General features: G+C 58.6%; 203 protein-coding genes, 1 tRNA gene and 7 pseudogenes (2 of these 211 cut by a window edge). 95 read left to right on the top strand and 116 right to left on the bottom strand.

The window, feature by feature from the left end:
- The 5 genes from ACSBPU_RS18880 to ACSBPU_RS18900 all read right to left on the bottom strand — a co-directional run.
- On the bottom strand, positions 1-153 hold the start of the coding sequence (locus tag ACSBPU_RS18880) for an LTA synthase family protein (protein WP_442593336.1). It extends 1,752 nt beyond the left edge of the window; only the first 153 of its 1,905 coding nucleotides appear in the window; the start codon lies at positions 151-153; the stop codon falls past the left edge of the window.
- A gap of 201 nt (positions 154-354) precedes the next feature.
- Positions 355-3,513 (bottom strand): CusA/CzcA family heavy metal efflux RND transporter, encoded by a 3,159-nt coding sequence (locus ACSBPU_RS18885; RefSeq protein ID WP_442593337.1) that lies wholly within the window; start codon positions 3,511-3,513, stop codon positions 355-357.
- A 12-nt stretch (positions 3,514-3,525) separates the two neighbouring features.
- Positions 3,526-5,004 (bottom strand): efflux RND transporter periplasmic adaptor subunit, encoded by a 1,479-nt coding sequence (locus ACSBPU_RS18890; protein ID WP_442593338.1) that lies wholly within the window; start codon positions 5,002-5,004, stop codon positions 3,526-3,528.
- A gap of 8 nt (positions 5,005-5,012) precedes the next feature.
- A complete protein-coding gene (locus ACSBPU_RS18895; RefSeq protein ID WP_442593339.1) occupies positions 5,013-6,266 on the bottom strand; it encodes a TolC family protein in 1,254 nt (417 codons plus the stop codon).
- Positions 6,267-6,505: 239 nt separating this feature from the next.
- Positions 6,506-6,913, bottom strand: coding sequence for a GtrA family protein (locus tag ACSBPU_RS18900; RefSeq protein WP_442593340.1), 408 nt, complete (start codon positions 6,911-6,913; stop codon positions 6,506-6,508).
- A gap of 422 nt (positions 6,914-7,335) precedes the next feature.
- On the opposite strand from ACSBPU_RS18900, the pseudogene ACSBPU_RS18905 reads away from it, so the two are divergent.
- A pseudogene (locus ACSBPU_RS18905) lies at positions 7,336-7,479 on the top strand (integrase core domain-containing protein); the annotation flags it as partial.
- A gap of 153 nt (positions 7,480-7,632) precedes the next feature.
- Here ACSBPU_RS18905 and ACSBPU_RS18910 read toward each other — a convergent pair.
- On the bottom strand, positions 7,633-8,736 hold the full coding sequence (locus ACSBPU_RS18910; RefSeq protein ID WP_442593341.1) for a porin: 1,104 nt from the start codon (positions 8,734-8,736) through the stop codon (positions 7,633-7,635).
- A 23-nt stretch (positions 8,737-8,759) separates the two neighbouring features.
- Here ACSBPU_RS18910 and ACSBPU_RS18915 point away from each other — a divergent pair.
- From ACSBPU_RS18915 to ACSBPU_RS18925, 3 genes and pseudogenes are all read left to right on the top strand, one after another.
- A pseudogene (locus ACSBPU_RS18915) lies at positions 8,760-10,312 on the top strand (IS3 family transposase).
- Between the two features lie 1,610 nt (positions 10,313-11,922).
- Positions 11,923-12,612, top strand: a complete 690-nt coding sequence (locus ACSBPU_RS18920; RefSeq protein ID WP_442593342.1) for a heavy metal response regulator transcription factor — start codon at positions 11,923-11,925, stop codon at positions 12,610-12,612.
- Positions 12,612-13,958, top strand: a complete 1,347-nt coding sequence (locus ACSBPU_RS18925; RefSeq protein WP_442593343.1) for a heavy metal sensor histidine kinase — start codon at positions 12,612-12,614, stop codon at positions 13,956-13,958. The genes ACSBPU_RS18920 and ACSBPU_RS18925 overlap by 1 nt, the downstream gene beginning before the upstream one ends.
- Before the next feature lie 13 nt (positions 13,959-13,971).
- On the opposite strand, the pseudogene ACSBPU_RS18930 reads toward ACSBPU_RS18925, so the two are convergent.
- Positions 13,972-15,172, bottom strand: a pseudogene (locus tag ACSBPU_RS18930) (IS3 family transposase).
- 390 nt (positions 15,173-15,562) lie between these two features.
- On the opposite strand from ACSBPU_RS18930, the gene ACSBPU_RS18935 reads away from it, so the two are divergent.
- Together ACSBPU_RS18935 and ACSBPU_RS18940 are read left to right on the top strand one after the other, a co-directional pair.
- On the top strand, positions 15,563-16,258 hold the full coding sequence (locus ACSBPU_RS18935; RefSeq protein ID WP_442598425.1) for a heavy metal response regulator transcription factor: 696 nt from the start codon (positions 15,563-15,565) through the stop codon (positions 16,256-16,258).
- 64 nt (positions 16,259-16,322) lie between these two features.
- A protein-coding gene (locus ACSBPU_RS18940) for an IS3 family transposase (RefSeq protein ID WP_442598427.1) occupies positions 16,323-17,482 on the top strand; the annotation gives its coding sequence in 2 pieces (ribosomal slippage) (positions 16,323-16,566 and positions 16,566-17,482; 1,161 coding nt in all).
- A 611-nt stretch (positions 17,483-18,093) separates the two neighbouring features.
- Here the strand turns inward: ACSBPU_RS18940 and ACSBPU_RS18945 are convergent.
- Positions 18,094-19,251, bottom strand: coding sequence for a porin (locus ACSBPU_RS18945; RefSeq protein WP_442593344.1), 1,158 nt, complete (start codon positions 19,249-19,251; stop codon positions 18,094-18,096).
- 503 nt (positions 19,252-19,754) lie between these two features.
- On the opposite strand from ACSBPU_RS18945, the gene ACSBPU_RS18950 reads away from it, so the two are divergent.
- Entirely contained in the window at positions 19,755-20,051 is a 297-nt protein-coding gene (locus tag ACSBPU_RS18950; protein ID WP_442593345.1) for a DUF4148 domain-containing protein, read from the top strand.
- Between the two features lie 284 nt (positions 20,052-20,335).
- Positions 20,336-22,369 carry a heavy metal translocating P-type ATPase gene (locus ACSBPU_RS18955; protein WP_442593346.1) on the top strand — a complete coding sequence of 678 codons (2,034 nt, stop codon included), beginning with the start codon at positions 20,336-20,338 and terminating at the stop codon, positions 22,367-22,369.
- 159 nt (positions 22,370-22,528) lie between these two features.
- Here the strand turns inward: ACSBPU_RS18955 and ACSBPU_RS18960 are convergent.
- Together ACSBPU_RS18960 and ACSBPU_RS18965 are read right to left on the bottom strand one after the other, a co-directional pair.
- Positions 22,529-22,654 (bottom strand): annotated as a pseudogene (locus ACSBPU_RS18960) (DUF3363 domain-containing protein); the annotation flags it as partial.
- Between the two features lie 311 nt (positions 22,655-22,965).
- The gene (locus ACSBPU_RS18965; protein WP_442593347.1) at positions 22,966-23,868 is read right to left on the bottom strand and encodes a LysR family transcriptional regulator; all 903 of its coding nucleotides are present in this window, start codon (positions 23,866-23,868) and stop codon (positions 22,966-22,968) included.
- A gap of 254 nt (positions 23,869-24,122) precedes the next feature.
- Between ACSBPU_RS18965 and ACSBPU_RS18970 the strand changes: the two genes are divergently transcribed.
- The 5 genes from ACSBPU_RS18970 to ACSBPU_RS18990 all read left to right on the top strand — a co-directional run bounded on the left by ACSBPU_RS18970 (position 24,123) and on the right by ACSBPU_RS18990 (position 29,839).
- Positions 24,123-26,420 carry a heavy metal translocating P-type ATPase gene (locus tag ACSBPU_RS18970; protein ID WP_442593348.1) on the top strand — a complete coding sequence of 766 codons (2,298 nt, stop codon included), beginning with the start codon at positions 24,123-24,125 and terminating at the stop codon, positions 26,418-26,420.
- Positions 26,421-26,427: 7 nt separating this feature from the next.
- On the top strand, positions 26,428-26,934 hold the full coding sequence (lspA, locus tag ACSBPU_RS18975) for a signal peptidase II (RefSeq protein ID WP_442593349.1): 507 nt from the start codon (positions 26,428-26,430) through the stop codon (positions 26,932-26,934).
- Between the two features lie 95 nt (positions 26,935-27,029).
- Entirely contained in the window at positions 27,030-27,650 is a 621-nt protein-coding gene (locus ACSBPU_RS18980; protein WP_442593350.1) for a M23 family metallopeptidase, read from the top strand.
- 124 nt (positions 27,651-27,774) lie between these two features.
- Positions 27,775-28,296 carry a copper chaperone PCu(A)C gene (locus ACSBPU_RS18985; RefSeq protein WP_442593351.1) on the top strand — a complete coding sequence of 174 codons (522 nt, stop codon included), beginning with the start codon at positions 27,775-27,777 and terminating at the stop codon, positions 28,294-28,296.
- 353 nt (positions 28,297-28,649) lie between these two features.
- Positions 28,650-29,839 (top strand): IS3 family transposase gene (locus tag ACSBPU_RS18990; protein WP_442593352.1). Its coding sequence is split into 2 segments (ribosomal slippage): positions 28,650-28,917 and positions 28,917-29,839, totalling 1,191 coding nucleotides; the frame shifts between segments, so codons are not numbered across the junction.
- A 77-nt stretch (positions 29,840-29,916) separates the two neighbouring features.
- Here the strand turns inward: ACSBPU_RS18990 and ACSBPU_RS18995 are convergent.
- Together ACSBPU_RS18995 and ACSBPU_RS19000 are read right to left on the bottom strand one after the other, a co-directional pair.
- Positions 29,917-30,423 (bottom strand): cupredoxin domain-containing protein, encoded by a 507-nt coding sequence (locus ACSBPU_RS18995; protein WP_442593353.1) that lies wholly within the window; start codon positions 30,421-30,423, stop codon positions 29,917-29,919.
- Between the two features lie 326 nt (positions 30,424-30,749).
- Positions 30,750-30,923, bottom strand: a pseudogene (locus ACSBPU_RS19000) (disulfide bond formation protein DsbA); the annotation flags it as partial.
- A 383-nt stretch (positions 30,924-31,306) separates the two neighbouring features.
- Here ACSBPU_RS19000 and ACSBPU_RS19005 point away from each other — a divergent pair.
- Positions 31,307-31,564: a hypothetical protein gene (locus tag ACSBPU_RS19005; RefSeq protein WP_442593354.1), complete on the top strand. Its 258-nt coding sequence runs from the start codon at positions 31,307-31,309 to the stop codon at positions 31,562-31,564.
- Between the two features lie 91 nt (positions 31,565-31,655).
- On the opposite strand, the gene ACSBPU_RS19010 is transcribed toward ACSBPU_RS19005, so the two are convergent.
- The 20 genes from ACSBPU_RS19010 to ACSBPU_RS19105 all read right to left on the bottom strand — a co-directional run bounded on the left by ACSBPU_RS19010 (position 31,656) and on the right by ACSBPU_RS19105 (position 49,010).
- The gene (locus ACSBPU_RS19010) at positions 31,656-32,402 is read right to left on the bottom strand and encodes a cytochrome c biogenesis CcdA family protein (protein WP_442593355.1); all 747 of its coding nucleotides are present in this window, start codon (positions 32,400-32,402) and stop codon (positions 31,656-31,658) included.
- A 38-nt stretch (positions 32,403-32,440) separates the two neighbouring features.
- Positions 32,441-33,055, bottom strand: coding sequence for a TlpA family protein disulfide reductase (locus ACSBPU_RS19015; protein WP_442593356.1), 615 nt, complete (start codon positions 33,053-33,055; stop codon positions 32,441-32,443).
- 19 nt (positions 33,056-33,074) lie between these two features.
- Positions 33,075-33,926 carry a c-type cytochrome biogenesis protein CcmI gene (gene ccmI, locus ACSBPU_RS19020; protein ID WP_442593357.1) on the bottom strand — a complete coding sequence of 284 codons (852 nt, stop codon included), beginning with the start codon at positions 33,924-33,926 and terminating at the stop codon, positions 33,075-33,077.
- Entirely contained in the window at positions 33,923-34,378 is a 456-nt protein-coding gene (locus ACSBPU_RS19025; protein WP_442593358.1) for a cytochrome c-type biogenesis protein, read from the bottom strand. The genes ccmI and ACSBPU_RS19025 overlap by 4 nt, the downstream gene beginning before the upstream one ends.
- On the bottom strand, positions 34,375-34,899 hold the full coding sequence (locus ACSBPU_RS19030) for a DsbE family thiol:disulfide interchange protein (RefSeq protein ID WP_442593359.1): 525 nt from the start codon (positions 34,897-34,899) through the stop codon (positions 34,375-34,377). Before ACSBPU_RS19030 ends, ACSBPU_RS19025 begins: the two co-directional genes overlap by 4 nt.
- Entirely contained in the window at positions 34,896-36,857 is a 1,962-nt protein-coding gene (locus ACSBPU_RS19035) for a heme lyase CcmF/NrfE family subunit (RefSeq protein ID WP_442598429.1), read from the bottom strand. Before ACSBPU_RS19035 ends, ACSBPU_RS19030 begins: the two co-directional genes overlap by 4 nt.
- 5 nt (positions 36,858-36,862) lie before the next feature.
- Complete coding sequence (gene ccmE, locus ACSBPU_RS19040) at positions 36,863-37,309, bottom strand: cytochrome c maturation protein CcmE (protein WP_442593360.1); 447 nt, start codon at positions 37,307-37,309, stop codon at positions 36,863-36,865.
- A complete protein-coding gene (gene ccmD, locus ACSBPU_RS19045) occupies positions 37,293-37,487 on the bottom strand; it encodes a heme exporter protein CcmD (RefSeq protein ID WP_442593361.1) in 195 nt (64 codons plus the stop codon). The genes ccmE and ccmD overlap by 17 nt, the downstream gene beginning before the upstream one ends.
- Positions 37,484-38,221, bottom strand: a complete 738-nt coding sequence (gene ccmC / locus ACSBPU_RS19050) for a heme ABC transporter permease CcmC (protein ID WP_442593362.1) — start codon at positions 38,219-38,221, stop codon at positions 37,484-37,486. Before ccmC ends, ccmD begins: the two co-directional genes overlap by 4 nt.
- A gap of 10 nt (positions 38,222-38,231) precedes the next feature.
- A complete protein-coding gene (gene ccmB, locus ACSBPU_RS19055; protein WP_442593363.1) occupies positions 38,232-38,915 on the bottom strand; it encodes a heme exporter protein CcmB in 684 nt (227 codons plus the stop codon).
- Positions 38,912-39,526, bottom strand: a complete 615-nt coding sequence (gene ccmA, locus ACSBPU_RS19060) for a cytochrome c biogenesis heme-transporting ATPase CcmA (RefSeq protein WP_442593364.1) — start codon at positions 39,524-39,526, stop codon at positions 38,912-38,914. The genes ccmB and ccmA overlap by 4 nt, the downstream gene beginning before the upstream one ends.
- Positions 39,527-40,385: 859 nt before the next feature.
- On the bottom strand, positions 40,386-40,802 hold the full coding sequence (locus tag ACSBPU_RS19065) for a DUF411 domain-containing protein (protein WP_442598431.1): 417 nt from the start codon (positions 40,800-40,802) through the stop codon (positions 40,386-40,388).
- A 1,280-nt stretch (positions 40,803-42,082) separates the two neighbouring features.
- Complete coding sequence (locus ACSBPU_RS19070) at positions 42,083-44,008, bottom strand: DUF3363 domain-containing protein (protein ID WP_442593365.1); 1,926 nt, start codon at positions 44,006-44,008, stop codon at positions 42,083-42,085.
- A gap of 421 nt (positions 44,009-44,429) precedes the next feature.
- Positions 44,430-44,990 carry a S26 family signal peptidase gene (locus ACSBPU_RS19075; RefSeq protein WP_442593366.1) on the bottom strand — a complete coding sequence of 187 codons (561 nt, stop codon included), beginning with the start codon at positions 44,988-44,990 and terminating at the stop codon, positions 44,430-44,432.
- Between the two features lie 11 nt (positions 44,991-45,001).
- Positions 45,002-45,574, bottom strand: coding sequence for a DUF2840 domain-containing protein (locus ACSBPU_RS19080; protein ID WP_442593367.1), 573 nt, complete (start codon positions 45,572-45,574; stop codon positions 45,002-45,004).
- A 434-nt stretch (positions 45,575-46,008) separates the two neighbouring features.
- Positions 46,009-46,848: a replication initiator protein A gene (locus tag ACSBPU_RS19085; protein WP_442593368.1), complete on the bottom strand. Its 840-nt coding sequence runs from the start codon at positions 46,846-46,848 to the stop codon at positions 46,009-46,011.
- Between the two features lie 21 nt (positions 46,849-46,869).
- On the bottom strand, positions 46,870-47,154 hold the full coding sequence (locus ACSBPU_RS19090; RefSeq protein WP_442593369.1) for a helix-turn-helix domain-containing protein: 285 nt from the start codon (positions 47,152-47,154) through the stop codon (positions 46,870-46,872).
- 130 nt (positions 47,155-47,284) lie between these two features.
- Positions 47,285-48,037: a DNA -binding domain-containing protein gene (locus ACSBPU_RS19095; protein WP_442593370.1), complete on the bottom strand. Its 753-nt coding sequence runs from the start codon at positions 48,035-48,037 to the stop codon at positions 47,285-47,287.
- Between the two features lie 136 nt (positions 48,038-48,173).
- The gene (locus tag ACSBPU_RS19100) at positions 48,174-48,521 is read right to left on the bottom strand and encodes a DUF2958 domain-containing protein (RefSeq protein ID WP_442593371.1); all 348 of its coding nucleotides are present in this window, start codon (positions 48,519-48,521) and stop codon (positions 48,174-48,176) included.
- Positions 48,522-48,704: 183 nt separating this feature from the next.
- Positions 48,705-49,010, bottom strand: a complete 306-nt coding sequence (locus ACSBPU_RS19105; RefSeq protein WP_101604540.1) for a DUF736 domain-containing protein — start codon at positions 49,008-49,010, stop codon at positions 48,705-48,707.
- An 11-nt stretch (positions 49,011-49,021) separates the two neighbouring features.
- On the opposite strand from ACSBPU_RS19105, the gene ACSBPU_RS19110 reads away from it, so the two are divergent.
- Positions 49,022-49,363, top strand: a complete 342-nt coding sequence (locus ACSBPU_RS19110) for a hypothetical protein (protein WP_442593372.1) — start codon at positions 49,022-49,024, stop codon at positions 49,361-49,363.
- A 351-nt stretch (positions 49,364-49,714) separates the two neighbouring features.
- Here the strand turns inward: ACSBPU_RS19110 and ACSBPU_RS19115 are convergent, their stop codons facing one another.
- The 3 genes from ACSBPU_RS19115 to ACSBPU_RS19125 all read right to left on the bottom strand — a co-directional run bounded on the left by ACSBPU_RS19115 (position 49,715) and on the right by ACSBPU_RS19125 (position 52,960).
- On the bottom strand, positions 49,715-49,921 hold the full coding sequence (locus ACSBPU_RS19115; RefSeq protein WP_442593373.1) for a hypothetical protein: 207 nt from the start codon (positions 49,919-49,921) through the stop codon (positions 49,715-49,717).
- 53 nt (positions 49,922-49,974) lie between these two features.
- Complete coding sequence (locus tag ACSBPU_RS19120; protein WP_442593374.1) at positions 49,975-52,050, bottom strand: ParB/RepB/Spo0J family partition protein; 2,076 nt, start codon at positions 52,048-52,050, stop codon at positions 49,975-49,977.
- 82 nt (positions 52,051-52,132) lie between these two features.
- A complete protein-coding gene (locus ACSBPU_RS19125; RefSeq protein ID WP_442593375.1) occupies positions 52,133-52,960 on the bottom strand; it encodes a DUF932 domain-containing protein in 828 nt (275 codons plus the stop codon).
- Positions 52,961-53,586: 626 nt separating this feature from the next.
- On the opposite strand from ACSBPU_RS19125, the gene ACSBPU_RS19130 reads away from it, so the two are divergent.
- Together ACSBPU_RS19130 and panB are read left to right on the top strand one after the other, a co-directional pair.
- Entirely contained in the window at positions 53,587-54,015 is a 429-nt protein-coding gene (locus ACSBPU_RS19130; protein WP_442593376.1) for an NUDIX hydrolase, read from the top strand.
- A gap of 29 nt (positions 54,016-54,044) precedes the next feature.
- On the top strand, positions 54,045-54,794 hold the full coding sequence (panB, locus tag ACSBPU_RS19135; protein ID WP_442593377.1) for a 3-methyl-2-oxobutanoate hydroxymethyltransferase: 750 nt from the start codon (positions 54,045-54,047) through the stop codon (positions 54,792-54,794).
- A 44-nt stretch (positions 54,795-54,838) separates the two neighbouring features.
- Here panB and ACSBPU_RS19140 read toward each other — a convergent pair whose 3' ends face one another.
- Positions 54,839-55,360 carry a JAB domain-containing protein gene (locus ACSBPU_RS19140; RefSeq protein ID WP_442593378.1) on the bottom strand — a complete coding sequence of 174 codons (522 nt, stop codon included), beginning with the start codon at positions 55,358-55,360 and terminating at the stop codon, positions 54,839-54,841.
- A gap of 425 nt (positions 55,361-55,785) precedes the next feature.
- On the opposite strand from ACSBPU_RS19140, the gene ACSBPU_RS19145 reads away from it, so the two are divergent.
- From ACSBPU_RS19145 to ACSBPU_RS19155, 3 genes are all read left to right on the top strand, one after another.
- Complete coding sequence (locus ACSBPU_RS19145; protein ID WP_442593379.1) at positions 55,786-56,031, top strand: hypothetical protein; 246 nt, start codon at positions 55,786-55,788, stop codon at positions 56,029-56,031.
- Between the two features lie 18 nt (positions 56,032-56,049).
- Entirely contained in the window at positions 56,050-56,385 is a 336-nt protein-coding gene (locus ACSBPU_RS19150) for a hypothetical protein (protein WP_442593380.1), read from the top strand.
- Positions 56,386-56,576: 191 nt separating this feature from the next.
- A complete protein-coding gene (locus tag ACSBPU_RS19155) occupies positions 56,577-56,816 on the top strand; it encodes a helix-turn-helix transcriptional regulator (RefSeq protein ID WP_442593381.1) in 240 nt (79 codons plus the stop codon).
- A gap of 26 nt (positions 56,817-56,842) precedes the next feature.
- Here ACSBPU_RS19155 and ACSBPU_RS19160 read toward each other — a convergent pair whose 3' ends face one another.
- The 6 genes from ACSBPU_RS19160 to ACSBPU_RS19185 form a co-directional block, all read right to left on the bottom strand.
- Positions 56,843-57,919 carry a phosphoribosyltransferase gene (locus tag ACSBPU_RS19160; protein WP_442593382.1) on the bottom strand — a complete coding sequence of 359 codons (1,077 nt, stop codon included), beginning with the start codon at positions 57,917-57,919 and terminating at the stop codon, positions 56,843-56,845.
- A gap of 139 nt (positions 57,920-58,058) precedes the next feature.
- A complete protein-coding gene (locus ACSBPU_RS19165; protein WP_442593383.1) occupies positions 58,059-59,777 on the bottom strand; it encodes a DNA-processing protein DprA in 1,719 nt (572 codons plus the stop codon).
- Positions 59,774-61,015, bottom strand: coding sequence for an HAD hydrolase-like protein (locus ACSBPU_RS19170; RefSeq protein WP_442593384.1), 1,242 nt, complete (start codon positions 61,013-61,015; stop codon positions 59,774-59,776). The genes ACSBPU_RS19165 and ACSBPU_RS19170 overlap by 4 nt, the downstream gene beginning before the upstream one ends.
- Before the next feature lie 45 nt (positions 61,016-61,060).
- Positions 61,061-62,512 carry an argonaute/piwi family protein gene (locus ACSBPU_RS19175; protein ID WP_442593385.1) on the bottom strand — a complete coding sequence of 484 codons (1,452 nt, stop codon included), beginning with the start codon at positions 62,510-62,512 and terminating at the stop codon, positions 61,061-61,063.
- Positions 62,512-64,380 carry an SIR2 family protein gene (locus ACSBPU_RS19180; RefSeq protein ID WP_442593386.1) on the bottom strand — a complete coding sequence of 623 codons (1,869 nt, stop codon included), beginning with the start codon at positions 64,378-64,380 and terminating at the stop codon, positions 62,512-62,514. The genes ACSBPU_RS19175 and ACSBPU_RS19180 overlap by 1 nt, the downstream gene beginning before the upstream one ends.
- A gap of 529 nt (positions 64,381-64,909) precedes the next feature.
- Positions 64,910-65,008 (bottom strand): DUF2280 domain-containing protein, encoded by a 99-nt coding sequence (locus ACSBPU_RS19185; RefSeq protein WP_442593387.1) that lies wholly within the window; start codon positions 65,006-65,008, stop codon positions 64,910-64,912.
- A gap of 76 nt (positions 65,009-65,084) precedes the next feature.
- Here ACSBPU_RS19185 and ACSBPU_RS19190 point away from each other — a divergent pair, with 76 nt between their 5' ends.
- From ACSBPU_RS19190 to ACSBPU_RS19205, 4 genes are all read left to right on the top strand, one after another.
- On the top strand, positions 65,085-66,035 hold the full coding sequence (locus ACSBPU_RS19190; protein ID WP_442593388.1) for a putative phage abortive infection protein: 951 nt from the start codon (positions 65,085-65,087) through the stop codon (positions 66,033-66,035).
- A 316-nt stretch (positions 66,036-66,351) separates the two neighbouring features.
- Positions 66,352-66,888: a DUF3883 domain-containing protein gene (locus ACSBPU_RS19195; RefSeq protein WP_442593389.1), complete on the top strand. Its 537-nt coding sequence runs from the start codon at positions 66,352-66,354 to the stop codon at positions 66,886-66,888.
- Positions 66,889-67,280: 392 nt separating this feature from the next.
- A complete protein-coding gene (locus ACSBPU_RS19200; RefSeq protein WP_442593390.1) occupies positions 67,281-67,976 on the top strand; it encodes a DUF6088 family protein in 696 nt (231 codons plus the stop codon).
- On the top strand, positions 67,973-69,019 hold the full coding sequence (locus tag ACSBPU_RS19205) for a nucleotidyl transferase AbiEii/AbiGii toxin family protein (protein WP_442593391.1): 1,047 nt from the start codon (positions 67,973-67,975) through the stop codon (positions 69,017-69,019). The genes ACSBPU_RS19200 and ACSBPU_RS19205 overlap by 4 nt, the downstream gene beginning before the upstream one ends.
- A gap of 146 nt (positions 69,020-69,165) precedes the next feature.
- Here the strand turns inward: ACSBPU_RS19205 and ACSBPU_RS19210 are convergent, their stop codons facing one another.
- Together ACSBPU_RS19210 and ACSBPU_RS19215 are read right to left on the bottom strand one after the other, a co-directional pair.
- Positions 69,166-70,518, bottom strand: a complete 1,353-nt coding sequence (locus ACSBPU_RS19210; protein ID WP_442593392.1) for a tyrosine-type recombinase/integrase — start codon at positions 70,516-70,518, stop codon at positions 69,166-69,168.
- A gap of 157 nt (positions 70,519-70,675) precedes the next feature.
- On the bottom strand, positions 70,676-72,223 hold the full coding sequence (locus ACSBPU_RS19215) for a hypothetical protein (protein ID WP_442593393.1): 1,548 nt from the start codon (positions 72,221-72,223) through the stop codon (positions 70,676-70,678).
- 421 nt (positions 72,224-72,644) lie between these two features.
- On the opposite strand from ACSBPU_RS19215, the gene ACSBPU_RS19220 reads away from it, so the two are divergent.
- From ACSBPU_RS19220 to ACSBPU_RS19230, 3 genes are all read left to right on the top strand, one after another.
- Entirely contained in the window at positions 72,645-72,836 is a 192-nt protein-coding gene (locus ACSBPU_RS19220; protein WP_442598433.1) for a DUF4172 domain-containing protein, read from the top strand.
- A 144-nt stretch (positions 72,837-72,980) separates the two neighbouring features.
- Positions 72,981-73,259, top strand: a complete 279-nt coding sequence (locus ACSBPU_RS19225) for an antitoxin of toxin-antitoxin stability system (protein ID WP_442593394.1) — start codon at positions 72,981-72,983, stop codon at positions 73,257-73,259.
- Positions 73,256-73,540, top strand: a complete 285-nt coding sequence (locus ACSBPU_RS19230) for a type II toxin-antitoxin system RelE/ParE family toxin (protein WP_442593395.1) — start codon at positions 73,256-73,258, stop codon at positions 73,538-73,540. The genes ACSBPU_RS19225 and ACSBPU_RS19230 overlap by 4 nt, the downstream gene beginning before the upstream one ends.
- A 112-nt stretch (positions 73,541-73,652) precedes the next feature.
- Here ACSBPU_RS19230 and ACSBPU_RS19235 read toward each other — a convergent pair whose 3' ends face one another.
- The gene (locus tag ACSBPU_RS19235; RefSeq protein ID WP_442593396.1) at positions 73,653-75,008 is read right to left on the bottom strand and encodes a tyrosine-type recombinase/integrase; all 1,356 of its coding nucleotides are present in this window, start codon (positions 75,006-75,008) and stop codon (positions 73,653-73,655) included.
- A 403-nt stretch (positions 75,009-75,411) separates the two neighbouring features.
- On the opposite strand from ACSBPU_RS19235, the gene ACSBPU_RS19240 reads away from it, so the two are divergent.
- Positions 75,412-76,371: a tyrosine-type recombinase/integrase gene (locus tag ACSBPU_RS19240; protein ID WP_442593397.1), complete on the top strand. Its 960-nt coding sequence runs from the start codon at positions 75,412-75,414 to the stop codon at positions 76,369-76,371.
- A gap of 378 nt (positions 76,372-76,749) precedes the next feature.
- Here the strand turns inward: ACSBPU_RS19240 and thiC are convergent, their stop codons facing one another.
- Positions 76,750-78,663, bottom strand: coding sequence for a phosphomethylpyrimidine synthase ThiC (gene thiC, locus ACSBPU_RS19245; RefSeq protein ID WP_442593398.1), 1,914 nt, complete (start codon positions 78,661-78,663; stop codon positions 76,750-76,752).
- 417 nt (positions 78,664-79,080) lie between these two features.
- On the opposite strand from thiC, the gene ACSBPU_RS19250 reads away from it, so the two are divergent.
- Entirely contained in the window at positions 79,081-79,365 is a 285-nt protein-coding gene (locus ACSBPU_RS19250) for a hypothetical protein (RefSeq protein WP_442598435.1), read from the top strand.
- A 34-nt stretch (positions 79,366-79,399) separates the two neighbouring features.
- On the top strand, positions 79,400-79,813 hold the full coding sequence (locus ACSBPU_RS19255; RefSeq protein WP_442593399.1) for a RidA family protein: 414 nt from the start codon (positions 79,400-79,402) through the stop codon (positions 79,811-79,813).
- A 206-nt stretch (positions 79,814-80,019) separates the two neighbouring features.
- Here ACSBPU_RS19255 and bla read toward each other — a convergent pair whose 3' ends face one another.
- A complete protein-coding gene (gene bla / locus ACSBPU_RS19260) occupies positions 80,020-80,916 on the bottom strand; it encodes a class A beta-lactamase (protein WP_442593400.1) in 897 nt (298 codons plus the stop codon).
- A 170-nt stretch (positions 80,917-81,086) separates the two neighbouring features.
- On the opposite strand from bla, the gene otnK reads away from it, so the two are divergent.
- From otnK to ACSBPU_RS19300, 8 genes and pseudogenes are all read left to right on the top strand, one after another.
- A complete protein-coding gene (gene otnK / locus ACSBPU_RS19265) occupies positions 81,087-82,379 on the top strand; it encodes a 3-oxo-tetronate kinase (protein WP_442593401.1) in 1,293 nt (430 codons plus the stop codon).
- Positions 82,376-83,029, top strand: a complete 654-nt coding sequence (locus tag ACSBPU_RS19270; RefSeq protein ID WP_442593402.1) for a class II aldolase/adducin family protein — start codon at positions 82,376-82,378, stop codon at positions 83,027-83,029. The genes otnK and ACSBPU_RS19270 overlap by 4 nt, the downstream gene beginning before the upstream one ends.
- 45 nt (positions 83,030-83,074) lie before the next feature.
- Complete coding sequence (locus ACSBPU_RS19275; protein WP_442593403.1) at positions 83,075-83,863, top strand: hydroxypyruvate isomerase family protein; 789 nt, start codon at positions 83,075-83,077, stop codon at positions 83,861-83,863.
- Between the two features lie 118 nt (positions 83,864-83,981).
- Entirely contained in the window at positions 83,982-85,022 is a 1,041-nt protein-coding gene (locus ACSBPU_RS19280) for a TRAP transporter substrate-binding protein (protein ID WP_442593404.1), read from the top strand.
- A 16-nt stretch (positions 85,023-85,038) separates the two neighbouring features.
- Positions 85,039-85,974: pseudogene (denD, locus tag ACSBPU_RS19285) on the top strand (D-erythronate dehydrogenase); the annotation flags it as partial.
- Between the two features lie 55 nt (positions 85,975-86,029).
- Entirely contained in the window at positions 86,030-86,593 is a 564-nt protein-coding gene (locus tag ACSBPU_RS19290; protein ID WP_442593405.1) for a TRAP transporter small permease, read from the top strand.
- Positions 86,590-87,870 (top strand): TRAP transporter large permease subunit, encoded by a 1,281-nt coding sequence (locus tag ACSBPU_RS19295; protein WP_442593406.1) that lies wholly within the window; start codon positions 86,590-86,592, stop codon positions 87,868-87,870. The genes ACSBPU_RS19290 and ACSBPU_RS19295 overlap by 4 nt, the downstream gene beginning before the upstream one ends.
- A gap of 18 nt (positions 87,871-87,888) precedes the next feature.
- The gene (locus ACSBPU_RS19300; RefSeq protein WP_442593407.1) at positions 87,889-88,629 is read left to right on the top strand and encodes a FadR/GntR family transcriptional regulator; all 741 of its coding nucleotides are present in this window, start codon (positions 87,889-87,891) and stop codon (positions 88,627-88,629) included.
- A gap of 529 nt (positions 88,630-89,158) precedes the next feature.
- On the opposite strand, the gene ACSBPU_RS19305 is transcribed toward ACSBPU_RS19300, so the two are convergent.
- Together ACSBPU_RS19305 and ACSBPU_RS19310 are read right to left on the bottom strand one after the other, a co-directional pair.
- Positions 89,159-91,018: an alkaline phosphatase family protein gene (locus ACSBPU_RS19305; protein ID WP_442598437.1), complete on the bottom strand. Its 1,860-nt coding sequence runs from the start codon at positions 91,016-91,018 to the stop codon at positions 89,159-89,161.
- A 646-nt stretch (positions 91,019-91,664) separates the two neighbouring features.
- Positions 91,665-93,737, bottom strand: coding sequence for a CocE/NonD family hydrolase (locus tag ACSBPU_RS19310; protein ID WP_442593408.1), 2,073 nt, complete (start codon positions 93,735-93,737; stop codon positions 91,665-91,667).
- A gap of 346 nt (positions 93,738-94,083) precedes the next feature.
- Here ACSBPU_RS19310 and ACSBPU_RS19315 point away from each other — a divergent pair, with 346 nt between their 5' ends.
- The 11 genes from ACSBPU_RS19315 (at position 94,084) to ACSBPU_RS19365 (ending at position 103,361) form a co-directional block, all read left to right on the top strand.
- A complete protein-coding gene (locus ACSBPU_RS19315; protein WP_442593409.1) occupies positions 94,084-95,235 on the top strand; it encodes an iron-containing alcohol dehydrogenase family protein in 1,152 nt (383 codons plus the stop codon).
- A 67-nt stretch (positions 95,236-95,302) separates the two neighbouring features.
- Complete coding sequence (locus ACSBPU_RS19320; protein ID WP_442593410.1) at positions 95,303-95,554, top strand: TauD/TfdA dioxygenase family protein; 252 nt, start codon at positions 95,303-95,305, stop codon at positions 95,552-95,554.
- 69 nt (positions 95,555-95,623) lie between these two features.
- Positions 95,624-96,601 (top strand): Bug family tripartite tricarboxylate transporter substrate binding protein, encoded by a 978-nt coding sequence (locus tag ACSBPU_RS19325; protein ID WP_442593411.1) that lies wholly within the window; start codon positions 95,624-95,626, stop codon positions 96,599-96,601.
- Positions 96,602-96,613: 12 nt separating this feature from the next.
- The gene (locus tag ACSBPU_RS19330; RefSeq protein ID WP_442593412.1) at positions 96,614-97,816 is read left to right on the top strand and encodes an alpha-hydroxy acid oxidase; all 1,203 of its coding nucleotides are present in this window, start codon (positions 96,614-96,616) and stop codon (positions 97,814-97,816) included.
- Positions 97,813-98,244, top strand: coding sequence for a nuclear transport factor 2 family protein (locus ACSBPU_RS19335; protein ID WP_442593413.1), 432 nt, complete (start codon positions 97,813-97,815; stop codon positions 98,242-98,244). The genes ACSBPU_RS19330 and ACSBPU_RS19335 overlap by 4 nt, the downstream gene beginning before the upstream one ends.
- A gap of 89 nt (positions 98,245-98,333) precedes the next feature.
- Positions 98,334-99,305, top strand: coding sequence for a Bug family tripartite tricarboxylate transporter substrate binding protein (locus ACSBPU_RS19340; RefSeq protein WP_442593414.1), 972 nt, complete (start codon positions 98,334-98,336; stop codon positions 99,303-99,305).
- A 189-nt stretch (positions 99,306-99,494) separates the two neighbouring features.
- Positions 99,495-100,490, top strand: a complete 996-nt coding sequence (locus ACSBPU_RS19345) for a metal ABC transporter solute-binding protein, Zn/Mn family (RefSeq protein ID WP_442593415.1) — start codon at positions 99,495-99,497, stop codon at positions 100,488-100,490.
- Positions 100,491-100,564: 74 nt separating this feature from the next.
- Positions 100,565-101,212, top strand: coding sequence for a DUF1007 family protein (locus ACSBPU_RS19350; RefSeq protein ID WP_442593416.1), 648 nt, complete (start codon positions 100,565-100,567; stop codon positions 101,210-101,212).
- Positions 101,203-102,084, top strand: a complete 882-nt coding sequence (locus tag ACSBPU_RS19355) for a nickel/cobalt transporter (protein WP_442593417.1) — start codon at positions 101,203-101,205, stop codon at positions 102,082-102,084. The genes ACSBPU_RS19350 and ACSBPU_RS19355 overlap by 10 nt, the downstream gene beginning before the upstream one ends.
- A 22-nt stretch (positions 102,085-102,106) precedes the next feature.
- Positions 102,107-102,640, top strand: coding sequence for a DUF488 domain-containing protein (locus tag ACSBPU_RS19360; protein ID WP_442593418.1), 534 nt, complete (start codon positions 102,107-102,109; stop codon positions 102,638-102,640).
- Between the two features lie 76 nt (positions 102,641-102,716).
- Positions 102,717-103,361, top strand: coding sequence for a phosphoribosyltransferase (locus ACSBPU_RS19365; RefSeq protein ID WP_442593419.1), 645 nt, complete (start codon positions 102,717-102,719; stop codon positions 103,359-103,361).
- Between the two features lie 5 nt (positions 103,362-103,366).
- On the opposite strand, the gene ACSBPU_RS19370 is transcribed toward ACSBPU_RS19365, so the two are convergent.
- From ACSBPU_RS19370 to ACSBPU_RS19390, 5 genes are all read right to left on the bottom strand, one after another.
- Entirely contained in the window at positions 103,367-104,677 is a 1,311-nt protein-coding gene (locus tag ACSBPU_RS19370) for a DUF6880 family protein (RefSeq protein WP_442593420.1), read from the bottom strand.
- A 99-nt stretch (positions 104,678-104,776) separates the two neighbouring features.
- Positions 104,777-105,196: a PRC-barrel domain-containing protein gene (locus ACSBPU_RS19375; RefSeq protein WP_442593421.1), complete on the bottom strand. Its 420-nt coding sequence runs from the start codon at positions 105,194-105,196 to the stop codon at positions 104,777-104,779.
- Positions 105,197-105,275: 79 nt separating this feature from the next.
- On the bottom strand, positions 105,276-105,458 hold the full coding sequence (locus ACSBPU_RS19380) for a hypothetical protein (protein WP_442593422.1): 183 nt from the start codon (positions 105,456-105,458) through the stop codon (positions 105,276-105,278).
- Positions 105,459-105,507: 49 nt separating this feature from the next.
- Positions 105,508-106,098, bottom strand: a complete 591-nt coding sequence (locus ACSBPU_RS19385; protein WP_442598439.1) for a tRNA-uridine aminocarboxypropyltransferase — start codon at positions 106,096-106,098, stop codon at positions 105,508-105,510.
- Between the two features lie 78 nt (positions 106,099-106,176).
- Entirely contained in the window at positions 106,177-107,133 is a 957-nt protein-coding gene (locus ACSBPU_RS19390) for a LysR family transcriptional regulator (RefSeq protein ID WP_442593423.1), read from the bottom strand.
- A gap of 183 nt (positions 107,134-107,316) precedes the next feature.
- Between ACSBPU_RS19390 and ACSBPU_RS19395 the strand changes: the two genes are divergently transcribed.
- Genes ACSBPU_RS19395 through ACSBPU_RS19410 form a run of 4 tightly spaced genes read left to right on the top strand, consistent with a single transcriptional unit; the run spans position 107,317 to position 111,441 of the window.
- Positions 107,317-108,168, top strand: a complete 852-nt coding sequence (locus ACSBPU_RS19395; RefSeq protein WP_442593424.1) for a polysaccharide deacetylase family protein — start codon at positions 107,317-107,319, stop codon at positions 108,166-108,168.
- A 10-nt stretch (positions 108,169-108,178) separates the two neighbouring features.
- A complete protein-coding gene (locus ACSBPU_RS19400; RefSeq protein WP_442593425.1) occupies positions 108,179-108,991 on the top strand; it encodes an alpha/beta fold hydrolase in 813 nt (270 codons plus the stop codon).
- Positions 108,988-110,454: an amidase gene (locus ACSBPU_RS19405; RefSeq protein ID WP_442593426.1), complete on the top strand. Its 1,467-nt coding sequence runs from the start codon at positions 108,988-108,990 to the stop codon at positions 110,452-110,454. Before ACSBPU_RS19400 ends, ACSBPU_RS19405 begins: the two co-directional genes overlap by 4 nt.
- Positions 110,455-110,472: 18 nt before the next feature.
- A complete protein-coding gene (locus ACSBPU_RS19410; protein WP_442593427.1) occupies positions 110,473-111,441 on the top strand; it encodes a Bug family tripartite tricarboxylate transporter substrate binding protein in 969 nt (322 codons plus the stop codon).
- 75 nt (positions 111,442-111,516) lie between these two features.
- On the opposite strand, the gene ACSBPU_RS19415 is transcribed toward ACSBPU_RS19410, so the two are convergent.
- The 3 genes from ACSBPU_RS19415 to ACSBPU_RS19425 all read right to left on the bottom strand — a co-directional run bounded on the left by ACSBPU_RS19415 (position 111,517) and on the right by ACSBPU_RS19425 (position 114,735).
- Positions 111,517-113,139, bottom strand: a complete 1,623-nt coding sequence (locus ACSBPU_RS19415; RefSeq protein ID WP_442593428.1) for a phospholipase D family protein — start codon at positions 113,137-113,139, stop codon at positions 111,517-111,519.
- Between the two features lie 112 nt (positions 113,140-113,251).
- Positions 113,252-113,605, bottom strand: a complete 354-nt coding sequence (locus ACSBPU_RS19420) for a DUF1428 domain-containing protein (protein WP_442593429.1) — start codon at positions 113,603-113,605, stop codon at positions 113,252-113,254.
- Between the two features lie 83 nt (positions 113,606-113,688).
- Positions 113,689-114,735 carry a lysozyme inhibitor LprI family protein gene (locus ACSBPU_RS19425; RefSeq protein WP_442593430.1) on the bottom strand — a complete coding sequence of 349 codons (1,047 nt, stop codon included), beginning with the start codon at positions 114,733-114,735 and terminating at the stop codon, positions 113,689-113,691.
- A gap of 177 nt (positions 114,736-114,912) precedes the next feature.
- On the opposite strand from ACSBPU_RS19425, the gene ACSBPU_RS19430 reads away from it, so the two are divergent.
- From ACSBPU_RS19430 to ACSBPU_RS19440, 3 genes are all read left to right on the top strand, one after another.
- The gene (locus ACSBPU_RS19430; protein ID WP_442593431.1) at positions 114,913-115,848 is read left to right on the top strand and encodes a MurR/RpiR family transcriptional regulator; all 936 of its coding nucleotides are present in this window, start codon (positions 114,913-114,915) and stop codon (positions 115,846-115,848) included.
- 66 nt (positions 115,849-115,914) lie between these two features.
- On the top strand, positions 115,915-116,961 hold the full coding sequence (locus ACSBPU_RS19435; RefSeq protein WP_180067183.1) for an extracellular solute-binding protein: 1,047 nt from the start codon (positions 115,915-115,917) through the stop codon (positions 116,959-116,961).
- A gap of 64 nt (positions 116,962-117,025) precedes the next feature.
- Entirely contained in the window at positions 117,026-118,006 is a 981-nt protein-coding gene (locus tag ACSBPU_RS19440) for an isoaspartyl peptidase/L-asparaginase (protein WP_180067182.1), read from the top strand.
- Between the two features lie 60 nt (positions 118,007-118,066).
- On the opposite strand, the gene ACSBPU_RS19445 is transcribed toward ACSBPU_RS19440, so the two are convergent.
- The 10 genes from ACSBPU_RS19445 to ACSBPU_RS19490 form a co-directional block, all read right to left on the bottom strand.
- The gene (locus ACSBPU_RS19445; RefSeq protein ID WP_442593432.1) at positions 118,067-119,575 is read right to left on the bottom strand and encodes an IS5 family transposase; all 1,509 of its coding nucleotides are present in this window, start codon (positions 119,573-119,575) and stop codon (positions 118,067-118,069) included.
- Between the two features lie 116 nt (positions 119,576-119,691).
- On the bottom strand, positions 119,692-120,108 hold the full coding sequence (gene arfB / locus ACSBPU_RS19450; protein ID WP_180067181.1) for an alternative ribosome rescue aminoacyl-tRNA hydrolase ArfB: 417 nt from the start codon (positions 120,106-120,108) through the stop codon (positions 119,692-119,694).
- Positions 120,109-120,146: 38 nt separating this feature from the next.
- On the bottom strand, positions 120,147-121,136 hold the full coding sequence (locus tag ACSBPU_RS19455; RefSeq protein ID WP_442593433.1) for a metal ABC transporter solute-binding protein, Zn/Mn family: 990 nt from the start codon (positions 121,134-121,136) through the stop codon (positions 120,147-120,149).
- On the bottom strand, positions 121,133-122,035 hold the full coding sequence (locus ACSBPU_RS19460) for a metal ABC transporter permease (protein ID WP_442593434.1): 903 nt from the start codon (positions 122,033-122,035) through the stop codon (positions 121,133-121,135). Before ACSBPU_RS19460 ends, ACSBPU_RS19455 begins: the two co-directional genes overlap by 4 nt.
- Positions 122,032-122,802, bottom strand: a complete 771-nt coding sequence (locus ACSBPU_RS19465) for a metal ABC transporter ATP-binding protein (protein ID WP_442593435.1) — start codon at positions 122,800-122,802, stop codon at positions 122,032-122,034. The genes ACSBPU_RS19460 and ACSBPU_RS19465 overlap by 4 nt, the downstream gene beginning before the upstream one ends.
- Positions 122,799-123,761 carry a metal ABC transporter solute-binding protein, Zn/Mn family gene (locus ACSBPU_RS19470; protein WP_442593436.1) on the bottom strand — a complete coding sequence of 321 codons (963 nt, stop codon included), beginning with the start codon at positions 123,759-123,761 and terminating at the stop codon, positions 122,799-122,801. Before ACSBPU_RS19470 ends, ACSBPU_RS19465 begins: the two co-directional genes overlap by 4 nt.
- A gap of 61 nt (positions 123,762-123,822) precedes the next feature.
- Positions 123,823-124,434 carry a DUF6162 family protein gene (locus ACSBPU_RS19475; RefSeq protein ID WP_442593437.1) on the bottom strand — a complete coding sequence of 204 codons (612 nt, stop codon included), beginning with the start codon at positions 124,432-124,434 and terminating at the stop codon, positions 123,823-123,825.
- A complete protein-coding gene (locus ACSBPU_RS19480) occupies positions 124,431-124,766 on the bottom strand; it encodes a hypothetical protein (RefSeq protein WP_442593438.1) in 336 nt (111 codons plus the stop codon). Before ACSBPU_RS19480 ends, ACSBPU_RS19475 begins: the two co-directional genes overlap by 4 nt.
- Positions 124,766-125,311 carry a thiamine pyrophosphate-binding protein gene (locus ACSBPU_RS19485; RefSeq protein ID WP_180067179.1) on the bottom strand — a complete coding sequence of 182 codons (546 nt, stop codon included), beginning with the start codon at positions 125,309-125,311 and terminating at the stop codon, positions 124,766-124,768. The genes ACSBPU_RS19480 and ACSBPU_RS19485 overlap by 1 nt, the downstream gene beginning before the upstream one ends.
- The gene (locus ACSBPU_RS19490) at positions 125,304-126,518 is read right to left on the bottom strand and encodes a PepSY-associated TM helix domain-containing protein (RefSeq protein ID WP_442593439.1); all 1,215 of its coding nucleotides are present in this window, start codon (positions 126,516-126,518) and stop codon (positions 125,304-125,306) included. Before ACSBPU_RS19490 ends, ACSBPU_RS19485 begins: the two co-directional genes overlap by 8 nt.
- Positions 126,519-126,895: 377 nt before the next feature.
- On the opposite strand from ACSBPU_RS19490, the pseudogene ACSBPU_RS19495 reads away from it, so the two are divergent.
- The 11 genes and pseudogenes from ACSBPU_RS19495 (at position 126,896) to selD (ending at position 141,581) form a co-directional block, all read left to right on the top strand.
- Positions 126,896-127,408: pseudogene (locus ACSBPU_RS19495) on the top strand (sigma-70 family RNA polymerase sigma factor).
- Complete coding sequence (locus ACSBPU_RS19500) at positions 127,395-128,378, top strand: FecR domain-containing protein (protein ID WP_442593440.1); 984 nt, start codon at positions 127,395-127,397, stop codon at positions 128,376-128,378. The pseudogene ACSBPU_RS19495 and the gene ACSBPU_RS19500 overlap by 14 nt, the downstream one beginning before the upstream one ends.
- Before the next feature lie 126 nt (positions 128,379-128,504).
- On the top strand, positions 128,505-131,000 hold the full coding sequence (locus ACSBPU_RS19505; protein ID WP_442593441.1) for a TonB-dependent siderophore receptor: 2,496 nt from the start codon (positions 128,505-128,507) through the stop codon (positions 130,998-131,000).
- 115 nt (positions 131,001-131,115) lie between these two features.
- Positions 131,116-134,193, top strand: coding sequence for a formate dehydrogenase-N subunit alpha (gene fdnG, locus ACSBPU_RS19510; protein ID WP_442593442.1), 3,078 nt, complete (start codon positions 131,116-131,118; stop codon positions 134,191-134,193).
- A 277-nt stretch (positions 134,194-134,470) separates the two neighbouring features.
- Positions 134,471-135,370 carry a formate dehydrogenase subunit beta gene (gene fdxH / locus ACSBPU_RS19515; protein WP_442593443.1) on the top strand — a complete coding sequence of 300 codons (900 nt, stop codon included), beginning with the start codon at positions 134,471-134,473 and terminating at the stop codon, positions 135,368-135,370.
- Positions 135,363-136,010 (top strand): formate dehydrogenase subunit gamma, encoded by a 648-nt coding sequence (locus ACSBPU_RS19520; RefSeq protein WP_442593444.1) that lies wholly within the window; start codon positions 135,363-135,365, stop codon positions 136,008-136,010. Before fdxH ends, ACSBPU_RS19520 begins: the two co-directional genes overlap by 8 nt.
- A 77-nt stretch (positions 136,011-136,087) precedes the next feature.
- The gene (gene fdhE, locus ACSBPU_RS19525) at positions 136,088-137,026 is read left to right on the top strand and encodes a formate dehydrogenase accessory protein FdhE (protein WP_442593445.1); all 939 of its coding nucleotides are present in this window, start codon (positions 136,088-136,090) and stop codon (positions 137,024-137,026) included.
- On the top strand, positions 137,023-138,471 hold the full coding sequence (gene selA / locus ACSBPU_RS19530) for an L-seryl-tRNA(Sec) selenium transferase (protein WP_442593446.1): 1,449 nt from the start codon (positions 137,023-137,025) through the stop codon (positions 138,469-138,471). The genes fdhE and selA overlap by 4 nt, the downstream gene beginning before the upstream one ends.
- Positions 138,468-140,393 carry a selenocysteine-specific translation elongation factor gene (gene selB, locus ACSBPU_RS19535; protein ID WP_442593447.1) on the top strand — a complete coding sequence of 642 codons (1,926 nt, stop codon included), beginning with the start codon at positions 138,468-138,470 and terminating at the stop codon, positions 140,391-140,393. Before selA ends, selB begins: the two co-directional genes overlap by 4 nt.
- Positions 140,394-140,402: 9 nt before the next feature.
- Positions 140,403-140,498: transfer RNA gene (locus tag ACSBPU_RS19540), tRNA-Sec, on the top strand.
- 18 nt (positions 140,499-140,516) lie between these two features.
- Positions 140,517-141,581, top strand: a complete 1,065-nt coding sequence (selD, locus tag ACSBPU_RS19545; protein ID WP_442593448.1) for a selenide, water dikinase SelD — start codon at positions 140,517-140,519, stop codon at positions 141,579-141,581.
- Positions 141,582-141,692: 111 nt separating this feature from the next.
- On the opposite strand, the gene ACSBPU_RS19550 is transcribed toward selD, so the two are convergent.
- Both ACSBPU_RS19550 and ACSBPU_RS19555 read right to left on the bottom strand, forming a co-directional pair.
- Positions 141,693-142,676, bottom strand: coding sequence for a hypothetical protein (locus tag ACSBPU_RS19550; RefSeq protein ID WP_442593449.1), 984 nt, complete (start codon positions 142,674-142,676; stop codon positions 141,693-141,695).
- 20 nt (positions 142,677-142,696) lie between these two features.
- Positions 142,697-143,686, bottom strand: coding sequence for a Bug family tripartite tricarboxylate transporter substrate binding protein (locus ACSBPU_RS19555; RefSeq protein ID WP_442593450.1), 990 nt, complete (start codon positions 143,684-143,686; stop codon positions 142,697-142,699).
- A gap of 122 nt (positions 143,687-143,808) precedes the next feature.
- Here ACSBPU_RS19555 and ACSBPU_RS19560 point away from each other — a divergent pair, with 122 nt between their 5' ends.
- A complete protein-coding gene (locus ACSBPU_RS19560; RefSeq protein WP_442593451.1) occupies positions 143,809-144,768 on the top strand; it encodes a LysR family transcriptional regulator in 960 nt (319 codons plus the stop codon).
- A gap of 112 nt (positions 144,769-144,880) precedes the next feature.
- Here the strand turns inward: ACSBPU_RS19560 and ACSBPU_RS19565 are convergent, their stop codons facing one another.
- From ACSBPU_RS19565 to ACSBPU_RS19585, 5 genes are all read right to left on the bottom strand, one after another.
- On the bottom strand, positions 144,881-145,885 hold the full coding sequence (locus tag ACSBPU_RS19565) for a Bug family tripartite tricarboxylate transporter substrate binding protein (protein ID WP_442593452.1): 1,005 nt from the start codon (positions 145,883-145,885) through the stop codon (positions 144,881-144,883).
- A gap of 94 nt (positions 145,886-145,979) precedes the next feature.
- Positions 145,980-147,344 carry an aspartate aminotransferase family protein gene (locus ACSBPU_RS19570; RefSeq protein ID WP_442593453.1) on the bottom strand — a complete coding sequence of 455 codons (1,365 nt, stop codon included), beginning with the start codon at positions 147,342-147,344 and terminating at the stop codon, positions 145,980-145,982.
- Between the two features lie 36 nt (positions 147,345-147,380).
- Positions 147,381-148,928, bottom strand: a complete 1,548-nt coding sequence (locus ACSBPU_RS19575) for an acetolactate synthase large subunit (protein WP_442593454.1) — start codon at positions 148,926-148,928, stop codon at positions 147,381-147,383.
- A 27-nt stretch (positions 148,929-148,955) separates the two neighbouring features.
- Positions 148,956-150,551: a gamma-glutamyltransferase family protein gene (locus tag ACSBPU_RS19580; protein WP_442593455.1), complete on the bottom strand. Its 1,596-nt coding sequence runs from the start codon at positions 150,549-150,551 to the stop codon at positions 148,956-148,958.
- 14 nt (positions 150,552-150,565) lie between these two features.
- The gene (locus tag ACSBPU_RS19585; RefSeq protein ID WP_442593456.1) at positions 150,566-151,534 is read right to left on the bottom strand and encodes a Bug family tripartite tricarboxylate transporter substrate binding protein; all 969 of its coding nucleotides are present in this window, start codon (positions 151,532-151,534) and stop codon (positions 150,566-150,568) included.
- Positions 151,535-151,638: 104 nt separating this feature from the next.
- On the opposite strand from ACSBPU_RS19585, the gene ACSBPU_RS19590 reads away from it, so the two are divergent.
- The 3 genes from ACSBPU_RS19590 (at position 151,639) to ACSBPU_RS19600 (ending at position 154,106) form a co-directional block, all read left to right on the top strand.
- On the top strand, positions 151,639-152,490 hold the full coding sequence (locus ACSBPU_RS19590; protein WP_442593457.1) for an IclR family transcriptional regulator: 852 nt from the start codon (positions 151,639-151,641) through the stop codon (positions 152,488-152,490).
- 161 nt (positions 152,491-152,651) lie between these two features.
- Entirely contained in the window at positions 152,652-153,701 is a 1,050-nt protein-coding gene (locus ACSBPU_RS19595; protein WP_180067162.1) for a mechanosensitive ion channel domain-containing protein, read from the top strand.
- Between the two features lie 72 nt (positions 153,702-153,773).
- The gene (locus ACSBPU_RS19600; protein ID WP_442593458.1) at positions 153,774-154,106 is read left to right on the top strand and encodes a hypothetical protein; all 333 of its coding nucleotides are present in this window, start codon (positions 153,774-153,776) and stop codon (positions 154,104-154,106) included.
- On the opposite strand, the gene ACSBPU_RS19605 is transcribed toward ACSBPU_RS19600, so the two are convergent.
- Both ACSBPU_RS19605 and ACSBPU_RS19610 read right to left on the bottom strand, forming a co-directional pair.
- Positions 154,075-155,685, bottom strand: a complete 1,611-nt coding sequence (locus ACSBPU_RS19605) for an ATP-binding protein (RefSeq protein WP_442593459.1) — start codon at positions 155,683-155,685, stop codon at positions 154,075-154,077. The genes ACSBPU_RS19600 and ACSBPU_RS19605 overlap by 32 nt on opposite strands.
- Positions 155,686-155,794: 109 nt before the next feature.
- The gene (locus tag ACSBPU_RS19610; protein ID WP_442593460.1) at positions 155,795-156,106 is read right to left on the bottom strand and encodes a MatE family transporter; all 312 of its coding nucleotides are present in this window, start codon (positions 156,104-156,106) and stop codon (positions 155,795-155,797) included.
- 127 nt (positions 156,107-156,233) lie between these two features.
- Here ACSBPU_RS19610 and ACSBPU_RS19615 point away from each other — a divergent pair, with 127 nt between their 5' ends.
- The gene (locus ACSBPU_RS19615) at positions 156,234-156,317 is read left to right on the top strand and encodes a hypothetical protein (protein ID WP_442598441.1); all 84 of its coding nucleotides are present in this window, start codon (positions 156,234-156,236) and stop codon (positions 156,315-156,317) included.
- An 81-nt stretch (positions 156,318-156,398) separates the two neighbouring features.
- Complete coding sequence (locus tag ACSBPU_RS19620; protein WP_442593461.1) at positions 156,399-157,586, top strand: multidrug effflux MFS transporter; 1,188 nt, start codon at positions 156,399-156,401, stop codon at positions 157,584-157,586.
- A 16-nt stretch (positions 157,587-157,602) separates the two neighbouring features.
- On the opposite strand, the gene ACSBPU_RS19625 is transcribed toward ACSBPU_RS19620, so the two are convergent.
- Entirely contained in the window at positions 157,603-157,902 is a 300-nt protein-coding gene (locus ACSBPU_RS19625) for a DUF1488 family protein (protein WP_442593462.1), read from the bottom strand.
- A 170-nt stretch (positions 157,903-158,072) separates the two neighbouring features.
- On the opposite strand from ACSBPU_RS19625, the gene ACSBPU_RS19630 reads away from it, so the two are divergent.
- On the top strand, positions 158,073-158,696 hold the full coding sequence (locus ACSBPU_RS19630; protein WP_442593463.1) for a BPSL1445 family SYLF domain-containing lipoprotein: 624 nt from the start codon (positions 158,073-158,075) through the stop codon (positions 158,694-158,696).
- 178 nt (positions 158,697-158,874) lie between these two features.
- Here ACSBPU_RS19630 and ACSBPU_RS19635 read toward each other — a convergent pair whose 3' ends face one another.
- Together ACSBPU_RS19635 and ACSBPU_RS19640 are read right to left on the bottom strand one after the other, a co-directional pair.
- Positions 158,875-160,365 carry a M81 family metallopeptidase gene (locus ACSBPU_RS19635; RefSeq protein ID WP_442593464.1) on the bottom strand — a complete coding sequence of 497 codons (1,491 nt, stop codon included), beginning with the start codon at positions 160,363-160,365 and terminating at the stop codon, positions 158,875-158,877.
- Positions 160,362-161,375: a Bug family tripartite tricarboxylate transporter substrate binding protein gene (locus ACSBPU_RS19640; protein ID WP_442593465.1), complete on the bottom strand. Its 1,014-nt coding sequence runs from the start codon at positions 161,373-161,375 to the stop codon at positions 160,362-160,364. The genes ACSBPU_RS19635 and ACSBPU_RS19640 overlap by 4 nt, the downstream gene beginning before the upstream one ends.
- Before the next feature lie 125 nt (positions 161,376-161,500).
- Between ACSBPU_RS19640 and ACSBPU_RS19645 the strand changes: the two genes are divergently transcribed.
- Positions 161,501-162,841: an aspartate aminotransferase family protein gene (locus ACSBPU_RS19645; protein WP_442593466.1), complete on the top strand. Its 1,341-nt coding sequence runs from the start codon at positions 161,501-161,503 to the stop codon at positions 162,839-162,841.
- 27 nt (positions 162,842-162,868) lie between these two features.
- A complete protein-coding gene (locus tag ACSBPU_RS19650; RefSeq protein ID WP_442593467.1) occupies positions 162,869-163,732 on the top strand; it encodes a MurR/RpiR family transcriptional regulator in 864 nt (287 codons plus the stop codon).
- Between the two features lie 83 nt (positions 163,733-163,815).
- Here ACSBPU_RS19650 and ACSBPU_RS19655 read toward each other — a convergent pair whose 3' ends face one another.
- From ACSBPU_RS19655 to ACSBPU_RS19680, 6 genes are all read right to left on the bottom strand, one after another.
- Positions 163,816-172,164: a GH36-type glycosyl hydrolase domain-containing protein gene (locus tag ACSBPU_RS19655; RefSeq protein ID WP_442593468.1), complete on the bottom strand. Its 8,349-nt coding sequence runs from the start codon at positions 172,162-172,164 to the stop codon at positions 163,816-163,818.
- A gap of 335 nt (positions 172,165-172,499) precedes the next feature.
- A complete protein-coding gene (locus tag ACSBPU_RS19660) occupies positions 172,500-174,176 on the bottom strand; it encodes a dipeptide ABC transporter ATP-binding protein (RefSeq protein WP_442593469.1) in 1,677 nt (558 codons plus the stop codon).
- Positions 174,173-174,988, bottom strand: a complete 816-nt coding sequence (locus ACSBPU_RS19665; RefSeq protein WP_442598443.1) for an ABC transporter permease — start codon at positions 174,986-174,988, stop codon at positions 174,173-174,175. The genes ACSBPU_RS19660 and ACSBPU_RS19665 overlap by 4 nt, the downstream gene beginning before the upstream one ends.
- A 5-nt stretch (positions 174,989-174,993) precedes the next feature.
- The gene (locus ACSBPU_RS19670; RefSeq protein ID WP_442593470.1) at positions 174,994-175,938 is read right to left on the bottom strand and encodes an ABC transporter permease; all 945 of its coding nucleotides are present in this window, start codon (positions 175,936-175,938) and stop codon (positions 174,994-174,996) included.
- A 28-nt stretch (positions 175,939-175,966) separates the two neighbouring features.
- On the bottom strand, positions 175,967-177,556 hold the full coding sequence (locus tag ACSBPU_RS19675; protein ID WP_442593471.1) for an ABC transporter substrate-binding protein: 1,590 nt from the start codon (positions 177,554-177,556) through the stop codon (positions 175,967-175,969).
- Between the two features lie 50 nt (positions 177,557-177,606).
- A complete protein-coding gene (locus ACSBPU_RS19680) occupies positions 177,607-178,725 on the bottom strand; it encodes a C45 family autoproteolytic acyltransferase/hydolase (RefSeq protein ID WP_442593472.1) in 1,119 nt (372 codons plus the stop codon).
- A gap of 106 nt (positions 178,726-178,831) precedes the next feature.
- Here ACSBPU_RS19680 and ACSBPU_RS19685 point away from each other — a divergent pair, with 106 nt between their 5' ends.
- Together ACSBPU_RS19685 and ACSBPU_RS19690 are read left to right on the top strand one after the other, a co-directional pair.
- Positions 178,832-179,713 carry a GntR family transcriptional regulator gene (locus ACSBPU_RS19685; protein WP_442593473.1) on the top strand — a complete coding sequence of 294 codons (882 nt, stop codon included), beginning with the start codon at positions 178,832-178,834 and terminating at the stop codon, positions 179,711-179,713.
- 94 nt (positions 179,714-179,807) lie between these two features.
- A complete protein-coding gene (locus ACSBPU_RS19690) occupies positions 179,808-181,133 on the top strand; it encodes an aminotransferase class III-fold pyridoxal phosphate-dependent enzyme (RefSeq protein ID WP_442593474.1) in 1,326 nt (441 codons plus the stop codon).
- A 113-nt stretch (positions 181,134-181,246) separates the two neighbouring features.
- Here the strand turns inward: ACSBPU_RS19690 and ACSBPU_RS19695 are convergent, their stop codons facing one another.
- The 5 genes from ACSBPU_RS19695 to ACSBPU_RS19715 all read right to left on the bottom strand — a co-directional run bounded on the left by ACSBPU_RS19695 (position 181,247) and on the right by ACSBPU_RS19715 (position 187,268).
- Positions 181,247-182,146, bottom strand: coding sequence for a spermidine synthase (locus ACSBPU_RS19695; protein ID WP_442593475.1), 900 nt, complete (start codon positions 182,144-182,146; stop codon positions 181,247-181,249).
- A 189-nt stretch (positions 182,147-182,335) separates the two neighbouring features.
- A complete protein-coding gene (locus ACSBPU_RS19700; RefSeq protein WP_442593476.1) occupies positions 182,336-183,868 on the bottom strand; it encodes an AMP-binding protein in 1,533 nt (510 codons plus the stop codon).
- Entirely contained in the window at positions 183,865-185,358 is a 1,494-nt protein-coding gene (sauS, locus tag ACSBPU_RS19705; RefSeq protein WP_442598445.1) for an acylating sulfoacetaldehyde dehydrogenase, read from the bottom strand. The genes ACSBPU_RS19700 and sauS overlap by 4 nt, the downstream gene beginning before the upstream one ends.
- Positions 185,358-186,398, bottom strand: coding sequence for a tripartite tricarboxylate transporter substrate binding protein (locus ACSBPU_RS19710; protein WP_442593477.1), 1,041 nt, complete (start codon positions 186,396-186,398; stop codon positions 185,358-185,360). The genes sauS and ACSBPU_RS19710 overlap by 1 nt, the downstream gene beginning before the upstream one ends.
- Positions 186,399-186,440: 42 nt before the next feature.
- Positions 186,441-187,268 carry an IclR family transcriptional regulator gene (locus ACSBPU_RS19715; protein WP_442593478.1) on the bottom strand — a complete coding sequence of 276 codons (828 nt, stop codon included), beginning with the start codon at positions 187,266-187,268 and terminating at the stop codon, positions 186,441-186,443.
- 267 nt (positions 187,269-187,535) lie between these two features.
- Here ACSBPU_RS19715 and ACSBPU_RS19720 point away from each other — a divergent pair, with 267 nt between their 5' ends.
- The 3 genes from ACSBPU_RS19720 to ACSBPU_RS19730 are packed head-to-tail and all read left to right on the top strand — an operon-like array spanning position 187,536 to position 189,889.
- Positions 187,536-188,369: a methionine ABC transporter ATP-binding protein gene (locus ACSBPU_RS19720; RefSeq protein WP_442593479.1), complete on the top strand. Its 834-nt coding sequence runs from the start codon at positions 187,536-187,538 to the stop codon at positions 188,367-188,369.
- A 2-nt stretch (positions 188,370-188,371) separates the two neighbouring features.
- A complete protein-coding gene (locus tag ACSBPU_RS19725) occupies positions 188,372-189,034 on the top strand; it encodes an ABC transporter permease subunit (protein ID WP_180067141.1) in 663 nt (220 codons plus the stop codon).
- A 27-nt stretch (positions 189,035-189,061) separates the two neighbouring features.
- On the top strand, positions 189,062-189,889 hold the full coding sequence (locus ACSBPU_RS19730) for a MetQ/NlpA family ABC transporter substrate-binding protein (protein WP_442593480.1): 828 nt from the start codon (positions 189,062-189,064) through the stop codon (positions 189,887-189,889).
- A gap of 75 nt (positions 189,890-189,964) precedes the next feature.
- On the opposite strand, the gene ACSBPU_RS19735 is transcribed toward ACSBPU_RS19730, so the two are convergent.
- Genes ACSBPU_RS19735 through ACSBPU_RS19760 form a run of 6 tightly spaced genes read right to left on the bottom strand, consistent with a single transcriptional unit; the run spans position 189,965 to position 195,403 of the window.
- A complete protein-coding gene (locus ACSBPU_RS19735) occupies positions 189,965-191,350 on the bottom strand; it encodes an MmgE/PrpD family protein (protein WP_442593481.1) in 1,386 nt (461 codons plus the stop codon).
- Complete coding sequence (locus ACSBPU_RS19740; RefSeq protein ID WP_442593482.1) at positions 191,350-192,225, bottom strand: ABC transporter permease; 876 nt, start codon at positions 192,223-192,225, stop codon at positions 191,350-191,352. Before ACSBPU_RS19740 ends, ACSBPU_RS19735 begins: the two co-directional genes overlap by 1 nt.
- The gene (locus ACSBPU_RS19745) at positions 192,218-193,006 is read right to left on the bottom strand and encodes an ABC transporter ATP-binding protein (RefSeq protein WP_442593483.1); all 789 of its coding nucleotides are present in this window, start codon (positions 193,004-193,006) and stop codon (positions 192,218-192,220) included. The genes ACSBPU_RS19740 and ACSBPU_RS19745 overlap by 8 nt, the downstream gene beginning before the upstream one ends.
- A gap of 25 nt (positions 193,007-193,031) precedes the next feature.
- On the bottom strand, positions 193,032-194,033 hold the full coding sequence (locus ACSBPU_RS19750) for an ABC transporter substrate-binding protein (RefSeq protein ID WP_442593484.1): 1,002 nt from the start codon (positions 194,031-194,033) through the stop codon (positions 193,032-193,034).
- Positions 194,034-194,075: 42 nt separating this feature from the next.
- Positions 194,076-195,083 (bottom strand): NAD(P)-dependent oxidoreductase, encoded by a 1,008-nt coding sequence (locus ACSBPU_RS19755; protein WP_442593485.1) that lies wholly within the window; start codon positions 195,081-195,083, stop codon positions 194,076-194,078.
- Positions 194,990-195,403 carry a carboxymuconolactone decarboxylase family protein gene (locus ACSBPU_RS19760; protein ID WP_442593486.1) on the bottom strand — a complete coding sequence of 138 codons (414 nt, stop codon included), beginning with the start codon at positions 195,401-195,403 and terminating at the stop codon, positions 194,990-194,992. The genes ACSBPU_RS19755 and ACSBPU_RS19760 overlap by 94 nt, the downstream gene beginning before the upstream one ends.
- A 140-nt stretch (positions 195,404-195,543) precedes the next feature.
- Between ACSBPU_RS19760 and ACSBPU_RS19765 the strand changes: the two genes are divergently transcribed.
- From ACSBPU_RS19765 to ACSBPU_RS19775, 3 genes are read left to right on the top strand one after another with little or no spacing between them, the layout of a single operon-like run.
- Complete coding sequence (locus ACSBPU_RS19765; RefSeq protein WP_442593487.1) at positions 195,544-196,911, top strand: MmgE/PrpD family protein; 1,368 nt, start codon at positions 195,544-195,546, stop codon at positions 196,909-196,911.
- A gap of 53 nt (positions 196,912-196,964) precedes the next feature.
- Complete coding sequence (locus ACSBPU_RS19770) at positions 196,965-197,687, top strand: GntR family transcriptional regulator (RefSeq protein WP_442593488.1); 723 nt, start codon at positions 196,965-196,967, stop codon at positions 197,685-197,687.
- A gap of 21 nt (positions 197,688-197,708) precedes the next feature.
- Complete coding sequence (locus ACSBPU_RS19775; RefSeq protein WP_442593489.1) at positions 197,709-198,527, top strand: N-acyl homoserine lactonase family protein; 819 nt, start codon at positions 197,709-197,711, stop codon at positions 198,525-198,527.
- Positions 198,528-198,591: 64 nt separating this feature from the next.
- Here ACSBPU_RS19775 and ACSBPU_RS19780 read toward each other — a convergent pair whose 3' ends face one another.
- From ACSBPU_RS19780 to ACSBPU_RS19790, 3 genes are read right to left on the bottom strand one after another with little or no spacing between them, the layout of a single operon-like run.
- Positions 198,592-199,173, bottom strand: a complete 582-nt coding sequence (locus ACSBPU_RS19780) for a malonic semialdehyde reductase (RefSeq protein ID WP_442593490.1) — start codon at positions 199,171-199,173, stop codon at positions 198,592-198,594.
- A complete protein-coding gene (locus ACSBPU_RS19785) occupies positions 199,166-200,884 on the bottom strand; it encodes an N-acyl-D-amino-acid deacylase family protein (protein WP_442593491.1) in 1,719 nt (572 codons plus the stop codon). The genes ACSBPU_RS19780 and ACSBPU_RS19785 overlap by 8 nt, the downstream gene beginning before the upstream one ends.
- A gap of 17 nt (positions 200,885-200,901) precedes the next feature.
- Entirely contained in the window at positions 200,902-201,897 is a 996-nt protein-coding gene (locus tag ACSBPU_RS19790) for a Bug family tripartite tricarboxylate transporter substrate binding protein (protein WP_442593492.1), read from the bottom strand.
- A gap of 162 nt (positions 201,898-202,059) precedes the next feature.
- On the opposite strand from ACSBPU_RS19790, the gene ACSBPU_RS19795 reads away from it, so the two are divergent.
- The 4 genes from ACSBPU_RS19795 (at position 202,060) to ACSBPU_RS19810 (ending at position 205,946) form a co-directional block, all read left to right on the top strand.
- Positions 202,060-203,010 (top strand): LysR family transcriptional regulator, encoded by a 951-nt coding sequence (locus ACSBPU_RS19795; RefSeq protein WP_442593493.1) that lies wholly within the window; start codon positions 202,060-202,062, stop codon positions 203,008-203,010.
- 88 nt (positions 203,011-203,098) lie between these two features.
- Positions 203,099-203,347: a hypothetical protein gene (locus ACSBPU_RS19800; protein ID WP_442593494.1), complete on the top strand. Its 249-nt coding sequence runs from the start codon at positions 203,099-203,101 to the stop codon at positions 203,345-203,347.
- Positions 203,348-203,557: 210 nt separating this feature from the next.
- Positions 203,558-204,925, top strand: coding sequence for an aspartate aminotransferase family protein (locus tag ACSBPU_RS19805; protein WP_442593495.1), 1,368 nt, complete (start codon positions 203,558-203,560; stop codon positions 204,923-204,925).
- Between the two features lie 37 nt (positions 204,926-204,962).
- On the top strand, positions 204,963-205,946 hold the full coding sequence (locus ACSBPU_RS19810; protein ID WP_442593496.1) for a Bug family tripartite tricarboxylate transporter substrate binding protein: 984 nt from the start codon (positions 204,963-204,965) through the stop codon (positions 205,944-205,946).
- 21 nt (positions 205,947-205,967) lie between these two features.
- On the opposite strand, the gene ACSBPU_RS19815 is transcribed toward ACSBPU_RS19810, so the two are convergent.
- Together ACSBPU_RS19815 and yghX are read right to left on the bottom strand one after the other, a co-directional pair.
- Entirely contained in the window at positions 205,968-206,795 is an 828-nt protein-coding gene (locus tag ACSBPU_RS19815; protein WP_442593497.1) for a GntR family transcriptional regulator, read from the bottom strand.
- A 132-nt stretch (positions 206,796-206,927) separates the two neighbouring features.
- Positions 206,928-207,815, bottom strand: a complete 888-nt coding sequence (gene yghX, locus ACSBPU_RS19820; RefSeq protein WP_442593498.1) for a YghX family hydrolase — start codon at positions 207,813-207,815, stop codon at positions 206,928-206,930.
- Between the two features lie 326 nt (positions 207,816-208,141).
- Between yghX and ACSBPU_RS19825 the strand changes: the two genes are divergently transcribed.
- Positions 208,142-208,561 carry an Hsp20/alpha crystallin family protein gene (locus ACSBPU_RS19825; protein WP_442593499.1) on the top strand — a complete coding sequence of 140 codons (420 nt, stop codon included), beginning with the start codon at positions 208,142-208,144 and terminating at the stop codon, positions 208,559-208,561.
- A gap of 177 nt (positions 208,562-208,738) precedes the next feature.
- Here the strand turns inward: ACSBPU_RS19825 and ACSBPU_RS19830 are convergent, their stop codons facing one another.
- From ACSBPU_RS19830 to ACSBPU_RS19855, 6 genes are all read right to left on the bottom strand, one after another.
- Positions 208,739-209,551 carry an IclR family transcriptional regulator gene (locus ACSBPU_RS19830; protein WP_442593500.1) on the bottom strand — a complete coding sequence of 271 codons (813 nt, stop codon included), beginning with the start codon at positions 209,549-209,551 and terminating at the stop codon, positions 208,739-208,741.
- Complete coding sequence (locus tag ACSBPU_RS19835) at positions 209,548-210,354, bottom strand: IclR family transcriptional regulator (protein WP_442593501.1); 807 nt, start codon at positions 210,352-210,354, stop codon at positions 209,548-209,550. The genes ACSBPU_RS19830 and ACSBPU_RS19835 overlap by 4 nt, the downstream gene beginning before the upstream one ends.
- Positions 210,355-210,507: 153 nt before the next feature.
- Positions 210,508-212,484 carry an ATP-binding protein gene (locus tag ACSBPU_RS19840; RefSeq protein WP_442593502.1) on the bottom strand — a complete coding sequence of 659 codons (1,977 nt, stop codon included), beginning with the start codon at positions 212,482-212,484 and terminating at the stop codon, positions 210,508-210,510.
- 1 nt (position 212,485) lies between these two features.
- On the bottom strand, positions 212,486-214,090 hold the full coding sequence (locus ACSBPU_RS19845) for a carboxyl transferase domain-containing protein (protein ID WP_442593503.1): 1,605 nt from the start codon (positions 214,088-214,090) through the stop codon (positions 212,486-212,488).
- Between the two features lies 1 nt (position 214,091).
- Entirely contained in the window at positions 214,092-214,403 is a 312-nt protein-coding gene (locus tag ACSBPU_RS19850; protein WP_442593504.1) for an AtuA-related protein, read from the bottom strand.
- 12 nt (positions 214,404-214,415) lie between these two features.
- On the bottom strand, positions 214,416-215,792 hold the full coding sequence (locus ACSBPU_RS19855; RefSeq protein WP_442593505.1) for an acyclic terpene utilization AtuA family protein: 1,377 nt from the start codon (positions 215,790-215,792) through the stop codon (positions 214,416-214,418).
- A 305-nt stretch (positions 215,793-216,097) separates the two neighbouring features.
- On the opposite strand from ACSBPU_RS19855, the gene ACSBPU_RS19860 reads away from it, so the two are divergent.
- A complete protein-coding gene (locus ACSBPU_RS19860) occupies positions 216,098-216,910 on the top strand; it encodes an SDR family oxidoreductase (protein WP_442593506.1) in 813 nt (270 codons plus the stop codon).
- A gap of 4 nt (positions 216,911-216,914) precedes the next feature.
- On the opposite strand, the gene ACSBPU_RS19865 is transcribed toward ACSBPU_RS19860, so the two are convergent.
- From ACSBPU_RS19865 to ACSBPU_RS19895, 7 genes are all read right to left on the bottom strand, one after another.
- A complete protein-coding gene (locus ACSBPU_RS19865) occupies positions 216,915-218,081 on the bottom strand; it encodes an acyl-CoA dehydrogenase family protein (RefSeq protein WP_442593507.1) in 1,167 nt (388 codons plus the stop codon).
- 72 nt (positions 218,082-218,153) lie between these two features.
- Positions 218,154-218,942 carry an enoyl-CoA hydratase/isomerase family protein gene (locus ACSBPU_RS19870; RefSeq protein WP_442593508.1) on the bottom strand — a complete coding sequence of 263 codons (789 nt, stop codon included), beginning with the start codon at positions 218,940-218,942 and terminating at the stop codon, positions 218,154-218,156.
- 8 nt (positions 218,943-218,950) lie between these two features.
- On the bottom strand, positions 218,951-219,868 hold the full coding sequence (locus tag ACSBPU_RS19875) for an alpha/beta fold hydrolase (protein WP_442593510.1): 918 nt from the start codon (positions 219,866-219,868) through the stop codon (positions 218,951-218,953).
- Positions 219,869-219,889: 21 nt separating this feature from the next.
- The gene (locus tag ACSBPU_RS19880) at positions 219,890-220,873 is read right to left on the bottom strand and encodes a Bug family tripartite tricarboxylate transporter substrate binding protein (RefSeq protein ID WP_442593512.1); all 984 of its coding nucleotides are present in this window, start codon (positions 220,871-220,873) and stop codon (positions 219,890-219,892) included.
- A 70-nt stretch (positions 220,874-220,943) separates the two neighbouring features.
- Positions 220,944-222,353: an MmgE/PrpD family protein gene (locus ACSBPU_RS19885; protein WP_442593514.1), complete on the bottom strand. Its 1,410-nt coding sequence runs from the start codon at positions 222,351-222,353 to the stop codon at positions 220,944-220,946.
- Positions 222,354-222,392: 39 nt separating this feature from the next.
- Positions 222,393-223,532, bottom strand: coding sequence for an acyl-CoA dehydrogenase family protein (locus ACSBPU_RS19890; protein ID WP_442593516.1), 1,140 nt, complete (start codon positions 223,530-223,532; stop codon positions 222,393-222,395).
- A 53-nt stretch (positions 223,533-223,585) separates the two neighbouring features.
- Positions 223,586-224,041: a MaoC/PaaZ C-terminal domain-containing protein gene (locus ACSBPU_RS19895; protein WP_442593518.1), complete on the bottom strand. Its 456-nt coding sequence runs from the start codon at positions 224,039-224,041 to the stop codon at positions 223,586-223,588.
- A 584-nt stretch (positions 224,042-224,625) separates the two neighbouring features.
- Here ACSBPU_RS19895 and ACSBPU_RS19900 point away from each other — a divergent pair.
- From ACSBPU_RS19900 to ACSBPU_RS19915, 4 genes are read left to right on the top strand one after another with little or no spacing between them, the layout of a single operon-like run.
- Positions 224,626-225,846 carry a CaiB/BaiF CoA transferase family protein gene (locus tag ACSBPU_RS19900; RefSeq protein ID WP_442593520.1) on the top strand — a complete coding sequence of 407 codons (1,221 nt, stop codon included), beginning with the start codon at positions 224,626-224,628 and terminating at the stop codon, positions 225,844-225,846.
- Between the two features lie 42 nt (positions 225,847-225,888).
- A complete protein-coding gene (locus ACSBPU_RS19905; protein WP_442593522.1) occupies positions 225,889-226,386 on the top strand; it encodes an FAS1-like dehydratase domain-containing protein in 498 nt (165 codons plus the stop codon).
- Between the two features lie 18 nt (positions 226,387-226,404).
- Complete coding sequence (locus ACSBPU_RS19910) at positions 226,405-227,211, top strand: enoyl-CoA hydratase/isomerase family protein (protein WP_442593523.1); 807 nt, start codon at positions 226,405-226,407, stop codon at positions 227,209-227,211.
- A complete protein-coding gene (locus ACSBPU_RS19915) occupies positions 227,208-228,014 on the top strand; it encodes an enoyl-CoA hydratase-related protein (protein ID WP_442593525.1) in 807 nt (268 codons plus the stop codon). The genes ACSBPU_RS19910 and ACSBPU_RS19915 overlap by 4 nt, the downstream gene beginning before the upstream one ends.
- A gap of 62 nt (positions 228,015-228,076) precedes the next feature.
- On the opposite strand, the gene ACSBPU_RS19920 is transcribed toward ACSBPU_RS19915, so the two are convergent.
- Together ACSBPU_RS19920 and ACSBPU_RS19925 are read right to left on the bottom strand one after the other, a co-directional pair.
- The gene (locus tag ACSBPU_RS19920) at positions 228,077-229,219 is read right to left on the bottom strand and encodes a CaiB/BaiF CoA transferase family protein (protein ID WP_442593527.1); all 1,143 of its coding nucleotides are present in this window, start codon (positions 229,217-229,219) and stop codon (positions 228,077-228,079) included.
- A 22-nt stretch (positions 229,220-229,241) separates the two neighbouring features.
- Positions 229,242-230,267: a Bug family tripartite tricarboxylate transporter substrate binding protein gene (locus ACSBPU_RS19925; protein WP_442593529.1), complete on the bottom strand. Its 1,026-nt coding sequence runs from the start codon at positions 230,265-230,267 to the stop codon at positions 229,242-229,244.
- A gap of 294 nt (positions 230,268-230,561) precedes the next feature.
- Between ACSBPU_RS19925 and ACSBPU_RS19930 the strand changes: the two genes are divergently transcribed.
- Positions 230,562-230,686: the 5' portion of a GntP family permease gene (locus ACSBPU_RS19930; RefSeq protein WP_442593531.1), read on the top strand. The gene runs 1,282 nt beyond the window's last position; the window shows 125 of its 1,407 coding nt (coding positions 1-125); its start codon is at positions 230,562-230,564; the stop codon falls past the right edge of the window.

Genomic DNA, 230,686 nt, shown 5'->3' on the forward strand with positions numbered 1-230,686 from the left:
CAGATGCGCGTCTATTCTTAGTCCACCCCTAAGTATGCTCCACATCCCCTGTGACTCGTTAACCCGTCGCCATTGCCAAACAACTAAGCCGAATCGGCCTAATGACAATAGAGAAAAGGACGCTAGAATAAATGCAAAAATTTGCGAATACATGTCCACATCAAAGAGAATGAACTACATACTCTTAAGACGAAACCACCTTCGCCACTGCGAATCTAAAAATGCGCAGAATATGGAGCCCTAATTACAAGGAATAAGGGCGCTACTTTATTTTTTTATCTACGACACGAACCGGACTTTAGGATTACATTTACGAAAGCTTAGGAAGGATGAACCTTCCTAAGCTTTCAGTTTCTATACCGCTGACTCAACGAGCTCTTGAACTTTTTCATCTTTGCGATGAGCAAGACGGTACAGCGCGGGGAGAACCAATAGAGTCAGGATGGTAGAGGAAATAATTCCACCAATCACCACCGTGGCCAGTGGTCGCTGTACCTCTGCGCCGGTGCCAGTGGCAATCGCCATGGGAATAAATCCCAAGGAAGCCACCAGTGCAGTCATTAGAACCGGACGCAGTCGGGTCAACGCTCCCTCCCTCACTGCAGCATCCAAGGACCTGCCTTCGTCCCGTAAAGAACGGATAAATGACAACAACACTAGACCATTGAGCACTGCCACGCCGCACAGCGCAATGAATCCAACTGCAGCAGTAATGGACAAGGGAATTCCTCTCAACCACAAGGAAAGAATGCCTCCTGTCAAAGCAAATGGAATTCCAGTGAATACAAGCAGACCATCTTTAATGTTGCCAAACACAGCAAAGAGCAGTACAAAAACAAGCAACAAGGCAGCAGGTACAACGATTTGAAGTCTCTTAGTCGCGGACTCAAGCTGTTCGAAAGTACCTCCCCAAGCAGTCCAGTAACCAGCCGGTATCTGCACCTTCTCCGCAATAACCTCTTCCGCTTCGTTCACGAAAGAACCAAGATCGCGCCCGCGCACGTTGGCACTGACTACGATGCGACGCTTTCCATCCTCACGAGAAACCTGATTGGGTCCAGGGGCAAGATTGAACGTTGCAAGCTCTGACAAGGGAATATATGCACTTTGTAACTGATCCTCCGCTCTCGGCAATGCAACTGGAATATTTTTGAGCGCATCAATGTTTTCTCTGACTTGCTCGGGTAGCCGCACCACTATATCGAAGCGTCGATCACCCTGAAAAAAGGTACCTGCCTGGCGGCCGCCTGCGGCAGTTGCCAGCGTGTCCTGCACATCGGTAACACTTAGACCATAACGTGCTACTTTGACTCTATCGATTGATACTGTCAGTACGGGTAGACCTGTTGTCTGCTCGACCTTAACTTCAGACGCGCCTTCAATCATCTGGAGAGCCTCGGCCACTTCGGCTGCGGTCCTGTTCAACACCTCATTGTCGTCACCAAAAATTTTGACGGCAACGTCACTGCGCACCCCAGAAATCAGCTCATTGAATCTCAACTGAATTGGCTGAGAAAATTCATAATTGTTTCCTGGAAGTTTCAATACCTCTTCACGAACTAACTCAAGCAATTGAGCATGGCTCTTGCGGGGAGTTGGCCACTCGTCGATTGGCTTAAGCATGATATAGCCATCAGAAATATTTGGCGGCATTGGGTCAGACGCAATTTCAGCTGTGCCGGTACGAGCAAAAACACGCTCGATTTCAGGGAATTTTTCTTTAAGCCGAACCTCAATTTGTTTTTGCATGTTAACTGATTGAGTTAAACTGGTTCCCGGAATTCGCAAGGCTTGGATCGCCATGTCCCCTTCATTCAGATTGGGAATAAATTCACTCCCCAACCTCGATGCAATGAATCCGCAGATCAAGAGAAATGCTATCGCTCCACCCAGCAAAACAGGTGTACGATGCAGCGCAAAATCAAGTAGAGGTTCATAGCGACGTCGCGCCCATGTCATTATCCGTATTTCTTTTTCAGAAATTTTCTTTCCCATGAACATCGCAACCGCAGCTGGCACAAAGGTGACAGACAGGATCATTGCGCCAAGCAAGGCCATTACCACGGTCAATGCCATGGGGTGGAACATCCGGCCTTCGACACCACTGAGCGCGAAGATTGGCAGGTACACGACCATAATGATGAGTTGACCATACAGCAAAGGTCTACGAGCTTCGCGTGCTGCCGCAAATACTTCCTGAAAGCGTTCGCTTTTGGTCAATGGACGACTATACCGCTCCTGAGCATGACTGAGACGTCGCACGCAGTTTTCGACGATCACAACAGCCCCATCCACGATGATGCCAAAGTCTAATGCCCCAAGACTCATCAGATTTGCACTGACTTTATAGCTCACCATCCCAGTAAACGTGAACAACATGGACAGCGGTATGACCATCGCTGTGATAAGTGCTGCACGTAAATTGCCGAGAAAAATGAACAGGATCACGATGACTAGCGCCGCGCCTTCCAGCAAATTTTTCTTGACCGTCGCAATTGCCTTATCCACGAGGTTTGTACGATCATAGACAGTGATAGCTGAGACACCTTCCGGAAGTGTCTTGTTGATTTCCTCCAGCCTACTCGAAACCGCTTGAGAAACATTTCGGCTATTTTCTCCAATTAACATGAAGGCGGTGCCGAGCACAACTTCTCTACCGTTATCTGTAGCTGCACCTGTACGTAATTCTCGACCTATTGACACCTCAGCCACATCCCGCACACGGATCGCCTGCCCATCAACGGTCTTTAGTAATGTGTTTTCAATATCGGATATTGACTTCACTTGGCCAGGCGCACGAATAAGGTATTGTTCACCTTTTCGCTCGATATAACCAGCACCAACATTACTATTATTTCGATCGATAGCGGTTAGGATATCTGCCAACGACAGACCATATGACGAAAGTCGTTCAGTATCTGGCGCCACGAGATACTCCTTAGCGTAGCCGCCAATAGTATTAATCTCCGTTACCCCTCGCACATTGCGCAACTGAGGCTTAATTACCCAATCTTGCAGTTCCCGCAAATCGGTCAACGTATAAGGCTTGCCATCAGGTTTCTTTGCATCTGGTTCGGCCTCAACCGTCCATAGGAAGATTTCTCCTAGTCCCGTCGAAATCGGTCCCATAATAGGTGTGATGCCTTCTGGCAAACTCTCTTTAGCTTCCTGCAACCGCTGATTTACTAATTGGCGAGCAAAATAGATATCAGTGCCATCCTCGAATACGACCGTCGTCTGGGAAAGTCCGTACCGCGAGAGGGAGCGGGTTTGCTGCAGCCCCGGTAGGCCAGCCATCACCGTTTCGATTGGGTAAGTAATTCGCTGTTCAGTTTCAAGTGGCGAATAGCCAGGTGCGCTGGCGTTAATCTGAACCTGAACGTTGGTTATGTCGGGAACAGCATCGATAGCAAGGCGGGAATAATTGAAAACTCCGAGCGCGGCCACTCCCAGCGTAGCGAGGAAAACCAGCCACCGTTGCTCAACTACGAACTGAATAAGTCGATCAAACATGTCACGCCCCGTTCAATGAGCGTGATCGGCCGAAGCCTTACCGAGCTCGGACTTCAACACGAAGGCATTAGCTGTCACATAGCGCATACCTGGCTTCAAACCAGTCAGAATCTCAGTGCTATCAGATGACGCCTTACCAAGTTTTACCGGCTGAGCAAGAAATCCACCAGGCACCTCAACAAAAACGATTGACTCCTCATCTATGGTCTGGATAGCTTCATTGCCGACTGCCAAAGAGACATTGCTGCTCTCCACTACTACTTCGACCGTCACAAATAAGCCAGGACGCCAGGCCATGTCAGGGTTCTTCAGTACGACACGCGCAGTAGCCGCGCGGGTTTGCTGCCCGACCAAGGACCCGATGTATGAAACTCGGCCTGCAGCTTCTCCGGCAAATGAAGTGGAACTTACACGGGCACTTTCACCGACTTTAACCAACTGAATATCTTTTGGCGCTATGACAAACTCTGCCCATACGGAGCTCAAGTCGGATATAGTAAAAACACTCTCTGAATCCGAAGGCGCTTCACCCAAAGCGATATCTTTCTCGACAATTACTCCATCGAAGGGAGCACGAATCTCGATAAGACTGAGTTCTTTAGATGACGGCTGCGCACCGATAGCCAAAAGTTTCTGAGCGGCGTTCTGAACTGCGATATCAGCTTCCTGCAAAGCTGTCCTGGCCTGCTGATAGTCCTGTTGAGCGGAAACCTGCTCTTTCCATAGTTTCTGCTCGCGACGATACGCTGCGGCTACCAGCTCACGGCGTCTGCTCGCTGCCAACCACTCACTACGTAAGTCAGCAACCACAGAACTAGACAGCGTAGCAAGCACATCCCCCTTTTTGACTGTTTGGCCTAGATCAGCCGATACTTGCTGCACGACACCGGAAACGCGCGGCACAATACGAGCGGTCCAGTCTGCATTGAATTTTATTTCACCTGGAAAACGCACACGATTTTCCAGATTGGCCGATCCAACTTCGCTAATCTCTAATCCGGCCCCAACGATTTGCTCCTTACTCAAGGAAATCAAACCCTCCTCTTTGTGCATGCTTACTTTGAGAGGCTCTTGGCGACCCTCCCATGAAACTTCAACATCTACCTCAAAGAAGTGAGGTTCTGAGATTGGTTCCGTACTTTTCAAGTATTCTCCGACAGCCTGCATCCTTATTGTCTGCACTTCTCCCCCAGGTCGCGTCAGGACAGCTTTTGCTGAAACGTCATTTACACGAACAGGTTTCCCCCCTGAAGACACCCAGAGCACGAGATGCGCTTCCCCGCCCTCTTCTACCAAGTTAACCTCTAGGGTATCGTCGTCGTCTTGTGCCAGTTGCCCACCATTGGGGCCCGTAATACCAGATTCATGCTCGGACAAACTATGATCATCTTGGGTTGACGCCGACATGGCAGGTATGGATATAAACAACATGGATGCCAGCGCAAGTGCGATGAGAAGAATATTGTGTTTATGGAGTCGGCTAAAGTTCATTTTCTTACTCATCGGCTAATAAGTCGGTCAATATCTGCACGGGCTTGAAATGCCTGTGATAGCGTCATCAAGTAGGCAGTGCTACTGGCGGACAGCGCACGTTGCGCGTCCAAAACCTCTAGATAGCCAAACTTCCCTGCTTCAAGCCCTTTTCGAGCAGCTTCATATGCTTTTCTAGAATTGGGGAGTACTGATTCGACATAGTCTCGTGCCGCTGATTCGGCAACATCGTAGCGGGATACAGCACGCAGTAAGTCAGCCGTCAAACGCGTCTGCATTTCTCTGTAGTTGTCCTGCGCCTGGTAGGATTGCATTTTTGCAGCATATACATTGCCTTGGTTTCTATCGAACAAAGGCAACGGAATAGAAACGCCGATCTGAACCTTGTTTCGTCCTACCTCGTTATCTCTTGACACCCCGCCTGTCAACGTGATATCGGGATACCGTTTACTCTTCTCAACTTCCAGCTCTGCTGCACTGGCCTCAACCGCCAGCTTTCCCGCAACAAAGCGAGTCGACGTCTGTAAGCTTGCTTTTAATTCATCCAACGTGGGGCGAGGCGGCAGATCTTTGATGCAGGCCTGGACCGAATCAAAAGTGACGTTCGACTCTCCCATCAACAAAGCCAGCTCATGCTTGGCGGCGATCAGATCACTCTCTGCCTGACGAAGTTCCATACGCGCGTTGGTCAATTCAACTTCCGCACGATTGCGCACTAACGGGGCAACCTTCCCCGACTCGACTCGCTTGATTGCTATGCGCAGTGCATTCTGTGCAATCTCTTGCATTTCCAGGCTGACTCGCACCAGTTCCTGAGCAACAGCAACGTCGAAAAATCGCGCGGTAACTGCAGCTCGTACATCAGCCTTCGCAATTTCATACTTCCGGCCAGCCACCTCGCTGTTCAGTCGCGCCGCCGATTTTCTTGCCGCACGTTTGCCGCCCAACTCAATCGGTATACTCAAGGCGGTAGTAGTCGTTCGGGTTGATCGTTGTTGATCCTCCACGCTAACCTCAAGAATCGGATTGGGTAGAAGACCTGCTTGGTCGGCCAGCCCCCGAGTAGCCTCAAACCCATAACGCGAAGCTGATAACTGTGGATTCACCTCAAGAGCCACAGCAACTGCGTCTTTCAAACTTAATATTTTCTGGGAGTTAGCTCGTTTTTCTGCTATTTTTTCGTTGGCGGGCTGAGCCCCAAGTTGGGGAAGCAACAAAACATTCGCAGCAAGTAGCAATATTGTTAATGCTTTTAAGCGCATAGGAAGTAGCAAGCCGGAAGAATTTAAACAGCCACTAAGTTGCCGAACACACGAAAAGCAGACTTCGTGATGGATCTCACGGCACAGTGACACGACAAGCCTCACTTTACTCAACTGATAGCGTCACAATCGCGACCCAAAAATGACAATTCGGCAATCCTCGCGAAACCAAACAATCAATTACACACTTATCATTTATATCGGACACTCGTTGAAATCCAGCCCCGCTGACTCTGGTGCTATTTAAAAACCCATAATTTTCCCAAAAAAAATGAAATAAATGCCGGAAAAATTGCCGAAAGAACAATGGCATATTGATAATAAACAGGCCATTTACTTCCTACGATTGCTATAAGTTGCCCCACAAGAAAACCGAACATTGATGCAACGAAAAAACGCCAAAATACACTCAACCCGACCTTAGAGGAATGCACAAAAGTTAAATAGCAATGCCCAAAGAAAGAAACAAACACAGCAAAAGACCAGCCAATTAATATTGACAAGTTCAAATTTAGCCCAGAATATTTGTATACTAAGGATGCGACGAACCAATGAATAATAGTTGCTAGACCGCCAATTAAAGAAAAACGCAATAACTGAAAAATTATACGCCGATCATACCTTCTATGAAGAGTTGAAATCATCATTGACCACGAAAACGATAACCAACGCAATATTGACCTGAAGCCCAGAAGAACACCAGCCTATTAATATGATATTTTCATAACAAAAAAGTAATTTTGATGTTCGCAATCTGTATTGATCGCTTCTCTATAATTCTTCACATGCACTACGAATCATAAGGAACAAACCAGTAAATTCACTTTCACTGCCTTAGTTCGTTAGACTAGTTTCCGTAGACGAGAGCCAACCTCCGCGATGGGAGTGGTTAACGTCGCCGGGCACAGCAAGAAATTGCTGTGCCCGGTTTTTTTTGGGCGTTACATCAAGGCAAATTATTATTTAAACGATATCGCCTACCAACTGAACGCCTGATGTGAACTCACAGCATATCGACGGTAGAGTAGTACAGAGCTCACCCGCCTCAGCACTTGCTAACAAGGACACGTACGAATGGCTGTCACAGTACGAGTCGGAAGACCTGGTGCATGCGCAGGACCACGCCACGCGCTGGATATGGTCCTACAATCACGAACGCCGGAATATGGCATTGGGAGGGTTCACACCAAAGCAGCGGCTGAGCATGTCCGCATCAGTTCTACTTCTGCTGCCCAGTAAGAACGGAGGCATTACCGATATACAAACACCCAGAACATCATGGTACGCGCACTCCCCCTTTATCAAGAGTATGCGCGCACCAAAAGATGTCACAACATCGCTACAGCGCTAGAGCGCTAGAGCGTTACTAAAAGCTATGACGCAAACCAACACCAAACGACTGGGTTTTATTTCCAGCGACTAATGCAATATTCTTACCATAGGTTCCTAAGACATACGCCGACGTTCTAGACGAGAGCTTATGACTATATGCCAAGCTTATGATCTGTTGCGTTGCCAGATTCCTACCAAGATAAGCAACTCCATTCTTACGCGGAGACACCCCCCCCCAACCGGCAAGAATTTTTCCACCTGTTCCTGTTGGAATGCTCACCCCTACGCTATATGAATATGCGCGAAATCCATCATTGAAAGCTTTGATACTTCCAATTGATAGATCAGAATTTCTCAGTTGAGAAGGCGTACCAAACCATCCATCATTGGTAATACCAAACCCAAGGTGAACTTTCAATACCTCGAAATCATAACTAGAGGCAAGATTCCATGATTTCGCTGTAGTTCCGGAATTGTTACCCGCATCCTTCAATTGATCATATGTGACAACAGCCGATAGCGGACCCGATTCATAACGCACACCTGCAGTAAGAGCACGAACATTTTGATTTGAATTCCCATCTACTGTATACCGCTGCTCACCATCAGCATTAAAAGAGTATCCCAATCCAAATTGAAATCCTGACAATTTTGCTGATTTATACTGTATTTGATTATCGTAGCGTACTTCCGCCACACTGAATGTTCCGGCGGATCTTGCTTGATTAAAATTATTTCCAAATGGTGTTGCCACACTAGTCAACCAATGATACCCGATATTTCCTTGACGACCGAAGGCTAGCTCACCTATAGATTCAGATTTTAAAGCAAGCGTAGCTTGCCTTCCGTAAAGCCTACCGCTTTGCCCTTGTTTTCCATCTGCTAGACTAAACCCCCCTTCGAGATTAAAAGCCGCGGAAAGCCCATCTCCGAGATTTTCAACACCACGAATCCCCCAGCGATTACTTGATTGCCCACCATCCCACATACCACTCCTAGATGCCTTGCCACTTTCACTCTCAAACCGAGTATACCCACCCCCCCCATCTACCAAGCCATACAGCGTAAGCGATTCGTTTGCCTCCCCCGCTGCCAGACTAGTTGGAACCTCTACAGATGTTAGAGTTTGAATATCCAACCCGGGGCAGTGAGAAGGTTCCCATGAAGTATTCCCCTGAGCGCCGTGAGGCCATCCTGGCCAAGCTGGAGGCGCCCTACAACCGTACGGTCAGCGAGCTGGCGACCGAAGAAGGTATTTCGGCTGCTACGCTGTATAACTGGCGCAAACAAGCCCGTCGCACGGGTCGTTTGCTGCCGAACGCATCGCCGACCACGGAAGGCTGGAGCTCCCAGCAGAAGTTCAATGCTGTGCTGGAGACGGCCGCGCTGACTGAAGAGGAGTTGGCTGAATACTGTCGGCGTCGTGGTTTGTATCCCGAACAGATTCGCCGTTGGCGCGCCAGTTGTGAGCAGGCCAATGACCAGTCTGACCTGGCGGCAGAGCGGCAATCGGAATCGACCAAGGCCGAACGTAAACGGATTCGAGAGCTGGAACGGGAGCTGCGCCGCAAGGAGGCAGCGTTGGCTGAAACGGCAGCGCTACTGGTGCTGCGAAAAAAAGTTCAGGCGATCTGGGGGGACGAGGAAAAATGACCAATGCCATAGATCGCCGCCGAATTGTGGAATTGGTCAATGAAGCCGTGGCAAGCGGGGCTCGCCTGCGTAGCGTCTGTGCTGAGCTGGGGATCGGACAGAACACCTACCGGCGCTGGTCCGGTGGAGGTGAGGATAAACGGCCCCACGCCATACGACCGACCCCTTCCCATGCGCTGAGTCAAAAAGAACGTGAAGCGGTGTTGGACGTCTGCCACCAGCCGCAGTTCGCGAGCTTGCCCCCAGCGCAGATCGTGGCGCGACTACTGGATGATGAGCAGCGCTATCTGGCCTCGGAGTCGAGCTTCTACCGCATTCTGCATGCGGCGGGAGAACAGCGCCGGCGCGGTCGACAGGCGGCGCCTCGGCACAAGGGGCCACCCCGTCGCCATCGTGCCGACCATCCGAACGCCGTATGGAGTTGGGATGTGACGTATCTGCCCACACGGGTTCGCGGCCAGTTCCTCTATCTGTATCTGATCATCGATATCTACAGCCGCAAGATCGTGGGCCATGAAGTCTTTGAATCGGAAAACATGGCCAACAGCGCCCATGTCATTCAACGCGCCGTGCTACGTGAGCAATGCGCCCACCACCCCTTGGTATTACACGGCGATAACGGTTCGGCCATGAAAGGCTCGACCATCCATGCCAAGCTTGAAGAATTAGGCGTCACACCCTCGCACAGCCGTGCGCGCGTCTCGAACGATAACGCCTACTCTGAGTCCTTGTTTCGCACCTGCAAATATCATCCTACGTTCCCGGCGTCTGGCTTCGCAGACCTGGTTAACGCTCGTAAGTGGGTGGGGCAATTCGTGCATGGGTACAACGACCTTCATCGTCACAGCGAAATCCGTTACGTCACGCCTGCTCAGCGCCATGCCGGCCAGGATCACGCCATACTTGCGCGACGTCATGCGCTGTATCAGGTGGCTCGTGCTCAACACCCTGCGCGCTGGTCGGGGAACACCCGTAACTGGCAACCCATCGGTAGCGTCTGGCTGAATCCCGAGAAGGAAATATCATTTACCCAAGATCAGAAAGTATTAGAAGCCGCGTAACTCATGTTCCAACTACCTTGACAGACGCCGGCCTGAACCGATGAAGCAGTAAAGCTTGCCAATATAATTGCAAATGCTGATTTACGCATGTGAGTTCCTAATATTAACCAACAAAAAAAATGGCAGTTGAATGAAAAACCTCGATACGCGACCTGAGGAATCATCCATTCAACCCATCGTTTATGTAATAAATATTAATATCAAGAATTCAGACATAAATGTAATCTTCATGATTGTTATCTGTAATCTTTGAAGATAAAACTCTTGAATAAATAGCAACCATATATTTAAGAAATCATCCGTAGCTGTGATCAATAAGCATTCTCTCCACATAGATGTCGCAGTCGGAACAGGGGTTTTCTTATTCTTGATTTCTATCACATAAAGATGTCAAGATTAATGGACAGCCGAAATTATGAGAAGACCGCTGATGTGAAGAACGATTGACTGCTCAAGATATACGTTAAGGCTAATCCCAAGGACAAGATCTTGACACAAGAACCCAATAAAGAAACAACAAGACTGTCTGCCGCGAGATGCCCCATGAGGCATGCAAGAGCGACGCCGACTGCTCTAAGTCGCCAGCCAGGTTTCCAAGTTAGCCACATCGACTGTCTGTATGTTGTGAAATGGACGAAGAGAACGACGAAATCGGCGGTTGACCTCTCCGCCTGACGCTCAATCGCCGTAACTGGGTCTTGGACTGACTTTTTTATCTACGCAATGCACGTGGCTTCAGTGGGAAGCATGAGTGTATGGACAGAATCAATCTCATGCTCATATTGAACCTGCCCGTCAAGGTTCGCTCCGCACTAAGATCGTTGGACGTACCGACCGGCGTGAATCAAGCGTGGTTGACGATCCTAAAGCACAATCTTCTTCTTGCAGCCCTCTGCTTGAGAGGAAGATCGTAGTCCATGCGTTCCGCCAAGGCCCAGAATTCCTGAGTATGGCCATAGAGAAGTTGGCGAGCATATGACTCATTAGGATCGAGTACACCTAGCCGAGCCGCACGCAGTAGAGAGTCTATGTCGATCAGCTCGACACGACCATACAGTACAAATAGTTATCCGGACTTGTATCTGGTGAAGCGTAACATCAAGCTGCGGATGTCGTCCTACAATAACAAGCAACCAAACAGGGCTGGACAGTTGCCCAAAAACAGTTGGCCATGGCCGCACAGCCTTACCTTTTTTGGGCAAATATTTGACAATGGAGAAATTACTTTGCGAACTACTGTCAAGGCTTGCTCATAAGGAAGCATCCTTCATGGATGGAAATTCGTCTGACTTCGCTGCCATCCTACATATCTTCATGTGGCGAAAAACGGGCCAACTAGATTTTCTCTTGCAGTATGGATAGGTAGATCCGAACCAAGCGGCAAGGCCCAAAGATTACAAATTCGTAATCTTGACGACTGTTTTGTGATGGTTTCCACATCTTAGAATGTTGTGACCGCACATCCCAAGACCGAACTATGGCTCATATGAATATTCAATCAATAGTCTGCATAATAATACAGCCACACGATATTTCTGATCTACGGACAACCTTCTGAGATATCTTTCCATTCATATCAGATTTATGAAGTAAATCTAGAGGCAATACAAATGAAAATTCTTGTTATTGAGGATGAGCGTAAGTTAGCAGAGTATCTCAAACGAGCACTGTCCGAGCACAATCACGTGGTTGATGTCGCGTATGACGGGGTTAGCGGGCTTCATCTGGCGCAAGAGATTCAATATGACTTGATTCTTCTCGATGTGATGCTGCCTGAAAAAGATGGCTTTACAGTTCTCACTGATCTACGTAAGAGAGATCGAGTTCCTGTTCTTATGCTCACAGCTAGAGATAAGGTAGAGGATAAAGTTAGAGGCTTACAAGACGGTGCAGACGATTATCTTGTAAAACCTTTTGCCCTTTCAGAGCTATTAGCTAGAGTTCTTGCTCTTGGACGTCGACGTGGAAGCAATATAACAGAATCGCCAAAACAAAATATCTTGCAGGTTGGAGACCTAGAGCTAGACTTATTACGTAGAAGAGCAACTAGAAATGGAATTCGTTTAGATCTAACAGCCAAAGAGTTTGCGATGCTGGCATTAATGATGCGTAAGAAAGGAGAGGTTCTTTCAAGACTCGATTTGGCAGAACAAGTATGGGATATCAACTTCAATAGCAATACTAATGTCGTCGAAGTAGCAGTACGCAGATTGCGTGGAAAAGTGGACGATCCATTCCACATTAAGTTGCTGCATACCGTTCGAGGCATGGGATATGTATTAGAGTTAAGAGAAGAATAATGGAAGAAAAGTCTCCCATCTCATTGCGCAAATGGTTATCACGCCGGCTTGCAATACTTACTTTTGTCGCGTTAGGCATAGTCTGTACGGTCGTGTATATTTCGACAAATCTCAGCCTACAATCTCGGCAAGAAGCGCTTTTACACCAAAAAAGAGAAGTTATTGAGCATCTCGTAGCAGAATTCACCGCAAAGAAAGACTTTAATACACTAGACCATAAGCTAACAGATTTTTTTTATGGCCGTTCTGAATTCTTCTTACGCCTTTTTGTTGAAGGGACCGAGGGCCCGGTAAATATATATGGTGAACAGCATCAAGAAACCGCAAGCAGCAACTTGAAGCGCCTCAGCTTTTCAATTCCCTCGCCTGTAAATTCTAGCGAACAAATGATCGCAGAGCTATTTCTTGATACTACATCCGATGTAAAACTGAGAGCAGCCCTCGCCTGGACATTATTTTCTTGTGCTCTTATAGGAGCACTAGTTGTTTCGTTTTTGGGCGATTTCATTGTAAGAAAATCACTTAGCCCACTTAAATTACTAAGATATCAAGCCACTCAAATTTCACCTGACAACATCAACCAAAGGTTAGATGAAAATAATCTTGCGGAAGAAATAAAGCCTCTGGTTGTTCAATTTAATGCCTTACTAGATCGCCTTGAACGAGCCTATATTCAAATGGAAGGTTTTAATGCAGATGTTGCTCACGAACTAAGAACTCCTCTCGCCAACCTCGTTGGTGAGACTGAGTTCGCACTTGCTGCAAAGAGGCCAGTAAACGAGATTTACGATATTCTAGGGTCGAACCTGGAAGAACTGCAAAGAATGACTGCGATTATTAATGACATGCTCCTTTTATCTAATGCAGATCGCGGAGCAAAAGCACGCTATGTTCATATGTCAAATTTACATGAATTAATTTCTGAAGTTAGTGATTACCATGAAGCGGAAGCTCTTGAAGCTGGCGTGCTATTTAAAATAACAGGCGATGCAATAGCAAAGGTAGATCGCTCACTTATTCAACGCGCGGTCTCAAACTTAATTTCAAACGCCGTAAGATACAGTGACAAGGACTCCGAAGTTCTTATAAAAATATCATCTGAAAATGAAAACCTTGTAAAAATCTCTGTTTGCAACTATGGCATCGAAATAAATGAGATTGATTTAACGCGACTATTTGATAGATTTTATCGTTCAGATTCATCCAGAACAGACAATGCCAACCACCACGGCCTGGGTTTGGCGATAGTTTCAGCTATTGCAAGAATGCACGGAGGTCAACCTTTCGTAGAGTCAGCTCTCGGACACACACAGATTGGATTCACTATTAGTAAACATACATCGTGATTTAGCTTAGTAATTACTTCTGCCACCTATGGCCAGTGAATCGACTACGGTTCTGTATACGCTTACGAGCCTGATAGAATAGCCTGCTCCTCAAACCGCGCGGAAAATAGGCCGCATTGGAATTATGCCTTTGCACAGGGCAGTAAAATATCTCGATATAAACGAAGATATCGCTTCGGGCTGCATCGCGAGTCATGTAGGCTCGACGCTTGATGCGCTCGTGATTTAAGAGTTGGAAGAAGCTCTCAGCCACGGCTTTGCCGTGGCAGTTGCCGTGTGTCGGCTCAAGCAGCAAACGATACCTTGTGTTTTCAGCAGTGCCTGGCACTATTGGCTGGTGAACTGGGATGCCTTGGTCAGAGTACAGCATCAGCCCGAGCAACGGCTTTCGACGCCAGACGGCAACCAGTAGTGGCTGCAAAACCAGATCGGACTGCATCCTACCGTCCATGGCCCAGCCGACTACCTGCCGCAAGTACAGGTCGATGACCTCTGCCAGGTACAACCAGCCCTCATGGGTGCAGATATAGGTGATGTCTGTGACCCGATGCCGTGTAGGCCCGCTGGACATTGAAGTGCCTGTCCAGTCGATTGGGCGCCACGACCAATACCTGTCCGGCACGAGATCGAAACCGGCGACCATAGCTAAGCTGTTCCCGTAAGCCGCCCTCGCTGTTCATCAGTCGAGCGACACGGTTTTTGGTGCATCGTTCACCCTGATCGCGGAGATCTTGCGTGACTTTGCGATAGCCGTAGACCGTGCCGCTCTCCAGCCATGACTGCTTTATCAAGCCAGTCAACCGGCGATCGTCCTTAGCGCGTGCGCTCTCCGGGCGCTTGCGCCAGGCGTAGAAGCCGCTGCGCTCAACGCCCAGGATGCGGCACATGCTGGAGACGCGAAATTTCTTCAGGTGCGCTTGCATGAACACGTACTTTGCCCTCACCCCTTGGGAAAGTACGCGGCAGCCTTTTTTTAGATGTCACGCTCCTCAGTGACTCGTCGCAGCTCGGCCTTCAAGCGCCGGATCTCGGTAGTCTCGATGCCCCCGATCTGCCTTGCCTCGGGGGAGCGGCGCCGTGCCTTTACCCATTCATATAGCGTGTAGCTGCTGACTCCGAGCCGTTCGGCAACCTCCCGAACTGGCCGGGCCCAGCTCGATGACCTGTTTGGCTGCTTCTGCCTTGAACTCGTCCGTGTATCGCTTACTGCTCATATCCACCTCCTAGGTGCCTAAATTTTAGGCTGCAAGGTGTCTACGAAACCCTGGTCGATTCAGTTTATCAAGCTCCATCCAAAAATATAATAAATCCGAGCAAAGCGTTGACTGCGGTCAATAAAACACACATACCCATTACTTAATACAGCATGACAGCTTCAAATCTTTCACAGATATGACGCCAGACATTCATTTGCTTTGCAAATTAGTAATGATTAGGTTTGCTTTCTGACGATACTGAAAGCCTATAGTCATCACTTATGATGGCTTATGCAATATTGCCTCAACAGCAGATGTGCATTTTCATTGCCACCAAAACCGACCTGGTAATGAGCTGGATTTACTCTTGCTCATTTTTTCCAAAGAGAATAGTTCATAATGTTGCCAATGAAAATCCTTCTTATAGAAGACGAAAAAAAACTTGTTGAAACTTTACGTATGAGTCTTACCGAGAACGGTTATATCGCTGATATTGCCATAGATGGCATCAGCGGCTTACAACTATCCTCCGAGACTCAATATGATCTTATTGTCTTGGATATCGGTCTGCCAGATATTGATGGCTTTGAGGTTTTGCGCCGAATACGCCACCAAGACAGAGTTCCAGTGATGATCCTGTCGGCGAGAACCAGCGTAGAAGACCGTGTTCGCGGTCTGCAACAAGGTGCTGATGATTATCTGCTCAAGCCATTTGCTCTTTCTGAATTTCAAGCCCGCGTACAGGCATTGAGCAGAAGAACTTCAAGCGACGAACTCGGTATGGGCCAAAACGTACTCAAAGTGCACGATTTGGAGCTAGACATCCTTCGCCGGAGAGTCTCTAGAGCAGGCCGTAGAATCGAGCTTACGGCAAAAGAATTTAATCTACTTACTTTCTTATTACGCAGGCATGGTGAGATTGTCTCAAGGTTGGTCTTAGCTGAGCAAGTTTGGGACATGAACTTTAACAGCAATACTAACGTTGTTGAAGTAGCGATTAGAAGGCTGCGTGCAAAAATTGATGACCCGTTTCCTGTAAAGTTACTCCATACTGTACGCGGCATGGGATACACGATTGAGCACCGTGGCTCAAAAATAAAGTGAATCGGCCCGGCTACCCTAGACACCCATTTGCCTCATAATGAGGATATCTGGAGGTGTCATGAGCATGAGCGCACAACCGAAGCGATTTACCGAAGAATTCAAGATCGAAGCCGTTCGCCAGGTGACTGAGCGTGGGCACAGAGTGGCCGATGTTGCTGAGCGGTTGGGAGTGAGTGCCCACAGCCTGTATCAGTGGCGTAAGCGCTATGGGCAAGCAGATTGCACGGCAGTGCGCCGGGAAGCTGATCAGGCGGGCGAGGTTCGTCGGCTAAAGGCAGAGTTGCGGCGTGTTACCGAAGAGCGCGATATCTTAAAAAAAGCCGCGGCGTACTTTGCGAAGCAGTCCCAATGAAGTACGCCTTTATTCGGGACCACGCAGAACAATATCCCGTTCGCCGACTGTGTTCAGTACTGAAGGTCCATCCCAGCGGATACTATGCGTGGCGACGCAATCCTGAGAGTCGCCGGGCCAGAGAAGATGGTCGGTTACTGAGGCTGATTCGACAAAGCTGGGAAGACAGTGGCCGTATCTACGGCTACCGTAAGGTCACCCATGATTTGCGTGACATAGGCGAGCATTGCGGTCGGCATCGCGTCGCCCGACTCATGCGCCAAAACAGAATACGCTCCCAAACGGGATATCGACGCCGTCCTGGACACAAATACGGTCGGCCCAGTGCTGTAGCACCCAACCACTTGCAACAGCAGTTTGATGTGCCAGCGCCCAATAAGGCTTGGGTAACCGACATCACCTATATCCGTACACATGAAGGGTGGCTGTATTTGTCGGTGGTGCTGGATCTGTTCTCCCGTCAGGTGGTGGGATGGTCCATGAGCAATACGATCAACAAAGAGCTCGTTCTAAATGCATTACTGAGTGCCGTCTGGCGTCGTCGCCCTGCCGGGGAGGTGATCATTCATTCCGACCAAGGCAGTCAGTTTGGCAGCCACGACTGGCGTGACTTCCTACGCGATCACAAGCTGACGCCCAGCATGAGTCGGCGTGGCAATTGCTTTGATAATGCGGTCGCAGAAAGCTTCTTTCAGTTGCTCAAACGCGAGCGTATTCGTCGAAAAGTCTATCCCACGCGGGAACAGGCCAGGGCTGACGTCTTTGACTACATTGAAATGTTTTACAACCGTAAACGACGACATGGCTATGTGCAGCAGCTACCGCCGGTGGAATACGAAAAGCGTTATTTTTTGAAGAACGGGACTGTCTAGAAAACCGGGGTCGATTCAAAGTGTAGTGCCGAAGCGTTACCAACATAGCGCGCTATTCCTACAACGGAAGTGCTTGAAGAAAAGAACCATACTGCCCCATACCCGATGGTCAAAATATTTAAATCCATATGAAAAATATTAATTACGGTACCCATTCTTATTTTTAGGGTGATTCCGTACAAATCAATTTTTCACTATCAGCGCGTAGCCGATGCTCGTCTATCCACCATAGTAGCTAACGTCGCAACCATAAACATACAAGAAATTTTCGATTGATATCCTAAAATTGGGCTTATAGTTTTATATCTCATGTGCAGCGTAGCTACAATGCCTGGCCTTGATCAAAATGGTTTCGCGACATCTGGATCACACTTCCTATTCGCCGACATTTACTATAAAACTCCTGTTCGTTGGCTCGAATTCTGAGAATCCTCGATATCACATGAACACATATCGCCCAATTGCCACTGCGACTCGCTTCGCTGGTAGTGCACAACTGACGAAATAACTGTCACTCATGACTAGCTCAGATGTTATGCGCAAAAAAAGTGGCCACATAACATGTGGCCACGCACCCAGATCAAAGGGGCTTTTGATCCGAAGCGAACGGGTTAGAATGCGTGACGCAGACCGATAGAGGCAGTTGTCAGCTTAGCATCACTAAGGAACGCATAATTTTTCGTGTATGAGCCTACAGCGTATACGTTAGTACGCTTCGAAAGCGCATAAGTATATCCCAATGCAAAGGTATTGCTGGTTGAATCACCACCCGTTAGATTGCTATTATTCGGCTTAACTCGCTGCCACGATCCGAACATACTACTCGATTCGTTGAAAGGAACGGAGACAGCAACCAGGTACGAATTAGCCTTAAATCCCTTCACAAATGCATTTGTTGGTGTCCCACGAACACTTCCAATAGAGGCATTTGAATCCAGACTCTTACCCGCGAACCAGCCATCGGTAGTACGCTCGTAAGCCAGCGCCAGCTTCAGAACTTCGAAATCGTAAGAACCGCCTACGGAATACGCACGAGGTGTGGCATCTTTCTGGGTAGCAGAAAGCTTGTCAGACGCCTTCAACTGATCATACGCAAAATACGCCATCAGTGGACCATTCTGATAGCTCAAACCCGCAGTGATTGCCCTCGTATTATCCGCCGTTGCAAAGCCGGATTCTGCAGTTCGCATGCTGTCAACGTTAGAAGAGTAACCCGCAGCAAACTTAAATCCGCTAATCGACGGGCTCTGATACATTGCCAGATTGTCATAGCGTACAAAACTACCAGCACTGTGTCCGAGTCCATTGCCCATTTGTAGCTGATGATATCCACCTCCAAACTTTGGACCAAACATTGCCAACATCATCCGAGTAGCAACGTTAAAGTGGCGACCAAAACTAATCTCCCCCCACGAGTCACTGCCGATTCCTAGCGTTGACTCGCGTCCAAACAGCCGACCATTTTGCTCCGAGTTACCTGTAGCAGGATTGAAACCAGACTCTACTCTAAAAGTAGCATACACACCGCCTCCGAGGTCTTCTTTCCCACGAAGCCCCCATCGTGAGCCTGTGGATTTACCGGTTACCATTCCTGTGCGGGTAGCCTTGAAATCTTTAGTGTCTCCAGTGGTTGGATCAACATATGAACCACTGACACGTGAATATCCAATACCCGCATCAATCAGACCATACAGCGTCACTGATGTTTCAGCATACACGGTACCGGACAGTGCGGTTGTGATCGCAGCCAGCAATAGTTTCTTTTTCACAATGTGCTCCTTATGCGCAAAGATTGTTAAGCAACGCGCCGGCGGTATTCAAAGTGAGCAATGAGCGCAAAATCGTATTTGCGTCAGCGCATTTTCCACCAACTGTGCTTTAGCAAGTTTGGAATCGGAGCACGAACAACCAACGAACAATGGAATTACAAAAAAGATATTTTCAAGTAACTATTGCCTACCATCGAACTAAAGAAAATATACAAGCCATTGTTTTTAATACAAATAACTAGAAAGCATGCAGTTTCCTCTTATTCAGACTCTTGTCATCGAACCGAAACATAAGCCCCAATCCGCTGTCGCATTTGTGAGACACATTAACCACTTCAATCTATTCTGACCTACATCCCATACATTTCATTTAACTTACAGAAATGTAATTTAGTGATCAGGCTTTCGGCAGCGACACCTAGATAGAATTTCAATACGCACAAATCTATTCTTTACTCTGCTGGCACTGATGCGTATTGCCGGCTTCTCCTAAAGGAATGGCAATGAAACTGTCTACCAAAATTTTGCTTACTGCAGTGGCGATCTCCACCTCCTCTTTCTCTGCTGTTTATGCAGGAAATGCATCCTCTAACGCTAATGCAAATAATCATCGCGAATTGACACGCGCCGAAGTTCAAGCTGACTTGGCGATCTGGAATCGAGCCGGTCTGGGAGAGCTTCACAGAGGCGAACTCACTCCAGACACCTTTAGTCCTCAATACAAAGCAGCCTATGCTGAGTACATTCGTATGCGCAATGGTCCTGAGTATCAAGAGGAGTTGAAGAAACGTCAGAAATAAGCCAAACCTTTTAATGTAGATAATAATGAATCACCCGGCCTTGCTGGCTCATTATGTCTAGAATCTGCCAATCCTTTTGGCAGAAGGTTGGCTCGACTTCCCAGTTGAGCCAACCTTTTTTATTTTTGCTATTTTATTATTAATTGCACACACCAACGCCAATTTCCACAAAATCATTAAAACAACTATAAATCCACCACACATACAATCAAAAAAAATATCCACTTCCTCATCAATTAAACCATTCACTGTCGCTTTGTTCCATTTGAAGCACAATACATAATATGACTAATAAAGATAAAAATCTCGTTAGCGAAATCGCTATCCTGGATGAAACCTCCAACACTCCGGAGGAACATAAACATGACAGTGCAGGTTTTTTGGGGAGCAACACCGAGCTCTTGTTTTCTTTAATCTGCGGTGTGTTCTTGGTAGTGGGATTTGTAGTTGAACGTTTTTTTTCACAACTACCGATGTGGCTTCCACTAGGCTGTTATATCGCCGCTTATTTTTTTGGCGGATACTTCACTCTGCAAGATGCCATCGAAAAACTGAAGCAAAATCGCTTTGAAATTGACACATTGATGTTAGTAGCTGCGATTGGTGCTGCCATACTAGGATCATGGGCTGAGGGTGCTCTGCTCTTGTTTTTGTTTAGTTTAGGACACGCATTAGAGCATTATGCAATGGGACGAGCCAAACGATCCATTGAAGCTCTAGCCAAACTTGCACCAGCGACTGCGGAGGTACGACGTAACGACGAAATAGCCGTGATTTCAGTAAAAGAACTCGAGGTCGGCGATGTAGTAATTGTAAAACCCAATGCACGTCTGCCAGCAGATGGCTTTCTAATACAGGGTTCCACAAGCGTAAATCAAGCTCCCGTTACAGGAGAGAGCATTCCTGTTGACAAAAGGCCTGTTGATGATCCCAATCAGGCACGTACTAGGCCAGACAGCATAGATAACTCATCTCGCGTTTATGCAGGCACAATTAACGGCGGTGGAGCCATTGAGATAGAAGTCACTCGAAAATCGAATGATTCAGCCCTTGCTCGCGTAGTAAAAATGGTCAGTGAGGCTGAGACTCGTCGTTCACCAACTCAGCGGTTCACAGACAAATTTGAGCGTATTTTCGTACCAATTGTGCTTTTATTAGCGTTTATACTGTTATTCGGCTGGGTCATCATCGACGAACCTTTCAGGGATAGCTTTTATCGTTCTATGGCTGTGCTAGTTGCTGCCAGTCCGTGTGCTCTTGCAATCGCCACTCCAAGTGCCGTGCTCTCAGGTATTGCTCGGGCAGCTCGCAGTGGCGTGTTAATCAAAGGTGGGGCTCCACTAGAGGAATTAGGTTCGCTCAATGCAATGGCCTTCGACAAAACAGGCACATTGACAGAAGGTAAGCCGCAAATAACAGATGCCATCGTTATTGATGCTGACAATGAGGAAGAACTGCTAGCTGTTGCGGTTGCTGTTGAATCTCTTAGCGACCATCCCCTGGCAGTGGCCATATCCCGTGACGGTCGCGCCAAGCTATCTGGTGTGCAGATAGCTATTGCCGAAGATCTTCAAAATCAAGTCGGACGAGGAGTTACAGCCAAACTCGGCGGCCAGAGGGCATGGATCGGGAAAGCCGAGATGTTCGGTTCTGATGGAGTTCCTTCACTTAGTGCTCCTGCAGCAGCAGCCATTGAGAAATTACGTTCATCGGGACGTACATCGATGTTTGTCAGGCTCGGCAATCGAGACCTCGGGGCAATTGGCTTGCTAGATACCGCTCGACCTGGCGCATCGCAAGCACTCAAAGAACTTAGAAGCCTTGGCATCCAACGTATGATCATGATTTCCGGTGACAATCAACGGGTTGCCGAGGCCATTGCTACCGAGGTTGGCTTAGATGAAGCATGGGGCGATCTAATGCCCTCAGATAAAGTTGAAGCAATTCGCCGGTTACGTGAGCAAGGCAAAGTTGCAATGGTTGGAGACGGTGTGAACGATGCTCCAGCAATGGCTAACTCTACAGTAGGAGTTGCGATGGGAGCAGTAGGATCGGATGTTGCGCTCGAAACTGCCGATGTTGCGTTGATGGCTGACGATCTACGTAACTTACCATTCGCAGTAGGCCTGAGCCGCCATACTCGCGGCATCATTCGACAGAACGTGTTTGTCAGCCTGGGGGTTGTAGCCTTCCTTGTTCCTGCAACAATTCTTGGTTTAGGGATTGGTCCTGCAGTAGCAATCCATGAAGGGTCCACGCTCCTCGTAGTGTTCAATGCTCTGAGATTGCTGGCATACAAGGACAATTTCCAACTCTAACCGTGGCTGAAGAGAACAGCGCCGCAGACGGGCTACCGCTGAATCTTGTGTGGCTGATTGGACGTCAATTGCTTCCCAAAGTGGATGCAATGCTGAAGTTGTTGTCAGGTTCACTTAGCATTAATTGATTTTGTACGTTATGCAGGTTGAACATATGTCTCACGAAACCCCGATGCCACGCTGCAGCCCAACCCGCCATGAAACACTCCCGCGATGCACCGTGGCAGCAAGTTGCTGCCCCAACCGCTGTTCAATGACAGGTTTCCATGGCACCAAGCTGAAGCCTTTCACACGTGCTCAGTCTCGTTCAGAGGCGCTGGATCCAAAACCCGCCCGGGCGTAGTCCAGCGCAGGTAATGACAAATGTCTCGGCAGGCGTCGGCAAGACGCGGCCCGTGCGCGAGGCAAGGCGCACAGAGCGAAGTATTGGTGGGAGGCGACCGTTATTCCGGTCGGGCGCAGAACAGCCTGGTCAGGATACGTCAGGCAGAGTCATGCGCAGGTTGCACCCATCATGATGACCGTTCAAAGACGGGTCAAATAATGGGTAAGCGTTTGATTGATAACGGCATGAGGGACAGCGAAGGGATGTGATGTCAGCCCCGCGACTCCAGGAACTGCCGCACCGCCTCAAAAAACTGACGGTCTTCCGGGCGCAAACCGCCGGAGCGGTACACCGCCGACACCTGGAACGTTGCTTCGCACGCCTCAATCGGCAGGAACCGCACGCCATCACGTGGGTTGCGGGCGATCTGAGATTCAGCGATAAAGCTGATTCCAAAGCCTGCGGCCACCAACGCTAGCATGCCCTGCACGCTGGAAGCATACTGAGCAATCGTCGGCTCAACGATCTTTTCAGCGATGGCGGCACGCAGTTGTTCACTACCGCCATCATCATTATCAGGATGACAGACAATGAGGCTGCACTGCTTCAAGTCGTCTTGGCTGATAGTACTGGACTTTGCGAGCGGATGTGTGACAGGCACCACCGCCCACATCGGGTCATACCAGAGCTTCTGGATGACCAGATCTTCATGACGTAAGTGACCTACCGCGATGCCGACATCGAGCGTACCGTCTCGCAGGCTTCGGATGAGCGTGCCGTGCTCATACTCGGTGGCATAGAGGTCGATGTCTGACAACTCTTCGCGCACATGCTTTAGCAACGCGTCCAGCATAGGATGCGCCAGGCCCACCGTCATGCCTGACAGACCTAGTCGTATCCGTTGCTGAACGGCCTGGGTCGCCTGAGCAGCATTGCGCTGTACTTCAGCATAGGCATTGAGCACTCGCTGCACATCGGGAAGAAGGCGCTTGGCGACCTCGGTTATCTGTGTACTGCGCTGGGTGCGTTTGAACAGTTGCACGCCCCAATCGGTCTCTAAGCGCTTGATCGCTAGCGACATAAGCGGCTGCTGGATATTCAGCCGCTCGGCAGCACGACGAAAATGCTGTTCCTCCGCCAGTACCAGAAAACACTGTAGATATTTGATTCTCATAGATGACGTTCTCCCATGGCTTGGCAAATAACACCTGGCCCGAACAGGAGATTCAGATTTTTAACAGTCCGAACTATAGTGGACAAACAGACTGAGACACTGGCAATACCATATCATCCATTTCTTCAGTTCGTCGGCCTTTTGTACCCAGGCACCACCTTGAATTTCAGGGTGCTTCGGGCGCGAGGAGCTCAAAACACTTGACCCTAAAGCCACTATAGGGTTTCTAATGGCAGAAGCAAAGGAAATCCATTATGAACACACATTCGCCAGACCATGATAAGGTCAATGCATCGTGCTGCGGCCATAGACACGGCAAACAGCCCGCTGAGCCACAACGGTTTACCCGCTTAGAGAACCACGGTTCTGCCAAAGCCTTTCGCATTGCCACGATGGACTGCTCTGCTGAAGAGTCAGAGATACGTCGCGTACTTGAACCAATCGCGGACATTCGCAGTTTAAGTTTTCAGCTTGGTGCGCGCACATTGCTTATTGATGCACCGGCTGAAGTCATACCTTTAGCCGTGGCGGCAATACGAAAAGCCGGCTTTGAACCGGAAGAAATTTCTGCACCACGCTCCGATAGCAATTCCTCTGGCATCTATGATGGCGCTGGGCAAGGCCTTTCAAGTGGCATCTTGCGTCTGGCGCTAGCGCTCATCTTTGCCCTGAGCGCGGAAAGCCTTTCTTTCTTCGCGCCTGAGACACAACTCTGGAAAATTAGTGGAATGGCGGTAGCCGCTATCGGAATCTGGCTGGCCGGGCTGGGCACTTATAAGAAAGGTATTGCCGCCCTTCGCCACAGGCGGCTTAATATCAATGCCTTGATGACTGTCGCTGTCACCGGCGCCTTTTTGATCGGTCAGTGGGCCGAGGCGGCCATGGTTATGGCCTTGTACGCCATCGCCGAATTGATCGAGTCGCACGCGGTAGATCGTGCTCGAAATGCAATTAAAGGACTTCTGGAGCTAGCACCCGAAACAGCCGAAATTCGCCGGACGGGAGGGAACTGGGAGCTAGTGCCGGCCAAGGAAGTGCCGCTTGGCGCGATCGTGCGTATCAAGCCGGGCGAACGTGTCGCCCTGGACGGTACAGTTACCGCTGGCGCAAGCGCCATTAACCAGGCACCCGTGACGGGTGAAAGCATTCCCGTGGAGAAAACCGTCGGCGATCCAGTATTTGCCGGCACCATCAATGAATCAGGTTCACTAGAGTTCGAGGTTACCGCCGTGGCGAGCGACTCCACCTTGGCTCGGATCATTCATGCGGTAGAGCAAGCGCAGGGAAGCCGTGCGCCCACGCAACGCTTTGTTGATAAGTTTGCAGCCGTCTATACACCCATCGTATTTGTCGTCGCACTGACGGTGGCATTAGCCGGTCCTCTGTTCTTTGATTGGACATGGCTTCAAGCCATCTACAAGGCCCTGGTCTTATTAGTCATCGCTTGTCCATGCGCGTTGGTTATCTCTACGCCTGTGACCGTTGTGAGCGGTCTGGCTGCAGCAGCTCGCCAAGGAATCCTGATTAAAGGCGGCACCTATCTAGAACAGGCTCGTAAGCTCAAAGCGGTCGCACTCGATAAGACCGGTACGATTACCGCCGGTAAGCCTGTGCTGGTCGAATGGGCGGTCATTTCTCCGGTCCTGCCGAAGGACGACGTGGCAGTGCTGGCAGCAAGCTTGGCCAGTCGCTCCGATCACCCCGTATCCCAGGCCATCACTTTGGGATTGAGCCTGCCCACACACGAAGTGGACGCCTTTGAAGCGCTTCCCGGACGTGGTGTCAAAGGAGTTTTAGAAAGCGAGGAATATGTGCTGGGCAACCATCGCCTGATTGACGAGCGGAAGCAGTGCAGCGCGGAACTCGAAGCGCTTTTAAAAATTCACGAAGAAGCCGGACGAACCGTTACGCTACTGGCATCCAACGCAGGAGTGTTGGCCCTGTTCGCTGTCGCCGACACGATTAAGCCCTCGTCACGGGCCGCTATTTTAGATCTCAGGGCGCTAGGGGTGACACCGGTTATGTTGACGGGTGACAATAATGCAACAGCCCAAACCATTGGCCGTCAAGCCGGTATAGAAGATGTACGCGGTAACCTTTTGCCTGAAGACAAGCTTCTAGCCATTCAGGAGATGCAGACGCACTATGGCTTGACCGGGATGACTGGCGATGGCATCAACGATGCTCCTGCACTTGCCCAAGCAGACATTGGCTTTGCGATGGGAGCCGCTGGAACCGATGTGGCCATGGAAGCTGCTGATGTCGTGATTATGAACGACGAGTTGCCACGTATTGCTACGACAGTGGCGCTATCGAGAAAAACTCATGCGATTCTTTGGCAAAACATAAGCTTTGCGATCGGCATAAAGGTCGTGTTCTTCTACTTGGCCATTTTCGCCGGAGCCACCATGTGGATGGCCGTTTTTGCTGATATGGGTGCGAGCTTGCTCGTTGTAGCAAATGGGCTGCGCTTATTGCGCACCGGCAGGAAAGCGAGTGCGCGTCCCGAAACTGTTGACGTGCTCGCAGGCTACGAACAGTCAGCCAATTAAGATACGTATGACATACGAATTTTCGTCAAAATCACGTTGGTGGCTGTGGTGCCTGGTGGCAATAGGCTTAACGGCACTCGATCAAGCCATCAAGCAGGTCGTTTCGACCTCCCTGCCGCTTTATGCGAATGTTCCGGTCACCTCATGGTTTAACTGGACTCATGTGCTAAATCCCGGCTCAGCCTTTTCGTTTTTGGCCCAAGCAAGTGGATGGCAGCGCTATCTCTTCATTGCCATGGGGTTGATCGTGAGCGCTATATTGGTATTCTCACTCTGGCGTGGTGTCGCTAGTCGATTAGTGACAGCATCGTATATTTGTATTGTCGCCGGCGCTTTAGGCAATGTCATTGACCGTGTACGGCTAGGCGCAGTAATGGACTACCTTGATTTTCACTGGAAACTATGGCACTGGCCCGCCTTTAACTTCGCCGATGTATTGGTAATTGGAGGAGCTATTTTGCTCGTACTATCGTCGTTTATCGACTCGAACCAATCAATAGATCAGCCCATATAACTCACACGGTCGTGCTATTGCATCCTATTGATTCATACCAGTCTCACCAGCAGCGTGCTGGAAGCACCGGTTAGACTGATAAAAGATTAAAGCCCATGTCTCGGTATGAAAAATCTTCAACTGTTATCAATCAACAAATGCGAACCTATGCCATAACGGTAATTTTCTTCTCCATGGTTGCCCTTATGCCGCCCACCTCGGTAGCAGAAATATCAAGCTTTTCTTTTATCAATGAAAGGTTTGAATCTTATGACATAAATGCGACGCCGAAGGTTTCTTCTAGAGCAGAAAGGCTTCGTAAATCGTTTCTCCCGAGCCCCATAAAAGGGGATGAAGCAAAAATAAGTTCTAACTTTGGCTTACGACTTCACCCTGTGCTTAACAAACCCATACCCCATAATGGGGTTGACTTCTCAGCCGCCAAAGGTACACCTATCAGAACGACAGCAGACGGTACGATTGCGTTCATAGGTCGAAAAAGAGGATTCGGAAAAGTGATTATTATCAAGCATGCTGATAATTTATCCACCCTCTATGCGCATCAAAGTCGATTTGCCCAAGGTCTAAAGAAAAACACTGCTGTGCCGCAAGGAAAAATTATCGGCTATGTCGGATCAACAGGAATGGTGACGGGCAATAATTTACATTACGAAGTTCGTATCGAAGATCAACCGATCGATCCGTTAAGGGCAGATAAGTTTTTCATCGAAAATTAATATGCTTCTAATGACGTAAATTAAGCATATAAATGCGAACATCAACGTCTATGCTTACACGCGCTGCACTTAGTTTGGCGTCATCATTAAATGACCCGCTTCAAATTATTAGGAAACAATCGCCATGAAAAAATTGATCTTCAGCATATCGATACTCTGCGTTGCCTCCTTCACTTATGCCGCGAACAAACATGATAGCCATGACGCTTCCACGCGGATCGAAGCGATTTCCACTTCCCAAATAGACAATAACGATAACCCCTCAGCCTCTAAAACCTTAATCGTTTCCAATTGTTGGATCCGCTCTTTACCGCGCCCAACCCCATCAGCGGGATATTTTATGCTTCAAAATACCGGCGAAAAAGAAGCTAAGCTGACTAGCCTAACCATTAATGAGTTTGATCAGATATCTTTACATCAAACGACCAATGAGGGAGGGAAAAGTAAAATGAGCATGGCCCACGAAATTGTTATACCAGCAGGCGGGAATCTGAAATTCAAGCCTGGCGGCTACCATGCCATGCTTGAGAAGCCCAATCGTCTGATCACAATCGGCACTTCTGTTAAGGCTAAACTCACATTCGATTCCGGTGAAACGGTCGACACCACTTGCTCAGTTAAGCCGCCTAACACAGTGGCGGAATAGTACAAGTTAGACCAAAAAAACCGAAGGAATCGATTACAAAGTGGAAAGGTCGTCGAAAGACGATCTATCTCAAATAGATTGGATCACTAATTCAAGGACAACCCAGTTGACGATTTAGATACCAACCATTCTATCGTGGAAGTCTAATTTCTGCGTAAGCTTGCCTAATTATGATGAAAGCTCGAGGCTAAACCGCATCTCAGAATTTCGCAATATGATCTAGATTAAAATCCATATACAGAATTTTAACGCAAAATTTGCATAGATCATTATCATTATTACCGATATGGCTGAGCTTGCCCTTGAATGACGTAGTCCTTAGTTCCAGTTAAATTGGAACCAAGGAGTAAGAAATGTCTGATACGTTTAAGCGCGGAAAGTACACGCAGGAATTCAAAGAGGAAAGTGTTCGCCAGGTATTGGCGGGCGTTTCAATCGGGTCGGTGGCGGAGTCGCTGGGTATCCCGAAGACCAGCCTGAGCAACTGGGTTCGCCAGCAGCGCCGCGGCCAGTTGGGCGGTAACGAAAAGCCAGCCTCTACCGCCTCTGTGAGTGCCGAACAAATGGAAATTTCCCGCTTGCGCGCTGAAGTTGTGCAGCTTCGCATGGAGCGCGACATCGCAAAAAAAGCCGCGGCGTACTTTGCGCAGGACACGCTGCAAAGTACGCCTGGATTCAAAAAATGAAAGGCCATTGGCCTGTGAGAGCGATGTGCCGAGTGCTGTCTGTTAGCGAAAGCGGATTCTACGGCTGGCAACGCTGCGGGAAAGTGCCTGGGTCCGCCCGATTGCCCGATCAGAGGCTGCTTGTACATATCCGAGCCATTCACCGCGAAGTGAAGAAGGAATACGGCTGGCCGCGCGTCTATCACGAGTTGCGTCGTCGCGGCCTGCGGGTGGGCAAGGAACGTGTCCGATTGCTCATGCAGGCGCACGGCATTCGTGGCAAGGCCAAGCGCCGGTATGTTGCCACGACCGACAGCCGACATGCGTTACCCGTCGCCCCGAACTTGGTGCAGCGGCAGTTCTCCACCGCGGCACCGGATCGGGTCTGGTGCAGTGACATCACCTACCTGCCTACCGAGGAAGGATGGCTGTATCTCGCTGCGGTGGTCGACCTGTTCAGCCGTCAGGTCGTGGGCTGGAGTCTGAAGCCTCACATGCAGACTTCGCTGGTCAAGGATGCCTTGACGATGGCATGCTTGCGTCGGCGACCAGCGGCGGGGTTGATCTTCCATAGCGACAGAGGCAGCCAGTATTGCAGCCATGAATTCCAGCAAACCCTGCGTGGGTGGCAGATACGTGCCTCCATGAGCAGAAAAGGCGACTGTTGGGACAATTCCCCAACGGAAAGCTTCTGGGCGCGGCTCAAGCTGGCATGCCTGGAGGGCCGGAAATTCCGCTCCCATCACCAAGCTATCGCTGCCGTGATGGACTGGATATCGTTCTATAACCATCGACGACTACACTCGTCATTGGGCTACGTGAGCCCTATGGAATACGAAAAACGCTGGCATGCGAGTCAATATAAAATCGCTGCCTGATCCCGGCGCTAAGGACTACAAAAAACAGGGGCAATATCAGGCTATGATTTCCAAATTGAAAACATATACGAGCTCTGTTACTCAACAATGATCTCTCCAAGCGTCCCAAACTTCAAATGCCAGCTAACCAGGCAGGCAAAGTCAACTTTACCTGATCGCATAAACTTCCATGTGATGGTGCTTGTCTGCCCGGGGTTGAGGGTGACCACATTTGATTGAACGTGCTCCATTGCAGGCTCTTTCTGCATTAATACGGCGTGCGCTCTAAGATCACCAATTGTGCCTAGAACCATTTCGTGAGAAAAATCGCCCGTATTTTTTACTTTGAACAAGACCGTGTCGCCCGCTTTCACTTTAATCCTACTGGGCTCAAAGTGTGTAGCATCATTCACAGTCATTGCGACTGCTTTATCCACTTTACTCGAGTCGCCCGGCCGACCGATTGCCCGTCCATGTATATGACTGTTTGTGCGTTCCGTGCCAGATTGCCGCACGGCTTTCACCTCTTTATCTCCAATGGCGAGAAGCTCTAGCGGCAACATTGTCAACACGGCAGCAAGCACTAGTTTACTCAGTGTTTCCATACGGTAGCCTCAGTTATAGGAAGTAGCGTAAAGCTCGGGAGTGCACCAAGTGCCTAAGCACGCTCGGGCGACGCATGTCATTTTAATACCCCGCATTGACTTCTTGCTTGACTAGAGTCTTTAGCTGTTCCATGCCGAATTTGGTTAATGGTTTTCGGTCCGCAACAAAATAAGTGTTTGAGCTATCTGTAATGCACGAAACTCTACTTTGTCTCGCGCTAGGAGCGCCTCAATGCTCGGTGGTCCATGTCGTTGCGCGCCTTATCAATGTCCACATCCATCGCCTTCAGATAATCCCATATCAAATCGACCTGTAGGTCATCGTGCTATGCCCATTGCGACTGCTTTTGAACGGCCTCCATCGATGACCAATATCTGTCTTGGATCCGGGTCGCTTCAAGAATCCTAATAACCTCTTCAGAACCCTCATGTAACGGTGCATACCAAATGACGAGCTTGACGTTGTCACCATTAAGGTTCGCGAGCTGTTTGACGTCAGAATAATATGCACGACAGGTTTCACATGATAATTCAAAGAACTCGACGACAGTAACTTTGGCCCCGCCGTAGGGCCATAGATAGGTGAGTGCATGCGCTCAACATCAGGAGTAACAACGCTTGTAACTTGATTCTGTTTGCGAATCTGAGTTTGTTCATATAAAAAACCGCCTATGGCAAACATCATAACCGCTAAAATACTGGCAAAGATAAGAACTGTTTTCCTTTTCACTTTGAAGCACCTTTATTTCCAAAATAAGCACGGCGATTGCCGTGAATGACAACACTGACAATAGAGGAATCGAGAGGGAACAAACTACATTTAAATTCACTTTGGCACGAGATATGCCGTTGCCACATGGCTGCAGCGTTGAAGAAATAACTCTTGAACAAAGCGAATATGGTAGAGTGCTACAATCCTGCCGACGATAACCATCAGAAGCGCATCAACGAACACTCGCCTGTCAGGAGTTGCAAGGTCGGCCGCCACGATAAAATCAAGCAAAAACATGAAAATACAATGAAACCAGCACAACTGTCAGAGAACGAGTCCCATCACTTCATTGAAAATCACGGCACTAAGGGTCGCCGCGATGGCGATAAGCCACATCACAAATACTCTGTGCTCCAACTGGGTACTTGAAAGTCGATCAGCGGTTGCCCTACAAATGTCAACCCCCAACGAGAATCGTGGGAAAGGGTGCTGTCAGTTGTCAAGAGGATGCCTGAGAAAATCATCCAATGCTTCCCAGCGCCGGAAACATTCTAAGCAGCCAAATTGCAAAACGGACCAATTGACCACTGGCTACTGCGATGCCCATCAGCACCAAGATCGTGCCGGTGACTATTTGCAGGTAGCGGCCTGCCCGACGCAGCGGGCCTAGACGACGCATAAACGTCGCCATGAAGTAAGCCGACAGTAAAAACGGAACGCCAAGTCCCAAGGCGTATACACCTAACAGCAACATGCCTTGACCCACGCTCTGAGCCGTAGCACCCAGCGTGAGAATGCCCCCGAGTACCGGCCCGATACAAGGCGTCCATCCAAAGCCAAAAGCCATGCCGAGCACGCCAGCCGACCACGGATTACCTCTACTTATCTCTGACTCAAAGCGGTAGTAGCGTTGTGCCCATAATGGAGCTCGCAGTACGCCCATGATCATCAGACCAGCAGTAACAATAATGACGCCGGCCACAATATTTAGTTCATAGCGATAAGACAAAAATAGGCGCCCAACCGATGTGATGCTAGCGCCAAGGGCTAGAAAAACCAAGGAAAAGCCCAGGACGAAACATACACTTAGAATGAGCGTCCGCCACCGTGCGAGGCGAGCTTGCGTAAGAGATTTTTCAGATCCCGCGGAGCCACCGGAAATATAAGAGAGATAACCGGGTACAAGCGGCAAAACACACGGAGATAGAAAGGACGCGATGCCTGCGACAAATGCTGTGAGTAACCCCAAAGCCGTTAGATCAAGCATCGTCGGATCGCTCCAAATAAGTACGCCTCTTCATTGATTTAACCATCTTCGGCCGGACGCATGAGCGCAGCATCGATAAGAGCTTCAGCCTGGGGGCTGTCCCAGGTTGCAGGCCCCAACGCGCGCCCTATTTCACGACCCTCTCGGTCAATCAACAAGGTGGTGGGGACACCCGGAGCGCGAACGATATTGGAAACCTGTGAGGTCGTGTCGAAATAGCCCCGTAAAGTCTGTATGTCGAACTGCTGATAAAACGACTTGACTAGCGTGGAGTCTCGATCAATGGACAACGCCACCACTTCGAAGGCCGGCCCTGCACGCTTCGCGTTCAAGCGATCAAGCGAAGGCATTTCTTCTCGACATGGTGGACACCAAGTGGCCCAAATATTGAGTAAGATAACAGTTCCGCGAAAATCATCTAGACTTACCGTTTTGCCTGCCTCATCCTGAAACGAGATTGGAGGCAGTTCGCGCGGGGTATGCCAGCGCATAAAGCGTTGGTCGCCTATATCGATAGCGATATTCAGGATGCCGCCAATAGGGCTCTTCGAAGCGTTATTGTTTTGGTATAGATATAGGCCCGCTACAACAGCGACCACACTGCTTAGACCCAGCACGACCCAGCCAATTCTCCTAATAGTTTTTTTCATCATTGCTTTCCTTTACTCAGCGCTATTTAGGCGCTGCTTGACCTTTTGCACGACGCGCACGATCAATACTGTTTTGCACTGCTCGTGCCGCGTCTGAGTCGGTTGGAAGCAGAGCAATCAATCGTTGCCAATACTCGATGGCTACCCCGTAATCACGACGTTCGAGCGCAGCTGTGCCAGCGAGCGTCAGTGCGAACGGCTCGTTTGGATCAAGACTAAGAGCCTCTTCCAGCAATTGAGTGGGCTGACCATTAAATCCATTAGTACTACTCCGGGCCAGCGTTTCGGCATACTCCGATAAAACCCGGGCGCCAACGTCCATCTTTGAGGTTGCGTTGGCAAAGGCGATTGCTGCATCTTTATATCTCTCGAGGTATCGATAGGATCGGGCAAGCATAAGCCATCCGTCCGGATCGTCGGGGTTTACTTCCAACCGTTCGGATAGTGAATTCACCATAGCTTGCACATCGGGCTGCATGACGTTTACAGAGACTTGTACTGACTTTGGATTAGTCGCAGCAGGATTACCCAGCGCAAGGTAGGTAAGCACAGCCCCCACTGGAAGCACGATAAACAATGCTATGGCGGCACGGTTGCTACCAATTACGCTCGAACTGCTGATGCGAGGAGACTCGACTTCTTCGAGCGTCCGTCGCTGAAGTTCCCGTTTAGCTTCCGTGTACGCACGCGGCGATAACGTGCCGCTGGCAAGGTCTTGCTCCAACTCTTCCAACTGATCCCGCAGTACGGCGGCGTTGACAGCCTGGTGCTCCAGACTAATTTCGCTCCGAGGATCTCGAAGTAGTGCAAGTCCAAGCGGCACAGTTACGGAAAATACAAGCAATGCGGCAATCGCGATAAATGTAAGGCTCATGGTTTAGTTCCCGGACTCGTTGTTTGCTCTAGGAGCGCATCTGCTCTCGCTCGTTCCTCGTCGCTTAATAGCTCGCTCATCAACCGCCTCTTACGACGCGTCAACGATCCGGCTAAGATGACGAACCCGAACAAAAGTAGCAGTATTGGTCCAAACCACAGTAAAACGGTAGTAGCCTTGAAAGGCGGGCGGTAAAGCACAAAATCCCCATAACGCTCGACCATATATTCGCGAATCTCGTCATCACTCTGACCAGCTTGTATTTGTTCACGGATCTGCTGGCGTAAATCCACCGCTAAGTCTGCGCGTGAAGCTGCTATGGATTCGTTCTGGCACACGAGACAACGAAGCTCGCCCGCAATATCTAACAGGCGTTTTTCGTCGTCATAACTCATCGACCAAGACTGCAACGAAATCACCGAAAGAATGAGAGCCATTAATACACGCGTCATTGCTGCAATCTCCTGACCAACGGCAGCAGCGTATCGCGTACAACATTCGGTGTCACAGCGCCAATATGCTTGTAGCGAATAACCCCGTCCTTATCTATAACAAAGGTTTCTGGTACACCATAGACGCCGTAATCTATGCCTACCCGCCCTTGCGTGTCGGACACCGATACCGTATAAGCGTTCCCATTTCGCTCCAGCCATGCCAGGGCTTCATCACGGACGTCTTTATAGTTAAGCCCAACAATAGGAAGGCTGTATGTTTTGGCTAAATCCATGATGAGCCCGTGCTCCTCAAGACAGGCATAGCACCATGAAGCCCAAACATTGAGCAGCCACACTTCACCCTTCATCATGACTGGTGAAAAAGATTGATCAGGCGAAGCCAGTTGAGGCAAAGTAAAGATGGGCGCAGGCTTATCGATTAATGGTGACGGCACTTCGCTGGGTTTTAAGGTCAATCCCACCCCAAGAAATGTCACCAACACCAGGAAACCGACCAAGGGCCATAGAAAACGGTTCATGACTCAAATCCTTGCTGGCCCGGAAAAATACGGCGGTTTCGCCGCTTAAGCCGGTAACGTCGATCACTGATCGCCAGTAAGCCGCCCAAAGCCATTAATATGCAACCACCCCAGATCCAATCCACGAAAGGCTTGTAGTAAATGCGTACGCTCCAGGCGCTTTCGGCGAGCGGCTCCCCCAAGGCGACATACACATGCCGCAACCCATTGGCATCGATAGCCGCCTCGGTCATTGGCATAGAAGAAGAAGCATAAGCCCTTTTTTCAGGATGGAGCAAACGCAGGACTTCTCCATCACGTGATAATTCTATATCTCCAACCTCGGCGACATAATTTGGCCCCGGCGCTCTTCGCACTCCAAGAAACCTCAGCTCGTAGCCGCCCGCAGACACGATATCGCCAGGAGCCATGCGCACGTCCTGCTCCGTCTCGTAGCCCATGACTAATGTGACGCCAGCTACGAAAACAGCAATCCCCAGGTGCGCTATATGCATACCAAGCCAACTGCGCGGTTGGGCGAGCAATCCACTGTGCGTGGCTCTCATACGCTCAAAGATTCCTGTGATTACGGCGGCACCAATCCAAGAGGCCAGCGCCAGGCCTAACGCCGACATCAACGACCAGCTCCCCAGCGCGGACGGAACGGAAATCCCTATAGCAATCGCTGCTGCGGCTGGCAAGTACAGCCGTTTGAACACGCCCCTTACCTTGGCTGATTTCCAGTTGGCGATCGGCCCAACTGCCATGAGCAGCAATGCAGGCACCATAAGAGGGACAAAGACAGCATTAAAGTATGGAGGCCCTACAGAAAGCTTGCCGAGTCCTAAGGCATCTATAAAAAGCGGGTATAAGGTCCCAAGGGTGACCGAGCCGGCAGCCACTGCCATCAATACATTATTGGCGAGCAACAAGGACTCGCGCGATATCAAATCAAACCGCCCACCAAGCCCTACCTTCGGCGCACGCAACGCAAACAGAAGTAAAGATGCCCCTACCACGACAGTAAACAACAGTAGGATAAATGCCCCTCGACCCGGATCAGTAGCGAAGGCGTGTACAGACGTCAGCACACCCGATCGTACAAGAAATGCTCCCAATAGAGAAAGAGAAAAAGTACTAATGGCAAGAAGAACGGTCCAACTTTTAAAGCTCCCCCGCTTTTCGGTGACCGCCAGTGAATGAATCAAGGCCGTGCCTACCAACCATGGAATGAAGGAAGAGTTCTCAACCGGATCCCAGAACCACCATCCACCCCAACCCAGCTCGTAGTAAGCCCACCAACTGCCCAAGGCAATACCCAGAGTTAGGAATAACCACGCGGCCGTCGCCCATGGCCGAGACCAGCGCGCCCAGGTAGCATCCAATTGTCCTGCCAGCAGAGCTGCTATTGCAAAAGCAAACACTACCGAAAACCCCACGTAGCCCATATAAAGTAGCGGCGGATGAAAGATCAACCCAACATCCTGCAGCAGCGGATTAAGGTCGAGCCCCTCCACAGGTGGGGGAACCAAACGTTCGAAAGGATTAGAGGTGAGCAGGATAAATAACAGAAATCCTGCGGCTACCAATCCAAGAACTCCTAGTACGCGAGCCACCATCACATCGGGCAATTGTCGAGAGAACATTGTGACCGCATATGCCCACCCGGTTTGCATGAGCATCCACAACAAGAGCGAACCCTCGTGCCCTCCCCATACGGCAGCAACCCGATAGAACAAAGGCAACTGCGAGTTGGAGTTCTGAGCAACGTAAGCTACCGAAAAATCTTTGACAATAAACGCCCAGGCTAAACTTAAAAAACCTATACTTACTAAGTAGAATTGAACACGTGCCGCAGGTCGGGAAAAGGCAATCCACCGAACATTTCCATATGCGGCGCCGGCGAGTGCAAAGCCTCCTTGTGCTAATGCCACCAATAGCGCCAAAATCAGAGAAAAGTGACCAACTTCAGGTATCATGATCATCATGGCCTCGTTGCGGGATTGTTTCTAGCAGCTTGATCCAATGCGTGCTGTGCTTCAGGCGGCATGTAGTTCTCATCATGTTTGGCGAGTACCTCTTGGGCACGAAATACTCCACTGGGATCAAGCCTGCCCTGGGCCACCACCCCTTTTCCCTCCCGAAACAAATCGGGCAGAATTCCTGTATAGATCACAGGTATGGTTTCCGCTGTATCGGTTATGACAAAGCTCACAGTAAGGCCATCGTTTTGCCGCTGCACACTGCCCGCCTGAACCATTCCACCGACGCGAAAGATGCGCTCTTTGGGCGCTTCGCCTACACTAACTTGGGTTGGGGTGAAAAAGAACACAAGGTTGCTTTGAAATGCATTAAGCACCAATATCGTTGCCACGCTTAACGCAGCGACTCCGCCCAAAATAAGCGCGATGCGCTTATGTCTGTTTTTCATTGACGTCATTCCCTTCAATAATGGATTTGCGCATAATCCGAGACATCGCACTGTTACGCCGTTGACCGAGCAAGAACAGCTCAATAAGAACCGCCACAATGGTCATGCTCACGGATCCCCACACGTAAAGCCCGTAACCACCCATGGCCAAAAACTCAGCCGCGCTGCTCCACATCATCGATCCACCTCATTTAGTTCGTTCAGCCAACCAGCATGCGTCTCGCGCTCCAATATGATGCAACGTACTCGCATCAATGCTATGGCCACTGTATACATCCAGGCTGCCAAGGCCATGAGCAACATGCCTAACAGCATCAGCATTGCCATGGACGGAGCCCGCGTCAATGAAACCGAAGCACCTTGATGCAAGGTACTCCACCATTGGACCGAGAAGTAGATAATCGGAACATTGACAACTCCGACTAGCGCAAGTAGAGCACCAGCTTTGTCGGCACGGCGCGGTTCATCAATCGCCGACTGGAGCGCCATAAAACCAATATAGAGAAAGAATAGGATCAACTCCGAGGTTAGACGTGCATCCCATACCCACCAGGCGCCCCACATCGGCTTGCCCCAAAGAGCTCCGGTCCAAAGCGACAGAAACGTAAACATGGCACCAGTGGGTGCCAGGGCCGAAGCCATCATGGCCGACAAGCGACTGTTGAGCGCTAACCCCATCGCAGCCCAGAAAGCCATAATCAGATAAATAAACATCGACATCCAAGAGGCAGGCACATGCAGAAAAATAATTCGGTATCCCTCGCCTTGCTGTGCATCAGTAGGTGCCAAAAAGAACCCTACATATAGCCCCGCGATTGTCAGCAACATAGCAGCAGCGCTAAACCAGGGAATCATCTTTTCCGCCAAGGGGTAGAATACTTTGGGCGATGCGTACTTGAACCAGTTGATCATTTCATTGCCCTTATTCCAATGCGATTCGCAGCGCTACTGACGTAGTCCATGGCGCGAAAAAGCCAGCTAAGGCCAGAGCCGCTGCCAGCAATGAGAGATGAGATCCAGCACCCAGGCCTGTAAACACGGCATCCACCGCGCCGGCTCCGAATACTAAGACAGGCACATATAAAGGAAGCACTAGCAATGCCACCAGCACTCCTCCGCCTCGCAGCCCGAGTGCCAGGCTGGCGCCGACAGCCCCGATCAGACTCATGACCAGCGTGCCTAGCATTAGAGATACGGCTAACACGGGCAATGACGAAGCCGGCATATCGAACATTAAAGCGAGTATCGGCGCGAACAGTACAAGAGGCGCTCCAGAGAGTAGCCAATGCGCTAGTACTTTTCCCAATACAAGTATGCTCAGCGGGGCAGGCGAAAGCACAAGTTGTTCAAGAGTGCCATCGGCATAGTCGTGTTCGAACAAACGATTAAGCGACAGCATGCTGGCTAACAATGCGGCTACCCATAGGATGCCGGGCGCGATCCTCCGCAACAAGTTTTGATCCGGTCCAACGCCTAAAGGAAACAGGCTCATCACGATAACGAAGAAAGAGAGGGGGATTATCGCGTCTGACTTGCGAAGCATGGCGAGCTTCAAATCACGCCGTATGACACCAACAAACACAGACAATCCGAATGTGTCGCTCATATGTCTATCCGAATTACCTGAGGCATACACGCTAGCCTTAGATCTTGATGACTAGTCATAACTACGACACCGCCCAACTCTAAATGCGCATCGACGACCCCTGTCAACCAGAGAACTGCGCCGACGTCAAGCGCCGCTAGAGGCTCATCCAATATCCACAGCGCACGGGGCTGAAGAAGTAAGCGCGCTAAGCTCACTCGTCGCTTCTGTCCTTGAGACAAAAATCGCACAGGAAGATATTCTTTGCCTTGCAGCCCGCTTCGCCGCAAGGCTTCAATGGCTATTGGTACAGAAACGGAGTTGCCAGCCACACAGGCACTAGCGACTAAGTTCTCGATGCCGTTCAACTCATTCTTAAGGCCCAGAAGATGCCCGCAGTAGAGCAATTCCCTGCGGAAGTCATCGCCCAACTGGGCGATGGGGCTTCCCTTCCAGAAGACGGCTCCATCCGACGACGGCATGAGTCCTGCAATCATGCGTAGAAGGCTGGTTTTACCGCTGCCGTTTTCTCCTTGTACGAGAAGGCATTCCCCTGCTTTTATCTGAAAGTTCAGACGTTTGAATAGGCTGCGCTCGCCTCGAATAGCGTGCAGATTGATACCCTCAAGCATCACTACCACCAATCAATATTAGGGACATGGGCAGCTGACTATCGCCGCTGCGTACCAACGTGATTACTGTCCATTCGCTCACGCGTAAAGAGATCGCCCATGTGCGACCGCCAGACACGAGGATTGAATGAGAGCAAATCTAGTTTTGGCCAAACTCTCTTTAGCACCTAAGGGCGACGACGCACGTCCCAACCCGAGCTCAATGCAGGCCCTTGAAACGGTAAAAGAGATAATCCGCTGAACGGATCAGCGAGTTGCCTGCTCTAGGCTAGAGCAGACCATTGAGGGCGCTCGGGGCGCTTGTTGAATGTCGTGGTGGGTTCCCACGCATCAAGGGGAAAATGAACTCTACTAGAAGCGAGTTCAAATGTCGTGGAGCATGAAACCCCAACTAGAGACATACAGGACAAATGACAAGAATGAGTGCCGTGCCCCATGCTTGGTTGGGCCCCCTCATTCCCTTCAACCTCGACATAAGAGGCAACCGAAAGCTCGTGGATACTTCCGCAACAGGAAGTCGCTTCCACAGATTGCTTTGGCTGGCAATATGCCATCGCAACGCCCCACGAGGCTTGGAGCGGCAGCATTACCAACACAATTAGAACAAACAATCTTTTCATGGTGTCGTTAATCATACCAACCACGTGTGCAAACCGCAAACTTCAAGCTGGGCAAAATATTGGTAAGACCTACAGACACTAGCGTACGTTTGGGTGACGAGGTGTCGTGCCACCGAGCACTTTTTTGCCTTCTCCCAGGATTGCGGCGCGTGTATGAGCCTGATCTCTTATGCTGGGGCCCTCAAGGTTCTCTTGATCCTGAGGATCGACCCGATAGTGGGACTTACGACCAAGCTCGCCTAGTCTCTCGAGAACGGCTTGCCGTTAAAATCAACTGTGATCAGATTTCCATCTAAGGCCCCCATCCCGGGCGCATTCAAGGGCATCCCGGGTGCAGATACTCCTTTGACTGAGGCATCCGCCAGCAGTTTTCGGACTACATTTTCTGGAACGTGACCTTCTACGAGTTGCCCTGTAGTCTCCGATACACCGGTATGGCATGAGGCCAACGACATCGGCACACCCAACCGGCGCTTAACTGACGCCATATCGGCCGTCTTAACGGCTTTAACCATAAAACCAGCATCACGCATATAATCAACCCAACCCGAACAGCAGCCACAATTAGGATCTTGGTAAACGGTGATGACGCCACTTTTTGCATGAGCCAGAGAAGTTGCAGTTATCAGCCAAAAAGCAGCAAGCCATACTCTCATTTTGAGGACCCCCTTGGGTTGAAAAAAGGACAATAGCGTGATAAAAAATGCGGGCAGATAAACGGAATGACTGAGCAATATCGCTACAATTCAAGTTGCGAGCATGGCCATCTATGAGAGAAAATCTAATATGTAAGCCAGTCAGATCTTTCCACGTCTTTCTCTCCTTCTTTTGCTTTTATTTTTTGCTGGTGAAACAGCAGGCGATTCACGCCTAAACCGCTCATCCTGCAACCTTTTCTGATGAGCTGCGTTTGCCGCACGACGCTTCACAATAACCCTAGAAACAAAAAACGCTGCCGCAAACGCGGCCACCAATATAATTCCACTAGACAAATCCACCACTAGCACTACCTCACAAGGCACACACGACAGGCCCACCTAACCCCAAGGCATATGTAGTTATTTTCGACGTAACACCTCGCCATTAAGACCCTAGCCCTTACGAGAATTCGAACAGGTGGGTCGTCAAGGCTCTGCATGAAGTTAATTGTCGTCGCGCGAAACGCAAAGTGACATCGAACTGATTTGCGTATATGTACATTCACGTAAATACTACAACTTAATGGTCATTTACATGGATCTCTGACCCATCGCCAACGCTGCGACCGTCCGCAAGAGTAGTCTACCCCGAACTGATACTGCACACGGGCAACTGCCGACATGCCATTGGCGTCGTAGAGAAAGGCACACCTTGGATTTTGACACATGCCACCTTCGCTGTCCATGATGCCCCCAGCACGGGCAATGTAACGCAGGCTTACCGTGAGTAGGGTGACCTAGCGGATGCTCGTAGCCACGGCTAAGCGCTGGCCGCTGGCACGCCCAAGCTGAAAATCAGCCCGCAGAATGTTGCTTTGATCGCATCGATGAAAACCTCCATTATGGCCGATTGCCATATCTTTATTATGCGTCACAGCTCGAAGGAGCTTATGCACTCAATGCCAACGATATAATGGCGCATTCAGTCAACAGGCCGGACAAAATTAGCAATCACGACCCAGGCGAAATTGATAATGATTTCTTATTTTTACAAAACTATTGATGTAAGGTCATGGGTTTCGACGATGGGCACGCACCAAAGCGCGTAAGCCAATAAAACCAACGGCATGCACTGTCAGAGTTATTTCGGAAGCGACCTTTGTATACGAGTGTCGGACGAGCTATTGAGGCTCATCATCACACCTCGTCCACCATACCATTGCACATGGTTTGAACGGTGGGTGTTTGAAGCGGGACAATGGTAGCTTCGAGCGGTGACTCAGAAATACTAAGAGCCGTTAGCTGCCTACGCTACGTTGCTTCCCAAGTTCCCAAGTCGATATACCTCGACGGACCGTTACCGTCAGATGTCGTCCCATCCGTTGTTCGATGACAGGCCTCCAGGGCACCAAGCTGAACCCTTTGCCATTGTCCAGCGTGGCGTATCGACCACTAGCCAGCATCACGGAGCTACGGTAGATGCCGCTGGCCCTGCCGTCGTCTCCGACCGGTAGATATGCCAGCCCCGTCTCAGCCTGCAGTCTCTGACCGACAACGGCAAGTTCCCGAGCGCGTAACGTTCGCAAGAGATTCCTGGCCAACACAACGCGCTGTCCTCGGCGCTGCGCCAAGCCTTGTCCCTCCAGGTGGTCGAGTCGCTTTTCCATCGCCGTCCTGGCCTTTGCACCGAAACCGGTTGGGGACAAACCCTTGCCTCCGGCAATGAGCTGGTCGTCCAGCCAGGTAGCCCCTGTCGAGTGCGTCTGCTCTGCAATCGACAGGTGGCTGCGCAACGTCACCGACACGCCGCCGGACCGACCTTGATCGAAGTGCCTGCCCTGCTCAATCAGATCCACCGGAACCTTCCAAACACCATCAGTCAGTCGCTCGACGACTCCGGCGCGCCGCAAGGCCTCCAAGCGGCGGATGTGGCCTTGCACCATGTCCCGTGAACGCTCTGTATCCCCAAGGGATTTGAGATGGTCGGCAGCGCGATACAGGCCGTCTCGCGTATGGGCCAGGATGTTGCGGTCAGCGGCACTATCGACTTGAGGCTTGACGGACACGATGCCGCCTACTGGCCAGTCAATAAGTTCAGATTGCGCGGGCAACCGTACATAGTGCGCACGCCCATCCGTCCCATCCACCACAAGATAGCCAACATCGCGCAACTCATCAGCCAGCCCTTTGGCAGCGATGCGTCCGACGACAGGTTGGGCGGAGACGCCCAGCACATTCATCTCCCGGACTTCGCCACGCATGGCTCGATGCATGGTGCGGATGATGTCGCCGCGCTCACCCAGATCTCGCAATGTGTGCTCCAGGCGCGGGTCCAAACGCCAGTGTCGTGCGTCTTCCTGTGTCGCCAGCCCCAGTCCAGACAGATGCTGCAAACGGGCGCGCTGGCTGGACTGGTAATGCACATCCCCTTTGAGGGTGAGCACATCGACGCGCTCAAGCTCGGCTTGCCGCAGCAAGGCCCGATCCAGGGTCGTGAAACGCTGCTGCGTCACCTCCTGGCGCAAGCTTTGGGCGATCTCCATCTCGGTGCGCGGCCCCAGCCATTCTGTGACGATTTCGCTGGCGCGTGTGCGCATGCCATGGCTCATGTAGTCAGGCGCAATCACCAGATCCTGTCCATTGTCAGCGCATCCCCGCAGCACGATGTGAGTATGCGGATTGTCGGTATCCCAGTGATCGACCGCCACCCAGTCCAACCGTATCTGCAGGTCTACCGACATCCGCGCCATGAAAGCTCGGGTGAAGTCCTTAAGGTCGCCCAGTTCCCTGGCGTCTTCCGCCGAGACGATGAAGCGGAACTGATGCCTGTCGCCCTCGCTACGGGCAATGAAATCCCGGGTATCCACGTGATCGGATTCGGGACCGTAGGCGCGTCCCGGCTGACCATCCGGCGTGACGCCATCGCGTTCGATGTATCGCAGGTGAGAAGCTACCGCCGCGCCGCCAGATTGCAGGCGCACGAAACGGGATTTGATGACCACTCGCCGGGTGCTGAGCGGCGGACGCTTCGAAGCAAAACGAGCCGCCACCTGGCCTCGACCGAACTGGCCCGCACCTCGGCCCTGACCACGCGCACCGGCTGCGTGACCTGCCCGCGACATCTGACGTTTGACCGCCGTGACAAATCGCTCTCCCTGGCCCCGCCCTCGGTTCTTGGGCGGTGCGGGACGCGGGCGGAAGCGGTCATCATCGCGCATGGCCATCGCCCTCAATCCAACAAGCTGGGGCGTACGGCTTCGTGAATGGCACGCATAATTTCCAGATTTTTCGCGCAGTTGCGCGCACAGACGGCACCACGGGGCACCGCCCACGTGCCGTCCTCCCCCATGTGCAGATAAGGACTTGCAGGCGGTCGCGTGCCGACCCTTTTATCTTGCTGCTGTTCCCACCATCGTCTCCTCCCCCGGACAGAGCATGCTCCTGGCCTGGCCAACCCGGAGCCGCAGGTCACAGCCGCATGACTGGACGCGGTGATGCCAACGGCCACAGGCCAGGCATGAGCCGCGCAGCCAATCTGCACATCAAGATGCATTCCCGCTGCCGAACCGGCGACAAAGTCGGTGCAGACTCGGCGCAGCCAGAATGCAAATCCAGAAGCGGCAGTGATGTCAGTTCGCATGTTGATCACCACACCCAGATCGGCACAGCGACGCCGAGCAAAGCCATGCGCGAGACCGGTCCGAAGTAGCGACTGTCGAAGGATGATTCATGATGGTCGCTGAGCAGGAAGAACTCTTCTTCCGCCAACAAACGGCAGCCGCGCCATGGGGTCAATGCCCGCCCCAAAGAATCCCGAGCCAGTGCTCGCGCAATGTATTGACCATTGATCGTGACCCGCCCGTTGCCCACGCACACATGCTCGCCGTACATGGCAGCCACGCGCTTGAGCAACGGCACGTTGATGGGGAGATACTGACGCTCCGCTGCCAGCGCGGCAGCGACAGGCGGCAAGCGTGTAACCACCCAATCGCCATGCGCAGGTTTAGCCTGTCGGATGGCATAAAAACCGCGCGGCGCACTGTCGCTGGCGTTATAGATGAGGCGCAGCATGCGGGCCGGTTCTGCCGGCAGCCAGGCAGGCGCGAACAGCGCCGCCAGGCTGGCGAGCATGAGAGCCAGAATCCACATCTGGCGCAGCCAAAAGCTTTCAATAAAGCGAGATGAGTAACGGGAAAGATACGTCATACCCGGCCTCCTCATGCATCCAACATCTTGCGTCGAGCAAGGTACGCGGCATGTCGCTCGGCGGTGTATTCCAGCAGCGGCAAGCGTGCCGCCAGCCGGTTGTCCAGCGTGCGCCAGTAGTCCGTCGAGACATGCGCCAGGGGAATACCACCAGCCACGATCTCGTCCATCACGCGCAACGCAGCTTGAACACGGGGTTCGCCCCGGACGCGCAGCAGAATGCGCGCACCAGGCGCGACGCCGCGCACCGTCTGGATGTCGTGCGAGCCATCATCCGCCTGCAGTACCATCAACTGCCAGAAGATCGGGCCGTAGGCATTGGCGACCCACTGAACACGGCAGCAGACCGCCCCAGGACCGAACACCGCGATGCGCCGCTGCGCGTCCAGGCGGATGACGGACAAGGGTTCACCGAAGCGCAGCCAGGTGTGTGAGCGGCCTGCGAAGCGCCACAACAGTATCCGCATATGGCTGGCTGACGGATCTTGTTCGACAGCGCCCACAGGCAGGCAAGCGGAACCTGAAATGGGAGCCGCGTCTGCCTGCCGAGCCGTGCTGCAGGCCCAGAAAACGGCCTGTGGCACGTTTTCGAGGATAAAGACGGCCTTGGCCCTAGGGTAAGACCAGATCGACGTCCTGTGAGGCCGTAAATCCGCTCGTGAAGATTGCCGCCGGCGTTCAGGCGATGCCCAAGCGGCCAGCCTGCGAATGCCGCCTCTGCCACTCGCCGCCACGACGGTGGCGCTGAACCGTCCTGCTGGACAACCGGCTTTTGCGACCTCTCGCATGCCGCTGAGCAATGTTTGAGCAGAAAACGCCTCCCCTACTATCCTAGTTATTCTTTTAGTTAAATAAGTTAAGCGACGCGAAAACGCTTGTCTGGCAAGGATTTCCGAGGATTTGAGTGGTCTGATAGCACGTGGACTCATACGCTGATAGCACGCTGCGCGTACTTCTGATCGCACGTTGCTATCCACAGGATAATCACAGCTTATACACAGCCTTACCCACAAGATGATCATGACTTGACCCTCGTGCGAATGCGACGAAAGCACAGGTACTCCTGCGCATGCTCGCGCTCGATGTGCATGGCGTAGTCCAGCAAGGGGTGTCTGGCCAGTTTTCGGATCTCCAGGGCGAAGTCCGAATAGCGCATGGCGCTGCCGGAACGCTCGTGCAGATGGCGCATCGAAAAGCGCCATCCGGCGCGTTGTCGGCCGCCATGTTTGCGCATGAGTCTGTACAGCCACCGCTGCAGCCCGCCTGTCAGCCGGAAGTAGTCGGGATGCAATGCCAGCAGCGTGGATTCGAGCATTGCGCCTTCATAAAACCAGTCGGACAAGACGATCTCGACACCCGCTGAACGGCCATTGCGATGCGACAGTTCGCGCCACTCCGCTATCCAGGAAAAGCGGTGATCATGACGCAGTCCGTCTGCACGCAGCGAGGTCAAGACCGTGGTCGATTGCAAGCGATTCAGCGCGGCGCGCAAGCGCGCGTAATCGCGCAGTGAAGTGCCACGATCGATGAACCCCAGCACCTCGCCGATTGTCGTGAACATGCGCGCCGATGTGGGCAGGCCACGGTTGCTGGCCGCCGCGATCTGACTGGCCGCCCAGATCAAGACATCGGCATCCCAGATGGTGGCGATGCCATGCTCCGTCACGCCGGCGACTTCGATGCTGGCGGGGCCTTGCGAGAAGAGTATGGGTTGTGTTCTCGCTCCCTTGGCGAGCGAGAAAAACGGGTAGGACATCAAGTCCTGCTGGTCGCGCAGCCCTGTCTCGATCGGCAAGGCCCGAAACAGCACCAGCGGCACAGTGCCTTTTACCGTCAGCATCTGCCTGGTCATCTCCATGACGCTCTCCTGGCGCTGCGCTTAGCGACGCCGATACTCGGGGTCGGAGGTCATGTCATAGGCGCGCCTGTCGGCCCATGCATCCAGGTCGGTGATGGCATACATGACGCGACGGCCGAACTTGCGAAAGCGCGGGCCGCCGCCGATGACGCGCATTTTTTCCAATGTGCGCGGCGACAAGCGCAGGTAATCCGCAGCTTCGTCGTTCGTGAGATAGCGCGCGGCAGCAGCCGTCAGCACCGGCGCGCTGCCGGACGAACGCGGCTGCGTGCGGGAGGTCGGATTTGGGGTGGATGGGCTTTGCATGACGGTCTCCTGATGGGTTGATCATCCGCCGCCTCATGTCGGCGGCTTGGAGACAGTCTCGGCAAAGCCAGAGACTCGCGGAAGGGATACGAACCGGTTGGCATTTCGTATCCGTGGGCTATGGCGTAGCTCAGCGTGGCGTGAGCAAATCCAGGTAGCCGCCGCGCATGAAAAACTGTCCGCGCCGCAGATAGTGCCGCAGTTGCGTGCGCAGGCTCGAATCAGCGTGCCATTCAGCCCTCACCTGTTCACGCCCAAAGATCGCCTCGGCGATTTCGCGATGCGATGCTCCAGCAGCGGCGGCATCGACCGACTGCAAGGCGCGCAGATGCAAGATCTGGCTGCGAAACCCTCGCGTTCGCCGCCGACGCCGCTGCGGCATCCAGCCCGCTGCGGCCGGCAGCGGCAAGCAAGCCTGATCCCTGTGCTGCGTGGAGGAGACTGGCACCGGCAGCCAATAGACCGTTGAGGCCGCCGCCAGGGCCTGGCATTCGACCCGCGCCCTGATCCAGTCCGATTCGGTTTGCGCCAGCAAGGCGAGATGGCCGTCAGGCGCATCGAGCACCCGCAGGCGTTTGTGGCCAGGCAATGACCACAGGTCGAACGCGGGCTGGCCCACAGTATTGCCGGGTGAGCCGGACGTCACTTGCAGTACGGGCAGGATCGTACTGTTCCAGACTGGGCAGGCGCTACGCGCATCCAGAATGGGATCTTCCCAGTCCTCCAGTCCCCACCGATCAAGGTACGCATCGGCATGTTGCCATGCCTGCTGATATTCGGGGTTGCGGCGCAGGTACTCCCAGGCCAGCGCTGGCCCATCCAAATGCAACACATAGAGGTATCCCGCCGTGGCGCGCCAGGCGGCATCGGACCCGCACATCATCCAGGCTCCTTGTGGGTGTCACAAAGCCCATGGCCCGCCGGCGGATGGCCAGCGGTGAAGTGCATCGCGCCGAGGGTGTCCCGGCGCGATGCAAGGGAATCCGTTTTCGCAGCCTGCCGCTGCGAAGGCAGACTGGTCAGTCTTCGACGTATGCGCCCTCAGCACATGCCAGGGCGGCGTACGCAGACAAGGTGCGCGTCGCTTCAAATGCGGCATCCATTGCCACGGGCAAACCCCGTGGGCCGCGCATCGTCTCCAACTCCACCAGGCTGATGTCGATCAGCGCCGGAAAGCCCGTGCCGCCATCACACAGGGCATGCAGCTTCTCGGGCTCGTCCGGGTAGGCGTAAGCCAGCAGCCAAACCACGCGCCCGTCAGGCGTGTACGCTTTTGCCACCGGCAAGGGGTCGAAGGCCGGATCACGCGCACACTGCTCACCATTGGCCCGCAGGCGCGCCATTTGTTGTTCTGTCAGCAATCCCATGAAAACGCGATCCAGGCAAACGCCCCAGTGCGGCGCGGCTCCGGCACTGCACTTTTCTGAGATGCTATGGGAATGGTGCATGCGCGTCTAATAACGACGCAGCATGGGATTGATAACGCTGCCCAGCACTGACACTGAGCAGCGCATGCCAGCACCCGATCAACCGGGCGCTGGGGCGTATGTTTAGGACGCCTTGGGCCGCGACCAGTGCAGGTAGTGCTTACCGTCATCGCCTTCGATCAGGCGTGCGTAGATGGTCGCAGGAAAGCATGGGTCGTCGATCGTCACCGACAGATAGGGCCGGTCGTTGTTCGAGACCTTCTTCCATGCGGCGCCCAGTTCGACCTGGCCGGCCATGATGCGATAGTCCGGGGCTTTGTCGTTGTCGTGTTCCACGGGCACGAAAGAGACTTTGGCGTTCAGCGTCAGGGTGCGCAGCGTGCCGGTGTAGCCGTTGTCGTTGGCAGTGAAGATTCCGATTTGAGACATGACGTTTCTCCTTGAGGTTGCAAGTCCGCGCCCATCGCGTCCTTGGTGTGATCCGTTCGTCGGAGGTCGGGCGCGGCGCATCCCGCAGGGACGGAAACGCAGTGGACGACCGGCAAGGCACGGCGATTTTGGCTCCGCGAGGAATGCGCGCCAGCGCAGGGGAAAATCGTTGTGCCGGCCGGTTGCGCCGCATCAGTCCGAGCCAGCCCACGGCTGGCGTGCCGCAGACAGGATTCACGACAAACAAGGCCGCCGTTGGGTCAGGACGCCGTTCAAGGAGTCGTGTCGGTACGCGGAACTGCGCCAATGATCTGCGCCGAGTCACCATCCACACTGTCGCCCTGCAGGTCTGACCGTGCCATCAACATCTAGCCCTGTACAAACGTGCACGACAGGTCTTCTTGCCGCATGCAACTGAGGTTAGAAGACCTGTAAGCGGTAAATGTCATGAAGCCAGTCATGCCCTGCGTCCCCCAGCGTGATGCCTGACGACGACGGAGGCAACTTGCTGCAGGGTACTGGAACGGGCTGAGCGGCAATCGGTCAGCCCCAGGGGCCACCTTACCCACAATTACGGTGGGCAAACCTGTGAATAACTGATGAAGGGTTTGTTGCAGCCCTTGATGTCGCTGGCTTTGCGCTGCGCTGTTCAAGGATTGACCAGCCCTGCCATCCCACCGCAAGGTGGCTGCCAGGGCTGGAGATTATGATTTGGTGGCTACCAGCCACCACTGTCGGCTGCGCAGACGTTTTCCGGTGACCGGATGAACGTCTGTCCATTCGGCCTCTACCGTCCAGCCCAATGGCGGGCGGTAGAGGCCGATATCATTCACGCCAAGCCAGCGATGTGCCAGAACATCGCTGGCGCCGTTGGCGCTCGCTCGCGGCCCTACGGACTGAGTACTGTGCATGGGTATCAAGGCGCACCCTGACCCCGAAACCTCGGGGCCAGGGTGTCAGCCGCTTAGGCAGCGATGGCCGCATCCGTCTCAGAAGTGTCTTCCTGCTCGGGCTTGGAAGCCGACTCAGACGCGTCGATACCCGGCTCTGCCCGCAGGTAGGCGGGCATCCAGCCGGTGCCTGCCACCAACCGCTCGGCTTCGCTGACCAGTGCGGCTTTTTTCAACTTGGACAAGCGGCTGACTTCGCCGGGTGCGAATTCGCCCACCGCCTCAAGGATGGCTGCCTTGGGCAGATGCTGGAAATAGCGCTCGGCTGTAGGCTGCCACCATGCCGCCATGTCAAGCGCCACCGATTGCGCGATGTCTTGCCCAAGCTGCGGCTCGTCGGCACGCGCCACGGTCAGATTAACGGTCAGCGCCGTGCAAAGCGCCAGCAGGTTCAGCAATTCATCCTGTGGCAAGGCGATCAGATAGGCCAGCAAGGCATCGTTATCGGACGGCAGGCGGTCACGCCATGCCTGTACTTGCTCATGCAAGGCCGCTGCTGCCGGGGAATCCGGCCAGTCCGGGGCGCTTTGCTCGAAATCACCCTTGCGGCTTGCCTTCACTTCCAGCACCGATGCCGACCAGTAGCCGCTCTCTTGGATGGTAGCTTGCGCAAGATTGTGCGCCAGCACGGCCAGCGCCACCTGCGGCTTACGCGACAGTTCAACCTGCACGGCGGCTGTACGGTGAGCGCTCAGACGCTGGGCCAACCGGTCTGAGATGGCGGTCTTGGCGGGCACGTCATCGCCGCCGCTGTCTGCGTCGTCATCCTCGATATCACCCTGCGTAAACCCTTGGCGCAGGCGTTCCAAGGTATGCAGCGCCTTGGCTTCGGTCTCGCGCAGCAGGCCGCGATGAACGACGGGCTGACCTTCCCGGTCGATGCTGACCACAGCACCGGCCACGCTCAGGGTTTCCGGCGTATAGGTGAGGAGGCTTTCCTCAATCTCGGCTAGCTGCGCCATCAGGGCGTCGCGGCGACTTTCCAGCGCCTGCACCTTGTCTTCGTCCTCGGCCTCATAGGCATCATCCAGCTCGGCATCGGTGCGCTCGATGCGGCCTTGCAGCACCGCCATGCGGCGGGCTTCGCGGGCGGTCGGTTCCCGATTTACCTGCGGGGCGATATGGAAAGCCTGACGGTCGGCGTAGCTGAACTGCGGCACGGCCTGCACCCATGCCCAACCTTCGGCGCGTGTGGTCTCGGCCAGCGCATCCAGCTTTTCCTGCACCAGCCGTTCCAGCAAGGTGAAGTCATCCAGATAGATGCCGCTGTCGTCCTCAGCAAAGAGGTCGCGCCGTATGCTGCCACCTGCGGCTTCGTAGGCGTCCAGCTCGACAAAGCGCACCATTGGATGGCTGGCATCCACTTCCCGCTCGGTCAGGCGCTCACGCAACGCCGTCGGACTGCGCTGCCAGTCGGGCGCGTCGTAGAACGCGGCTTCCTGCGCGGCATGGTCATCGGTGATGGACAAGGCCATGAGTTGTTCCAGATTGATCTGGTCGGCGCGATAGTCCGCCATCAGGCGCGGCGATACGTTCGCCAGTTTGAGACGGCGCTGCACCACCAAGGGCGTCACGCCGAAATCGGCCGCAATGTCCTCGATGGGCCGGCCTTCCTTGACCAGTGCGGCGAAGGCTTCAAACTGATCGGCCGGGTGCATGGCTTCGCGCTGCAGGTTCTCGGTCAGGCTGACCCTGCGGGCATCTTGCGTTTGCACCAGCAGGCACGGCACCGGCCACTGCGCATCCAGTCGCTTGGTCTTGACCATCAGCTTGAGCGCGGCAAGGCGTCGGCCACCGGCCACGACTTCGTAATGCTCGCCGTTGGAGGCTGCCGTGACGGTGAGGTTTTGCAGCAGGCCGACGCGTTCGATGCTGGCTGCCAGCGACGCGATGGACTGACCGCCCGCGCCGGTCTTGCGCACGTTGCGGCGCGAGACGCGAAGCTGCGACAGCGGCACTTGTATGCGTTCTGGGGCTTGCGTTTCCTGCTCTATAGCGTCCTGCCCGATGGATTCGGCCTCGACGACGGCGGCGGCGTATGCGGCCATGCTGGCGATGGCTTGGGTTTCATTGTGGTTGATGGCGTTCATGATCAAATCTCCTAGAGTGTGGGAATGCAGCAGTACATAACGCGGCAAGGGTCGCTGCCTGCCCCTGCCGCGTGAGGGGAACTCAGGCTTTCAACTGCTGCATGCCTTCGGCCAGCAGCCACAGGGCGCGATTCAGTTTCAGGTTGGTATCGATGCCCTGCACAGGACGGGTGCGCTGGCTGCGGCCATTGGCGCTGCGCCCAGACAAACCGCCTTTGATCAGGTTTTCCTGTGCGCGGTTGAAGGTCATCCAGAGGTCACGGCGGCGGTCGTCGTAGCGGCGCGGCATCAGCACCTGTTCTTCTGTGATGGGCGTGGGCTTGTCCAGGCCGTCGTACTTGAGCGCCAGCGCGGCGCGGGCGAATACGTGGGCTTCGCCCTCGTCAAGTGTGATATCGCGCATGGCTTCGCGGGATTGGCGGGCTTGTTCAAAACCTTGCAGCACGGCGTATGCCCCTTCCACCACCTGATCGGCCACGTTGCCTTTATGCGGCACTCGGACATCGGCCACCGTGTCGCCGCACACCAGTCCGTTGTGGCACACAAAGCGGAACATTCCGGCCAGCATCTGGTAGCTGCTGGAACCGTCGTGCGAGTTCAAGAGGATGATTTCGTTGGCTTCGGTGTCGTTGATCTGGCTGGCATGGCGCAGGCGCAGCATGTGCTTGGTGTGGTCGCGGCGCGCTTCATCGCGCACGCGGGTCTGGCACACCATGAAGGGTTCAAACCCCTCGCGGCGCAATTGCGTCAGCACCTCGACCGTAGGGATATAGGCGTAGCGTTCCGAGCGGCTGTCATGCGGGGCATCCGCAAAGATGGACGGCGCTACCCGGTGAATCTGGTCATCGGACAGGGGCATGTCGCTACGCAGCATGGGAGCGTGGGAAGCGAAACGGGAAGCTAGACGCATGGCAGTTCTCCTGACAAAAGTTGGCTGGCTGTTCACCGCACACCGGGTTCCTAGATTCGGAGCCCAAAGCCTTTCGGCTGTTGTGCGGTCGGCACGAAGACCCCGGTTGGCCTGGTTTGCCACCGTTTTCCTGAGTTCATCGCCCGCGGCGTCAGGAGCCCACGGACGACGGGACGTCAAGGAAACAAGCGTCAGGGGTGGTGCGGCCCGCAGGCGCAAGCCGAGGACACGGCCTGGCGCGCCTTGACGGCACGCGGCCACGGGCTACCGTCGCGGAGATTGGCGATGAGGGAAGAAAAACGGATGAAGCCGGCAACAGCCTGATAGGGATGCCGACAGCACGCAAGCAAAGCGCGCAGGCCCGAAGCGAGAGAGTCGGGCCGTAGGCGTCAGGGATGCGCAGGGCTGGCTCTGCCAGTCCCGCCAGGGATGAGCGAATAGCGAACCAGGAGCAGCCCGGTGTGCGAAGCACAGACGCACCATCGCAGTACCGCAATGAACGAAATTCGCTACGCAAGTAAACTTCAGAGATGCACACCTATGCCTGCCGGATCCCGCATTAATGTGGGCAATCCAGCAGATATCGACGGACGATGATGGGAATGGAAACTAGACGATCCTCACGCTTGTTGATCGTTGATGCAAACGGAAAGCTCCTGCTGTTCCGGTATCACGATGAGCACCAAGCCCCATTCTGGGCCACCCCTGGCGGCGAACTGTTGCCTGGAGAAAGCTATCTGGAGGCAGCCAGACGCGAACTTCAGGAAGAAACCGGGCTGAACCTGGAGATCGGCCCGCTTTTAAAAGAAAGAGACGCCGTCTATGCCGTCGCTCGCTCAACCCCTGCACGATGGCTGGAGCAATACTTTCTGGTTCGCAGCCCAGCCCAGGCATCTATCCAGAGTGAAGGCTGGACAGAGGAAGAAAAAACCACGATTCAAGCATGGAAATGGTGGCGCACAGAAGACATGAAAGCGCAGCCAGCCTCCCTGTTCAAACCGGAATGGCTGCCGTCGCTGCTCGAACGCGTATTGACTGACGACGCCGCCCCTTAAACCTACATAAACTCACACTGGAGGAGCCCATGAAGTACTTAGCCGACGATCTTTTACAGAAGAAATCGAAGGAGAAAATCGCCGTCCTGACGGCCTATACCACGCCGATTGCCCGGTGCCTGGAGCAAGCTGGCGTAGCGGCCATCCTGGTTGGGGATACCGTCGGCATGGTGGAAATGGGTTTCGCCAGCACGCGTGAAGTCACGATGGCGCACACGATCTATCACATCGGCGCCGTACGGCGCGGAGCGCCCGAGACACACATCATCGGCGACATGCCGTACAACAGCGATGATGTTCCCGAACAGGCCTTGCGCAACGCAAAGCAGTTGATCGAGGCCGGCGCGGACAGCGTCAAGCTCGAAGGCCCCAAGTTCGATGTCATCCGCCACCTGGTCGCCCACGGTATCCCAGTCGTCGGCCATACAGGTCTCACGCCTCAAACAGCAGCGAATTTCAAACAAGTGGGCAAGGACGAAGAGGATGCCCAGCGGCTGCTGGCCGATGCCAAAGGCATCGACGAAGCCGGCGCATTCATGGTGGTGCTCGAACATATCCCCGATAGCCTGGCGCAGCGCATCACCGCCAGCATTTCCATTCCCACCATCGGCATCGGCGCCGGCACGGCTTGCGACGGCCAGGTGCTGGTCATCAATGATGCTATTGGTATGGGTGAGAAGTGGCCGCCGTTTTCAAGGCAATACGCCTATGTGGGTCAGACCATACGAGACGCTGCCAAGGAGTACGTCGAACAGGTCGTATCCGGTACATTCAAGTAGGTCTTCACTGCTGAGGGAGGCCCTACGGCCTCCCGTCCTCCGACTCAAAGCAATCCCGCCTCCGCCATGGACACGACCTGCGCGCCAGCCACGATGAAATGATCGAGCACCCGCACATCCACCAGCCCCAGCGCATCCTTCAGATGCTTGGTCAGCGCGATGTCTGCACGACTGGCCTCCCGTGAACCGGACGGATGGTTATGTACCAGCACGACGGACACTGCATTCCTTGCCAATGCGAGCTTTACCACTTCCCGTGGATAGACCGCTGTCTGATTGACGGTGCCACGAAACGGCTCCAGGTATTCAATCAAGCGGTTCTGGCTATCGAGCAGAATCAGCCCGAAGACTTCGTACTCCAACGCTGCATTCAGACGCAACTGCAGGAACTCCTTGACTAGCGCAGGGCTGGATAAATCATGCCCACGCAGATCGTCAGCCTTGACCAGTTCACGCGCTACCGCCAGGATTTCTTTACGGCTGGCCGGACGCACGGCACCGTCTACTTCACGCACCAGCAATGCGTCAGCGTTCAGGGGTTCAAGGGAAAGATCGTATTGCTGCATGTCAGCCTCCGGTTCGGATCAGGCGGAATTGCCTGGAACCGAAGGGGTCATGCCGCAGCGCATGGGGTCACAGGGTCGTCAGACGGCCATCGGCCGCAAGCGCACGCGTGCGCGCCGCCCTTGAGCCCGAGAACGGCATGGCACACTGGGAGGAAACAAGGCCGCCACCCACTCTCACTGGGTTTGAGGCAAGTGCCGGCAGGCACGCGGCAGGCGTCAGGGGGACGCAAGGCTGGCCTCGCCAGTCCCGCCAGGGATGAGCGAATAGCGAACCTGAAGCCACCCGACCCGCAATCAGCGGGTGACGCTCAGCTGTTCAGGATGCCAAATAGCTGAGCAGGACAAATTGAACCCTGTTAGAACTACGAATAGACAGCCTCTATCCCGTCGCAGAGAATGAAGCCAATACTTCAAAGGACAGAGGCATGTTCCATCACGACGACAATGACGAAGCATTGGGGCCACTCGATACCCCTTTTCCCAGCTGGGCGGCCCCTCCACACGTGGTAAGCCAGCATGTCGAAGCCACACTGACCGAGTCCGTGCGCTTGGCCGTCAAAGTGCTGGGGCAACCCAGCGAAGCCGCAATCATGCAGATTTTTCAGACGATGATGGACCGGACGGTCTTTGACAACGGCGTCCATGACGACATCCCGTCGTCCGTACATTGACAGTCACAAGGGAAAAAAATGGAAAGACTGCAGCTACTCAAGGCGTTGGAGGAAGCCAGCTGTCAACTGGCGGTCAGCGTACCCGTGCTGAGCGGAGCTCGAACCATTGTGGCGAATCCGGAACAGGCATTGCGACTACTACAAGACAAGCAGACAGTCTATGGCGAGCTGATGGGGCTGAGCCGTACGGACTACGTCGAATGGCTATCCAGTGAGGGCAGCGTGTATTGCTCCGCAACGACACAGAAAGGCAATCGCTGTCGTAACGCCATCGTCGGTGCCACTTTCCTGGAACCTGCCGCCTGGAAAGCTGTATGCGAGAGTGGTGGCTACTGCGCCGTACACGGCGGCTGAGAACCCGGCAAGCAGTCCACCTCTGTGCGCCCACAGCACAGGTGAAAACCCCGCCCGACAGCCTGCATCCCCCCAGGGGAGGCGATACGCCTAAAGCAAAGGCGACATACGCCTCACTAAGCCCTACTGAGTTGAGCAAAACACGGGATCAGCCGGATGATGGCGTCATGCCGACACATTGGGAGATCGCCATGACCACTCCGAGACGAGACAGTGCCCCTGGAAGCTTTCAGCCTGCGTTCTATCGCATGAAAGACGTGATTCGCATCACCTCTCTGAGCCGTTCCACCCTCTACCGCCGTATCGCCGCCGGTCGCTTCCCTGCGCCGGTCAAGCTGGGGGGCCGTGCCAGCGGTTGGACCGCCCAGGATCTGCAGGCCTGGATCGACGATCCTACTAATTACGTACTTCCCCCTAACGCAAGCGAGTAAGCACCGCCGCACCAAACAAGATGATGTTATGAAATAAGTTCCTGTAGGACCTGTTGGGTAACTTGATTGGTTTTCCCATTAAAAGATAACTGCGAATGAACAACATACCCTCCTGCCACTACTGGAGCAAAAGGATCAGTCAAAATCTCAATATCGTACTGTCGCAACTGATTGCCGAACTTTCCGAGCGCAATGCCAGTGACCGAAGCAGCCCCCGCCTTACGCAAGAAGGCAGCCGCCACGCCAAACGACACGCCGTACGTTGTGCAGTCATCCACCACAATGACGTGCTTGCCCCGTAGCTGATTACCGGTGTTATATCTAGGATTCAAATGGATCGTCTGTATCTGTCCACTTGGATCGGTACGGTCGCCCCCTCCGCCTGCAGATCGCTTAACCGACGGGGCATGACGAATAAAAAGAGGTTCCCCACGTTCAGCGTAACGAACCCGTGAGACAGTAGTCCGCAAACGATGCGTAAAGTCAGACAGAGTATCTCTATCATCATTTGTGCTTTGAGAAGATGGATATACTCCCCACACCAAATTGCTGATCGTATCGGCACCGTCGATAAGCAATGACCGTGCTGTAACCGCCAACAAGGCATTAAGGCGAGCACCGCCATTTTTTACGGTATTAGTCAATCTCCTCGCAAACTCCTGCTGCGTGATCGGCTTGCCATACCCAGACAAATCAGAAAGTGCACGCACATAATAATTCGGCGCATCACCGCTAAACCACCAATGTCCTGACCAGCCCGCAGTCAACTGGATTACCTGAGCAAACTCACTCGCATCATTAACACGAACACCAAGAGATTGCACTTGCCTTGATGCTGAAGTACCGGCAGCCACCAGCAGCGCACGACCATTCTTACCCATCTGAACGTCCACATCCTTGGATGCCAGCACAATGACATCGAAGGGCTTTAAGTTCAATCGCTCGGCGTTTTGTGAGACGATTTCACCAGACTGACGTCCTCTTTCTTGCAGGAACTGTACACCGCTCCCCCCGAATGCACTCTGAAACCAACTAGGCTCAGCATGATTAGAAACCAAAGCTACGGCATTGCCCGTCCTATTAGCCTCGATCAGCACACTCACAAGGTCAGGATCCGGTGAGCCCGCACGTAACACCGCATCCGGTGAGGTCATTATTATTAGCATTTTCAGTCCTTTATAATTATGCGCTCTTTGCATCGTCGCAACATGACTTCACCCAGCGCAGAAAAAGTGCTTTTCGCTATACATTCAACCCCTTCGCAATCAAGGCATTAAATGTCGTGACTAGGTCATCAAAGCGAAGCTCCACATCGCCAAGCACTCCGTGCGCCCCAGCACACCCCTCTGCGAACCTCAGTGGCTGAAGCAATGTGCCCAAAAATTCATCCAGTGTGCCTAGCAAGAAGTCAGATTCTTGCTCTGGTATTCGAGCGTATCCAAGCTCAAATTGCTGAGGAGTTTCTTGCCTTCCATTGTTTTCTGCAGTGAAAAGGTCACGCTCATATATATGCTCATCCCCAGCCAACTCAGTCAGCGCTCCTACCGCCCGCTGCATATGAGCAACCATAACTTCTACGACGAACTGAATCACCAGTCGATGCTCGTCGTCAGCAATACCTCTGGCATTAGAAGACAATTCAACCAATAGATCCAACTGCATCTGGAGATATCGAAGCCGAGCTGATAGCGCTGCTAACAAACCGCCGTTACGTAGTTTTTTAGGTAGGTTCTTGAAGTCTTGAGAGCCTTCCGCCGGTATCTGTTGAATTTTCAGACCAGCCAACCAGCCCTTGCTAAACACGACTCGGCGTGAAACAGACTCTCTCAATGATGTATTGACTTTCGCAATAGGGACTGGCGCTTCGTTATCTTGTACAGATCTAGGTAGTTGCTCCTCGAAACCTTCATCCGCTTCTACCGTAACTGACGGTTTACTACCAGATTCGGTCAATATTGGCTGGCCGCTACTAAGCTGCTCAAGCTGTGGCTTAGAAGAGCTTTCTTGCGCAGACTGACCTACCGGTCCAAGCAATTGAAGATATTGTTCTCGGCTGTGCAGCACGATGATTTTTTTTAATTTACTTGGGGAACAACGCAATAATTCTGTCCGCTGCTCAGCGTCACCATCAGCAATTACTAAATTCGCTTGTATTTTCGCTTCGCCCCGTTCTCTATCCTTGTCCGTAGGATACGGCACAGCAAGCCAACGGTCATAATCGAGCGATGCGCGAGACGCATAAAGACTACCGCCCTTTATATCGGACTGAATCATTACTACCCCTTGGGCGAGACCCGCCTGGGTACGATCGCGCTTCACATACTGTTGACCGCGTACAATTTGCCCAAAAGAATACTCGCTAATTAAGGCTCCACCTGCATCGAGAATTTTATCGGCCAATTTTCTATGCCTGGTTGGTGCGATCATTTGCAGGCCATGCGCCAACACAGCCACGGTATGACCGCCTTCCTCCAAAGCGGTCTGGTGCGCCACTGCATCACACCCGATTGCTAATCCACTAACAATGCTCCATTCTCGTTCAACGAAGAACTTCGTAATGCTCGCGGCAATACGCTGACCATGCATGGTAGGTTCGCGTGTACCTATGATCGCAACCGAGCGCTCCGAAGCCTGGGCAAGCGTGCCCTTGACAAACAAAATGAAAGGATCGTCCTTGGTCGCTGCAAGCAACGACGGATACTCCTGATCCACGCCAGATATAATGCGCGCTTCGTGCAACAACGCCTCATCTATCTGCTTGGCTGCCGCCTCCTGAGCAATAATCCACGCATCCGGCTCTAACAATGCCTTTTCAATAGCCGGGATGGATTTCGTCAGCGCCTCGATAGGTATGTCCTCAAAATTGGGAAGAGCTGCCACTTTCTTCAGCGCGGCCGGCCCCACCCCTTTCAACATGGATAGAGCCAAAAGTGTTTGCGTCGCTGGAGAAACAGAACTCATATGATGTTGCCTATATTCTTTGCCATTGACAGGCACGTGACCTCTTGAGCGCCTGCTTCCTTCAGGTATTTCCCTGCGTAGATCAAAGATGCTCCTGTCGTGGTCACATCATCAATGATCAAATAGGATGTTCTCGCTGCCAGCTGATCAGGATTATTCACAAACAAATGGTCCCGGACATTCAGAAAACGCTCTGTATGGTTCAAATGATCATTGTGCTGCGATTTGACACCCTGTTTGTATCCTAGTAGTTCCGGCTGACAGATAATCTCAAAACCCTCAAGCGGTTGTTCTCGCACAGATTGCTCCAACTGCATTAGAAAATTCTCCAAGCGTGCCTTTCTGCCGGGTCGGTGCGGAACAACACTTACCACAATACGAACTACACCAAACAATGCCAGATAATGGTTATCAATAAAACTCCTGATTGCGACTACCCATTCACTGGGAAAAACATCTGCTTCCTTATTTTCCCCAATAGATGCAGTCAGTTCATGCCACTGTTTTCGATACTGAACTGAGTCGTAGTTGGCAAACGACCTTCCAGCTACATAAATCGGAAATGCAGTGCGATCTCCATCTGCCACCTTAGGAATGAAATGGTTAATTTTATCGAAACGCAGTCTCTTCGGCCTCTCCCCACCAGCCAGCAAACGCTCCAACTCGGGCAAGTGAGCGTGCGGTCGGCGCAACACGTCTAACAAGTCATCGGGATCATCGAGAAGCACGTCCGGAACAAGCCTCTCAGCGTTCCAGTGTGTGGACTCCTTCGAGTACGGCCAAGCTCCCCTGTCCAGCGCTACCACACATCCACAATGATAGCCTGCTCTGACATCCGCATCGGTGTCACCTACCAAGATCACTCGGTCGAGGTCTTCAACCCCAAAGGTCTCCATCGCATGGTCGATCCCATCACCATACGGTTTGGTGCGCCGCACATCCTCGTACGCCACCACCACATCCCACTTGAGCCCTGGATAGGCCCATCCCAAAACTGTCAGAGCATAACTTTTGGGGGATCTGGTAAACACCCCTAGCCTCAGTTTACGGAACTCTGTACGTATCTGCTGCAAGAGAGCGAGGCTATAGATATGCCGCCCGTCCATCTCTGCCAATTGCTCTCTCAACATTTGCAGTCGATCCGGATCATCGTTACATTTACACGACTCCCGTATCTCCTTGAGATCTGACGTGCGGAGCAGCGTATCATCCAGGTCAAATAGGCAAATATCAAACATGCGTCCCCCCCTCTCCTCGGCATCAGTTTTTTTGCCTTGTCAGTTCTACATAAATAGTCGGTACGGGTAAACTTTTCCAGGAAGATCCGGTACGTTGGCAATAGTTCTAGCTAACTTTTGGGAGTATCGGATACTGACAGGCACGGGGTCGTACAAAGCATCGTTGTTCCAGTCCATCTTTGACAGTGCCAAGGCCTCTGCAGCCACAACCTCCAGAGGCCCCCGCCCAGCATGACGCGTAAGCAACAGCGGCTTGGGGATGCTTTTTTTTCCCTGGTAATAATTTCCGGTTGTGGATGCATCAGGGGCATTCCCGGCGACCCAAAGCAAAGCTGACACGCCTGAACGCACCACAACCGTTCCGCGTGGCACCGGATACGCCGATGGTTTACTCGGCGGCACTTGTCTTCCGGAGTCGATCAGCCAAACGCCTCGCCAGTTTGTGCGTCCACCAATCTCGATGCACTCAACCTCTGGAATGCCCGCCAGCGCGTCAAAAGCACCGTCCAGCTCTTCGGTTTTAAAAGCAGTGGTCTTATGTATAACCAACCGTTTGGGCAAACTTCCCCCATTTCTGTCTTGGTAGAGCGTCAAGCTACGCGCCAACACCGCACGCATATCGTCGCGGCTGAGAAACGGATTGCGTTTGGCCTCTTCAAGGTCTGTTACCGGATCCCGGGCCTCAAACGCCACAAACTGCATGCCGCCACCATCCATATCGAACACTTGCGAACAGCACGTCACAAAGTGCGCATCACGCTGATCCCCCCGCAATGCATAGGCCAATCCGATATATGCCGTTTCATCCGGCACGCTAGGAACCCGAGCCAACTTCCAGGGAATTCCCCCAGCCTTGACATATAGAGCAATGGCAAGCCGCCACGCCAATGATGCCCGATGCCTGAAATTAAAGGCCCTGTCGTTGATAACTTGCGTGGGAATGTTGTACTTGGCCCCTAAAGCCTTCAAGGCATCGTGCGCATCAAGCTCCATGCTTCGAGTCGCAGGCCCCCATGCATCCGGAAAATGCACTACAACCACATCAAATTCGTTGCGCATCGCCTCTAGCCGACGCAGCGCCGCGTCCATCGCCTGGTAAAGCCGTTGCTCCAACGTACCCTGCCCATCAAGCTGGCTAAGCGAATCAGGCCAACGGATATGAGTCGCTGGAGGGGCTGATACTAATCCCACGTGGAACAGCGATTCGAACCCGGGATAGGTAGGGACATACTCGGTTCGATCTGTGGGTTGCAACGAATTTCGCAACATCGCCAACAACGTCCCGCGCTGTTTGAACGCGCTATCGGGGCCGACTGTGGCCACCCTAACGTTCGCAGTAAAGGCTCCGAACGAACCTTTGGAGAATGGCCCATACCGGCTTAGACCTCGAAGCGGATGAACATCAAGGTCATCGGCCTTCTCAGGAGAGAAGACAAGCAGCGGCTCGTCGAGCAGGCTAAATGGTGGAAGTTTGGAGGCTGATGCTGGAAGCGCCATTACTTTGTCCTATCAAAGTAATTGTCGTGATGAGCCGGTCGACTCCAACCAGTCACCGGCGAGACCGCAAACACCGCATCCACCCCTTGTTCGCTGGACAAGCCGAACGCTGACAGTGTCCCCCTCTCCGATGTAGTCAGCAAGGCAGCCCACGCATTGATGATGCTCGCCCATTGCCGGTTATATTTCTGAACCCAGCGCTCGCGTCGCCAATCGCCGGCAGGATCGCCTGCTCGAGCAACCTGAGGCCGACCCGCGCCCTGGCCATCCTCTCCGTCGCTTTCAGACGAGTGTCTTCGCGGAACACTCACAAAGGTATAGGGCTCAAAACCACACCACCAACGGTCTTCGATCTGCTCTAGCTTTAGAAAGATGCCCTCCTGGTAGGGATAATCGAGCTTGGGCACAGTGCCAGTCAGGTCAGACTCATAAGCCGAACGAAGTGCCGCGAGCTGTGTCTGCCGCTCCTGAGCCTTTTCCGGATCTTCATCAGTACGGGGAGGCGCCACGATCAATGAGTGGCCTGAGCGCTTGTAGCGAGGTCGCAAAGGCCGGCGATAGGAAAGTGCACTGACCATGGCTTCGTACAATAAGCCGAGCGCCCAACTATCCCGATCCGGGTTCAACTCAATCGTACCGGCTGGCTGCGCCCCGAAATCCGCCAGCGCCTCCACAACCTGGGAATCGTTGCCAAACACCGCCAGCTCCCGACCCATAGCAGCCACGACCGCCCGGCACTTCTTCTCTTTTAATTGCTGACGCACGTCCGCCGTAGTTGCCGCTTTTTTCAAAACCATGCGCCTTGCCACACGGGGCAATTCGCTGACCAACAATGCTGAATAGCGCAACACAGGGAAAGGTCGAGCGTATTCCCCAAATAGTTTGACGGGTTCAAGCCGAGGCGGTGCCTGGTATTGCAAGACATGCTGGATCAGCATTTCCGATAGCTGAGTTTGTGTCAACAAATCTGCAGCCAATTCATCAAAGGTCTTGGCCTCAACAATGGCAACATCGACGCCAGCGAGCACCGCATTGCTCAATAGTGTCTGTACGGCGGGCAGCAATCGATTGGTAGACGACGTCACCCAGTACAGACCGTTGGGATAGGGGTTTGGATCCCTTAACACCGATTCCAACGCCTGCATCACAGAAGCGTCACGTCCACTGTAGCCCACGACCACCAACCCAAAACGTTTACACGACTCCGTCAGAACGTGACGCATCCTTTCGTCTTGGTGTGCTAGCTCACTGTCGGTATTTTTGATTAAAACGGACTGATAGTCTCCGTGCAGCTTAGCGATGAGAGGCCAGTCTGACTCATCTAAGCAACGCTGCGCACGGTCTGCGGAATCAAGCGCGGCCACAACAGGTTTTACTCTCGTCTGCGCCGGCAAAAGTGCATTGACTTCAGCCGCTGACTCTTCGACCAACGCATCGAAATTTGTCGTAAAAACGCAGTTGAGCTGTTTGCTAACCATCAATGCGCCCAGCATCCGGTGGCCAAAGCAAGGTGTGCCTTTACAAATGGCATCGTCAATATACTGGCGCCGTTGTTTTTCGTTGGGATACACCGCTTCGAAGGCCGCTGAGTACTCGCGAGGATCACCATTAGGCGGCAGTAATGCGGTCCGACGAAAAAAATCGTCGATTCGTTCAATCCAAAGCGGATCTCCCGTATCAACCTCTCGCAAGGAATAGCCCGTCTCCCTGCAGAATATGCGCTTTTTAAAGTCGCCAATCATGGCGAAACCGGTCGGGATGCCAGAAGCCGCCGAGGCGCCAGCACCCAGGAACCACGAGAACAAGTGAGGCCGCAGAGCAAAGGTGGCTGCGAATTGCGCAGCGGCCATGACCGGAATATTGGACAAGTGACAACCCCGACAGCCGGAAAATATTTATTACACTTAGAAGAACCATATCACACAACAACGTCAGTGTCATCGGTATTCATACGGTGTCATAGCCACTCACGGATCTGCTGCTGGATATCCAAAGCGCTTGATGCATGGATCGCGGTTTCTGATGCTTACGCACCATCGGCGGATGACCTCGATACAGTTGAGCCAAGGTAATCCGCGACACGCGACCCGGCATTTTGCGATCAAGACCAGCACAGACACATGAAACGATGATCAGTTCGGGAAATAATGTCAGTGATTGAGCATTTCCCCCAAGAGGTCGCGACATATGGATCAAACAACCCATTCTGGAAACGAACCGAGCGACCAAAAAACCGTAAATCGAGAACAACTCTACGAAGCGATCTGGTTCGAGCCGGCAATGCATTTGGCGACGAAATATGGCGTTTCCGGTAGCTTTCTGGCCAGGGTATGCGATCGATTACGTGTGCCCAGGCCTCGCCCTGGATCTTACCCGCGAGCGCGGCACTACGATCCCTTACTCTTCCTTAACGCCATTTGAGACTTGTTGGGGCGCATCGTAGCAGGTCACCGCCTGTACGATGAACTGCCTCACCGTATCCGAAAACGTCGCCATAGTGTCAAATCCGTTATTCCCCAGTTAACCCATCCTCACTATGAGTCCCATAAAAACCTATTCAGGAACCGCTCTCATGGAAATTGACACTTCATCATCAGATCAAGATCGAAATACTGATCAAATTATGCGTAGTATGCGTGTTCTCGCGTATCTAGCTCTTACGTCCACGATTGCTAGCTATTTCATCTGGTTCGTTATAGTGCATAAGCACTCCCCATCCTCCAGCACGAGCGACTGGGCGGGCTTTGGAGATTTTTTTGGCGGAACAGTCGGCCCCTTCATTGGTTTTGCATCGATTGTTTTACTCGTCGAAACGCTTAAACTCCAGCAGCGCGGACTGAAGGAACAGCGCAAGCATTTAGAAGTGACTAGCTGCGAAATAGCAGCACAAAGTAGGATAATGTTAAGACAAGCATTTGAACAGTCGTTCTTCGGTTGGCTGCGCGACTATAAACAGCAAGTTTCAGGATTTAGATTCCCCAAAGTTTCGCCTGAGATTTCACTGAAGAATGTCAGCAGAATTCCTGAGGAACATATCAGTACAGGAACAAACGCAATTTCCAGAATGATTGACTTTCTTTTCTCCAACTGTTCAGCCACCATGCGCGCCGCGGATGAAAAAGAGACGAAAAAACAAAAGATCAGGAATGGCCTCGTGCGGAGCTGGAACCAAATATATGAGCATCAAGGCGAAGCCGTACGAACATCCTTAAGAACGCTATTTGGCATTCTGCGCTGGATAGATGGGCACGAATCCCTTGAGCCGGCAGAAAAACGCCACTACGCAAGCGTACTTAGAGCGCAGCTAAGCGACCATGAACTGATACTAATTTATGTAAATGGCCTTACAGAAACTGGACAGCCCATGAATGATTACGTTAACCGCTATGCGCTATTCGACAATCTTGAGATCCGCTTATACCCCACACTGATATCTATTTATGATGAGAATGACCCAGTGCCATATTGCTCGTCAGCTTTCAGCACAGACAAAGCTATAGAGATTCACTGGAAGAATAGCTAAGATGTATTTCGAACAGACTCTAGCAGTTGCGCGCTGAGGCCATCACACGTGGGGTTGAACGCTTTTTATGGTGGAAAGACACGTCCTTGCTTGAACTCAAAACGCCCACAAGCTGACGCGTAATGGATTGCCAGCAGCAGCCTTGTCCCTAGTTTTGTACCTTTTGCCAGCATATGAAAAATTAAACCATAGTAATCAATCAGTTGCGGCATTGACAAATACTAGCGGATATAAGCCTAGGTCCAACCTACAGGAACTGCTGCGTCAAACAGTAGCCGACTACGTCAGTCGACATCAGACCGTATTGACTACCGTCATGGATGATTTGGAAGCCCAAACCACCCCAGGCGAACAAAAATTCCTCGGCGTCCTGGTCGAGCCGCCCAAAGTCGAATCACTACCCGTGAAACGTAAGCGCCCACGTTTCGCCCGGAAATTCGATTACGCGCAACGCGACGAACATAACCGCAAGTTGGGCTATAGCGGCGAGGCGTGGACCGTGGAGTTCGAGACGGCACGATTGACCAACGCGGATCGACATGACCTGGTCAGCAAGATCGACTGGATATCAGATCGTCTCGGTGACGGCGCTGGTTACGACATCCTGTCGTTCGAGGAGGACGAACAGGCACGCTTCATCGAAGTCAAAACGACCAATGGCGGCAGCATGACACCGTTCATTGTGACCCGAAATGAAGTGGAGTTCTCCGAAGAGTCCGAGGACTCCTTCTGCCTGTATCGCCTCTTTGAGTTCTCCAGTAAGCCTCAACTGTTCATCCTCAGAGGATCACTGCAGGCCAACCTCGAATTGGAGGCGTTAGATTACCGCGCCCGACTGAAAGCACTTGCTTAAAGGTCTCCGGGGTTCGCTCGGTGACCGGAGGGCTACTTCTAGGCGCAGGCGCAGTCGCACCTGAACGAATCATCATCCAAACGCTTTGCTGCGCCTATCCCGAATTATGTACCACCAGGCAATAGGGTCCAGAGCAACCATGATCCACTACACCATGCTCGGCACAAACGATCTGGCTCGCGCCATTTGGTTCTATGTGCATGTCTCTGAGAGCTGTTTATGGGTATCCCCTTCAACACAACACCCGTCACGCTAGGGCTTTGCGCTGCGCGAGTGGGCTTTCTCCCTCCTCACATACCTTTGCCAAAACGTCCGAAAAACACACACAAATATCGGACAGATTTGCCAAAAGTCCGAAAAACGCGTACAAATATCGGACAACGGTGCTCTCTATGAACGATATCAAAGCTCAGCTCATGGCCCACATCGACGCGTCCGCTTCCGGCCGAGTGTGGGTGCCGACCGATTTTTCTCACCTTGGCAATCGTGATGCCGTGGACAAAGCGCTCCAACGCTTGGTCGCGGCTGGCCAACTTCGTCGCATCGACCGCGGCCTGTACGACCGGCCCAGGGTGAACAGCCTGACCAAGAAGACAGCGGCCCCTGACTACCGTGCCGTCGTGGATGCGATTGCACGCCGCGACCAACTGCGCCTGTTGGTAGATGGCATGACCGCCGCCAACGATCTAGGACTTACGGACGCGGTGCCCGCACATGTCATCATCCATACCGACGCACGCCGACGCACCATCCAGCTCGATAACCTGACCATCTCCTTCAAGCTCACCGCACCGAGCCGTCTGTATTGGGCCGGCCGCCCGGCCATGCGTGTCGTACAGGCATTACATTGGCTAAAGGACACTCTGCCTGCTGACAAGCCTCGCATCATCAAACGATTGACCCAAGTGCTCGCCGGCCCACAAGGCGATGCCATCCGCCAGGACTTGATGGCGGGGTTCAACACGCTGCCGGCCTGGATGCAAGCCATTATTCGTGAACTACCTGGCTGCGATCCGCTAGCTGGAGACCATGGCGTACCGACGACTATCTCCGGCCAACGTCGCCGACGCAACGAGGCAGTGGCATGAACCCAAATTTCCAGATCATCATCGGAGCCACTGATGACGAACAACGCGACCTATTTCTGACAACAGCCTCCCGCCTGGGCACAGCGGTTCATAACGTCGAGAAAGATTTCTGGGTATGTTGGACGCTGGACGCACTGTTCAACAGCCTGCCGTCAGACGGCCCGCGACTGCTTTTCAAAGGCGGCACATCCCTATCTAAAGCCTATGGCTTGATTTCTCGGTTTTCCGAGGACATCGACATCACGGTATTCCGCGAAGACATCGGCGAGCCTGCCGAGGCCGCCGATCTGGACACTTTGAGCGGTAAGCAACGGCGCATCCGGCTGGAGCGTATTCGCACCGCCTGCCAACAGTACATCGCTGAAGGTATGGCGGCGCAACTTCGAGCAGTCGCAGCGAATGCCTTACCCGCTGACCGCTTCCGTCTGGAACTGGACCCCGACGACACTGACCAGCAAACACTGCTGTTCTGGTATCCCCCGGTGACGGCTACCACCAACGACTACATTCGTTCCGCCGTCAAGATCGAGGCCGGTGCCAAGTCGGCGCTGGACCCACACGAAGCAGCAATCATCACCCCCTATGTGAGCGACGAACTACCCGATCTGGACATGGCAGTGCGCAACGTCACGACAGTCAAGCCTGAACGCACTTTTTGGGACAAGATCATTATCCTGCATGGCCTGCGCCAATGGCACGACCGCAGAAAGCTACTGCGTCAAGGCGGCCAGCGCGTTTCCCGGCACTATTACGATGTATACCGGCTGCTTGAGCATCCCGATGCAGCAGCATGGATAATCGACCGCGACTTAGCACAGGATTGTGCACGACACGCCCGGCTATTCTTCGGCAGTGCGGACTTGCGGTTGGACATAGCCGCACATGGCTCATTCAGCTTGATGCCATCCGATGCCATGCGTGATGCACTGGCCCGCGACTACGAAGCAATGGGTGGCATGATTTTCGGGCGGCTTCCTGCAATCGACAATGTATTCCAAGCCATTGCTGGCCTGGAACAACGCTTGAACACGCATCTGCTGTAGGCCGCGAGCCTGGAAAGCCCCATTGGCCTTGCGTAGTTCAACCTCACTGCGTACGGCCTGCCTGTTCGATGAACTGCGATAGGCAATAGATAAGCTCTGTCATAGCAAGAAATCAGCGTGGCAGTACCGCTATCCTGGAGGATGGGCTATCTGCCAGTCGGCTGTACATCGGGCTCAGCAGCGCGCTTCGTGCCAGGCGGCACGGCGCGTGTCGGACTTTTACGATGACGATAGGGTCGATAGTTGCCCTGACTGGTGCCTGTCGTTGACGCCCCCGTAACGACAGGCGCTGACACTTCAGCAGCCGTCGGCAGCACAGGGGCACATCTATCGATGACGCCCTGGCGCAAGTTGGCGACCTTCTCTGCGGCCTGACGAATGGGGTCATCTTCTGTGTGCACATAGGTCATGAACATGGAAACCGTCTTGTGCGCGGTCAGCGCCATACCGACCTTGAGCGGAACACCAGAGTTGGCGATATCCGTCGCCGCCCTGTGTCGGATGCCATGCGTGCCCACATGCGGCACACCGGCGCGCTCCAGGATGCGCTTCCAGGAGTTGTAGTAGGTGCCTTCAGGCAATGGCGCATAGTTGTCGTAGATAGCAGTGCAGACATAGGGCGTGTCATCGATGCGCAGCGCATTGGACAGCAACTGATACGCGCGCTCACTCATTGGCTTGGAGATACCGCCAGTTTTACTATCGGGCCAAACAACACGGCGCTGTTCAAAATCCACCCATGACCATTCCAATCCGCAGATCTCCGACATGCGCGCCGAGAATTCAAACTGCAGCCGAATCGCCAAGGTCAGCGTGGGATGCTCCAGGCCTTCTTCATCTGCCAAGTCCAGATAGGCAAAGAGACGCGCCAGCTCTTCGTCAGTGATGTAGCGGGTTTTGCTGCCTTCCCGAAACTTGGGCACATGCCGGCAGGGATTGGAACCATCCGGCCTATAGCCCCAGACCTCAGCCATGTTGAACATTTTGCGCACGCAGGCCAGAAGACGATTTGCTGTGGTCGGCGTATGAGCATGATTGCGCATCATGGCCGTCACATCCGCGCGTGTCAGATCCGGCACCTTGATCCTGCCCAACTCCGGCACGATATGGCGATCGATCTGTCCTTGATAAGTCTCGACGGTGCTCGGCTTGTTGCGCATTTTCGAATACTCTTCGATAAACTGAACGCACAGATCCTTGACCGTCGGCGCTTGTCGGGCGGCCTTCTTGGCCGCGCTAGGGTCGAGTCCTTTGCGGATGTCCGACATCCAGTCCTGGGCAATGCTGCGTGCCTGGTCTACCGTCAGTTCACCGTACAAACCGATCTTGGGCTTGCGGCGTTCGCCGGCATCCGTGCGATACTGAAGCATGAATACCTTGCTGCCAGCAGCAGTGACTTTGCACAGAAAGCCCGGCACCAGGGTGTCACGCAGTTCGTAGTCTTTGCCTGTTGCTCGAGCCGAGTCAACAGCGGTTTTTGTGAGTTTGACGGTAGCCATACAGCCTCTTTTCAGGGGAAAATCTAGGAGCCAAATAGGAGCCAACAGAGCGCAAACTCAGCCGTATTTGGTCGATTTCAGGCGTAAGGTTAACGTCCAAAGAAAAATAGAAAAACCAACTACAGCAAGGACTTGCGTGCTCCAGCGTAGTTAAATGCTACCCTTTTCCGCTCGACTCGTGGTCACATAGGACACTCACGCGACTCTGGGTGAAACCACCGGAACTTGCAATGAAAATACGATCAACATTCTCCAAGAGCAGCCCGGTAAGTACGCGGTTAAGCCCTTTAGCGATACGCCCTCGTATTGTTTCGCTGATAGCAGCTTGTGTCTGAATCGACTGAATGATAGTCAGATAATCACCAGCGTAGCGGAAGGCCGTCATAGACCACCGAGCGTAGCTAGGATCATCCTCGGGCAGGGTGAAATAGAGCCTACGCCTCTGCGCTTCCAGGAGCTCCACAAACTCGGCAGCTCCGCCTTCTACTCGTGTACTTTCATAGCCTTCAAGATACGAATCTTGAGCAGATAGAAATTCGACTGTCGCTCCGTAAATCGGATCGCTTGCAACAAGCCGTTCAAAATCAGCGCGTAGCTTAATGTCATCCTTACCATAGACCAACAATCCATCAGCAGCGTTCGTGGTCTCTTCTCCAACACCAAAACTCGTCATAGCTTTAAATACGGGGCGACCAGACACTCGGCGTTTTGGCAGATTAGCCCCAAATGCGTTGGCATAGATACTTGCCTTGCTAATGCCAGCGCTTTCTTGGATCTTTGGTACATCGGCACATGTCATCAAATTTTCTTTGGCTACCTTCGCGTCGGAATAACCTAGGATCATGTTCGAACATAACGCCAACAAATCACGAACCGGTAAATGGAGACCATTAAACCGGGCAATCTCCAGCAAGTCTCCAAGGCGACTTGCGAGTTGCCCACCATCTGATTCGCCTAGCAGACGACGGCGATTTTCATCGATGGGACAGACTTTTCCTTCACCCTTCAAGGCACAGAGCGAGCAATTGGCCCATTCTGCGTGCTCTGCCACTGCCTTGGCAACCTCATCAAACGTCGTACGACTAGTCGTACGGCTTAGATCGAACACGGTAAGTCGATCGGGAGCTAGGCCTGCTTGTAAAAAACACTCTTGAAGTGGCTTGCGTAGAGGATGTACTCGACCTTGACGCTTTTCTAGATCTCGCAGGCGATCTAAAAGCTGACCGTGATTGGCAGCCAGAATCACAACCTCAGAATTATCGCCCTCGCACACTGATCTTTCGAATCGCGAGAGAGGAAGGTCGCTTTCATCTCCGTTGAACTCAGAGAGATCTTTGATAAAAACAGCCAATCGACCATCAGCTAGCCTATGCTCTTTCACATTGCTTTTGTCTGCCCAAACTTTGGCATCCCCACCGATATGAGTCCACAAGGCTCGGCAGTGGTAAGTCTTCCCATCGCCTGCTGTACCTGCAATCAATAAAGAGCCGGGCGTCTTAGATTCAATGTGCAAAACCATTGCGTCAAGCTGTGGAGTAGACAACCGAATCGGTTGGACCTTCGCTTTATTTAGGGCATCTGACACATACTCATCAAACATTGTCAGATTGTTTGGAGTTGGGCCATAACTACGTAGGAAACGAACCCAAGCACTCGAGGGGAACACTCCTCTTTCCGTCCGGCTTTTAGTGGCAGTATTAGTCAAGCCTACTCTCCAAGAACAGTGTCTAACTAGTCGGCCTCTCAAACATAGGGCCATAACGTTTTGTAGGGCAATGTATCATTTTATCTTCTAAGAGACCCATGTACCAGGAAACTGGCCTCTCTCGAGTCGGCTTCTCACTTCCCAGCTTCGTCTTACTCGTTGGGAAGGCGTGCTCTCAAGGAAGGTCTATGGTGGTGCCCACCTGAGAGCATGAAGAAGCAAGAATGGGACACCGTCAGCCAGACGCAAAGTCGTCGAGCAGCTGGCTTGCGCCAACTGCTCGATCACACGCCCCTCCCCTTAGATTGCCAACTTATAACCTAGCCAATTGACAATGCGGCGAATCGCCCCCCACAATCACCGCACAAAATGCGGTGAATAAATCTGGCAATCGCCGCCCTGGCCTGTCTAGCGACACGATCTGAGCGTCTTGGCCGAGCCCATGACAGCGGTCAGCAGCGCCCAGGGACTCCTGCTGGATCGTCTGAGCGATGTCGGCCTAGGCCTGCGTGAAGAAACCCGCCTGGCTGCACTGACGGAAGAGGTGGTTCAAACCAGTTCCATCGAAGGCGAAACGCTAGACGTCGCCTCAGTCAGATCTTCGATCAACTGAACGCACAGGCCCCTTGAGAATCGGCGCTTGCCGTAAGGCTTGCTTGGCCGCGCTGAGGCCGTGCCCTTTCCAGCTCGACTCTCGCACTGGGAGCAAGACATAAAAACGTGTACACTTCGTTAGTACCCACTATGGGAGACCGCCATGCCCAAAGAAGCTGTTTTTACGATGAAGCTGGAGCCTGAGTTGCGCGCCGCTTTTGTCGCCGAAGCCGAGGCAGCCCACCGACCTGCGTCACAGATCATGCGCGAACTGATGCGCGACTTCATCCAGCGCCAGCGCGAGACACGTGAATATGAGACATTCCTGCGTAGCAAAGTCGAAGCTGGGCGTGCCTCGATGCGCAAAGGCAAAGGGCATGACAATAGTGAGGTTGAGGCCGAGTTCGCGGCACGCCGAGCCAAGGTGGCCGGTTACGCATGAGGCTTGTCTGGACGCCAGAAGCCCTGGAAGACCGCCGAGACATCTGGGACTACATTGCTCAAGACAGTGAAGCTGCTGCAGCGCGGATGGATGCGCTATTCAGCGAGGCCGCTTCACGCTTGATCGACTATCCCCTCCTGGGGCGGTCTGGTCTCATCGCTGGCACGCGCGAATTGATTGTCCATGAAAACTACCGCTTGGTGTACGAAGCTGATACCACGGGCGTCTGGATACTTACGCTCGTTCATGTCGCCCGTCAATGGCCGCCTGCGCAGCGTTGAGCCTGTTTCCTAGCAATACCTGACGTTGCCACGCCGAGTACATAAGACTCAAGACTGCGGTGAGCAAGCCGGAATTGACACAGCAGTATCGCTTACCCTGGACGATGACCAGCTAGGAACGGCCAGTCGGCTGCGCATCTGACTCAGCGGCGCGCTTCGTGCCAGGCGGCACAGCGCGGGTCGGGCTTTTACGATGACGATAGGGCCGATAGTTGCCCTGACTGGTGCCGGTCTTTGACGCATCCGTAACGACAGGCGCAGACGCTTCAGCAGTCGTCTGCGTCGCAGGGGCGCATCTGTCGATGACGCCCTGGCGCAAGTTGGCGACCTTCTCTGCAGCCTGCCGAATAGGGTCATCTTCTGTATGCACATAGGTCATGAACATGGAAACCGTTTTGTGCGCGGTCAGCGCCATGCCGACCTTGAGCGGAACACCAGAGTTGGCGATATCCGTCGCCGCTCTGTGTCGGATGCCATGCGTGCCCACATGCGGCACACCGGCACGCTCCAAGATGCGTTTCCACGAGTTGTAGTAGGTGCCTTCAGGCAATGGCGCAAAGTTGTTGTAGATAGCAGTACATACATAGGGCGTATCGTCGATGCGCAGCGCGTTCGACAGCAACTGATACGCACGTTCGCTCATCGGCTTGGAAATACCGCCAGTCTTACTATCGGGCCAGACAACGCGGCGCTTTTCGAAATCCACCCAAGACCATTCCAGTTCGCAGATCTCCGACATGCGTGCTGAGAATTCGAACTGCAGGCGAATCGCCAAGGTCAGCGTGGGATGCTCCAGGCCTTCCTCATCTGCCAAGTCTAGATAGGAAAAAAGGCGCGCCAGTTCTTCGTCAGTGATGTAGCGTGTTTTACTGCCTTCTCGAAACTTGGGCACGTGTCGGCAGGGATTCGAACCATCCGGCCTGTAGCCCCAGACCTCAGCCATGTTGAACATTTTTCGGACGCAGGCCAGAAGACGGTTGGCCGTGGTCGGCGTATGGGCATGATTGCGCATCATGGCCGTCACATCCGCGCGTGTCAGATCCGGCACCTTGATCCTGCCCAACTCCGGCACGATATGGCGATCGATCTGCCCTTGATAGGTCTCGACGGTGCTCGGCTTGTTGCGCATCTTCGAATACTCTTCGATAAACTGAACGCATAGATCCTTGACCGTCGGAGCTTGTCGAGCGGCCTGCTTGGCCGCGCTGGGGTCGAGTCCTTTGCGGATGTCCGACATCCAGTCCTGGGCAATGCTGCGCGCCTGATCTACCGTCAGCTCACCGTACAAGCCGATCTTGGGCTTGCGGCGTTCGCCGGCATTCGTGCGATACTGGAGCATGAATACCTTGCTGCCGGCGGCAGTAACTTTGCACAGAAAGCCCGGCACCAGGGTGTCACGCAGTTCGTAGTCTTTGCCTGTTGCACGAGCCGAGTCAACAGCGGTTTTTGTGAGTTTGACGGTAGCCATACAGCCTCTTTTCAGGGGAAAACCTAGGAGCCAAATAGGAGCCAACAGAGCGCAAACTCAGCCGTATTTAGTCGATTTCAGGCGTAAGGTTAACGTCCAAAGAAAAATAGAAAAACCAACTACAGCAAGGACTTGCGTGCTCCAGCGTAGTTAAATGCTACTCTTTCCGGCTCGACTCAAAATCCCCCGCCGCAAGGCGTGCCGGTTCGATTCCGGCCCCGGGCACCAACGGCTTGTTCCAAACAGGTTCAAGTTGCACCAAATTATCAACAAAATCATGCAGTTAGGATAGAAACTTAACTCATGATGTCCCATCAAGTTTCAGCAAATCCCAACGTTGCGCGTCCCCCAAGGTGTACCCTAGACTGGTCGTACCCAGTTTTCTTTTTGTAGGGGTACACCTATGGGATTCCTGACTGACTTGAAGATCCGCACCCTCTCGCCCAGCGCCAAAGAGCAAATGCTGAATGACGGCGATGGCCTCTACCTGCGCGTGCGCGCATCCAGCAAAAGTTGGCTCTATCGGTACAAATCCGGTACAAAGCAGATCAAGATCGGCTTGGGCGCTTACCCTACAATCACCCTCGCAATGGCACGTGAACTGACCAGAGAGGCGAACACGCTACGCGCTCAAGGCATCGACCCGCAGGACGCTCGACGTGAGCAGCAAGAGCAAGTCAAGATCGCCAAGATGAATACCTTCGAGCTGATGGCGCGCGCCTGGCTCGAAAGTGCCAGCAAAGATCGCGTCTGGTCTGCGGGCTATAAAAGCAAAGTCACCCGGCACTTGGAAATTCACGTATTCCCCTGGGTAGGTGACAAAGCAATGGAGACCATCAGGCCCCCGGAGATCGTTCGGTGCCTGCATCGCATCAAAGATCGCGGCAACCTGGAAACAGCGCAACGTGTCCGCGAAGCCGTCCAACACGTCTATCAGTACGCTGTGGATACCGGCGTACTGGAACCCGTCCAGAATTTCGTCAATAACCGCACAGGCGGCTTACCGACGCCACGTGGCCGCCACTACGCCGCCATCACCGACCCGCAGCTACTGGGCCAGCTTTTGAGGGACATGCGTGCGTACTCCGGCAACTTCATTTCCGTTGCAGCCTTGCGCTTGGCCCCCCTGGTCTCCCAGCGACCCGGCCAGCTGCGCCTGGCACATTGGGAAGATGTCGATCTCAAAAAGGGATTGCGGCGCTGCCCGCCAGAGAACATGAAGATGCGCGAATGGCAGAAACGCGATAGCCGCACCCCTGCGCATATCGTGCCCCTGTCGCGCCAGGCTCGCCGAATTCTAGAGGACCTAATGCCGATTACCGGCCCCTCCCCCCTCTGTCACAATAGATGTCCGCTCAGTTGATTTGAGTTTTTGAGTGAGCGGACATCTATTGTGACAGAGGGGGCACCCGAAATGGGAAAATCGTACTGGTGGAGTGCGCTGACATCCAGGACGGCGATGCCGGTTCACGTTACACCGTTAAAGAATATCAAAGCTTCAAAGCGCATACTGAAGACGGCACCGAGAACACGCGAATCTTATTGAAACCGCGATCAACCAACCCGGCAATCGCGACAATTGAACTCAGCAGTAAAGACGACGAACACCGCTATCAGGTGGTAGGCGAATATTTGGGAGTGATTCTGTAGACATGAATCAGCTGGGTGTTCTAGACTCTCCAAATTGCGAGTCAGTGCAGAAGTTTAGGCCTGCTCTGACTCGTGCTAAAGAGTGTGCGATTTACGTTTTATGGTAGATTTGTGCCCCTTTCTTTACAAATTCAATAGCTTTTTCCTGCATGCCTTGGTGCAAGGCTTCATTTTCTTGCAAACCTTTCTGCTTGGCATACTCGCGTACGTCTTGCGTAATTTTCATGCTACAAAAATGCGGTCCGCACATAGAACAAAAATGGGCGACTTTCATGGAGTCCTTAGGTAAGGTCTCGTCATGAAATTCTTTGGCGGTATCGGGATCGAGGCCCAGATTGAACTGATCGTCCCAACGAAACTCGAAGCGTGCTTTGGATAAGGCATTGTCCCGTATGGCAGCACCTGGGTGCCCTTTGGCCAGATCGGCTGCATGCGCGGCGATTTTGTAGGTGATGATGCCGTCCTTGACATCTTTTTTATTGGGCAGGCCCAGGTGTTCTTTGGGTGTGACATAGCACAGCATGGCTGTGCCATACCATCCGATCAGGGCCGCGCCTATGCCGGACGTAATGTGGTCATAGCCAGGCGCAATATCAGTTGTCAGCGGTCCCAGCGTATAGAAGGGCGCTTCATGGCAATGCTTCAGTTGCATGTCCATGTTTTCCTTGATCAGGTGCATAGGCACGTGACCAGGCCCCTCGACCATGACTTGCACATCGTGTTGCCACGCCACTTGGGTTAGCTCGCCCAGCGTTTTCAACTCGGCAAATTGTGCTTCGTCATTGGCATCGTAGCCCGATCCTGGACGCAGGCCATCGCCCAGTGAAAAGCTGACGTCATAGGCTTTCATAATTTCGCAGATGTCTTCGAAGCGCTCATAGATGAAACTCTCTTTATGGTGAGCCAGACACCACTTAGCCATAATCGAACCGCCGCGCGACACAATACCCGTCATGCGGTTGGCGGTCATGGGAATGAAGGGTAGTCGAACACCCGCATGAATAGTGAAGTAGTCAACCCCCTGCTCGGCTTGTTCGATCAATGTGTCACGGAAAATTTCCCACGTCAGGTCTTCAGCCTTACCGTCTACCTTCTCCAGCGCCTGATAAATGGGTACAGAGCCGATGGGCACCGGTGAGTTGCGGATGATCCATTCACGGGTTTCGTGTATGTTCTTGCCAGTCGACAGATCCATCACGGTGTCACCGCCCCAACGGATCGCCCACGTCATTTTTTCGACTTCGTCACTGATGTTTGAACTTAGCGCCGAGTTTCCAATGTTAGCGTTGATCTTGACCAGGAAATTTCTACCTATGATCATAGGCTCGCTTTCGGGGTGATTGATATTGGCTGGAATGATGGCCCGGCCTCTTGCCACTTCCTCACGCACGAACTCTGGCGTAATCGAGGTCGGGATAGCGGCTCCAAACGATTGACCTGCGTGTTGACGCAGCAACCGATCCACCAGCTTGTCGCCATCCGGGCCGCTGGCACGTAGCATTTCCACGTAGCGCTCCCGTTGCAGGCTTTCACGAATCGCGATGAACTCCATCTCGGGGGTGATGATGCCGCGGCGCGCGTAATGCATTTGCGTCACGTTGTTTCCCGCCAAGGCGCGACGCGGTAAGCGACTCAACTCAAAGCGCAGGGAATCCAGCTTAGCGTCCCGCAAGCGGGCCTGTCCGTATTTGCTGCTCAGACCATCCAGTTGCTCGGTGTCGTTGCGCTCTGCTATCCAGGCGCTACGTATTGGATCGAGGCCCCGACGGATGTCGATCTTGGCCGATGGGTCGGTATAGGGGCCGCTGGTGTCATAAACGGTAAGCGGAGGATTCTTCTCGCCGCCAAACATCGTGGGGGTGTCGTCTTGTGAGACTTCGCGAAATGGCACGCGGATATCCGGGCGTGAGCCTTGTTGATAAATTTTGCGTGACTGGGGAAGAGGCGTGATGGCGGCGGCGTCGACTTCGGCGCTGTCTGCTGAAAAAATGGATTTGGTGTTCAAGACATGCTCCAAGAAATTAACAATGGAGCCGATAGGGAATAGACTTGATACCATCGGGTGACATGGCGTCAGCCAATGCGAAACAAGCACGCTCCCAGCATCGGCATTATCCGTACTGGTACGAAGGGCCTTTCTCAACCCGCTGAAAACAGCGAGTACCCCTGCGTGCGGACTAGTATAGGACATAAGCACGTTGCCACCTGGCACTGGCGGCATCATGAAAATGATTGATGCATGGGAAAGGACAATGAATCAGGTGACGTGGGCCTCCGCGCCCAGCACGCAGGCGCTCGTCGACGCCGCCCACAATCTTATCCCGCTGTTAAAAGAGATAGGCCCGCAACACGATCTGGATAAGCGGATCTCGGACCAGGCGGCCCGGCTGCTGCGCGAGAACGGCTTCTTTCGCATATACCAATCGCGCGAGAAGGTGCCGGTGTATCGCAGCGTGCGCTGGCAGGATTTCAAGAGCGGGCAAAATATCGCACCAACGCGGCGACGATCTCCGATCTTACGATTCAGGCCGTCAATGCCATGGTGCGCAACCTTGGCCGCAGCTTGCCGCCCAACGGCCCCATCGAACGCTGCTTCCGCGACTTCCACAGCATGGCTTCGCATTTTCTGTTGCAGACGAATCCCGCGGCCGAGATATTTGGTCGGACGATGCTCGGCCTGGACCTCTCCCCCAATGCAAGAATCTGACGAATCACGTTCATCTCACATAAGGAATCGTTCCATGAGCAATATTCAACGCCTGCGCTTGCCTGAAAACGACCCCACTTTTGGCAGCAACAAGATTTTCGATCTTTTCAAGTACTCACCTGCGGTTCGGGCTAACGGCTTGGTCTTCATCGCCGGTCAGGTCGGCATACGACCTGACGGCACCATCCCCGAAACCGCCGAAGAGCAGATTCGCGTTGCCTTCAATCGCTTGCAGGCGATTCTCGAGCACGAAGGACTTGGATTTGAAAATCTCGTCGAACTGGTCTCGTACCACGTGCGCATCGATGAACAATTGACGACCTTTCGAGAAGTGAAGGACGAATTCATCAAGAGCGACTTCCCCGCCTGGACCATCCTTGGGGTAAATTCACTGGCCCGCGATACACTTCTCATAGAAATCAAGGCCATAGCGGCAATTGAGAAATAGACCCCAGCGGCGGAGCCATGGCCGCCTAACAAAAGTCTCGCATCACCGAAACCTGGTACCTGGACGACGCGGTGGCCGGGCCCTGGATACGCTCGGCTAATCTCGGCCAGCGCCGCAGCTACAAGAAAGGCTAGTTCCTCTACCACCAGGCAGAGGTCAGCTCACTTTTTTTCTTAGTGCTGCGCGTGTTCCGCCGCGCCATATCCTCACCGCAGCAACTGAGCCACCTGCTTTCCCACTGCAGCGATGATCTGATCGCGCTCTGACGCATCGACGGCGTCCGTTTCCAGATAGACGGCCACAATGACAGGCGAGCTGCCGGGTGCTTGGACAAAACCGACATCATTCGCGCCGAGTCGAGCGGTACCCGTTTTCTCTCCGACCAGCCAGTCCGATGGAACGCCCGCCCGCAACCGTCTGTCGCCCGTCGTGTTGGCCATGAGCCATGACCGTAACAGTTGCTGTGACCCGGCCTTCAGGGCAGTGCCAAACAGCAGAGTATTGAGCGTGTTGCTCATGGCATTGGGGCTGGTGGTATCCATCGGCTCGGCCGAGTTCGGCTGACTGAGCTCGGGTTCATAGCGGTCATGTCTGGTGACCTTATCCCCCAGACTACGGATGAATCGGGTCAATGCCTGCGGACCGCCATAGCTGCGGAATATCAGATTGGCCGCAGTGTTATCGCTGGTGGTGATCGTGGCATGACAAAGTTCAGCCAAGGTCATTCCTTTTGGCCCGATGTTCAATCGCGTCACCGGCGCGTATTCCAGAATATCCGCTTCGGTAATCGGCATGCGTCTGCTCAGTTGATCTTCACCCTGGTCCAACCGCGCCAGAACATAAGCCGCAGCCAGCGTCTTGAACGAGCTCAGCATCAAAAATCGCTCATCTCCCCGATAGCTAGCGACTTGTTCGCTTCCCGTATCCAGCAGGCTGACTCCAAGACGCCCCCCACTGACACGCTCCAGTTCGGCCAGGGCTTGATTCAACGCAGTCAAGTCAGCCGACTTCCATCGATGCTTCCTATCGGTCGGGCTGTGCGCCAAGGCTGGTAATGTGGCGACGGCTACGCAGATCGCCAAGAAATGCCTTTTGCTGATCACGGTACGCTCCTTTAGAAAACCCGTGCGTAATAGCGGTTGGTATGAGTGACAGTCATTATTGTCAAAGTCTTGGCCCAGCTCGGCTAGCACTCCGCGGGTATACCCTAGTACCCAATACATCATACAAGTTTGTATTATGACTTCCTCAAAATTTTAATAATCTGGACATAATGCGGCTCGGTTGTATTGCGGATGACTTCACCGGCGCGACGGACGTGGCCAACAACCTCGTGCGCGCCGGCATGCGCGTCGTGCAGACGATAGGCGTTCCTCAGGATTCGTCCCCCATCGATGCCGATGCCGTGGTGGTGGCGTTGAAATCGCGCACCACACCCGCCTCCCAAGCCCAGGAAGAATCGGTTCAAGCGTGCAAATGGCTGCTTGGCATGAGTCGGTCCGACCAGCCCCCGCAGATCTATTTCAAGTACTGCTCCACCTTCGACAGCACGGCGCAGGGCAACATCGGCCCGGTGACCGAGGCGCTGATGGAAGCGCTTGGAACGACGTTCACCATCGCCACGCCCGCGTTTCCCGATAACGGGCGTTCGGTGTTCAAAGGACATTTGTTTGTAGGCGATGACCTGCTCAGCGAGTCGAGCATGCGCCATCACCCCTTGACGCCCATGACCGATGCCAATTTAGTGCGTGTTCTGCAGGCACAGTGCCGGCAGCGCGTGGGACTGGTGGATCATCGCTACTTGCGGCAGGGAGCCGAAACGGTCAGGCAACGCTTTGCTGAGCTCTCCCAGGAAGGCGTGGGCGTCGCCATTGTGGATGCGATAGACAACCAGGATCTGCTCACCTTGGGCGCGGCGACCGCCGACATGCCGCTGGTGACAGCGGGGTCCGGCTTGGCGATGGGTCTTCCCGCGCAATGGGGTTTTGCGCCGAATGAGCAGGCGCAACGCCTGCCTCGCGCAGGCGGTGGCAAGGCAATTCTCGCAGGCAGCTGTTCTGCGGCGACTCAGCGCCAGACTCGCCACTTCATCGATGCCGGTGGTGCTGCCCTGGCGCTGGACCCGTTGCAATTGGCGCAGGCGGATGACCCGGTGCGCGATGTCCTGGCCTGGGCGCAACCACGGCTTGCCAAGGGCAAATGCGTCATGGTGTATTCGACGGCCAACGCCGAGGCAGTCAAGTCCGTGCAGGCGCGCCTCGGTACTCAGCAGGCAGGTGAACTGGTCGAGCGGACATTGGCGGCCGTGGCGGAAGGTCTGGCAGCTCTGGGCGTCCGTCAGCTTATTGTTGCCGGCGGTGAAACATCTGGCGCCTGCGTACAGGCGCTGAGCATCGATCGCATGCAAATCGGGCCTCAGATTGATCCTGGCGTGCCCTGGTGCTATGCACATAGCCCGGCCGCATCCGGCGAGGGCATGCACCTGACGCTGAAGTCGGGCAACTTCGGTAGCGACGATTTCTTCACCAAGGCTTTCGAGATCTTGAAGGACGGCGCGCCGGCATGAACGAGAACGCATTGCGCGAAGAAATTTGCTTCGTTGGCCGGTCGCTGTTCGAGCGCGGCTATGTGCACGCCACCGCGGGCAACATCAGCGTACTGCTGGATGACGGCAGTGTATTGATCACACCCACCGACGCATGCCTGGGCCGCCTGGCGCCGTCAGACCTGGTGCGCGTGGATTCGAAAGGCAATGCGCCGGCGGGCACACGGCCAAGCAAGACCATCATCTTGCATCGACGCATCTATGCGGCCGAACCGGCCGCGCGATGCGTGATCCATACCCATAGCACGCACCTGGTCGCGCTGACGCTGAAAGGCGTTTGGCGCGAGTCGGACATCGTGCCGCCCATTACCCCGTATTTCGTCATGAAAGTCGGCCACGTACCGCTGATTCCATACCGTCGGCCGGGCGATGCGCAGGTGGGTGATCTGGTGTCAGAGGCGATTGCGGCCGGGCAGCGCGCGGGGACGCCCTTGCGCGCCGTCATGCTTGACCGCCTCGGGCCCAATGTCTGGCACGAGTCTCCTGCAGCCGCGATGGCGGTGCTGGAAGAGCTGGAGGAGACGGCACGCCTGTGGACGATGACGAGCGCTCGCCCTTTGACGGACGAGCAGATCAATGAATTGCGCGATGCCTTTGGCGCGCGCTGGTAGATCGGTCTGACTACAGACCTCATTTGTTGCGATTGCCAGGACATCATGCTGAAGTTTTCCGCCAACCTTTCCATCCTCTTCACCGAACTTCCCTTCACCGAACGATTTGCCGCTGCGAAGCAGGCAGGCTTCGACGCGGTGGAATGCTGGTTCCCGTACGAGCACGGATCCGCCACTCAAATTCAGGCCCTGCTTGACGCGCAGCAACTGAAGATGGTGGGTATCAACACGCCATGGGGCGAAGCGGGCCAGTGGGGCCTGGCGGCTCTGCCTGGATATGAGGCCGCTTTTGAACAATCGGTACGCGACACACTGGAGTTCGCACAAGCCGTTGGCGGGCCGGCAGTGCACGTGATGGCCGGCCTGGCCGGACACGTCCCGGCATCTGACGCAAAACGCAGTTATTACTCCAACCTTGAGAAGGCACTGCGTTGGGCCGAAGGCAGCGACCTGACCCTGCTGATCGAGCCCTTGAATGGACGAGATCGCCCCGGCTACTTCCTGCACAGTGTGGACCAGGCCGCCGAGATCATCGAGCGGCAGGGCTTGGGCGACCTTCGGATCATGTTCGACTGCTACCACATTCAAGTGCAGGAGGGCGATGTCATCACGCGCCTGCGCCGCCATTTCGACAAAATCGGCCACATACAGATAGCCGGCGTTCCCACCCGAGCGGAGCCCGACAAGGGCGAGCTGAACTACGTTGAGGTGCTCGGCGAGCTGGACCAGCTTGGCTGGAAGGGCTACGTGGGTGCTGAATACAAGCCCACGGGCGCATCGGCAGCAAGCCTGGGCTGGCTTGCCGAACTGCGGCGGCTGGGCATTGCAGCTTGACACGCTCAAGGGGTCAGACCCCGTACGGGGTCTGACCCCACCACCGTTGACCCCGCCACCGTTGTTTCACCACGCAACCTTCATAAATCACGACACATTCGCACTTAGGAGACCAAGAATGAACCTGGCCAAATCCCACCTACGCCTTTGCCGCTACACGGTGAGCCTGATCGCCGCCTGCTTCGCCGCCGGCGCCATCGCCGCCGACTCGCCGGAGTACCGCGCACGCAACCTCAAGCTCGGACACGTGATCGCGGACGATCACCCCGCAGCATTGGGCGCCAAGCGCTGGCAAGAGCTGCTGGCAGAACGCAGCGGCGGCAAGATCAAAGTTCGCATCCACGGTAACGGCAGCATCGGCGGCGATACCCAAATGACGTCTGCCGTACAGGGCGGTGTGCAGGAACTAGGCATCATCACCTCTTCGCCCATCGCAAGCGTGGTACGTGAAATCGGCCTGCTGGATCTGCCTTACACCTTCGACACCGCTCAGGAAGTGGACGCGGTGCTGGCCGGCAAGGTGGGCGATGCCATTGCCGAGAAAATGAACGCCAACGGCATGGTCGTCGTGGGCTGGATGGAAAACGGCTTTCGCAGCATCACCAATAGCCGCCGCCCCATTACCAAGTTCGAAGACATGCAGGGCCTGAAGATCCGTGTATTGCAAAACCCGGTTTACATCGAAACCTTCAACACCCTGGGCGCCAATGCGGTGCCCATGCCCTTCCCCGAGGTGTACACCGCACTTGAATCGCGCGCGGTTGACGGTCAGGAAAACCCTCTCGGCACCATTAACACATCCAAGTTCAACGAAGTGCAGAAGTATCTTAGCCTGACCCGCCATACCTACACACCCTACGTGGTGGTGGTCAGCAAGCGCGTTTGGGACAAGCTCAACGCGGACGAGCAAAAGCTGCTGAAAGAGACGGCTGCCGAGGCTTCCGAATACCAGCGCAAAGTATCGCGTGAGAGCGAGCAGCGCTTCCTGGCGGAGCTGAAGGAACGCGGCATGGAGGTCAATGAACTGTCGGCCGAAGAAGCCAAGCGCATGCGCGAAAAGCTTCAGCCCGTCATCGATAAGTTCGCAAAAGACCTGGGCGGCGATCTTGGCGCCGAAATGATGGCCGAGATCTCTAAAGTGCGCGGCAAGTCCAACTAAGTATCGGAGTCAAACAATGCAGATCGCCATTACCGGCGGAGGTGGTTTCCTGGCTTCGATGCTGGTGCGGCACCTGCTTGACAACGGTGTGGCCGGGAAACCGGTCACACGCATCACCACCATTGACCTGGTGCCTTGTCCCGTCGTGGACGTTCGTGTCGAAAGCATCGTCGCCGACGTCGGCGATCGCGATGTGCTGGCGCGGGCCATCTCGGCCCAAACCAAGGCCATCGTGCATCTGGCTGCTGTCGTCAGCGGCCAGGCCGAAGCAGACTTCGACCTGGGTATGCGAGTAAACATCGACGCCACACGAGTCCTTCTCGAGCACATACGCGCCTTGGGAACACGACCTCGTTTCGTTTTCACGAGTTCGGTCGCCGCCTTTGGCGGCAAGCTTCCCGACCGTGTACAGGACGACACCCGCGCTTTGCCCCAAAGCTCCTACGGAGTCCAGAAAGTGATCGGTGAGCTGCTGGTCAGCGACTATACCCGCAAGGGCTATGTCGACGGCATCACGCTTCGGGTACCGACCATATCGGTTCGCCCTGGTGCGCCCAACAAGGCGGCATCGAGTTTTGCCAGCGGCATTATTCGCGAGCCGCTGGCCGGTGTCGAAGCAGTATGCCCGGTCTCTCCAGAGATGCGGATGTGGCTGCAATCGCCGGACTATGCAATTCACAACCTGGCCCATGCGCTCGCGCTGGATGGCTCCCTGCTTGGCAACGACAGGACCGTAAACCTGCCGGGACTCTCCGTGTCGGTTGGCGCCATGATCGACGCATTGCGCACAGCGGCCGGCGACGCGGTGACCAGGCTGATCCGCTTCGAGCCGGATCCGACAATCGAGAGCATCGTGGCGTCATGGCCAAATGATTTCGACGCCGTCAGGGCAAAGGCATTGGGCTTTGTCGCGGACGAGGACTACGTGTCGATCGTCCGCGCCCATATGGCTCGCACCGGCAACGCGTCGCCAATGACGCAGAACCCGCCTGCGTGAAGGAAATTCCATGAAAAGGCTGATAGACGGCTACTTTCGGATGCTGGGCGTACTGATGGTGCTCTGCCTGGCTGGCATGGTGGTCCTGGTGTTTGGCAATGTCGTCCTGCGGTATGGATTGAACTCAGGGATCACCAGTTCCGAGGAAGTGTCACGCTGGCTTTTCGTATGGCTGGTCTTTCTGGGCGCCATCGTGGCGCTGCGGGAACGTCAACACCTGGGCGTGGAGATTCTGGTCCGGCGGTTGCCGGTGCTCGGGCAGAAGCTGTGCCTGGTCACGAGCCAATTACTGATGCTGGCCACGCTCTGGCTGTTTCTGTCTGGCAGTTGGGAACAGACACTGATCAATCTGCACGTCGAGGCGCCGGCCACCGGGTGGTCCATGGCGATCGTCTATATCGTGGGCATCGTGTTCAGCGTGTCCGCGGGCGCAATCGTGCTGTGGGATCTGTATCGGGTTCTGTCGGGCCGCATTCGCGATGAAGAGCTGATCATGGTGACGGAATCAGAAGAAAAGGCCGAGCTCGATAACCTGCAACGCGAGCTGGAAAGCGCCGAGAGGAAGCAGCCATGACCGTACTGATATTTGTAGGCGTACTGCTGGGCGCCATGGCGCTGGGCATGCCTATCGCGTTTGCCCTGCTGGTATCGTCCGTGGCGCTGATGTGGCATCTGGACATCTTCGACGCGCAGATCATTGCGCAGAACTTCATAGCAGGCGCAGATAACTTTCCGCTGTTGGCCATACCCTTCTTCATGCTGGCCGGCGAGGTCATGAACGTGGGCGGCCTGTCGCGCCGTATCGTCAATGTCGCCCTGGTCTTCGTTGGCCACATCAAGGGTGGGCTGGGCTATGTCGCCATCGTGGCGGCGTGCATTCTGTCGGCGCTGTCGGGGTCGGCGGTGGCCGACGCCGCGGCCCTGTCGGCACTGCTGGTACCGATGATGATACAGGCCGGCCACTCCAAGGAGCGGTCGGCGGGTCTGGTGGCGGCCTCGGGCATTATTGGGCCCGTGATACCGCCCAGCATAGGCTTCGTCATCTTCGGGGTTGCGGCCAACGTCTCGATTACCAAGCTTTTCCTGGCCGGCATCATGCCGGGGATCTATATCGCGGCGGCGCTATGGGTAACGTGGTGGCTGTGCGTGCGCAAGGAAAGGCTCGACACGGGCCCGCGCGCCAGCGCGCGCGAGCTGTGGCGCGCCACCGTGGAAGCCAGTTGGGCCTTGCTGCTGCCAGTGATCATTATTGTCGGCTTGCGATTTGGCGTGTTCACGCCCACGGAAGCCGCGGTGGTGGCAGCGGTCTATGCCCTGTTTGTGTCCACGGTCATTTATCGAGAACTGAAGCCCAAGCAGCTATATGCAGTGTTCATGGCTGCCGCGCGCACCACATCGGTCGTGATGCTGTTGGTGGCGGCCGCCACGATCGCAGGCTGGCTGGTGACCGTGGCGGATCTGCCCGGCGCCATCACCGACTTGATGGAACCGTTCCTGGACAATCCCACGTTTCTGCTGTTTGCCATCATGCTGCTGGTGATAGCGGTGGGTACGGCAATGGACATGACGCCCACCATCCTGATCCTCACGCCTGTGCTGATGCCTATCGTGCGACAGGCCGGAATCGATCCCGTATACTTTGGTGTACTGTTCATCATCAATATGTCCATCAGCCTTATCACGCCGCCCGTGGGCACTGTGCTCAGCGTCGTCGCAGGGGTGACCAAGCAACGTATCGATCATGTGATGCGAGGCGTATGGCCGTTCCTGATTGCCGAACTGATCATCTTGTTCCTGCTGGTGCTGTTCCCGGCGCTTGTGATCGTGCCGGCTCGCTGGTTCAGCGGCTGATCTCACCAGGAGTCGAGTATGAATGCCCGCCCGGCGGGGGAAATCAGCAGGCCCGCAGTCGGCACCCTGGCCGACCGGGTCACGGCGGAATTGATGCAGCGCGTGCGGGGCGGGGCCTACCCGCTCAACACGCGCTTGCCGACCGAACCCCAGCTGGCCGCGCAGTTTGGCGTAAGCCGCACCGTGGTCCGCGAGGCCATTTCGCGCCTGAAATCCGAAGGCATGGTGGAAACCCGCCAAGGCAGCGGCACGGTCGTGCTGGATACCAAGCGCAATGCTTTTCGCATCGACGCGCTCGGCGGACAATTGGATGTCCGCGCCGTCCAAGAGGTGCGTTGCGGCCTCGAAAGCGAAATGGCCGCCTTGGCGGCGGCCCGGTGCACCGACGCCCAGATCGCACGCATTCAACGCGCCTTAAGGCGTATCGATGATGCGGTCGCCGACGGCGGCGACGGCGTGGCGGAGGACATGGCGTTTCATGCAGCCATTGCAGACGCCGCAAAAAACCCTTTGCTGACCTCTTTATTGGAGTTCATCGGGCACGCGCTGCGCGATGTGATCACCATCACGCGAACCCATGAGGCGCGCCGCCTGGACTTTTTTCGGCAGGTCGAGACCGAACACGCCGAAATTGCCGATGCCATAGCGCAACGCGACGTTGAAGGCGCCCGGCGCGCGGCGCTGAAGCATATGCAGGCGTCCATCGAACGACTGAACGCAGCCGAAGCCGGCGGCACCCATAGCCCGACGGCCACGTGATGGCAAACTTCAGAATTTGGGCAGCACGATCCTTAGGAATTCCGCTTCTGCGACGGCTTTGAATACTATCGGGCCTTCCTTGGCCTGAAGCTCAAATGCAGAATGCGGACCGTAGTCTTTCCCGTCAACGGTGACTTTGCTCTTGGCCAGGAACATCAGCTCGATGAAGTCTTCGAGGCCGGCATCAAAGCTTCTCTAGCGCAGTGTTGGCGGCTTCACGGTCGGCCACACTGATGAAGCCTTCGCCACTGGCACCACCGAATTGGCAGACCATCATCTCCAGCCCTTCCGGCCGGGCTTGAGCAAACTGCCACAGCCCATTGAATGCGGGTCCGTGGACTTCATGAAGTCTCTGCTGGCCAACAGCGATTACCTGGCCATGATTCCTTCACATGCTCTACGGCGGGATCAGCTTACGCGCCATTAAGCAGCAGGCGGGATGGCCGACGACTCCGGACAACTTCGCCCGCTATGTTGAAGGTCAAAAGTAAAGGTCACGCACGAAGCGGTGACTACCGTCGGTCTCCAGCTATACGCTGGCATTCGGCCGTTCAACGGCCACAGTAGTGGATGCGGTATCAGTTGACGTAAGGAACTCCGTCGAAGGTTGGCCATTGGCGTTATGCTGGAGGATGCGAGCGGGCCTGCCCTGCCCGTCCAGGAATATCTGGCCGATACCGGCACCGTTCCATACTCGTTCGCCGCGATGACGCTGATCAGGCAGGCGCGGACGGATCTCCAGGTCCCGGCGCTGGGTGAACCAGTTCAGCGGCGAGCGCGGAGAGTAAAGCCAGCGGTTGAGGCGATCCAGCCAGTCGAGCAGCCTTCGCGGAAACTCGTTCTTGATGCCACTGCTCGTGACCTGCCAGATGTGCGGCGTGCGATCCTGGTGGCGCACCTGCACATCATAGGCGAATGAGTAATGCACGTCGCCCGACAAGATCACGTAATTGCCCGGCGTGCGTGAATGGCGAAAGATATTGAGCATGACACTGGCCGCACCTCGATGCGCCATCCAGTTCTCGGCGTCGACGGTAAGCGCATGGCCGGTAAAGGTGCATATCCGCTGTATGACTTCGATCAGCTTGACGCCAAACATGGGCGTCGGCGAGACAATCACGGCGGCCGCTTCATCAAGCAGTTCATGCTGCAAGTCGGTCAGCGACTCCCAGTCCATCAGGCCCGACGGGCGGCTTGGCAGCCGCCGGCTGCGCCAGCGGCGCGTGCGAGTGTCAAGCACGATCACCGTGGGCTGCGTGCGTAGCACATAGTCCCATTTACCAAACGAAAGCACCCGGCCGATCAGCGCATCTTGCGAAGTGGCATCGAGCCGGTCATTGGCCTGGGGCGTGGCTGTTAGTGCGTGCACATCGTCAATCAGCTCTTCGAAGACATCGGGACGGTTTCCCCAACCCTGGCAAAGCATGTACGCGATCAGTGCATTGCCCACGATGCGTCGCGAGAACGGATGCTCATAGGCAGTGGTTTCCCACTTGGCTGAAAGGTTCCAGTCGTCCGTGATGTCATGGTCATCGAAGATCATCAGCGTTTGCACATGGGCGAGCAGTCGCGCGGCATGTGGCAGATCGCTGCGGAAACCCCGCAGGGCTTCTTTCTCGCGCCGCCAGCGGCGTGTATGCTCGGGATCGAGTTCCGGCATTTGCGGCTCGGGTATAAGCTGCCATGGCACAGGCGACCAAACCAGCAGATACATGGCCATCACCTCGGCGAGCGTCACAAGGTGGTTGTGCGCATTGGCGGTGGTAAAGACGGGCTTTTCCACGCCGCCGAAGAAGCGTTCGCGCAGTGCTTCGTTAGACTTGAATGCAGGCAACAGATCTTCGCGGCGGTAATAGCTGGCGGGGTGGTCATAAAGCGCTTCGCTGTCCGAGACGACCGCGCCTTCCAGACATTCCCCATACAGGCCCAGGCGGCGGATCAGCGCATGGATCGCCGCCAGCATGGGGCCCGCCACGTCGTCGGCGTAGACTTGGTCACCGCACAGCATGAGCATGGCTGGACGCGCGTCGGCCTGACCGATGCGGTCGGTCAATAGCTCGTCGGCGCGCGCCAGCCCATCGCGCGAGGGGTGGTGTGGTTTGCGGCATGAACCAAAAAGAATATCGTCGGCGCTGCTGCGCAGCACTAGGCTGGGTCTTGTCGCGCCCTTATGCAGGACATGCGGTGCCCATTGAGCGATATTAGTCTCGACACCATCACTCAGTGCCGCGATCAGGTCGTAATGAATCACCGTGTCCTGCGGCAGAGGCTCTAGCAGCGTGACGTCAATCAAATGAAGATAGGCATGGCGGCCGACAGGAAGAACTCGGCAGCAGCCGGCGTCCAGGGACAGTCGGCGGGGCGATCCACCGACGGGGTCAAGCAGCATTGTCAGGTTCAGCGGCGCACTGGCCACCAGCCACAGCACAAGGCGGGTCGGCTCGAGGCGGCGTAATATGGGGCCGGCCAGTACTGGCGGAAGGTCATTGAAAATAGGAGTTGGAATCAATCGAGGTATGGCAATATATCGCGGTAAGATAGGCTTAGTGTAACCGGTGCGCGGCCTCATACCGCCCCGGCGTTATACCGAACACCCGGCGGACGCGCCTACGCGACATAAACACTCCAGCCGCAAAACGGACCATGCGAACGCACTGCGTGCGGGCAACCACTACGTTGGTCGCCACGGTGTCAACGTCACAAAACGCGATGACACAAACGTCGTACAAGAAGTGTACTGCCCAGGCGTGCAGATCGCGCCAGACACGAGGGGCTCCCGTAGGTGCGGTCGCCGGCTTCGAAGCTTCCACGGATCCGTCAGTCGCGTATTAGCCTATTCCCGAGCGCTGGGGCGTCGCACCTGCCATTCATGAAAACCACTTCGTGACACGCCTAACAATCGGCACGATGCACTCATGGACCAGATCGCCCGATGACGGGCTCTGAACGAATACTTCGTGCTTGGTCCTTGGCCAAGTATCCGACTGCTTTTTTAGAATATGTCGCTCTGCGCTACCAAGAGGCCCGAGCCAACCTTACTGATACCTTCTAGGAATGTGGTCCGTCCACGTCCTTTCCCTGATCAGCTCGCCGTTCTTCCGTAAGGCCTTGGTGAAGGTGACATGAAAATAGGTGGCATCCGATTCGATCTGCGCCACGGTCGACAGGTCTATCTCATCGCCCGAGATGGTGAACACGTTTCTGCGTTCACCTCGGAAGCTTGCGTTGGCGGGTGCGGCGTCATTGACGTCCCATCGGTATAGCTCTGTGGAACGGTATGTGTTGTCGTAGAGGGTCCAGCCGGTTTCATTGCTCGTGGTAAAGGTCGATTCTCCGGTTTGTTCATTGCGGATGCTCTCGAACACCGGCGCACCGCTTTGCAGCCACTTGCCGAACGGTGCCTGGTCGCTGGGTTCAGGCGGAGGCAGCACGCAGCCTGGGCTGGTTTCGTTCTCCGTGGGCACCATCGGCAACTCCAGCCATGTATCGGCGCCCGCAAAAAGACGGGTGACGCCTGGCGTGGGGCTGGGCCAGATCATGGGAAACTGCGCGTTGGAGACGGCGAGGCGGATACGGTGGCCCGGCTTGAAACGCCATGTGGTGAAATGGATCGACGTGGACAGCGTCGTTGGCTCGCCGGGCACCAGCGCTTCCGGTGCGAGCCGTGACAGACGCTGTGAGGGATTGATGATCGCTCCGCTGACAAGCGACACTTTGCCATCCGGAGCCACATCTTCCAGACGCAGCGACCATTGGTAGAACGGGGCGTCCGCGGCTACACGCAATCGCACTTGCGGCATGCCCATGATTTCCAGTGCTTCGGTCAAAGGAGCGGAGTCGTAGACCAGGCTATGGGCGTCGTCGGCGGCCATGTCGCCTGTTTGTTCACCCCACCATCCGCCGGCGGCCATGCCGGAGCCCGCACGATAGCGCAGGCTCTCGACGCTGGCTTGCGCGTACGGCGCATCACCCAGCTGTTGCCGCGGTTGCGGGTAGAGACGCCGGGTGCTGCTGCCGCTCACCGGCCATTGCCGGCCGCAGCGCCAATAACCCGGGATGGTATCCAGATCGGTGGCGGGCGCATGGCCGGTACGCATGAATGCCATCCGGCTGGGTTGGTCCAGAACTCCGTTGTCCATGCCTTTGAGCCAGTAATCCCACCAGCGCAAGGCCTTTTCGCGCCATTCATAGTTGGGACCGGGCACGCCGTATTCAGGCCATGCATGATTCCAGGGCCCGATCTCGGCAATGACCGGCGCCTTGGAGGTTTCGCTGACTTCCATAACGAAATCTCGGTAGCCGTCGAGCAATCCGCCGATCAAATATGCCGGGACTTCCAGCGGTGTTTTGAACTTGACCGATTCTTTGCGCCAGAAATCGCCATCTTGCTGCTGGCGCAGCCAGGTGAATATCCAGGGTTCCCTGTCGAAACGGTTCCGGAAGTACTCTTCGTCGATACGGTAGTCGGGGCTCTGCGGCATCGAGTTGTCCGTATCGATCTGGTGCGCGTACATATCGATGTGCAAGGCGCCGTCGATGTAGTGGACGTCGTTGTAGAACAGATCAGTCGACCCATGGGCGGCGATAATGGCCTTGAGTGCGGGCGGTTTTCTGTGGGCCGTCATCAGCGAGTTGAACGCGCTCCATGAAATGCCGTACATGCCCACATTGCCGTTCGACCAGCTCTTTTTGGAGAGTTGCGCAACGAGTTCTTCCGCATCCGAGATCTCGGCTTCGGAATACTCGCTTTCAGGGATGCTGCCGCCGCTGCCTCCCGTGCCTCGCACATCGACCCGGGCAACGACATAGCCTCGCTTGGCGAAATAAGAACCGTATTCGTAATCGCCCAGCGCGAAAAAATCGTCCTTGCGGTAGGGAACTTTTTCCATGATTACCGGGAACGTTTCGCCGGGCGTTCTGGCGACGGGGCGGTAGTAGGTCACCGCCAGATGCACGCCGTCCTTCATTTCAAGCGTGCTGTTTTCCATGGAAAACTCGTAATACGTGGCCGCTTCCGACGGCCCGGTATCGCTGTGACAGCCCAATAGACCGGTTGTCAGGAAAAAGAAGATTGCCAGTCTCTTCAAGATGGCCGTATTCCATCGCATTGGGCGTCCCCTGGTGTTTTTATGGTTTTCAGCCGTCAATGTTGACGGCGCAGCATAGTAGCAACAGGTTGATTCGCTTAGCAAGCATCTTGTCAGTGGCCGGACTTCGGCCTCAAGACAGACTATGCAGTCGCCACCCGCGAAAGCCGCGCGACATCGCGGCATGGGCATTAATGCGCCGAGATGCCCGACCGCTCCGGCAAAGATCGCGATCGCATCGATTGCATTCCTTTATAGGCAACCAGTGTTTCGCTTATCGAAAAAGCAATTTTCGCCGGCCCGGGTGTTGGCGGCCGTCAGGGATCGATAGAATTCACCTCTTCTTAATGCAAATCAAGATTTCGTGATGCTTCCCGACATCGACTACCACCTCTTTGGCGCGCATGTGCGGTTCGGTCCGGGCTGCGCATCGGGCCTGCCCGCCGAGCTGCGTGCGCTTGGATGCACGAGGCCGGTGGTACTGATGCAAGGGCGCATGGCCGGGTCGGAAGCATGGCGACGGCTGCAAGAGCAGCTGCGGGATTTTGATCCGCATATCGTCGATACCGTGCCCCAGCATGGCAGCGTGGAGCTGGTCGAATCGATTGCACCGCGTGTTGCGGAGCTGGCGTGCGACGGCATTGTGGCGCTGGGCGGCGGAAGCGTGTCGGATACGGCCAAGGCCCTTGCCATGCTGCTTGCCGAAGGCGGGACTCTCGCCGATCATGCCACGTCGTTTACGCCGCCTTCAACGGTAAGCATTCCGGTACGTACCCGGCCCAAGCTGCCCATCATCAGCCTGCCCACTACCGCTTCGGGCGCCGAGGTCACGCCGTCCTTCGGTGCGCTTCAAGGGGATCACAAGCTGCTGTTCTGGAACCGGAACGTGGCCGGCAAGACCGTGCTGATCGATCCCGACCTGAGCCTGGGCGTTCCGATCGAATTGATGCAGTACACGGCCATGAACGGCATTGCGCACTGCCTGGAAGGCATGTATTCGCGTCACCGGTCCATCCTGTCGGATGGCATCGCGCTGCAGTCGCTGGAGCTGTTTGCCCGGGCGCTGGCGGATCGCAGCCTCTGCGTCGCGGACCAGCGCGCGCATATCTTGTTGGCCGGCCACTTGTCGGGCCTGGTGCTCTCCATGGCGCGCACCTGCCTGCACCACGCAATCTGCCATGTGATCGGCGCCCGGCACAATGCAGGCCACGGCTTGGTCAACACGATCATATTGCCCCATGCCTTGCGCTTCAACCAGCCGGTCGTCCATGAACAGCTGGCGCCCGCCCTGGCACTCGTGAACCGCCTGTCAGGCTCTCAGCATCAGACGATGGCCGACTGGGTGGCGGCGCTGGTCCGGGACCTTGGGCTGCCTGCCAGGCTCTCGCACCTGGGGTTGGCCGATGCCGACCTGCCCGCGATCGCCGGGCAAACGCTGACGGAACGCGGGCTGGCCCTGAACCCGCGCCCGGTCGCCAATTCGGAAGACATTCTTTTTATCTTGCGCCAGGCGCTTTGAACGCTGAACATCATAGGAGTCCCCGTGAAAATTGAACCCAAAGGCAAGGGCCTGGGTGCCACGACCCATGGCATCGACCTGTGACAACCCCTTGAGCGTTTCCCACGACAAAGCCATCGAACGGGCATTGGCATTTCTGTTCGAACATCAGTTGCAGGAGAAATACCGCTATCGCCATTGCTGGACCGAGGGCGATGTTCTGATGTGGGACAACATGGGCACCATACACAATGCCGTCGCGGACTATCGGCCCGATGAGCCCCGCCTGATCAAGCGCTGCCAGGTCATGGCGGACAAATACTTTCCCGAGCTGTACTGAGAACGCCTCGGCGGCGGACTTCACATTGACCGCCTTGATGAATAATTTTCAATCCAGGAGACTTTGATTATGAAACTGCTTGATAAACTTGCCATTGCAGCCGCTACGGCATGTTGCTTTACCGCCATGACCGCTGCGGCATCCGCTTATCCGGATCGGCCGATACGCATGGTGGTCGGCTATGCCGCCGGCGGCCCGACGGACGTCATTGCGCGCGTCGTGGCCAAGCACATGAGCGACAACCTGGGGCAGCCGGTCGTCGTTGAAAATAAGCCAGGCGCCAGTGCGCATATCGCGACCAACGATGTCATGACGTCGGCACCCGACGGCTACAAGGTCCTGGTGACCTCCTTGACCTTGAACGTGAATCCTTTGCTATACCCCGATCGCTACACCTACGATGCCGTGAAGTCTTTCGAGCCGGTCAGCAACTTCGTTCAACTGCCGATGGTGGTGGTGACCAACTACGATTCGCCATACAAGGACATGGCGAGCCTGATCGCGGATGCCAAGGCCAATCCCCAGCAGCTGACTTTCGGCTCGTCGGGCTTCGGCGGCTCGGCCCACCTGGCGGCGGAAATGCTGTCGGCCAAGGCCGGCATCAAGATGATACACGTGCCCTTCAAGGGTAACGGGCCGGCCCTGCAGGAAATGATCGCCGGGCGGATCTCGTTCATGTTCTATCCCAGCATCGGCATTGCCAACTATGTCACGGACAAGAAGCTGCGCGTCCTGGCCGTTGGAACCAAAGAACCATTGAGCGATTTTCCCGGCGTTCCCACGCTCGAGAGCCAGGGCCTGATCGGCTTCGAAGGCGGATCGTCCTGGATCGGCATGGTGGCCCCCGCGGGAACGCCCAGGGATATTGTCGATAAACTGAACCAGTCCGCCGTAACCGCGCTGTCGCAACCCGAAGTCAGGGAACAGCTCAAGCAATTGGGGGCACAGGTGGTGGGGGATACGCCAGAACAGTTCCGGGATTTCCTGATCGCCGACAAGAAGCGGTGGGCCGACGTGATCAAACAAGGTAATGTGAAGCCGGAATAAACCGGAGCGAAGATGCGTTCAAAACTTGAGGAATGTTATTCGATTGAACGTCTACGCGAGGCGGCGCGTTCGCGCCTGCCCCGCGGTGTGTTCGATTTCTACGAAGGCGGGGCCGAAGACGAGTCCACGCTCCATGACAACCTGCAAGCGTTCCGGCGGGTTCGGCTGCTGCCCCGCGTGTTACGCGACGTTGCCCAGGTGGATGTCTCGACACAGCTTTTCGGGCGCTCTCTCGGGCTGCCGTTCGCCATCGCTCCGACGGGCGCGGTGGGCTTCGGCTGGCGCGGCGGCGATATCGCGCTGGCGCGCGCCGCGGCCGCCCACGACATACCTTATACGCTCTCTACATCGGCCACTGCGTCGATCGAGGAAATCGCCGACCAGGCGCCTGGACGGCATTGGTTCCAGGCCTACATCCTGCAAGACAAGCAACGCCTGAATGAATTGATCGATCGCGCCCGCGTCGCCGGCTACGAAGGCCTCGTCATCACGGTCGACTTGCCAGTGGGAGGCAAACGGGAGCGGGACCTGGCCAACGGACTGGGTTTTCCCATGAAGCTCACCCCAAGGAATATCGGGCAATTCATGCGCAAGCCCTTCTGGTCCATCGACATGCTCTTGCGCAGGCCGCCAATCATGCCCAGCCTGCAAGGCCTGGCCGCGCTCAAGGCGGACAAGGCCAGCATGAAGGGCGTCGCGGGCAGGAATTACGACCCCTCCTTCGACCTGGCCGCCCTGCAACAGTTGCGCGACCGCTGGCCGGGCAAGCTGATCGTCAAAGGCGTGGTCAATCCGCTGGATGTAGATGCCATTATCGGCGTCGGTGCGGATGCGCTGGTGGTGTCCAACCACGGCGGACGCCAGCTCGATACCGGCATCGCCACGCTGGACGCGCTGCCCGGCATCGTTCGTGCCGTCGATCGACGGGTGCCTGTGCTGCTCGACGGCGGGATACGCCGGGGCAGCGACGTCTTCAAGGCGATGGCCCTGGGCGCCAGCGGCGTGCTTACCGGGCGGGCCACCCTGTTTGGCGTGCTGGCGGGAGGCTACGAAGGCGTGGATCGCGCCCTGACCATACTCGCGGACGAGCTTCGTCGAACCATGCAGCTATGTGGCACACCGGCGCTCTCCGAGATCGACCACCGGGTGATCGCAGCCATGGACTGCCCGTCGCCCGGCGCTCTTGCTTCTGTTCAACCGGACGACTCCCAATGACCACTCCCATCGCGGACTGCACCAACCAGGTGATGTCCTTCTACCGGCATTTGGATGAACGCGACTACGGCGCATTGACGGCCTTGCTGGCGGCGGACGCCACCTGGCATCGGCAAGGCAAGGTGCTTCGGGGCCCCGGCGAGACGCTGGCGGCGTTGCAACAACGCTCGCCGACGATGCGTATCGCCCACATCATCACCAATCTGGTGGCCGACCGGTTCAACACCGACTTGTGCGTCATGCGCGGCTACATGCTGGTCGTGCGCCACGACTCCGGCCAAGCCCCGTCCGGGCCCGCCCCACTGACGGGCATCGAGTCGATTCGAACCGTGCATATCAAGCTGGTCCGAAACGGCGGGCAATGGCTGATCAGCCATATGCGCAATGACGACATCGCCTTTGCGGCCGTCGATCAGCAAGGAATGTGACCGGACTGGATCTCCAGAGAACTGCAATGCCGGTAGCCGCGGCTACAATTGTACTCGTCTACTTCAGTACGAACTTACGAAGGTGTTCCATGTTCAAGCGACTCAATTTAGTTGCAAGCCTTATGGCTTGTGCATTCGTCAGCGTAGCGGCTCCCGCCCAAGCCGCTTACCCCGATCGCCCCATCAATCTGGTGGTGCCGTTCCCGCCTGGCCAGGCCACTGACATCTTCGCACGCATGGTCGCGGAAGAGCTGGCCAAAGTAGTGGGCCAGCCCGTGATCGTGGAAAACAAGGCCGGCGCAGGCAGCAACATCGGCATGCAGTATGTCGCCCGCGCCAAGGCGGATGGCTACACGCTTGCAGTCGGCGGCAGCGCAGGCGCCGTGAACCAGACGCTATACAGCAACCCGGGCTATTCGCTTAAGAATGATTTCACGCCGGTGGGCGGCATTTTCACCGTCCCGCTCGTCTTCCTGGCGAATCCGAGAAGCGGCATCGCTTCCTTGCCCGATCTCATTGCCAAGGCGAAGGCCAAGCCCGACGAGTTTGCATACGCCAGCGCCGGGATTGGCGGAACACAACACCTGTCTGCGGAAATGCTCAAGGCCGATGCAGAAATCGAACTCCGCCACATTCCATACAAGGGCAGCGGCCCGGCGCAGGCCGATTTCCTGGGCAACCACGTGCCTCTGATGGTCGATTCCGTCACCGCCGCGCTGCCCCACGTCGAATCGAAATCCGCCGTGCCACTGGCCGTGACGGCCCGCGAACGCGTGCCGCAGTTGCCCGACGTGCCGACCGTCGCCGAATCCGGTTATCCCGGCTTCGAAGCGGTGGGCTGGGCAATGATTTTCGCCCCCTCCGGTACGCCGGACGATGTGGTGAAATACCTGAACCAGAAAATCAATGCGATTCTCGAATCGCCGGCAATGGCAAAAGCCCTGAGTGAGCGTGGCGGTCAGCCGCTGGTCTATTCGCCGGAAGACGGAAAGCGCTTCATCGCCGACGAAGTCGAAAAATGGGGCAAGGCCGTGAAGCGCTCGGGAGCGTCGGTAGACTGATCGACAGGGGGGCATCCTGCCCTGCCTACATGCGTCAACAGCGCTGGAAGTCGGGTTGATGTCATGGGGTCAGACCCCGTACGGGGTCTGACCCCGAAGTGCTGGGTGTTGGGCATCATGCTGTTATGTTATAACATAACAATTCATTGACCCGCCATCTCACGACATCCAACCATCCAAGGAAGGCCCATGTTCCGATTGAAGAAGCTCGCGTCGATAGCAGGCGCCGCCACACTAACCTTGCTGGCATTGCCGCAGGCAAATGCCCAGCCACTCAAGGTCGTCGCGACATTCTCGATTATCGGCGACTTCGCCGCAAACGTCGGCGGGAGCCGCATCGCACTGACCACGCTGGTGGGCCCGGACGGCGACGCCCATGCGTACGAGCCCCGTCCTTCCGACGCGACGGCAATCAGGAATGCCGACGTGGTGCTCGTCAATGGCGAACATTTCGAAGGCTTTCTTCAACGCCTCATCCAGGCGAGCGGCGGTTCCGCCAGCGTCGTGGAGCTGACCAAGGGCGCCGCGCTGCTGCGCGCCGGGGACAAAGCCCATGACAGCCATGATCACCATGAGCATGGCCACAAGCATCGCCACGGCGATGACGAACATCATAAGCACGACCATGCTGACCCCCATCACCATCATCATGGCGATGTGGACCCGCATGCGTGGCAATCTGTCCGCAATGCCCGGGTCTACGTGAACAACATCGCCGAGGCATTGTGCGCTGCTGATCGCGAGGGCTGCCCAAGCTATGCAGCCAACGCCAAATCCTACGGCGAAAAGCTCGATGCGCTGGAACAAGAGCTGAAGGCGGCGATGGCGGAGATTCCATCCGACAGACGAACGATCATTACTTCCCATGACGCCTTCGCCTATCTGGGCCACGAGTATGGAATGCAATTCCTGGCTCCGCAGGGTACCAGCACCGAGTCGGACGCATCCGCTGCCGACGTCGCGGCCCTGATACGGCAGATCAAGGAGCAAAAGGCATCGGCCATTTTCCTGGAGAACATCAGCAATCCGCGATTGATCCAGCAAATAGCCAATGAAACGGGCACGAAGATCGGCGGCAGGCTTTATTCCGACGCATTATCGGCGGCAAATGGCCCGGCGGCGACCTATATCGACATGATGCGGCATAATGTCAACACGATCCGGGATGCCGCTCTCGGACGGTAGGCTTCGGCGGCGCCAAGGGCGCCGGGCCCCGTCCCTGGGCCCGGGCGGTTTTCTTAAGGCGCACTGAACCCGTCATGATTTTCCAGAAACGAAGAGCTGCCACGCTTGCCTTGGGGCTTGCGGTGGCGCTTCCACCCTTTAGCGTCCAATCCCATCCGCATGCATGGATCGATGTCCGCAGCACCATCGTCCTGTCTTCCGATGGAATGATGACGGCCATCGAGCAGGAATGGCTGTTCGACGACCTTTACTCTCTGGCCGTGATCGACGAAACGGCAACCGGCGGCGAGCCACGAGAAAAGACCATCAATGATTTTGCCGCCAGGGTCATTGAAAACCTGGGGCCGTATGGTTACTTCATGCGGATCACAGCAGATGATCGGCCCGTGCGCATCGGCCTCGTCACGCAGTTCAAAAGCGAAATGCAGGGACGGCAGCTCCTCCTGTCCTTTACCGCTCCGCTGGCCAAGCCTGTGGACCCGGTGCGCCACACCATCAAGTTCGCGGTTTATGACCCCAGCTATTTCATCCAGATGACTCACCGCCCGGATGATCCTCCCGGCTTCAAGGATGAACGACGACTGGACTGCAAGGCTCAAGTGATGCAGCCCGACCCATCCCCGCAAACCATCGCGCGGGCGTTCGCGCTGGACCGCGACGCGACACCCGATGACAATCTGGGCGACCTCTTCGCGGAAAAGGTGCATGTTCAATGCAAATGATGCTGGTCTGGCTCATGACGACGCAAGCGGAGCTGCACCGGGAACTCTCGGCCGCCATCCGCCTGGTTGCACAAGAAGGCCCGGCCGCGGCGTGGCCGCTCATTGGCATCAGCCTGCTATACGGCGTGTTCCACGCGGCGGGTCCGGGGCACGGCAAGGCCATCATTGCGACCTATCTCGGCACGAGCCGAACGCGCTTGCGCCGCGGCCTGTTCTTGTCCGTGCTATCGGCCATAGTTCAAGGCATCGTCGCGATCTTGCTGGTGGAAGTCCTTGTCGGTGTGCTGGAGTATTCATTGCGCCGCACTCAGGGCGCCGCCGCACAACTGGAAAACATAAGCTTCGCCTTGGTGGCGGTGCTGGGCATCGTGCTTGCCTTGCGCAGCGCGAAAGCGCTCTATCGCAGGCGCCGCCAGCCAAGCCACCGCACGGCAACGCTATTTTCGGGCGGCGGGAAAATGCAGGCCTACTGCGCCGATTGCGGCGGCCCGCACCGGTTGACCAGCGCACATATCGACGAACCGCTTGACTGGCGCGCGAGCCTGCCGATTATCCTGTCGATAGGAATGCGCCCCTGCACGGGTGCGATTCTGGTGCTGCTCGTCGCCTACTCGCTGGACTTGCGCTGGGTCGGCATCGCCGCCGTGCTTGCCATGTCTCTGGGCACATCCGCGACCGTCAGCCTGCTCGCGGTGGCGGCCGTCTCGCTTCGGCAAGGCGTGCTGCGCATCTTTCAATCGGGAAAGTCCTCCAGCCATCGCTTAAGTGTTATTTTTGACGTGCTGGGCTTTATTGGCGGAATGGCCATCGGCCTGATTGGACTCGGACTGCTTCAGCAAGGCCTGAAGACCGCCAGCCATCCTCTTTTCTGACGTACGCAACCAAGAGCCGACCATGGCGCTACCGTTCTTTACAATTGGCCACTCGAACCGCAGCCTGGAAACCTTCGCAGGCTTGCTGGCTGACGCCGGCGTCGAAGTGCTGGTGGACATCAGAACCGTGCCCCGCTCCCGGGCAAATCCGCAGTTCAATGAAGACACGCTTCCCGGCTCGCTTGCCGGATTCAATGTCGCCTATGAACGCATCGCGGCGCTCGGCGGGCTGCGCGGCAAGTCCCGGACGATTCCCCGCGAGACGAACGGCTTCTGGGAGAATGCCAGCTTTCATAACTATGCCGATTATGCGCTGACCGACGAATTTCTACACGGACTTCAACAACTGATGGCCATGGGCCGGCAACGGCCCAGCGCAATCATGTGCTCCGAAGCGGTGTGGTGGCGCTGCCATCGGCGCATTGTCGCCGACCACCTTATCGCCCGGGGGAAAAACGTGTTCCACATCATGGGGCCGGGCCGTCTCGACCCCGCCAAGCTGACGCCCGGCGCGATTCTGCGGGAAGACGGCACGGTGACCTATCCCCCCGCATAAACGCCTCAGCCTGTCGCGGAACAGGCATTTGAGTTGCTGACCGACTGCTGTCGCTCACACTACCTGCAGGCGCCGCATGTCTCCTTTTTTCAAAGACCGTAAAGATGCCGGGCGGCAATTGGGCAACGCCATGCCCAAAGTCTATCGAGGACGCGAAGACGTCGTCGTGTTGGGCCTGCCGCGCGGCGGCGTACCTCTTGCCGAACAGGTGGCCAGAGCTCTGGACGCCCCCATGGATGTGCTGGTGGTCCGGAAGCTGGGCGTGCCAGGCCACAAGGAGTACGCCATGGGCGCCATCGCGCCGGGCGGCATCATGATTCTGGACGAGCGCGTGGTCCATGCCATGGGCTTGTCGCGCGAGGCGGTGGACGCGGTCAAGGAAGCGGAGCGAGAAGAACTCGATCGCCGCCAGCACCGCTATCGCGCCGGCCGCCCCGCCCTCGCGCTGGCCGGCAAGACCGTCGTTCTCGTGGACGACGGTCTTGCCACCGGCTCGACCATGCGGGCAGCGGTGGCGGCGGCGCGCAAGTACGATGCGGCGGCAGTGGTGGTCGCCGTGCCCGTCTCCTCGTCCGAGGCCTGCGACGCGCTGGCGGCCCAAGTCGATGAAATCGTCTGCCTGTTTACCCCACCGCAGTTTCAAGCGGTCGGAAAATGGTATGCATCGTTTCCGCAAACCAGCGATGAAGAAGTAAGCGACATTCTCGTCAGAACGAACTAGCGCGCTCAAGATTCCGCGTCGTCGACTTGCGCCCAGAATGAGCGCTTCCGGCCGTGCTTGGCTTGCAAATGCTGATAGAAAGCTTCGTGCTTTTCCAGGGCTTTCCAGTCGACGATGAGAGGAGCCAATTTTGCCAGTTGGCGTAAATATACGCCGCCATGACGATATGCTTTTGCCGCGCCGCGCTCGAGCAAAGACACCAGGAGCGCTCTGAAAATGATGGTGGCCGCCAATAAATGCCCTTGAGACTTCAGGGCACGGGCCAGTCCGGGCAGGTAGGAATAGTCTCGCCCGTCTATCTGCCCTGCGTGCTGTTCGACATATTGTGCGCACCGAGCCGCATTGTCCGTCTGGAATAGAAAATCAGCATCGATCAGCGAAAACGCCGAGCTTGCCTGAATGCGTTCGACCTCCCGTGCAATGACCTCCTCACGCCGGGATGGGCCAATGACTTCCAGCAAACGGTCGAGCCCCGCCATGTCTGGGCAGCGATTGAAAATACCCCATGCAACCGTCTCGGCATCTGCTTTCCGACCCGTTTGTTGATAGATCTTGAGGCGCAATTGATCGCGGCGACCTAGTTGAAACAAGTCATCGGCAGCAACCTGGTCCAGCATTTCCAACGCTCTGGCATGATCGCCCCCTGCAAGATGGACTTCGGCCATGTCAGCCCGTGCAGCAGCGCCAAGTGTTTCCGACGTGGCACATCGTATGTGCTCGAACAGTGCGCCATCGTTCAGGAAGGACGCCATGGTTTCTGCCATGTTAGACCAGTGAAACCGGCGATGGGGATCGCTGTCAGCCAAGGCACATGCCAGGTTATCCTCCGCAAACGACCGCATTTCGGGCTCGGTCAACCATTCGTGCGCATAGTTCAGGAGATTGTCGCGCACCCCATATTCATCGCTTGCAATCAGTATCCTGAGTCTTGCCAGCAGGCCTTCCTTGTCGGTGAGCCCTTTCGCATAGCGTTGAAAGAGCTCCGGCGCTTCGATGCGATAAATATCGCCAATATCTCCATCGGAATCGTCGCAACGTCCAAACACGGCAGCGTCCGCCTCGTAAAAACGAAGCACCAAATCAACGCCCAGTTCGGGATCCTGAATAGACGAAGAAATATCGCTCAGTATCATGTGCAGCTTGGAGGCAAGCACGTCAACAGACCGCCAATCGTAGTAACGATCGCCACGATACAGCGATTTGAGCTGGCCCTCGATCCGCGACTTCGCGCTACCGGCCGGGGCAAGCAGGCGCTTTAGAAGCGCCTCAGCCATGCCGTCCCGACTGGCGAGCTCCAACAAGGCTTCGGCGAGCACCTCGGCGCCCAGCTTGCGTAATTTTTCTTTCCGATCATTCACCATAGATGCTTATCATAAACAAATCATGGCGGCCCGGGCACCGCCATGCGCTATGGTCTACAACAAGCGAGAATTGTCGGGATAAGCGGTGCCGTAATAATCGTGGATCTGCCGACCCCAGGTCTGGTCCGCCATATCCGGCCAGTCGTCCTTGTCGAACCCGGGCGCGTTCTTCAGGCGCTCCTTGTCGACATCAAGGATGAACCGATGGTTCACAGGATCCAATTTCAGGGCCGCCCATGGCACGGCAAACAGCTTTTCACCCATGCCGAGGAATCCGCCAAACGAAAGCACTGCGTAGGAAACCCTGCCCGAGGCAACATCCAGCATGATTTCCTTGATGTCGCCCAGATCCTCTTCTTGGACGTTATAGACATCGTTGCCGATCAGCGTTGAAGCACCCATGGTCTCGGGCCCCGGACCAGTTGAATCGTAGCGCTTGTACATTCCATAAGTATCACGTTCGATATAGCTCATTTGCAGCTCCTTGCTGTTGGTTTCATGGCCGCTACGCCAAGCTCGCCGGCAGCTTGGTATAGCGGTATTCAAGAACCCTTCAGCAGTTTTCGTGCCACGAATCATGCGGTGCGTTCAAGATGGCGGACATTTGCTTGTCGAAGTCATAGCGCCCCATCAGGTTCACCACGGCGTAGCTGTCCTGCGTGGCGGTAACCGTCTTGCCCAGGTCCCAGGGTGTCGCGGTGAATTCCACCTTGCTTTGCCTGGGCGAACGTGACATGTCAAACGAGGCCGGAGAAGATTCAAACCTCGTATATTAACAATGATTCTCATTTGTGTTTTGTCGCAGTTGAGTCTTGCGCGCCCGCCCCGCCCCGTTGCCGGGTCCGTTGCGCCATCGCCTGAACCTGCTGTTCCACCAACACACTAAAAGGTTTCAACAAAGGGTGAAAGTCCTGCCATGGCTCCAATATCGAGAGCGTGCGCACAATGGCCTCGATGGTGGAAACCGCAGCAGGCTCGCGCGCCTTGCGAATCCGATACGCGGAAGGTTCTCCCATCGGCAGGCTGAGCCGGGGCAAGGTGCCCAGCACTGGGTTCGCGCGGACGACCTGGCGCGCTTTGCGCCAGGTTCCGTCAGGCACGATCAACAGCGACGCATCACCGCCTCGATACGCAGTCAACGGTCGCGACCGCGTTTCATCTTCAGTCGGAAACAACAGCCATGCCTGTCCTGCCGAAGCGATCATGCCGTCCAGCTGTGGAAAATCCACGCCGACCAGCAATTCGGCCCGTTCCAGCCCCAATACCGCCAACCTCGCGGTATTCAAGGGGTGTTTCGCCTCATCGGGGTGCTGCAGCACGACGACACGTGTACGATGGGACACGGCCGGTATGCAAGCACACAGGCAATGAGACATGGGCCGCTGGCAACGCGCGCAACGGAGCCGGGCCGGCTTGTCCTGCGTTTCAACGGCGCTCAAGACCGAGCACTCTATTCACGAGAACTTCCCCAAGGGCGGCTCGTGCACGACTTCCGTCAAGAGCCGGCGAATGCTTCGCGATACCAGTTCGACCGCACGCCCCGGGGATTTCGCCTTGCCAAAGGCTATGGAAATGGTGGACCTGACGCTCGGACCGACGATACGCGAGGCCTGGAGCTTCCCCGCGGCAAGCTCTTCTTCGATGGCGTGAACGGAAAGAACCACATTAAGCCCGTGATTCATCGCCAATGACTTCAATAGCACCAGGGACTCCGACTCCAGCAAAGGCGTAAGCACGATGCCCGCGGTCCGTGCAAGGGAATCCAGTTCGCGCCGCAAGCCATTGGGATAGCTGGGCAGCACCAGAGGCACGGACGCCAGCGCGCGAAAATCCACCGTTTCATTGGCGGTGGCGCGGTCGCCGGGTGGTCCGACAAGGTGGGCGTCGACGGTTGCGAGCGCTTCCTCCCCCGGCGGCAAAGGAAGCTTGTAGCGATAGAGCAGGCCGATATCGGCACGCCCATCGGCAAGCCATTCGACGACTTTGCCGCTGGCCCCTTCCATGACCTTGATATGGACGTCGGGATGCGTATCACGCAGCACGGTAAATACCCGCCCCACGAGCGTGGCCGCGATGGAGGGCATCATGACCAGCGTCACGCTGCCTCTTACCACATCGGCCTGCCCGCGTATCGTCTCTTCAAGCAGCGAGGCTTCCGCCAAGAGCGCCTGAACCTGCGGATAAATCCGCAAACCGGCTTCGGACAAGCTCACGCCACGGCCGGTCCGGTTGAACAGACGCGTTCCGCATTGTTGTTCAAGGGCGCTGATCTGGCGGCTCAATGCGGCGACGTCGCTGTCCAGATGCACTGCCGCGCGGGTCAGGCTGCCCTCTTCGGCGACCACGGCAAACATCCGCAGCCGCAATAAGCTGGCTGTGGCGTCCAGCCGAATGCTGCTTGCTTTGGTCACGATACGGATGGTGGGCGGGTGAAATCCATGGCACAGAATATCAAATTATTGCCCTGGCATGGCAATCCGTCCCGGCTTTGATTTGATCTCACGCGCAAGTCAGCTATGACGCACACAGCAACACGCCATGCGGCCTCCCCTTCTATAGTGGCTGATCGTCCCTTCGCCCAGAGGCACAAGCCATTGAGTACGTCCATCGTTTGCCTATCCTTTGATTTCGACGCGATTTCCTTGTGGGTCGCGCGCGGCGTCACTTCGCCCACACCGATTTCACGCGGTGAATTCGGTGTCGTGGGGACTAAGCGCATTCTCCGGCTGCTTGACCGCTACGACGTGAAAGCGACATGGTTCATTCCCGGCCATACGCTGGAAACCTATCCCGACTTGTGCCGGGAAATCCGGGACGCCGGACATGAGATCGGCCACCATGGCTGGTCGCATATCTCGCCCGTGAACATGAGCCTGGAGGAGGAGCGGGCTTCCTTGATCCGCGCCAACGAAACCATCCGCGATCTCACTGGCGCTTATGCCGCCGGCTATCGCTCGCCGGCATGGGACCTGAGCGCGAATTCGGTCGACCTGCTGATCGAACAAGGTTTCAAGTACGACAGCAGCATGATGGCTGACGACTACACGCCTTATTTCGTGCGCCATCGCGACGTCATCGAGGCGGATCAGCCCGCCGCATTCGGGCCGACGACCTCGCTCGTGGAAATGCCCGTGAGCTGGAGCCTGGACGATTTCCCGCATTTCGAGTTCACCCGCACGCCCGCCGGGATTCTTCCCGGACTCATGAATGCCAACGGCGTGCTGGAAAACTGGATGGAAGATTTTCTTTACATGAAGGAAAACCTGGACTGGGGCGCCGTCACTTATACCTTCCATCCGCAAGTCATAGGCCGCGGACACCGCATGCGCATGCTGGAGCGTCTGATCATCCGCCTGCTGGAAGAAGGCGCCCAATTCAGGCGCATGGCGGATGTGGTGGCAGAGCACACCGGACGCATCGATCAATTCAACTCCCAAACAGCCTGAAAACCTTCTCATGCAACATCATTTCGATCACGACGGCGTACGCTTCAATTACTACGTGGATGACTTCACCGACCCTTGGGAGCCGGCCCCCGCCATCTTCATGCTTCATGGAGCCATGGCTAACGCCGACCGTTTCCGGCCCTGGGTTCCCGGCCTGTCCCGACAGTACAAAGTGGTCCGCATGGACATGCGCGGCCATGGGAAAAGCAGTGTCCCGGCTGCGGATGCGGAACTGTCCATGGAAATCCTGGTGAATGACACACTGGCTCTCATGGACCATCTGGGCTGCAAAGCCGTCCACTTCGTCGGCAACTCTGCGGGAGGCTATGTGGGCCAGCATCTGGCGATGAGCCATCCCGAAAGAATCGCCACCCTCGCCTTGTTCGGCTCCGCGCCGGGGCTGAAGAACAGCCAGGCCGGCTCATGGCTGCCCATGGTCGCTGAAAAAGGCCTGCGCAACTTTCTTGCCGACACCATCGACGATCGATTCCCGCCGCACATGATCGGAACGCCTCAGGTCGAGATGTTCCTGGACGCCCTGAGCGACAACGACGTACCGTTCATCGGCAAGTTCGTCGGCTACATGGCGACTCAGGAATGGTCGGACCAGCTCCATCGCATCACCTGCCCGACGCTGGTCGTGGTGCCGGGAGCCGGACGCATTGGCGACACGGCGGTGTACAAACCGATGAAAGACCGCATGAGCCGTTCCGAGGTCCTGATGTACGAAGGCGAGCGCCATAGCATCTGCGAGTACCTCCCCGACCGGTGCGTCGCTGACCTGATCAGCTTTCTGACCCGCCATCCCGGCGCCATGCAATGAACTGCGACGAATACCTTCGCTACGATGGCCTCGGCCTGGCCGAGCTCCTGTCATCCGGCGCCGTCACGACACGCGAGCTCATGGAATGCGCCATACGGCTTGCCCAGGACCAAGGCCAGAATCTGAATGCGATCTGCCATCCGGAATACGACATGGCACGGGACTGGGCAAATACCTGGAAGCCCAAGGGCGTGTTTGGCGGCATACCCTTTCTTCTCAAGGACTCGGGCCTGGCCTCGAAACGGCTGGCGTCCAGCCTGGGGTCGAGGCTCTTTCGCGACACACGCTATGCCCACGACGCCACGCTGGCCGGGCGTTTTGAGGCCGCGGGACTATTGCCCTTCGCCCGGACCACGGTACCCGAGCTTTGCATGGCGCCCACGACCGAGGCCGCGCTCTATGGCGGCCCAACCCGCAACCCATGGGATCCCGGCCGCTCCAGCGGCGGATCCAGCGGAGGAGCCGCCGTCGCCGTGGCGCTGGGCATCGTCCCGATCGCACACGGCAGCGACGGCGGCGGATCGATACGCATCCCCGCGGCCTGCTGCGGCGTATACGGCCTCAAGCCCTCGCGGGGGCTCATTCCCATGGGGCCGTTGCGTGGTGAAGGATGGGGCGGGCTTGCTTGCGATGGCGTTCTTACCCGTACGGTGCGCGATACAGCGGCGGTGCTGGATCAAATCGCCGGCACAGAACCAGGCGCGCCCTATGCCGCGCCTCCCACGGCCGGTTCTTACCTGAGCGCCGTACGGCAAGCGCCTGGGAAATCACTGAAAATAGCAGTGTGGCGCGAAGCCTGGGACGGCATTCCAATAAGCGATGAAGCCGCGGCCGCCCTGGAAGCCACTGTAAAGCTATGCCAATCGCTCGGCCATACCGTGGTCGACTCGGATCCGCCGCCGCTGGATTACGAAGGCTTCATCCAGGCACTGATCCATGTCATGGCCGCCAACATCCAGGTGTCGGTCGATGCAAAGCTGGCGGCGACGGGGCAAGCTCTGCAACACGGCGACCTGGAGCCGGCCATGCTGGATGGCTATGAAAGGGGCGCCACACTCGCTGCGGGCGACTACATCCTGGCGATACAGCGTTTCCATCATATCGGCCGCATATTTGCCGGTGCGCTTGCCGGCTTTGATCTGGTGCTGACCCCGGCGCTGACAAGCACCGCCGTCAAGCTGGGCACGATTTCGATGCGCCAGCCATCGTTCACGGAGTTTCGTCAAAAGGCCGCGCTGTACACGCCTTTTCTGGCTCCCATCAATGCAGCCGGGCTGCCGGCCGCCAGCGTGCCAGTGCATCAGAGCGCCGGCGGACTGCCGGTCGCGTGCCAAATCCTTGGCGCCTTCGGACGTGAAGACCTGATCTTGCAGCTTTCCGCACAGCTTGAAGCCATCAACCCCTGGATCCACCGCCGACCGCCGGCCAATCTCGATCAACCCACAGAGCAGCCACGCTCGTAATCATCTTTCGGAAGCGATATGAAAATTCTCAGAACGATATCCACCGCACTATCCATGTGTCTTTTCGCGTGCACCGCCGCCGTCGCGGCCGACTTTCCCACGCGGCCTGTAAAAGTAGTCATCCCCTATAGCGCAGGCGGGACGAGCGACATACTGGGCCGGCTGGTACAAGGTCCGCTCTCCGAAAATTTGGGCCAGAGCGTCATCATCGAAAACAAGCCGGGCGGCGCATCGGTCATCGGTACTTCCCAGGTGGCCCGCGCCACGCCGGACGGCCACACCATACTGTTCGCGGACCTGGCACTGCTCGTCAATCCCGGCTTGATGGCCGACCTTCCTTACGACACCACCAAGGACTTCAGGGCCATCACCGGCTTTGCGAAGGCGCCGCTTGTCCTCTTGATCAACGGCGACCTCCCTTTCAATTCGTTGCCGGAACTCATCGACTACGCCAAGAAGAACCCCGGGAAACTCAATTTCGGCTCCGGCGGCTACGGCTCATCGACGCACATCGCGGGCGAGCTGTTCAAGAAGGTCACCGGATTGGACATCATGCACGTTCCCTTCCAGGGCGTGGCGCCGGCGATGACCGCCATACTGAGCGGCCAAGTGGAGATCTACTTTGGCGGCACGACGACCGCCCTGCAGCACCTGCGCGAAAAGAGGCTGAAGGCGCTGGCGATTACCGGAAATCAACGTAATACGCTGATTCCCGACGTCCCTACCTTCAAGGAGCAAAGCGTGGACGGCATGAACGCCGACACCTATTGGGGCGTCTATGCGCCGGCCGGCACGCCGGATGCAGCGATCGTCCGGCTGAACCAGGCTTTTGAGGCAGCCATGAAAGATCCGAAGGTCAAGGAACGCGTCGATCAGTTCGGGATCGAACTGATCCACAACTCGCCTGAAGAGCAGGACAAAGCCTTCCGCCAGATGGTCGATTACTGGTCCCGTTTCATCAAGGAGACAGGCATCAAGGTTCAGTAAGGCGAGTTCGCATTGCGACGATCGGAGGGGCGGGATGCGCCTAGCGTCCAGCGCGCCCCTCCGATCGTCTATCTTTCAAAGCATCCACTCGATAGGCAGCCAGGAAAGCAATCTTACGATGCCACGTTTCAAGAGACCGGTCTCGGGCTCCGTGTCATGACGAATTTGACGCCCATCCCGGCGTTCAATCCAATACACCTTTCCCGTCTCGGATAAACGGACTTCATACGAGGATTCAGGAATCTCTTTTTTGAAGGATTCCTCGATCCGCACAGCCATGTCCGGGCTTTCGATGATGAAGCCCAGTTCCGTATTAAATAGCGCGGAGCGCGGATCGAAATTGAACGAGCCGACAAAGACGCGTTTCCCGTCGATGGAAAAGGTCTTCGCGTGCAAGCTCGACCCCGAGCTTCCCAAGGGGCCTGCCCCGCCGCCGCTGCCGCCGCCGCCGCTTCCACTGCCCCCGCCCCCTCCGCTTCCACTGCCCAATCCGATACCGCTGCCTTCGCCGTTCGACGACATGCGCCGCAGTTCATACAGTTCAATACCGGCTTCCAGTAGATCTTTCCTGCGCTTCATATAGCCGGCGTGAACGGCTGCGACATCGGTCGCATGCAGCGAATTGGTCAGTATGCGCAACTTGACACCTTCCCGGGCCATTCTTGTGAAAGCTTCGACGCCTTCCGCAGCGGGTACGAAGTACGATGAAATCAACTCGACATTGTCTGCGGGCTTATCCAGAATCCGCGCAAGTTGATGCGTCAGCATGCTTTGGTCGGGCGCCTTGCCCAGGCCTTTGGCCGGATCATCGCTGACCATGCGTGTGACCGCCCATTCATACGCCAGCTTCCCCTCGATCAAACCGCTGGTAAATGACGAGTCGCGGACGCTCTTGGTATATTTGTCGGCGGCCGAAGACTCAGCCACCTTGGCCGCTGCTTCATGAAGCGCCTGCAACGCCGTTGCGCCCGAATCGGGCAGGATCAAGTCCGCGGGATACGAAGATTCGCTGGCCCAATAAAGGTCGAAATCCATCGATACGTCGTTGACCACCGCACCGATAGCCAGCACATCGAGGTCCGCGAACAAGAGGCCGTCTGCCGCGCCAAAATATTCGTCTCCGATATTTCGCCCGCCTATGATGGTTGCCACGCCATCGGCCGTAAAGGACTTATTGTGCATGCGCCGATTCGCACGAGGGAAATCCGTCAGGAAGCCAATGATTTTGGGCTTGCGCACCAGGAAAGGATTGAACAAGCGCACCTCGATGTTCGGATGGGAGTGCAAGGCCGACAGCAAATCATCAAGGCCCGCAGTGCCGTTGTCGTCCATCAAGAGGCGCACGCGCACCCCGCGATCAGCCGCCGCGTGCAGCTCTTCAAGCAGCAGCGTTCCGGTGATGTCAGGGCGCCAGATGTAATACTGCACGTCCAATGTCTTCTGTGCGGACCTGGCCAGATGCACACGGGTTGCAAAGGCTTCGCGCGCATCGGCCAATGAATAGATGCCGCTCTTGCCGGCATGCTGTTGTGCTTGGGGGAAAACCACCCTGCCCAACGCCGTGCTCGCCGCTTCTGTCTTGCTTAGCACCTGGCTCGCGGGACGCCCTTCGAGGGAGGGCAGCGCGGGCCTGCCCAGCAGGGCGACGAGCAGGCCAAGAATGGCCAGGGCCAGCAAAACACGGACGAAGCATTTCATATGGGCAGTAGATCAAAGTGAAGAGGCCTTACTTTAATCTGTATCTGCCGCCCTGGATATCGGCGCACTCCCAAAGTGCAGTTTCAAGGAATCGGCCGGCCACGTCCGCTTTTCACACATCGAGTATCGGCACGAATCCGCCGAATATCATGCGTTTACCGTCAAAGGGCATTTCCTCGCCCATGGCCTTCATGCGCGGATCGGACATCATTTTTTCGTTCGCGGCGTCACGCACCTCCTTGGACGGATATTCCAGCCAGCTGAAGACCACGACTTCATCCTCCTTGGCCTTTACGGCTCCGCGAAAATCGGTGAGCTTCCCATCTGGCACGTCATCGCCCCAGCATTCCACAAAACGGGTGGCGCCAAATTCCTTGAACAGGTGTGATGCCTCTTCGGCGTGTCTCCGATATGTATCTTTGTTCGCTGCCGGCACTGCCAGGACAAAGCCTTCTACATATTTCATCGTCGTTCTCCTTTGGTGGGGTCAGATGAAAATATAGGTCCGAAAGCCATGCGCTTGTTTTTCCATGTGTTTCAGCCGCGCAACTACCCGCCCAGTAGCTTCGCAACGTGTGACCGCTCCATCCTGGAGATTTCGGCACAATAATCGAACCCGGCGAATTTCCGCTCTGCCCGTGCCGCCGGCACAGGAACCCAATTCACGATCAGGCTGTCCAGCACCTTGGTGGACTTGCGGGTGTGATTCGCGTCGTCGCGCTCCGCGTAGACCGCTAGCGCCGGTGCGACTTTTTCGCCTTCCGTTTCCCAGACGCATATCATCAAGTATCGGGGCAAGGCGCTCAGATCCATGACGGGCGTGCGCAGCACGAACTCATGCTTGGTCTCCGCCAAGGACAGGGACGGAAGATACTTTGCATGAGTCAGCAGCACGACCTCGTCCGAAGCGTCCATCCAGCCAAATACAGCACTTCCGCCCGCTGTGTCGACCTGTTCGGCAAATTGGACATACGCACGGAAGTCGGCCTGGTACGAGCCTTTTTTCTTGTCGGAGGGGCTGTACATGCCAAAGAACGAGCCGCGGCCGGTATGCTCGCGTTGATGCAATGAACTTTCCATCGACGCCGGGGGCACCGCTGCGGGCCTGTCCGCCTGTGTTCCTCCTTGACCTGACGGCTTGTCAGGCTGCGGGGACTCGGTCCCAAGAGCCACGCCTTGTCGGCTCGTGCCGGACGCCGATTGAGAAGACTTGCACTCTTGATCGAGCGGCGCCTCCGCCCGGCTTGCCAACCGTAGTTCGCATGCACGCTCCTTGACCATGGCGCGCAGGCACTCGGCCGCTTCTATCTGGCTCAAGCTGCCGGGTGCCGAACCATGGAATGCGCAGTTCGCGTCGCGATACTTGATCCAGGCGCGTTGCGCGGCCTTCAACGGCGCCTGTTGACCGGCCTCGATGCGATTCATCAGTTCCTTGTAGGAACTATTCAGCCGCTTATCCCAGAGCTTCGCTTCTTTGTTGAGGCAATCGACGATGCCAATGGTCGTGTCCTGACTGCATTTCTCGTAGTCGGGGCCATACATCTCGGCAAAGCAGACAACGGGAAGAATCATCATTAAGAGAACTATCGAACGCATAGCCGCCTCCCGACAGGTATCGCTGAACTCAAGGCTAGCCCCTTTTCGGCATGAACGTCACCGGTCAAACAGCTGACGCGCTCACCAGTACAGCCTTGTGCCAAGGGAAACCACCTATTCCGAATGATTCGATTATTTTCATAGAATCAATAAACAGTAAAATTTTTATGTCACAGCATGAGCAGAAAAATCCTTGGGAAAAACGAGAACAGGCAAGAGGACAGCTCGATACAGTCACGTATCGCACGCGCCCTGCCCGGCTTGACGGCCGCCCAAATCAAGATGGCCGAGTTCACGCAAGCCCAGATGCTCCGATCCGCGACGATGAGCATCGAGGAGTTCGCGAAGGCCAACGAGGCGTCCAGCGCGACCGCCAACCGATTCGCTCGCGCTTTGGGTTTCGACAAGTATTCGAGCTTCAGGGCATGCCTGATGCACGAATTCGAAAAGTCCATGTCGCCAGTCGACCGGCTGCGCCAGGCGCAGGCCGGCAGCCAGCTCAGCAACCATAAGATCATTTTGTCGGCGCTGGACATGGACATAGAGAATCTCCAGGCGACGCGGCAGATGCTGGCGTCAACGGAGTGCGAGCTTGCGATCGACGCCATAACAAACGCAAATCGCATCTTCATCATAGGCATGGGCACCAGTGCGCATCTGGCCGGGCAATTCGAATATGGCCTGAATCCGTATTGTCGCAATGTTCAATCGCTCGCCAACCATGCGGGCTCGGTGGGCGCGGCACGCCGGCTGCACGACGTTACGCAGCAAGATCTGGTCATTGCAATCATGTTTCCGCAATACGTGCGCGACACGGCGCTGTTGGCGCATTTCGCCCACAAGCTGGGCGCAAAGGTACTGGCGCTCACCGATGGGCCTACGTCCCCTCTGGCTTCATTTGCCGACATATCCCTCTATCTGAAGACACATAGGCAGTTCGCGTCGAGCTCCGATGCCATCGTGCTTTCAACCATTCAGGGCCTGTGCGGCGCCGTGGCATACCGGCAGCCGGATAGCGCCAACGCCGCCGCTTCGATGACCTCGGCCACCCGGCCATGGTTGCTGACAAGCGACGATCATCACCAGTTCAATCGATCAGGCACGAAGCCGTAGGCTCCCGGTCTCGCGCGCAATCAGGACCATCCTCCATCTTTCATGCAACAAAACAAAGAGATCACCATGAACTTCAATCGCAGACACTTCATCAAAGCAGCAAGCTCGTTGACACTTGCCTCGACGGTACCCTCGCTATCTTGGGCGGCAGGGTCCTGCGACAAGGACCTCGTTGTCGGGACCTGGGGCGGCGACTATCAGCGCTTGCTGCAGCAAAACATCGACCCGCTGGTGAAGCCGAACGGCGTGAATGTCCTTTACGATGTCGGCGCCGCCCTGCAGCGCCAGACGAAGCTGCGCGCCGAGAAAGGCGCGCGGCGCAGCACCCTGGACATCGCCCTGCTGCGCGACAACGACATGTTTCAAATGGCCCATGAAGGCACCCTGGCGAAGCTGGACGAGGCAGCCTTGCCGAACCTGCAACATGTCGTCCCGGCACTTAAAACGGACTATGCCGTCCCACATATCTTCAGCGCCCTCGTGCTGGTGTATAACACCGAGTTCCTGAAAACCGCCCCTGAAAGCTTCGCATCCCTGCTCGATTCGAGCCTGAAGGGCAAAGTCGGTGTTGTAGACGACCAGTACGATTATCTGGCCGTGGCGGGCGCCCTTGCTTCGGGCAAATCCGGCGACGATCTCCAGGCGGGACGGGATTTCCTATTGGCCCTGCGCAAGAATTCGCCCAAGGTCTATCCTTCGACCGACGCGCTGGCGAGCGCGCTGAAGGGCGGAGAGATCTGGGTCACCATGACATGGAAGGCCCGGGCGCTGCAATGGTCGAAGGCATCGCTTCCCGTTGCCTATGTTTTCCCCAAAGAAGGCGCCTTGCCGGCAACGTTCTGCGCGGGCCTGTCGGGCGGCAGCAAGAATGCCGCATGCGCCGCGCATTACCTGAACAGCATGCTCGAACCCCAGGCCCAGCTGGCATTTGCGGAAACCATGGGATACGCGCCCACGGTCCTGAACGCGCCGCTGCCTCCTTCCCTGCAAGAGTCCGTCGGCTTCGACAGTGCCCAGTTGGATAAGCTCGTGCCTGTAAACTTCGAGTTGCTGATGCAGCATAAAGGCGAGCTGCTCGATTTCTGGAACCGGCAATTCCGGGCAGGGCTTTAAGCCGAAGCGTGCGTTGCGGCTTGCGGTGGCCGCAACGCCCTCGTTCATCAACAAGGAAGTTATTTTGATAATCGTATGTAATAACGAAGGCAAGTCGGGGATTCCGGTAGCCGCCGAGATGCTCACGCGCAATGCGTTGGCATTGGATGCCCTGGAAGCCGGAGTGCGCGTGGTCGAAGACGACCTCGACGTGCGCACCGTCGGCACCGGCGGCTGGCCAAATCTGGTCGGCGAGGTCGAGCTGGACGCATCCGTCATGTGCGGCTCGACCTTAAGAACCGGCGCCGTCGGCGCAATCAAGGGCTATACGCATCCCGTCAGCATCGCCCGCCAGTTGCTGGAACGCCTGCCGCACGAGTTTCTCGTTGGAGACGGCGCCGCACGTTTCGCTCATGAAATCGGTGCCGAGACCGGCGAGCTGCTGCTTCCCCACGCTGAAGCTGCGTGGCAACGATGGTTCGATAGCGAAGTCAAGGCCGAGCACCGGGCCGCATGGCCGGATGCACCCCTGATCGACTACTGCCACAACGCGGTCGACCCCGAGATCGGCAAGGATACGACCGTGTTTCTTGGCCTGGATCAACATGGGAATATCGCATCGGCGACCAGCACTTCGGGCTGGGGATGGAAGTACCCGGGCCGGCTCGGCGACAGCCCCGTAATCGGGGCGGGATCCTATGCCGACAGCCGTTATGGCGCGTGCGCCTGCACCGGGGCGGGCGAAATGACGATCCGTGCCGGTACCGCCCGGGCCGTTGTCCTGTACATGAAAATGGGCATGAGCGTAGAGCAAGCCGTCGATGAGGCGGTCAATGACATGCGCTCGTTGAAGGGCGGACTGATCAGCCGTGTCACCATACATGCCATAGACGCCCGCGGCAACCACCGCAGCGTGGCGGTCAATGGCTTGCCTGACAATCACTATTGGCTTTGGCTGCCTACCATGAAGGCCCCCGAAGCGCGGCCTGCCGAAATCATCCAGATATCGGAGGAAAGCCCGCAGAACAAGCCGTTCGCCATGGCCGTGTATACGAAGGAGCCTTGATCGGGATGCGGCCTAATGCGTCGGTCCTGAAATATTCATTTCAACGGTCATTCGGGCGTTTCATGCCGCCAAGAGCCACAGCTTCCGAACGCCGAGACTGTCATTCAAGCGGTCACCAGGCCGGCTCGCAGCCAAGGCCAGCCAGAACCAGCGTGGCATCGTGCCTTTCACGAGGCGCAAAAAAAGCGCCCTCAGGAAGGGCACGCCCTTCTTGGCGATCATGCGCAGCAGCCACTTGATGTTGTAGCCCGCCGCGCACAGCACCGCGTGCAGCCGGTCGCCGTATTCGCCCTTCAAGTGACAGCGGTCCATCCGGTGATCCGCTTTCAGGTGTCCGATGATCGGCTCGATGGCCTGGCGTCGCTTGAGCTGCCGTCTTTCCTGTGCCGTCAAGCGCTTGGGCTTGCCCCGGTGCACCACGCGTACGCCGGGATTCTCGGCATCGACGCCCCGGTAGCCCAGATCAACAAAGACCGTTTCAGGCGCGGCGGCACAGTCCTGCATGAGAATGGTGGCCTGCTCCAGTTGGGAACTCAGCGTGTGGCCATCATACGGATTACGATGAAACGCCCGAGCCCCCACAATCAGGTTGCCTTTGAAGGTGCTGGCAATGCCCACCTTCACGCCAAACTCGTAAGGCCGGCGCGCCTTGCCCTTGCTGATACAGCTGACCTCCGGGGCGTGCCAGGCGTACAGCTTGGGCTGGCCGTCGACAGTCGTGCGCTGGGCACTCTGAGCCCCAATACGCTGGGCCTTGCCCAACACCTCGTCCAGTGCTTCGCGCACGGCCTGCCCCATCGCACTGGCTTTGCGGTCGATCTCGCGGGCCAGCCGCCCGACGATGGTTCGCTGACGTTTGATCGCCCGGCGCATCCGCTTGAACTGGCGTGCATGAGCGAAGCGCCCGGCCTGGCGGCTCAGTTGCTCGCCTTCCTTGGCAAAGGTCTGCTTGAGCGCAATGCCGGCATCCTTGGCTGCTCCCACCAGCTTGATCCGTGCGATCTCCAGCAGCCGGCTGTCCGTCGGGTGGGCGATGGCCTTCTCCTGCACCGTGCTGTCCACGATGACTCGACTGAGCTCCTGCGGCTTGATGAGCTTGAGCTCGACGGCCACATTGATGGTCTGGGCCAGCAACTCTTCTACACCGTCCTCGCCCAGCAGTTTGCGAAACTTCACCAGCGTGGTGGCGTCACAGGGCGGGCGATCCTCGTAGTAGCTCTGCCCCGAAAAGAACTGCCAGCGCGGCGTATCGGCCCAACGGGCCACCACGCCTTCGTCTGATTCGTTGAAGGCATGCTTCAGATACAGCAGCGAAATCATGATCCGCAGAGGCACGCGTGGGCGCCCGGCATGGCTGCGCGACACCTGGCGCTGCACCTTCTCGCCAAACAAATCCAGGTCCGGCATGGCCACGCCGTCGTGCGCCTTGCGCAAGAACCGGTGCGCCACCGCCGCCTCAATCTCCTGCCACGGCATGCGCGAGGCCAGCACTGCCAGCGGATGGCGCAGGTCGATCATTTGGTCGATACGGGCACGGAAAAAGTCATCGGTGGCAGGGCAGGCAAACATCGCAATCAAACTCCCAGAAAACAACCTCTATTGGACAACAAGCCGGGAGTTCCGGGTATCGGAAATTGCCCCAATCATCAGTGTTTATGCGGGTTGCGGGGATTATTCAAGGCCGACTAATGCGCGGGCGGCACCCGCCCACGCATGCGCTTCAGTTCGCTTCGAACCGCCTTCCCTTCCAGGCGCCTGCGCCGGGACGCCAAGGTTGGCTTGGTGGGCTTGCGCCGTTTCGGAGGCACGGCCACGCTATCGACGAGCGCTTGCAGGCGTGCCACGGCTTCAATCTTGTTCTGCTCCTGGCTACGGCTGCCCTGCGCCTTGATCACCACGACGCCCTCGGCCGTAATTCGCTGGTCCTTGAGGGCCAACAACCGCTCCTTGATGCCGTCGGGCAGCGACGAGTCCGCTATCGAAAAGCGCAGGTGAACCGCGCTCGATACCTTGTTGACGTTCTGCCCTCCGGCGCCCTGCGCGCGAACGGCGGTGAAGTTTATTTCGTCTTCCGAGACGATTACCGTGGACTTTTCCGGCATGCTGTCGCTCCTCCGGCATAATCCATGCAAACTGCAGGCTATGGACGGAAACCCTGTAGCACGTCTTGTACCATAGCCTCCAGTTGCCCCAGCGTATCCTCTTGCTCGGTATCGAGCACGACCAGGCGCGCGCCCGCGTCGGCAACGGCTTGCCGGATATTCTCGGCGGGCTCGCGATGATGCAATACCACCTTTACGTCCAGCGCCTCCAGCTCGGCACGCAAGCCGTTCAATGCCTGTTGGCTCCATTCTTCGTCAGGGCGCGCATCGCGCAGGGCCATATCCAGGTTCAGTCCGGACACCAGGTAGTCCAGACGCTCGGATAACGATGCCACAGATACGTCATCGAGCTGCACCAACCGCGCCTCCGCGTCGGCCGCGAGCGCCACCAGGCTGCGCTTCAGGCCCGCCAGGTTCCCTTGCAGGGCAGGCTGGGCGGATGGAGCCAGCCGTTCGAGGTCCGTCGCGATGACGTCGGCCATGCGCCCGAGGTTGACCGGGTTGAGCCACGGGTAGCCACGCATGTCCGAATTGGCTTGCAACGCGACACCGGGCAGGGCGCCGTCCACGGGACGCGCCGCATCGATCTCCACGATGCGGATGTTGCTGCGCCGCGCCAGCGGATAGAGCGGGTCGTCGGGCCAGATGGAACGCAGGCCGATCACGGCATCGGCACCCGACGCTGCTCGCGCCAGTTGTTTGGCGCCACGCCCGGCGAAATAGGACGCCATGCGTGTGGGCGGCAGGTTGCCGGGCGCGGCGCGCTCCAGGACGATGCCGCTGTCCTGTGTCAGCACAAGCGCCAATGCATAGACGACGGGATGCGCGGCCAGCACCTTGACGACGCCGTCCGGCGCTGTGGATGAGTGCGCACCGGTCGCACCTGTCGCGGCGGCCGATGCGGGCTGCGCGGGTTGGGCCAGCGCCATGCCGGCGGACGATGCAACGCCCAGGATCGCGAATGCGATGGCCGACAGCAGGCGCCTTTGCGTCGCAAAACCGCTCGGGAGTGTGCCGTTGGACTTCAAGATGGATTTCCCCTTAGTGCCGGAACCAGGCCGCGCGCCATCGCGGCCAACATGAATAAAATGCCGGCGACCAGAATGATGGCCGCCCCGGACGGCACCGGCAGGTCGAGCTGTATGGGCAGCAGGATGCCGGTGAGTGTGCTGGCGGTGGCGATGAGCACGGAAAGCCAGAAAAAAGCGCGTAGCGATGAACTGAGCAGGCGCGCGCATGCCGCCGGTATCACCAGCAGCGCGCCGACCAGGATGGCGCCGATCACTTTCACGGATGCCACGGTCACGATCGTCACCAGTGCCACGAACAGATAATCGAGCGCCTTGACGGGAACCTTGCGAACGGCGGCAAGCTGTGGATTGAAGCTGGCGAGCATCAAACGGTTGTAATAAGGCAGCGCCATGGCGGCCGTCGCAAAACCGACGGCCGCCAGCACCGCCAGGTCTTCGCTGTTCACGGTCAGCACGGAGCCGAACAGCACGTTCTCCAGAATATGGATATTGATGCGTCCTGCCAGCACCAGCAGCACGCTGGCCCCAAGAGCAAGCGAAATCGACAGAAACACCCCGATCAAGGTGTCGGGAGTCAGTCCGGTGCGGTTGCGCAGGTAATTGAGCAAGATGCCAAATAGCAGGCAGTAGCCGAACAGGCTGCCATAGGGCCCGGTGTAAGGCTCGCCCAGCAGAATGCCGATGGCCACCCCGGTCAGCGCGGAGTGGCCCACCGCCTCCGAAAAAAATGCAAAGCGCTTGACGACCACCAGCGTTCCCAGTCCGCCCAGTACCGGACCGATAATCAGCCCGGCAAGCAGCGCATTGACGACAAAACCATAGGACATGACGGAAGGAAGGTGGCCGGCCGCAGCCCATTCCTGCAGGGCTTGTCGAAGCATATCGATTGCCATCATGCCGCCACCGCGCAATCCACCGCCGCCAGACGCGGCCGAGTCGAGAAAAGATCCAACAGAGCTTGAGGCGTCATGACCTCGCCGGGCTCGCCATCGAAAAGAACGTGCCCGTTCAGGCCGGTGACGCGGTCGGACATTTCACGCACGGCCTGCAGATCGTGCTCTACCCAGAAGACGGTAACGCCTTGTATGCGCCAGTCGGCCAGCAACTGTTCGAAAACCCGCACGCCGGCTTCGTCGAGCGCCGCCATGGGTTCATCCAGCACGAGCAGCGACGGCGCTGGGACCAGTCCCTGCGCCAAGAGTACGCGCTGGCGCTCGCCGCCCGACAGCGCGCCCATGCGGCGCGTGCACTTGTCCGCCATGCCCACGCGTTCAAGCGCCGCCTGGATCGATCTCGCGCTGCGTGGAGATACGCCTAGAAATGCCGGGCGGCGCTGGGTCATGGCTGCCATGAAGTCCGTCACCGTCATGGGCAGGCCGCGGTCGAATTCGAGGGCTTGCGGTACATAGCCTATGGTTTGCGGAGCGCGCGGCCAATCCAGAGCCAGCCGCCCCCGATGCGGCGTCTGTCCAAGCAGGGTCTTGACGAGCGAGCTCTTGCCCGCACCGTTGGGACCGACCAGAGCGTGCACGCTGCCAGCCGACACGGTGAACGACACGTCGCGCAGAATATCGGTGCGTCCCAGCGTCAAGCCGACTTTGTCGAACACGATGGCGGGGCCATCGGCGCGGGACTCGGGCAATGCAGGGCCCGCCCTCCTCATTGTCCGGCCTCCTGTATTGCGCGCACCACCGTATCCAGGTTGCGCGCCGTTTCCGTCTCGAATTTGCCGGCCGAATAGTCGCCGTAAGAGATATGCGTCAGTGCGTAGAGCTTGACACCGGTTTCACGCTGTATGGTGTCCACGTAGGTGGACGGGAAATCCATCTCGGAGAAAATTACTTTCACGTCGAGGTTCCGCATCTGGTCGATGGTCGTCTTCAGTTGCGCCGGGCTGGGCTCGATTCCATGAGCCGGTTCGACCACGGCCGTTACCTCGAGACCGAATTCGCGCAGCAGGTAATCGTAGGCGCCATGTATGGTCGCCACCCGGAAATCGGCCGTCTTGGCTTCCGACAGCTTCGCCAAGGCGGCGGCGCGCAGCTTGCGCAGCTTCTGTCCGTACGCACGGGCGTTGGATCGATAGAGATCGGCATGATCCGGGTCGAGCTTGCCCAATTCGCGCGCGATGGTGTTCACCTGCGCGATGGAAGCGGTCACCGACAAGAAGGTATGGGGATTGACCACCTTGCCGTCATCGCCGGATGCGCCGCGGGCAGCCGCGCCGGTGGCCGCCAGCAACGGGACCTGTGCATTGGCCTCGATGAGCGGGATGTCCGGCTTGTCGCTCGCGGCGATCATGCGGTCGGCGAAATCGTCGTGGCCGATGCCGTTGAGCACGACCACGTCCAGCTCATTGATGCGTTTGATGTCTTCGGCGCGCGGCTCGTAGGCGTGAGGGTTGAAGCCGGCGGGAATCAGCGGTACCACCTGTGCGGCATCGCCCACGATATTGGCCACATAGCTGTAATAGGGGTGCAGTGTCACGCCGATTTTCAGGGGCGCGGCATGCGCCATGAACGGCGCCAGCGCAAGCGCCGGCAGGATGGCCAGCGCGGCTCGGCGCAAACGCTGTGACAGGGAAGCCCTGCCGGCGGCTAACAGCTTAGATACAGGCATCATCTAATTCTCGGTTGAACGGAAAGCAAGGGAAACTGGACGGTGGATGGATGCACGCGCCACCCTAGCGCCGTTGGCGCGTGACGCCCGCATCGAACTGCGCTGCGATCTGCCGCCAGCCGGCGGCAAGCAGGCCGGACTCGTCCAGATTGCCGGGCGCGCGCGCGCGGGCTTCACGACTCAGCCATATGTCGGCGGACGGTCCGTGCAGGTGGCCCGCTTCGGCCGAGTGTTCGCCTTTCAGCGCGGAGGGTGGCAGGCGCAGCAGCAGCGATCCGGCCACGCCGGCATCGCTGCTCAGCCCCAGATAAGCGCTGCCGTCCTGAAGATCGAGCCGCTGCCAGGCATGCGCCCCGCGGTTGGCCGCGCTGGCGTCCTGAACGAAGGGCGGCAGACCCTGTTCGGCCAAATCCGCGACCGAAGGGGCTGCGCCTTGCGCATCGGTCATGAACAGGATTTCGTCGGCAGCCACCCGCAAGTCGGCATACAGGCCTTGCTCGGCGGCGCTCAGGTCGCGTCGCGCATCGAACTGATTGGCCGCGACGCCGGACACGACGTCGGTCGAGGTCCTGACAAAGACGACGGCACCCGCCAAGGCCACGATCAGCGCGCACAGGCTGAGTACGATCAAGGTTTCATAGCCGGCACCTGCCGGCCTGACGACCTGCGTCGTCACGACTCGATCTCGGTGTAGTCGATTTCAACCACGTGTCCGGGACCGGCGTCGAACAGAATGTAGAACTCGCCGGCGGGTTTCTTGAAAGTCATCGTGGAATCCTCGCCCAGCTTGCCTGGCACGAGTATCTTTTCATCGTAAGAGATCACGTCCAGCGTAACGCCCGGCGCGTCGCTGCCGTCGGAAAAGCCGCCTTTGCACTGGACCGTGGTGTCGTCGGTCGCTTTGCATTCGGCAATGGGATTGTGCGCCCAGGCGGCGGCTGCCGCCAGGCATAGACCCGCTCCGGCGACGGCACGGGCGGCGAACGAGAAAAAATCAGGCCTGGTCATCAGGGCCTCCCTTTGCGTTGCGTTAACCATTGGACAGTCGTGGGCGATGCCTTGGCCAGAGGCAGGCTTGCCTGATGGACCGCGCCATCCCAGCCTTCCAGAGTCACCCATAATTCGGCATCCGGCGCGGTTTGCTCCGGAATCAGCGCGCTGGCCATTTGCCGATAGGGGCTGCCAGAGAACAGCGCGCCGGCCGCGCGCAGGCTACGGGGCTTGCCCACCCGCAGGTAAGCCGCCTTGATATGCCCGATGCACTCTTTGCATTGCGCCAGCGTAAAGGCTTTCATGTGGCCGGCCGCCCCGTCGCGCCTGGGCGCTTCCACACGCCACTCCGCGAGCCGCACCGACCAGGGGCCAACGGCAAGCTCACCCAGCTCGCGCTGGCCCAGGCCTTTTCCGCCGCTCAAAAGCGCCAGATTGTCGAAATACCTGGGCAGATATGCCAGCGGCAGAATCAGCAGCAACGCACTCAAATGAAAGCGCCAGCGCTTCCATTTCAGCGCCAGCCTGGATGTCGGCCCATGCCCTGCCGTCGCCTTATTCATGTCGGCCTCCCGCCGTCGCCCTGGCCATTGCGGCAGGCGCCTGCTTGCCCGCTACGGCCGGCGCACGGCGCCTGGTCGCCGCGACGGTTTCTTTGAACGTGCGCTTGGTCCAGATCATCATGCCGCTGAACACCATCATGCTCAACAGCAAGCCAAAAAGGCAGTAGACCAGCTTGAGCCACGTTCCGGCGAAGTCGCCGGTGTGTAGCGGCCGCATGGATTCGGTGACCATTTCCAACCCGGACCGGTCGGACACCCGGCGCGTATGCTCGACCGCGCCCGTATAGGGATTGATGCTCAGGTTTTCGAACAGCAAGGGATAGGCGCCGCGCCCTCCCACGCCGATATGGCCGTATGCGTTCGCCGGCAACCGGACGAACGAAGCCTCCAGGTCGGGGAAAGTCTGCTGCGCGATCTGCGCGGCCCTGTCCAGGCTGATCATGGGAGGCGGGGCGCCGGCCGTCACGCGCGGTATATCTTCGCGCGCGACCACTGGCGGCACGCCGGCCGTCGAGAAGGAAATCTGGTTGTCGGACAATGCCGCCTGAATCAGGAACCAGATGCTGGTGATCGAAATGATGGCGATGAACGGAATCGACCAGATGCCTGCCAGCCGGTGAAAATCGCCCCAGAATATGCGCGCCCCCTGGCCCAGGCGCAATCTTGGATTCATGAAGCCGCGCCAGAAGCGTTTGTAGACGACGAGGCCGGTCACCAGCGAAGCCAGCATCGGAACCCCCAGGAACGCCACGATGTACCAACCCAGGCTGAAGCCATTGGTAAAGGGAATCAGCAGCCAGCCATGCAGTGCGCGCACGAACTGCTGGAAGTTGAAGCCCGAGCTGCTGCCTTGGATATGACCGGTGTACGGATTGACGTACAGGGATGCGGAAGTGGCGTCCGGGTATCCGACGCGCACCGTCAAGGCGAATTGGGACTTGACCGGACGCGAGATGGACTGAACTACCGCTCCGGGATGCTCGCGTTCGACCACTTTCAAGATCGCGTCGTAACCGAGCATTTCGGCGTTCGCGGACGGCGCATTGGCACGCACGGCGGGATTGGCCAGCCAGACGATTTCCTGGCTGACCGTGGCAATTGTGCCGGTGACGCATACGAAGAACACGAACAGCCACAGGGGCAGCGCCAGCCAGCTATGCACCAGAAACCAGAGCTTCGATTTCGAGACTTTCTTTGCTTTGGACACGCGCTTGCTACCTTCGATCTCTTTGTTTCATGTTTTGCCTTGGGGCGAGTCCTTGGGAAAAACGTCTTTCGCGCCCCGCTTCTATCTATAAGACGTTTGAGACCGTCAAAACCCGTAATCCACCGCGGCTGTTTTTTGTAAGCAATTGCTTATATGTGGCTGAAATGACCCTGCTTCAGGACCAAGTCATTGAAAATCGAAGACCATTATTGCAAATGCTTCTCGTTACTACAAGTATGTACTTATATATAGTCGGGCGTGTGCACATGCACTTCTTTCGTACATGCCTGTCCACGCATAGGCAATCGAATATTTTACAACTATAATGAGACTAATTCTTATTCGCGAACACTAATCAGCCGCCCCGCCAGCGTCTTATGCCCACGGCCCACTCCCCATCGCAGGAAATCGAATCCTTCTACAGCGACCATCATGGCTGGCTGCGGAGCTGGCTGTACAAGAAATTGGGCAACGCCTTCGACGCAGCAGACCTTGCCCACGATACCTATCTGCGCATTCTGGCTGCCGGCAATCCACCCGAGCCAGAGCATTCGCGCCGCTATCTTGCGCGTGTCGCCAATGGTCTCGTGATCGATCTGTATCGCCGGCGCCGCGTCGAGGCGGCTTAATTGCAAACGCTGAGCCTGCTTCCCGAAGCCGAAGCGCCCTCCGAGGAAACCCGTGCGCTGGCGCTCGAGGCCTTGATGGAAATAGATGCCGTCCTGCAAGGGCTGCCCGACAAGGCAAGACGCGCCCTTCTGCTGTGCAAGATCGACGGCATGAATTACCGCGACATCGCAGAGCAGCTGAACGTATCCGTATCATCGGTGGAAAAATACATCGCGCGCGGTCTGCAAGCATGCTACATGGCTTTATATGATCAGCGATGACGGTCCGCGGCAGCCGCCCATCGATGCCGCCATCGTGCAAGAAGCGGCCCGATGGATGGCGCGGCTCTGGGCAGACGATGCCTGCGAGGCCGACCATGCCGCCTGCAGCCAGTGGCGTGCCGCGCACCCCGACAACGAACGCGCATGGCGTCGCCTGCAGGCTTTCGACAGCAAGCTGCAGGAGGCGCCGCAGCACGCGACCGCCGTCCTGCTCGAATCCACCAAACCCGCCAAGCCATCGCGCCGCCGTGCGCTCCAGACACTGGGTGTCGCCGCCGTAGCGGCGGCCGCGCTGCCCATCGTGCGCGAAAGCGAAGCGTGGCGGCTTCTTTCGGCCGACCACAGCACCAGCGTGGGCGAAATACGGGAAATCCTGCTTGCGGACGGCACGCGCGTGTTGCTCAATACGTCGAGCGCCGTCAATGTGCGTTTCGACCATGCCGCCCGCGAGGTGATTCTCCGCCAGGGCGAGATACTGGTCACCACCAGCCGCGATCCGGCCTCGCCCGGACGTCCGTTCATCGTTCGAAGCCGCCAAGGCACCGTGCGCGCCCTGGGAACGCGCTTTACCGTCAGGCAGACCGAAGAGGTTTCACACGTCGCGGTATTCCAGGGCGCCGTCGAGATCCAGCCTAGCCATGCGCTCGAGCCGCCAACCCGCCTGGATGCCGGCCAGCGCAGCGTGTTTTCCGACAGGCATGCGCTCCCCGCGTCGCCGGCATCCGACAGTGAATCCGCCTGGTCCCGCGGTCTGCTCGTTGCCGAGAACATGCGAGTCCAGGACTTTCTGCGCGAGCTGGCGCGCTACCGGACGGGCCTGCTGCGCTGCACATCCGATGTCGCCGGCCTGTCGATTACCGGCGTGTTCTCCCTCGCCGACACCGACCGCGCACTGGCCAATCTGAAGCTCGCCCTGCCGGTCGAGATCGACTACAGGACCCGTTACTGGGTGACCGTGCGCGCCCGCTGAACGTGCTTCACCATGCGCTTGATGCCAGTCTCGGTTACAAATTAATCCGCGCCTGCATTGAGGACTTCCCGTCCTCGTTCGGAATAGACCATAAGCAAAAAACTTCGAATGGAAGAGGATATTTTCATGGCTTCATATTCTGATCCGGCGCGTGGACGGCATCGTTCGCGGGTGGGTGCGCGCGGTCTGCTTGCCACTCTGGTCCACGGGGCGCTGTGCGCCGGCCTGGTGCTGAGTGCGTCGACAACCACCAAGCCGGCGGGCGCTCAAGGGCAAACGCAGGAACAGGTCCTGCGCAGCTACGACATTCCCGCCGGGCCGCTCGGCACCGTGCTCAATCAGTTTGCGCAGGCGGCGGGCGTCGAACTGTCCGCCGCTTCAGCGCTGACACAGGGCAAGCGCAGCGAGGGCCTGCACGGGCGTTTTTCCGTACCGGACGGACTCATGCGGATCGTGCAGGGCCAAGGCTTGCAGGTCATTCAGGGGCGCAGCGGCGCCTACTCGCTCAGAGCCATCCCGGCTTCCTCCGGAAATGCGTCCGGCGTGTCGGCCCTGTCACCCATAACCGTCACGACCCAGGCCGAAAACGCCTACGGCCCAGTACCCGGCATGACGGCGGAACGCAGCGCCACCGCCACCAAGACCGACACGCCCATACTGGAAGCGCCACAGACCATCAGCGTGGTCACCCGCGATCAGGTCGAAATGCAAGGTGCCCAGACTGTGAACCAGGCGGTCGCCTATACCCCGGGCGTGATCGCGGCATTTGGCGGAACCGACAGCCGCTACGACGTCGTGATGGCACGCGGCGGCCTGTTCGTGCGCCAGTATCTGGACGGCATCGTGCTGCCCTTCAGCGCCTACAGCGTCTCGGTGCCCCAGTTCGATCCCTACATGCTGGAGCGCCTGGAAATCCTGCAAGGGCCTTCGTCGGGGCCGTTCGGGCAGACCACGCCGGGCGGCATTCTGAACATGGTCAGCCGGCGCCCGCAAGCCGACGCGCGGCACGAGCTGTGGCTGCAGGGCGGCAATCTGCATACGGGCAAGCTTGCTTTCGATTCCACCGGCGCCCTGGACGCCGAAGAAAAATTTCTTTACCGCATCACCGGGCTGGTGAAGACCGCCGACGGCATGGCGGACTATTCCGAAGAGAAACGCAAATTGATCGCGCCCAGCTTCACCTGGCGCCCTTCCGCCGATACTTCGCTGACGCTGCTGACCCACTACCAGCATGACAAGGTCATTCCCCAGTACCAGGGCCTGCCGGCCAGGGGCACGCTGCGCTACAACCCCAACGGCACCTTGCCGCGTACGCGCTTTTCCGGTGAACCATCGCATGAGGGAATGGATCGCAAGCAGTATGCGGTAGGGTATGCCTTCGAACATCGCTTCAACAATACCTGGTCGGTGCGCCAGAACCTGCGCTACACCCATGTGGACATCGATGCGCGCGGCACGCCCGGCTATGCTCTTGCCCCCGACGAGCGCACCCTGAGCCGGGTCGCGACGCAAGGCCTGGGCAAAGGCAGCATCCTGGGAATCGATACCCAGGCGCAAGCGGATTTTTCAACCGGCGCGCTCGAGCACACCTTGTTGCTGGGGCTGGATTACGTAAAGCAACGGGACGACTATCGCTTTGCGTCCGCTCCGGTTGCCTCCATAGACTTGTACGACCCCGTGTATGGCATCGATATCCCGGATCTGATCCCACGCATCAGCACGCCGCAGACCATGCACCAGACCGGCATATACATGCAGGACCAGATACGGACGGGAGGATGGGTACTGACGGTGGGCGGCCGATATGATCGCGCCGATGCCGATACCGAAAACCGGACGGCCCGGAGCACGACTCCCCGCCGGGACGAGGCCTTTACGGGGCGCCTGGGCGTCAATTACGTATTCGACAGCGGCATAGCGCCCTATGCCAGTTACTCGACCTCCTTCGAGCCTGTGGGCGGCACCGATTTCGCGGGCAAGCCTTTCAAGCCCATGACAGGGGAACAGTTCGAAGTGGGCGTGAAATACCAGCCCAAAGGCTCCGATACGCTCGTCACCTTGTCGGCATTCCAGCTTACGCAGAAAAACATGCTGACTACGGACCCTCTGCCCGGACACGAATTCTTCAGTACGCAAACGGGCGAGGTACGCTCGCAAGGCTTCAACCTGGAAGCCAGGGCGCGACTCTGGAAAAATACGGACATCATCGGCGCCTACGCTTACACCCGCTCGAAAATCACCAAGGCGAATCCCAATGCGACGGGGGTATCGTTGGAAGGACTGCCTCTGCCCAGGGTGCCGCGCCACATGGCATCGCTCTGGGTCAATCACGACCTGGACCATATCGGCCTGGACGGGCTGTCGGTGGGCGCGGGTATCCGGTACATCGGCGCCAACTACGCGGACTCAGCAGCGAGCATTCGACTGCCTGCCAATACCCTGTGGGATGCGGCCATCCATTACGACCTGGGCAAGGCCAACGCCAGCCTGAGCGGCTTCAAACTGTCGTTGACAGCGGCAAACCTGAGCGATCGCCAATATGTCAACTATTGCCTGAATGAACTCCAATGCTTCTATGGGCAAGGCAGGACCGTGCTGCTGAATCTGCGCAAGCAATGGTAATGCGCGCCTGTTCATGGACTTTTCGCCGTAGGCCCCTTTATACTCGCTCCATATAGGGGCGCCATGAACCGCCCCCAGTCATTGCATCAACCGCTTCAATCATCTGGAGGGCGCCATGGTCAACATGAGCCGGCGGCAATTCTTCAAGGTGACAGGTACGACGTTGGCAAGCTCCAGCCTGGCATTGCTGGGCGCGGCTCCTGCTCCGGCCTTGGCCGAAGTCCGCCAATACAAGCTGGCGCGGATGAAGGAAACGCGCAATACCTGTCCATACTGTTCCGTGGCCTGCGGCGTACTGATGTACAGTCTGGGCGACGGCGCGAAAAATGCGCATCCGCGCATCGTGCATATCGAGGGCGATCCCGACCACCCCGTGAATCGGGGCACGCTCTGTCCCAAGGGGGCTGGCCTGACCGATTTCATCAACAGCCCCCATCGACTCAAATACCCCGAATACCGCGCCCCAGGCTCCGACAAATGGGAACGCATTTCCTGGGACGACGCGCTCGACCGCATTTCCCGGCTGCTTAAAGACGACAGGGACGCCAATTTCATCGAACGCAGCGACGACGGAAAAACGGTCAACCGGTGGCTGACCACCGGCATGCTGGCGGCATCGGCCAGTTCCAATGAAGTCGCCTACATCACGCACAAGGTATTCCGCAGTTTCGGCGCACTGGCGTTCGACAACCAGGCTCGTGTCTGACACGGCCCGACGGTGGCAGGTCTTGCCCCGACGTTTGGCCGAGGAGCGATGACGAACCATTGGGTCGACATCAAGAACGCGGACATCATCCTGATCATGGGCGGAAATGCCGCCGAGGCGCACCCTTGCGGCTTCAAGTGGGTTACCGAAGCCAAGGCGCACAACAAGGCCAAGCTGGTCGTCGTCGACCCGCGCTTCACGCGCTCGGCCTCCGTTGCGGACTTCTACGCGCCCATACGCACGGGCACCGACATCGTCTTCCTGGGCGGGGTCATACGCTACCTGCTGGAAAACGACAAGATCCAGCACGAATACGTGCGCAACTATACGGACCTTCCCTTCATCGTGCGGGAAGACTTCAACTTCGAAGACGGCCTGTACTCGGGCTACAACGAAGAAACGCGCAAGTACGACCAATCCAGCTGGGAATACGAGCTGGGCGACGACGGCTACGCCAAGGTCGATCCCACGCTGCAGCATCCGCGCTCGGTCTTCCAGCTGCTCAAGAAGCACTACGAGCGCTATACGCCGGAAATGGTGGCGCGGGTATGCGGCACGCCTGAGGACAAGTTCTTGAAGGTCTGCGAAATGCTCGCCTCGACGGCAAGCAAAGACCGCGCGGGCACCATCCTGTATGCGCTGGGCTGGACACAACACTCCATCGGCTCGCAGATCATCCGCACGGGCGCCATGGTGCAATTGCTGCTGGGCAATATCGGCATATCGGGCGGCGGCATGAATGCGCTGCGCGGCCATTCCAACATCCAGGGCCTGACCGATCTGGGGCTGATGTCCAACCTGCTGCCAGGCTACCTGAACCTGCCTGCGGACCGGGAACAGGTGTACGAAGACTACATCAAAAGCCGCACCCAGCTTCCGCTCAGGCCCAACCAGCTCAGCTATTGGCGCAACTACAGCAAGTTCCATGTCAGCCTGATGAAGGCCTGGTGGGGCGATGCGGCCGTGGCCGAAAACAACTGGGCCTACGACTACCTGCCCAAGATGGACCGGCCCTACGACATGCTGCAGGTATACGAGCTCATGCATCAGGGCAAGATGACGGGCTATATCTGCCAGGGGTTCAATCCGCTGGCGGCGGCACCGTACAAAGCCAAGCTCCTCGAAGCCTTCGCCAAGCTGAAGTTCCTGGTCATCATGGACCCGCTGGTGACCGAAACGTCGGAATTCTGGCGCAACGTCGGCGAACACAACGATGTGGACTCCTCGAAGATCCAGACCGAAGTCTTCCGCCTGCCCACCACTTGCTTCGCCGAGGAAGAAGGCGCCCTGGTCAACTCCGGCCGCTGGCTGCAATGGCACTGGAAAGGCGCCGAACCGCCGGGCGAAGGCAAGAGCGACATCGAGATCATGGCACTGATCTATCAGCGCATGCTGGGGCTGTACAAGAAAGAAGGCGGCAAGTTCCCGGATCCCATCGTCAACTTGTCCTGGCCTTATTCCACGCCGGACAATCCCAGCGCCCAAGATCTCGCCAAAGAGATCAACGGACGCGCCATCGTCGACCTCGTCGAAGAAACCGATCCCTCCAGGCCGGCACGGGTGCTGCGCAAGGCCGGCGAACAGCTCTCCGGATTCGGCGAACTGCGCGACGACGGCACGACCCTCAGCGGATGCTGGATCTACACAGGCAGCTGGACGTCCCAGGGCAACCAGATGGCGCGCCGCGACAACAGCGATCCCACCGGCATCGGCCAGACGCTGAACTGGGCCTGGTCCTGGCCGGCGAATCGCCGCATCCTGTACAACCGTGCGTCCTGCGATGTGTCCGGCCGGCCCTTCGATCCGCGCCGAAGCATCGTTCACTGGAACGGCAAGGCCTGGGTGGGTGCCGATACGCCGGACTTCAAGGCTGATGAAAACCCGGCAGACGGCATGGGGCCCTTCATCATGAATCCGGAAGGCGTCGCCAGGTTTTTCGCGCGCAAGGGCATGGCCGAAGGGCCTTTCCCGGTTCACTACGAACCGTTCGAAACGCCGGTCGGCTACAACCCGCTTTACCCCGACAACAAGCTGGTGGTCAGCAATCCCGCCGCGCGCATCTTCAAGCAGGACCTGGAATCCATGGGCAAGGTGGCCGACTTCCCCTACGTGGGCACCACTTATCGCCTGACGGAACATTTCCATTACTGGACCAAGCACGTCAAGCTCAACGCCATTCTGCAGCCGGAGCAATTCGTCGAGATCGGCGAGGCGCTGGCGAACGAGCTGGGCATCGCGCACGGCGAACGCGTGAAGGTATCGTCCAACCGCGGCTATATCAAGGCGGTGGCCGTCGTCACCAAACGCATCAAGGCGCTGACGGTCGAAGGAAAAACCGTGCACCAGGTCGGCATCCCCATCCATTGGGGCTTCGTCGGGCTGGCCAAGCCAGGCTTCCTGGCCAATACCCTGACACCGCCGGTGGGCGACGGCAACTCGTACACACCCGAGTCCAAGTCCTTCCTGGTCAAGGTCGAGAAGATCTAGGTCCTGTTAACGCTAAAAGGTAGGCGTCATGAACACGAAAACCGTTGAACAACAAGGCGCGAAGCGCAGTCGTGGCGGGCCCCCGGCGAGCATTCGCAACGCAGGAGGGCGACGGTTTTCGCGTTCACCCTTCGGGCTGGCCGTCCATTGGGGGGCATACGTTGTTGCGGGCTCCTTGCGTGGATCAACCACGCCGCCTCGCCCGCGCCTAGCCTGTCCCCCAATGGACGGCCAGTGCCGCCTACCTTTTAGCGTGAACAGGACCTAGGAGCGAACCATGGCATTGCAATCGTTGGATATCAAACGGCGCTCCGCAACCACCACGCAGCCTCCCTATGTGCGGCAGGAAGTCGTGGGAGGCGGTGTTTCCAAGCTCATCGACACCACCAAATGCATAGGCTGCAAGGCTTGCCAGGTGGCCTGCATGGAATGGAACGACTTGCGCGACGACATCGGCAGCAACGTCGGGGTGTACGACAATCCCGCCGACCTGACCGATCAGTCCTGGACCGTCATGCGCTTCGCCGAGTATGAAAACACGGCGGGCGATCTGGAATGGCTGATCCGCAAGGACGGCTGCATGCACTGCGAAGACCCCGGCTGCCTGAAGGCCTGTCCGTCGCCGGGCGCCATCGTCCAGTACGCCAACGGCATCGTCGACTTCCAGGAAGAGAACTGCATAGGCTGCGGCTATTGCATCACGGGCTGCCCCTTCGACGTTCCCCGCCTGTCCGACAAGGACAACAAGGCCTACAAGTGCACCCTGTGCTCCGACCGGGTTGCAGTCGGGCAGGAACCCGCCTGCGTGAAAACCTGTCCGACCGGCGCCATTGTCTTCGGAACCAAGGAAGACATGAAAAAGCATGCCGACGACCGCATCGTGGACCTGAAATCCCGGGGCTTCGACAATGCCGGCCTGTATGATCCGCCCGGCGTGGGCGGCACCCATGTCATGTATGTGCTGCACCATGCAGACCGTCCCGGCCTGTACAGCGACCTGCCCAAGGATCCGGAAATCAGTCCCATGGTCGGCCTCTGGAAAGGCATCACGAAGCCGCTGGCGGTGGCTGCCATGGCCGCCGCGGCGCTGACCGGCTTCTTCCACTACATCCGCACCGGCCCCAACGAAACGGACGAGGAAGACGAACGCAAGGCCAAGGAGATGACGGATGAATGACGCGAAGAAACACGGGCTGGTCCAGCGCTATACCGCCAGCCAGCGCATCAACCACTGGATCATCGCCATTACATTCGTGCTGCTGGCGGTGTCGGGCCTGGCGCTGTTCCATCCGGCCTTCTACTGGATGAGCAATTTGCTGGGTGGCGGGGTGTGGACGCGTATTCTGCATCCTTTCATCGGCGTACTGATGTTCGTGTGCTTCGCGGTGTTCGCGGCGCGCATGTTCAGCCATAACCTGATGGCCCGCAGAGACTGGCTCTGGCTAAGGCGCATGAACGACGTGCTGGCCAATCGCGAAGAGAAAGTGCCCGAGGCGGGACGCTACAACGGCGGGCAGAAGCTGCTGTTCTTCGTCCTGATCCTGCTGATGCTCGGGCTGCTGGCAACCGGCGTGGTGATGTGGCGCTCCTACTTCGCCTACCTGTTTCCCATCTGGGCTATACGCTTGGCCTCGCTGCTGCATGCACTGTTTGCATTTCTGATGATTTGCGCGATCATTGTGCATATCTATGCGGGCATCTGGGTCAAGGGATCGGTGCGGGCCATGACGCGCGGCACGGTCACCCCGGGCTGGGCATGGAAGCATCATCGGGCGTGGCTGCGTCAGTTGCGTGGCGGAACCAGTTCGCATAAATAAGCGCCTTGGCCCTATACCAGCATGGCTGCCCCGGCCTGTCCCGCGGGGCAGCCATGTTTTTTCAGGAGAAACCGCTAATGCAGCGAGTACTTGCGCGTGGCGAGATAGAAAGCCTCGACCACACCTCCATACCGCGCCTGCGCCTGCCCGTCCGGGCGGCCGTCTTTTCGGACCGGGCGGCACGCCTGCGTCAATTGGCACAAGACAGCCCCCTATCGGGCTACCTTTCCTTAATGGCCGGCCTGGCCGATGCCCAACACCAGGGGCTAAAGGGCTGCAAGCCACCGGGCGCCACGGACGAGCGCATCGACCTGGCGCAAGCGCACGGCATGCCGCCGCTGCAGGCCGTCGGCTGGCAACGCGATGCCGCTTGGCGCGGCTTGCTCGCCGCCCTGCTGGAGCATATGGGCGGGCTGAGCAGCTTGCCGCCCCAGGCGGCACAGGCGGTACACGACCTGCAGCGCCGCCTGCACGATGCCCCGGGCGCCGTCGAGGCTCAGGCCGATGCCATCCTGGCCGAGCTCGAAGAAGAAGTGGATGCGGCCGCCGCGCCGTTCATCATGGCGGCCTTGCAGGTGTACTGGACCAGCCTGGCCTGTGACTTCACCGAAAGCGCCCTCCCGGTCGTCACGCCACATGGCGTGTGCCCGCTATGCGGCAGTTTGCCCGTGGCCAGCGTGGTGCGCGTCGGCGGCCAGGCCGACGCCTGCCGCTACCTGTGCTGTTCCCTGTGCGCCGCCGAATGGCATCTGGTGCGCGTCACCTGTTCACATTGCGAAAATACCAAAGAAGTTTCCTACCATGCCATCGAAGACGGGCCGGAAGGAATCAAGGCCGAATCCTGCGATGCCTGCCATACCTACCGGAAAATCTTCTACCAGGAAAAAGTCCTTGGCGTTGATGCCGTGGCCGACGACCTGGCCAGCCTGACGCTGGACATGCTGATGGGCGAAGCGGGCTATGCGCGGGCCAGCGGAAACCCGCTGCTCTGGCAGCACACACAGGTCGAACCATGACGGCACGCCCTGCGGCGGAAGCCGGGCCCATGCCGCAACCCATGGCCGGCGCGGCAGACATCCCTTCCCTGGAACGGGTGCTTGGCTCCGGCGCGGGTCGATCATTGGCGGCCGGCGTCGGCCGCGACCGGCTTGCCGGCACATTGCGCCATCTTCTGGATGAAGCGCGCGCCGCGGCATTGGCGGGCAAGTTGCCGGCCAGCGCCCTGGCGCCCGCAAGCTTGCTGGACCAGGCAAGATTGCGCCTGCACGCACAGGACACCCCCCGCCTGCGCGCCGTCTATAACCTGACCGGCACCGTGCTGCACACCAATCTGGGTCGGGCCTTGCTGCCCGACCAGGCCGTGCAGGCCGTCGTGCAGGCCTTGTCCGCGCCGGCCAACCTCGAATTCGATCTGGCCACCGGCCGCCGCGGCGATCGCGACGACCTTATCGAAGATCTCTTGCGCGAACTCACCGGCGCCGAAGCGGCCACCGTCGTGAACAACAATGCCGCCGCGGTGTTGCTGATGCTGAACGCCGTGGCCAACCGGCGCGAAGTCGTCGTTTCCCGCGGCGAACTGGTCGAGATCGGAGGCGCATTCCGCGTTCCCGACATCATGCAGCGCGCCGGCGCCCGTCTGGTAGAGGTCGGCACCACCAATCGCACGCATCCCGGCGACTACGAGAACGCCATTGGTCCGCGCACGGCGATGCTCATGAAGGTGCATTGCAGCAACTATGCCATCACGGGCTTCACTCGTAGCGTGGACCTCGCCCAGGTCGTCGAGATCGCTCGCCGGCACGGCCTGCCCACCGCGGTGGACCTGGGCAGCGGCACGCTCGTGGACTTGACCCGCTGGGGCCTGCCACGCGAAGACACCGTGCGCGAGACGGTGCAGGCGGGCGCCGACATCGTCACCTTCAGCGGCGACAAGCTGCTGGGCGGCCCCCAGGCCGGCCTGATCGTCGGCCGCGCCGATCTGATACGCAAGATCAAGAAGAATCCGCTGAAACGGGCCTTGCGCGTAGGCAAGCTCACGCTGGCTGCGCTGGAGCCCGTGCTGGCGCTGTACCGCTCACCGGACCTGCTGGCTGACCGCCTCACCACCTTGCGCCTGCTGACCCGGCCGCAGGCGCAGATGCGCATGCAGGCCGACCGCCTGCAAGCCGTGCTGCAGCAGGCGGTCGGCAATGGCTACGCCGTGCACGCCACCGCCATGTTCAGCCAGATCGGCAGCGGCGCCCTGCCGGTCGACCAGCTTCCCAGCTACGGCCTGGCCGTCCGGCCCGCCGGTCCGGGCCGTCCCGGACGGGCGCTGCAAAAGCTGGAGGCCTGGCTGCGGCAGTTGCCAAGGCCCGTCATCGGGCGCATCGCCCAGGATGCGTTGTGGCTGGATCTGCGCTGCTTGGAAGAAAGCGACGAGCCGGCCTTTGCGCAGCAGCTGCAAGGAAACCCCGCATGATCGTCGGCACCGCCGGGCACATCGACCACGGCAAGACCACGCTGGTGCGGGCGCTCACCGGCGTGGATACCGACAGGCTCAAAGAAGAAAAAGCGCGCGGTATCTCCATAGAACTGGGCTATGCCTATACTCCGCTGGCCAACGGCGACATACTCGGCTTCATCGACGTGCCGGGCCACGAGCGCCTGATCCATACCATGGCGGCCGGCGCCAGCGGCATCGACCTCGGCCTGCTGGTGGTGGCCGCCGACGATGGCGTCATGCCGCAAACACGCGAGCATCTTGCCATCTTGTCCCTGCTTGGCGTGAACCAGGGGGCGGTCGCGATTTCGAAATCCGATCGGGCGGATGAAGCGCGGCGGCGCGAAGTGCAAGAACAAGTCGCCGCCCTGGCGGCGAACACCTTCCTGCAGGACATGCCGGTTTTTTTCGTCAGTGCAGCCGCATCTGACGACCCTGGCGTTGCCGCACTGCGCGCCCACCTTCATGCGGCGGCACAAGACATGGCCCTGCGCGATACGAAGGGATTATTCCGCCTGGCGGTGGACCGGGTCTTCACCCTTAAAGGGCATGGCACCGTCGTCACCGGCACCGTTCATGACGGAGTATTGCGTCTGGATGATGAAGCGGCCGATCTGCGCTTGATGCCGGCCGGACATAAGGTTCGCGTACGCAGCATTCATGCGCAGAACCAGGCTGCACAGGCAGCGCGGGCCGGCCAGCGCTGCGCCCTGAACCTGGCAGGCGTCGACAAGGACGCCATTTCGCGCGGAGACTGGATCGCCGATCCGCGCTGCTTCACGCCATCACGCAACATCGACGCGCAATTGCGGTTGCTGCCAGGCGCCGGACCGGTACGCGCCTGGAGTCCGCTGCACATACACCTGGGCGCGTCACATTTCCTGGCGCATGCGGTGCCCCTGTCGAGCGCCACGCTGTCCGCCGGCGAAGCGGGCTGGGTGCAGTTGGTCTTCGACCAATCGGTATGCGCGATGCCGGGCGATCGTTATATTGCCCGCGACGCGCAGGCGCGCCATACGGTGGGCGGCGGGACCATCCTGGATCCCAATGCGCCGCAGCGCAAGCGCCGCTCGCCGGAACGCATGGAGTGGCTTCGCGCCGTCTCCGAACTGCATGCCGGCGGCGGCTTGGCGGATCTCCTGCGCCGGGCGCCATGGGGCCTGGACGAGCATCAAGTCCTTCGCCTGATGCGGCAAGCGCCGGACGGCATTGCCCCTCCGGAGGGCGCGCTATGGGTCTCCGCCCGCGGCAGCGTGGCGCCCCGCCACCTGATCGGGCAATCGCACTGGAATGCCTTGCTTGCCCAGGCCCTGCAAACCCTGGAATCGTTCCATCAACGCTGGCCGGATGAACCGGGCATCGACATGGCGCGTTTACGGCGCATGGCGCTGCCTGCCTTGCCCGAGCCATTATGGGTGGCGCTATGCGACCATCTGCTCGATACGGGACAGCTCGCGCGCAACGGGCCATGGCTGCATGCGCCCGGCCATGCCGCGGCCCTCGCGCCTCAGGAAGCCGAACTGGCCGAACGCCTGCTGCCGCTGGTCAATGAAGGCGGCTTCGACCCGCCGTGGGTACGCGATCTTGCCCAGCAATTGGACATGGACGAACAGCAGACAAGACGGCTGATGCTGAAGCTGTTGCGCCGTGGCGAGCTATATCAGATCGTGCGCGATCTTTTCTACCACCGCGAACAGGTCGTCCGCTTGGCCGGCTTGATCGAAGCACTGGCCGGAAGCGAAGGCGTGGGCGCGGCGCAGTTTCGCGACCAGACCGGCCTGGGCCGCAAGCGCAGCATACAGATTCTGGAGTTCTTCGACCGCGCCGGATACACCAGGCGCTTGCGCGACCAGCATGTGCTGCGCAAGGATGGCGCGGACTTCTGGCAGCGGCTATCATAGGGCCCTACAGGAAGGCATTCGTGTCCGGTGGCATGGCTGGGCTTCAAACCCAGTTGGGGGCGTCAGACGCTCCCAGGTAGGTTCGACTCCTGCTGCTTTCCGCCAAGTCGCAGGAGCCCCATCATGAAAGACACCGTATCCACGCCGGACAAGCCCCGTCTGACTTCGCTTTCCCACGGCGGAGGCTGTGGCTGCAAGATCGCGCCCGGCGTGCTGTCGGAATTGCTGGCCGGCATGCCGGCTACCCAGCCTTTTGCCGCCCTGATGGTCGGCAATGAAACGTCCGACGATGCCGCCGTGTATCGGCTCAACGACCAGCAGGCGCTCATCGCCACCACCGACTTCTTCATGCCCATCGTCGACGATCCCTACGACTTCGGGCGCATCGCGGCCGCCAATGCCCTGTCTGACATCTATGCCATGGGCGGATCGCCCATCATGGCGCTGGCCCTCGTCGGCATGCCGATCAATGTACTGCCCAAATCCGATATCGCCGGCATACTGCAAGGCGGCGCATCCATCTGCGCCGAAGCCGGCATCCCCGTCGCCGGCGGGCACTCCATCGACTCGGTGGAAGCCATCTACGGGCTGGCCGCCATGGGTTTGGCGCATCCCGGCCACATCAAGCGCAACGCCGATGCGCGAGCCGGAGACGTGCTGATTCTGGGCAAGGCCCTGGGCGTTGGCATTCTGTCGGCCGCGCTGAAGAAGAACCTCCTCGATGCCGACGGCTATCGGGCCATGATAGACAGCACCACGCAGTTGAACCGGCCCGGCGCCGTTCTGGGCGGCATGAGCGAAGTACATGCCATGACCGACGTCACCGGCTTCGGTCTGCTGGGCCACACCCTTGAAGTGGCGCGCGCCTCCGGCTTGTCCGCGCAGCTGCGGCTGGCCGACCTTCCCTGGCTTCCGGGCGTGCGCCAATTGGCGGCCCAGGGCGTGATCACCGGCGCGTCGGGCCGCAACTGGGCGTCCTATGGCGAGTCCGTTGAACTGGCCGCCGAAGTGGACGACACCCTGCGTGCCTTGCTGTGCGATCCACAGACATCCGGCGGCCTGTTGGTGGCTTGCGCGCCGGACGCCGTCTCCCGGGTGCTGGACGCTTTCCATTCCGAAGGCTTCGTACATGCCGCCGTCGTTGGCGAATTGCGCGAGAGCGGGCCTAGGGTGCGGGTGCTGGCGTAACCGCTGCCGGTGGTGTCGCGGGGTCAGACCCCGTACGGGGTCTGACCCCATAAGCCGACTTCATTGCGCGCACGATCGAGCGCAGTGCCTGGCAGCCATCGGAACCCAGCATCAGCGCGGGAGATCAAGCGCGTTAGGCGTCGCAGTTCGCAGCCAGGCGTCCACCCTGCGGGCGATGTCGTCGCTGTTGTCGTCCATCATCAATACGTGCGAATTTCCAAAAATGCCCAATTCCTCGAGGCGCAGTATTTGTATGGCGGAAAACTTGCGCGCGAAGGCATCGATCTTTTTGCTGAGCAACTGCCAGCGCCTGTCCGAGTCCATATTGCCGCCCAGGACGATCAGCGTGGGCGTGCCATAAACCTTTGGCGCCGGCATAGGCAAGCCGGCGGGCTCGATGCCCACGACGGCGCTCACCAGGCCCGGGGTTTCCGACGCCAGCCTCATGGCCAATGGCCCCGATTGGGAATGGCAAACGATCACCGACTTGCCGATGCGTCCAAGCAGTGCCTTGAACGCGCCGACCATTGCATCATTGGTATGCGTCCAGCGCGGCACCATCTGCAGGCAGAATGCATCGAAGTGATCCACCGGAAAGCGCGTATTCCGATAGGGTGCGCGCCGCGCCGGATCCTGGTGATAGCTGCCCGCGGCATCGCCGATGCGAAAGCGCGCATACACATCGTCCACGGTCTGGGTAATGGGGCCTTCCGGCCAGATATCCGGATGCGGTGCGAAGCCGGACCTTCCCCGCTCGACCGCATCGCAGACGTAGACGTCCCAGCCCTTCCGCAGGAAACGGTTGACCCAGCCCTCCCGGCCGTCGGGCGTCGTCTCCCATACGGCGCCCGTCATGCCGCCGCCATGCCAGAACACCAGCGGGCCTCTTCCATTGTAGTGCTCGGGAAGGTAGTACTGCACGTACATCTGCTCTACCGCATATGTTCCGTTGGGATTGATGCTGACGGGCTCGCCGCCCACACTCATGGTCCGTTGATAGGGTTGCCGGCCTGCAAGCTGCACGCGCCGGCCACCAACGTGGAAGGAGCCCATTGCGCGCAGGCATAAGGGCTCGGACTGGGTATTGCTGGACATCTGCGGGCTGGCGTTCGCCTTTATTCGACGGTTATGTTGTTTTGCTGGATCAACTGGGCAAGGGCCGTGGTTTCCTGCTCCAGGAAGCCGGCCAGCGCGGCCGGCGCCCCTCCGGCGGAATCCACACCCAGGCCATCCAGACGCTGCTTCACTTCAGGGTCGTTCAGCGCTTCGTTGAACGCGGCATTCAGCTTGTCGATGGCTTCTTTCGGCGTGCCCGCCGGGGCCAGCAAGCCGAACCAGGGATTGACCAGCATGTTGGGGTAGCCCGATTCCGCAAATGTGGGCACGTCGGGAATGGCTTTCGCCCTCTGCTTGCCCGCAACCCCAATCGCCACCAAGCGCCCTTCCTTGATGCTTGCCAGCGATGCCGGCAGGTTATCGAAGTACATGTCGACCTGGCCGCCAAGCAGGTCCCCCGCGACCTGCCCGGCCCCTTTGTAGGGAATATGGGCGATATCGACTTTGGCTTCACGCTTCAGCAGTTCCAGCGCAAGATGCGCCGAGCCGCCCACGCCGGAGGAGGCGGCATTCAACTTGCCCGGATTGGCCGCGGCGTAGTCAATGAACTCTTTGACGCTTTTGGCCGGCACCTTGGGATTCACCACCAGCACGCTGGGCACAGTGCCCACCATCATGACGGGAGCGAAATCCTTGGAAATACTGTAGGGAGCCGGCTTGTACAAGGAAGGAGCGACCGCGCAGCTGTAGGCGCACATGACCACCGTATAGCCGTCAGGCTTGCTGCGTGAAACGTATTGCACGCCAATGTTCCCGCCCGCCCCGCCTTTGTTCTCGACCACGACGGACTGATCCAGGCTGGCACGCGCCTTGTCGGCCAGCATGCGGGCGATGATGTCGGGCGTTCCGCCGGCGGGGAACGGAACGACTATCGTCACGGGGCGCCGAGGAAAGGAGTCCGCGGCATGCGCCGGCGCGAACAGCGATGCCATGGCGGCCGCCGAAGCAATGAGGGATAGGCTGCAGCGCCTTGAGAAGACGGATGTCATGTTCTGCCTCCACGCAGTATTCATCATGATCGGCCATTCTAGTCATGGCTGTTATATTTAAATAATGATTTGTTTTTATATTATTCATACCGATAATGGTATGGATATTGCCATGGCCCAACATGCCTGCTGACCAGCCTTCCGATTTCTCTCTCCTTCGCCGTGCAAGCCTGCCGGTGCTGCTGTGTTTCGACTCGCTGATGCACACGCGCAGCGTGACGGCAACCGCACAGCAGCTGAACAAGAGCCAGCCCGCCATCAGCCGGGATCTGGCGCGGCTGCGCGAATTGCTCAAAGATCCGGTTTTCGTGGTGATCCGCAAAAAGCTTGTCCCGACCGAGCGCGCACTGTCGCTGCATGCCCAGGTGCATGGCGCGCTGTCCGGCCTTGAACACGCGTTGGGCGCCAGTCAGCCTTTTTCGCCGTGCGAGCTATCCGGGGTCATCAATATAGGCGCGGCGGCTCACATCGAGCTTCTCCTTGCCGCTCCGCTGACCATGGCTCTCCAGCAGGCTGCTCCCCAGCTTACCGTTCGCTTCCAGCCTGTGCACGGCGACTTTTCACCTGATGATCTCGACTCGGGCCGCATGGACTTGGCGATCGGGCTGTTCCCTTCGCTGCCTTCCCGCTTTCCTTGTCAGGTGCTGTTCAACGACGAACGGGTGGGGGTCGTTTCTTCCAGGCATCCTCTTGCACGCCGTCGAAGCCTTGGCATGAATGATCTGGCACGCGTCAAGTGGCTGGCCTTTTCCCACATGTACGGCAAAGAGACCAATTTCGACCGGGCGCTGCAGGGCAGCGGCTACGCCATGCGCTTCAGTGCCTATGTGTCGAGCTTCGGCCTGGCCCCGCATTTCCTGATGGAAACCGACTACGCCACGACCATGCCCCGCATCATTGCAGAGGAATATCGCCGGCACTACGATCTGACGCTCATACGCCTGCCGGCCATCTTGCGGGAAGCACGCATGATGATGGTATGGAGCGCGCAAAACGACAGCGCGAGGCTGAACCAATGGCTGCGAAAGACGGTGGCCGAACTGTTGGGCGGTGTGAGGGGTCAGACCCCGGATGGGGTCTGACCCCCGTCGGTTTTGCTGAAGGGTCTGACCCCCGTCGGTTTTGCTGAAGGGTCAGACCCCGCCGGTTTTGTTGTGGGGTCAGACCCGCTGGGTCTGACCCCATTGCCATGCATCAGTTCACGGTGACGCCGGCATCGCGCACGACGTCGCTCCAGAGTCCGATCTCTTTGACGATCTGGTCACGGAAGGCCTCGGGGCTGCCGGGCGCGGACTCTTCTCCGGTCGTCCGCAGCCTTTCAGCCATTTCTCCCTGTGTCACCGCGACATTGATCGCATCGTTCAATTTCTTTTGAATCGCTTGCGGTATGCCCTTGGGCCCGATGATGCCGTACCAAACGGTCACTTCGTATGGAACACCCTCTTCCTTGATGGTGGGAATGTCAGTCGCGGAAGACACCCGCTCGGGCAGGGTCACCGCCAGTACGTTCAAGCGCTTGTCTTCCCGGTAAGGCAGCGTCGACCCCGCCGTGGTCAGCATGACGTTCACCTGGCCCGACACGGTGTCGGTCAGGGCCGGGGCGGAACCTTTGTAGGGTACATGCGTCATGGAGATTCCGGCGGTCTTCAAGAACAGTTCCATGGCCAGATGCGAAATGCCGCCTGTGCCCGAAGACGCGTAAGTCAGATCGCCCGGCTTCTGCTTGGCCAACGCAATGAGCTCCTGCACATTGTTGGCCGGAACGCTGGGATTGACCGACAGGAAGAAAGGCGCCTTGGCAATCATCCCGATGGGCGTCATGTCCCGCACCGGATCGAACGGCAGCTTGTACAGGCTGGGATTGACCGAATAGCTGTTCGAAATCAAGGTCAGCGTATAGCCATCCGGCTCCGCCCTGAGGCCGATTTCGACGCCCAGCTTCCCACCCGCGCCGGGACGGTTCTCGATGACGACCGGCTGCTTGAGCGACGTGGAAAGCAGCTGGCCCAGGCTGCGCGCGATGCCGTCGTTGCCGCCGCCCGCGGCGAAAGGAACGATGAGCTTGATGGGCTTGGATGGATATTCGTCCGCATGGGCAGCGGAAACAGGTCCCACCGCAATGGCTGCGATCATCGCCGTCGACAGCAAGCCGCCTGTCAACACGCTGCGAATGGCTTTGAAGCTGAACTGCTTGGTCATGCATTATCTCCTTCTAGGTGTATTGCTCTGTAGCAGAAGGATTATGCAATAGATCGCGAAGCGTGGATTTACTTTCCAGTAAAACCCTCTCAAATCAAGGCAGCTTGGTGCTTACGTCCTCCAGCGTATCGGCAAACCTTGCCACCATATCGCGGACTTCAGCTTCGGTGATGATCAGCGGTGGGCAGAAAGCGATGCTGTCCTGTATGCCGCGCACGATCAGGCCGTGCTCATGCGCGGTCTCGAATACGGCGGCGCCCACCTTGCCGATGGGGTCGAAAGGCCGGCGGCTGGCCTTGTCCGCGACCAGCTCGACCGCTGCGATCAGGCCGGTGCCACGTACTTCGCCCACCAGCGGATGATCGCTCAGAGCGCGCAGGCAAGACTGCAGTACCTCACCCACGCGGGCGGCGTTCTCGACCAAGCCTTTTTCTTCGATGATGCGTATGTTTTCGAGCGCGACCGCGGTGGCCACGGGATGTCCGCTGGCGGTGTAGCCATGGCCGAAGGTGCCCAGTTCGCCTGAATACCGGGTAATGGCGGAATGTACCTTGTCGCCCAGCAGCACGGCCGCCAACGGGAGATAGGAAGAGGTGATCTGCTTGGACAGCACCATGATGTCCGCATCGATGCCGAATTTTTGCGAGCCGAACATGGTGCCCAAGCGGCCGAAGCCTGTGATGACTTCATCCGCGACGACCAGAACGTCGTACTTGCGGCATACCGCCTGGACTTTGTCCCAATAGGTTTCAGGCGGCACGATGACGCCGCCGGCGCCCATGACAGGCTCGCCGATGAAGGCGGCCACGGTTTCTGGTCCTTCGCTCAGGATCAGGGATTCGAGTTCGTTGGCCATGCGGGTCGCAAAGGCCTCTTGGGTTTCGCCTTCTTTGCCTTCGCGATAGAAATGGGGGCAAGTGACATGCTTGATTTGCGGCATAGGCAGGTCGAAGCCGCGATGGTTGGGCGCGAGGCCGGTGAGGCTGGCCGAGGCAACCGTCACGCCGTGGTAGCCCCTGTTTCGGGCGATGATCTTTTTCTTTTGACTGCGGCCCAGGGCGTTGTTGTAGTACCAGACCATCTTGATGACGGTGTCGTTGGCCTCGGAGCCGGAGTTGGTGAAGAACGCCGCACGCATGCGGCCGTGGGTCAGCTGCACGAGCTTCTCGGCAAGCTCGACGGACGGCGTGTGGGTCTTGTGGCTGAACGTGTGGTAGAAGGGCAGTTTCTCCATCTGGCGCGCGGCGGCGTCCACCAGCCTTTGCTCGTTGAAGCCGACCGCCACGCTCCAGAGGCCGGCCATGCCTTCAATGTATTTGCGGCCCTGGTCATCGTATACGTATATGCCTTCGCCGCGTTCGATGACGCGAGGGCCTATCTGCTGGTGCTTGACCGCATTGGTATAGGGGTGCAGGTGGTGGTCGATGTCTCGGTTTTGTATGGCGCTCAGCATGCTCATGTCTTGGTCGGTGTCGTTGGCAAGGGAATCATCAAGTCAGATGATAGCCTCGATCAGGAAAGGGCCTTTTCGCGAAAGCGCCGTGCGCAGCAGGTCGGTAAATGTTCTCGCGTCGGCAGCGCGAGCGGCCTCTACGCCGGCGGCCTGAGCCATATGCACCCAGTCTATGGGAGGAGAATCGAGATCCAGCATGCGACGCGCATTCCTCCCGGGCGTGCCGGCACCCATCATCTTCAGTTCATTGTGCAGAATCGCGTAGCTGCGGTTTGCAAAGATGACGGTGATGACGTCGAGCTGCTCGCGGGCGTGCGTCCACAGTCCTTGTGGCGTATACATGCCGCTGCCGTCGGCCTGCATCAGGATGACCTTGCGATCCGGGCAAGCGACCGCGGCGCCGGCGGCAAGCGGGATGCCGATACCGATGGCGCCCCCGGTAATCTGCAGGAAATCATGTGGCGCCGCGTTCCAGGTCCATTTGAACGAATCACGGCCGGAGCTGACCGCCTCGTCGCAGATAATGGCGTTTTCAGGGCACAGTGCGCCGATGGCCTGGATGATGGCGCTGGCGTCCAATGCGCCGGTTGGCAGTTCGATCCTGCCGCGCTCCGCGACCATGGCGGGCGTAGCGCTTGTTGCCCCGACTGCATCCGCCAATTGCTGCAAAGCCAGGGGCAGGTCGTTTCCCGGATCCGCCAGCTTGATGACGTCGCATTGCTCGGGCACTAGAACGCCAGGCTTTCCCGGATAGGCAAAGAATGCGACCGGCGTGCGTGCACCCACCAAGATCAATTGCTCGGTTCCTTCCAGCGCTTTCAACGCCGCGTCCACGGCAAACGGCACGCGTTCGATGACCACCCTGCCCGCCCCACGCTCTATGCGGCTATTGGACTGCTGCGCCATCAGCTTGGCGCCGGTCTTGGCGGCAATGCGTCCGGCGATATCCAGGGCGCCTGCGCGCAAGGCCTTGCCCGACAACAGAATGACGGTTTTGCGACCGTTGCGCAGGGCTTCGCGGACTCGCGACAGCGCGGCTTCGTCGATGGCGCCGGGCTCGACGGATCTGGCCCGCTGTATTGACGGCGACGCGTCCTGCCATGCGGCATCCGCCGGCAGGATCAGCGTGGCTATGCCTCCCGGTTCGGTGGTCGCTACCTCGATCGCCGCTGCCGCGGCGGATGAGACATCGTCCGCCGACTGTATCCGATGCACCCAATCGGACATCGGCCGCGCCAGGCTTTCGATGTCGCTGGTCAAGGGTGCATCATGCTGAATGTGATAGCTCGCATGTTCGCCCACCACGTTCACCATGGGCGTGTTTGCGCGCCGCGCATTGTGCAGGTTGGCAAGCCCGTTTGCGAGGCCGGGGCCCAAGTGCAGCAGTGTCGCGGCAGGCTTGTCCGCCATGCGCGCATAGCCATCCGCGGCACCCGTCACCACGCCCTCGAACAGGCCAAGAATGCAACGCATTTGCGGCTTCCTGTCGAGCGCCGCGACGAAATGCATCTCGGAGGTGCCGGGATTGGCAAAGCATACGTCTACACCGTTGGCCAGAAGCGTGTCGCAAAGACTATCCGCACCATTCATGACTCATGATCCTTGTTCATCTGATAATCAATAGCCGACTGCCTGGCCGTCCCGCCTGGGGTCGGAGCCAGCGATATACCCGCCATGGGGCAGTTTCTGGATGACTTGCGCGGCGCCGAAATCCAGGCTGTCGGCTGGATGGATGTCGATATTGTGTCCGCAGGAACGCAGTGTGTCGACCACGTGCGACGGCGTGTGGGCTTCGAGCATGACGCGCGGGCCCGCTTCGACCCGGAATCGCGGCGCATCGACAGCCGCTTGCGGATTGCGCTGCAGGTCGACCAGCTGCTGCATCATCTGGACGTGGCCCTGCGCCTGCATGTTGCCGCCCATTACCCCGAAGCTGGCGAACGGTTCGCCCTTGCAGGTGATGAACGCCGGGATGATCGTGTGCATGGGCCGCTTTCCGGGCGCCACTTGATTACGGTGGCCCGGCGCCAGCGAAAAGCCGCGACCGCGGTTATGCAGCGCGATCCCGGTGCCGGGCACGACGACGCCCGACCCGAAGCCGTGGTAGTTCGATTGTATGAACGACACCATCATGCCGCTGGCGTCCGCCGCGGTCAGGTACACGGTGCCGCCGTGGCCGGGAACGCCGGCGGCGGGCACCGAAGCCCGGGACGGGTCGATGAGCGTCGCGCGTCGGCGCAGGTAATCCTTGTCCAGCAATTGCACGGCCAGTTCACCCATTGCCACGGGATCGCCGACATGCTCGTGCAGGTCGGCGAACGCCAGCTTCATGGCTTCTATGGGAAGCGTGAACAGATCGGCCGGATTGTCGCCGCGCGGCGGGTCGAAGGTATCGAGCATGCCCAGCGCCATCAACGCGGCAATGCCTTGCCCATTGGGTGGAAGTTCGTGCAAGGCATAGTCGCCTCGATAGCCCATGGACAGAGGCTCCACCCATTCGCAGCGGTGTCCAGCGAGGTCGGCTTGGGAGATCGCGCCGCCGGTTGCCGCGGCGAAGGCCGCGATACGTTCCGCCAGCTCGCCTTCGTAGAAGTCGCGGCCCATGCTGGCGGCAATGCGCCGCAGGCTGGCTGCCTGTTCCGGAAAGCGCCAAAGGTCTCCCGCCATGGGCGCCGCGCCGGAGGGCAGGAATGCTTGAGCGAAGCCGGGCTGTTCCTTCAGCAGGGGTGCTTGTCCCGCCCATTGCCGCGCGATAGTGGGCGTGACGGCGAATCCCTCCTCGGCGTAGGCAATGGCCGGCTCGAACAGCGTGCTGAACGGCAACTTGCCGAAACGGCGGGATAGCTCTGCCCAGCCCGCTATCTGACCCGGCACGGTAACCGTGCCCCAGCCGAGCGCGGGCATGGCGGTCATGCCCTGGAAGTAATCGGGCGTCCAGGCTTGCGGCGCGCGGCCCGAGGCATTCAGGCCGTGCAGCCTGCCTTGGTCCCACACCATTGCGAAGGCGTCCCCGCCGATGCCGTTCATAACGGGCTCGACGACGGTGAGCGTGATGGCCGCCGCGAGCGCCGCGTCGACGGCGTTGCCGCCGGCCAGCAGCATGCGCAACCCGGCCTGGGACGCCAGGGGTTGGCTGGTGCTGACGACATTGGCAGCCAGCACGGGCATGCGCCGGCTCATGTGGGGGAATTCCCAATAGGGATGGACTGACATTTTTTCGTTTCTCTCTACTGAACAGCGATGTTTGCCCGCTTGACCAGGGATTGGATGATGGGGATTTCCTGTTTGATCTGGGCGGTCAGCGCGTCGGGGCTGCCATCGGAAGGTTCGATGCCCATGACGACCATGCGTTTGCGTACGGCCTCGTCGCTGAGCGCGGCTTTCAAGGCTTTGCCCACTGCTTGGGTTTCAGCCTGCGGCGTGCCGGGAGGCGCAACCAGGGTGAACCACGCAGTCATCTCGAAACCCGGGTAGCCCGATTCGCTGACGGTGGGCATGTTGGGCAGGCTGGACATGCGCTCTTTGCTGGTAATGGCCTGTACGTCTACCTTGCCGGCATCCACCTGCGGCATGCCGGTGGAAACCATGTCGAAGAAGAGATCGACGTCGCCGTTGATGAGTTGCGGCAGCGCCTGGGTCGAACCTTTGAACGGCACATGCAGCAATTTCACATCGGCCAGTTGCTGGAAGTATTCCGCCGCGAGATGCGAGGACGTGCCCGCCCCGAACGAGGCGATGGAAAGCGTGCCGGGCTGGGCCTTCGCCGCCTTCACCACGTCGGCCAGCGACTTGAACTGGTCTTTCTTCGTTGACAGCAGCACCATGGGGCCGATGCCTATCATGCCGATCGGCGCGAATGCATCCGGGTCGTAGCTGAGGTTCTTGAAAAGGAAGCGGTTGGTGACCAGTGTCGAATTGGTGGCCAGCAGAATGGTATAGCCGTCGGGCGCGGCGCGCGACACGTGCGATGCGCCGATGGTCGTCGCGGCGCCGGCGCGGTTTTCGACCACGACGGACTGGCCCAGCGTCTTGGCCATGTGTTCGGCCAGCGTGCGTGCAAGGCCGTCGGTGGCGCCCCCCGCCGGGAAAGGCGTGATCATGGTGATGGCGCGTTCGGGATAAGCAGCGGCGCCGGCCACGCTGGCCATTACGCCGAGCATGGCGGCAGCCATGAGTTTGATTCCAGCTTTAAGCATTGTTGTCTCCTGGGTAGTTGATAGTGATGACTTATTCATTTGAATTCCGTACAATGGAATTCAATTCCTTTTTTTTAAATTAATATAGAACAGTGCCACGCCGAATGCAATCCCAGAACGCTTTCCCTTCATCGTCCGCAGCCGGCCCGGACCCTGCTGTCGATCGCCGGCGTCCCGCGCGGCGCAAGCGCAGCGATGGTCAAGGCGACCCCTCGTCGCCCGACTTCGTCGATGCGCTCGCTCGCGGCTTGAGCGTCATGCGGTGCTTCACTCCAGGCGTCAAATCCTTGGGAAACCTGGAACTGGCCGAGCGCACCGGCCTCGCCAAGTCGACGGTCAGCCGCATCGTGTATACCTTGACGACGCTCGGCTATTTGCGCTACGACCATGAAACAGGCCGTTATTCCCCCGGGTACGGCGTGCTGGCGCTCGGTTTCGGCTGCTTGGCCAGCCTGGAAGTTCGACAAGTGGCTCGCCCCCTCATGGAACAACTCGCTCAAGCCACCGGGGCAGCCGTGGCGCTTGGCGTTTTCGATGGGCAGTTCATGGCGTACGTGGACGCAGTGCATGGCTCCGCGGCGCTCTACCTGCGTCTGCCGGTGGGACACCGCGTAGGCATGGACAGCACCATGGGCCGCACGTACTTGGCCAGCCTGCCGGCCGATGAACGCGATGCCATGCTGGTGAAGCTCGACGTGGCCGCCGACATGCCTGCCATCATGCGCAAGGCCTGCCAGGACTTTGCCGCCAGCGGCTGCTGTTACGGCATTGGCGACTGGCAGCCAGGCATCAATGCCGCGGCCGCTCCCTTTACGGCCATCACCGGCGAAGGGACCTTCGTATTGAGCTGCGGCGGCCCCGACACCATTCTTCCCGAACCCCGGCTCCGTTCGGAAATCACGGCGGAACTGACCGATATCGTCGCGAAGCTGTCCTTGCCCACCGCGCGCAGATAGTCATCGCGGCCTGCTATTTGCTGAGACCCGGGCCGAGGGCATTAGGGGGTCAGACCCCATGCGGGGTCTGACCCCTTCCCTTTTCCTCGACTTGGGGGTCAAACCCGCATGGGGTCTGACCCCTTTCTCGACCCAGCGATCAATCAATCAGGAGGACCACGATGCAAGGCTGGTGGATGGAAACCACGATACTGTCGATTCCGGTTTGGAACTGGGTCGTCGCACTGACAGTCGCGGCGGCTGTGTTCTTTCTTCTTCTATGGATAAGGCGCTTCGTACGCGGGCGGCTGAGCCGCCATGCGGGCAAGCACAATGTCTGGGTAGCCACCCTGCTGCTCCGCGCCGTCGCAAGCACCAGCGCATTCGCCCTCTTCGTGCTTTCCCTGCTGATCGGCGTGAAATTCCTCGAATTGCCTCTTGCGTGGCGCAGCGGGCTTTCGCAGCTGTGGTTCGTGGCAGTGGTGTTGCAAGTCACGTTCTGGGCCAGCAGCGCCATCACCTATGCCATGGCGCGCTACATGGAAAAGCGGCCGGATCTCAACCGGGTGACGATGACCATCGTCACCATGGCGGCCCGTGCGATTCTGTGGGTGGTGGCGGTATTGGCCATACTGGACAACATGGGGGTCAACATCACGGCCTTCGTTGCCAGCCTGGGCATAGGCGGCGTCGCGGTGGCCCTGGCCGCCCAGGTGGTCCTGAGCGATCTGTTCGCCTCGATATCCATCGGCCTGGACAAGCCTTTCGAGCCTGGGGACTTCATCGTGGTCGGCGGTATTGCGGGCAGCATCGAGAACGTAGGGTTGAAAACGACCCGCATCCGCAGCCTGGGCGGCGAGCAGATCGTCTGCTCCAATACCGAATTGCTGAAGCAGACCATCCAGAACTACAAGAGAATGGATCTGCGCCGCATCGCCTTCCGCTTCACCGTCGCTTATGGCGCCACTGCCGCGCAGGCCGAATCGATCGCAGCCTCCGTCAAGGAGATCATCACCGGTATTGAAGGCACGCGTTTCGACCGCGCGCACCTGCTCCAGTTCTCCGAGCGCGGGCTCGAATTCGAAGTGGTCTATTACGTCCTGTCAGCCGACTACAACCGCTACATGAATATCCAGCAAGACATCAATCTCGAAATCATGCGCAGGCTGGAGGACCACGGACTGCAATTCGGACGGGGAGAAATGAGGGTGCTGTACGAAAATCAAATCTAAAATATAATTATTCTCATTATGATTTGATCAACTCACTCGATCGAGCCTGTGCAACAGGCTCCGGAGGCGTACATGCTAGGGTTTCTGGCCTTTCTGCTGACGTCGGCAGGCGCGTTCTGCTTCTATCTGGGTTCCCGCATACGGTCGCGGTCCCGCCACGGCCCGGACGGCGGCACCGCCTCGCTTGCCGCAGGGGTACTGTTGGCGCTGGGGTTGGGATGCTGGACGCTGGCCATACAGCCATTGATGGGCCTGCTGGCGTTCGCGGCGCTTTTGGCGGCCTACTGGTCGCCGTTGCCGTTCATGGAAATCATTCGGCGGCGCCGGCTGCAGGCTGGGCGCGACCGATGCCACGCCCCGACCGCCGCCGTCGTTACTTCTGGCTCTCAGAGCCTCCGCCCTTGAGCGCCTCGATTACCTGGACCAGTGCTTCTTTCGAGTATGGCTTGTGCAGCAGATCGAAGCTTCCCGCATCCGCCCGCGACAAGGAGGGGTTGTAGCCGGAAGCCAGCATGACCTTGACCAGGGGCCAGCGTGCACGGATGGTTCTGGCCAATTCCAGGCCGCTCATTTCCGGCATGACGATATCCGTCAGGACCAGGTCAAACGCCCCGCCCTCTTTTTCGAGTGTGTCCAGCGCAGCATGGCCATTGGGGGCCAGGGTGCTGCGCTGGCCCAGGTCGTTCAACAAGCTGGTCACGATTTCTCCGACGTCTTTGTTGTCTTCGACCAGAAGAATACGGTAGGCGGGCGGCTTCAACCATGACAGGTCGTCGCTGCCGGGCGAGATCAGGTCTTCATAACCGGCTGGCTCCGTCAGGGGCAGGTAGAGGGTGAAGCTGGTGCCGGCGCCTTCGTCGCTGGACACGTCGACCCGGCCGCCCGATTGGGTGACGAATCCGATGACCTGGCTCAAGCCCAGGCCGGTGCCCCGACCAGGCGGCTTGGTGGTGTAGAAAGGCTCGAAGATGCGATCGCGAATGTCCGCCGGCATGCCCGTCCCCGTGTCCGTGATGTGTATGGCGACGTGTTCGCCCGCCGTGACGGGGTTCTGCGGCGTCGCCGGAATGGACTTCACGGTGCTGACATCGATTGTCAAGCGGCCCCCGGCCGGCATTGCATCGCGCGCATTGATGACGATATTGAGCAACGCGGTTTCCAGCTGGTTGGCGTCCGCGCACACATAGCACGGCCGTGTCGGAAGCGAATAGGACAACTCGACCGACGAACCGGTGGTGGCGCGAAAGAGCTCTTTCATGCTTTCTATGCAGCGCCCTACTTCGAATGTGACGGGATGCAGGGGCTGCTGGCGCGCATAGGCAAGCAGCTGCTTGGTGAGATGCGCGGCCCGGTCGGCGGTTTTTGCAATGGCATCTACATAGCGCATGCGCTTTTCTGCCGACAGCTTGGGATTACGCAGCATCTCCGCCGAACCGCGAATGACAGTGAGCAAATTATTGAAATCGTGGGCCACCCCGCCGGTCAGGCGCCCGATGGCTTCCATTTTCTGGGCCTGGTGCAGTGACTCCTTGGCGATCTGCAGATCTTCGGCCGCTTGCTTCTTGCCGGTGATGTCGCGGGTCACCTTGGCATAGCCGATGAGCGCGCCGTTGCCGTTACGGATCGCGTCGATGACGACGCTGGTCCAGAAACGCGTTCCGTCCTTGCGCACCCGCCATCCCTCGGCCTCGAAGCGGCCTTCCTCGGCCGCGATCGCGAGCGCGCGGGCGGGAAGGTTGTTGGCGCGGTCTTCATCGGTATAGAAGCAGGAAAAGTGCTGGCCGATGATTTCAGTGGAAGAATAGCCTTTGAATCGCTGGGCGCCGGAATTCCATGTGCGGACATAGCCTTCCGGATCGAGCAGGTAGATTGCATAATCCAAAACGGACTCGACCAAGAGTCGGTACCGATATACTTCGTCCAGCTGCGTCAAACTTTTGAGATTGATGTCTATGACGGATGAAGCCGGCGCGGGCGAGCTCATGAGGTTTCCTTGGTCAGCCAGTAACGGAATAAGACATTTTGCCTCATTCCCTGCCGTTTATTTTAATTATTTTTGCAATCCGGTTTTCAGTCTACTTCCTCAACATGGCCTAGCCCTGCCCTCCATTGCGCTCGGGATCTGGCGGCGTATGCGCCAGCCCCGCCCGTTCCTGGGGCACGATCTTGTCCGGCTGGATGTCATCGGCGTCCAGCGCCGTACCGCTGTCTTCAACGTCGGGGCGCTCTCCCGTGCTTTGGCGATCGGTCCCTGCATCGGACCGGCGGCTTTCAGGCATATCGCTGGGCGAATCGGAGGAGTCGCTCGGGCCGAAATCAGGCTCGGTGCGTCCGGGCTGTATGAATGCCTCATCCGTCGCGGCATCGTCGGCCGGGATGCCTATGTCTTCTTTTCTGGTTGCCATGGTGAGCTCCTTGTCGTTAACAGACTGTTCCAGAGCAAGCGCCGTGCCGATATTCGTGGGGGCCGCAAGGCGGGCAGCGAAATTGCTATAGCGGTTTGTCTATATGGCAAAACGAAAGGAGAATGCCATGAAGTTGCTGCTGTGGATCATTGCTATTATTTTCATTGTCGGTCTGCTTACTCTGACCGGTGTGTTCAAGCTTATTTTCTGACCTTATCTTTTGAAATCAACTCCCAAGATGCAAACGCCCGCGAGCGGGCGGACCCAGTCTCGGCCCGCCGCGCCGCCGCTCATGAGCGAACTCAAAGTAACATTGATCGGCGCGCTGCTTATCGCCATCGGCCCCATCTCGATGGCGCTCTACACCCCCGCCCTGCCCGAGCTCGTACGCTACTTTCATACCACCGACGCGCTGGTCAAGATGACCGTAACGCTGTATTTCGCCGGCTTCGCCGCGGCGCAGCTGGTGTGCGGCCCGCTGTCGGACGGCGTGGGCCGCAGGCCAGTGATCGTGGGCTTCATGCTGGTGTATGTCCTCGCATGCATACTCATCCTGTTTGCCCCCACCATCGAGACCATGCTTGCCGCACGGGTATTGCAGGGCGTGGGAGCCGCCATGGGCATCGCCATTTCGCGCGCCATCGTCCGGGATGTCTTCGCGGATGCGCGGTCATTCCGTATCATGAACCTAATGGGCCTGTTCATCGCCATCGCGCCGGCAATAGCGCCGGCCATCGGCGGGCTCACACTGGAAGTCGCTCACTGGCGCGCGCTGTTCGCCATGATGGCGCTGGCGGGGCTGGGCGCGATCTTCGTCGCTGTGTTTTCCCTGAAGGAAACGGTGCAACGCGACCTGTCGCGCATCCGGCCCGGCGCACTTTGGGCGTCTTATAAACAGCTGCTGCAAACGCCTTATTTCATGCTTGCCAGCCTGGTCATCGCCAATGCCATTGGCGCGGTATTCGCCCTGGCCACCATGCTGCCATTCGTGCTGATGGACCAGGTCGGGCTGTCGCCCACCGGTTTCGGTTTCAGCCAGATTCTGCAGGCGGGCATGTATGTCGCGGGCGCCATGGCGGTCCAGACGATTTTGCCACGCTATGGAGCAGACCGGCTGGTTCCGGTGGGGCTTGCGCTCGTGCTCGTTGCATGCGTGAGCTTGATGATCCTGCTGCCGGTGTGGGGCACGAATTTCTTAAGCATCATGGTGCCTATTGCCGTGTATTCATTCGGCATCGCCTTCATCATGCCGGCCATGTTGACCAACTCGCTGATGCCCTTCCCCCGCATCGCCGGCGCTGCCTCCGCCTTGACCGCCTTCCTGCAGATGGCGGTGGGTCTGCTGGGCAGCGCAGTGGCGTCCTTATTCCAGGACCCCTCGCTGGCGCTGCTTGTCGTATTGCCCACCATGGGCTTTGCCGCGGCGGTATGCTGGCACTTCTGGCGCAAGCAGCCCGTGCCAACATTCCATGCGGCTTGACCTCATGAGGATGCGTTCACGAAGATGAACCCGGCTTGCCCGGGTTCAGCTCAGAGAAGTCGCCAGTGCCCAATATGATGGTGCCATTGACGGGCGTGTTCACCGTCTGGGCAGCCACGCCCATGATCTCCGCTTTTCCTTTCCTGAAGGCCTCCAGCAAGTCGTCTTCCGAAGTGCTTGGAGCCCCGAAATGCTCCATCAGCACGTCTGACGAAATTTCAAAATCCTGGCTCGCCCGCCCCTCCACCAGGGCGGTGAAACGAACGGCCCCATCGACGACCACTGGCGGCTTTTGCTTGTCAAATTCGGTACCCATGCGCGCTCCATGAAAAGATTGAAAACGGTTGGCTGCCGAGGAAGGCGTCCCCCGGCCTGCCCACGTCCCAGCACGTGGTGTACCCGAGTTCCGAGACCCGCCCGCGCAACGGGAACGCAAATTGCTGCCGGAATCGCGATTTTGTGCCTTTCGCACCAGGAGAATGAATCGTGAAAATAAAGAACACTTTGAAACCGCGACATGCGCTTGCCGCCGTTGCCGTCGGCGTCTCCGCCTTCGCCATCAGTGCCTGCACCACCACCGTACCGCGTGAATCGCAAACCGGCGTGGAAAAGCGGGACAGCATCAATGAGCGTGCCGATGCCGCACTGAAGCGGCTATACGACGTGGCGCCCAATTCCCGCGAGTTGGTGTCGCAGGCCAAAGGGGTCCTCATTTTCCCCCGGGTGATCGGCGGTGGACTCGTTGTGGGCGCCGAGCACGGCGACGGCGTACTGCGCGTGAACGGGCAGAACAAGGGCTATTACAGTACGTCGAGCGGGTCCATCGGCCTGCAGGCGGGCGCGCAGTCCAAGGCGATCGTGATGGTGTTCCGGACACAGGAAGCGCTCGACAAGTTTCTTGCCAGCAGCGGATGGACCGCGGGGGTCGATGCCACGGTCGCGGTCGCCAATATCGGGGCCAACGGCGCGCTGGATCTGAACACGATACGCGAGCCGATCGTAGGCTTCGTGATGACCAACGTCGGGCTAATGGCGGGAGTTTCACTGGAAGGCACCAAGATCAATCGGATCGACGACCGAGGCGCTGCCGCGGCCAAGGCGGCGCAGTGATGGTGTTTTTGAGAGGTCGAGGGGTCAGACCCCGTACGGGGTCTGACCCCAGGCCGACGGAAGGACGGATCTGCCCCCCCGGCTGATGAGAGGGAGGGGTCAGACCCCATTCGGGGTCTGACCCCAGGCTGCCCCCCCACACATCGAAACAGGGTCAGACCCCGGATGGGGTCTGACCCTATGCCTGGATGTGCGTGTGCCGGAAAGGCAGCTTGGCCAGATCCTGGCAGGCTGGGCCTGGTGCGTCGCAGTCGATGATGTCGATACAGCGGTCGGCGAATGCCGCCCTGAAGTGGTTCTTGGCCTTGACGCACAATATGCGTAGCTGTGCGGGATCCACGCCATGCAAGGCGTAGAAGGCCGGGTCGTCCGCCGGGGTGACGCGCTCGGTGACGATGACGCGTACATTGGGAAGATCCTCCAGGCGCAGCAATACGCTTTTGCCGCAAGAGCGCGTTACCCCCGTCATCATGGGGCCGGTATTCCGGAATTCCCCGTCGGTCACGCGCTCGATGGCGGCCCGCACGGGGACCCCTTCTCCGAACTGCGCACCGTGGCGGCCGCCCAGCGTAAGGTCCATGCTCCTGCCAATGCCGGCGGTTGCCGCCGCCTGCGCCACGTCCGGATCGGCAAAGCTTGCGAACAGTGCCGGCACCATGGGACGCGCCGCCACGAGCGCGCGAAACAATTCGGGCGTATCCGCGCCTCCGCCCGACAAAGGGTTGTCGCCGGAGTCGGTGATGGCGATCAGTCCAGGTCTTGCGTCTGCGAGCGCGGCCGCAAGCGCCTCTTTTGCATTGGGTAGCTGCATGCGGAATTCATCCGCCGACTCGCGTATCCTTGCCATGACCTTGCCGGCCGCCGCGGCCGCTTCTGCGCCCGAGGGATCGCGCGTCGCGTCGCTCATCGCAAATACCGAAGCGCCGGTATATGCGGTGTCCGAATAGGGAAATCCCCCAAACACGGAAACATCGAGTACAGCGCCGGCCGCGGCATTGCGGGCCGCCTCTTCCAGCAGGCGCATCGGCCCCGCCGCGGTGCGCATATTGATGCTGGGCAGTACGATGCGTTCGTTAAGTAGCACCTTGCGAGTCGAGAGTTCTCCGCTTGCAATGCGCAACAGCGCTTCCAGCACGCGCCCGGCGGTTTCGGCCATGTCGATATGAGGGTGCGTGCGATATGCGGACGCGTAGTCCAGCACGTCCGCCCATTCCGGCGGCAGGTTGCCATGCAGATCGAAACTGGCACCGATAGGCGTCTGCGGAAGGAGCGCGCGGACCATGCGCGCAATGTCCAGTTCTGGGGTTTCGCGAGTCGTGGTAATGGCGGCGCCATGCAAAGACAGGTAGACGGCGTCCCAGCCGCCTTCCTGTTGCCCGGACACCAGGCTTTGCCGAACCTCGTCGATGTAGCGTTCGAACACCGCATCGTCTATCGGACCGGCGGGAAGCGCGGCGGCACAACGCAGAACGACGACTTCCCAGTCAGGATGCGTGTCGGCAAAGGCGGCAACGGCGCCCAGTTCATGCGCGGTGCCTCGCATGAGCTCGAGCACCTGCGGGCCTGCCATCCATTCGTATTGCTCGAACTCCGGCATGCCCGCCGGCGCTGGACTGAACGCGTTGCCTTCGTACCAGAAGCGCGCGACGGCCAATCGGTTCCGCTTCATTTGCCCTCGGCCTTGATGTTCTTGAGGACCTCGCCAAAGCGCTTCTGCTCTGACTTGAGATGCGCAGCCAGATGCTCGGGCGAGCCGCCTACGGGAATGGCCCCCAGTGCGCGGAATTTCTCGATGGTTTCGGGCTCTTTCTCGAAGGCGTCGATTTCCCGGCTGACGCGGTCGACGATATCCCTGGGCGTGCCGGCGGGCGCGACGATGACGAACCAGGAGTTGAGCAGATAGCCTTTCACGGTATCGCCCACCGGCTTCACGCCGGGAAGGACTTCGAGCTCTTTCTCACTGGCGACGCCCAAGGGAACCACCTTGCCGGCGCGTATGTTCGCAAGCGCCGTGGGAACGTTATCGCCCGACAGGGTGATGTGGCCGGCAATCAAGTCGGTTGTGGCCTGGGCGGCACCTTTGTAAGGGACGTGCGCAATGTCCACTCCCGAAAGTTGCTTGAGCAGTTCCAGCGATATGTGTCCGGTGCTGCCGACGCCCGGCGACCCCCAATTGAGCAGGCCAGGCTCCGCTTTCGCCTTCTTGAGCAGGTCTTCGATGTTCTTGAGGCCGGACTGCGGGTTGGTCAGGATGACGTTCGGGACGTCCGCCACATAGGAAACCGCGGCGAAATCCTTGGCCGGGTCGAAACTCATCTGGGGATAGACATAAGGGTTGATCGCCAGCGGGCCGGGCGTGCCCATCATCAAGGTATAGCCGTCGGGTTTGGCGCGCGCGACTTCAGCCGCGCCGATATTCGCGCCCGCGCCCGGCTTGTTCTCGACGACGACGGTCTGGTTCAGCCGCTTGGACAGGCCGTCCGCCACGATGCGGGCCAATAGGTCGGTGGTGCCTCCGGCGCCGAAGGGCACGATCAGCTGTATGGGCTTGGCGGGCCATGTCTGCGCGGCAACCGGCGTTGCACACAAGGCGGCCGCGCAGGAAGCGATGGCGGCTGCGATACCGCGCAGGGCCGCATGGCCGGACTTGCGATGGCGGGATTGGAATTGCGATTTCATGGTGTTGCCCCCTCTGGTTGGAAATAATGGCATGGGACTAAAGTGAACATTTGATCTATATTTTGCTATCATGGAACATATGATCCGATTTTCTGATTGCCAAGTCAACACCGCCGGAACTCCACATGACGCATATTTTTCATCGCAACCCTTTGACCCCGCCGAAGATCGCAATGCAAGGGCAATCCAATTTTCTGATCGATGCGTCGGGACGACGCTATTACGATGGATCAGGCGGCGCGGCGGTATCGTGCCTGGGACACGGACACCCCGAAGTCATCGACGCCATGATCGGGCAACTGCGCAAGCTCGAGTATGCGCACACCAGCTTCTTCAGCTCGGAGCCCGCGGAACACTTGGCCGAGACCTTGGCCAGGCAATCTCCCCCGGGCCTGCGCCATGTCTACTTCCTGTCCAGCGGGTCTGAAGCCGTCGAGACGGCATTGAAAATGGCCCGTCAATATCATGTCGAGCGCGGCGAACGCACCCGCCACCACACCATAGGTCGGATGCAGAGCTACCATGGCAACACGCTGGGCGCGCTGGCCATCGGCGGCCATCAGGGCCGGCGGGCGCTCTATCAACCCCTGCTCGTGGAAAGCCACCACGTTTCGCCTTGCTTTGCGCGTCACTACCGCCTTGAGGGCGAAACCGACGATGCGTACGGAACGCGGCTGGCCCAGGAACTGGAACATGCCATTCTCGCCCTGGGCCCGGAGACCGTCAGCGCCTTCATCGCGGAAACGGTGGTGGGCGCCACTGCCGGAGCGGTCTGCGCGGTGCCCGGCTACTTCGAGAAGATTCGCGGCGTATGCGACCGCTACGGCGTGCTGCTGATCCTGGACGAGGTCATGTGCGGGCTGGGCCGCACAGGTTCCTACCATGCTTTTGCACGGGAGGGCGTGGAACCCGACCTGCTCTGCCTGGCGAAAGGACTGGGAGGCGGTTACCAGCCCATTGCAGCGGTCATGGCCCAGGAAAAGGTCGTGGATGCGATCGTCTCGGGTTCGGGCGCTTTCCAGCATGGCCACACTTATATCGGGCATCCCGTCGCCTGCGCAGCCGCCCTGGCCGTCCAGAACATCATCGAACGGGACGGCCTGGCAAGTCGTTCGGCGCAGTTGGGGGAATACCTGAACCGCTTGCTCAATGAACGGTTCGGCGACCATCCTCATGTCGGCGACATACGCGGGCGCGGCCTTTTCCAAGCCATAGAACTGGTGGCGCAACGCGAACCGGACACGCCGTTCGACCCAGGCGTCCGCCTCCATGCGCGCATCAAGCAGGAAGCGCTGGCGCGCGGCCTGGCGTGCTATCCCGGGGGCGGTACCATAGACGGCGTGCGGGGCGATCACGTTCTGCTGGCGCCCCCCTTCCTCACCACGCAGGCGGAACTGGAGGCGGCGGCCGATACGCTTGCCGCCGCCGTCGATGCGGCGATCGAGTCGGCGGGCGGCCTACAATAGCGTTCTTGAATGCCGGCGGGAGAATCGATGGACAAGCTTGCGGTCGACAGGCTCATCAAAGAGCAGTTCAACCAGTTATCGCCAACGCTGCAGCGTGCCGCGCGCTATGCGATCGACAACCCGCGAGCCATCGCATTGAACTCCATGCGCACAGTGGCCTCCGAGGCGGGCCTGCAGGCGAGCGCCATGCATCGGCTTGCCCGCCAGCTCGGTTTCGAGGGCTACGAGCAATTGCGCAGCGTCTATCGCGGATGGCTTGCGCAGGGCACCGGGTCTTTCAGCGAACGCGCCACGGCACTGCAGCAGCACGGTGGCGACGGCTCCGAGCGCCTGCTGGCGGAGCTCGTTGAGGCCGATACCGGCAGCCTGCGCGGCATGACGGCGCCCGACACCATGAAGGCACTGACGACCGCGCGCGACCTGCTTTCACAGGCGCGCCACATTTACACCGTGGGCCTGCGCAGCCTGTTTCCGGCGGCGTTCTACTTCAACTATGCCTGCGGCATGTTCATGCGCAACACCACGCTGCTTTCAGGCGTCGGCGGCATATTCGCCGACGAGCTGCGCCGCTCGCGCCAGGAAGACGCGCTCATGATATTCAGTTATGAGCCCTATGCCAGGGATTCGGTGGCGGCGGTGCGCTTCGCCCGCGAACGCGGCCTGAAAGTGATCGCCGTCACTGACAGCGTGGTGTCGCCTATCGCTTCCCACGCCGATGCGCTGATCGTGGTCGCCAACACCACGCCATCGCTCTTTCCTTCGGTGGTGCCCGCCCTTTCCGTCGCCCAGATGCTGGTGGCCCTGCTGGTTGCGGACGGCGGCACTGCCAGCTTGGAGGAAATCAAGCGAAGCGAAGCCCAGCTCAGGGATTTCGACGTTTATCTGGAATGAGGCCGAGGTTGAGGGGTCGGACCCTGGGCGAAAAGGGGGTCTGAGCCCGTACAGGGTCGGGCCCCTTGGCGCTGCGCAAATGTTCAAAGAGTGACAAGCACCGTGTGCCGCCGCCCGTCCAACGGCAGCCGTATCTTTCCGCGTGGGCATTCGAGCGCGACCTCGTCCATGACCGCCTCTGTCACGCCCGAGCCACGCTTCGACGCGTTGTCCACCCGGATCTCATAATGACTGCCGCCCATTGTCAAGGCCACTTCGAAACCCGGCCACGTGACCGGTATGCACGGGTTCACGGAAATGAACCCGCCTTCTCGCTGCACACCTAAAATCCCTTCGACCCCTGCACGATACATCCAACCCGCCGAGCCCGTGTACCAAGTCCAGCCTCCACGCCCGACATGCGGAGACGCTGAATACACATCGGCTGCCACCACATAGGGCTCGACCTTGTAGCGCCGGGCATCTTCGACCGTATGCGCATGATTAATGGGATTGAGCAGCGCGAAGAGTTCAGCTGCCTTGTCTCCTTCTTTCAGCTTCGCATAGGCCAGGACCGCCCATAATGCCGCATGCGTGTACTGCCCGCCGTTCTCGCGCAGTCCGGGCGGATATCCTTTGATGTAACCAGGATCATGGGAAATTTCATCAAAGGGCGGCGTAAACAGTAACGCCAGTCGATCTTCCCGACGCAGCAAGTGCCTTTCAAAGCTGGCCATCGCCAAGGCGGCCCGCTCGGGTTGCGCGACGCCCGAAAGCACCGCCCACGATTGCGCAATGGAATCTATTTTGCATTCCTGGCTGTCGCGCGAACCAAGCCAGGTGCCGTCATCGAAGGTTGCGCGCCGATACCACTCGCCATCCCAGGCATGGGTTTCGATGGCCGCGCGCACTCGGTCGGCATGCCCGCGCCAGCGCGAAGCGCGTTCCGGATCACGCACGCTGGAAAAAGGCTCGAACATCTCCACGCTGCGGATGAACAGCCAACCCAGCCATACGCTCTCGCCGCGACCCTCCTGCCCCACTCTGCTCATGCCGTCGTTCCAGTCGCCGGTGCCAATGAGCGGCAAGCCATGTATCCCAGTCAAAGCCATGCATTGATCAAGGCCACGGGCACAGTGCTCGAACAATGTCGCCCGGTCTTCAGAGCGCGAAGGCTGGAAAAAGGCGTCATGCTCTTCGCTGCCCAGGATCGGCCCTTCTAGAAAGCCCAGCTGCTCATCCAGCACGGCCTCTTCACCGCTACGCTCCACATAATTGGCCGCGGCAAAAGCCAGCCAGACCCTATCGTCCGAAATCCGGGTTCTTACGCCCTGCCCCGATTGAGGAAGCCACCAATGCTGCACGTCCCCCTCCGCAAACTGGCGTGAAGCGGCGCGCAGCAACTGCTTGCGGGCCAACTCCGGCATGGCGAACATGAGCGACATGCTGTCTTGCAACTGGTCCCGGAACCCATATGCGCCGCTGGCTTGGTAGAAGGCCGATCTCGCCCAGAGCCGGCATGCGATGGTCTGGTAAAGCAGCCAACCGTTCAAGAGAATGTCCATGGCTCGATCCGGTGTCTTGACCTGGATGGTTCCGAGCACGCCGGCCCAGTGCGCCTTGACGTCATCGAGAACTTGATCGAGATCCGCCTGCCGATAGCGCGTGACCAGGGCGCTGGCTTCGGCCTCCGAATCGCATTGCCCCAAAAAGAAAACCAGCTCGCATGATTTGCCCGGCGCGAGCTCGACGGTGCTTTGCAGCGCCGCGCACGGGTCCAGCGCGGCCCCGCAACGACCCGACAGGACTTCGGCGCCGGCGAGCGCTTCCGGCATGGCGACCTGGCCGTTGTCACCCAGAAACTCGCGCCGATCCGCCGTCCATGAGGCCTGGCGACCCGCCATGTCCGCAAACGCGATACGCTGCCCGAAGTCCAGGCTCCATGGATTGCGCGCGAACAACGCCCCTGTATCCTCGTCTATGCTGGTGATCAGAAACGGCGCGGTAGCGCTGCGCGCCGATCCCAATACCCATTCGGCATAAGCCGTAACGGAAATCCTCCGAGACTGATTGGAATGGTTGACGAGAGTGAGCCGAGATATCTTGATCGGATCATGCAAAGGTACGTACTGCAGCAGTTCGCTGGCAAGATCGCCATGACGATGCTGGAAACAGCTGTAACCGAATCCATGGCGGGCTATATATGGCGCGGGATTGCGCATGGGCGACGCCGTGGGGCTCCATAGATCCCCGCTGATCTCGTCCCGAATATAAAAAACCTCGCCCGAAGGATCTGCAATGGGATCGTTGGACCACGGCGTCAACTGGCTTTCCCTGCTGTTCTCGGACCATGTGTACGCGCTGCCATCTCCGGAGACCTGAAAGCCGAACCCCGCATTCGCGATGACATTGATCCAGGGCGCCGGCGTGGTCAGGCGTCCGTGCAGCGTCATGACATACTCCTTGCCTTGGCCGTCAAAGCCGCCGAAGCCATTGAAGAACTCGAGCCTGCTTAGCGCCGACGCGCCAGGCAACGGCGTCATCAAAGGCTCCGCCACCGGCTGCGGCGGCCGATTGCGCCTTGGCGAGGCTTCGGCGATACGTGCAAGCTGGTCCGCCACCAGGCCATGGGAAGCCGCCAGGACGATACGAGCCACGGACTGGATCAGTTCCCTGCCCTGCAGCGTCATCAGGTCCGCGCGCAGGGTATAGACCGCCCCCTTCGCCAGCTCGTCCTTGACGCGGGGACGGGCCTGGCTGCTGCGCACAGCGGTATCGATGGCGTTCTGAAGATCCTGTATGTATGAGGACGCGCGTTCATTGATGATGACTAGGTCGACTGCCAGTCTTTTCATCCGCCAATACTCATGTGCGCGCAATAGCTGATGCAGCAACGGCATGTCATGCACGTCGTCGATCTTTACCAGCACTATGGGCAAATCTCCGGATATGCCATGCGCCCACAGCGAGGACTGGCTGCCCGCGCCACGGACGATGAATGCTGAAGACGCCCGAAACCGGGAGTCCGGGTATAGCAAGGGCCCCGCCAGCCGCTGGAACGCCGCCGCCTCCTCCGCCTGCATGCCCAAGTGGTGAAGCTGGACCTGCGCCTGCGTCCAGGCCAAGGTCTTGGCTCGCTCGAACGCACTGCGGTCATGATGCTTGTCGATGAGGTCCAGCAAGGCGACGCGCGTGTCCGCCACGACGGTCCAGAATGAAATCCGCTGCATCTGCCCCGCCGCGACCCGTACGCTGTGCCTGAGCGAGAACACCGGATCAAGAATCGTGCCGGTCGTGTTGGACAAGGGCCGCCCCTGGGCGACCACATTGGGCAATGCCGATGAGTCGGCGCGGTCCATGAACCGCGCCCGGTCGCTTTCGTATTGCACCGGGGCGACCGGTGGTCCGTCGATGACGGCGAAATGCGCGGCCCAGACCCGCGGCTCATCCGGTGAACGAGGACGCCTGGTTGCGATCAGGGCGCCGTATTCGGGCAAGAACTCCGTGACGATAAACATCTTCGAGAACGCCGGGTGGGCGCGATCGGATGCCGGCGGCGCCAGCACCAGCTCCGCATACGACGTGACCTCGATTTCCCGAGTCGATCGGCCGCTGTTCACAAGCGACACGCGGCGCACTTCTCCATCGTCTTCCCCCGAAACCAGCACTTGCGTGGTCGTGGTCAGCGAGCCGTCGCGACGCAAGAACTCCGCCCAGTCCTCGGAGAATTCCACCTGCACCTGCGGCTTGTCGCTCCCATTAGGCTGCGGCATGGACGACCATGCGATGCCGCGCTGCATATCGCGCAGGAAAATGTACGAACCCCAATTATCGCGGGTGGCATCCTCGCGCCAGCGCGTCACGGCAAGGTCGCGCCATCGGCTGTAGCCTCCGCCGGCGGCGGTCAGCATGACCGTATACCGTCCATTGGAAAGCAAATGGGTCTGGGGAGGCCCAGCCGGCAGACGGTCGAATCTGCGTATGCCGAACGACGCCACATCGGGCCGCGACCCAGACGCCTTGACTTCCTCCGCGCGAGGATGGGCCACGGCGACATCTCGCGGCACGCGCTCTTGCAGCAGCAGGTCGCAAGCCTGGATCATGGGCTCCCGATGGAAGCGCGAGCGCATCTGCCCATCCATCAGGGTATTGGCGATGGCCACAATGGTCATGCCCTGGTGATGCGCCATAAAGCTGCGGACAATAACCAGCGAATGCCCCTCCGGCAGCCTGGTGGAGGTAAAGTCGAGCGCCTCGTAAAAGCCATAGCGGCCCAGGGCGCCCAATCGCGCCAGGCCGTCAAAGTTTTCACGCGCGCGCTCGGGATCGACCATTGCCGCCAAACCCGTTGCATAGGGCGCGACAACCTTGTCTTCAGAAAGCCCTCGTTTCAATCCGAGGCCAGGCACGCCGAAGTTATAGTATTGATATGTGAACTCTATATCGCGAGCGTTATAGGCGGACTCGGAAAAACCCCATGGGATCCCATGCTCGGCCGCATAGGCTCGCTGGCGCTGCACGACAAGCCGGTTGGTTTGTTCAAGCAGGCTGCCAACTGGCGCGCGCATGATCAATGAAGGCATCAGATACTCGAACATCGAGCCCGACCACGAAATGAGCGCCGAACCGCGCCCGACAGGTGTCGAGGTGCGTCCTAGCCGCAGCCAGTGTCGCGTCGGCGCATCCCCCTTTGCAATGGCGAACAGACTGGCCAGGCGTGATTCCGAAGCCAGAAGATCGTAGCAGCTGGCATCCAGGGTGTTGTCGGCACGCGAGTACCCGATGGAGAGCAGCGTTCGCTCGGAGTTCAGCAGGAAAGCGAAATCCATGTCCAGGGCCATGCCTCGCGCTTGGTCCGCCAAGGCCCGCAGACGAGCGTTCAGCGTCTGGCCTGCGGGCGTGGTCGCCTGCGCCTCCTGGCCGAATTCCCGCACGGTAGTTGCCAGGGCATGAGTCCAGAAAACCAGGTCCCCGCCTCCATGCCCCTCCGCCGTATCCGTCATAAACGACTGGGACGCCCGAACCGCCTTGTCCGTCAACCTCCTGAGCACCGGCAATAAAAGAAGCAAGTCCGGTTCCTTCAACAAGCTCTCGATTTCTTCAAGCGTGCCGGCAAGTTGCTCAACGCGCCGGCCAACTGGAACGGCAAGCCCGCTCAGCGCATCGCGCGCCAGCGCCAGATGATCTCCCAGTCCTTGCCGGACGTTCGGGCTGACGTAGTTGCTGATCCAGCCATCGCAGGCATTGGCCAGGGTGATCAAGTGGCCGGCAAGGTTCCCGCTATCGACGGAGGATACATAAGCCGGCTCCAGAACCCGAAGGTCGTCGGTGGCGTACCAATTGAAGAAATGCCCCTTGAAGCGCTCCATCTTGTCCAGCGTGGCGAGCGTCTCTTCCAGCCGATCGATACTGCGCTCCATGCCTACCCAGCCGAAATCGTGGGCCGCGACCGTGGACAGCAGATACAGCCCGATATTTGTCGGCGAAGTACGCCGGGCCAGAACGGGATCCGGCGTTTCCTGAAAATTGTCGGGCGGCAGCATATGGTCGTCCACCGTCACGAAGACTTCGAAGTATCGCCAGGTTTGGCGGGCGCTGCGGCGCAACGCGACAGCAGTGCTTGCCGACACAATCAACTCGGACGCCAACGCCCGTGGCCTGCTCACCCACCAGGCGCAGGCCGGGCCAGCTAACCAAAGTGCCGTAAAAGGCAAGACGAGCGGCCAGGAGCCCGACTCCACCAGCAGCACCGCCACCGCCATCGCCACGGCAAGGCAAGCGCTTGGCCACATCAAGCGGTAGAAGCCGCCCATGTCCAGCCTCGCGCCACCCGCGGACTGCGCTGCCGTCGTCCACTCCAGCAAGTGGCGACCGGTGAGGTACAACCGGACCAGCGTGCGGATAATCGCATCGGACATCCTCCATGCGCTATCGGCCAGGAACGTGAATGACACCAGCACTTGTCCGCCCGCCAAGTAGATATCCTGGGCGAACAAAGACATCCGGCCACGCAACGACACACTGCGTCGGCGAAACAGCATCGAACTAAAAGCGGGCAATATGACGGGGACCACCGCACACAGCACGATGAGCGCCGTCGCCGCGAAGGCGGCCGGCATAGGCAGCATCCATGCCGCGCCCAACGCCAGGAAATTGGCCGGCGCCTGCACCGAGCGGCGCAGATTATCCAACATCTTTCCTCTGCCCACCGAAGGCACGGCACGATTGCCCGCGCGCCGTCCAAACAGCCAGGGGAGCAATTGCCAATCCCCGCGCGTCCATCGATGCGTTCGCTTGGCCGCCACATCGTAACGGGCCGGGAATTCTTCGACCACCTCGACATCCGAAGCCAGGCCGGCCCGGGCGAATACGCCTTCGAACAAATCATGACTGAGCATGGCGTTTTCAGGGACGCGCCCGGCGAGAGCCGCCTCGAACGAATCTATCTCGTATATTCCTTTTCCCGTGTAGGATCCTTCGCCGAACAGGTCCTGGTAGACGTCGGACACGGCCGCCGCATAAGGATCCAATCCCCCTGGGCTCGAGAACAGGCGCTGATATACGGAGCCATCAGGATGCAACGGCAGCGACGGGGTCACCCGCGGCTGGAGAATCGCATGCCCGGCCATGATTCTTTGGGCAGCCGCATCGAAAAGGGGACGGTTCAGCGGATGCGCCATCTTGCCGATGAGCTTCTGAGCGGTATCCCTTGGCAGCCGGGTATCAGCATCCAGCGTAATCACATAACGCACATTGACCGGCAATCGCTGGGCCAATTGCGGGATGGGCGCATAACTGGTGTCTTCCGCTCCGCGCAGCAAACGGTTCAGTTCATGCAATTTGCCGCGCTTCCGCTCCCAGCCCATCCACTTCCCTTCAGATGGGTTGTAGAGCCGGCGCCGGTTCAACAGCAGGAACCGGCTTCCCGCCGCCGCGGGCCCGTGCCTTTCATTGAGTTTCGTAATCGCGGCGGCTCCCGCCGCCAACAACGCGGTATCGTTCGGTGTCGTTTCCGTCTCGGCATCCAAGCCATCGGTAAGCAGCGCAAAAACCATGTCGCCGCCGCTCCCCGATAGATAATGCACCTCGAGCTGCTCGATCTGGGCCAACAGCTCGGCTTCGCTGGTCAGAAGAGTGGGCACCGCCACCACGGTTCTACATTGTTCCGGCACGTTGGCGCTCAGGTCCATGCCCGGCAGGACAGAAGCGCCGAAATTCCAGGTAATCACCCGATTCGTGAGCGCCGTCACCATTTCGGTAATCGGAAACAGCGAAAGAAGCGTGAATAAGAAGACGACGCCCGCCGCCATGCCCTGCGACCATATCGCCGAAAGCGCGAGCCAGGACACAATGGCCGTTCCTCCCAGGATGACGCTGACGTAGCCGGCCATCCCACTGCGTATCGCGAGGCGGTTCAGACGCAAGCGCCCGGGCGGTGTATACGCTATCTCGGCTTCGAACAGGGCTCGTCCTTGTGCGATCAAGTGGTATCCCGGGTCGCCCTGCCGTTCCCTGTCCTCGTCTTTGGCCGCTGCCTGCGCCTTCGCGGCAGCCGCTAGGACAGCCTCCGTCACCTCCATTTCGGTCATATGGGCGCCTCGCGCTAGGTCTTCAATGGCTTTGCGATAGAGATCGCGCGTGGCAAAATCCATCTCACCGAATGCGCTCGCTTCCCTAAGCCTCTCGTCGACCATGCTCACGCTTTCAAACCAGTCCGCCCAGTCGATATCGGAGATCAGGCGCATGCTGGTGATGACATTGCGCACACTGACGTTGGATGCCCCTTGCCGTTGCTGCGCTTGCTGCACCACGTCGTCCCGGCTTGTGCCTTGCGAGCCCAGCTGTTCATCCAGCCACGCCAACGCAGGCGTTTCGCGCGGATCCTGGTCGCGCAAGCGCTTGCTGAGCTGAGCCGCGAACATTTCCGAAAGCGGCGCCCGTATCCGGGAATTGCCGGGAAAGTCCCGCTTATCGTATCGCCCGTCGAATTTCAACAGCTTGTCCGCAAGCTCATCGGCCTCGTTGCGCTCCTTGCGGCCCGCAACGATTTCATCAGCCAGACGCCTGAGGTTCTCGACCAAGACGATGCGCAGGGTTATGGCAACTGCCCAGAGTTCGCCGATCGTGAGCAATTGCACGGACTGATAGGCCGCAATGAATCGCCGCAACGCATCGGGATCGAAATTGCTGTCGGTATGGGCGACGAACGCCCATGCGACGCCCAGAACACGCGGGTAGCCTGCAAACGGTCCCGAGGCGAGCTTGGGCAATTGGCGATAGAAACCCGGAGGCAGATCATCGCGGATCTGCCAGATTTGTTCTTCGACCACATGATAATTATCGAGCAGCCATTCGGCCGCTGGCTCGATGCCGCGGCCGGCTTCCAGTTCCATCGCACTCGAGCGATAGGCCGACAACAAGACAGCGGCATTTTGATCGAGGCGCTTTCGCAATGAAGACGCCCTGCGCGGCCTGGCTGTAACAACTTGATCCAGCGCCAGGCTGCGCGCGTGCTGAGCGAGCCGCTCTGTGCCAAAAAGTTCGTGCCTGACCGGCGCCCTGTCGCTCCAGGGCGAGGTACCTATTTTCGTTTTGGATCCGATATGCGTGAGCCCCCCTTGAAAGGGGCTGTGCCTGCTCCCGACGCAGGAATGACGGGCTTGGGCGGCTGCTTGGGCTTCTTGGGCTCTTTATTGCCGCGGACCTGACCTTTAGCCATGATGGGGACTCCCTGAATGACTGGGGTGGTATGCAAAGCGCATGACACAGCATACAGCATCCATCGGCCTCAGCCCCCCTTCGCGTATGCTCCAGCAATATGCAGACACAACTTTCCGTCGCCGCCGATCAAGGCGCCGTCGCCGGTCTCCACCGCCGGAGCCGCATCGAGCAGCGCCCGGGTATAGGGATGACGCGGAGAGACGAGCACCTGGGCTGTCGGGCCTTGTTCCACGATGCTGCCCTTTTCCATGACGACCACTCTTTCGGCGATTTGCTCGACCGCCATCAAGTCGTGGCTGATGAACATGCAGGCGAAGCCGTGATGCGCCTGCAGGTCGCGGAAAAGCGCCAGTACCTGCGCCTGTATGGTCATGTCCAGCGCCGATACCGGCTCATCCGCCACGACGAATTCAGGACGGCGGACCAGGGCCCGCGCGATGGCGACGCGCTGGCGCTGTCCGCCCGAAAGCTCATGCGGCCAGCGCTGGGCCAGGTGCAGCAGCCCGACTTCGTCCAGGGTTTCGTCCGTACGGCGCTTCTTTTCGCGCGCATCCAGGTCGGGAACGAGCCGCAGGGGCTCGGCAACGATGGCATGGACGCGCATGCGAGGATCCAGCGACGAATAAGGATCCTGGAAAACCAGCTGGCAACCCAACCGGAAACGGTGGCGGTCCGCTCCCCGGGCATCGCCCACATTGACGCCCCGGTACAGCACGCGTCCTCCCGAAGTCGGGACCACGTCCAGGATGGCCCGGCCCAGCGTCGTCTTGCCCGAGCCGCTGCCGCCGACGACCGCCACGGTCTCGCCGGCATGGACGTCCAGGCTGACTTGCTTGAGCACATGATGAGGCGCATGCCGGCCGAATAATCCTTTTCGCGAGCCAGGATAGATGACCTGCAGATCCTGAACGCGAATGACGACGTCGCCGCAGGCGCGATGAGACCGGGCCTGCCCGGGCTTCGGCAAGGCGGCAAGCAGGCTGCGCGTGTATTCATGCGCAGGAGACTGCAGCACCTGCCGCACACTGCCGGTTTCGACCACGTCGCCACGACACATCACCATGACGCGCTGGGCGTAGCGTGACACCAGGCCCAGGTTGTGGGTGATCAGAATGACGGCCGTGCGCTCCTGGGTGGCCAGTTCCACCATGAGGTCCAGGACTTCGCGCTGGGCCAGCATGTCCAGCGCCGTCGTGGGTTCATCGGCGATCAGCAGGCGCGGCTGCAGCAGCATGACGCTGGCCAGCATGATGCGCTGGCGCATGCCTCCGGAAAACTCGTGCGGGTAGGCTTCCAGGCAACGCTCCGGGTCTTCGATGCGCACGCGACGGAGCATGTCGATGCACTTTTGCCGGATCTCCTTGCCGGTGAGACGCGTGTGCAGCTTCAGACCCTCGGCCATCTGTGCGCCGATGCGATGCGCGGGGTTGAGGGACACCATGGGCTCTTGAAAGACCATGCCCAGCTGTGCGCCGCGCAAGGCCTGCAGTTGCTTGGGCGAGCATTGCAAGAGGTCGTGACCGTCGAACAGGATCTGACCGCCCGATACTTCCACGCCCGGCGGCGTCAAGCCCATGATTGCGCGAGCGACCATGGTCTTGCCGCTGCCCGATTCCCCCACGATCGCAAGGAACTCGCCGGGTCGGACATCGAAATCGGCGCCCTTGACGATGGCTTGTCCGCTTGCCTGAGCCCGCAGCGACAGGCCACGCACCTGCAGCAGTGTTTCGTGTGCTGCGTTCATCGGGCCATCCTCGGATCGAGACGATCACGCAGGCTGTCGCCCAGGAGGTTGACGCCAAGCAGTGTCATTGCAATGCACAGGCCTGGAGCAATACCCAGCCACACCGCCGTGTTCATATAGGTGCGGGCGCCGGCCAGCATGTTGCCCCAGGTTGGCGCCGGAGGCGGCACACCCAGTCCCAGGAAACTCAGCGCGCTTTCCGACAGGAGCACCCATCCGAACATGCTGGTTGCCAGCACGGCCACGGGCGCGATGCAGTTGGGCAGAATATGCCGCCACATGGTGTACCACTCGGAATTCCCCATGATGCGGGAGGCCTCTATGTGTTCTTTTTCACGGATGGAAAGCACGGAGCCCCGTACGACGCGCACCACCGATGGCGTGTACGCCAGCGACAAGGCCAATACGATGCCCCACTTGTTTGGGCCGACGATGACCAGTATGCCCATGGCGAGCAGAATGCCCGGAAATGCCAGGAGCGCATCGTTGACCATCATCAAGGCCCTGTCGGTCGGCCCCCGGAGGAATCCCGCCACGCCGCCGATGAGCGCTCCGGCCACAACCGCGATCGATACGGTAACGATGGACAGCAGCCAGCTCGTGGCCGCTCCCTGCATGATGCGGCTGAGCACATCGCGGCCGAATTCATCGGTACCCAGCCAGTACATGGAGCTGGGCGCTTGCAGCCGCGCACGCAGGTTCAAGGCCAGGGGATCGTATGGCGTCCAGAAAACGGCCGTCAGAGCCAACAGCCCAACGACGCCGATCAGCACCCCGCCTATGAGTGTGTTGATTTGAATACGCTTCATGATCCGTCCTACTGCGCTGTCACGCGTGGGTCAAACAAGGGGTAGCACAAGTCCACGACGAGGTTCACGCAAACGTATATCAGCGCGGTGAACAGCAAACACCCCTGAATGACGGGGTAGTCACGGGCAAAGATGGCGTCGACCAGGTGACGGCCTAGTCCAGGCAGGGTGAACACGGTTTCCAGCACGGCAATGCCGCCCAGCAGATTGCCCAGCATCAAGCCGATGAGCGTCAAGGTGGGCGCAAAGGCATTGGGCAGGACGTGGCGGCGCAATACGCTGGACTCGGGCACGCCCTTGGCCCGGGCATGGGCAACATACTCCAGGCGCAGGACCTCGATGGCGCTGGCGCGCGACATGCGCGTGAATACGCCCGTTTCGACCATGGCCAACGTGGCGATCGGCAGGATCACATACAGGATTCCTTGCGAGAAACTGTCGGTCAGCGCCATGTAGCCCACGACGGGAAGCCAGTTCAGGTGCAGGCCGAACAATAGCAAGAGAAGCATGCCCAGCCAGAAGCTCGGGATGGACAGCAGCAGGGTCGCCGTCATGACGATGCCGACGTCCAGCGCCTTGTTCTGCTTCCATGCGGCCACCAGCCCGGCGGGCACGGCGATGCACACGGCAATGGCGACAGCCACTACGACGATGGTGGCACTGACCTGGAAACGCTCGATGATGACGGGCAGCACCGGCTGCCCGTCGCTGAGGGAGTGGCCGAAGTCGCCCCGCAGCACGGCAGCCAGCCAGCGCATGAACTGCGTCGGCAAGGAGCCGGTCAGTCCCATCTGCTCGCGCAGCCTGGCCAGCGATTCGGCGTCGGCGCCATCCCCCAGCATCAGCTGGGCCGGGTCTCCGGGGATGAGCCGCAACAGCGCAAATACCGCCAGCGCAACCAGCAGCAACGTGGGAATGGTCTGCGCAATGCGTCGTGCAAGATAAGCTAACATCGTTATGTCCTACGACCCGGCACAGCCGTCATTTGAAGCCTACGTTCCAGAATCGGGGCTTGTCGGCCGCCCAGCCCTTGTAGCCCTCGACCCCCTGGCGCAGCCCCGTCACGTTGGTGCCGTTGTAGAGCACGATGATGGGCACTTCCTTCAGCATGGCCGCATGCATCCGGTCGAAGATGGCCTGGCGCTTGCCGGTATCGGCTTCGCGCATGCTTTCCGCGAGCAGCTTGGCCATGTCGGGGTCGTCCCATACCTTGCGCGGTTGCTTCTGCTTGTCGCCCGAGATCATTTCGAAGCTGAGCGAGGGATCCAGCCGTGCGGAGTAGGTGAAGGCCATGGTGGGATAATCGCCCTTGCCGTAGCGATCCAGCTGCGTGGCCCAGTCCAGCACTTCGAGCTCGAGGTTGATGCCGGCCTCCGATGCCATCGCCTGCGCCAGGACGGCGGAATCGAAGCAGGCGGGGTAACGCTTGTTGGTGATCATCTTGATGGGCTGGCCCTTGTAGCCTGCCTCTTTCAGAAGCTTGCGCGCCTCGGCCAGATCGCGCTTGTAGGCGGCGGCCTGTTCCTTGTCGTAGAACGGGCTGCTGGTTGGCACCACGGAACTGTTGGCCTCGGACATGCCCTCGGTGACGGTCTGGGCGATCATGGGCAAGTCCAGCGATAGCGCCAGCGCCCTGCGGATGCGCACGTCCTTCAGCAATGGGTCCTGCGTCTGGAGCAGCAATGCCACCATGTTCATGGAGGGACTGACAACCGTCTGCACATCCTGGCGCTTGCGCAACTCGGGCACGTCGGCGCTGCTGGCGGTCGCATATACATCGATGGCGCCGCTGTACAAGGCCGCCTTGGCCGACGACGAATCCGGTATCACCATGTAGCGCAGGGTCTTGACCTTTGCCTGTTTGCCGCCGGTATAGCCGTCGCCCCCGCCGGGCAGCGATGCGTATTCGTCAAAACGCTGGAGTTCGAGGTACTGGCCGCGCTTCCATTCCCCCATCTTGTACGGTCCGGTTCCGATGGGCGCTTGCCACTGGCCCGAGGCGTCGACAGAGTCGCGATGCATGATGGCCGACCCCCCGCAGTCGGGCCTGGCCATATTGTTGAGGAACAGCGCCGAGGGCCGGTCGAGGGTGAACACGACGGTTTTCGGATCGGGAGATTCCACGGACAGGATTTTCGTCATGCCGCGCCCATCGAACTCCGGCAGGCAGCGCCATGACGTCTTGGGATCCAGGTACCGCTTCCAGTTCCAGACCACGTCTTCGGACGTAAATGCCGCGCCATTGTGGAAGCGGACGCCGTCGCGCAGGGTAAACGTATAGGTCAGGCCGTCGTCCGACACCTTCACGTCCGAGGCCAGCAAAGGCCCGACGGAAAGGTCTTCCTTCAGGGCCACGAGACCCTCCGTCACGTGCAGCAGGACCGCGTCGGTATTGTCGTCGCGGTTCACGCCGGGATTGCTGGACCTGAGATCGGCATTGATCTGGACACGCAGCATATCGGCGGCCTTCTGGGCCGCCGCGGGTGTCGCCGCAGAGGCCAGAACGAGCGCGATGGCGGCAGATAGCTGGCGCGCGTACAGGCTGGCGCGGGGGTAGGCGATGTTCGGCATGGTCGTCTCCTGGGTGGCGCGGCGCGGCGTGCCCGCAAAGCGCGCTGGGCTCAAAGTTGGTATTTGGCGAAGTGCCGGGGCGGGGCGTAAGGCATGCGGGCGATATGCATGAAGCCGGACGCCGGTTCCATGCAAGTGGTCGCCACCGTGGCGGATATGCTGTCGAAGCTGGACGGCTTCGGATAGCGCAGCACCCCGTCGGGCTTGGCAAAATCGTCGGCCAGCGCTGCCTTGATGGTGTCCCAGTCGATGCCGCCGGACCTGCCGTGCATCGCTGCCGAGACGCGGCGCTGCCTGTAGATGGAATCGGGTGTCATGGCCAGGCCGGTATCCTGCAGCTTGGCGCGGGCCGCCGGGCAGAGCCAATGATTGGCATGCACCAGAATGCCGTCGACCGGCGTCAGCCAGAATATTTCGTCGGGGGCGCATTCCAGGTTGACTGCTTCGCCCTCCGCCTGTGCCAGCATGAGGTTGTTGGAGCAGAACCGGCGCGCGCCCCACAGGACTTTCATGGCGGCGCAGATATTGGCCGATTCCAGCATTTTCCGGCGCACCAGCACCAGGGGCACTTCGGCGGGCTGCTGGTAGTCGCGGTCGGAGCCCAGGAAGTTTCCGCTGAGCGACACACCGGCGCTGTTGAACCCATGCCTGGCCAATGCGCCGGCTTCGGTAAAGGTAAGGAGATCGGGCCCGTCGCTGCGCCGCATGAGCAGCACGATGCCCGTGTCGACGCATTCCTGGCGCCAATCCCAGTTGTGGGCATGCAAGAGTTTGCCGTTGGCGCTGGCTTCGGGCAGCACGATGATGCCCGTGCAGCCGTCGTCGGGCTCTTGGGGGGCCTGGGCCAATGCGCCATGGCCGAACATCATTTCGGTCCGGCAATTGACAGTGATGATCTCGGCAAGGCTGAGCCGGGCGCCGACGGCGATGCCGCGCAGTTCCTCCAGATAGGCCTCGTCGTAGTCGGCAATGGTTTTTTCCATGGCTTGCGCAAGCTGCTGCAAGCGCTGCGGCGTGACGCCGCGCCGGTCCAGCTGGCCTTTGTACAGGGCGACGCTGGCGCGAATGCGGTCAGGTACGGCGGCGCCATGCTGACGCCCGCGCTCGTATGGGCTACCGCTGACTTCGACCAGCGGAAAGGTGTTGGCGTCGGATTGCGCAATAGACATGCTGGATTCCTGCGATATGAAAGTACTCTACGGTGGCAATAATGTACTAAAATCAAATTAAGTGCAATATAATTCCCACTAAGGGAAAACCCCGTTACACTACGCCATGACCACACACAGGCCCACTCCCCTCCAGCGCGACCTGGCTCGCCGCATCGCGGCGCACATTGCCGACGGCGCATTTCCCGCCGACTCGCATTTGGGCGAAGAGGCCCTGGCCGACATGTTTCAGGTATCACGCACGCCCATCAGGGGCGCCTTGAAGCTTCTGGCCAGCCACGGCGCCATCCATTACCGCTCCAACAGCGGCTACTTCGTCCACCATGCCGGCGAAACAGCCTCCTTGCAGGCGCTCGACGACGATGAAGACGGCGCCAGCGCCGACGCCCTCTACCGCGCGCTCATACAAGACAGGGCGCGCAAGCAGCTGCCTGACACCCTGATCGAAAAAGACCTGCTGCGGCGTTATGGCTGCTCTGCCGCCGTGCTGCGTAATGTGCTTTCGCGCATGACCTCGGAAAACCTGATCGAGAAGAGGCCGGGGCGCGGCTGGCAGTTCCTGCCCGCCCTGGACTCGGGGGAAGCGCTCACGGAAAGCTACCGCTATCGCATCATCATAGAATGCGGCGGCTTGCTCGAACCCGGATTTCAAGCGGACGCGGAAGAAATGCGCCGCAGCCGATCAGCGTTCACCGAGCTGCTGACACGGTCTCAAGACAGCATCTCCGCTGCAGAGTTCTTCCGCCTGAATGCCTCGTTTCACGAAATGCTGGCGCGCTTTTCGGGCAATCGCTTCATCGTCTCGGCGCTTCAGCAGCAAACGCAATTGCGGCGGCTGGAGGAACACGATGCCTTTTACCGCCACGATCACGTCATGGAAGCGTCGCGCGAACATCTCGAGATCCTGGACGCCATAGAAAGCAATGACCGGCAGTGGGCCGCCGCCCTGATGCGCAGGCATCTGCTGTCGGCATTGGCCAAAAGCTGAGAACCCGCCACGGAGTCGATCTTCCAGCCAGTCAATTGCATTAAATATTTGTTTAGTACAAAATAGAGCCACCTAAACTTGCAGGTGAGTTCTCATGAGCGCCGCCCCGATCATTTCTCCGCCCCCGCTGGAAGCCTATTGGATGCCCTTCACGGCCAATCAGCGGTTCAAATCCAATCCCGAGCTTTTCTCCCGCGCGGAAGGCATGTACTACTACCGCGCCGACGGGTCGCCCGTCCTGGACGGCATCGCCGGACTATGGTGCGTGAATGCGGGGCACCGATGCGAGCCCGTGGTGCGCGCCATCCAGCAGACCGCCGACGAGCTCGACTATGCGCCCTCGTTCCAGATGGGCCACCCCATCGTGTTCGAATACGCCAATGCGCTCGTCGATGCGGCGCCCGGCGATATCTCGCATGTCTTCTTTTCCAATTCAGGATCCGAAGCGGTCGACACCGCGCTGAAGATCGCCCTGGCTTATCATCGGGCCCGCAACGAAGGACATCGCTACCGTCTCGTCGGGCGTGAGCGCGACTACCACGGCGTGGGCTTCGGCGGCCTGTCCGTCTCCGGCATATCAGGGCACCGGCGGCCTTACGGGCCGCTGCTTCCGGGCGTCCTGCATCTTCCACATACGTACGACCGCAGCCGCATGGCCTATTCCCGGGGCCAGCCCGACTGGGGCGCCGAGCTGGCCGACGCCCTGCAGCGACTGCTGCAGTTGCATGATCCATCCACCGTGGCGGCAGTCATCGTCGAGCCGGTAGCGGGCTCCACCGGCGTGCTGGTGCCCGCGAAGGACTACCTGCCAAAGCTGCGCGAAATCTGCGACCGGCACGGCATCTTGCTGATCTTCGATGAAGTGATCACCGGCTTCGGTCGCATCGACGGCATGCTTTCATGCGAGTACTTCGGCGTGCTGCCCGATCTCATCATCAGCGCAAAAGGCCTGACCAACGGCGCCGTCCCCATGGGCGCCACTTTCGTACGCCAACCCATCTACGAAGCGTTCATGCAGTCCGGCAACAGCGGCATCGAGCTTCCGCATGGCTATACCTATTCCGGCCATCCCCTTGCCGCCGCCGCCGGGCTGGCCGCGCTTCGGCACTATCAGGAAAACCAGCTGTTCTCGCGCGCCCAGGCACTTTCCCCTCGCTGGGAAGCCCTGGCTCATTCCATGAAGGGCGAACCCCATGTCGTGGACGTGCGAAACATAGGCTTGCTCGCGGCCGTCGAGCTGGCCCCGATCGAAGGCAAGCCCGGCCAACGCGCCCAGCAAGTGCATAAAGCCTGCCTGAAAGCGGGCTGCCTGATCCGCGCTTCGGGCGACACCATGCTGCTGTCGCCTCCGCTGATCATCGAAGACGCCCAAATGGAGCAATTGTTCTCGACGCTGGCCAAAGTGCTGCGCGAAGCATAGCTTGGGAGGGGGGCAGACTCCTGCCCAGATGAAGGGGTCAGACCCCGTACGGGGTCTGACCCCCACACATTTCCAAACAAAGGGGTCGGACCCCGTATGGGGTCCGACCCCTCCTATTTCTGATCCACCAAGACAGGCGCTTCGGGATCCCAATCCCGGCGCCGGTTGTAGCGCTCCAGCGCCTCGTCGGCCTTGATGCCGAACGGCTCCAGCTTGTCCGCCAGGTTCTTCGCATTGCGTGCCAGAACCGCATCGTCCGGCAATGCGGCTTTTGTCGCAATGATCACCCGGTTGCCTGCGATACCGCTGCGCAGGTTGAAAAAATCGCCGAACACTGCCGCATACGTGGCGGATTCGCGCTCATACATCCGGCTGGCGGTGAAGGAATTCGACACGAGCACGCCATCTTCCGACAAGATGGCGCGTACATGCTCCAGGAATTCACGCGTGAGCAGGTGCGCGGGGATGTAATCGACGTCGAAGGCGTCCAGCATGATCATGTCGTAGCGCCGGCCTTCTCGATGCGCTTTCTCGACGAAGGCACGGCCGTCTTCCAGGAACACGCGCTGCCTGGGGCCTTGTTCGTAGCCGAAGAAACGCTCGGCGACGCGCAAGACCGCCGGATCGATCTCCACCGTGTCGATTGTGGCGCCGGGAAGAATCTTGGCGAACGCTTTGGGCAGCGTCGCGCCGCCCAGGCCGACGAACAGGATCCTGGCCGGATCCGGCTTCACGAACAGGGCGCTGGTCATCATCCGGGTGTAGGCAAAAACCATCCGATCGGGGTCATCGATCTGCATGCAGGTCTGGCGCCCATAGTCTTTGATGGTGTTGAAGTTCATGCAGCGCTCGCCGAACTCCTCGAACACCAGGACAGGCGCGAATTCGGAAGGCTCGGTATGCAGCAGCCTGGCGCCGGACGCATTCGGCGAAAATTGGCGGGCCAGGGCAACTGTGACCAATACCGCCGCGGCGGCCGAGGCAAGAAGGGTAAAAAGGCGTGCTCGCTTCATGATGAGATGATACAGGGGTCAGACCCCATGCGGGGTCTGACCCCCCGCACCATACGCTTCTTTTTCCAGGGTCAGACCCCATTCGGGGTCTGACCCTCCTGCACCATGCGCCACTTTTTCTGGGGTCAGACCCCGTACGGGGTCTGACCCCTGGACCCCGCATGGGGTCCGACCCCTCGGTCCCTCTTCCTACGGCGCCTTCCAGAGGTCGGCAAGCTTCAGCCGCTGGATTTTTCCGGATGGTCCCTTGGGGAGCTCGTCGACGATGCGGATTTCACGCGGGGTTTTATAGCGGCCGAGCGTATCTTTGCAATGCGCCATCAGGGCCGGTGCATCGGCCGGTATCCCAGGCTTCAAGGTAACGGCCGCATAGATTTCCTGCCCATAATCCGAATCGGGCAAACCGACCGCCGCGGCCTCCAGGACCGCGGGATGGCCCAGCAGCACTTCGTCGATTTCGCGCGGTGCGATGTTCTCGCCGCCCTTGATGATGAGCTCCTTGATGCGGCCGGTGATGGTGAAGTATCCGTCCGCATCGCGAAAGCCCAGGTCCCCGGTGCGCAGCCACCCATCGGCATCGAATGCCTTGGCGGTTTCGGCCGGATTGTCGAAATAGCCCAGCATGACATTGGGGCCGCGCAGCACCACTTCACCGATCTGCCCATCCTGGACAGCCGTTCCGTTGTCTCCGGCGATTCGCGCCTCGACGCCGCAAGGCAGGCCCGGCGAGCCGTAGCGCCGTCCCGACGGATTCTGAGGATTGCAGAACACGACAGACGCCGTTTCGGTCATGCCCATGGCTTCGATGATGGGAATGCCGAAGCGCCGCTCGAAAGCCTGGTGATGTTCCACCGGCAGCGGTGCCGACGCCGAGCGACCAAAGCGCACGCTGCCATGCGTGGCGTCGTCGGCCTGCGGTTCGGCATTGAGCAGGTAGGCGATGATGGTGGGCACCATGTTCAGCCAGGTGCATTGGTAGTGGTCCGCCAGGGTCCACCACTTGCTCGCGCTGAACTTACGCGGCGCGACGATGCTGCCGCCCGAGACAAAGGGCGTCAGCGTGCCGATCACCTGGCCGTTGATATGGTACAGAGGCAGGGCCGACAGGACGCGGTCGCCGGTTCCCAGCCCATGCCAGCCGGCGACCGCGCGCGCGCCATGCAGCAGGTTCGCGTGGCTCAAGGGTACGCCCTTGGGGATGCCGGTGGTGCCGGACGTATACATCAGCAACGCCATGTCTTGCGCATCGATGGCCGCAGCGGCCAAGCTGGAGTCGCCATCCAGATCGAAGACATCGGCGTCCGGATCCACGCTGAAGACGGCCGGCGCTTCGGCGGACGCGGCCAGATCCGGCAGTAGCCTCTGAACTGAATCAGCGAGTTCGTTGCACGTGAGTACGGCGCGCGCACGGCTGTGCCTGAGGCAATGCAGCAGTTGTGCCGGCGTTGCCAGAAGATTGAGAGGCACGATTACATGCCCGCTGGCCATCGCCGCAAGAAATATCAATCCCGCCTGCATGCCATTGGGCAGGAACATCGCAACGCGATCGCCGGCGCGCAAGCCCTGCCCCGCCGCCCAGGACGCAAAGCGCCTTGTCTGCTGCAACAAGTCTGTGTAAGCCAGGTGACGACCGGTTTCCGGTGCGATCAGCAGCAGCGCTTCCGGCTGGCGCTCGGCGTGCTGCCGCAGGACGTCGAGCAATGTGTAGGCAGTGTCTTTCATCGTCCGTACCTGTCAAAGAATGCGCCGAATATCTGCGTTTCGCTAGGTACCTTCGCGGCTGTCGGGAGTACGACGCGCGTCGTGTTGAGATACTGGCGGTAATCCATGTTGGCGGAAAAGTTGTTGCCGCCCCAGGTGCCGCAGCCCATGGACAGAGAAAACGGCAGCCCGTTCTCGAAGCTTCCACCCGTTGCAAAAGTATGCGGCTGATTCACGATGACGCGCGCCACCGGCAAGGTTTCCGCAAGCCGCCTCGCCTGTCCGTCGGCTTCGGAGGGATCGATGTGCAGCCCGACCGAATGTCCGGCCCCCTGGTAGGCATAGATGGACGCCACGATTTGTGCGGCATGCTCGCGGTTGCGGCTGCGATACAGGGTGAGCACAGGAGACAGTTTTTCGCCGGAGAAGGGGTGTTCCGGGCCGAAACCGCTCTCTTCCACCACCAAGGTCCGGGCCGCCGACATTTCGGGACGCGTCAAGCCCGCCGCGGCCGCGATGTGGTCCGCCGATTTGGCCGTCAAGGCGCCGGACAACTTGCCGTCCGGCCACATCGCCGACTGCAGCGACGATTTTTCATCTGGCGCCAGCAGCGGCGCCCCCAGCTTGGCGAACTCGGCGATCAGGCCATCGGCCACGGCGTCGTCGACCACCACGCTGTTTTCGGACGAGCAACTGGTAGCGTTGTCGAAGGTCTTGGACAGCATGATGCGCTCGGCCGCGGCCGCGAGATCGGCGGTGGCATCGACGATGCTGGCCACGTTGCCCGCACCGACTCCGAAAGCGGGCGTCCCGCTCAGGTAGGCGGCCCGTACGTTGGCCTGGCTACCGGTTGCAACGATCAGGTCCGCCTGCATCATCAAGGCGTGCGTCAGGCCCTTGGAGACCGGCGTCGGCAGCATCTGCACGAGGCCTTCGGCCAGTTCGCGGTCCAGGCCGATGCGCTCCAGCTCTGTGTGGATGTAGCCAAGAAGCATGCGGCATGTGCCCGCGCCCTTGGGAGAAGGTGCAACGATGACCGCGTTGCGGCACTTGAGCGCGTTGATGATCTTGTTGGCGGGCGTGGCCCCCGGATTGGTGGACGGCGTGATCGCCGCCACCACGCCGATCGGCCGCGCAAACTCGACCAGGCCAAGATCCGGGTACTCCGCCACCACGCCCACTGTCCGGGCCTGCTGAAGATCGCGCAGCAGGCCCAGGGTCTTGCGGTGATTCTTGGTGATCTTATCGGCCACGTTGCCCAGGCCCGTGTCCTGCACTGCGGTTTCCGCGAGTGTCCGATTGCGATCGGGCTCCATGATGGCCCAACCGCAGGCCAGGGCGAGATCGTCCGCCTGGGCCTGTGTGTAATCGTTGATCGCCTCTTGGGCGCGGCGGGCCCGCTGCACCAGGGCAGCCACTTGTTCCATGGATTCCGGGTCGGTGCGCAGCGGTAGTTGGGCCGGCGATGTCTGCATGATGAAATGGCTCCTGTGTGGTGTCTCGATCGGTATCAATCGAGTTTGATCTTGGCCTCCTGGGCCAGCGAAGCCCATTTGGTCAGTTCTGTATTGACGACTTCTCCCAGCCGCTCGGGACTGCTTCCCACCGCTTCAGCACCTTGGCCCAAGAGCTTTTCCTTGATCTCGGGCCGTTGCACCACCATGGACACCGCCTTGGACAAGCGATCGATGACCGGTGCAGGCGTCTTGCTGGGAACGAACATGGCATACCACGAGTCCACTTCGAAATCGGCGACGCCGGATTCCTGCACGGTAGGCACGTCCGGGAACATCGGGCTGCGGCGAACGGTGGATACGGCCAGCGGCTTCAGGCGGCCGGTCTTCACGAAGCCCGCCGCGGCGGGTATCGATACCCACAGAAGGGGAATCTGATTGCCCAGGACGTCGTTGACAGCCGGCCCGCCGCCGCGATAGGGGATGTGCTGCATTTTCGTGCCGGTGCGCAGGCCCAGCAGCTCGCCTGCGATATGGCTGGGCGACCCATTGCCCACCGAACCATACGAGATTTCACCCGGCGCGGCCTTGGCTTGCCGAAGCAGGTCGCCCACGTTATTGGCCGAGAACCCGGGATTGGCGACCAGGATCTGAGGCAAGGAGGCGACCAGCGAGACCGGCGCGAAGTCGTTGGCGGTATCGAAACTCAGCTTCTTGTAGATGGCGGGATTGATGGTGTGCGAGGAAAGCGTGAAGAGCACGGTGTAGCCGTCGGGATCGGCCCTGGCCACGGCTTCCGTGCCTATCATGCCGGCGGCTCCGCCGCGGTTCTCGATGACCACGGTCTGGCCCAACTGCTTGCCCAGGTCTTCCTGGATGATGCGGGCGATGATGTCGGTGCCGCCGCCGGGTGGATATGGCACCAGCATGCGGATGGGCCGGTTCGGCCATTCATCCGCCGCCTGCGCAACGGGCGCGGCAAGCGACAGGCCGGCTGCCAGGGCGAGCGGCCACGCCAGCCTGCGCCATGACATGAGTTTTTCGAGGGTACTGCCACTGCCTGGTGTTCGATCGTGCAACAACATTAGTATTGACATCGTTGTCTCCTTGCGGGTGGCGCCGCCATACAGCGGCTGAAACTACGTTTTCATCATGCTTCGCTCTTGTCCTTCAGTTAAAACACGCCGGCCTTGCGCCATCGCGTCGGGCCGGTATCCCAACAATGCCGAAGTGGATGCGGCCGCTATACGCAGCGGCGCAATCAGCTCCGGCAAACGGTCGGGCAGCGCCCGGCTGCTGGGCATGCTCATGCCCAGCGCGCCGACCACTTGCCCACGTCCATCGAATACGGGCGCACCCAGTCCCGAGACGTCTACGCGCCATTCCCCCTGATTCATCGCGTAACCCTGTTCGCGCACCGCCATGAGGTCTGTCAGCAGGATTTCGTGATCCACATGGCTGTTGGCGGTGTAGGCCTTCAAGGCAGGCACCGTCTGGCGCAGCCACGCCACGGCTCGGTTTTTTTCCGGCGGCATGGAATAGGCCAGCAGGACCTTTCCGCTTGCCACGCATTGGGCAGGCGCCCGCCCGCCAATACGCGAGTACGCGGCAACCGGCTGGGGACTATCGATTTTGTCCAGGTAAACGATTTGCGCGCCATCGCGCACGACCAGATGGATGGTCTCGAGCGTTTCGTTCGCCAGCGTCGCCATTGCCTGATGCGCAACATGGCGGATGTCGAGCGAGCCGACCACTTTCGAGCCCAGTTCGAACAGCCGCAACGTGGGTTCGTAACGTGCATCGGATGCCTGGCGGACATAGCCCAGCGCTACCAAGGTCTGCAAGGTGCGATGCGCGTTGCTGGGAAGCAGCGACAGGCCGTGTGCGACCTCGGACACGCTCGCGGCCTGAGCGTTGTTGACGAGGAATTCGAGTACGGCCATACCCTTGACTAAGGTTTTATCCATATTCTAAATATTAGAATTACATTCTATTTTTAGAATAGCATGAATTTCTTAGCTGCGGAAATTTCCACACGACGTCAGGCTAGATCGCGCAATAAGCGGCACGCTCCGGCTGCAAAGGCGCGATATCGCATATTAAACACTTCCCACTTATAGCAAATAGAAATAAGCATAAAGCTAAACGGAATGCCGGCGAGGCCGGACTGCCACTATACTTCCCTCCTTCTTACCATCTGCTTCAACGGCGCCCCTCCGCCTCTCTCTTTTGCCATGCATTCCAGTCACAACCAGGACGCCATGCCGCTCATTCGGCTGTCAGGCGTGACCAAGACGTTTCCCATGCCGGGTGGCGGAATGTTCACAGCCGTGGCGCCGACCTCCCTGGATATCGGCCAGGGCCAGATCTTCGGCCTGATCGGCCGCAGTGGAGCCGGAAAATCGACCCTCTTGCGCATGATCAATCTGCTGGAACGCCCCGACAACGGGCAGGTGCTGCTCGAGGGGCGCGACCTCACCCAACTGTCTACGCCGGAACTGCGCCTGGCTCGCCAAAACCTGGGCATGATCTTCCAGCAGTTCAACCTCCTGCAAAACGCCACGGTCTACGAGAACGTTGCCTTTCCGTTGACCTTACACGGGCGATTCGGGCGTAAGGAGTTGAAGTCGCGCGTACAGGAATGCCTCGCGCTGGTGGGCCTGACGGACAAGGCCGAGCATTATCCTGCCCAGTTGTCTGGCGGCCAGAAGCAGCGCGTGGCCATTGCGCGCGCGCTGGCACCCCGGCCCAAGGTCATGTTGTGCGACGAGCCGACCTCTGCGCTCGACGCGGAAACCACGCGCAGCGTGCTTCATACCCTGCGGGACATCAATGAAAAATTGGGCGTGACCATCGTGATCGTCACGCATGAGCTCTCGGTGGTGCAGACTCTGTGCACCCGCGTAGCGGTGCTCGAGCATGGCGAACTGGTCGAACAGTTCGATACCGACGACCAGTCCACCGAACGCCTGAGCGCGCTCGGCAAAGAGCTGGAAAAAGAACGCCTGAAAATGCAAATCCTGAAGGAACATTCATTGTCTGCATCTGCAGGCCTTGCTGCCGAGTGATCATGAGCGAAAACATCATTGCCATTCTTCCCGAACTCTGGCTCGCCATCGCACAGACCTTCCTGATGCTGGGCATCGGCGTCGCCTGTGCCATTGTGATTGGCGGCCCGCTGGGCGTATTGCTGTTCCAGATGGGCCCTAACCAAGCCCTGGAAAACCGCAAGCTCTATTTGATCGTCAGTTGGGTGGTGAACACCGTACGATCCTTCCCGTTCATTATTCTGCTGGTGGTATTGACGCCGATCACCACGACTGTGGTGGGCACCTCGATTGGGCCGCTTGCGGCGTCAGTGCCCTTGTCGGTGGCGGCCATTCCGTACTTCGCGCGTCTGGTAGAACAGAGTTTGCGTGAAGTGCCACGCGGCGTCATTGAAGCGGCGGAGGCCATGGGAGCGTCACAGTACCAGATCGTGCGCCGCGTGCTGGTTCGCGAAGCGCGTTCCGGCCTGATGCTGGCGCTGACCGTCCTCGCCGTCAGCTTCCTGTCCTATTCGGCGGTCGCCGGCGTGGTGGGCGGGGGCGGCATCGGCGACCTGGCCATACGCTACGGCTATTACCGGTTCCAGACCGACGTCATGCTGCTGACCGTGGCATTACTGATCATCTTGGTGCAGATCATCCAGTTCGGGGGCAACGCCATTGCCCACCGCCTGGATAAGCGCTGATCCATTTACTTAAAAAGGAATGACAACATGTTGAATATTCGTCGTCGTATTGTTCTTGGTGCTTTCGCGGCGGCCGTGGCCCTGGGCGGTGCAACCGTGCATGCGGCCGATGCCGAAAAGCAGAACCTGGTGTTTGGAGCAACGGCCGGCTACAACTATGATGTCCTCAAGCTCGCCATCGTGCCTCAGCTTGAACAAAAGGGCTACAAGGTCAAGCTGGTGGAGTTCAACGATTACGTGCAGCCCAACCTGGCTCTCGCCCAAGGTTCGCTGGACGCCAATCTGTTCCAGCACATTTCTTACTTGAACCGTTTCAAGGAAGACAAGAAGCTCGACATCATCGACATTGCGCAGAGCACGACCGCGCCCATGGGCATCTATTCCAAGACGCGCAAGAGCCTGGACGAGACCAAGGAAGGCGACCGCTACACCCTGCCCAATGACCCCAGCAATCTTGCACGTGCCTTGCTGCTGCTGCAAAAGAACGGCCTGGTAAAGGTCCGTGCCGACATCGATCCGCTGCGTGTCGCCGAACGCGATGTGACGGAAAATCCAAAGAAGATCCGCCTGCAGCCGGTTGAAGCCGCCCAACTTCCCCGCACCGTGGGCGATGCGGATTTCGCCATCGTGCCCGGCAACTTCGCCATTGCCGCGGGCCTGGCGCTGACCAGCGCCGTCGTCCTGGAAGAGCCGCCCATCCAATATCAACAGGTTGTCGCCGTACGCACGGCAGACAAGGACAAGCAATGGGCCAAGGATCTTGCTGAGTCGTTCAAGTCGGCCGAGTTCAAGCAAGCCCTCGATAAGCATTTCCCTGGGTATGTTGTTCCAGCAGCATTGGCTGGCTCGAAGTAAGCCCCTGCCGCTTAGGGGTCAGACCCCATACGGGGTCTGACCCCTCAGCGTCTAACTCCTGGGTATTTGATGGGGTCAGGCCCCGTACGGGGTCTGACCCCTGGGACGGGCCAGTATTTCCATCAGCTCGCCGACGTCCTGCAGTTCATCGAAGTTTCGCAGCAGGCCCAGGCTTGCTTCCACCTGTTCCGGGTTCATGCCCGACATCGGCGCCAGCCGCCGGTACTTGGCGTCGATATCCTTCCAGTCTATGCCTCTAGCCCCCGACCCGCGCGGAGCGCGGCAGGTGCTGACGAATTCCCGACCGTCTTTCAGCAGGATCGCGACGCTGCCGCCATGGCGATGTGGAAAGCGGTCGGGCAATGGCGGGGGGTCCGGATCGAACACGATCCGGTCTTGCACGGCGCCGATGACGGGGTCTCGCATCTTTGCCGCCGTCATGGCGTCCCAATCGAACTTGCGTTCGACGATGGACGCCGCCACGAAATAAAACAGGCTGTGGGCCGCATCCACCAGATTGCGCGGATGCGGCTCGCCTTTGAAGTTGGTCCATTGCACTGCGGACGATATCGTGACGCGCTCGATATCGGAAGGGGATACGTTTCCGGCCATCGCGGCATCGGCCGCGGCTTCGGCCGTTGCATGAAACGGATGAGCGCCGGGCATCAGCTTGATGGCCATATCGGTGACGACATCCCAGTCCTTGCCCAGGTCCTTGGCGATGTCATCGAAAGCCTGCCCGTTCATGGCGCTCAGGAAGCCGCGCGGCGATTCGAGAACGGCCAGTTCGCCTTCATAGCCGCGCATGGCCGCCAAAGATGCCTGCACCCCGATCATGGCTGCGTTGCCAGCATGGTATTCACGGGCGCAACTGGTGTCGGCGGCGATGGCCATACCGCCGATGGACGTTGCCGCCAGAGAGATCGCGTGCGCCATGCGCTTCGCATCGAGATCGAGCAGGCGGGCTGCGGTTACGGCCGCGCCGAACACGGTGGATACGGACCCATGGAAGCCGCGCTGCATGCGTCCGGGGGTAAGCGCTTCGTCTATCCTTCCTGCGATCTCGTAGCCCAGAACCATTGCCCGCAACAGTTCCGCGCCGCTTTTGCCTGTGTATTCGCCCAGGGCAAGCGCCGTGCTGGAAACGATGGTTCCGATATGGGCAATGCTGCGCATGTCGCTGTCGTCGGAGGCGGCCGCGTCGCTTGCCATGGCGTTCACCCTCACTGCGCGGCTCAATGGCAGGCGAGCGCCCTGGAACCACACAGTGGCCTGCGCGGCGCCTCCGTCTTCCAGCTCGAGGTTCCGCACAATGCGGGCGGAAGAAATGTCCTGCCCCATGGCCGAACTGGCGAGCGTGCTGGCAAGGCTCATTTTCGCGCGCTCCATCGCCAGCGCGGAAATGGCCTCGGCGGAAGTTTCCGCCGCGAACCGGGCCAGGGTTTCGGACAGGACCGGCATCAGATCTGCATGCCCCAGCGTCCGATGGTGCGCTGTTCCACGACACGGAAAATCAGGTTCTCGACCAGCAGCCCGAACAGAATGACCGTAAGCAGTCCCGCGAATACGTTGGGAATGTCGAGCATGTTCTTGTTCTGGAATATATACCATCCCAGACCGCCGGATCCAGAGCTGGAGCCGAAGACGAGCTCGGCCGCGATCAAGGTGCGCCAGGCAAACGCCCAGCCTATCTTCATGCCCGTGAGAATGCTGGGAAACGCGCCCGGGATCAGTATCTTGCATACGTACCGCAGTCCGGTCAGGCCATAGTTGCGGCCCACCATGCGCCAGGTCAGGCTCACGGAGCGAAAGCCTGAATGGGTATTGAGAGCCACCGCCCACAATACCGCGTGGATCAGCACGAAGATGATGCTGGCATTGCCCAGCCCGAACCAGATCATCGACAGCGGCAGCAGCGCAATGGACGGCAGGGGGTTGAACATGGAAGTCAGGGTTTCGAGCAGGTCGGCGCCCACGCGCGTGGCGCTTGCAAACGCCGTGAACAAGGCGGCAATGAGCAGCCCCGCCGCATAGCCTTGCAGCAACAGTGAGATCGACGTCCAGGTGGCGTGCAACAAGGTGCCGGTCAGGATCCCGTTGAAGAAGGCCTGGACCGTTGCGACGAAGGTGGGAAACAGCAAGGGATTGCCCGACCATCTGGCATAGGCTTCCCATACGAGCGCCAGCAGGATCAGCATGACGCTCTTGCGAAAAACGCCGTTGTCCAGCAGCCTTTCCCAGACACTCAGCGGCTTCTCGATGACGCCGTATCCCTTGTCTTCGACCGTATTGACGACTTCATCGCGATGGACGGGCTTGGCCGCGGCTTCAGACATGCGCCATCCTCCCTTGCATAGCGTTTTCTTCGAAGAGCAAGTCCTCGATGCGCTGGCTCAGCAGCTTGCCATCGGGACCCGCGACGTCCGTCCCTTCGCTGTTCAGTTCCGCGCGGACCTGCCCGGGATGCGGACTCAAGAGCAGGATCCTGCTGCCGATTCTGACCGCTTCGGGAATGGAGTGCGTGACGAACAGGACGGTGAACCGGGTGTCCTCCCATAGCTGCAGCAATTCTTCCTGCATCTTGGCCCGCGTCAGGGCGTCGAGCGCGGCGAAGGGCTCGTCCATCAGCAGGATCTCGGGCTCCATGGCCATGCCCCGCGCGATCGCCACGCGCTGCTTCATGCCTCCCGAAAGCGTATGCGGCAGGCTGTCTGCGAAGCTTGCGAGATTGACCTTGTCGATGAAGTGCATGGCTTTCTCGACCGCCGCCTTGCGGTCCAGGCGGCCGCTTGCCGTGAGAGCGAACACCACGTTTTCCTTGACGGTCTTCCAGGGAAGCAGTTGGTCGAACTCCTGAAACACCATGACCCGGTCCGGGCCGGGCTTGGCGATTTCTTCGCCATTGAGCCGGATCTGCCCTTCGACCGTGGGCAGGTATCCCCCCACGGCTTTCAGTAGCGTCGACTTGCCGCAGCCGGACGGACCCACGATCACGTAGCGATCGGAACGGTAGACATCGAAGCTGACACGATAGGTGGCCGTGATCAGGTGGTCTTTCGTGCGATAACGCAGCGTGACCCCCTGCACGGACAGCAATGGTGTTGCGGAATGAGGCATGGACGGCGGTCTCCGGACTATCCGTTCAATTCCCGGCCGACACGGCGGGACCGGGGAAGAAGAGCTCCTCAAGCTTCTCGGGACGGTTCTTGATGGATTTGATTTCATGCATGAAGTTGGCGTACTTCATGACGTTTTCAGGCTTGGCGGTGTACTTGATGGCCGGGTTGTTCAGGATCTCCACCATGTCCGGCACGGCGCCGCTTCCCCCCATCGAGGCAATCAGCACCTTGGCCGCGGCCTCTTTGTCTGCCTTGATCATTTCCTGCGCCTCTTGCAGGGCCGCCACGAACGCCGCATAGACCTTGGGGTTTTGATCGTGGAAACGCGTGGTGGTGGAAACCATCGTGAACGTGGTGGACCCGCCCATGACGTCGTCGGAATTCTGGATGGTACGGATTCCGTCGGTCTTCATCTCGCGCTCGGCCAGGGGCGAAGAGGCATAGTGCGCCGCAATGCTGCCGCCGCCGGAAATCAGCGCCGACGCGGCATCGCCGTGATTCATGCTGACGGTATAAGGATCGAACCGGAACGCCTGATCCTTGCCGTATTTTTCGACTGCGTACATTTGCATCACGATGGATGGAATGGACGACTTGACGGAGGTCACCGCGATCTTGTCGCCCTCCTTCAGGTCATCCAGAGACTTGAGATGCGGGGCCCGGGCGTTCAGGTACATGGGCATGGAACTGATTGCCGCCACGCCCTTTACGTTCGCGGTGCCTTTGGTGCGATCCCACAGCAGAAGGAAGGAAGGCGGGCCCGCCGAGATGAAGTCCGCGGATCCGGACAGCAGCGCGTCGATCATGACGGATGGGCCGCCGATGTTCGCCCAGTTGATGGTGACCTTCTGCCCGGCCTTTTCGGCATGTTTTTCGATCAGCTTGTGCTCCTTCATCATGTGCAGCGGAAGGAATCCGAAGCCGCCCGCCCCCAGCGGAATATTGAGCTTGCTGACTTCGGCGTGCGCGCCAAGCGGCAGGATGGCCGCGGCGGCCAGTACAGTCATTGCTATCGTCTTTTTCATTGTCGTCTCCTTTTGATGGTGGTGCCCGCCCTGCGGCGATGGTCAGGCCGGCGGGGCGTCGCCGATCTGGGTTCCCGCCAGCCGTTCGCTGAGCAGGGCGACGGCGGTATGATCCGCCTGCGGCCCGAGGACGGCGCTCGCGCCGGCCCACAGGTTGCGGCACAGCTCCGCGAACGGCGCATTGACGTCGTTTTCGTGCGCAATGCCCAGCGCGATGGTCAAGTCCTTGACCATGAGGCTCATGGCGAAGCCGGAATCGAACTTGCGCGACAGTACGTACTGCTTGAATTTTTTCTGTGTGCTGTTGTTCATGCCCGTGGATACATTCAGGACGTCGACCATGGTTTCAGGCTCTATGCCGAACCGGGACCCGATGAGCAGGGCCTCGATGCCGATGAGAAAGCCCGCCGACGACACCAGGTTGTTGAGCGCCTTCATGGCATGGCCGGTGCCGATGCGCCCCGTGTGGATCACGCTGCCCAGCGCCGAAAGAATCGGCATGGCGGCGTCGATATCGCTTTTTTCGCCGCCCGCCATGATGGTGAGCTCGCCGCTGCGCGCGCGCGGGACGCCGCCCGAAACAGGCGCGTCGAAGAGCAGCACGCCCTGGGCTGCCAAGCGCTCGCTGAACGCCACCGTCTTGCTGGGAATGCCCGAGGTCATTTCAATGACCATGGCGCCCCGCCGCAGCGCAGGCGCCATGCCGGCCTCGCCGAACAGGACCTGTTCGACGATGGCACTGTTGGGCAGTATGGTAATGACCGCGTCCGACTGCCCGGCAAGCTCGGCAAGCGTAGCGGCCGGTTGAATGCCGTGTTCCTTGGCAAACGCCGCGCTGCGCTCTTGATTGCTGTCGAAGACCGAGACCTGATGGCCGGCCTTGATCAGGCATGCCGCCATGGGCGCGCCCATGGCGCCCACGCCGACCAGTCCGACCCGTGATTGGAGCGCGGTCATCATTGTGCTCCCGCAGCGGCATGCCGCGCTTTCTCCTCGGCGATGACTTCTGCGGCCACCTTCATGCCGTCGAGAGCCGCCGGCACCCCGCAATAGATGGCCACCTGCAGGAATATTTCCTTGATGTCGTCCTGCGTCAGCCCGTTGTTGAGGGCCCCGCGCACATGCAGGCGGATTTCGTGCGGACGGTTCAAGGCGGAAAGCATGGACAGGTTGATGATGCTGCGCGTGCGGCGGTCCAGGCCCGGACGGCTCCAGAGTTCCCCCCAGCACCACTCGGTGACGAGCTTTTGCATATCGGCGGTGAAGTCGTCCGCCGCATCGAGGGATTTTTGAACATGCTCGGCACCGAGCACCTCTTGACGATTCTTCAGGCCTTTTGCAAACAGCTCGGTATTGAATTCTTCGCGCATGGTCGTGCTGGCTCCTGTGAGGATGGAGGGGAAAGTCCAGCAAATTATGAACGCCGGCCTATCAATCTGTCAATAATATCGTCATACAATATACGAATATTTATACGATCCATAGTGAGACGACCGGAGGGAGCCCCGCCATGCATTCCATATCACCAGAGCCCAATCATGTGTCCGTACAGTTGGCGGATTTCATCCATACGGCCTCCTGGGAGCAGGTTCCGGATGCGGTCCGGCACGAGATCAAGCGGGCGCTGCTCAATTACTTTGCCGTATGCCTGGCGGGGTGCCAGGATCCCACTCTCGACAAGGCGGTAGCCGTTTATTCGCGCTACTCGGCCGCAGCCTCCACGACACTGGTCGGCCGCCATGAACGCCTGGACATGCTCAACGCCGCGGCCATCAATGCCATGGGCGCAAATGTGTACGACTTCGACGACACGCATGTCCCCACCATCATTCATCCCACCGCCCCGGTCGCCGCGGCCTTGTTCGCCTTGAGCGAAACCGTCCCGATGCATGGCCGGGACTTCATGATGGCCTTCCTGCTGGGCGTGGAAGCCGAGTGCCGCATCGGCAACGCCATTTCGCCCTTCCATTACGACAAGGGCTGGCACATCACGTCCACCTGCGGGGTCTTCGGCTCGGCGCTGGCCGCGGGCCGCGCTCTGGGCCTGAGCCCGGCGCGATTGTGCTGGGCAATGGGTTCGGCGGCATGCCAGGCCGGAGGGCTGGTCGAATGTCTGGGAACGATGTCCAAAAGCGTGAGCGTGGGCAATGCCGCCCGCAACGGGTTGTTGGCATGCCTGCTGGCCCAGGACGATTTCGACGGTCCTGTCCGCCCTCTGGAAGGATCCCATGGCTTCCTGTCCGTATTTGGCCGGGCACCCGATTTCGACGCCATCACTCAAAGCCTGGGCGACCACTGGGAAATCCGGAAGGTGGCTTACAAGCCTTATCCATGCGGCGTGGTTCTGAATCCCGTGCTGGATGCATGCCTGTCCTTGTCCGCCCGCATCGACAAGAAACGCTTGGACGCCATCCAGTCCATAGCGCTGACGGGCCATCCGCTGCTGCGACAGCGTACAGACCGGCCCGGCGCACGGAATGGAAGGGAGTCCCAGGTAAGCGCCCAGCATGCCGTTCCCATGGCTCTTGTGTACGGACGTGCAGGCCTGGATGCTTTTTCGGATGCCGCGGTGGCGGATCCCGCCCTGCGGTCGCTGGGTGCGTTACTGCAGTTCCATGACGACGCCAGCTACCCGATAGACAGCGCCGAGGTGGCAATTCGCTTTCAGGATGGCGAGGTCATTCGCGAACATGTGCACGTGGCACGCGGCGCCCTGGCCCGCCCTCTTACCGATGGGGAAATCGAAGACAAGCTTCGCGACTTGTGCCGCCATGGACGGTCGGGCTGCGACGCCACGCGGCTGATCGATGCCGTCTGGCGCCTGGAAGATTCGCCCGATGCGGCGAATCTTGCGACAATGGCCGCGGCCGCTCATTGAAGCCATAATAATCATATTGTATGATCGAATTATCAAAGGACACAGATACCCATATGAAGTCCCAGGAAGTGGATGACGATTTCAAGGTGCATCGCGTTGCCGCGGTATTGCGCCATAGTGTGACGGAAAGCATACGCAATGCCATTCTTGCGGGCCGGTTCCATCCCGGAGACCGCCTGCCGGAACGCGAATTGTGCGAAATGACAGGCGTCAGCCGCACGCTGGTCCGCGAAGCGCTGCGCCAGCTGGAAACCGAAAGGCTGATCAAGGTCATTCCGCATCGAGGGCCTGTGGTCGAGACCATCACTCCCGAACAGGCAGACGGCATATACAGGGTCCGCGAAGAACTCGAAGGATTGGCAAGCCAGCTGTTCGCGCAGCGCGCGACGGCCGAGCAGCTTGGCGCTCTCAAGGCCGCCTATAAGGAACTGGACGCCTCCTGGTCCAATCAGGATCCTCTCAGCCAATTGAAAGCCAAGAATAACTTTTATCGCTGCCTTCTCGAAGGCGCCGGCAACGAGGCGCTGTCCAACAGCCTGCGCCTGTTGAATTCGCAGATCATGCTCTTGCGGTCAATGTCCATGGCAGCGCCAGGGCGTGCGGCAAAGAGTCTGGCCGAGCTGGGCGATCTTTTGAAAGCGCTGGAAGCCAAAGACGAAAAAGCCGCCCGCCGCGCCGGTGCCCGGCACGTGCGCAATGCCGCGGCCATCGCCATCGAACTGCTGCGCAAGACCCACGACGATGCGGGCACCCGCAAGGCTTCCGCCGCCCCGTGAATCGACTCCGGAGACCAAGCCATGGGCGTCCAAGGCATTTCCCCTTTCGAACTTTATGCGATCCGGTATGCGCGCCATCAAGGCCGAAAAGCGGAGGACAACTATATCGGTTCGGTGGATTTCCACGACGCGGACTCGGATCTCGATTATTACGTGTGGGTTGCGCGCCGCGGCGATGAAATCTACGTGGTCGATACCGGCTTCGAAGACGCCGCCGCCCGGGCCCGCGGCCGCGAGCTCCTGCTCCCGGTACAGGAAGGGCTGGCCCTGGTCGGCGTCGTTGCCGCCAACGTCCGGGACGTGATCATCACCCATCTGCACTACGATCACGCCGGCACCCTGGACCGTTTCCCCCAAGCCACGTTTCATGTACAGGACGCGGAATCCGCCTATGCGACCGGGCGTTGCATGTGCCACCCGGCGCTGCGCCAACCCTTCAACGTAGAGGACATCGTCAGCTTCGTCCGGAAGCTCTATGGCGGGCAGGTCAAGTTCCATCGCGGAACCGCCGAACTCGCGCCCGGCCTGAGCCTGCATCTCGTGGGCGGGCACACGGCGGGCCTGCAGGCGGTGCGCGTCTGGACGCGACGCGGCTGGGTGGTGCTGGCGTCGGACGCGACCCATCTTTATGGGAATATCGACCGGCAGATACCCTTCCCCGTGGTCTACAACGTGGGCGACATGCTGGAAGGCCATCGATTGGTGCACAGCCTGGCCGACTCGCCTCAGCATGTTATTCCGGGCCACGACCCCCAGGTCATGCATCGCTATCCCGCGGCGTCGCCCGAAACCGAAGGCAAGGTGGTCAAGCTCGACGTCCCGCCCACCCTGCCGGCCTAGGGCCTGTTGATGGGGTCAGACCCCATACGGGGTCTGACCCCGCCGGCAGGCCAAAGGGCCCTCATCAAACCATGACACATGCTTCCTCGAAGGACAGCCTGGGCAGCCTGGGGTGCAGGACGGAGTGGTCGCCGTATCCCAGATTGCACAGCAAGTTGACTTCATAGGCACGGCCCGGAAAGAACGCCTTGGCCACCGCCGGAGCATCGAACCCGCCCATAGGGCCGCAATCCAGGCCCAGCGCTCTTGCGGCCATGATGAAATAGCCCGCTTGCAGACTGCCGTTTCTCAGGGCGGCGTCTCGCGTGGCCGCGGGACTGCCGGTGAACCAGGAGGCCGCGTTGGGCTCATGGGCATACAGCCTGTCCAGCTTTTCATAGAAGGCCAGGTCGTAGGCGAGAATCGCAGTGACCGGCGCGGTCCGGGTTTTTTCCCGGTTGCCTGCCGCCATGAGCGGCACCAGGGCCTCTTTGCCGTCCGGGCTGCTTACGAAAGCGATGCGCAGCGGCAGGCAGTTTGCCGATGTCGGCCCCATGACGGTCATCATGAAGAGCTTGCGCAGCAGGTCGTCCGGCACCGGCTTTTCACGCCATGCGCTGTGCGTTCGTCCGTGCAGGAAGACCTGGTCCATCACCGGATCAGGCATGAAGGCCTCCGGCGCGGCTGCGCAACAGCTTGCCGGGCAAGGCGCCGGTGGCCTGCCCATGCTCGTAGATGGGCTGGCCGTTCACGACCGTTGCAAGATAGCCGTCGGCGCGTTGAACCAGGCGCCGGCCACCGGCCGGCAGGTCGTACACCATTTCGGGACAGTGCAGCCTGAGGGCGTCCGGGTCGATGATGTTCAGATCGGCCTTGCGCCCCGCCTGCAGGACGCCCCGATCATGCAGGCCGTAAACCCGGGCCGTATCGGACGTCTGGCGTTTCACGACCCACTCCAAAGGCAGGCGCGGTCCGCGCTCGCGATCCCGCGTCCAGTAGCTGAGCATGAAAGTCGGCATGCTGACGTCGCAGATATAGCCACAGTGCGCGCCGCCGTCGGACAGGCTGTTGACCGTGTTGTCGTGCTTCAGCATCTGGTGAAGATGGTCCAGATGCTCGTAAGCGTAATTGAAGGACGGGTAGTACAGGATCGCTTTGCCGTTCTTCTCGAGCATCAGGTCGTAGATGATGTCCAGCGGCGCCTGTCCGGTCCGCTGCGCAATGGCGGCGATACTGTTGCCGGGCGACGGCTCGTAGTCGGGATTGTCGCCCAGCGGGTAGATCTTGTGGAAGCTGCTGAAGAGCGTGGTGGCGCGGCGGTCGAGCAAACCGGCCTGCTCTTTCATGATTTTCTGCCTGACGACCGGGTCGCGCAACTGGGCGATCATTTCTTCGAATGGCAGCTTGCGCAAGACCTTGAAGGTTGGGTGCGCAACAAAGGGATGCAGCGTGCTTTCCCAAGAGAACAATATGCCCAGCGGCCGGCCGCTGATGCCTCCGAGCAGCGGCACGCCGTCTTCGCGCGCCCGATCCAGCGTCACCAACAGCTGCTTCCATACATCGGGAGCGTCGTCGGTCTGCTGCATGTTGAAGAGCACAGGCAGCCTGTTGTGGCGGGCCAGGGCGTTCAGCCAGGGAATCTCCTGCTCCATCAAGGGATGGTTGGCGGTCATCTGGAATACGCCGTGCCCCGCCTCGCCCATCACGGTGCCCAGCGCCATCAGTTCCTCTTCGGTGGCAAAGGTGCCCGGCGGATACTTGCGCTGATCGTATTTGTGCAGGAAGGTCTTGGATGTGGAGAATCCCATGGCACCGGCGTCCATGGCTTCGCGCAGCAGCTTGCGCATCTCCCGCAGGTCCTCGGGCGACGCCTCATCGTGGTGGACGGACCGGTCTCCCATGACATAGGTGCGCATTGCCGAATGCGGCACCTGGGCGCCGATGTCCAGCGCTTTCGGCTTGCGGTCGAGCGCATCCAGGTATTCGGGAAAGGTTTCCCATTCCCACTGTATGCCTTCCGACAGCACCGAACCCGGTATGTCCTCCACCCCTTCCATCACGGCGATCAGCCAATCGCGGCGATCCTGCTTGACGGGGGCGAATCCCACACCGCAATTGCCCATGACGGCGGTCGTCACCCCGTGCCAGGTCGAAGGGCTGAGATAAGGATCCCAGGTGGCCTGTCCGTCGTAGTGCGTGTGTATGTCTATCCAGCCCGGTGTCACCAGGCACCCGTCGGCGTTGATTTCCCGCCGCCCCGCGCCTGCCTGCCCACCGACCTGGACTATTCTGCCGTCCTCGATCGCCACGTCGCCCGTAAACGAAGCCTGACCCGTACCATCGACGACGGTACCCCCACGAATCACAAGATCGTGCATGCTGTTGCCTCCTGATTTCATTCAAGCCGGATGCCGGCGTCGCGGATGACGCTGCCCCAGCGTTCATAGTCGTTGCGTACAATCTTTGCGTACTCGGCCGGACCGGCGCCGCTGACCTCGTTGCCGCCGGCCTCGATGTACTTCACCACTTCGGGCGCATTCAGCGCAGTGCGAAATACCTCGGCGATGCGCTCGGCGACGTCCGGCGACAGATTGCCCGGTGCGAACAAGCCTTGCCAACCCACGATGTTCAGGCCGGGCAAGCCTTGCTCTTCCAGCGTGGGAAGATCCTTGAGCACCTTCAACCGCTTGTCCGTCGCGGGCCCCAGCAACTTGACTTGCCCGGCCCGCCATTTCTCGACGGCGCTGGAGGTGCCATCGAAATAGACTTGCACGTCGCCCGCCAGCAAAGCGCGACTTGCATCGGATGTGCCCTTGTACGGCACATGCACGATGTCGATGCCGCCTTCGCGCTTGAGGATCTCGCCATTCAGATGCGATGTGGATCCCATGCTGTAAGAGGCATAGTTCACTTTGCCCGGATTCGCTTTTGCGTAGTCGATGAGCTCCTTCGTCGTGCTGAACGGCGCATCCTTGTTGGCGGAAAGCACCGTGGCCGAGCGCACGACCTGCAGCACCGGGGTGAAGTCCTTGAAGGCGTCATAGGGCAGATTCTTCACCAGATGCGGATTCTGCGTATGCGTGACGACAATGGTATAGAGCAAGGTATAGCCGTCGGGGTTGGCGCGTGCCACGTTCTGCGCGCCGATGATCGTTCCGGCACCGGGCTTGTTGTCGACGACGACGGGCGAGCCGGTCTGCTCGGTGACTTTCTGTGCAAGCATGCGGGCCAGGGCATCCGACCCGGAGCCGGCCGGGAACGGCACGACGACCGTGATCGTCCGGCCTGCCTCGGGCCAGGAAGGGGCGCTGTTCGCCAATGGCGCAAAAAGCATGCAGCCGAATGTCGTCAGACAGGCGGCAGATGTCTTAATCCAGGTATTTTTTTTCATATCGTCTCCGTGGCTTGTTATCGACTCGGCTTTCGATGGGCCTTGTCGTGTTTATCTTCTGGGGAAAGACAAGTGCTTGCCTTTCGCTGTTCAAAACTTTAGGCTTGGAATTGATATGAATCAAATGCAAATTATTCTATTACCTTATGAGTAAAGCTCATCATGCTTAGCCTGCGCACCTTACGGCACTTTTCCGTGCTGGCCGAAGAGCGCCATTATTCGCGCGCAGCGGTTCGCTTGCACTTGACGCAATCGGCGCTGAGCCGCAGCATCCAGGCCCTGGAACAGGGCCTGAACGTTCAGTTGCTGGACCGTTCCGCCTCAGGATTGACGCTTACGCCGTCGGGGCACGCCGTGCTGGAGCATGCCTACCGGGTGTTGCAGGAGGCCGATGCACTGCATCGCCGGGTTGAATTACTACAGGGCATAGAAGCCGGCGACGTGGCAATGGGCGCGGGGGTCTTTCCCGCAGCCGGCTTCCTGTCGCCTTTGCTGACCCAGCTTGCGCGGGACTATCCCGGCATACGCATGCGCGTGGAGATCGAAAGCTGGCAGCGCCTGCATGAAATGCTGGTCCGTGACAGCCTGGATTTCGTCGTGGCGATCACCCACAGCCTGCCGCCGTCTTCCGATTTCAACCTGCGCCCTTTGCCCCCGCAGCACATCGGCTTGTTCGTCCGGGCCGGCCATCCCCTGCTCGCCATCGGCCATCGATCATTGCGTGCCTCGCTGGCGGACTATCAGCTCGCCGCCACCCATCTGCCTCCACGAGCGCGCAATCAGCTGGCCGCGCTGTACCGGCTGTCTCATGCGGATGACTTGCCCCTTACACTGGAATGCAATAGCGTCGATACGCTGCTGACGGTCGCTTTGAACAGCGATGTCGTGATGCTGTGCGTGCGCGAAGCCATCCGGGAACCGCTTGCCGAAGGAAGCATCATGCAACTGCCGCTTGCATACTCCAGCGACACCGAACTGGGCTGCAACATCGTTCACCACGCACGCCGCGAACTTTCCCCGCCCGCGCTCAAGGTCGTCACCCTGATCGAAGAGCTCATGCACGCCGGCGCTGCCCGGCTGCTAAGAAGCCCGCGCGATCCTTCACCGGATTGACCTGGCAGCGGGCGCAGAGCCGCGTCATCCCGAAATGGATGGGCATGCGGATTGCTCGTCCAGGGTGCCTCATTCAAGGAGAATCCGCATGACCCATCCCAACGACCCGGCCAAACCCGGCAGCGAACGCGACCTCTTGCCGGAGCTTGGGCTGAAGCGGCCCGCGACACCCGGCGGCGGCACCCCGAACGGAACCCCGGAAGAAGCACGCCAGGACAAGGCCACGCGCTTTGACGGCAACCCCAATCCCGTGCCCAGCGACTCGGGAATACTGGGACCGAAGGACGACACACCCGCGTTTCTGGAAAAGAAGGAAGGCGTGCGTTCTGGTAAGTAGGCTCATGGGGTCCGACCCCGTACGGGGTCGGACCCCTAGACATGAAGCCATGGGGACGGACCCCGTACGGGGTCCGTCCCCTGCACATCATTTAGGAGGGGTCAGACCCTTGGGGTCGGACCCCATGTATTGCATCCATCCCAATTGAATTGTATGATCATCCGTACAAACATGCATTTATGTACGAACGGCCATACAAAGGAGCCCAGGATGGACACGATGGAAATCAGGCGCATTATCGATCAATGGATGGTTCCCACCGCAGGCGGGGCCTATATGGCCGGGCTGGAGAATCGGCCGGTCATCGCACGGGCGCAAGGCATCAAGGTCTATGACACGACGGGGAAAAGCTATCTGGATTTCGGTTCAGGGCAGATGGCGGCTGCGCTTGGTCACAACCATCCCATCTATGTCGAAGCGGTGAAGCGCAGCCTGGAAAAAATCAGCCACTCGACCAAGACTTTTCTGAACGTGGACCGACTGGAACTGCACCGCCGGCTCGGTGAAATCCTGACGCCGCCTTTGCAGAAATCCCTGTTCCTGGTCAGCGGCAGCGACGCCGTCGAGGCGGCGGTCGACATGGCCAGAAAAGTGACGGGCGGCGCCGATATCCTCGGGATGCACATGGGTCTGCATGGGTCCACCTCGTTCGTCACCCGTTCCTTGTCCTTCGGCTGGAACCGCAGCAAGCACGGCATCGCGGCCCAGGCGACCTCCTCCATCCTGGCGCCCTATGCCTATCGCTGCCCGGTGGGATCCAAAGAACACTGCGCATGCGCGGCCAATGCCGGCAATTATCAATGCCTGCGAACCAGCTTCGAGCTCGCCGTCAGCAACTTCACCGGCAAGCCTGCGGCCATCGTCATGGAACCCATACTCAGCGCCGGCGGCATCATCGTCCCTCCTCCGGGCTACGTGAAGGCCTTGCGGGACCTCTGCCATCAGTTCGGCATGCTGCTGATCATGGACGAATCACAAACGGGGCTTGCCAAGACCGGCCGCATGTGGGGCCATCTTCACGAAGACGTGGTCCCGGACATCATGACCGTATCCAAGCACTTCGGCGCAGGCCTGCCCGTCAGCGCAGTCTGTACGTCGGCCAAGATAGCGGACCAGGCCGCGGCAAACGGCTACTTCGCCACGCGTTCCCATGCCTGCGACCCCATCACCTGCGCTGCGGGGGTCGCCAGCATCGACATCATCGAGCAGGAAAACCTGGTGGAGCGCGCCGGGGACATCGATCGCATATTGAACGAGCGCCTCAGCGCCATGGCCGGCGACATGCCCTTGATCGGCGATATACGCGGCCGGGGCGTGCTGTACGGCGTGGAACTCGTCCACGACCGCGATACGCTGGAACCTGCCAACGCTGCGGCAAAAGCCGTCGTGCAAGCCTGCCAGGACCGAGGCCTGCTCGTGCAGGCGCGCGGCAGCCATGGTCGCATGAACGTCATCAGGCTGGTCCCCCCACTGACTTCCACCGATGCCGAGATCCATCAAGGCATGGACATCCTGGCGGAAGCGCTCGCCGAAGCGACACGACATGCAACACTAAAAGGAGAAGCGCTGGAGGCGTAAAGCGGCCACCATTCCAACATACAAAGAGGAGACAGAAATGCACCTATCCAAGGCTATTTCACGCGCAATGCGTTATCTGTTGTATGCATGCTGTACGGCGGCCACCGCCGTCTGTGCCCAGACCTATCCCGCCAAACCCATCACACTGGTCGTTCCCTTTCCTCCGGGCGGCGGCTCGGACCTGATGGGGCGGCTGATCGCCGACGGCCTGGCACCCCGTCTTGGGCAGCAGGTGGTCGTCGAGAACCGCGGAGGCGCAGGCGGCTCGATCGGCACCGGCGTCGTCGCCAATGCCGCGCCCGACGGCTATACGCTGGTGCTGGCTTCGACATCGGAAATCGCCATCAACCCCAGCCTGTATCCCGATCTGAAATACGACACCTTGAAAGACCTGACCCCGGTCGCCATGGTGGGAACGACCCCCATGGTCGTCGCCGTGAATCCCGAGCTGAAGGTCGCCGACCTGAAACAGCTGGTGGAGCTGGCTCGATCGCAACCCGGCAAGATCAATGTCGCGTCCGCGGGAACAGGCACGATCACGCACTTGTCCGGGGACTTGTTCAGATCGATAAACAAACTGGAGTGGGTCCACGTTCCTTATAAAGGCACTGCCCCCGCGCTGTCCGACCTGATGGGGAACATGGTGTCCGTCATGTTCGTGCCCCCGCCCGCCACCTTGGGGCCGGCGGCAGCTGGGCGAATCAAGCTCATCGCGGTGTCCGGCGACACACGCATTCCCGCGCTGCCCGATGTTCCCACAGTGAGCGAGAGCGGCATATCGAACTACAGCGTTAATAATTGGTATGGCCTGTTCGCGCCCGCGGGAACCCCCGAAGCCGTGCTTAATACCTTGTCCAGCGCGGTGGCCGACGCCTTGAAAGACAAGAAAGTGCTGGACACCCTTGCAAAGCAAGGAGGCGAGGCCGGAACACTTGATCGGAAGCAGTTCTCGGCCTATGTTGCGGACGAGGTGGCAAAGTGGGGCAAGGTTGCCAAACAGGCTGGCGTGAAACCACAGTAAGGCTGCGGCCTGCCGCTTCTATCAACCATCCCGGCCCGCCGCCGGGATTTTTTTATTCGGCAGGCCTCTGCTTTTCAGCCCCTTCTGTTCACGTTGCTGGCTCCCCGAGGCCAGGTTGATCGTGTAATAGTAGCGATCAGCCCTGAAATAGGATTTGAAGAGAACGAAGGAAGCACCGCTGCCCAGGCGGCATAAACGGCTGATCAGCAATACCGGCGCCCCCACCGGGACTGCAAGCAGCTGCGCCATACTGGTATCCGCAACGAGCGCATCGATGAACTGGCGTTCGTCGATGCATTTCAGGCCGAGCCGGGTTTCAAGGATTTCGCTGATCGGGGCGTTTTCAAGATTTTCCCGCACGACCCGGGCTCCGGTCTCGACCGACATGAAAGCATGGTGCACCACCAGCGGCTGGCCTTCAAAATACCTTAACCGGGCGATCTTGTAGACTTCAGCGGGATCGACCTGGGCCAGCCCCGGCTCCAGGTCGGCAGGCACGCGCACGGTTTCCAGAACTCGCGCGTATGTGTCCAGATGCAGACTGGAAAAATCCTCGACCATGCCGGTGAGCCGCTTGCTGGTGGGCGCATCCGGACGGCGCTTGAGGAAAGTCCCCCTGGCGCGGTGACGCTCGATGATTCCCTCGTGCTCCAAGCCCCGCAAGGCTTCCCGCACGGTCTCGCGGGACACCCCGAACTCTTCGCAAAGCACTTGCTCGGTAGGCAGCCGATCGCCCGGCTGATATTCCAGGCTCATGCGGCGTTCGAGAATATGCCGCACCTGCAGATACTTGGGAAAAGGATTGAAGAACGGCGCTCCGCCGGGCTGTTGCTTGTTTTTTTCGGTCATTTCCTGAAACGACGCATATCGACATGCGTGACGCCCATTGGTGAACTCTTCGCATGGAGCGTCCCGGGCGGCCTGGCGCTCTGGTTTGGAACGCCGGGAGACGCCCGATGCGGCCACACAAAGTTTACCAAACTACCGCAGATACCGATTGAACCAATCCAGGGTTCGGCTCCAGGCGAGATCCGCTGCCGCCTTGTCATAGCGTGGCGTCGAGTCGTTATGGAAACCGTGGTTCGTGCCGGGGTAGATATAGGCTTCGTACGTCTTGCCATGTTGCTTCAGCGCCGCCTCGTACGCAGGCCAGGTCTGATTCACGTTGGGATCGTTTTCAGCAAATTGCAGCAGCAAGGGCGCCTTGATGCGAGGCACGTCTTCAGGCTTGGCCTGGCGCCCATAAAAGGGAACCGCCGCGCCGAGCTCGGGATAGGCGACAGCGGCAGCGTTGGCGACGCCGCCCCCATAGCAGAACCCGGTGATGCCGACTTTTCCGCTTGCGCCTTCGTACGCGGCCATGAACTCGACGGCGGCGAAAAAGTCGTTCATCAATTTCACGGGATCGACCTTCTGCTGCAGCTCGCGGCCCCTGTCGTCATTGCCGGGATAGCCGCCTTGCGAGGTCAGCCCGTCGGGCGCTAGCGCAATGAAGCCGGCTTTGGCAACGCGCCTGGCCACATCCTCTATGTAGGGGTTCAGGCCACGGTTCTCGTGCACCACGACGATCGCGGGCGGCTTGCCCTCGGCCTTGGCGGGCTTGACCAGATAGGCCCGCACCTGGCCATTGCCCTGGGGGGAGGGATAGCTGATGTATTCCGCGACGATATCGGGATCGGTGAAGGAAACCTGTTGTGCAAGCGCGTAGTTGGGGCGTAGCGAAGCCAGCAGGGCCGAAGCCGTCAGGCCGCCCAAGGCGAACTTGCCGGCCCGGCTGAGAAACTCGCGCTTGGTGATTTTTCCGTGCACGTAATGGTCGTAAAGTTCGAGCAACTCGGGTGCGAAATCTTTAGCTGTCAGTCTCGTCATGGCGTCTCCTTTTTATTGGCAGGCGCGAATGAACCCGCGTGTTTCGATTATGAAGCCATCGCCATGGATGATCCAGGATTTTTTCGGCGGGGTCAGACCCCATTTCACTGAGGGGACGACATGGGGTCAGACCCCAAGGGTCTGACCCCTCCCTTTCACTACGACGAACGCTAGCATCGAGGGGTGGCATGGGGTCAGACCCCGTACGGGGTCTGACCCCGCCGCTCTTGAAAACAATCCGCAAGCCCACATATACATGCCAAGCAAGTCGGCGCCATCGATCGGCCCGACGCCAATCTTGTAATGATGATTTCAGGAGAATCAACATGAGCAACATCACCCGCCGCGACCCCTTCGGCGATCTCTTCCGTGGTTTCTTCGTCAGGCCCGTCGACTTCGGTTTCGACGCGGCGCTTGAATCGCCCGAAATGAGGGTGGACGTCAAGGAGAACGCTGAAGGCTACCAAGTTCAGGCCGAGCTGCCCGGTGTCAAGAAGGAAGACATCCATGTGCAGATCGACGGCCCCCGTGTTTCCATCGGCGCCGAGCGCAAGCAGGAAAGACAGGAGAAGGATGGCGAACGCGTCCTGCGCACCGAGCGCTACTTCGGCAGAGTCTCGCGCAGCTTCCAGCTCAGCCAGGACGTGGACGAGTCCGCCGCCACCGCTCGTTTCAACGACGGCGTTCTGGAATTGACGCTTCCCAAGAGAGCCCAGGCTCAGGCCAAGCGTCTGACCATCGCTTGATGTAGCGGTGAAGGGGTCGGACCCCACGGGGTCCGACCCCGGTCGATGGGAGGGGGGTCAGACCCCGATTGGTGGATGGGAGGGGGTCAGACCCCGTACGGGGTCTGACCCCGCATGTAGTCCGGCTCGTTGGATGGGGTCAGACCCCGAATGGGGTCTGACCCCTTAAGTGATTCCTCAGGCCGGCAAGCGTTCGAGATCGCGTGAAATCTCTGCGGACACCTGCAGCAGGCGGGGGCCGATTTCGTCGATCAGTTCCCGCTCCCGATCATCCCCGCCCAGAGACATGGCCGCCAGGACGTATGTTGGAGCGCCTCGGTCATACAAGGGCGTAGCAACGGAATTCGATTGACGCGTCACCGGCGAAGCCATGAAACAGAAGCCCCGCTCTTCGAGCTCCTGAAAGGCGGCATAGATGCCAGGCATGTACTTGTGCGTACCTTCCGCGCTGACGTCTTTAAGGGCCTCGAACAATTCCGCCTGCAAGGCGGGCTTCTGCGCCCACAAGTAGGCGCGCCCTGATGCCGAACGGGCGATCGGCGCCAACGCGCCGGTAGCCAATCCGAGATGGCTGAGCCCGCTGGGAACGGCATGCTCCAGTACGAGCATCTGCAGGCGCTCACGCGCCATCAGGCTGACATGGACACCGAACTCTTCAGCGAGCCGCATCATTTGCGGCGAAGCCGCCTGCACGACCGGAAGTCCGCGTTTGACGACGCGCCCCAAGGCCAGGCAGGCGACGTCGGGGCCGTACGCCCCGCTGGCATCCTGGCGCAAGAAGTTAGAATCGACCAAAGTGGCGATCAGCTTGGACGCGGTAGTACGCGGCAAACCCAGGCGCGTTGAAATTTCAGCATGCGTGAGCAGCGGTTCTCGGCTGTCGAACAAGTGGAGAATATCAAGCCCTCGTTGCAGCGAATTCACTTGGCCGCCGGGTGGCGTTTCCAGCCCAAGCGCGTACGAATTTACTTCAGCGGTCCTGCGCCTCATCCTATGCTCCTGCGTGCGACGTCGCGCTCCAGGCGATGTTTGATTTCCAATAGCCTCGGGGCGATCGCCGACGCCAGATGCTCCGCCGTCACTTGATTGGCCGGGACGGCAAATCCGAGCGCGTAGGCATGGGGCCGATCAGGCATGTCGATCACGACAGCGATGCCATTGGTTCCCGATTCCAATGTGCCAGTAGCGATGCAATAGTCATGCGCCTGCATTTCGCGGACGCTGGCCTGGATGGCCGGCTCCAGGCCTGGCCAGTGTTCGGGATGCGCCTGCGCAATGGCGCCTAGCAGTTTGCTGCGTTCGCTTTCGCTCATCGCACCGATCACGGCCCTTCCCAGGGCGGATCTCGACAGGCTCAGGCGCGAGCCCGGGTGCACACGCAATGCAAACAGCATGCCCCGGCCATGGCAGACCTCCTGGCAAACCATGCTCAGCCCATCCAGCGACGCCAGCACGATGGACCCGTTATGGTCGTCCGCCAGCTCTTGCATCAAAGGCCGTGCCTGCGTCGTCAGTTCGCCAATCGAGGCAGCCAGGTAGCCTAGAGCCAGCACTGATGCGCCCAATTTGTATTGCGCGTTCTCCGGAGAATAAATGAGATAGCCGGAAGCAGTAAGGTGCGCCGTAATCCGCGAGACAGTGGGTTTGGGCACACCTGTCATGGCAGCCAGCTCGGCATTCGAGCGCCAAGCATTGTCGGGCTCGAATGCTTGCAGAATGGCAAGCCCCCGCGCCAAAACACGGACACCGGCTCCACCGCTGTCTGCGCCGGAGCGGTCCTTGATCTGGTTCATGTAGGTCCTGTAAGTCGAAAACGGAATTATAGGCCACCACGTCAAGATGAATTGGCTATGCGACGGATTTTTAAGAGAAACAAGCCTTCGCCGACACCGGTTTAAAACAAAATTTGCCTCGTTGATCCGGAGATCGAGGTATGGACCATCGGATTACGAACCGCCCTGGGGCACGGCCACCTCCACTTCGACCAGCAGATCGCCGACACCCACGTTGGCACCTACCGGAAAATGAATGGCAGTCACCACTCCGTTTGCCGACGCGAGCACCTGGTTCTCCATCTTCATGGCCTCCACGACGGCGAGTACGTCGCCCTCGGCTACCTGACTTCCAATTTGCACAAGTAGTGCCGTGACGATGCCAGGCATGGGAGCAACGGCGGCGCCGGCGGCCTTGGCTTCACCGGGGCTGCGCAAACGAGCAGGGACCAGCGCATAGCGGTCGCCATCTATCTGCAACTCGATGGCAGCGCCCGTATCGCAAGCAGCCCATTCGCTTCCGTTCACCGTACCCCGATAGATACCGCCGGCCGAGGACACGCCTATCCGGAAAGCCTCTCCGTCCACACTCAAATGAACTCCGTTTTCGAGGAAGCCCGTCAAGCTTGCCTGGACCAAATGATCACCCGCCCAAAAACCCAGGGTGCCGAGGGGCGCTGTTGCGCTCAACGAACTGCGATCCAACACGTCGTTTCTACCGCTTGCAGCCCATGGCGAGCGCGATCCAGCCGGCATGCACGAGCATGCGGCCGCGCAAGCGATGGCAGCGGCCGCCACGCCGGCTTTCGGCTTATGAAGCGCCGTTGCCTCGTCCAGGTACTGCGTATGAACATCCCCGCTCTGGACTGCGGGATCCTCGAGCACCCGGGTCAGGAATCCGAGATTGGTCGTCAGGCCAAGCAGTGCCGTGCGCCTCAAGGCATCATGCATTTGCTCCAACGCTCGGGCGCGGTTCTCACCCCGTACCACCAATTTCGCCACCATGGGGTCATAGAAGGCGGGGACGCTGTCCCCGTCAGTCACCCCGGCCTCGACCCGCACGCCTTGCGGCCAAGCCACGCGCGATACGCGGCCGGGCGCCGGCCGGAAGCCTTCTAGGGGATCCTCAGCGTAGATTCTGCATTCGATCGCGCAACCCGAGGCCTTGATTTGCGACTGCGACAAGGGCAAGGAACCGCCCGCGGCAACCTGAAACTGCCATGCGACCAGATCCTGACCGGTAATTTCTTCCGTCACAGGGTGTTCGACCTGCAAGCGCGTGTTCACTTCCAGGAAGTAAAAATTGTTCTCCTGATCAACGATGAATTCGAACGTCCCCGCGTTTACATATCCGATACTGCGAGCGCCTCGCACTGCCGCATCGTGCAGCCGCATCCGGACAGCCTCGGGCAACCCGATAGCCGGCGCTTCTTCCACCACCTTTTGATGACGCCGCTGCAGGGTGCACTCGCGCTCGAACAGGTGCACCACATTGCCTTGCCGGTCGCCGAACACCTGCACCTCGATGTGCCTGGGCCGCTCGACGAAACGTTCCACGATCAGCCGTCCGTCGCCAAAACTGCTGCGCGCCACACGGATCGCTGCTTCGATCGCGGGGCGCAAGCCGGCCAATGACCGCAGGACCTGCATGCCCTTCCCGCCTCCGCCGGCGCTGGGCTTGAGCAGGACCGGCAGTCCGATCTCGCTGATCATCCGTTCTAGCTGCGCCGGATCCTCGCTGGCCTCGACCATGCCTGGCACGGTAGGCACGCCGGCGTCCCGCATCAGGGATTTGGCGCGGGATTTGTCTCCGAGCGCCAAGATAGTCTCCGCTCGTGGCCCGATGAAGGTCAGACCCGCATCCTGCACCGCCTGAGCGAACTCCGCGTTTTCGGAAAGAAAGCCGTATCCGGGATGGACCGCCTCGCAGCCTTGCTGCAGGGCAGCGGCGATGATCGCCTTTCCTTTCAGGTAACTTTCGGTGGCCGGACCCGCGCCCAGGCAAACCGCCGCGACGGCGCCCTTCAAGTGCAATGCGCCCGCATCGGCCGATGAATGAACTGCCACGTACTCTATTCCGAGCTGTCGGCAAGTCCGGGCGATACGGCAGGCGATTTCACCCCGGTTGGCAATCAATATGCGTTTGAACATGTTACATCCTGAATACGCCGAAGCGCGTGCTTTCGCGAGGTCCGTTATGGGCCAGGGCAAGTCCCAAGGCTAGCCATTGACGGGTATTGACCGGATCGATCACGGAATCCACCCATAGGCGGGACGCAGCATGCACCGGCGTGCTATGGGTTGCGTAGTGGTTGCGGATCGGTTGCTTGAAGGCCTCCGCCTCTTCCGCCGTGAACATCTTGCCCTGACGTACAAGCTGTTCCTGGCGCACAAGGGCAAGCACGGTGGCGGCCTGCTCGCCTCCCATGACCGACGTACGGGCATTGGGCCACATTGCCATGAAGCGGGGGCCAAAGGCGCGGCCGCACATGGCGAAGTTTCCCGCTCCGTAGCTGCCGCCGATGATCACGCTGAACTTGGGCACACGAGACGTGGATACGGCGTTTACCATCTTGGCGCCATCCTTGGCGATTCCGCCATGCTCGTATTCCGCGCCCACCATGAATCCGCTGATGTTATGAAGAAACAGCAGAGGAATGTCGCTCTGGGTGCAGAGCTCGATGAAGTTGGCCGCCTTCTGGGCACTCTCTGAAAAAAGGGGGCCATCGTTGATCAGGACGCCCACCGGGTATCCCTCGATTGCGCCCGTACCGCATATGAGCGACGGCCCGTAGCGTTCACGATACAGATTGAGTTCGCTTCCATCCATCAAGCGGGCAAGGATTTCGCGTGCTGGAATGGGCTGCTTGGGGTTGGCCGGAATCAACCCTGGAAGTTCGGCCGAATCGTAGAGAGGCGGAACCGGCGTTCTGGGCGGCGGCAGGAAGGACTTCGGTCCCGGACGGGCAACGATTTCTCTGATGATGGAAAGGGCGTGTGTATCGTTGTCGGCAAAATGATCGGCCACGCCGGACAGGCGCGTATGCACGTCCGCACCGCCCAGCGTTTCCGCATCGACCACGACACCTGTCGCGGCTTGCACCAGCTGTGGTCCGCCCAGGAAAATCGTGCCATTGCCTTTTACGATGACGGTCTCGTCGCACATGGCGGGGATATAGGCACCGCCTGCCGTGCAGGACCCCATGACCGCGGCGATCTGCTTGATTCCCATTGAGGACATCTCTGCAATGTTGCGGAAGATACGTCCAAAATGATGCTCATCAGGGAAGATCTCTTCCTGCAAAGGCAGAAAGGCGCCTCCCGAGTCAACCAGATAAATGCACGGCAGGCCGTTCTCGCGCGCGATGGCTTGCGCTCGAATCTGCTTCTTGATGGTGATGGGGTAGTATGTGCCGCCCTTGACCGTCGCATCGTTCGCCATCACCATGCAGGGCCGTCCTTCGACCATGCCGATTCCGACGATCAGCCCACCGGAGGGGACCTCGTCTTCATACAATCCATGCCCGGCCAGCTGGCCGACTTCCAGGAACGGCGTCCCCGGATCGAGAAGTTCATTGATGCGTTCGCGCGGCAAGAGCTTTCCACGCCCGATATGGGTCTTCGCATACTTGCCGCCGCCACCCCGGACGGAAGGCCCTTGAGCCGCCTCCACTTCCTTCCGCAGGCTTTCATAAGCTGCCCGATTCCGATCCAGATCGTCGCCGGCATTGCGCAGCATGGAATGAAGTATCGCCATGTCATTCCACCACGGCTAAGCGCAGCAACGCATGCCCGAGCGACTTACCGGTTTGATCAAGTCGGAGCGTCTTCGTTGCTCCGCCCCCCAGTGCCCCGTGCATCACCACCACCACGGCCTGTATGTTGTCCATGGGATGGCAGTGAACCTCTCCCTTTACCCAATCGCCATACAGCGCCTTGACCGCTGCAGGCGTCACGCTTGCGAGCAAAAGCGGGTAATCCTCGGGGGTCCGGGCCACCAGGCCCGCGGTGCAAACATCCCCCTTGTCTCCGGACCTGACATAGGCAATTTCATGAAGCTGGCGTGTCATATCGTATTCCTTTCAGGCTACCAAGATGTCGGTGGTTTGACGCACGAATTCGCGCGGAATCAATGTCGGCCACAGCGCTACGACAGGCCGCGACTTCATCGGCGTGCCAAATGACGTGCCGCCTGGGCCCATGATCCATAGGTGAGTGCCGGCGCGCCGGACTTTGTCGGCTTCTTCACGCGTTCTCGTCCGCACCGCGCAACGCAGCCCCACTTCGCTCATCTGATTCGCTCCGTTTCGGTCTGGAGCAGGCGCCGCCGGGCCATGCAGCATGTTCAAGCCGACGAAGTCGAAGTGAATTTGATCTGCGGCGAGGCCCATCCGCTCGAACCGCTCGAGCATGGTGTCACGAGCCTTGCAGGCGCGGTCGTAGGCGTTCGGCCAGGGGAAGAACGCCATGGTTTCCCCTATCCATCCATCCTGGTATCCGACCACGAGCTTGAGCAGGTCCGGCGCCGGCTTGCCCTTGACGCCCGACACCCGGACACGGTCGGTACCCGCGGCATCCAGGCTCAGCGATGTAAAGTCCGCAACGGCGTCCGGCATGAGGTAATTGCGCGGATCGGAGATTTCGTAGACCAGATGCTCCTTGACCGTGAAGGTATCGACGCGGCCCCCCGTGCCCGGCAGCTTGGTGATATCGGCACTGCCGTCACGGCGGAACTCCGCGATGGGGAAGCCGACCTGGCCCATGCGAGGCATGTCGGCGAAACGCGACGACATGCCGCCGGTGCATCCGGCTGCGCATTCCAGGATGTGGCCTACCGTCACTGATGCGGCCAGCAAGTCGGCATGGGCCGCATCCCGCTGCCAGCCGAACTCGTGCACGACCGGGCCGACGTACAAGGCGTTGTCCGACACACGGCCTGTGATCACCACATCCGCGTCGCCCTTCAGGCTTTCGACGATACCCGAACTGTCCGTATACACGTTCGCGGAAACCACGCGCGAGCGTATCGCCGAGAAGTCCTCATCGCCGGTGTCCATGTTGGTCAAAGGCACATTGCTGGACGTCAGCGAATCCAGCTTGCCGAGAAGATCATCGCCTTCCACCAGCGCAATGCGCGCGCCGGCCAGCCCGTCCTTTCTTGCGTTCTCGACGATGCGCTGCGCCGCGGCACGAATATTGACTCCGCCTCCGTTCGATATCAGGCGGGTCCCGCGTTCCCGCGCCTGAGGCAGCAGCGCGTTCATGCACTGCACGGCGTCCGGTATATAGCCGGCGTCGGAATTCTTCATTTTCTGGCGCTGAAGCAGCGCCATGGTCAGTTCGGCCAGATAATCGAAACACAAGTAATCCAGCTCGCCTTTCTCCAGCAGCTCAAGGGCCGGATCCTGAGCGTCGCCCCAAAAACCAGACCCTGCCCCAAGTCGCAGAACGTCTTTCATCGCTATCTCCTAGCTTTATCGATACACGGCGAATCGCCGCAATAACCTTGGTTTCCCGCGCAGCTGTTCAGCCCACAAGTTCCGTTTTAATAAATTGAATTTCATTTTAAATAAAGCGATTGCCGAAGTCAACGCCTCAAGCCTTGTTCTCCAACATGACTATCGCGGGCATGAATGAAATATATGAGTGCAATGAGTGAGTCCATAGCAGGCCGAGATGGTCGAAATGTTTATTGACAGAATCGGCCCAACACCTATAATTTCGATTAGTGAATTTTAATTTCATTTTCAATGGATTCGATCAAATGCTTGCAGCCGGAACATTCTCGAACAAAACGTTTTTCATCACCGGCGCCGGGACGGGCATCGGAAAGGCGTTCGCATTGCGAGCGGCGGCGCTCGGGGCCACGGTTGCATTGGGCGGCAGAAGAGAAGACCCATTGCGCGAAACGTCGGCCGAAATTGCCGAGGCGGGAGGCCAGTCTTTGATCTGCCCCATCGACATTCGCAATCCGGACGACGTCGACGCCACCATCGCTCGAGTCGTTGCCGAAACAGGGCATATCGACGTGCTGATCAACAACGCCGCGGGGAACTTCGTGGCCCGCGCCGAAGATATTTCTCCCCGGGGTTGGAACGCGGTCATCAATACCGTGCTGAACGGCACTGCATACTGCACACTCGCCGCAGGCAAACACATGCTGAACCAGAGATCCGGGAAGGTGCTGAGCATCTCCGCCGCGTACGCTTGGCATGGCGGCCCGGGAACGGCTCATTCGGCTGCCGCCAAGGCCGGCGTAATCGCCATGTCTAAATCGCTGGCAGTGGAATGGGGACCGCGCAACGTACAGGTCAATTGCCTTTGTCCGGGCTTCGTGGATACCCCGCAGTCGCGCACGGCGCTTTGGCCGACCGTCGAAGGCCAGCAGCACATACTGGGTTCGATCCCCGCCGGGCGCTTCGGCACCATCGAAGAAACCATTGAAGCCGGCTTGTTCCTGTGCAGCCCAGCGGCGGACTACATCAATGGCGAAGTGCTGGTCATAGACGGCGGGCAATGGCTGAACAAAGGCGCTTTCGTGCTTCCGGAGCCAGGGCATCGCTACGATAAGGTTTGATGACCTAGTACGATTTCGGCAGGCCCAGCACCTTCTCCGCGATATTGCACAGAATCAGATGCGGGCTGACCGGCGCTATGCGCATGATCATGGCTTCTCTCAGGTACCGCTCGACATGATATTCCTTGGCGTATCCGAATCCGCCATGCGTCAGGATCGCCGTCTCGGATGACTTGACGGCAGCCTCCGCCGCCAGATATTTGGCCGCGTTGGCCTGGGGGCCGCAAGGCAATCCAGCGTCATACAGGCTGGCGGCACGCTGCGTCATCAGCTCCGCGGCTTCGAGGTCCGCCCAGCACTGGGCGAGCGGATGCTGGATCCCCTGGTTTTGACCGATAGGCCTGCCGAACACGACCCGCTCACGCGCGTAGTCGGCCGCGCGTGCCAAGGCAAGCCGCCCGATGCCCACCGCCTCGGCCGCAACCAGGATCCGTTCGGGGTTCATGCCGTGCAAGATATAACGAAAGCCCTCGCCTTCCTCACCGATGCGGTCCTCGACCGGCACGGGCAATGCGTCGATGAAGAGCTCGTTGGAGTCTACCGCCTTGCGGCCCATTTTTTCGATTTCTCGCACCTCTACATGGCTCCGGTCCAGTCGCGTATAGAACAGGCTCAAGCCCTTGGTCGGAGATTGCACGTCCTCTATGGGAGTGGTCCGCGCAAGAAGCAGCATGTGGTCCGCCACCTGCGCGGTGGAAATCCATACTTTCCGGCCGGTAACCAGATAGTGGTCGCCGTTGCGGACTGCGCGCGTGGTCAGCTTGGTGGTGTTCAAGCCCGCATCGGGCTCCGTCACGGCGAAACAGGCCTTGGACTCTCCCCTGATCAGGGGCGGCAACGCACGGGCTTTCTGCTCTTCCGTGCCGAACACCACTACCGGGTTCAGGCCGAAAATATTCATGTGCACCGACGAGGCCGCCGACATGCCGCCGCCCGACTCCGCAATCGCCTGCATCATCAGCGCCGCATCCAGGATGCCCAGCCCGGCCCCGCCATAGGCCTCGGGCATTGCAATGCCCAGCCAGCCGGCATCGGCGACAGCACGATAGAACTCCTCGGGGAAGCCCCCATCGCGATCCTTGTCCAACCAGTACTGGTCGTCGAAGCGTCGGCACAAATCCAGTATGGCGGCCCGCAGTTGCTGCTGTTGAGAACTGAGTTGAAAGTCCATGTGTTTCCTGTTTCATGCCCATGCGCGGCGCTTGCCAGCAGGCGCCCGGCCGGGCGTGGTCCGATGGGAGAATCAGCCGGCGTTCTTCACCGGCCATGAGTAAAGAGACGGCCCCCCTGACCGCAGGCGCTTGACGGCGTCTTCGTGGTAGGCCGTCGAGTACGCTATGGCCTGGCCCGCCATCTCGGTATCGACCATGGCTCCCAGGTCCGATGACATAGACCGCAGCATGGCGGTCTTCATCAGGGCAAAAGCCGTTCGCGGCAAGTTCGTCATGGCCAATGCAATTTCCCGGGCACGCGCCTGCAGCGCCTCGGGCGCCGCCAGTTCGTTGACCATTCCGTATTCCAGCGCTTCGCTGCCACCGACAGCCCGGGTCGAATACAGCATGTCCTTGGCGCGTAGCCATCCCACCACTCGTGGCAAGGTAAACAAACCACATGCGTCCGGGATCAACCCCAGGCGGAGGAAGGACATGCAGAAACGCGCGCGCTCCGTAGCGACGACGAAATCGGCCGCCAGCGCCAGGCTGCACCCGGCGCCATAGGCGCATCCATCGACCGCCACCACGACGGGCTTCGTCGTTTCCAACAGGCTTCGAGCCCCCTTGCTCACGGGGGCAATGCGGTCACGACCCGCCTCGGCATCCAGCTCGCCGGGACGCATCTCGCCGATATCGCCCCCCGCGCAAAAATGTTCTCCCGCGCCCGACAGCAATACGACACGGACCTCGTCGTCCTTGCCGGCCCGCGCTATTGCCTCCCATAGCGCCGTCCGCATATCCAGGCTCAAGGCATTCCGCTTTGCCGGGCGGTTGAGCCTGATGTGGCCGACCCCTTGTGCCAGGGAATATTCAATCATGGAATCCGTCATGCGTCGTTCCCGGAGCCATTATCTTCAAGAGACCAATTGGCCAACTGGGTACGCAGGGCAGCGACCAGGGCCAAAGGCTCGTCGAGCATGACGTGATGACGGCAGTTGGCCAGCTCTATGACGGGCATAAGCTTGCCAAAGCGGCTGCGCATGTAGGCCCGAGTCTCGCCATCGACCCGCTCGCTATGCTCGCCGACGAACAACGCAACATTGCAACGCATATCGAGCAGCGCCTGGGTGAACTCCGTGGGCCGCGGATACCCGACGGCGGCCGGATCGAATTTCCATCGCCACCCGCCGGTCGTTTCGACGATGGAATGAAAGGCGATATGGTTCAGATAGAACTGGCACCCGACCCGCTGCTGGGGGACCAGGCGAAACCGTCGCAAGGCCTCGGCCCGGTCCGCATAGATATCGCCCGGCGTCTTGACCTGGACCGAATACGGAGGGCTATGCTTTCCAGGCGGCTCGATCGGGGAATCAATGACGATGATGCCGGCAAGGCGGTCGCCGTGCGCGGCGCCGGCCATGATGCTGACGAAGCCTCCCATGCTGTGCCCGACGATGAATGCCGGGCGTCCCGGCGCAGCGGAACCCAGCACCGCCATGACTTGTTCAGCATAGCGTTCCCGCTCGTAGCGGCCGCAATGGCTGCTGTCGCCCATGCCGCCCAGGTCGATGGCCAGCACGTAGTACTGGTCGGCTAACAGAGGCGCGATGAAGCGCCACCATTCGGCATGAGCGGCATTTCCATGCACCAGCATCAAGGGCGGCAGGCCGGGGTCGCCCCAACTCAGGTAATGAACACGGCAGCCGTCGACCTCGACATACCGGGACTCATTGGGCATCTCGAGAGCCGCCTGGGCCCATTCCGGAATCGATTGCGGCGTCATATTGCCGTGTTCTTCTGCCACTTCTGCCTCCGCGCGTATCGTTTAGGTGGGCTGAATACCGGCCGCCTTGACCAAACGCGCCCACCGATCGATCTCGATCGCCTGGAATTTCGCGAGATCTTCCGGCGAGCCGGCAACCGGAGTCCAGCCCTGGGAACCAAACTGCTTTTCCGCCTCGTCCGACTTCATGGCGCGAACGATGATCTCATTGAGGCGGCTTATGATCTCCGGAGGCGTGCCATTAAGGCCGAAAGCAGCGATCCACCCCGTCACTTCATACCCTTTCACTCCCTGCTCTGCAATCGTCGGGATGTCGGCGTACTTCGCGATACGTTTGCCCGTGGACACGCCAAGCGCTTTCAGCTTGCCGCTTTCCACCAAGGGCATGACGGCGGGGGCGTCGCCGAACACCATATCGATCTGACCACCGATCAGGTCGGTGAGCGCGACAGGAAGAGTCTTGTATGGCACGTGCAGGATGTCGACGCCCGCGAGTTCGCGCATGACCTCACCGCCTGCGCGCGAAGAGGAGTTGCCGGCACCGAACGTCATGCCGCCCGGATTCTTCTTCATCATGGCAACGAGTTCCTGGACGTTCTTTGCGGGGTGATCCGCCCTTACCACCAGAACGACGCCGCCGATGATCAGATTGCTGATCGGCGTGAAATCCTTGACCGGATCGTACGGCAGTTGCTTGAACAAGCTGACGTTGGCCGCATGCGTGGTATTCGTTCCAAGCACGAACGTATAGCCGTCGGCGGGCTGCCGTGCCGCGAACTGCATGCCGATAGAACCGCTGGCCCCTGCTTTATTGTCGATGACCACCGGCTGTTTGAGTTCGGTGGACAAGTAGGGACTCAGGAACCGCGCAACCAGGTCGGTAGTGCTACCCGCGCCAAAAGGCACAACGATGGTTATGGGTTTGTTGGGATAGCCGCCTGATTGTGCATTGGCCTGTGTACCAAGCAACGTGGAGCCGAGCAGCGCTGCGCTGGCGGCTAGAAAACTTCTGCGGTTCGTATTCATGTTATGTGTCTCCTTCGAGATATCGTCATATGACTGTGTAGTTACTGCGCCTTGATTCTTCAGCATGGCGTCACCTTCCCGCCATGATGGCCGCGAGCGTGCGAGCATCGGTGGCGTCGTTCCAGATCTTTCTTCTGCATGCGTCCACATCGACCTTCGAGTCGATCTCCATAAGCAGATTCCGGGCTTTTTCGGCGATCTGGTCGGTCGTCATGGGTTTGGCGGGCGTACCAAAACTGTCTTTCACCAATGAAGTTTTGATCGAGCCGTCGGCGAACGTGATAGTGACCGCTGTGGGGAATTGCTTCGGATACATGGCTTCCAGCTCGGCGTCGTACTCGAAATGCACGAGATCGGCGATTTCGAGTATGCGCGGATCGTCGAGATGCGCTTCACTGTATGCGTCGTAGCGTGAGGGGCCGTAGGCCAGCGACGCACCGATCAGATAGGGGCAGCTGTACTGGGCCGCCATGACGGAGCGGGGCCGGCGCATCATGTGCTGATCCTCGATCAACTGCGGGCCGCGCACAACGATGCGGCGAATCTGCTCCACCGATGTGCTGTACTTTTCGGTTACCTCGCCCAGGGCGTCGATGGTTGAATGGAAGATCCGGCAGCAGGAATAAGGCTTGAGACTGATGCAGTGTATTTGCAAGGGATCCTGCGCCGCGCGCGCCACCGCCGCCGCATGGACTTCACCGCCGAACATCTTGGCAAGGCCGTAGCGTCCATCCAGCGAGCGCCGCGGCGTGCCGATTCCGGACTCCATGGCCAATTCGGCGGCGATCACGCCGTTACGCGCGGCGTACCCGGCATGCAGCCGCTTCACGGCGCCGCCGGTGGGATCCACGGAGAACTGCATGGTTCCGCTGGTCTGGGACAGCGCGTGACCCCATGCGGTGATGAGCCGGTCAGCGTCGATTGGCTGGCCTTCTCCATGGAGCAACACCACGCAAGCCGTCGCGGCGCCGAACGAGCCGAAGATCGGCGTGGGATGAAAGCCGCCTTCGATCACGTGTAGCCCATGCGCCATTATGCCGACGCGCGCCATGGCTTCGTATCCGGCTGCGATGGCGACGAACAGGTGGCGCTGAGAGGCTCCCGTTTCAGCCGCGACTGCAAGCGCTGCGGGAAGCACGGTACATGCGGGGTGGCTCATTGTTTCATCGTGCGTGTCATCGAGCTCGTAGCCGTGCGCCGCGGTGCCGTGAACCAGCGCAGCGACCGACGCGGCCGCCGATGCCTCGGTTCCGATGACTGGAGCGGTGCCCGTGCCGAAAAAACGCTGGGACCATTTCGCGATATCGCGGGCCCATGGCAGGGCGGCCCCGCGCAGCGTCACGCCAAGCGAGTCCAGCATGAGCCGCCTGACTTGCTCGATGTCCGGGTCGGCCAGCCCCCGGTTTACGATTTCAACGATCTGATCCGCGAGATTCGCGGTCAGATCACTTTCGGGAACGGACGAAGGCAAAGTTGTCATGAGACCTCCTGTGGCTGTGCGTTATGCGGAGAGGGCGGTTTAAAGACGCAGGGATTTGGCGATGATCGTCCGCTGTATCTGCGAGGTGCCCCCGCCTATGGTGGACTGCATTCCTTCGCGGAAGTAGCGCTCCATGTCGGCTTCGGGCAGCATGCTGTGGCCGCCAAGGATTTGCATGCCGTTACGCGTCACGGTCTGCAGCGTTTCGGACGCGAACAACTTGGCCATGCTGACTTCGCGGCTGCATGCCTCTCCGCGCGTGGCCATATCGGCTGCCCGATACACCAGGAGCCGCGCCGCATCGACGCTAGTTTGCATATCGGCGAGCATGTGGCGCAGCACCTGAAATTCGAAAATCGACTTATCGAACTGGATGCGCTCATGGGCGTAGCGCAGAGCATCGGTTACGGCTTGCTGCGCATTGCCGACGTAGGCGGCCGCAACGGCGATACGCTCGAGTTCGAGGTGATCCGTGATGATGCTCCAGCCCATGCCTGGCGTACCAAGCATATTGCCGGCCGGCACCTTGGCGCCGTCGAGAAAGATTTCCGTCGTGCCGGTCGCCCGCCTGGCCATGGTCGGCAGCTTGCGGATGTCGACGCCCGGTGTGTCGTTGGGCACCAGCAGCACGCTCAGTCCGCGATGCTTGGTTGCCTCTTTGTCGGTCCTGACCAGCATCGCGATGACGGCGTCTTTCGCCGCGGCGCCGGAGCACCAGAGTTTTTGCCCGCGTATCGTCCAATGGTCGCCATCGGCCTCGGCCCGCGTCTTGGTGTTCGCTGCGTCCGACCCCGCAGAGGGCTCGGAGATGGAAATGGAGAAGCGGACTTCCCCCTTCATGAACGGCACCAGGTATTTTTCACGCTGTTCGGGCGTGCCGTACTTGACGATGTTCATGGCGGTAAAGGTGGAAACCATGAATGCGGTCGCGAAATCGAAGCCATAGCGGGCCAGTCCTTCGCACATGAGCGCGTAATCGAAAATAGTGCCGCCGTCGCCGCCCTGCTCTTCTGGAATAAGCAAGCGCAGCCATCCCATGCGGGCAATCTTTTCGTAGGCCTCGTAAGGATACTGGCGGTCGATATCGCACTGGCGCACGTACTCGCGCGTTACTTCCTTCTCCATCACCCGCGCAACGGTCTCATGCCAAAGCGTTTGTTCTTCTGTCAAGAAATTCATAAAGGCTCCGTGAATCAAAATTTCCTTGCTTCGCCCACAGAAGGCGACGACGTCTATTCCTGCGGGGATACGATCAGGCGCTCGCGGCGAAGCAACAGACTGAATTCACAGCTCATTACCCGTTCATGCCGCTGATTTACCGCCGTCAACAATGCCGTGGCGACCCCGCGCGTCTCCCCCTTGTCACGAAGCGCGATCACTTCGCTTTCGGCATACAGGGTGTCGCCGATGAAGGTCGGCTTCAGGAATCGCAACTTATCGACGCCGTAGAAGGCCTCTACCACTTCGGAATCGAAGCCGAGCAAGGCGTTGCTGATGACGAAGACCAAGCCGCCCTGCACGACTCGCTGCCCGTACATCGATTTGGAGCTGAATTCCGCATTGGCGTGGATTTCCAGCCAATTGCCGGTCAGCATGCAAAAGTTGACAACGTCTGTTTCAGTGATCGTGCGCCCCCGGGACCGGGCGCGCTGCCCGATCACGAGTTCACCGTACGGCAGATTCATCATGGCGAATTCTCATGTTGGAAGGGTCCCCGCCCACCGCGTGGACAAGCAAGTCATATAAAGTGGGATGGTAAGGAATGAATTTCGATATGTCAACATTAATTTCATTATGACTACCCATCACTATACCGGCCGGTATCGCCTGCAAATGCAATAGATGATAAGATCAATGCTGATGAATCTCTATAGTTCCATTTAACCTTTTTTGATTTCATTTTGTTTTGGCAGTTTGGGCGCTTGACCCCTACAGACGCACCTGTTCGGCGAATACCAGCAGATGGATAGCCGTCGCCTGGACTGGCCGATTACCCAGGGACGAGGTTTTCATTTGCAAGTAAAAGTCTTCCTGTAAAACGAAACTAATAATAAAAAAACAAAATTCAGGCAATTTTTGGTGAATGATCAAGAGCCGGCCCCTATTCCTTCACAAGCTAGAATTGGAGCTGTATTTGATAGCACAAGACGAGCGACATGACCGAAAACCTAGACCTTAGAAACGTACACTTAATAATGGAATTTAAATTGACATAACAGAATATTCGATATATCGTCTTTTCTTGTCGATCACACTCCTTTTACGCAACGCCATGGCAAAAACGCTGTCCAACATACGGGTTCTGGATTTATCACGCATTCTCGCGGGTCCCTGGGCGACTCAAAACCTCGCCGACCTGGGCGCGGAGGTCATCAAGGTCGAACGGCCCGGCAGCGGAGACGATACCCGTCACATGGGCCCGCCATTCCTGCATGCCGCCGAAACGGACGAACCGGGCGATGCGGCTTATTTCATGTGCTGCAACCGCGGCAAGCAGTCCGTCACCATCGACTTCAGCAAACCAGAAGGCCAGGCGCTCGTACGCGCCCTTGTGGCCGACGCCGACGTGCTGGTCGAAAACTACAAGGTCGGGGCGTTGAAGAAATATGGCCTGGACTACGATTCTTTGCGCGAGCTCAATCCCGGGCTGGTGTACTGCTCCGTCACCGGCTTCGGACAGACAGGGCCGTACAAAGACCGGGCAGGCTATGACTTCCTGATTCAGGGGATGGCCGGCCTCATGAGCGTCACCGGCGAACGGGACGACCTGCCCGGCGGGGGCCCTCAACGCGTCGGCGTAGCTGTGGCAGACATCCTGACGGGCATGTACGCGACCGTGGCGATTCTGGCGGCACTGCGCCACCGCGATCAAGGCGGCGGCGGCCAGCATATCGACATCAGCCTCCTCGACTGCATGGTCGGCTCGCTGGTCAACCAAGGAATGAATTACCTCACCAGCGGCGTAGCGCCGGTCCGCATGGGCACCGGCCATCCCAACATCGCCCCCTATCAAGTTTACCCCGCGCTGGACGGCCACATCATCCTCACGGTCGGCAACGATACGCAGTTCCAACGCTTCTGCAATGCGGTTGGCGATCCCGATTTCGCTAGCGATCCCAGATTCAAGACAATCCGCGACCGGGTCGCCAATCGCGCTGCGATGAACGAACGGCTGGAGGCCATCACGCGCACCCGCAGCGTCGAGGACTGGGTGGCGCTTCTGGAACAGGCGCAGGTGCCTTGCGGGCCGATCAATACGATAGACCGTGTATTCAACGATCCGCACGTGGTTGAGCGCGGCATGCGCCTGGATCTTGCCCATCCCCTGTATGGGCAAGTCCCGCTCATCAACAACCCGATTCGCTTTTCCGAAACACCGCTGAAGCTGACCGAACCGCCGCCCGTGCTCGGGCAGCATACCCACCAGGTCCTGGCGCGCCTCGGATTGAGCGACGACGAACTTGAAAAACTTCAACAGGCCGGCATCGTCTGAGCACCCCGCACACAGCACACATCAACAGAAAGAGACATCGACATGAAACACCTGCCCATCAAAAAAGACAAGAATGGCCTGGACATCTACGGCATCGGCCTTTACTGGGACGACGTTGAAGTCGGCTATCGTTTCCGCACACTGGGACGCACCATAACAGAGGCCGACATCACCATGTTCGTGGGCGCAACCGGCATGGTCGAAGAAATGTTCACGAACGTGGAATACATTTCCGAGGTCTCGGTGATCGGTTCTCGCCCCGCCCCGGGCTCGCTCGTGTTCTGCATGGCGGAAGGCCTGCTGATGCAAAGCACTATGCAACGCACGGGCATGGCTTTCCTCGAGGCCGACCTAAAGATTCATCGCCCCACCACGGCCGGCGATACCATCCACGTGGAATGCGAAGTCGTTGAAGCGCGCGCGACCAGCAAAGCGGGCCGGGGCCTCATGCGCACCGCCAACAAGGTCATCAACCAGCGCGGTGAAATCGTAGCAAGCTACAACCCTCTGCGCATGGTCAAGAGCCGCCCGCAACAGTAAAGCCTCGCCGGATAAAAGATGTCAATCGGAGCAAAATCCATGGGCCAGACCGATGCGGTACTTTTCGATGTCGACGACGGCATTGCGACCATTACCATCAACCGCCCCAAACAACGCAATGCGCTTTCCATAGAAGTCGGCAACCGCCTGCTCGACCTCTGGGAACAGGTCGATTCAGACCGCAGCATACGAGTGGCGATCCTCACCTCTTCGGACTGCGGCACATTCTGCGCCGGCATGGACCTCAAGGAAGCATCCAGGGTCAAGTCCGAATCCAATGTGGACATCCTGGATCTGTTTCGCGACCCCTTCCATCAGCGCATGCGCGCCGTCGAGAAGCCGATCATCGCAGCCATGACCGGGCATTTCACGGCAGGCGGCATGGTGCTGGCGGCCAACTGCGACTTGCGCATCGGCGCCGCAGGCACGCTGGGCGGCATATCCGAAGCGAAGGTGGGCAGAGGCGCGCCCTGGGCCGTGCCCATGCTGTGGATGCTTCCCCAACCGTTCTTGATGGAGCTCATGATGTCCGCCGAGTTGCAGCCCATCGAACGCTTCCGCGAGCTTGGCTTCATCAACCATGTTGAAGCCACGCCCGACGCAGTGCGTGAACGGGCCCGAAAGCTCGCCAAAAGCATACGCGACAATGCCCCGCTAACCGTATGGGCGGCAAAGCAAAGCATAGGCGCCGCCATGGACCTGGGCTGCAAAGAAGGCTTCGAGGCGGCCAAGCGCATTCATGAACGCGTCTACGACAGCCAGGATGCGATCGAAGGCCCGCGCGCCTTTGCGGAGAAGCGCGCTCCCCGATGGAGCGGCACATGACGAAAGATGCGGGCGGCCTCATACAAACCGAAAGGCGTGGAGACACGATCATCCTTTGGCTGAACCGGCCGGAAGAACTGAATCGGCTGTCGACCGAAGGCCAATTCCTGGAGCTTGCCGACAAGATCCGGCAAGCCAATCTCGATCCTACCGCGCGCGCCTTGATCATCACAGGGAAAGGGAAAGCATTTTGCGCGGGCGGCGACTTGCACAAGATGGCGAACCGGGAAGGGTTCTCGGCGGGAACGCCCCAAGACATCCGCATGCGCTACAAGGAAACCATTCATCAGGTGCCTCTTGCGCTGAACGATGTCGATATCCCCACCATCGCGGCCGTCAATGGGCCGGCCTACGGGGCCGGATGCGATCTTGCCTGCATGTGCGACATCCGCATTGCGTCCCCCGACGCGACATTCTGCGTCAGCTTTGCGGAACTCGGCATCATATCCGGAGACGGCGGCTCATGGATTCTTCCACGTCTGGTCGGACGATCCACCGCAATGGCCATGACCTTCACCGCCAGCCCCATCGATGCCGTCGAAGCGCTGCGATGCGGCCTGGTAACGCAGGTTGCAGGCCCCGGACAATTGCTGGAAAGCGCGCTGTCGCTCGCGGAAAGAATTGCCAGCCACCCAAGGAACACCGTACGCATGGCCAAACGCCTGCTGCGCAGCGCGGAACACACCAGCCTTCCCGATCACCTGGACATGGCTGCCGCGCTGCAGGCCATCGCCCACACCTCGGAAGAACACATCGCAGCCGTCAACCGCTTGATCCAACGCCTTCAGAACAAATCGACCTGATGCGCCGGGCGGGGCCGCCGGGAGGGGGTCAGACCCCGTACGGGGTCTGACCCCACCTACACTCACCCCTCATGCTTGGGCAATTCGCTCGCCCATGACCGGATTCCGCCCGGAGTCCTGGAAAACCGCGTAGGAATGCCCGCGGCGCGCAAGCGCCCTTGCGTTGGATGATCGTATTCGAACAGTGTGCCGGTAGCCTGTATGTGGGGATCGTCCAGCAGCGCATCGAATGCCAACACCACGCTATGCGGGATATCGGCCCCGGCCAGCAAATCGAGCCACTCGGCCGTTGACTTGCCGCCAAGGATGCCGGCCACCACGGCGTAAAGCTCGTCGATATTCGCGTTCCGCGCCGCGGCGTCCACGTACTTTGACTCTTGCGCCAAGTCCCGCCGCCCGGCAACGATGAAGAAACGCATCCACTGCTCGGTGGTATATGGCATCAGGGCGATATGCCCGTCCTTCGTCGCATAAGGCTTCCGATGCCGGGACATGACCCGAGGGTATCCCGACGAGCCGTCGCCCGATACGAATGTCTTGCCCGCCAGATGCTCGACCGCAAGAAAGGAAACCATGGTCTCGAACATCGGAACCTCGATGGCCTGGCCAAGCCCGGAACGCTCTCTTTCGTACAAAGCCATCGGGATTGCATATGCCGCCGTCAGGCCCACGACTTTATCGACCAGGATCGTATTGACATACCGGGGACCTTGATCGTCGTTCGCTCCCTGGAAATGCGCCATGCCGCTCTTGGCTTGTATGATGTCGTCGAACGCGGGCAAGCCTGCATAGGGTCCCGATTCGGAATAGCCATATGCGCCACAATAGATGAGCCGAGGGTTGCCGGGTCGCAAGGACTCGTAATCCAGCCCGTACCGTCGCAACGATGCCGGCCGAACGTTGGACACAAATACGTCGGCGTCAGCGATAAGAGACTTAAGGCGGACCAGATCTTCCTCGCGCCTGATATCCAGAACCAGGAAGCTCTTGTTTCGATTCAGGTTGAGAAAGCAAGCGCTCATTCCCGCATGGCGCACCGGTTCCGTATAACGGAGGACATCACCGGCCGGCGACTCTATCTTGAAGACCTCTGCGCCCATATCGCCGAGAATCTGGGTGGCGTAAGGTCCCATGCCGACCGTAGTCATGTCCACCACCCGTATTCCCGCCAAGGGTCCGCATGCCGAAGCGCCCTGCGTTTCCATCGCTCTGCCTAAGGACTTGACACTACAGTTGCGCACCGGAGCTTTTGATGACCGGTCCCCACTTTTCTCGTTCCTTGCCGAGAAAGTCGGCGAACTCTGCCGGGCCTCGCCCCACGGGGATAAGCTTGGCGTCGTGAAACTTCTTCTGAATTTCGGGCGAAGTGACAATTTCGACGATGGCTTTGTTGAGTTTGTCGATAATCGCGGGCGGCGTGCCCGCGGGGGCCATCACACCGCCATAGATGTCGACTTCGTATCCCTTGACGCCGGCTTCCGATACGGTGGGAAGGTCCGGAAATGCGGGCGAACGATATTGGTTGGTCGTTGCCAGCGCCTTGATTCGTCCGGCGGCAATATGAGAGGCGACGGCAGTGGCCGAGCTGATGCTCATGTCTATGCGCCCGCCTGCCAGGTCTGTCGCGGCAGGGGCTTCCCCTTTGTATGGAATATGCAGGATGTCCACCCCCGCCATTTGCTTGAAGAGCTCCATGGCCAAATGCTGAGGCCCGCCGCTGCCGGAGGAGCCGAAGCTCAATTTGCCAGGATTCGCCTTCGCCATTTGCACCAGCTCGGCGACTGAATTGACCCCCAGGTCGGAACGCACGACCAGGAGATGATCATAAGTCACAACATGATTGACCGTCGCCAGATCGCGCTCGGGCTTGTAGGAAAGATTGGGATCCATCAGGGGGCGCAGTGTCACGTTGCCTGCGCCTCCGAACAGCAGGGTATACCCATCCGCGGGCTGGCTGGCCACATATGCGGCGCCAATGGCGCCCGCCACACCGGGCTTGTTCTCTACCACAACCTGCTGGCCCAGCCTGGCCGACATTTCGTTGGCAAGCACGCGCGCCGTGACGTCGGTGGCGCCGCCCGTGGCATAGGGCACGATGAGGCGTATGGGCTTGTCTGGATATGCAGCCGACGCGGCAGCAGCCTGGGACAGGCAGGACATGCCAAGCGCCGCAGCGGAAACTCCCGTTATTGCCCAGCGCGAACCGTTGTGGACCAAGCCTAGCGCTTTGCTAAGCAAGCTGCTGATCGTCATGTCTTCTCCTGTATGAATTATGTTGATACGGTGAAGAATAGACAAGACCAGTCCATTATGTCAATACTTATTTCAATTTGCATTTCAGATATCTTTGCCTAAAACCTGAATTGATTACTAGGAATATTGATAACTCAGTCAATCTATTTTGTAATTTCAGATTTTATTTCATTTTATTATAACTTTTTCGATTAAACCGACTCCTCAAGGGGGCAGACCCCGTACGGGGTCTGATCCCACCGCCTGATACACTGCCCGCTTCTTCCGCCCCACTTCCATAAGGAGTCTTCACGCATGGCCGGCACGTTGGCGATCGTTGTTTCCCTTATTCTGCTGATGTACCTGGCGTACCGTGGTGTCACGGTCTTGCTGCTGGCACCGCTCATGGCCGCGTTGGCGGTCCTGCTGTCGGGCGAAAT

The sequence above is a fragment of the Parapusillimonas sp. JC17 genome (assembly GCF_052180245.1).
Taxonomy (GTDB): domain Bacteria; phylum Pseudomonadota; class Gammaproteobacteria; order Burkholderiales; family Burkholderiaceae_B; genus Parapusillimonas.

Bases quoted from the DNA above. Each gene is read 5' to 3' on its own strand.
- ACSBPU_RS18885 (WP_442593337.1), bottom strand. From the start codon at position 3,513: ATGTTTGATCGACTTATTCAGTTCGTAGTTGAGCAACGGTGGCTGGTT.
- ACSBPU_RS18890 (WP_442593338.1), bottom strand. From the start codon at position 5,004: ATGAACTTTAGCCGACTCCATAAACACAATATTCTTCTCATCGCACTT.
- ACSBPU_RS18895 (WP_442593339.1), bottom strand. From the start codon at position 6,266: ATGCGCTTAAAAGCATTAACAATATTGCTACTTGCTGCGAATGTTTTG.
- ACSBPU_RS18900 (WP_442593340.1), bottom strand. From the start codon at position 6,913: ATGATGATTTCAACTCTTCATAGAAGGTATGATCGGCGTATAATTTTT.
- ACSBPU_RS18920 (WP_442593342.1), top strand. From the start codon at position 11,923: ATGAAAATTCTTGTTATTGAGGATGAGCGTAAGTTAGCAGAGTATCTC.
- ACSBPU_RS18925 (WP_442593343.1), top strand. From the start codon at position 12,612: ATGGAAGAAAAGTCTCCCATCTCATTGCGCAAATGGTTATCACGCCGG.
- ACSBPU_RS18935 (WP_442598425.1), top strand. From the start codon at position 15,563: ATGAAAATCCTTCTTATAGAAGACGAAAAAAAACTTGTTGAAACTTTA.
- ACSBPU_RS18950 (WP_442593345.1), top strand. From the start codon at position 19,755: ATGAAACTGTCTACCAAAATTTTGCTTACTGCAGTGGCGATCTCCACC.
- ACSBPU_RS18955 (WP_442593346.1), top strand. From the start codon at position 20,336: ATGACTAATAAAGATAAAAATCTCGTTAGCGAAATCGCTATCCTGGAT.
- ACSBPU_RS18965 (WP_442593347.1), bottom strand. From the start codon at position 23,868: ATGAGAATCAAATATCTACAGTGTTTTCTGGTACTGGCGGAGGAACAG.
- ACSBPU_RS18970 (WP_442593348.1), top strand. From the start codon at position 24,123: ATGAACACACATTCGCCAGACCATGATAAGGTCAATGCATCGTGCTGC.
- lspA (WP_442593349.1), top strand. From the start codon at position 26,428: ATGACATACGAATTTTCGTCAAAATCACGTTGGTGGCTGTGGTGCCTG.
- ACSBPU_RS18980 (WP_442593350.1), top strand. From the start codon at position 27,030: ATGTCTCGGTATGAAAAATCTTCAACTGTTATCAATCAACAAATGCGA.
- ACSBPU_RS18985 (WP_442593351.1), top strand. From the start codon at position 27,775: ATGAAAAAATTGATCTTCAGCATATCGATACTCTGCGTTGCCTCCTTC.
- ACSBPU_RS18995 (WP_442593353.1), bottom strand. From the start codon at position 30,423: ATGGAAACACTGAGTAAACTAGTGCTTGCTGCCGTGTTGACAATGTTG.
- ACSBPU_RS19010 (WP_442593355.1), bottom strand. From the start codon at position 32,402: ATGCTTGATCTAACGGCTTTGGGGTTACTCACAGCATTTGTCGCAGGC.
- ACSBPU_RS19015 (WP_442593356.1), bottom strand. From the start codon at position 33,055: ATGATGAAAAAAACTATTAGGAGAATTGGCTGGGTCGTGCTGGGTCTA.
- ccmI (WP_442593357.1), bottom strand. From the start codon at position 33,926: ATGAGCCTTACATTTATCGCGATTGCCGCATTGCTTGTATTTTCCGTA.
- ACSBPU_RS19025 (WP_442593358.1), bottom strand. From the start codon at position 34,378: ATGACGCGTGTATTAATGGCTCTCATTCTTTCGGTGATTTCGTTGCAG.
- ACSBPU_RS19030 (WP_442593359.1), bottom strand. From the start codon at position 34,899: ATGAACCGTTTTCTATGGCCCTTGGTCGGTTTCCTGGTGTTGGTGACA.
- ACSBPU_RS19035 (WP_442598429.1), bottom strand. From the start codon at position 36,857: ATGATACCTGAAGTTGGTCACTTTTCTCTGATTTTGGCGCTATTGGTG.
- ccmE (WP_442593360.1), bottom strand. From the start codon at position 37,309: ATGAAAAACAGACATAAGCGCATCGCGCTTATTTTGGGCGGAGTCGCT.
- ccmD (WP_442593361.1), bottom strand. From the start codon at position 37,487: ATGATGTGGAGCAGCGCGGCTGAGTTTTTGGCCATGGGTGGTTACGGG.
- ccmC (WP_442593362.1), bottom strand. From the start codon at position 38,221: ATGATCAACTGGTTCAAGTACGCATCGCCCAAAGTATTCTACCCCTTG.
- ccmB (WP_442593363.1), bottom strand. From the start codon at position 38,915: ATGAGCGACACATTCGGATTGTCTGTGTTTGTTGGTGTCATACGGCGT.
- ccmA (WP_442593364.1), bottom strand. From the start codon at position 39,526: ATGCTTGAGGGTATCAATCTGCACGCTATTCGAGGCGAGCGCAGCCTA.
- ACSBPU_RS19065 (WP_442598431.1), bottom strand. From the start codon at position 40,802: ATGAGAGTATGGCTTGCTGCTTTTTGGCTGATAACTGCAACTTCTCTG.
- ACSBPU_RS19070 (WP_442593365.1), bottom strand. From the start codon at position 44,008: ATGGCCATGCGCGATGATGACCGCTTCCGCCCGCGTCCCGCACCGCCC.
- ACSBPU_RS19075 (WP_442593366.1), bottom strand. From the start codon at position 44,990: ATGACGTATCTTTCCCGTTACTCATCTCGCTTTATTGAAAGCTTTTGG.
- ACSBPU_RS19085 (WP_442593368.1), bottom strand. From the start codon at position 46,848: ATGGAGATGACCAGGCAGATGCTGACGGTAAAAGGCACTGTGCCGCTG.
- ACSBPU_RS19090 (WP_442593369.1), bottom strand. From the start codon at position 47,154: ATGCAAAGCCCATCCACCCCAAATCCGACCTCCCGCACGCAGCCGCGT.
- ACSBPU_RS19095 (WP_442593370.1), bottom strand. From the start codon at position 48,037: ATGATGTGCGGGTCCGATGCCGCCTGGCGCGCCACGGCGGGATACCTC.
- ACSBPU_RS19100 (WP_442593371.1), bottom strand. From the start codon at position 48,521: ATGGGATTGCTGACAGAACAACAAATGGCGCGCCTGCGGGCCAATGGT.
- ACSBPU_RS19105 (WP_101604540.1), bottom strand. From the start codon at position 49,010: ATGTCTCAAATCGGAATCTTCACTGCCAACGACAACGGCTACACCGGC.
- ACSBPU_RS19115 (WP_442593373.1), bottom strand. From the start codon at position 49,921: ATGCACAGTACTCAGTCCGTAGGGCCGCGAGCGAGCGCCAACGGCGCC.
- ACSBPU_RS19120 (WP_442593374.1), bottom strand. From the start codon at position 52,050: ATGAACGCCATCAACCACAATGAAACCCAAGCCATCGCCAGCATGGCC.
- ACSBPU_RS19125 (WP_442593375.1), bottom strand. From the start codon at position 52,960: ATGCGTCTAGCTTCCCGTTTCGCTTCCCACGCTCCCATGCTGCGTAGC.
- panB (WP_442593377.1), top strand. From the start codon at position 54,045: ATGAAGTACTTAGCCGACGATCTTTTACAGAAGAAATCGAAGGAGAAA.
- ACSBPU_RS19140 (WP_442593378.1), bottom strand. From the start codon at position 55,360: ATGCAGCAATACGATCTTTCCCTTGAACCCCTGAACGCTGACGCATTG.
- ACSBPU_RS19145 (WP_442593379.1), top strand. From the start codon at position 55,786: ATGTTCCATCACGACGACAATGACGAAGCATTGGGGCCACTCGATACC.
- ACSBPU_RS19150 (WP_442593380.1), top strand. From the start codon at position 56,050: ATGGAAAGACTGCAGCTACTCAAGGCGTTGGAGGAAGCCAGCTGTCAA.
- ACSBPU_RS19155 (WP_442593381.1), top strand. From the start codon at position 56,577: ATGACCACTCCGAGACGAGACAGTGCCCCTGGAAGCTTTCAGCCTGCG.
- ACSBPU_RS19165 (WP_442593383.1), bottom strand. From the start codon at position 59,777: ATGAGTTCTGTTTCTCCAGCGACGCAAACACTTTTGGCTCTATCCATG.
- ACSBPU_RS19170 (WP_442593384.1), bottom strand. From the start codon at position 61,015: ATGTTTGATATTTGCCTATTTGACCTGGATGATACGCTGCTCCGCACG.
- ACSBPU_RS19175 (WP_442593385.1), bottom strand. From the start codon at position 62,512: ATGGCGCTTCCAGCATCAGCCTCCAAACTTCCACCATTTAGCCTGCTC.
- ACSBPU_RS19185 (WP_442593387.1), bottom strand. From the start codon at position 65,008: ATGGCGACGTTTTCGGATACGGTGAGGCAGTTCATCGTACAGGCGGTG.
- ACSBPU_RS19190 (WP_442593388.1), top strand. From the start codon at position 65,085: ATGGAAATTGACACTTCATCATCAGATCAAGATCGAAATACTGATCAA.
- ACSBPU_RS19195 (WP_442593389.1), top strand. From the start codon at position 66,352: ATGGATGATTTGGAAGCCCAAACCACCCCAGGCGAACAAAAATTCCTC.
- ACSBPU_RS19200 (WP_442593390.1), top strand. From the start codon at position 67,281: ATGAACGATATCAAAGCTCAGCTCATGGCCCACATCGACGCGTCCGCT.
- ACSBPU_RS19205 (WP_442593391.1), top strand. From the start codon at position 67,973: ATGAACCCAAATTTCCAGATCATCATCGGAGCCACTGATGACGAACAA.
- ACSBPU_RS19210 (WP_442593392.1), bottom strand. From the start codon at position 70,518: ATGGCTACCGTCAAACTCACAAAAACCGCTGTTGACTCGGCTCGAGCA.
- ACSBPU_RS19225 (WP_442593394.1), top strand. From the start codon at position 72,981: ATGCCCAAAGAAGCTGTTTTTACGATGAAGCTGGAGCCTGAGTTGCGC.
- ACSBPU_RS19230 (WP_442593395.1), top strand. From the start codon at position 73,256: ATGAGGCTTGTCTGGACGCCAGAAGCCCTGGAAGACCGCCGAGACATC.
- ACSBPU_RS19235 (WP_442593396.1), bottom strand. From the start codon at position 75,008: ATGGCTACCGTCAAACTCACAAAAACCGCTGTTGACTCGGCTCGTGCA.
- ACSBPU_RS19240 (WP_442593397.1), top strand. From the start codon at position 75,412: ATGGGATTCCTGACTGACTTGAAGATCCGCACCCTCTCGCCCAGCGCC.
- ACSBPU_RS19255 (WP_442593399.1), top strand. From the start codon at position 79,400: ATGAGCAATATTCAACGCCTGCGCTTGCCTGAAAACGACCCCACTTTT.
- otnK (WP_442593401.1), top strand. From the start codon at position 81,087: ATGCGGCTCGGTTGTATTGCGGATGACTTCACCGGCGCGACGGACGTG.
- ACSBPU_RS19270 (WP_442593402.1), top strand. From the start codon at position 82,376: ATGAACGAGAACGCATTGCGCGAAGAAATTTGCTTCGTTGGCCGGTCG.
- ACSBPU_RS19275 (WP_442593403.1), top strand. From the start codon at position 83,075: ATGCTGAAGTTTTCCGCCAACCTTTCCATCCTCTTCACCGAACTTCCC.
- ACSBPU_RS19280 (WP_442593404.1), top strand. From the start codon at position 83,982: ATGAACCTGGCCAAATCCCACCTACGCCTTTGCCGCTACACGGTGAGC.
- ACSBPU_RS19290 (WP_442593405.1), top strand. From the start codon at position 86,030: ATGAAAAGGCTGATAGACGGCTACTTTCGGATGCTGGGCGTACTGATG.
- ACSBPU_RS19295 (WP_442593406.1), top strand. From the start codon at position 86,590: ATGACCGTACTGATATTTGTAGGCGTACTGCTGGGCGCCATGGCGCTG.
- ACSBPU_RS19300 (WP_442593407.1), top strand. From the start codon at position 87,889: ATGAATGCCCGCCCGGCGGGGGAAATCAGCAGGCCCGCAGTCGGCACC.
- ACSBPU_RS19305 (WP_442598437.1), bottom strand. From the start codon at position 91,018: ATGCTGCTTGACCCCGTCGGTGGATCGCCCCGCCGACTGTCCCTGGAC.
- ACSBPU_RS19310 (WP_442593408.1), bottom strand. From the start codon at position 93,737: ATGCGATGGAATACGGCCATCTTGAAGAGACTGGCAATCTTCTTTTTC.
- ACSBPU_RS19315 (WP_442593409.1), top strand. From the start codon at position 94,084: ATGCTTCCCGACATCGACTACCACCTCTTTGGCGCGCATGTGCGGTTC.
- ACSBPU_RS19320 (WP_442593410.1), top strand. From the start codon at position 95,303: ATGGCATCGACCTGTGACAACCCCTTGAGCGTTTCCCACGACAAAGCC.
- ACSBPU_RS19325 (WP_442593411.1), top strand. From the start codon at position 95,624: ATGAAACTGCTTGATAAACTTGCCATTGCAGCCGCTACGGCATGTTGC.
- ACSBPU_RS19330 (WP_442593412.1), top strand. From the start codon at position 96,614: ATGCGTTCAAAACTTGAGGAATGTTATTCGATTGAACGTCTACGCGAG.
- ACSBPU_RS19335 (WP_442593413.1), top strand. From the start codon at position 97,813: ATGACCACTCCCATCGCGGACTGCACCAACCAGGTGATGTCCTTCTAC.
- ACSBPU_RS19340 (WP_442593414.1), top strand. From the start codon at position 98,334: ATGTTCAAGCGACTCAATTTAGTTGCAAGCCTTATGGCTTGTGCATTC.
- ACSBPU_RS19345 (WP_442593415.1), top strand. From the start codon at position 99,495: ATGTTCCGATTGAAGAAGCTCGCGTCGATAGCAGGCGCCGCCACACTA.
- ACSBPU_RS19350 (WP_442593416.1), top strand. From the start codon at position 100,565: ATGATTTTCCAGAAACGAAGAGCTGCCACGCTTGCCTTGGGGCTTGCG.
- ACSBPU_RS19355 (WP_442593417.1), top strand. From the start codon at position 101,203: ATGCAAATGATGCTGGTCTGGCTCATGACGACGCAAGCGGAGCTGCAC.
- ACSBPU_RS19360 (WP_442593418.1), top strand. From the start codon at position 102,107: ATGGCGCTACCGTTCTTTACAATTGGCCACTCGAACCGCAGCCTGGAA.
- ACSBPU_RS19365 (WP_442593419.1), top strand. From the start codon at position 102,717: ATGTCTCCTTTTTTCAAAGACCGTAAAGATGCCGGGCGGCAATTGGGC.
- ACSBPU_RS19375 (WP_442593421.1), bottom strand. From the start codon at position 105,196: ATGAGCTATATCGAACGTGATACTTATGGAATGTACAAGCGCTACGAT.
- ACSBPU_RS19380 (WP_442593422.1), bottom strand. From the start codon at position 105,458: ATGTCACGTTCGCCCAGGCAAAGCAAGGTGGAATTCACCGCGACACCC.
- ACSBPU_RS19385 (WP_442598439.1), bottom strand. From the start codon at position 106,098: ATGTCTCATTGCCTGTGTGCTTGCATACCGGCCGTGTCCCATCGTACA.
- ACSBPU_RS19400 (WP_442593425.1), top strand. From the start codon at position 108,179: ATGCAACATCATTTCGATCACGACGGCGTACGCTTCAATTACTACGTG.
- ACSBPU_RS19405 (WP_442593426.1), top strand. From the start codon at position 108,988: ATGAACTGCGACGAATACCTTCGCTACGATGGCCTCGGCCTGGCCGAG.
- ACSBPU_RS19410 (WP_442593427.1), top strand. From the start codon at position 110,473: ATGAAAATTCTCAGAACGATATCCACCGCACTATCCATGTGTCTTTTC.
- ACSBPU_RS19415 (WP_442593428.1), bottom strand. From the start codon at position 113,139: ATGAAATGCTTCGTCCGTGTTTTGCTGGCCCTGGCCATTCTTGGCCTG.
- ACSBPU_RS19420 (WP_442593429.1), bottom strand. From the start codon at position 113,605: ATGAAATATGTAGAAGGCTTTGTCCTGGCAGTGCCGGCAGCGAACAAA.
- ACSBPU_RS19425 (WP_442593430.1), bottom strand. From the start codon at position 114,735: ATGCGTTCGATAGTTCTCTTAATGATGATTCTTCCCGTTGTCTGCTTT.
- ACSBPU_RS19430 (WP_442593431.1), top strand. From the start codon at position 114,913: ATGAGCAGAAAAATCCTTGGGAAAAACGAGAACAGGCAAGAGGACAGC.
- ACSBPU_RS19435 (WP_180067183.1), top strand. From the start codon at position 115,915: ATGAACTTCAATCGCAGACACTTCATCAAAGCAGCAAGCTCGTTGACA.
- ACSBPU_RS19445 (WP_442593432.1), bottom strand. From the start codon at position 119,575: ATGTTTGCCTGCCCTGCCACCGATGACTTTTTCCGTGCCCGTATCGAC.
- arfB (WP_180067181.1), bottom strand. From the start codon at position 120,108: ATGCCGGAAAAGTCCACGGTAATCGTCTCGGAAGACGAAATAAACTTC.
- ACSBPU_RS19460 (WP_442593434.1), bottom strand. From the start codon at position 122,035: ATGATGGCAATCGATATGCTTCGACAAGCCCTGCAGGAATGGGCTGCG.
- ACSBPU_RS19465 (WP_442593435.1), bottom strand. From the start codon at position 122,802: ATGAGGAGGGCGGGCCCTGCATTGCCCGAGTCCCGCGCCGATGGCCCC.
- ACSBPU_RS19470 (WP_442593436.1), bottom strand. From the start codon at position 123,761: ATGATGCCTGTATCTAAGCTGTTAGCCGCCGGCAGGGCTTCCCTGTCA.
- ACSBPU_RS19480 (WP_442593438.1), bottom strand. From the start codon at position 124,766: ATGACCAGGCCTGATTTTTTCTCGTTCGCCGCCCGTGCCGTCGCCGGA.
- ACSBPU_RS19485 (WP_180067179.1), bottom strand. From the start codon at position 125,311: ATGAATAAGGCGACGGCAGGGCATGGGCCGACATCCAGGCTGGCGCTG.
- ACSBPU_RS19500 (WP_442593440.1), top strand. From the start codon at position 127,395: ATGATCAGCGATGACGGTCCGCGGCAGCCGCCCATCGATGCCGCCATC.
- ACSBPU_RS19505 (WP_442593441.1), top strand. From the start codon at position 128,505: ATGGCTTCATATTCTGATCCGGCGCGTGGACGGCATCGTTCGCGGGTG.
- fdxH (WP_442593443.1), top strand. From the start codon at position 134,471: ATGGCATTGCAATCGTTGGATATCAAACGGCGCTCCGCAACCACCACG.
- ACSBPU_RS19520 (WP_442593444.1), top strand. From the start codon at position 135,363: ATGAATGACGCGAAGAAACACGGGCTGGTCCAGCGCTATACCGCCAGC.
- fdhE (WP_442593445.1), top strand. From the start codon at position 136,088: ATGCAGCGAGTACTTGCGCGTGGCGAGATAGAAAGCCTCGACCACACC.
- selA (WP_442593446.1), top strand. From the start codon at position 137,023: ATGACGGCACGCCCTGCGGCGGAAGCCGGGCCCATGCCGCAACCCATG.
- selB (WP_442593447.1), top strand. From the start codon at position 138,468: ATGATCGTCGGCACCGCCGGGCACATCGACCACGGCAAGACCACGCTG.
- selD (WP_442593448.1), top strand. From the start codon at position 140,517: ATGAAAGACACCGTATCCACGCCGGACAAGCCCCGTCTGACTTCGCTT.
- ACSBPU_RS19550 (WP_442593449.1), bottom strand. From the start codon at position 142,676: ATGTCCAGCAATACCCAGTCCGAGCCCTTATGCCTGCGCGCAATGGGC.
- ACSBPU_RS19555 (WP_442593450.1), bottom strand. From the start codon at position 143,686: ATGACATCCGTCTTCTCAAGGCGCTGCAGCCTATCCCTCATTGCTTCG.
- ACSBPU_RS19560 (WP_442593451.1), top strand. From the start codon at position 143,809: ATGCCTGCTGACCAGCCTTCCGATTTCTCTCTCCTTCGCCGTGCAAGC.
- ACSBPU_RS19565 (WP_442593452.1), bottom strand. From the start codon at position 145,885: ATGACCAAGCAGTTCAGCTTCAAAGCCATTCGCAGCGTGTTGACAGGC.
- ACSBPU_RS19570 (WP_442593453.1), bottom strand. From the start codon at position 147,344: ATGAGCATGCTGAGCGCCATACAAAACCGAGACATCGACCACCACCTG.
- ACSBPU_RS19575 (WP_442593454.1), bottom strand. From the start codon at position 148,928: ATGAATGGTGCGGATAGTCTTTGCGACACGCTTCTGGCCAACGGTGTA.
- ACSBPU_RS19580 (WP_442593455.1), bottom strand. From the start codon at position 150,551: ATGTCAGTCCATCCCTATTGGGAATTCCCCCACATGAGCCGGCGCATG.
- ACSBPU_RS19585 (WP_442593456.1), bottom strand. From the start codon at position 151,534: ATGCTTAAAGCTGGAATCAAACTCATGGCTGCCGCCATGCTCGGCGTA.
- ACSBPU_RS19590 (WP_442593457.1), top strand. From the start codon at position 151,639: ATGCAATCCCAGAACGCTTTCCCTTCATCGTCCGCAGCCGGCCCGGAC.
- ACSBPU_RS19595 (WP_180067162.1), top strand. From the start codon at position 152,652: ATGCAAGGCTGGTGGATGGAAACCACGATACTGTCGATTCCGGTTTGG.
- ACSBPU_RS19600 (WP_442593458.1), top strand. From the start codon at position 153,774: ATGCTAGGGTTTCTGGCCTTTCTGCTGACGTCGGCAGGCGCGTTCTGC.
- ACSBPU_RS19605 (WP_442593459.1), bottom strand. From the start codon at position 155,685: ATGAGCTCGCCCGCGCCGGCTTCATCCGTCATAGACATCAATCTCAAA.
- ACSBPU_RS19610 (WP_442593460.1), bottom strand. From the start codon at position 156,106: ATGGCAACCAGAAAAGAAGACATAGGCATCCCGGCCGACGATGCCGCG.
- ACSBPU_RS19615 (WP_442598441.1), top strand. From the start codon at position 156,234: ATGAAGTTGCTGCTGTGGATCATTGCTATTATTTTCATTGTCGGTCTG.
- ACSBPU_RS19620 (WP_442593461.1), top strand. From the start codon at position 156,399: ATGAGCGAACTCAAAGTAACATTGATCGGCGCGCTGCTTATCGCCATC.
- ACSBPU_RS19625 (WP_442593462.1), bottom strand. From the start codon at position 157,902: ATGGGTACCGAATTTGACAAGCAAAAGCCGCCAGTGGTCGTCGATGGG.
- ACSBPU_RS19635 (WP_442593464.1), bottom strand. From the start codon at position 160,365: ATGAAGCGGAACCGATTGGCCGTCGCGCGCTTCTGGTACGAAGGCAAC.
- ACSBPU_RS19640 (WP_442593465.1), bottom strand. From the start codon at position 161,375: ATGAAATCGCAATTCCAATCCCGCCATCGCAAGTCCGGCCATGCGGCC.
- ACSBPU_RS19645 (WP_442593466.1), top strand. From the start codon at position 161,501: ATGACGCATATTTTTCATCGCAACCCTTTGACCCCGCCGAAGATCGCA.
- ACSBPU_RS19650 (WP_442593467.1), top strand. From the start codon at position 162,869: ATGGACAAGCTTGCGGTCGACAGGCTCATCAAAGAGCAGTTCAACCAG.
- ACSBPU_RS19660 (WP_442593469.1), bottom strand. From the start codon at position 174,176: ATGAACGCAGCACACGAAACACTGCTGCAGGTGCGTGGCCTGTCGCTG.
- ACSBPU_RS19670 (WP_442593470.1), bottom strand. From the start codon at position 175,938: ATGTTAGCTTATCTTGCACGACGCATTGCGCAGACCATTCCCACGTTG.
- ACSBPU_RS19675 (WP_442593471.1), bottom strand. From the start codon at position 177,556: ATGCCGAACATCGCCTACCCCCGCGCCAGCCTGTACGCGCGCCAGCTA.
- ACSBPU_RS19680 (WP_442593472.1), bottom strand. From the start codon at position 178,725: ATGTCTATTGCGCAATCCGACGCCAACACCTTTCCGCTGGTCGAAGTC.
- ACSBPU_RS19685 (WP_442593473.1), top strand. From the start codon at position 178,832: ATGACCACACACAGGCCCACTCCCCTCCAGCGCGACCTGGCTCGCCGC.
- ACSBPU_RS19690 (WP_442593474.1), top strand. From the start codon at position 179,808: ATGAGCGCCGCCCCGATCATTTCTCCGCCCCCGCTGGAAGCCTATTGG.
- ACSBPU_RS19695 (WP_442593475.1), bottom strand. From the start codon at position 182,146: ATGAAGCGAGCACGCCTTTTTACCCTTCTTGCCTCGGCCGCCGCGGCG.
- ACSBPU_RS19700 (WP_442593476.1), bottom strand. From the start codon at position 183,868: ATGAAAGACACTGCCTACACATTGCTCGACGTCCTGCGGCAGCACGCC.
- ACSBPU_RS19710 (WP_442593477.1), bottom strand. From the start codon at position 186,398: ATGTCAATACTAATGTTGTTGCACGATCGAACACCAGGCAGTGGCAGT.
- ACSBPU_RS19715 (WP_442593478.1), bottom strand. From the start codon at position 187,268: ATGGATAAAACCTTAGTCAAGGGTATGGCCGTACTCGAATTCCTCGTC.
- ACSBPU_RS19720 (WP_442593479.1), top strand. From the start codon at position 187,536: ATGCATTCCAGTCACAACCAGGACGCCATGCCGCTCATTCGGCTGTCA.
- ACSBPU_RS19725 (WP_180067141.1), top strand. From the start codon at position 188,372: ATGAGCGAAAACATCATTGCCATTCTTCCCGAACTCTGGCTCGCCATC.
- ACSBPU_RS19730 (WP_442593480.1), top strand. From the start codon at position 189,062: ATGTTGAATATTCGTCGTCGTATTGTTCTTGGTGCTTTCGCGGCGGCC.
- ACSBPU_RS19735 (WP_442593481.1), bottom strand. From the start codon at position 191,350: ATGCCGGTCCTGTCCGAAACCCTGGCCCGGTTCGCGGCGGAAACTTCC.
- ACSBPU_RS19740 (WP_442593482.1), bottom strand. From the start codon at position 192,225: ATGTCTGAAGCCGCGGCCAAGCCCGTCCATCGCGATGAAGTCGTCAAT.
- ACSBPU_RS19745 (WP_442593483.1), bottom strand. From the start codon at position 193,006: ATGCCTCATTCCGCAACACCATTGCTGTCCGTGCAGGGGGTCACGCTG.
- ACSBPU_RS19750 (WP_442593484.1), bottom strand. From the start codon at position 194,033: ATGAAAAAGACGATAGCAATGACTGTACTGGCCGCCGCGGCCATCCTG.
- ACSBPU_RS19760 (WP_442593486.1), bottom strand. From the start codon at position 195,403: ATGCGCGAAGAATTCAATACCGAGCTGTTTGCAAAAGGCCTGAAGAAT.
- ACSBPU_RS19765 (WP_442593487.1), top strand. From the start codon at position 195,544: ATGCATTCCATATCACCAGAGCCCAATCATGTGTCCGTACAGTTGGCG.
- ACSBPU_RS19770 (WP_442593488.1), top strand. From the start codon at position 196,965: ATGAAGTCCCAGGAAGTGGATGACGATTTCAAGGTGCATCGCGTTGCC.
- ACSBPU_RS19775 (WP_442593489.1), top strand. From the start codon at position 197,709: ATGGGCGTCCAAGGCATTTCCCCTTTCGAACTTTATGCGATCCGGTAT.
- ACSBPU_RS19780 (WP_442593490.1), bottom strand. From the start codon at position 199,173: ATGCCTGATCCGGTGATGGACCAGGTCTTCCTGCACGGACGAACGCAC.
- ACSBPU_RS19785 (WP_442593491.1), bottom strand. From the start codon at position 200,884: ATGCACGATCTTGTGATTCGTGGGGGTACCGTCGTCGATGGTACGGGT.
- ACSBPU_RS19790 (WP_442593492.1), bottom strand. From the start codon at position 201,897: ATGAAAAAAAATACCTGGATTAAGACATCTGCCGCCTGTCTGACGACA.
- ACSBPU_RS19795 (WP_442593493.1), top strand. From the start codon at position 202,060: ATGCTTAGCCTGCGCACCTTACGGCACTTTTCCGTGCTGGCCGAAGAG.
- ACSBPU_RS19800 (WP_442593494.1), top strand. From the start codon at position 203,099: ATGACCCATCCCAACGACCCGGCCAAACCCGGCAGCGAACGCGACCTC.
- ACSBPU_RS19805 (WP_442593495.1), top strand. From the start codon at position 203,558: ATGGACACGATGGAAATCAGGCGCATTATCGATCAATGGATGGTTCCC.
- ACSBPU_RS19810 (WP_442593496.1), top strand. From the start codon at position 204,963: ATGCACCTATCCAAGGCTATTTCACGCGCAATGCGTTATCTGTTGTAT.
- ACSBPU_RS19815 (WP_442593497.1), bottom strand. From the start codon at position 206,795: ATGACCGAAAAAAACAAGCAACAGCCCGGCGGAGCGCCGTTCTTCAAT.
- yghX (WP_442593498.1), bottom strand. From the start codon at position 207,815: ATGACGAGACTGACAGCTAAAGATTTCGCACCCGAGTTGCTCGAACTT.
- ACSBPU_RS19825 (WP_442593499.1), top strand. From the start codon at position 208,142: ATGAGCAACATCACCCGCCGCGACCCCTTCGGCGATCTCTTCCGTGGT.
- ACSBPU_RS19830 (WP_442593500.1), bottom strand. From the start codon at position 209,551: ATGAGGCGCAGGACCGCTGAAGTAAATTCGTACGCGCTTGGGCTGGAA.
- ACSBPU_RS19835 (WP_442593501.1), bottom strand. From the start codon at position 210,354: ATGAACCAGATCAAGGACCGCTCCGGCGCAGACAGCGGTGGAGCCGGT.
- ACSBPU_RS19840 (WP_442593502.1), bottom strand. From the start codon at position 212,484: ATGTTCAAACGCATATTGATTGCCAACCGGGGTGAAATCGCCTGCCGT.
- ACSBPU_RS19845 (WP_442593503.1), bottom strand. From the start codon at position 214,090: ATGGCGATACTTCATTCCATGCTGCGCAATGCCGGCGACGATCTGGAT.
- ACSBPU_RS19850 (WP_442593504.1), bottom strand. From the start codon at position 214,403: ATGACACGCCAGCTTCATGAAATTGCCTATGTCAGGTCCGGAGACAAG.
- ACSBPU_RS19855 (WP_442593505.1), bottom strand. From the start codon at position 215,792: ATGAAAGACGTTCTGCGACTTGGGGCAGGGTCTGGTTTTTGGGGCGAC.
- ACSBPU_RS19860 (WP_442593506.1), top strand. From the start codon at position 216,098: ATGCTTGCAGCCGGAACATTCTCGAACAAAACGTTTTTCATCACCGGC.
- ACSBPU_RS19865 (WP_442593507.1), bottom strand. From the start codon at position 218,081: ATGGACTTTCAACTCAGTTCTCAACAGCAGCAACTGCGGGCCGCCATA.
- ACSBPU_RS19870 (WP_442593508.1), bottom strand. From the start codon at position 218,942: ATGATTGAATATTCCCTGGCACAAGGGGTCGGCCACATCAGGCTCAAC.
- ACSBPU_RS19880 (WP_442593512.1), bottom strand. From the start codon at position 220,873: ATGAATACGAACCGCAGAAGTTTTCTAGCCGCCAGCGCAGCGCTGCTC.
- ACSBPU_RS19885 (WP_442593514.1), bottom strand. From the start codon at position 222,353: ATGACAACTTTGCCTTCGTCCGTTCCCGAAAGTGATCTGACCGCGAAT.
- ACSBPU_RS19890 (WP_442593516.1), bottom strand. From the start codon at position 223,532: ATGAATTTCTTGACAGAAGAACAAACGCTTTGGCATGAGACCGTTGCG.
- ACSBPU_RS19895 (WP_442593518.1), bottom strand. From the start codon at position 224,041: ATGATGAATCTGCCGTACGGTGAACTCGTGATCGGGCAGCGCGCCCGG.
- ACSBPU_RS19900 (WP_442593520.1), top strand. From the start codon at position 224,626: ATGGCAAAAACGCTGTCCAACATACGGGTTCTGGATTTATCACGCATT.
- ACSBPU_RS19905 (WP_442593522.1), top strand. From the start codon at position 225,889: ATGAAACACCTGCCCATCAAAAAAGACAAGAATGGCCTGGACATCTAC.
- ACSBPU_RS19910 (WP_442593523.1), top strand. From the start codon at position 226,405: ATGTCAATCGGAGCAAAATCCATGGGCCAGACCGATGCGGTACTTTTC.
- ACSBPU_RS19915 (WP_442593525.1), top strand. From the start codon at position 227,208: ATGACGAAAGATGCGGGCGGCCTCATACAAACCGAAAGGCGTGGAGAC.
- ACSBPU_RS19920 (WP_442593527.1), bottom strand. From the start codon at position 229,219: ATGGAAACGCAGGGCGCTTCGGCATGCGGACCCTTGGCGGGAATACGG.
- ACSBPU_RS19925 (WP_442593529.1), bottom strand. From the start codon at position 230,267: ATGACGATCAGCAGCTTGCTTAGCAAAGCGCTAGGCTTGGTCCACAAC.